We start from the raw sequence: 230,686 nt of genomic DNA, 5'->3' as shown, positions 1-230,686 counted from the left end.
TGCATCCGGCGACGCGCCAGGGCCTCGGCCAGATCGAATCCTGGATCGCGCATGGCGACACCCTGATGCACGACTGGCGGATGGCAGCGAAGCTGCGGCCGGGCTACCGCAGCTTGTTCTATGGCCCGCCCGGCACCGGCAAGACCATGACGGCCTGCCTGCTCGGCAAGTCGACCGGACGCGCCGTCTACCGCGTCGATCTCTCGATGGTGGTCTCAAAATTCATCGGCGAGACCGAGAAGAACCTCGCCGCGGTGTTCAACCAGGCCGAGGGCCGCAACTGGATCCTGCTGTTCGACGAGGCCGATGCGCTGTTTGGCAAGCGCAGCGAGACGCGCGACGCGCATGACCGCTACGCCAACCAGGAGATCGCCTTCCTGCTGCAGCGGATCGAAAGCTTCGACGGCATCGCGATCCTCGCCTCCAACCTGCGCGACAACATCGACGACGCCTTCGCCCGCCGCTTCGAATCCGTGATCTACTTCCCGCTGCCGCGCCCCGAGGAGCGCGAGCAGCTGTGGCGCCAGGGCTTCTCGCCCAAGGCCCAGCTGGCCGCCGACCTCGACTTCACGAAGATCGCGCACGACTACACGCTCTCCGGCGGCTCGATCATGAACGTGATCCGACTCGCCTCGCTGCAATCGCTGAAGGACAATGGCCGCCCGATCGGCCGCGACGATGTGGTCGCCGCGATCCGGAGCGAGATGATCAAGGAAGGGAGAGCGGCATGAAGCAGACGGCAACGCACGCCGCGCCCGCTTCAGCGCAGAGCCAGAGCGCGCGACCGCGCCGCGGCGTCGCGCTGTCGCCGCCCCCGGCCTTGCCCTCGATCGCAATGCTGCAGCCGCGGCTCGAGATCGGCCCGGTCGATGACCCCCTGGAGCGCGAGGCCGATGCGATGGCAAGCCGGGTGGCCGACGGTCCGCAGTCCGGCGCCATCTCCGCGGCAGCCCCTCGCGTCCAGCGCCGCACGGCGAGCAGCGGCACCGCGGCGGCGAATGCTGCGGCCGCGCCGCCGATCGTGCACGACGTGCTGCGGGCACCGGGCACGCCGCTGGACACGGCGGCCCGCGCCGATCTGGAGCCTCGCTTCGGCACGAGCTTCGCGGGCGTGCGCATCCACGCCGATGCGCAGGCCGCGGCATCGGCCCGCGCCGTCGGCGCCCAGGCCTATACGGTCGGCCGCGACGTCGTGTTCGGCAGCGGCCATTACGCGCCGCAGACCGCCGCCGGCCGCAGGCTGCTCGCGCATGAGCTGACCCATGTCGTGCAGCAGGGCCACCACGGCGCTGTCCTGCAGCGCCAGCCGGATCCGCCGCTGGAGTCGCGTCTGCAGGTCATCGAGGAAGGCGGCCCGGCGGCGCAGACGCGGCTCGATCAGATCCTGCGCAGCGGCGGCCCGGTGCCGACGAAGACCAAGGTGATCGGCGCGGCGATCATCGACATCGAGGGCTACACCGGCCCGAAGGAGATGCGCGCGATCAGCGGCGCCGATACCGACGCGCTCGGACAGGGCGCCGCGATCTATCACGCCAGCAGCCCGACCAGCCGGACGTTGTCGGGCACACGCAGCATCGCCGGCTCCGGTCCGCGGCGCGACTTCCCGTTTCAGCACGTCAACGATGCCGAGATGAAGCTGTTCGAGGACATCATCGCAAGGCTGCCGAAAGGCGCCAAGGGCACCATCCACTTCTCGACCGTCCGCGTCCGCCAGGTCAATGGCCAGACCGTGTTCGAGCCCTACCCTGCCTGCTCCGGCTGCATCCGCGCCAGCTTCGAGACCTCCGGCACGCTCTCGAAGGTCGATCTCGTCAGCCACGCGCCGGTGCATCCGACCGGCAGCGCCGACGTTGCCGAGACGCCGGCGCCGAGCGGCGGCGGCACGGGTGGTGGCGGCGGCGCGCGGGCTCGCTTCAAGAGCATCGGCATCGGCGTCGGCACGACAGCGCTCTCGATCGGCATCGGACTGCTGAGCTCCTATCTCAAGGCCCGCGTCGACCGCAAGATCGCCGCCGCCCAGATCGATCGCAACCAGGCCAAGGCGCAGAAGGTGATCGATGCGGAGGCCGACACCATCCTCAAGATGATGCTGACCAATCCGGAGCAGACGCTCTACGCGCGCGTCATGATGAGCAGCGCGGTGATCTCGACCCTCGACGTCAACCCAGCCGCCATGGAGCCGACCGTGAGCGATTCATCGCCGATCATCGACCTCACCGGCGTCGGCTTCACCTTCCAGAAGCTCGACCCGGAACTGAGCGACACGTTCCAGCAATTCGGCGGCGGCGGACGTCACTTCACGATGGTCCGTCTGCTCGTCAGCGAGATCCCGCTGGAGACACCGTCGATCGAGGATCTGATCGCCACCGCCAAAGCACGCAAGCTGCCGCTCGACGATCTGCTCAACTACGTGCGGACCAAGATGATCAAACTCGATGAGAGCGACCCGAACAAGTTCGTCGCCGACGTGAACCATTGGCAGCACATGCTCGACCTCATCAATCAGAAGGATGTCCCGGTCCAGAGCAAGCCGCCGCCCGCGCCCGCGCGTCCACCCGCGCAGGCCCATCCCAGTCCGCCCGGCTACAAGGCGCCGTCCACCAGCACCGGCACGCTGCCGTCGGTCCAGGAGCAGACCGGCACCGTCTGCCCGAACTGCCATACCCCGAACAAGAGCAAGGACAGCTGGAAGGATCTGAGCTTCGGCAGCACTCCCTCGCCATTCGGCAAGCTCCCGAATGACGAGGCCAGCCGCAAGTTGATGGAACAGTGGCTTTCGAAATGACCAGATCCGTTCGACCTGACCGACGTTCGAGAGCTGCACCGGGGAACAGCGAGGTCCGCCCATGAAAGCAGCCGCGTCCCATGCCGCCGCCGGCCCCCGCGCCGCCAAGGCCGAGCGGCCCGGCAGCGGCGTGGCGCTGCAGCCGCCATCGCCGCTGCTGCGGCCGTTGCAGGCGCGGCTCGAGATCGGCGCGGTCGACGATCCTGCCGAGCGCGAGGCCGAGGCGGTCGCGCACGCCGTCGTCGATGGCCCGGCGCGGCCGGCGGGCGTCGCGACGATGGGTGCCGGCACGGCGCGTCCGACCTTGTCGCTGCAGCGGCAATGCGAATGCGGCGGCACCTGCGCCTCGTGCCGGGAGGAGAAGCTGCGGCGCCAGGCCGCCCAAGGCGGCGGTGACGGCACGCAGGCGAGCCTCGCGCCACCGATCGTGCACGACGTGCTGCGCGCGCCCGGCCAGCCGCTCGACCGTTCCGCGCGTGCTGCGATGGAAAGCCGCTTCGGCCACAGCTTCGCAGGCGTGCGCATCCACACCGATGTCCGCGCGGCCGCCTCGGCGCGCGCCGTCGGCGCCCGGGCCTACACGGTCGGCCACAACGTCGTGTTCGGCGCGGGACATTATTCGCCAGCCTCCAGCGCCGGCCAGCGCCTGCTCGCGCATGAGCTGACGCATGTGGTGCAGCAGCGCGGGGCGGGCACCGTGCTGCGCCGTGCGCCCGACTACGGCAAGATGTCGATCGACCAGTTGCGCAAGCTGGTCAGCAGCGGCGACAAGATGGCCGTCGAGGTGCTGCAGGACCGCTATGCTGTGATGAGCGATGGCCAGCTCGCGCAATATGCCAAGGGCACTGATGAGCTCGCCATCCACGAATATGCCCGCCGCGTGATCAAGCCGGCCGACGCCGCCGGCCAAGGCCGCTTCTCACAGAACGGCATGCAGGATGTGCTGGCCAAGGATATCAAGGCCAATCGCGCCACCAGCGGCATCACCCGTGTCGAGCCCCATGCCGTCGCACCTGACATCGAGGTCCAGGGCGGCACCGTCGGCGCGGCCCGCACCGACATTCCCGGCCTGGAAAGCCGCAGCTTTGTCGGCCAGTCCAAGCTGGCGGGCGGCCCGGGCTACAACGCGCAATCCAACTTCCCGCCGCACACCAGCGCCGAGACGCTGCCGCACACCCATGGCCATGCCGAGCAGCACATCGCCGATCAGCTCGAGGAGGCGCTCGCGAAGATTCCACGCGAGCAGCTCAAGGGGCGCAGGGTCTGGATGCTGATCGAGCAGGAAGTGTGCGCAACCTGCGGCCAGGGCGCAACCAACGCGGAGACCGCCGCCGGCGTCCTCAAGAAGCTGAGCCTGAAATATCCGGAGCTGACCTTCGAGATCAAGAATCTGCAGAGCAGCAGCCTGACCATCCTGAAAGGGTCGGAGACCGCCGTCGCGGCCGCAGAAGGAGCCCAGGCCCTGCCCGGCTCACCGGCCGGCGAACAGGCCACCTCGGTGCAGGTCGAGACCAAGGTCGAGGTGATCAGCTCCACGCGCCAGGCGAATGGCACGACGGTCTCGGAGGTCCGCTACAGCTTCGGCAAGAATCTCGAGCAGGTCAACGGCACGGCACCGGCCGGCGCCAAGGTGCCCGAGCAGATCACGATCAGGATCACGCAGAATGCCGATGGCAGCATCGCCGCGGTCGAGTCGCTCTCCGGCCAGCCGCAGGCGCTGGCCGAGGCGTTGGCGCAGAAGACGCTGGCCGGCGCCGGCGGCGAAGCCGGCGGCCTCGAAGGCGCCGCCGAGGGCGCGGCAGCCGCCGCCAACACCGGGCGCCGCATGGCACTGCTGTTCAAGGGCCTCAAGATCGGCGGCCTCGCCGCCTTCACCATCATCACCGGCTATCAGCTCTACACCGCGACGCCGAAGCAGCGCCCGCGCGTGCTGGCCGGCGCGGCCGGCGGCCTGGCCGGCGGCGCGCTCGGCAGCTACGTGGTCTGCAACCTCCTGCTCGACATCGAGACCGCCGGATGGGGCATCCTCATCTGCGGCCTCATCGTCGGCGGCGCGACCGGCTATGCGAGCAGCAAGGGCAGCGAGGCCGCCTACGACGCCGCTACCGAAACCGATCTCGATCGCGCCTACAAGCAACTCTCGGGCAAGCGCCCGAACGAGATCGGCATCTACAACATGCTGATCGGCAGGATGGGCTCGGACGGCTGCGTCGACGCTGATTTCGTCAACGGCTTCATGCGGAGCTGTCCCGAAGGCCTCACCGACACCGAGACGATCCTGGTCGCAGCCCAGCTTGCCGACGCCTCGATCCAGGGCGTGCCGCCGGTCGCCCGCCTGCCGGCGCGACCTCCGTCCGCCAGCAAGGACGACGTCTGCCCGTCCTGTCACGGACGCCTGCCCAAGGACCTGCCCGGACCGAAGATGACGCCGGCCGAGGTCGAGGCGCTCAACAGGATTCCGACCTGCTCCAGCGTCACCGCACAGGCGCTCGCGGCGCTGCAGGCTGCCGTCAAGAACCTGCCGCCGCGGCCGCGCAGCCTGCCGGCGCAGGCCAAGCCGCAACCGGTTCCGCCGCGCGACCCGAACGCGCATCCGAATCCTCCCGGCTACAAGCCGCCCGATCCCAACCGCAACGCATTCCCGACGGTGCAGGAGCAACTCGGCACGGTCTGCCCGAACTGCCATGCGCCGAACCGCGGCCAGGAGATGTGGAAGGATTTCGGCTTCGGCAAAGATCCAAGAGGCGACGAAGCGACCCGCAAATTCCTGCAGGACTGGCTTGCCGGCAAGTAAGGCGGCCTGCCGCCCGATCCTCACCGACGAACTCGTCTGACAACGCATCGATACTCACAGAATGATTGCCGGAGGACAACATGACGCTCTCATCAGGTGAACTGGCCCAGATCGTCTGGGCGGAGACTAAGGCGCTGGGCACCGCGCCGGCCGACGGCAGCGGCAGCGTCAACGGCGTGAGGCGGCTGGTCGCGCAGCTCGCGGCCTCGGAGGATGGCAAGGGGTTCGAGCGGCGCGATGTGCTGCCGTCGGTGCAGGACCGCGACCTCGGCGGCACCGTGCGCGCGATCCTGTCGATCGCCGAGGATGCGCGCAACGCCGCCGCGCCGCAGAGCCGGATCATCATCTGGGAGGCCGATGGCGATAGCCTGCGACTCAACACCGCGACCAGCCCGCCGCCTCCGGCGCCTTGGGCCGATCTCGCGGCCGACAAGATCACCCACCAGCTGCACCAGGGGCTCGGCAACGGGCAGACGGTGGACGTCTTCGCGCGCGACGCCACGACCGACGCGAGTGCCGCTGGCGCCGCGGTCTTCGTCAACGCCATGACCGGCACCGGCGTGCCGGGCGGCAGCGCACCGATGGCCGAGCCGCGCGCGACGTCGAAGGCGATGCCGAGGACGGGCGTGTTGCTGTTCGTCGTCGCGCTCGCGCTGTTCGTGCTGTCGGCGCTCGGCTCCTACGGCATCGGGGTCGGCGCGCGGCTGTCGCTGGGGCAGTTCCTGCAGAGCGCCCGCATCGCCACCGACGGCTCCGGCGAGGGGCTCGACTGCACCGTGGCCACCGCCGAAAAGCCGAACGTGCTCGACAGCGTCAAATGGCGTCCCAAGGCCGACAAGGCCCAGGATTGCCGCACGCAGTTCATGGCCGCGCAATCCGCCGTGGCAGCGGCGCAATATCCTGCGCCCGATGCGAAGCCCGGCAGCAACGCCATCCGCAACACCACCTGGCCGGAATGGTTCGCGGGCAAGGCGCTGGAGTGGTCGAGCCTGGTCAACGGCACCATGTCGCTCGTGGTCCCGTTCTGCCTTGCGCTGCTGTCGCTGCTGCTGCTGTTCATCGCCTGCGGCTTCGGCATCACCGGACGCGCGCTGGGGCCGATCATCGACGAGCGCAACCGCATGAGCCTGACGCTGGCCCAGCTCGCGATCTGGTCCATCGTGCTGCTGTCGGGGCTTCTGGTCTGCGGTCTCTTCAACTACGGCTTCGGGGGACTGCTGATCACCGAACTGCAGCAGCAGGCGGCGGCCGCCACGCTGGCCAAGGAAACGCCCAACCCCGCCAAATCCGCGCTCGAGGCCTATAATCTGTTTCCGAGCATCCCGTTCTATCTCGCCCTCGTCGGCGGCTTCGCCGTCGCGACGCCATTTCTGTCGCGCCTGATCTCGAACTCGACCGTCGTCGGCACCCAGGACCAGACCGCGCCCGACGCAGCCTCACCGACACAGGCGCCGAAATATCTCGCCGACAAGGCCGGCCCCGAGAAGGCCGCGCTGTCCGACATGGTGCTGCAGGAGGTGAAGGGACGCAGCGACATGGTCGACATCAACCGGGTCCAGCATGTCGCGATCACCGGCATCCTCAGCATGAGCTATCTGCTGGTGCTGTTCGACGTCATCTCGAACATCGACGCCGTCCGCATCGTCTTCGCCGCCGCGCTCAATGCCTCGGTGCTGACCTCGATGCCGCAGATCGACGGCACCTTCACCTCGCTGCTGTTCGTCAGCCACGCCGCCCTGCTCGGCAGCAAGGTCTATGACAAGATGGTGCCGGCCAAACGGGAGGGCTGACGACGGCGCGGTTGCGCGCGGCGCGGCCCGGACAACTGATGAAACCTCGCACCGTGCGCACGCAAGCGGCGAGCAACGCTGCGCCCATTGATGCTCCCGGCGATTCGCTATCCGACAGCCCCCCTGCATCGCCTGCGCGATTTGATCATTTCTTGATGTTTTTTTGAACCGGATTTGACGACGAGCTACCATTTTACTGATCTAATTCCCGTCGATTTTAATCAAATGAGCCATTGAGCCGGACATATTCCGACCGGCGGTAACAGCATAGCGATCACGGACAACGCGGTAGCATTGCATCCGCAGATTGAGTTGACATCGGCGCGGGATCCCGGGCGGCCGGATTTCCCACGGTATTGCTACCCAGCGTTCGCGGATGACTCTCGCGGCTTTGCGCCTGCGCGTGGCGCGCAGATCACGGAGACCATGATTACCAGATCGTGATGACCCGAGGAGCTTTCCATGCAGGTATTTGAAGAACCATCAGCTTCGCAATATTCGCCGATCTTCGATATTCACCCGACCACCGGCATGCATTTCGAGGTCTTTTACTTCGGTCGGAGCGAGACCGCTGCGAAGGATTTTGGCGGCTGGTTCTGGTGGCCGAGGCGGCGGGGACAACCGCCCGAAGGCGCCGCCACCGGTGCGTTTCCGACCAGCTATGCCGCCTATCGCGACGCGATGATCGGCAGTGGCGTTCACCACCGCGTCGAGCGAAACGCGCAAGCTGCTGTCGGCGCCTAGGCAGGGTCGTACGGCTGCGACCATCGCACGAGGATCGCAGCGACCGCGCCATGACACGGCACCAAGACAGAGGCGGACGACGGCAGCGATTCTGCAGCCATGCTTGGGGCACGACGGGTCGTCATGCTGGATCACGCCAGCGTGACCGCGAGACTCACCACCGATGCGTACGGTGAACCTGCCAACTGGCGCCGCAGAATCAGACTGCGTGAGGCGGTGTCTGAGATCGCAGCGCGTGAGTGTCCGCTCGCCGACAATCGGCACACGGACCTCATCCCCGGCTCGTCGGATACAGCTACGAGATATTTATCCTGTGGATAGCCAGGCAAGAGATTTTTTTTGCGTGAACCGATCATGAGAAAGCAATGCCATGGGCCGGGCCGCCATCGACGAAAGCCAGGCCTTCTGCTCATCCGGCGATGCCGACCAAAGCATGGGACTTGCGCTGACGCGATTGCGTCGTTGCTGCTGAACCGACCCAAAGGCCCTGCAACCCATGCAGGTTTTTCCGGACTGCACCTATCGACCGTACTAATTGCCAGCCGGTCCGCCTTCCCTTACGCTTTTTCAGCATCTGTTCGGCCGACATGCCGGACAGCGAACTGAGCTGCATGCTGCGATGAGGCACGCTCTGCAGATGGTGTGGCAATTGCCAGCAGAGAACGAATTCAGCCTGTCGTTCGGGGCCTTCGTCCTCGATTTGAAAAGTGGTTGTGTTCGCGACCAGCAGGGCGAGATCCCGCTGCGGCGAAAGAGCTTCGGCGTGTTGTGCCATCTGGTGCGCAACGCCGGCCGGCTCGTCAGCAAGGACGACATCATCGCCGCTGTATGGCCCACCGCGAATGTGTCGGATGCATCGCTCGCACAATGCATCAGCGAGGTGCGGCTGGCCCTGCGCGACCAGAATCAGCAGCTCATCCGCACCGTCGTCGGTCGCGGCTACCGATTCGTTGCCATGGTTACATCGGCGTCTCCAGACGCAAGTGCCGCGGCCGTCCCCTGGCCTGGCGCGGACGCTGCATCGGATGCGACCGATCCTGTGGCGCATGAGGCGACCGAGCATCGGCACGCGTCCTCCCCGAGCACACATCCGCTCGGACCGACCACCCTGTTCGGGCGCGACGAGGAGCTCGAATGGATGCTCCGGCGCTGGCGCGAGGCGGAGAGTGGCTACGGGCAGGTCCTGCTGTTGAGCGGCGAGGCCGGCATCGGGAAGTCCCGTCTCGTCGCCGAGTTCCTGGCAAGAGCTGCGCCCGAGCCCCGGCAATGCCTTCGCTATGCTTGCTTCGCAGGGCGATCGGACAGCGCCTTCTACCCGCCCCTCGGCGAGATCGAGGCGGCCGCCCAGATCGCGGTGGATGACGCCATGCCAACCCGCTCGACGAAGCTCGAGGCCTTCCTGCGCGAGCTGCCGCTTGCCGCATCCGACCGGTCGATGCTGGCGTCCCTGCTGTCGCCTGCTGCCGACGCGCCGGAGGCGAACACGGATACCAGTCCGTCCGAGCGTCGCCAACGCATGCTCGACGCCCTGCTCCATCGCGTCGAGGCGCAGTCGCAGATCGCTCCGGCCATCGTGATCATCGAGGATATCCAGTGGATCGATCCCAGCAGCCTGGAGCTGCTGGAACGCCTTGTCGATCGCGCACCCGAGATTCGCCTTCTCGTTGTGTTGACGTTCCGGCCGGAATTCTCGCCGCGCTGGGTGGGCCAGCATCACGTCAGCATGCTCGCGCTCAAACGACTCAGTCCGCAGGATGGCCGCCAGCTGATTTCCAGACTGAGCGGCGCGAACCGCATCGCCGAGGATCTCACGGAGGTCATCCTCGATCGCAGCGAAGGCGTACCGCTGTTCATCGAGGAGCTGACACGCGCCGCCTACGACCGACGCATCACGCTCGCACGGGACCTGCCGTCGTCGCTGCAAGCGTCTCTGGCCGACATGCTCGACCGGCTCGGGCCAGCGCGGCGCATCGCCCAGCTGGCCGCCGCGATCGGCCGAGCCTTTCCCGTGACGCTGCTCGCCGCCGTCGCGGACCTCACCGTGGCGGACCTCATGCCGCGGCTCGAGCAACTCATGCTGAGCGGCCTGATCCAGCCCCAGCGACCAAGGACCAGCACCGCCTTCGTCTTTCGACATGCGCTGTTTCGTGATGCGGCCTATGCGACGATTCCCGAGCGCGAACGGCACGATCTTCACATCCGGCTTGCCGAGGCGATGCAGCAGCCGGATCTGCCGGCGCTGCGAACCGCGCCCGAGGTGATTGCGTCGCATTTCGCCGCGGGCGGTCAGCCGCTGCGGGCGTTCCACTGGTGGCGTCGCGCCGGGGAGGACGCGCTGCGCAACGCGGCCTTCGAGGAGACGTTCGCCCATTTCGGCAAGGCCATCGCGATCGCCGATGGTCCCGGTGCCGACAGCTCGAGCCCGCTCGTGACGGGGCCCAAACGGCTGGCGCTGCAGGTCGCCTACAGTCAGGCCGTGCTCTGGGCCCGCGGCATCGAGCAGGCCATCGAGGCGTTCGCCCGCGCCCGCGAGCTTGCCGCCCTCATCGGCGACACCTCGGTGCGGTTCGCGTCCTATTACGGTCTCTGGGCCGGCAACATGTTGAACGCGCGGCTACACGAGGCGTCCGCCGTTGCAGAGGCCTTTCTGCGCGACGCCAACGATGTCGGCGCGGTCGCCGAGACCGGCGTTGCGCATCGGGCGCTGGGCACGGCGTGCTGGTTCACCGGACGGTTCCAGCAGGCCCGCACCCATCTGATGCGCGCACTCGACATCTACGATCCGGAGCGCGATCGCGGCGTCGCGACGCGGCTCAGCATCGTGCCAGGACCACCTGCCAGGATCTGCCTCGCGCTGACCTGCTTCGTGCTTGGCCATTCCGACGAGGCCGCGCGCCTCGCTGCCGCGGCCATTGCGGAAGCCGATCAGATCGGCCACGTGCCCACCCAGACCTATGTGCTCACGGAAGCGCTGTTGCTCGATCTGATCGGAGGCGAGGCCGGCCCGGCCGACGCGTTGGCCTCGCGGCTGCTGCAGCTCAGCTCGGCGCATGCGCTTCCGCATATCGCCTACGCCCGCATTCTCGATCTTGCCACGCGCTTCCGGCTCGGTGGCCTGGCGGATGCACCGCATCGGATGCGCGTCGCCATCGAAGACCTCTGCAAGGCCGGCCGGCGCCTCGGCCTGCCCTGTTTTCTCGCCATTCTCGCCGAGATGGAAATCGCCGCCGGCGAGCCGACGATCGCGCTGACCACGGCGGACTGGGCCGCCGCGGAGGCTGAGCGCTCGGGCGAACGCTGGTACGCCTCGCCGATCCAGCATCTCCGCGGACGCCTCCTGCTGACACAGGGACGAATCGCTGAGGCCCGCACGGCTTTTGCAACCGCGATGACGATTGCCGACGATCAGCAGGCAGCGGGTTTCGCTCAGCGCATGGGGCCAACGACGGCGACGCTCGACTCCCCGCCCGACGGGCAACTCAGCTGAGCGATCCGGCGCGAACCAGCCGGCTCGCCGTCGACGTGCGCGCCGGCCCGGCTGCGCCGGACGCCGCATTTCACGTGGGCTATCAACGGGATCGATCATCCCGCCGGCCATGCCTGAAAATAACTCTTTCGCTTTTACCGAATTCATGGTTGAGTATCGCCGTCCCGCCTCGAGATGAGGGGCGTATCGCGATCGTCACGGCACGCGAGGCGGGGATGCGGTGGCCGCAATCATGCTGCAGCGTGCTGTGATGGCGCGCGGACGAACGGCTGGTTGCGGACGTGAAGACGCGTGGTCCTGGCGCCCCGAGGCTGGCGCCAAGCCGTCTGGTGACGATGATCCGGACGGCGACGGTGGCTAACAAGCCGGACACCGGGGAGAGCGCGAGATAAGCGTGAAAACCATCGCGCGGGGAATGCCGGGATGTCTCGGCTGAACCTGTGGTTCCTGCCGCCTGCATTTTTTTACGCAGGCGGGCCATGGGTGCGGCCAGCGCCCGGCATTCCCCGCGCCCTCATCTTCGAAAGGGCGGAATAGACCGGAGCAACTCGGACGCGACAGCGCCGCGAGAACGGTCCGTGACGTCCGGCTCCGCCTGCTCTCGTTCAGTGCGCTGTTTGATGCCGTGAACACCTGGCCTGCCCTGGCGCCTGTATGCCGCCGCGGCCGGTGTTCGCCGCGACGGGCCAGGACGGCGGCACGATCGTTTTATCGCGTCGACGGCACGAAGTGATCGTGCGTGCTCACCGACGTGCCGGTCGCCGGATCCGTGATCCTGATCTCGATGTCGACCGGCGCCGGAGGAAGGTCGGCGCCCTTGGCCTCGATCGACATGCGGATCTCGCGGGTCTGGTCCTGGCCGACATCGATCACCATGCGACCGTCGGCTTCGCGCGTCTCGCCGGCCACCGTGACCTTGGCGTTGGACAGGCCGACGACGTCGAGCACGAAGTCGCGGGCGCCGCGCTTGTTGAGCAGCCGCACCGTGTAGTCGTTGCGCACGCCGCCATCCGACAGCTGCACGAACAGCGGGTTGCGCTCATGCAGCACGTTGATGCCCATCGTGCCGCGGGTCGCCAGCGTGTACAGCATGATGCCGCCGACGATGGCGATGAAGCCCGCATAGATCAGCGTGCGCGGCCGGATGATGCGATAGATCTCCGGCTTGCCCTCCTTGCGCCTGACCACGTTGATGTCGGTGTCGTAGCCGATCAGGCCGGTGGGACGGCCGATCTGGGTCATCACGCTGTCGCAGGCGTCGATGCACAGGCTGCACTGGATGCAGCCGAGCTGGATGCCGTGACGGATGTCGACACCGGTTGGACAGACATTGACGCATTGATGGCAGTCGACGCAGTCGCCGGCCGGCGCGCCCTGCAGCCGCGCGGCCTCCGCCTTCTTCACCGACATCCGCGGCTCGCCGCGGTCGCCCTTGTAGGTGACGTTGAGCGCCCATTCGTCGGTCAGCGCCGCCTGGATGCGCGGCCACGGGCACATGTAGATGCACACCTGCTCGCGGGCGTGGCCGGCGAAGATGTAGGTCGTCGCGGTGAGAATGCCGATCCACAGATAGGCCGTGAACGGCGCCTGGAAGGTGGCGAGGTCTCTCACCAAGGTCGGGGCGTCGTCGAAATACAGCACCCAGGCGCCGCCGGTCCACCAGCCGATCATGATCCAGAGGACGTGCTTGAGCGCGGCCTGGCGGATGTGGGTGAAGGTCCAGCCGCGCTTGTCGCTCAGCATGCGCTCGCGGCGGTCGCCCTCGGCCCAGCGCTCGACGGCGTAGAACAGGTCGGTCCACACCGTTTGGGGACAGAGATAGCCGCACCACAGCCGGCCCGCGACCGCGTTCATCAGGAACAGCGTCACTGCGGCAATGATCAACAGGCCGGTGAAGTAGTACACCTCCTGCGGCCACAGCTCGATGAAGAAGAAGTAGAAGCGACGGTGCGGGAAATCGACCAGCACCGCCTGGTTCGGCATGCCCGGCCCACGGTCCCAGCGCACGAAGGGCAGCAAATAATAGATGCCGAGCGTGATGCAGAGGATCGTCCACTTGATGCGCCGGAAGCGGCCATGCACGGCTGCCGGATAGACCTTGTCGCGCGCCTTGTAGAGCGGCCCGACGATGTAGGTTTCGTCCTGGTCAGCCATGATGTCCTCGCTTCATCTTCATCTCGCCCCATCTTCCCCGACGGCTCAGGAGAACGCGTTGCCGCTTCTGAAACCCAGCTTCTTGAACACGATCGCCGCAGGGCAGAACCCCGTGAACGAGGCCTGGATCATGTTCACCCCGGCAAAGGCCGTGAGCAGGAACCAATACGGGCTGACGATCCAGCCAAGCCCGAGGCCGAGCAGGACGACGACGCCTGCGAAGGAAAGAACTGCTTTGTCGACGTTCATGGCATTTTCTTTCGTGGTTGCATTTGAGCGTAATCAAGCCGGCGCCACGGCATCCGTGCCGCAGGCCCGACGGCGTCCCGGCGAAGATTCGTGGCGAGGCTCGTCGCACCTGAGTTCCGCGCCACACCGGCCTTGACTATATATTCGTAAATACGTATGTACGCAACTATGAAATTTGACGTCGACATCATGGAAGCGGCGGCCGACCGGGCCAGTGACCTCTTGAAGGCGCTGTCGAACCGTCACCGGCTCCTGATCATCTGCCAGCTGGTCGACGATGAACGGTCGGTCGGCGAGCTGGCTGCGTTTCTTGGCCTGCGTGACTCGACCGTCTCGCAGCATCTCGCGCTGCTGCGCAAGGACGGCCTGGTCACCGCCCGGCGCGACGGGCAGACGATCTACTACTCGATCACCAGCGAGCCGGCCCGCGAGGTCCTGAGGACGCTCTATCAGGTCTTTTGCACAACGCGGCCGCCAAAACCGGGACCAAGCCTATGACGGCGCCGTACTCGCGACTTGAGCGGCATCAAGTGGGAACCGGCATGCTGGTGGGATGCCTGCATCATCAGCGGTCATCTCGCCTGACCACCCGATTTGAATCAAAACAGACAGGACTAGGCTGATGCGCAGAATATCGCTCCTGAGCTTGATCGCCGCGGTGGCGTTGCAGATCACCTCGCAGGTGGCGCCGGCCAGCGCGGAAACGCTGACGGTGGCGCCGCGCCAGGTGGCCGACGAGAAGGCGGTGTTCGCGACGGTCGAGAGCGTCAGCGTGGTTCCAGCGCGCGGCCGCATCGGCGGCACGATCGTGCAACTCTCGGTTCGCGAGGGCGATCCGGTCAAACGCGGCCAGCCGATCGCCCTGATCGGCGACGATAAGCTCGCACTGCAGGTCAAATCGCTGGACGCCCAGATCGAGGCGCTGCAGGCGCAGGCCAACCAGGCGCAGATCGACTTCATTCGCACCGAAGGCCTCGTCGAACGCGGCACCCTGCCCCGCATCAAGCTCGACGAGACGCGCACCGCGCTCAACGTCGCCGAGAACGGGCTGCGGGCCAAGACCGCCGAGCGCGCCGTCGTCAATCAGCAGATGAGCGAAGGACAGGTGCTGGCGCCCGATGACGGCCGTGTCCTGAAGAAGCTGGTCGCGGTCGGATCGGTCGTTCTGCCCGGCGATCCCGTCGTGACGGTGGCACAGCAGAACTTCAAGCTGCGGCTCCGCGTGCCCGAGCGCCATGCGCTGTTTCTGAAGGCCGGTGACAGGGTCCGTGTCGATGGCACCGAGTTCGGCGATACCTCGGACAAATGGGGCGTGATCGATCTGGTCTACCCACAGATCGAGGAGGGCCGTGTCGTCGCCGACGCAATCGTCTCCGGGCTCGGCCAGTATTTCGTCGGCGACCGGCTCCGGGTCTGGATCTCCGGCGGCCAGCGCGACGCCTATGTGATCCCAGCCCGCTACGTCACCACCCACTTCGGCGTCGACTACGTCCAGCTGCAGCAGGGATCGCAAAAGGTGAGCGTTCCGGTGCAGCGCGGCCGCGCCCCGCCGAGCGCTGATTTCCCCGATGGACTTGAAATCCTGTCCGGCCTGCGCGCCGGCGACCAATTGGTGCAGCCGTGAACCTCGGACTCTCAGGCAAGCTGACCCAGGCGACCATCGCCTCGCCGCTGACGCCGCTGTTCCTGCTCGCCTCGCTCGTGGTCGGCCTGATCGCCGTCGTCGTGATCCCGCGCGAGGAGGAGCCGCAGATCAGCGTTCCCATGGTCGACATCCGCGTCAACGCCGACGGCCTGCGCGCGCCCGATGGCGTCGAGCTCGTCACCAAGCCGCTGGAGACGATCGTCAAGGCGATCGACGGCGTCGAGCACGTCTACAGCCAGACCGAGGACGACCGCGTGATGGTCACCGCGCGATTCCTGGTCGGCACCAAGTTCGAGGACGCGATCCTGCGCGTCCACGACAAGATCCGCGCCAACCTCGATCGCATCCCTGTCGGCATCCCCGAGCCGATGATCGTCGGGCGCGGGATCAATGATGTCGCGGTTACCGTGCTGACCTTGTCGCCGAAGCCGAAGGCTGCCGAGCGCTGGTCGGATAAGGACCTCTACGAGCTCGCCGACAAGCTGCGCGCCGAGCTGACCAAGGTCGACAATGTCGGACTGACTTATATTTCCGGCGGCGGCGCCCAGCAGATCCGCGTCGAGCCGGACCCGGAGAAGCTGTCGCTGTTCGGCGTGACCTTGCAGCAGCTCGTGGCCAAGGTGAAGGATGCCAACCGCTCGTTCCTCGCCGGCGACGTCCGCGATGGCGGCATCGTCCGCAACGTCGCCGCCGGCCAGACGCTCACCGGCATCCCCGACATCGGCCTGCTACTGATCTCGACCCGCGACGGCCGTCCCGTCTATGTGCGTGACGTCGCGACCGTCGTCATCGGCCCCAACCTCGCCGAGCACCGCGTCTGGGACGACGCGCGCAACGACAAGGGCGACTGGCATCGCGTGCCGGCGGTGAGCCTTGCGCTCGCCAAGCGCGCCGGCGCCAATGCGGTCGTGGTGTCTCACGACATCGCGCAGCGGCTCGAAGGTCTCAAGGCCAGCCTGATTCCGAGCGACGTCGCGGTCACGGTAACGCGCGACTACGGCGAGACCGCCAACGAGAAGGCGAACGAACTGCTGTTCCATCTCGGTCTCGCCACGATCTCGATCGTCGTTCTGATCGCAATCGCGATCGGCTGGCGCGAGGCGCTCGTGACCTTCGTCGTCATCCCGACCACGATCCTGCTGACGATGTTCGCCGCCAACCTGATGGGCTACACGATCAACCGGGTCAGCCTGTTTGCTCTCATCTTCTCGATCGGCATCCTGGTCGACGACGCCATCGTCGTGGTCGAGAACATCGCCCGCCACTGGGGCATGCGCGACGGCCGGCCGCGCCTGCAGGCCACCGTCGAGGCGGTGGCCGAGGTCGGCAATCCGACTGTCGTGGCGACCCTGACTGTCGTGGCAGCCCTGCTCCCGATGCTGTTCGTGTCGGGACTGATGGGCCCGTATATGGCGCCGATCCCGGCCAACGCGTCGGCGGCGATGCTGTTCTCATTCTTCGTCGCAATGGTCGTGGCGCCCTGGCTGATGCTGCGCCTCGCGCCGAAACAGACCGCGGCTGCGGCCGGCGCGCATCAAGATGCCAGCCACGATGCCCATGGCGAAGGCCGTCTCGGCCGCATCTACCGCAGCGTTGCGCGCCCGATCGTTGCGAGCAAGCGCTCCGCCTGGATCTTCCTGCTCGGCGTCGGCATCGCCACGCTGCTGTCGATGACGCTGTTCGCGACCAAATCCGTGACCGTCAAGCTGCTGCCGTTCGACAACAAGTCGGAGATCGCCGTGATGGTCGATCTGCCAGAGGGCGCGAGCCTGGAGGACACCGAGCGCACGCTGTTTGCGGCGGCCGACATCGCGCATCAATTGCCGGAAATCACGAATGTGCAGAGCTACGCCGGCACGGCGGCACCGTTCAACTTCAACGGTCTGGTCAGGCACTATTACCTGCGCGAGCGGCCGGAGCTCGGCGAGCTGCAGGTCAACCTCGCCGCCCGCGGCGACCGCAAGCGCGCAAGCCACGACATCGCGCTCGACCTGCGGCAGCGGCTGAAGGCGGTCGCGGTGCCCACGGGCACCAGCATCAAGGTGGTCGAGGTGCCGCCCGGACCGCCGGTGCTGGCAACGCTGCTCGCCGAGGTCTATGGCCACGATGCGGCCACCCGGCGCGCCGTCACCGCCGAGCTGAAGAAGGTGTTCGCCGACGTGCCCTTCATCGTCGACATCGACGACTCGATCGGCCAGCGCCGGCCGCGGTTGCGGCTGTCGATCGACCAGGACAGTTTGGAGTTCTTCGGCGTCGAGCAGCGCGATGTCTACGACACCATCCAGACCTTGTTCGGCGGCGTGTCGGTCGGCTACTCGCATCGCGGCGAGGAGCGCAACCCGATCGAGATCGCGGTGCGGCTGCCGAAGCAAGACAAGAGCTGGAGCCAGGCGCTGGCCTCGACGCCAGTGCCGGCGAACACGGTGCCCGGCAGCAAGACGGTGGTCGAGCTTGGCCAGGTCGTGAAGGCCACGATGGAGGAAGGCTCGCCGGTGATCTTCCGCCGCGACGGGCGCTTCGCCGACATGGTGATGGCCGAGCTCGCCGGCCGCTTCGAGGCGCCGCTCTACGGCATGCTCGCGGTCGCTGACCGCATCGACGCGCACGATTGGGGCAAGCTGCCGAAGCCGGTGATCAGCTTCCATGGCCAGCCGCAGGACGAACAGCGTCCGACCTTGCTGTGGGATGGCGAGTGGGAGATCACCTATGTGACCTTCCGCGACATGGGGGCAGCGTTCGGTGCGGCGATCCTCGGCATCTACGTGCTGGTGGTGGCGCAGTTCAAGAGCTTCCGGCTGCCGCTCGTCATCCTGACGCCGATCCCGCTGACCCTGATCGGCATCCTGCTCGGTCATTGGTTGCTGGGGGCGCCGTTCACGGCGACGTCGATGATCGGATTCATTGCGCTTGCCGGCATCATCGTCCGCAACTCGATCCTGCTGGTCGATTTCATCCGGCACAGCGGCGGCGAGGGCAAGACCCTGCGCGAGGTCGTGCTGGAGGCCGGCGCTGTCCGCTTCAAGCCGATTCTGCTGACCGCGCTTGCCGCGATGATCGGCGCAGCGACCATCCTGCTCGATCCGATCTTCCAGGGGCTGGCGATCTCACTGTTGTTCGGTCTGGCGTCATCGACCCTGCTGACCGTGCTCGTGATCCCCGCGATCTACATCGCGCTGCGCGATCCCGGCAAACCCACCACCAAAATCTCCTAGGAGACAATCATGGACAAGAACTACCCCAAGATCTGCAAGGATATTTCCGACAATCTCCGCACGTTGCGCAAGGATATCCCTGAGGTCATGCAGGGTTTCTCCGCGCTGGCCCAGGCCGCGGGCCGTGACGGCGCGCTCGACAAGAAGACCAAGGAGCTGATCGCACTGGCGATCGGCGTCGCCGTCCGCTGCGACGGCTACATCGGCTTCCACGCGGACGCACTGGTGCGCCTCGGCGCGACGCGCCAAGAGGTCGAGGAAACGCTTGGCATGGCGATATACATGGGCGGTGGCCCGTCGCTGATGTATGCCGCCGACGCCATTGCTGCTTTCGAGCAGTTCCAACAGCAGGCGACCACCACCTGAGGTTGGGGTCAGCCGCAGATGTCGAGAATGGCCAGCATGTAGATGCGGATCATGTCGAGATAGTCAGGGATGTCGACGCGCTCATCGGGCATCGTGTTGTACCGGCCGCCGGGGCCACAGACGATGCCTTCCATGCCACCATGCGTGTAGAGATGGCCGGCATCGGTGCCATAGAAACAGCTCGGCGCGACCGGCCCGGTCGGCTGCGCCTCGCCGCGCACGGCGCGATAGGCCTCGTTGACGGCGCGAACGATCGGACTGTCGGGCGCGACCTCGAATGGCGGCATGGTCGGCACGCCGGCACGGTCCTCCGACATCAGATGGGCTTTGAGTCCGGGAAAGCGCGCCTCCAGCGCATCGAGCTCCCGCCGCATGTCGGCCAGCGCGCCCTGCTCGGTCTGTCCCGGCGCATAGCGGCCCGAGCCCTTGATACGGACGAAGTCCGCCACCTGCGGCGTCCGCCACTCATGCAACTCGCGGCCGAGCGCGCCGTGGACGACGCCGACATGGACGCGATTGATCGCCTCATGCGCCGGCGAACGCGCGCCGGAGAATATCATCGCGTTGAGGCGCGGGATGAGATCGCAGGCAGCAGTGATCGCATCGACCGCCTGCTCGCGCTTCGACAGATGCCGCGTGTTGCCGACGAGTTCGATGATGAACATGAACGCCGCCGCGTGCATGGTCATCGCCTGGAGATCGGTCGGCTCGGAGTTGATGAAATAGTCCGCGCGCAGCCCCTGCTCGATCAGCGAATAGGTGCCGACGCCGCCCTGCAGCTCGCCGACCACGTAAGTCAGGATGACATCACCCCGCAGCTTCACGCCGGCCTCGATCAGCGTCTTGACCGCGCAGAAATAGGCGGCATCGCCGGCCTTCATGTTGGAGACGCCGATGCCGTAGATGAACTTGTCGTCCACCTTGCCTTCCCAGGGATCGACGGTCCAGCCTTCGGTCACCGGGTTGGTGTCGACATGGCCGTTGAACAGCAGGCTCTTGCCGCCGCCGCTCCCCTTCCAGCGCCCAACGGCGTTGACGCGTCCCTCATCGCCGAACGGGGTCACGTCCGCATCCAGGCCAATCTCGCGCATCCGCTCGGCCATGAAGGATGCGAGCTGCTTCTCGCCATCGGTCTTCGAGTAGCTCTTGTGCTGCACCATCCGCGACAGCAGCGCGAGCGCCGCGGGGACATCGATGCGGGCGAGCAGGTCGTTGCGGTCCATGCGCTTCTATCCTTGTCAGCCGACGGGCGCGGGCGACGCCGCCATCAGCTCGCGTGTGTAGGGGTGAACGTCATCGGCCCCGAACGCGTCGACGGCACGGCTGTCGACCAATTGGCCATGGCGCATCACGACGATGCGGTGCGCGATCTGCCGGATCAGGTTGAGATCGTGGGTGATGAACAGATAGGCGGCGCCGGTCTCGGCGCGCAGCGCGAGCAGGAGTTCGATGATCTGCGCCTGCACGGAGACGTCGAGCGGCGCGGTGATCTCGTCGCAGATCACGAGCCGCGGGCGGGCCGCAAAGGCACGGGCGATCGCGACACGCTGCTTCTCGCCGCCGGACAACTGGTGCGGCCAGCGCGTCGCGTAGGACGCCGGCAGCCGCACCTGCTCGAGCAGCCGCGGCACGGAGGCGGTATCGCCGCCATATAGCTTCAGGGGACGCGACAGGATCTCGCCGATGCGATGGCGCGGATTGAGCGAAGAATCCGGATGCTGGAACACGATCTGGACGTCGCGGCGATAGGCCGGGTTCATGTCGCCGGCACCACGCAGCGTGCGGCCATCGAAGCGGATGTCGCCGGAGAAACGTGCCAGCCCGGTCAGAGCGCGCGCCATCGACGACTTGCCCGAGCCGGACTCGCCGACGAGGCCAACGATCTCGCCGGCACGGATGTCGACGTCGACAGCCTTCGTGGCCGGCGGCGGAGCCGCGCGGAACAGCCCTGCCCTGCCGTAGTGGACGTCGATTCCCTTGGCTTCGAGCAGCAGGGCCGACCCCGGCGTGTCGTGCACGAGCCGCCGCTCAGGACGCGGCACTGCGGCGATGAGGGACTTCGTGTAATCATGCTGCGGTTTGCGGAAGATTTCACTCGCCTTCGCCTGCTCGACCACCCGGCCATGCCGGATCACCGCGACGCGATCGGCGACGCTGGTCATCATCGCCAGGTCATGCGAGATGTAGAGCGCGGCGACGCCCGTCTCGGCGCGCAGCCGCGCGAACAATTCGATGATGCGTGCGCCGGTGATGACATCGAGCGCCGTCGTCGGCTCGTCGAACAGGATCACATCCGGCCGGCAACCGAAGGCGGTGGCGATGATCACGCGCTGCTTCTCGCCGCCGGAGATCTCATGCGGATAGCGCCGCAGAATCGCGGCGGGATCGCGCAGCTCGACATGGCCGAGCAGCTCGATCGCAAGCGCGTTCGCGTCCCGCGCATTGACCTCACGGTGGCGCATCAGCGCCTCCGTGATCTGGCGGCCGATGGTCAGCGTCGGATTGAGGGCTGTGGAGGGATCCTGGAACACCATGCCGATCCGGCGGCCGCGCACCTCGGTCAGCCGTTTCGGACCGAGTGTCTGCAGGTCGATATCGCCGAGCCGCAGCGAGCCGGAGATTTCGCGGGCATTGGCCGGCAGATGGCGCATCAGCGCCCAGGCCAGCGAGCTCTTGCCGGAGCCGGATTCGCCGACGAGGCCGAGCACCTCGCCCGGCGCGATCTCGAGCGACACCTCGCGCAGCACGGCGACCGCGCCGGCCGCGGTCACGTAGTCCAGGCCGTAATTGGTGATGGTGAGCGCCGGAATCATCGATCATCCCGCGGGTTCAGCGCATCGCGCAGGGCGTCACCGACGAGATTGAAGGCGATCGCGGACAGCGCGATCGCAGCCGACGGCGCGATCAGGATCCATGGCGCCCGATGCATGTATTGGCGGGCATCGGCGACCATCAGTCCCCACTCCGACGCCGGCGGCTGTGCACCGAGGCCGAGGAAGCTGAGGGTCGCGAACAGCATCACCGCAAACGACACGCGGATCGTGGCCTCGATCACGATCGGCCCCATCACGTTGGGCAGCATCTCGCGGAAGACGATCTGCGCGGCGCCCTCGCCGCGCGCGACCGCGGCCTTGACAAAATCCTGGTTGCGCACACCCAGCGCCACCGAGCGTGTCACCCGCGCCATGCCAGGGGCGAATGCGATGGCGATCGCGACGACCGCATTGCCTGCGCCGTTGCCGAGCGTGCTGACCAGCAGCAGCGCCATCAGGAGGCCCGGAATGGCCATGACAGCGTCGTTGGTGCGCATGATGAACTCGTCGGCCTTGCCGCCGAGATACGCCGATGCGACGCCAAGCACGGCGCCCATCGCGCTGCCGGCCAGGGTCGCCGCAAGCGCCATGGGAACGGTGGCGCGCGCCCCGGTCAACAGCCGGCTCAGCACGTCGCGGCCGAACTGGTCGGCGCCGAGCCAGTTCTGCCAGCCGGGCGCGCGGAAGCGGCCGAGAAAGTCCATCTTCTCCGGACCATATGGCGCGACCCACGGGCCGAGGATGCAGATCGCAGCAAGCACGGCCAGCAGCATGATGCCGATCGCGCCCTGCGGCTTGCGGATCATTCGTACGAGCAGCTCAGTCATAGCGGATCCGCCGGTCGAGCAGCGCATAGACGACATCCGCAAGCGTATTTGTGATGGCGTATGTCACGGCCATGATCATCGCGCCGGCCTGGATCGACGGCAGGTCGCGGGTGGTGATCGCGATCATCAGTGCGCGGCCGATGCCGGGAATGGCGAAGATCTCCTCGATCACGATGATGCCGCCGAGCAGATAGCCGACATCCAGCGCAACGATGGTGATGACCGGCAGCAGCGCGTTGCGCATGACGTGACGGACCAGCACAGTGCGCTCCGGCAAGCCTTTCAGCCGCGCCGCGCGGACATAGTCCGATTGCAGCACGTCCAGGGTCTCCGAGCGCATCATGCGCATGACGTGGGCGACGAGAATCACCGAGATCGTCAGGACGGGCAGCGTCAGATGACGCAGGGCAAGCCCGGCATTCTCCAGCGGCGACACGTAGCCGGTCGCAGGCAGCCACGGCAGCATGTCGGTGAGCAGCAGCGCCAGCACAGTCGCCGTCACGAACTCAGGCAGGGAGACGCCGAGATAGGCGATCACGCTGGTGACGGTATCGGCCACCCTGCCCTGGCGCAACGCCGCGAACATGCCGAGCGGAACCGCAATCGCAAGCGTCACCAGGAGCGAGCCTGCCGCGAGCAGCAGCGAGCGCGACAGCGCGGTCAGCATCTCCGGCGCAACCGGCAGGCCCGTGCGCATCGAGACGCCGAAATTGCCGGAGGCTGCGCGCGCAACCCAATGCACAAACTGCAACCAGACCGGGTCGTCGAGCCCGAGCCGCGCGCGCACCGCGGCGAGCGCCTCGGGCGAGGCATTCTCGCCGAGCAAGGTCTGCGCGGCATCGGCCGGCAGCGCCTGCGTGATGGCGAACACCAGCACGCTGACGATGACGACCGTGTAGACCATCAGGAGCAGCCGCCGCAGCAGCCAGGCGAATGACACCGATCCAATCCTGTCTCAGGCGCGCTTGGGCGCGCCGGCGCCGAGCGAGACCAGATCGAGCCGGAACACCGACCCGCGCGGATGCAGCGTGTAGCCTTCGACATAGGCGCGTTGCGCCGCCAGGATGTCGAAGAACACCGGGATGACGGACGGCACCTCGTCGATCATCATGGCCTGAGCCCTGGCGTAGAGCGCCGCGCGGTTGGCATCGTCGGTCTCGCTGCGCGCTGCATTGACGACCTCGTCGAAGCGCGGATTGTTCCAGCGCGTCTCGTTCCAGGCCGCATCCGACGTATAGAGCAGCTTGAAGATCGCGTCTGCCGTGGGCTGCATGTTGTAGAAGCCGACGTAGAAATTGCCTTTCTTCCAGACCTGGTCGAGATAGGTCGCGTGCGGCATCGTCTGCACGTTGATGCGGAAGCCGGCCGGCGCGGCCATCTCGCGGATGGCGACGCCGAGCTGGGTGCGGGTATCAGGCTTGTCGGAGGCGACCATGGTCAGATCGATGCCGGAGGGATAGCCGGCCTCGGCCAGCAGCTGCTTGGCCTTGGCGATATCCGGCTTCTTCAGCTTGCCGTCCTTGTAGAAGCGATAGGCCGGGCTGAGCGGCGTATCGTTGCCGGGCGTGCCGTAGCCGCCGGCGACGAAGCCGGCCATGGCCTCGCGGTCGATCGTCAGCGCCAGCGCCTGGCGGACGCGGACGTCGTTGAACGGCTTCTGGTCGCAGCCCATGTTGACGTTGAGGAACTGGCCGGAGGGAATCCGCAGCGCCTTGACGCCACCGGCTTTGCCGAGCCGCTCATATTCGCCTGGAGTCGTCGAGAGCATCAAGTCGATGTCCCCCGAGATCAGGGCGGAGGCTTCGGCGGTGCGATCGGGGTAGACGAGGATCTCGACGCGATCGAGCGCGGGACGTGCCGGGTCGTAGTAAGCAGGGTTGCGCTCAACGACGATCTTACGATCAGGCTCGTAGGACACCAGCTTGAACGGGCCGGAGCCGTTGGCCTTGGTGGCGAGGCTGCCGAGGTCGCTGGCGATCACCTTGGCCGGAACAATGCGCGCATTGGTATAGGCGAGCGCGACCGGGAAATCGGCGAAGGCGACCGACAGCGTGAACTTTACGGTCGACGCATCGACAGCCACGACCTCCTTGATCGGGCCGACATTGGTGCGCGCCGGCGAGGCGGTCTTCGGATCGAGGATCGCCTTGAAGGTTGCGACGACGTCCTCGGCCGTCAGCGGCGAGCCGTCATGGAAGCTGACATTCGGCCGCAGCTTGAAGATCCACTCGGTGAGTCCGGCACCCGCTTCCCACGACAGCGCAAGATCCGGCTCCACCGCCATGTCCGGCTTCAGCCGCGTCAGATTGGAGTAGAGCAGCTCGGTGACGAGGTATTCCGGATTGACGCGCGCGAGCAGCGGATGAATGACCGCAGCGCCCTGGTCGACGGAGATCCGCAGCACCCCGCCCCGCTTCGGCGCCTCGGCGGCAAGGGAGACGTGCGGCAAGGCGCCCAGCGCGAGCGCGGAGCTGGCGAGGAAATGGCGACGGGTGACGGACGGCATCAGGCGAGGTCCTCTTAGGGCGTCATGGTTTCGGGAGAGAGTTCGGGGCAGAACTCAACTGAAAGATACGCGAGCACCGATTTGGCCAGTGCGACGATGTCGGTCAGCGTGGTCGATTCACCGGGGGCGTGGATGCAGCTGTCGGGCTTGCCAAGGCCGGTGAGCAGCACCTCCTGCATGCCGGTCGCCTGCTGCACCCAGCCAAAGTCCGAGCAGCCGGAAGCGCCCCAGCGTGCAAACGCGTCGGGCGCATAGCCGAAGCCGGCCGATAGCGCCTGCTGCCAGCGCGGCCAATGCGGCCCGCCGGGATCGGCGGTCGGCGCAAGATGCCCGGTGAGGGTCATGTCGACGTCGAGGCTGCCTGCCGCGTTCTTGATCGCGGTTTCGATCTCTGTCCGCGCAACGGCAAAATCCTCCTCCGGGGCGTAGCGGCGGCACAGCAGAATCTCGGCCTGCGACGGGATCTGGCCGCCGCACTGGCCGCCATGAATGGCAGAGACGTCGAGGCTCGCTGTGAGCGGTCCGGTCGCATGGGGCGGCGGCGGCAGCGCCGAAATCCGTTGCGCGATCACTGGCTTCAATGCTGAGAGCGCATTGAGGATCGGCAGCGCGGCCTCGATCGCGTTGGCGCCAGCGCTGCGCTGTTCTCCGGCGTGCGCCGCCTTGCCGTGGACGCGGACCGTCAGCGTGAACAGGCCGAAGCAGCCGGCCCAGATCCGTGGCATCGCGCTGCCGTTGAAATTGAGAATGTGGCCTTCGAGACGGCCCTGCTCGGCCAGATAGCGCACGCCGGGATAGAGACCGGCCTCCTCATCGGTACACAGCAGCAGCATTGGATCATAGGCGAGCGGCAATGCGGCCTCCTGCGCAGCGCGCAGCGCCAGCAGCGCCGCCGCGATCGAGCCCTTCATGTCGGCAGCGCCCAGTCCGATCAGGCGATCGCCCTCGCGCAGGAGGCGCAGCGGATCGCTGCTCCAGCCGGGCGCGGCGGGCACGGTATCGACGTGAAAATAGAGTCCGAGCACCGGCCTGCCCGACCTGCGCCGCGCGATCAGATTGGTGCGCCGTCCCCGCGCGCCCGGCGCGCGCCACAGCTCCTCAGGAACGATCACGCGTTCACAGTCGAGCGCCAGGGGCGCCGCGAGTTGCGCCATCAGATCGGCAAAAGCATCGTAGCCGACTCCGGGTGGAAAGCTGGTGTCGACCGCCACCATTTTCCTGAGGTCATCGACGGCCGTCTCGGACAGCCGCTCGATCGCCGCAAGGGCCCGGGCCAAACCGTCCCCGCTTTGAAGCGTCGGGATGTGCTGAGAAATCATTTGCCGTCGGCTCAATCCTATATTCTATATAGAAATAGAGTTCACCTTGGAGCCTTTGTCAATTCCATGAAGAAGGCAGGCGTGGTCAGCAAAGCGGCAGATGGCGTGGGGGCCGGTCCGGGCGCCCTGCCTGTGCCGCTCTACGAGCATGTCAAACGGCAGATCGCCGAGGCCATCCTGATCGGCGACATGCCGCCGGGCACGGTGCTGCCCGGCGAGGTCGCGCTCGCCAATCAGTATGGCGTTGCCGTCGGCACGATCAGGCGCGCACTCGCCGATCTCACGGCCGGCGGCATGCTGATGCGGCGGCGCAAGACCGGCACGGTCGTGACCGGCCGTGCCTCACAGAACGGTCTGCAGTTCTTCTTCCAGTATTTCCGCCTGCTCGGCGAGGACGGTAGCCTGCTGCACTCGGAGGCCGAGGTGCTGTCGGTGGCGACACGCCCTGCCGCGCAGGCCGCGGCGGCGCTGTTTGCCGCGGCCGACGGCGAGCCACTGCTGCATCTGCATCGCATCCGCCGCGTCGCCGGCACACCGGTGCTGCATTCGCGGATCTCGATGGTCGCATCTCGCGTGCCGGAGTTTCCACGCGAGACGAAGAAGGTCCCTGCCCTGATCTACCGCCACCTGCTCGAGGCCTATGGCATCCGTATCGCCGCAGTGCGCGAGAAGGTCACGGCCGAGGTCGCGACCAAGGAGGATCGCAAGCTGCTCGGGCTTTCAGCACCGAGCGCCGTGCTGGTCATCGACGAGGAGGCCTATGACCAGACCGGCGCGCTCGCCCTTCTCAGCCAGCACCGCGCCACGACGGCGCATCACTACTACTCGAACGAGATCCGCTGACGTCAACATCCCCAGCGCAGCGCGGCCGTATGCACCGGCGCATCCCACAGCGACAGCGTCGCGTCATCGAGCGCGGTGACCGTCAGCGAGCAGCCGGCCATGTCGAGCGAGGTGACGTAGGAGCCGACCAGCCCGCGCGCGATCGCAAGCCCGCGCCCCTCCAGGATGCGCCGCGCGGAATTGGCCATCAGATAGAGCTCCATCGCCGGCGTGCCACCGAAACCGTTCACCAGCAGCAGGCATGGCGTGCCGGGCTTGGGCGCGAGATCGGCCAGGATCGCCCCCATCATCTCCTCGGCGATGGCATCGGCCGAGGCGAGCTTGACGCGACGCCGTCCCGGCTCGCCATGGATGCCGACCCCAATCTCCATCTCGTCCTCGCCGAGCGCAAAGGTCGGCTTGCCCGCCGCCGGCACGGTGCAGGAGGTCAGCGCTACGCCCATCGACCGCGTGCGCTTGTTGACGTCGTCACCAAGCGCCTTCAGCGCATCGAGATCACGGCCCTGCTCGGCCGCGGCGCCGAGCAGCTTTTCCACGACCAGCGTGCCGGCGACGCCGCGGCGGCCGGTCGAATAGGTCGAGGTCTCCACTGCGACATCGTCATCGGTGATGACGGTCGCGACCTTGGTCTCCATCATCTCCGCGGCCATCGCGAAGTTCATCACGTCGCCTTCGTAGTTCTTGACGATGAACAGCGATCCGGCGCTGGTGTCCACCGCCTGCGCCGCGGCCAGCATCTGGTCGGGTGTCGGCGAGGTGAAGACCTGGCCGGGACAGGCGGCGTCGAGCATCCCCTGGCCGACGAAGCCGGCATGCAGCGGCTCATGGCCGGAGCCGCCGCCGGAGATCAGCGCGACCTTGCCGGATTTGAGAGTCTTGCGGCGGACAAACTTGGCCTCCTCGCCGAGCGTGACGATGTCGCCATGCACGGCCGCGAATCCCTGCAGGCTCTCGGTCAGCACATCGTCGACGGCGTTGATCAGCTTCTTCATGGCTTCCCTCCCGGTTCGGCATCGTCATTGTTTTCATTGGCTGAGATCAGCGCGGTGATGCCACGCGCGACGCCGGTGATGATGCGATCGGCATGGGCGTTGAGCGCGGGATCGCCGAAGTCAGGCAGTTCCACGACGAGCCGGCGCATCGGCCGCTGCGTCTCCGCTTCCTCCAGTCTTCCCGGATGCGCGGCGCGATAGGCGGCGAGAAACGTCTGCTGCTCGTGCGGCGAGAAATGGCAGATGTGGAAGATGGTTTCGAGATGCTGCAGCGGGATCGGCGTCGGATAGGCCGGATTGATGATCTGCGAGATGAAGCTGCGGTTCTTGCCGATCGCCTCCGCCAGCCGCTGCCGCGTGCCGGAGGGACGGCTGTCGATGACCGCGCGCAGGATCGCCTTGTAGTCGGCGAGCGGACTGGACGACCCGGATTGATCCTGCTCGCTCATGCGCCCTCGGCAAGCCTGGTCAGATCAAGCTCGCGAATCGCGGCCTTCACCAGCGGCAACAGGCCCGGCGAGACCGACAGCGTGCGGACACCAACCTTGAGCAGCGCCGGAATGGCCCTGACATCACCGGCGGCATCGCCGCAGATGGAGACCTCGACATCCCTGGCGCGGCCAGCCCGCACCACATGCGCGATCATCGCCAGCACGCCGGGATGCAGCACATCGGCATAGTCGGCCACCTCTGTTCCGTCGCGCGAGGCCGCGGTCGCGTATTGGGTCAGATCGTTGGTGCCGATCGAGAAAAAGTCGGCAGCGAACTCCTGCGCGGCCAGCGCGGCCGCGGGCACCTCGACCATCATGCCGAACGCCGGCTCGGCAAAGCTAACGTTGCTGTCGGCGAGATCGGACAGCACTGCGCGCAGATGCCCGCGCGCTGCCTCCAGCTCGGCGGCATTGGTCACCATCGGCAGCATCACCTTGAGCGGTCCCAGCACGGCGGCGCGCGCGAGCGCACGCAGCTGGACCCGGAAGATCTCGGGATGACGCAGCGACAGCCGCAGCCCACGGAGGCCGAGAAACGGATTGCTCTCGCCGTCGACGGTGTAGCCCGGAATCGGCTTGTCGCCGCCGGCATCCAGCGTGCGGATCGTGACCGGACGGCCCTCGGCCCAGCGCATCAGCTCGGCATAGGCGCCATACTGCGCCTCTTCATCATGGAGCAGATTCGCCGTGAGGAATTCAGTCCGCGCCAGACCGACGCCGTCGCAGGCTGCGGCCGGCAGCACCGTCATATCAGACGGACCGGAGATGTTGACGAGCACGGACACGGACGTGCCGTCGCGCGTCAACGCCGGCTCGTGCTGGCGCGCCACCGCGTCGGCCTTGCGGCGCATGAGCCCCTCGCTTTCCGTCCGCGCCGCTGCGATCTGTTCTACGCCGGGATCGACGATGACGAGGCCGCGGCCTCCATCCACGAGCAACGGGCCGTCGAGCTTCTCCCACTGCTGACCGAGTCCGACCACCATCGGCACGCCGCGGCCGCGCGCCAGCATGGCGACGTGACTGGTCGGGCTGCCCTCGCCCAGCGCAATGCCGCCGCCCTTCGACCAGTCGACGCCGAGAAAGGCCGATGGCGCGAGGTCGCGCGCGACCACGATCGCCCCCTGGGGAAGCTCGGCATCGTCGGCCAGCCCGAACAGATGCCGCAGCACGCGATCCCGGATGTCGGCGAGGTCACTGGCGCGGGCGCGGAAATACTCGTCGTCCGCCGCTTCGTAGCCGGCGATCTCCTCCGCCATCGCGCTGCGCCAGGCGACATCGGCCGCAACGCCGCTCTCGATCTGCGCATAGGCGGATTCCGTCAGCGCATCGTCCTCGAGCAGCGCCAGCTGAAAGCCGATCAGCTCGGCCGCGTCACCTGCAACTCGTCCGATCAATTCGGCCACCGCTTCGCGCGCGCTTGCAACCGCGGCCGCCAGCGCCGCATGCTCCTCGGCAATCGATCCCTTCGCCCGGTCGGCGCCGTCCAGCGCACGCAGGATCATCGCCGGCCCGATCGCCAGCCCGTCCGACGCTGCACGCGCGGAGATGCGCCGCCCCATCGTCACGCCTCGTCGAACTTGCGATTGACCAGATCGACCAGCGCGCTGACGGCAGCCTCGGCATCCGCTCCATTCGCGCGCATGAACAGCGTCTCGCCCTTGGCCGCCTTGACGCGCATGATCTTCACCGGGCTCTTGGCATCGGTCCAGGGACCATCGGCCGCGATCGCGATCTCGACGGTCGAGGCAAACCGCTTGGCGAGCTGGGTGAGCTTGACCGAGGGGCGCGCATGCAGCCCGACCTCGTTCGTCAGCAGCGCATGCGCCGTCACTTCCTGCATGCCGATCTCTCCGCCGTCAGCCATTGCCGTCTCCGCTCATCCGCCCATCAGCTCTTCAGCGGTCGCGCGGACCGCATCGAGCGGCGAGCCGCCGGAGGCCTCCGTCGCTGCCATGACAGCGCCTTCGACCAGCGGCGCATTGCAGATCACGATGCGCTCACGCCGCTCCTCCGGCATCATTTCCACGGCCATCTCGCTGTTGGTCTCGGCGCCGCCGAGATCGACCAGGATCGCGACGCCCGATTCCGACCAGGCCTTGTCGATCGCGCCCATGATGGCGCCGACATCGGTGCCGAGCCCGCCATCGGCGTTACCGCCGACGGCCGCCAGCGGCACGCTGTCGCCGACCATCTGCCTGACCATGTCGGCCGCGCCTTCCGCCACCTTGGCGGAATGCGACACGATGACGATGCCGACATTCTTCTGTTCACTCATGATCAGGCCTCATTGAAAACGCTGCAGATCGCCTGCACCAGCAGGCTGGACGAGCGCGCGCCGGGGTCCATGTGCCCGATCGAGCGTTCGCCGAGAAACGAGGCGCGGCCCCGGATGGCCAGCATCGGCACGGTCGCGTCGGCTGCCTCCGCCGCAATCGCCGGCAGCCGGCTCGCCAGATCATCGCCGCCGGCAGCGAAAGCTGCCTGCACCGGAATCAAGACGTCGAGCATGGTCTTCTGGCCTGCCTCGGACTTGCCGCGCGCTTTGACATCCGCGATGGCACGATCAAGCGCCGCCGCGGCTTCAGCCGCAGATGGCTCTGCCGGCAGCGCCTTGCCGAGCCCCATTGCGAGCGTGCCATAGAGCGGACCCGAGGCGCCGCCGACCTTCATCACCAGCGCCATGCCGACCGCCTTCAACGCATCGGGCAACGGCTTGGCCGCGATGCTGTCGGCTTCTGCCAGCACGGCCTCGAAGCCGCGCTTCATGTTGAGGCCATGGTCGCCGTCGCCGATCGCCGAATCGAGCTCGGTCAGCTCCTCGGCGTGCGCGATGATGGCATCGGCCATCGCCACGATCAGTCTGCGCTTGAACGTCTGGTCCATTGTCTATCTCACCCGCTGGCCCGCCCGGTCGAACAGCAGCGGCCGGGTGAACTCGATAGCGACGGAGTCGCCGACTTTCAATTCCGTGTCCGGCTCGACGAGGCTGACGATCTTCTGGTCGTTGAACATGATGTGCAGATGGTTCTGATCGCCGAGATGTTCGATCCATTTCACACGTGCGTCGGCTCCACCGCCGGCGCGGCGCACCGTCATGTGCTCGGTCCGGGCGCCAATCGTCGCGACGTCGGCGGGCAATGCGAGGTCCGGAAACAGCCCGCGGGGCAACAGATTGATGCCGGGGCTGCCGAGCCGGGTCGCGACATAGGTGTTGGCCGGATCCTCATAGACCTCGCGCGGCGTCCCGACCTGCACCAGCCGGCCCTGGTCGATGACGCCGATGCGGTTGGCGAGCGTCATCGCCTCGATCTGGTCGTGGGTGACGTAGAGCATCGTTGCGCCGAGATCCTGCTGGATGCGCTTGAGCTCGATGCGCAGCTCCGAGCGCAGCTTGGCGTCAAGCGACGACAGCGGCTCGTCGAGCAGTGCGATCGCAGGCCTGCGCACCAGAGCGCGGCCGATGGCGACGCGCTGCATCTGGCCGCCGGACAGCTGCGTGGCGCGATTGCCGAGCTTGTCCTCGATCCGCAGCATCGCAGCGACGTCGCCGACGATGCGCTTGATCTCCGGCTCCGGAGTCTTGCGCACAGGCGAGCGCAGCGGAAAGGCGAGATTGTCGTACACCGACAGATGCGGATACAGCGAGTATTGCTGGAACACGAAGGTTACGTCGCGCGCTGCCGGCGTCGCGTTGATCTGGTCCACGCCGCCAATGGCGACGGAACCACTGTCAGGCGTCTCCAGGCCGGCGACGAGCCGCAAGGTCGTGGTCTTGCCGGCGCCAGTCGGTCCGAGCAACACGACGAGTTCGCCGTCGCGAATGGTCAGCGAGAGGTCGCGCACTGCGGCCTTGGCGCCGAACGATTTGCTGACATTGACGAGCCGCGTCTCAGCCATGACGGCCTCCCCTCGCCGGCTGCTCGTATAGCGCCGTGCGGATCGCGCGGCCCGAGGCGGCATCGAACAGCGACAGCCGGTCGGCGCGGAAGCTGAGCCCGACGGGCTCGGCCCGCGCGACACGGACAGCCGCCGGCGCGCGCGCCTTCACCATGCCATGCGCGGTCGTGATGGTGATGATCTGGGTGGTGCCGAGATATTCGGCTCCGAACACCTCGCCGCGCAGGCCGCCCTCGGCCGTCAGCGTCACCTGCTCCGGCCGTACGCCCAGCACCAGCTCGTTCGCCCCGGCATCCTCGCGCAGCTGGGGCACGCCGATCTCGGCGCCATCGATGCGGACGCTGCTGGCCCCGGCGGCGAGCCTGCCCTCGAAGCGGATGAAGTTCATCGCCGGCGAGCCGATGAAGTCGGCGACGAACATCGACGCTGGCCGATCGTAGATCTCCTGCGGCGTACCGAGCTGCTCGACGACGCCGCGATTCATCACCGCGATCTTGTCAGCCATCGACATCGCCTCGAGCTGGTCGTGGGTGACGAACACGGTGGTCGCCTTCAGCCGGTCGTGCAGTGCGCGCAGCTCGCCGCACATGATGTGGCGAAACTCGGCATCGAGCGCGCCGAGCGGCTCGTCCATCAGGAACGCCTTGGGCTCCCGGACGATGGCGCGGCCCAGCGCGACGCGCTGCCGGTCGCCGCTCGACAGCCCGCTCACCGGACGATCGATCAGATGATCGATGCGCAGGATGCGCGCAGCCTCCTCCACTCTGCGCTTGATCTCGGCCTTCGGCACGCCCATCGAGACCAATGGAAAAGCAATGTTCCGGCGCACGTTCATGTGCGGGTACAGCGCGAACAACTGGAACACCATGGCGATGTCGCGCTCGCGCGCGCGGCGGAAGGTGACGTCCTCGCCGCCGAGGCTGATTGTCCCCGAGGTCGGCAGCTCAAGGCCGGCGATCATGCGCAAGGTCGTAGTCTTGCCACAGCCGGAGGGCCCGAGCAGGCAGAAAAATTCGCCATCGGCGATGGTGAAGCTGGTGCCGCGCACGGCAGCGAAGCCGCCGAACTGCTTGACCAGGTTTTCGATCCGGATCTCGGCCATGGCGTCAGTCCGGGAATTTGGAGACGATGGTAAACATCACGACGCCCGCAAGCGTCGTCACGAAGGAATAAGTGTAGAGCACCAGCGCAAACGGCTGCAGCAGCATCAGCACGCCGGCCGCGATCAGGATGGTTGCAACCGTTTCCATCCGCCCACGCCGCAGGACCCGCGGCCAGCGCGTGGCGACAACATCGGCTGGATTGGTGTGGCTGGACCCGCTCATTTGCGCACCGCTCCGAAGGTGATGCCGCGCAACAGGTGCTTGCGCAGCAACACCGTGAACACCACGATCGGGATCAGGAACAGCGTGGTGCCGGCCGCAACCGCCGGCCAGTCCTGGCCGCCCTCGCCGATGATGATCGGGATGAAGGGCGGTGCGGTCTGCGCCGTCCCGGAGGTCAGCAGCACCGCGAAGGCATATTCGTTCCAGGCGAAGATCAGGCAGAAGATCGCTGTGGCGACGATGCCGGTGGTGGCCTGCGGCAGCACCACCTTGAAGAACGCCTGCAGCCGCGTGTAGCCGTCGACCATCGCGGCGTCCTCGTACTCGCGCGGAATCTCGTCCATGAAGCCCTTGAGCAGCCAGACCGCGAGCGAGATGTTGACGGAGGTGTAGAGCAGGATCATGCCGAGCTTGGTGTCGGACAGGCCGAGCTCGCGATACATCAGGTAGATCGGGATAGCGACCGCGATCGGCGGCATCATCCGGGTCGACAGAATGAAGAACATCAGATCGTCCTTCAGCGGCACCTTGAAGCGCGAGAACGCATAGGCCGCGAGCGTGCCGAGCACGACCGACAACGCGGTCGAACCGAACGCAATCACCAGCGAGTTAACATAGCGCGGGATGTAGTTCGAGGGACCCGCGATGACCATGTTACGGTCGCGCGAGATGCGGTCGCACAGGCCTGAGGCCGGCGGCAGCTTCGCCATGTACTCCGGCGCCTGCCGGCTGCGGGTGGTGAACAGGTTGCAATAGCCTTCCAAAGTCGGTTCGGCGACGAGCTTCGGAGGATAGGCAATGGCATCCGACGGCGACTTGAAGCCGGTCATGACGATCCAGAGCAGCGGCACCAGGGTGATCAGCGCATAGGCGATCACGACGATCGCGGCGATGCGCTTGGTCAGCGGCGACGGATCGACCACGGAATGGGCTGAGACGAGACCGGTCATCGGCTTTTCACCCGGTTGAGCGCCTTGACGTAGATATTGGCGAGACCGAACACGGTGACGAACAGGATGATGGCGAAGGCCGAGGAATAGCCGGTGCGCCATTTCTCGAACGCCTCGCGCTTCAGCGTGATCGAGGCCATCTCTGTGGTCGAGCCGGGCCCGCCGCCGGTCAAGAGGTTGACCATGTCGAACATCTTGAAGTTCTCGATGCCCCGGAACAGCACGGCGAGCATGATGAAGGGCAGCGCCATCGGCAGCGTGATTGACCAGAACTGCCGCCACGGCGAGGCGCGGTCGACCTCGGCGGCCTCGTAGATGTAGTCCGGGATCGAACGCAGGCCTGCGAGGCAGATCAGCATCACATAGGGCGTCCACATCCAGGTGTCGACGATGACGATCGCCCACGGCGCGAGCGGCACCTGCGCCAGCATCTGGAACGACGACGCCGGTGCGCCGGTCAGGGCCGCGACGACGTAGTTGAACAGGCCGATCTGCGGCTGATAGAGGAAAGTCCAGAAATTGCCGACCACGGCCGGCGACAGCATCATCGGCAGCAGGATTAAGGTCGTCCACAGGCCGTGACCGCGGAACTTCTTGTCGATCAGCCAGGCCAAGGTGAAGCCGATGACGGTTTGGATCAGGATGCTCCAGAACACGAAGCGCGCGGTCACCGTCATCGCCGCCCAGACGTCCGGATCGGTCAGGATCGACTGGTAGTTGGCAAGCCCGACATCGAGCACCGTCGCGTTGGGACGGTTGGCGCGGTAGTTGGTGAAGGACAGCCGGATGGTCCAGATCAGCGGGAAGATGTTGATCGCGAGCAGCAGCAGCATCGTCGGCGTGATGAACAGCCAGGCGATGGCGCGCTCGGAGAGGCCGCGCACGCGACGCGCCACGACGGGCGAAGTCACCAATGCGGCGCGGTCGACGAGGCCGCTCAATCCGGTTTGGTCGGTCATGCGAGGGACTGCTCTACGGTGGTTGTTTGAGGCTGTTGCTCTATCCTCTCGTCATTCCGGGGCAGCCCGCGTACCAAATGGCAACGCCATTTGGTACGGAGAGGGCTGAGCCCGGAATCCATAGCCACAGAACGTTCTTTGGGGCGAGATCCATCGACCTATGTGCCTCATAGCTGCTCCCTGTGGGTATGGGTTCCGGGCTCGCGCTTCGCGCGCCCCGGAACGACGCATGGAGAGAGCGGTCATCCGCTCTCGCGCCGATGACCGGCGCAATCGTCAGAGCTTGCCGTCCTCCTTGAACACCTTGGTCCAATCGGCAATCAGCCCATCGAGCGCGCCCTTGGCCGTGCCCTGGTCGGCAACGACGTAGTCATGAACGCGCTTCTGCATCGCGAGCAGCAGCTGCGCGTAGGACGGCTCGGCCCAGAAGTCGACCACCTGGTCCATCGCCACCAGGAAGTCGGCGGCGAAGGGTGCGGTGTTCTTGAAGTTGGGATCGTTCAGCACGCCCTTGTGACAGCTGTAGCCGCCAAGCGCCCACCACTTCTTCTGGGTGTCGAGCGAGGCGAACCATTTGATGTAGGCCAGCGCTTCGGCGCGGTTCGGCGAATAGGCCACCACCGAGATGCCCTGCCCGCCGAGCTGCGAGCCCTTCTCCTTCTGGCCGGGATTGACGAAGAAACCGATCCTGTCGCCGCCGACATTCGGATCCTTGTAGAGGCCCGGGAAGAACGCGAACCAGTTCATCTGTAGCGCGACCTGGCCGGACTTGAAGGCATCGAGACCTTCCTGCATGTAGCCATTCGAGTAGCCGGGCGGCGTGCAGCACTTGTACAGCGCCTTGTAGAACTCGAGGCCCTTCACGGCGTCGTCGGAGTTGACGAAGCCCTGCATGTCATACGGCTTCTTCGGGTTCTGGTACTTGAAGCCGAACGGATAGAGCGCGTTGGTGACGCCCATCGTGATGCCTTCCGAGCCGCGCTCGGTGAAGATCGCCGCGCCATAGACGGTCTTGCCGTCGATCACGCGCTTCTGGAAGAACTCGGCGATGTCCTTCAGCTCCGCTTGCGTCTTCGGCACATCGAGCTCGCGGCCGAACTTCTTCTTGAACTCCTCGCGGATCTCCGGCCGCGCGAACCAGTCCTTGCGGTAGGTCCAGCCATTGGCGTCGCCCATCGCTGGCAGCGCCCAATAGTTCGGCGAGCCCTTCGGCCATTCGGCGTAGCCCGCCACCGTGGCCGGCATGAAGTCGGAGATCTTGATGCCTTCCTTGTCGAAGAACTCGTTCAGCTTGACGTACTGGCCGTTCTCAGCGGCACCGCCGATCCATTGCGAGTCGCCGATCATCAGGTCGCACAGCTTGCCCTTGGAGTTGAGTTCGTTGAGCATGCGGTCGGCGAAGTTCGGCCACGGCACGAATTCGAACTTCATGTTGACGCCGGTCTTGGCGGTGAAGTCCTTCGACAGCTCGACCAGCGCGTTGGCGGGGTCCCATGCGGCCCAGCACAAGGTGATGGTCTTTCCTTCGGCGTGCGCCGGCGCGGATGCGCCGAACGCCGCAGCGGCGGCGACCGCAGCCGTCAGTGCAAATGTCTGCAGCAACTTCATCTGGCACTCCCTCCCTGTTGGCGCCGTCCCGCTTTCACGCGGATGACGGCGATGCATGGCCTGCAGCGACACGCGCCGTCACAACGACAGCGGGAGCCGCAAGCGTTTCCCCATCGCCCCGGATCAACTGTCCGAGTTTAGTATTTTGTTTAGTAGATTTCCGTCGACTAAACATGTCAAGTGGGTTTCTCCGCTATTTGCGGCGCATCATGTTTAGCGACTGCGGTAAGCGGCTCGCCAGTCGACGAAATCTCAAAAACGCGGCCCTGCAGAATTTTTCACGCGGCCAAAGCCGTGCATTGGCGCTTCCAACCTTGGGATGCAGGGCTGCCATCAGCCCCGCGTCAGCTCGACGCCGCAGCTGACCCGATGATCATCGATGCGAAAGCGTCCGGGCAGACAGGCAACGGGGGCCGTCCACCCCGCCTTGAGAACGCGTGCCGCGAAGGTGCCAGCCTCCCAATCGATCGCCAGCGCGACATCCTGGAAATCGAGAAAGCCGCGCGTGATCGGGTACTGACACTTATAATACGCTTCCTTGGCGCTGAAGATCAGGATCGGCAACATCCGCCGCCGCATCTCGGGCTGGACGCTGATCCATTGCCGTTCGCCCGGCGTGAGCACCAGGGCCTGCATTGCCGGATCGAGCTCGCGCAGGTCCTCCACGTCCAGGCCGAGTGAGCTGACGTCGCGGGTCCGCGCCACCACGACAGCACAATAATCGGCGCAATGAGAAATGCTTCCCGTATAGCCCGGAGGCCAAACCGGTGAACGATCCGGCGCCGGGACGAGCGAGACCTGCGGGCCTCCGAGGGCTGCAAGCGCCTTGCGCGCCAGAATTCGCGCCGTCGAGAACTCAGCCCGCCGCTTCGGCACGGCGGCTTGGACAAAGGCACGTTCTTCGGGATGCAGATCATCATCCGCCAGCGACAGTGCGGCGGCCTCAACCACCACCGGAGCCCGAAACAGATCTGCTATCGCGGTCATGAAGACACTTTCGACACAGGAAACCTCGGCCGCAAATGGTCTCGCTGTGTCCAGAATAATCCGGCGGCCGCTCCGGGCGAGTCCGCCACAAACGCACACCGTTGTACATAGTTATCGGTGTTCACGCACCATCAGACTCTCGGAGTGATGCTTGAGAGGCGCAAATAAGACCTCCCGATCATGCCGCGCGTTACGCCAGATACCAAGCCGATCAGTCACATCGATCGGAGGCGCGACGCTGAGGCACAACTCGACTCTTGTAGTTGCCGCGGCTGTGCACAACACCGCCCCGCGCTTGTTAGCGTTTGCACCAAATTATATGCTGCGACTTATGCGATAGTTCATAAGGACGTCTCTTCTATTAGGATAGGCTATTGTCATGATTCGGTGCGCGGCAACTCCGTCGGACAAATGAGCGCAGCTTTCAAGCTCGATACACGCTTCATTCCGACGCTGGCAGGTGCCGCCATCGTCATGTCGCAGCTATCTAATTTCGTTTTTGCTCCGGCACTGCCGGAGATCGGTCGATACTTTGAGATTTCAGCTGGCCGTTCGCAGATGCTGATGAGCGTTTTTTTGACGGGCTATGCATCGGTGCAGATCGTGGTGGGGCCGCTGGCGGATCGTTTCGGACGCCGCCCCGTGCTGATCGGAGGCGTCGGGCTGCTCGCGCTTGGCGCCGTCACCGCGGCGGTGGCGCAGATCGTGGCCGGCGTCTTCGTTGGCGTCTTCATTCTGTCGGTTGGCGCCGGCGTCCTCCCGACGGTTGGGCAGGCCATGATTCGCGACAGCCGTGATGCGCAGGCGACGTTGATGATCCTCGCCCGTCTCGGCACCGCGCTCGCGCTGGCCTCCGCGCTGACGCCGATCATCGGCACCTCGCTGGTCGGAACGCTGGGCTGGCGCGGGCTGTTCGCGGTGCTGGCGGCGGTCGTTCTCGCGCTCGGACCCTTCGCCTTCGCCAGCCCGGAAACGCTGGCATCCTGCGCACAGGAGGACAACAAGCGGCCGCATCTCGTCGTGTCGCTGGAGAGCTATCGCATCGCGCTCGGCCAGCGCCGATTGGTGCTGTACGCCACGATGATCGGCTGCCTCACCGGCGCACTGACCATCTTCTTCATCGGCGCGCCGTTCCTGTTCATGCACAAGCTGAAGGTGTCGGTGCACGCTTACGGCATCCTCGCCTTCGTGGCCTTTCTCCCCTTCATCATCGGATCGATCGTCGTGCGGGAATCGCTGCGGCGGCAATGGCTGTCGCTTCATGCCAACATCCTGCTCGGCTGCGGCCTCGCCGTGATCGGCGCCGCCATCGGTTGGCTGACCAGCGTGCTCGAACCATCGGTGATGCTGATCCTGCTGGCGGCCGGCACCTTCACCTTCGGGCTCGGCATGGCGGTCGTGGTCGGCCGGTCGGCGGCCCTCACCGAGGCGACCCGCGACATCGCGACCTCGTCGGCGCTGGTGACATTCTTGATGACGGTGCTCGCGGCCGCGATCTCAGCCACGGCCGGCTTCATCGAGACCACCGAGCATGCGCCGATCTTCAGCCTGATGTTCGCAAGCGCGCTGATCGGCTTCGCCGCCGCCTTCGCCGGCAACTCCATCGCCCGTGCGGCCACCGCGACATGACGACGCCGTCCGTGCCTCCAGGCAGTATTGCGATCGTCGGCATGGCCGGGCGTTTCCCCGGCGCCGCTGACATCGCTGCATTCTGGTCGCTGCTGCGCGAGGGACGCGACGGCGTGCGCCGTCTCTCGCGGGAGGAGTTGATCGCTGCCGAACTCCCCGCCTCGCTCGTCGACGATCCCGACTATGTGCCGATGAAGGGGCTGATCGAGGACGGCGACGGCTTCGATGCCGAGTTCTTCGGCATTCCGCCGCGCGAGGCCGCCTATCTCGATCCGCAGCATCGCTGGTTCCTGCAGAGCTGCTGGCACGCGCTCGAAGATGCCGGCTGCGATCCCGCCAAGTTCGATGGCTGGATCGGCGTGTTTGCCGGCGAAGCCGAGCAGAGCCACCAGGCTGCGCTGCTCGCGCGCACGCGCGATGTCGTCGAAGCCGCGAAATCGACGCCGATCTTCTTCGGCAACAGCCCTGACTTCCTGGCCACCCGCGTCTCCTACAAGCTCGATCTGCGCGGTCCGAGCCTGACGGTGCAGACCGCCTGCTCGACGTCGCTGGTGGCCGTCCATCTCGCTTGCCAGTCATTGCTGACCTTCGAATCTGATCTGGCGCTGGCCGGTGGCGTGTCGATCAGCACGCCCAACGCCGAGGGCTACAGGTTCGCGCATGGCTCCGTCGAGTCGCCGGACGGCTGCTGCCGTCCGTTCGATGCCGACGCGGCCGGCACGCTGCCGTCCAATGGCGTCGGCGTGGTCGCGTTGAAGCGGGCCGAGGATGCGCTCGAAGCTGGCGACCGCATCTACGCGCTGATCCGCGGCACCGCCATCAACAATGACGGCGGCCGCAAGGTCGGCTTCACCGCGCCCAGCGTCCAGGGCCAGGCGGACGTCGTCACGCTTGCGCGCAAGATCGCGGGCGTCGATCCCGACGAGATCGGTTTCATCGAGGCGCATGGCACCGGCACCGTGATGGGCGACCCGATCGAGATCGCCGCGCTCGCCGATGCCTTCGGACCGGTTGAGCCCGCTGCATCGCGCTGCTGGATCGGCTCGCTGAAGAGCAATGTCGGGCATCTCAAGGCCGCAGCAGGCGTCGCCGGACTGATCAAGACGGCGCTGGCGCTCCATCACCGCGAAATTCCGCCGACGCTGCACTACCGCGCAGCCAATCCCAAGCTCGAATTGGGCCGTACGCGCTTCGCCATCAATGATCGCCTGCTTCCCTGGACATCGGAGCGCGCAAGGGTCGCCGCCGTGAGCTCGTTCGGCATCGGCGGCACCAACGCCCATGCCGTGCTCCAGGAAGCGCCGGTGCCGGCGCTGCCGGAGACCACGACCGAACGTCCGTTGATCCTGCCGCTCTCGGCTCATGAGGACGAGGTCGCCGATGCCATGGTCCGCCGGCTCGGCGAGGCGCTCTCGGCATCGCAGCCGCCCGACGTGGCCGATGTCGCCTTCACGCTGCAGACGCGACGGCGCCATTTTGCCCGTCGCCGCGCGATCGTCGCAGTAACCGCAAGCGAGGCTGCCGAGGCATGCCGCGGCAATGGCGCCGTGATTGCGAGCCGCGTCGGCGCCGCCAGACGGCCGCTGTGCTTCATGTTTCCTGGCCAAGGCGCGGAATTCATCGGAATGGGCGCCGGCCTGCTCCGGACCGAGCCGCGGTTCAAGGACATCGTCGATCGCTGTGCCGCAACGATCCTGCGCCTGACCGGCACCGACATCCGCAAGGTCATCGCCGAGGGAAGCGCGGGTGACGCCGTTCTCGGCGAGACCCGCTGGACCCAGCCGGCGCTGTTCGTGATCGAATATGCGCTCGGCCGGCTTCTGATGCAGTGGGGGCTCGCGCCGGACTGCCTGATCGGTCACAGCATCGGTGAGCTCTCCGCCGCCTGCCTCGCTGGCGTGATGACGGAAGACGCCGCCCTCGGGCTGGTCGTGGCGCGCGGCGGAGCGATGCAGGCGAGCCCTGATGGCGCGATGCTCGCGGTGGCCCTGAGCGAGGCCGCGCTCGGCGATCTCGGGCCTGATCTGCGGCTCGCAGCCATCAACACCGCCAGCCAATGCGTCATCTCAGGCACGCCACGGGCCATCGCCGCGCAGGACGCGCGCTGGAAAGCCGCCGGCGTGCAGACCCGGATTCTGCCAGCCAGCCGCGCCTTCCATTCTCATCTGCTTCAGCCCGCGATCGATGCCTTTAAATCGGCGCTCGCGCAGACGCAGCTCGCCGCGCCGAACATTCCGATCGCCAGCAACGTTCATGGCGGCTGGCTGAGCGCGAAGGAGGCTTGCGATCCCGCCTATTGGATTTCCCAGGCGCTCTCGCCGGTGCGCTTCCACGACGGACTGAGCTCGGTGCTGGCAGAACGCGCTCACATCCTGGTCGAGATCGGACCGGGGCGCACCCTTGCCGGCTTCGCGCGCCGCCACGCCGCGCGCACGCCCGACACCGAAATCGTCGCCATGCTGCCGCAGCCGTCACCGGCCGGGAGCGACGGCGCGCGTGCCGCCTACACCGCCATCGCCGAACTCTACGCGCAGGGCTGCGAGGTCGATTGGCACGCATTCAATGACGGACGGAGGCGGCAGCCGGTGGCGCTGCCGCCCTACCCGTTCCGCGCCACCCGCTACACCGTGGACATGATCGCCGATCTTGCGCCGTCAACGCCGCAGCCTGCGCTGTCGGATGGGCCGGCGAAAGACCGGGACGTTCTATTCCTGCCAGCCTGGGAGCGCCGACCACGGCGAAGCTCGCGCCCGCTTGGCGGGATCACGTGGATCGTGGGCGGGCCAACGCGCGGGCTCAACGACGCGATCGCCGCCGCCGTCGGTCGCGCCGGTGGGCAGCTGGTGCAGCTGCCTGCCACTGCCAGCCACGACCAATTGATCACGGGCCTGCGCACCGCGGTGCCCGATCGCATCGTTCACCTCGCGCTTCTGCAACAGGCGGGTGGCGCGGCGCGCGCGCACGGCTATGAGACCCTGCTCCGGATCGGAACAGCGCTCGCAGCGGCCGGCGTCGCGGCGCCGATCGATCTGGTCATCGCCGCGCGCGGCCTGTTCGCCGTCGACAGCAGCGACAGCCCCGATCCCGAGGCCGCGCTGGTGCTTGGCCCGGCGACCGTGCTGGGCCAGGAGCAGCCGAACGTTACCGTGCGCATCATCGACGTCGGCGATGACGTATCTGACAACGCGCTTCTCGCCGCCTGCGCTGCGTCGGGCCTGTCCGTCCAGGCGTTGCGCCGCGACCGCGTGCTGGAGCGCGGCTTCCGCGCCGTCGGCAAGATCGATCACGGCCTGAAGCTCGACGGGCACTATCTCATCACCGGCGGTCTCGGCCGGCTTGGATTGACGGTGGCCCGCGAGCTCGCCAATCGCCATGGTGCCCGCCTGTCCCTGCTCGGCCGCTCGATGCCGGATGACATCGCGCGCCGGCTCGATCACCTGACCGCTAAAGGCGGCGCCGCCCAGGCCTTCCCATGCGACGTCACCGATGCCGACGCGCTCGCTGGCGTCGTCGCCGCGGCGGAGGCGACGTTCGGCCCGCTCGACGGCATCATTCACATGGCCGCCGAGACACGCGCCTTCGCGCCGATCCCGGCGACCGACGCCGCCTTGTCGTGTCGCATGCTGGCCGCGAAAGTCGGTGGCGTGCAGGCGCTCGAGACGGTGCTCGGCCAGCGCGACCTGAGCGTCCGCATCCTGATGTCGTCGCTGGCCTCGGTGCTCGGCGGCCTCGGCTTCTCGTCCTACGCCGCGGCGAATGCGTGGCTCGACGCCCATGCCGAGAGCACCGGCCGGTGGGCGTCGCTGTGCTGGGACGCATGGGCGGAGGGACTCGATGCGGACGACGTCGCATCCGCGCGCCATGCGCTGACCACAGCGGAGGCCATCGATGCCATCGAGCGGGTCGTGGCCAGCGGTCTCACCGGCCAGATCATTGTCTGCGGCGGCGCCCTCGAGCAACGCCTCGCGCATTGGACGGCGCTCGCCGGCGATGCCACGACATCCCATCAAGGTGCCGTCGTCGATCCGACGGACCGCGTCCGCGGCATCCGTGACATCTTCGCCGAGGTGCTCGGGCGCGCCGACCTGCCCCATGACGGCGATTTCTTCGACCTCGGCGGCGACTCGCTGCAGGCGATCCAGGTGGTGTCCCGGCTGCGGCTGCGCTTTGCGCTGCCAGTGACGCCCGATCTCCTGTTCGCGCAGACGACGCCAGTTCGGCTCGCAACCGCACTCGATCGCCTCGCGGCGGCTCGGCCGGACACGACGGCCTCCACCATGGACGATCTGTCGCGACCGGTGAGCGAGGAAGCCCGCCGCATGGTCGAGGTGATGTCGGGCGATGAGGTCAACCGCATGCTCGAGCGGCTGCTGGCGGAGGGGCAACCGACATGACCGCCGCGCGGCTCACCCCTGACCTGACAACCATGTCCGTGGCCGAGCAGCGCGCGCTGCTGGCCGAGCTGCTCAGCCGCCGCACCGACCAGCCGCACAGCTATCCGCTGTCGTTCGCGCAGCAGCGGCTGTGGTTTCTCGACCGGCTCAACCCCGGCAGCCCCGCCTACAACATCCCCGGCGCGTTCGATCTCGCAGGTCCGCTCGACGTCGTGGCCCTGACCGACGCGCTGAACGATCTTCTCGCGCGGCATGCGCCGCTGCGGACCGTCTTCGCCGAGATCGACGGCCGTCCAGTACAGACGGTGAGGCCGGCTGTGCGCATCGCGCTGCCGGTGACCGACGCCGATAGCGAGGAGGAAGCCCGCGCCCTGGTTGATGCCGAAGTGGCCACGCCGTTCGATCTGAACAGCGCAGTCATCCGCGCCAGGCTGCTACGGTTGGCACCGCAGCGCCATGTGCTGGTGGTCGTGCTGCACCACATCTGCGCCGATGGCTGGTCGCTGGCGGTGTTCAATCGCGATCTCGCTGCGGCCTATGCGGCGCGGCGGCGCGTTGAAGGTCCGGCGCTGGCGCCGCTCGCCACGGACTATGCGAGCTTCAGCATGGCGCAGCGACGCGCGCTCGGCGGAGCGCAGCTACAGCAGTTGCTGAGCTTCTGGACCGCGGCGCTCGCTGGCGTCCCGGCGCTCGACCTGCCGCTGGACCACCCGCGTCCCACGCTCGCGCGGCTGCGCGGCGACGCGATCGATGTCAGCCTCGCGCCGGAGCTGGTCGCGGCTGCGCGTGAGCTCGCCCGGCGGCAATCGACGACGCTGTATTGCGTGCTGCTGGCCGCGTTCCGTGCCGTCCTTGGCCGGCTCGCCCGACAGAGCGATTTCGCGATCGGAACGCCCGTCGCCGGACGCACCGACCCGGCGCTCGAAAACCTCATCGGCTTCTTCGTGAACACGCTGGCGATCAGGCTCGACCTCGATCAGGCGCAGGACTTCCGCGATCTCGTCCGCCGTACTGGCGAGGCCATGATCCAGGCCCAGGCGCATCAGGACCTGCCATTCGAGAAGCTGGTCGATGAGCTCCATCTGCCGCGTGACACCAGCCGCAATCCGCTTGTGCAGGTGCTGTTCGCGCTGCAAAACGCGCCGATGCAGCCGCTGCAGCTGGAGGGGCTGTCGACGGCCGCGTTCCCCTATCGCCTGCCGGCCTCGCGCTTCGATCTCGAGCTGCATCTGTGGGACGGGCGGCAAAGCTGGACCGGCGCGCGCGACGTCGATGCCGGGCTGACGGGCACGCTGTTCTACAACAGCGACTTGTTCGATCGCGCAACGATGACTGGCCTGATCGCCATGCTGAAGACATGGCTCACGGCGGCGCTGGCCGAACCGGACCGCCAGCTTGCCGAATACCCGTTGCTCGACCAGGTCTCGCAGGCCGAGGTCATGGCCGCCGGAGATGGCGGGCCGGCGCTGCCGGGCGATCTCGCCACGCTGCTGGCGACGGCGCGCGACCGCTTTGCCGAACGCTCCGCACTGCGCGACAATCGCGGTCCCGACCTCACCTACCGTCAGCTGTTCAATCGCGCCGACCTGCTGGGATCGGCGCTGCGCGCACGCGGCCTCACGGCCGGAGACGTGATCGCGCTGGTGCTGCCGCGCGGCCGTGACCTCGTCTGCGCCATGCTGGCCTGCACCCGCTTCGGCTTTACGTTTGCGCCGATCGATCCGGAGATGCCGCCGTTTCGAATGGCGCAACAGATCGCGCTCGCCGATGCGGCGCTGGTGCTGTGTCCGGATGAATCTGGTCCCGACGCAGCAATCACCACGCCGCGCACGACGGTCGCAGCCTTGATCGCCGACCTCAGCTCCGACGCGCCGACGCTGCCGGCGACGCGCGATGACATGCCGCTCTATCTCGTCTTCACCTCGGGCTCGACCGGCGTGCCGAAAGGCATTCGCATGCCAAGGCGCGCCTTCGCCAATCTGATGGCCGCCCAGCTCGACATCCGCCCGCAGCCGATGCGAACGCTTCAGGCCTCTGCGGTGGGCTTCGATGTCGCGATCCAGGAGACGCTGTTCACGCTGCTCACGGGCGGTGTGCTGATCCCCGCCACCGAGGCACAGCGCCGCGACCCGCAGCAACTCATCGCTTTGATCGCGCTCGAACAGGTCGAGCGCGTCTTCCTCCCGTTCGCCCTTCTCGCGCTGCTGGCGCGCGGCGTCGCGACGTCACGGCAGCGCCTCGCGTCGCTGCGCGAGATCATCACCGCGGGCGAGCAGCCTCAGCTCACCGACGAGGTCCGTGCCTTGTTCGCAGGGCACCCCGGTCTGCAGCTGGTCAATCAATACGGTCCTGCCGAAACTCATGTCGTGAGCGAAGAGGTGCTCGACGGCGATGCCGCGCGCTGGCCGACATGGCCGGCAGCGGGCCACGCCCTGCCCGGCAATCGCCTGTACGTGCTCGACGCCGAGCACCGGCTCCAGCCGTTCGGGATCGCCGGTGAGCTCTGCATCGGCGGCATCCAGATTGCGGACGGCTATCTCGGAGCAGAGGGATTGTCGGCCGATCGCTTCGTGTCCGATCCGTTCGCCACTGATGCCGGGGCCCGCATGTATCGCACCGGTGATCTGGTCAAGCTGGGCCGCGACGGGCGCCTGACCTTTCTCGGCCGCCGCGACGACCAGATCAAGATTCGCGGCTATCGCATTGAGCCCGGCGAGATCGAGGTGGTGCTCGCAGCCCATCCGGATGTCGCAGACTGCGCTGTGATCGCCGAGGCCGATGCGGCCGGCCACCGCCAGCTCGCGGCCTACATCGTCGCTGGCTCTCTAGCCCTGACGCCCAATGGGCTGCGTGACTGGCTGCGGCCGCGGCTGCCCGACTACATGATGCCCGCCCGCGTCCTGCGGATTGAGGCGCTTCCGTTGTCGGGCAACGGCAAGATCGATCGCGCCGCGCTGGCCGCGGCAGGCCGGCCGTTCGCATCGGCGCCGCTGAACCAGCTCGCGCCCCGCGGTGCGACCGAGCAGGCCATCGCTGCGATCTGGCGCGCGGTGCTCCGCCGTGACGATATCGATGCCGACAGCACCTTCTTCGAACTCGGCGGCAATTCGCTGCTACTGGTGGAGGCCCACGACAGACTGACGGCAACTTTTGCGGTGCCGCTCGCGATCGCCGACCTGTTTCAGTTTCCGACCGTGGCGGCGCTGGCGCGTCACATCGATGCGGCCGCGCGGCCGGCTCTTGTGAGCGCCGCGAACGGCATCCGCGGTCGCGCCCAGCGCATGCGTAGCGAGGGCCTGCGATGACCGGGAGCGGATCGACCGAGCGCGAGGCGGTCGCGGTCATCGGCATGGCCGGCCGTTTTCCCGGCGCGCCCGATGTCGAGACCTTCTGGCGCAATCTCAAGGCCGGCATCGAATCCGTGCGCGCGCTGAGCGATGACGACCTTGCCAAGGCCGGCGTTCCAACCTCGCTCTCGGCGCGGCCCGATTATGTGCGCGCCAAGGCCGTGCTCGACGACGCCGACTGCTTCGATCACGACTTCTTCGGCTACGCGCCGCGCGAAGCGATCCTGATGGATCCGCAGCATCGGCTGCTGCTCGAGGTCGGCCATGCCGCGCTCGAAAGCGCCGGCTATCGCAAAGGTGGCATCGCCGGCTGGACCGGAATCTTCGCGGGCGCGGCCCGTGCCGGCTACTGGCTGTCGAACCTCACCGACAATCCGCGCGCCGCCGAAGGCGACGACCAGATCTTCATCGGCAACGAGAAGGATTTTCTGGCGACCCGGCTGGCCTTCAAGCTCGACCTGCATGGGCCGGCCGTCGACGTCCAGACGGGATGCTCGACGTCGCTGGTGGCCGTGCACATGGCCTGCCGCGCTCTGCTCGCCTTCGAATGCGACGTCGCGCTGGCCGGCGGCGTCACGGTCAGCCTGCCGCTGACAGGAGGCTATCTGCACCAGGAGGGATCGGTGCTCGCCCGCGACGGGCATTGCCGGCCGTTCGATGCGGCGGGCGACGGCATCGTGCCGGGCAATGCCGCCGCGATGGTCGTGCTGAAGCGCCTGTCGGAGGCGCTGGCCGATGGCGACATCATCCACGCCGTGATCCGCGGCAGCGCCATCAACAATGATGGCGGTCGCAAGATGAGCTTCACCGCGCCGAGCGTCGAAGGCCAGGCCGAAGCGGTGCTGCTGGCGCAGCAGCTCGCAGGAATCACCGCCGACCAGATCGGCTTGATCGAGGCCCACGGCACCGGCACGCGGCTCGGCGATCCGATCGAGGTCAGCGCGCTGACGCAGGCGTTTCGCGAGACGACGGAGCGCAACGGCTTCTGCGCGCTCGGCAGCCTCAAGGGCAATGTCGGCCATCTCGATGCCGCCGCCGGTGTCGCCGGACTGATCAAGGCCGTGTGCGCCGTGCGCGACGGGATCATCCCGCCCACGATCAACGTCAACACGCCCAATCCTGCGATCAATTTCGCCGGCAGTCCGTTCTATCTCGCCACCGAGTCCAGGACATGGTCCGATAGGGTGCGCCGCGCCGGCGTCAGCGCCTTCGGCATCGGCGGCACCAACGCCCATGTCGTGGTTGAGAGCTTCTCGCCGCCAAGACACGCCGGACAGGACGGGAATTGGCGCGTGCTGCCGTTCTCAGCACGCGATGAGGACGGCCTTGAGCGGCTGCGCGGTTCGCTTGCCAGCCACCTGGCCGGCGGACAGGTCACGCTTGCCGACGCCGCCTACACATTTCAGGTCGGACGGACGGCCCATGAGCAGCGCTGCGCCATCATCGCGCGTGATGCTACCGAGGCTGCCCAGGCGCTATCAGGCGCAAGCGGGCGCCTGGTCGCGACCCGTGCGCTGGTGCGGCCGAAACGCGCCTTCCTGTTTCCCGGCGGCGGTGTCGCCTATCCCGGCATGGCGCGTGGGCTGCTCGAGCAGGAGCCGGCGTTCCGCGACGCATTGCTCGAAATGGCCGCGCATCTCGGTGCGGCCGGTGTCGATGTGCTGCGGCTGATCCGCGATGCCAGCGAGACACCGGCGGATCGCGCCGCCCGGATCACCCTGCCCGCGACTTTCGCGGTCTCATACGCGCTGGCACGGCTGTGGCAGGCGCGCGGCGTCACGGCCGACATCATGCTTGGTCACAGCCTCGGCGAATATGCTGCGGCCACACTCAGCGGCGTGTTCACGCTGGCTGACGCAGCGCGCATCGTGGCGCTGCGATCGGCGCTGCAGGACGCGAACGCCAGCGGAGTCATGCTGGCCGTGATGGCGTCGCGCGATGCGACGATGGCGCTGGCAGATCCAGGGGTCGATCTTGCGGCCATCAACGGCCCCGATCTGTGCACCGTCTCGGGCCCGGCGATCGCGATCGATCAGCTCGAACGCAGGCTGGACGCCCAGGGCATCCGCAGCCAGCGCCTCGCGCTCAATGTCGGCGGTCACTCCCGCGCGATCGACGCCGTGATGCCGGTCTTCCGTGCCGGCTTCGCAGGCGTGTCGCCACGTGCGCCGTCATGCCCGATCATTTCGAGCCTGACCGGCGACTGGCTCGGTCCCGGCGATTTCACGCCGGACTATTGGGTCACGCATCTGCGCCACACCGTCCGCTTCGATCGTGCGCTTGCGACCCTGCTGCGCGAGCCCGATCTCGTGCTGGTCGAATGCGGTCCGGGCGAGGCCTGCACCATGCTGGCGGCACAGCATCCGGCGTATGGTGCGACCCATCATCGGGTCACATCACTGCGCAAGGCCAGCGTCGCCGACGACGATAAGGCCGTGCTGCTGACTGCCGCCGCGCAGCTCTGGTGCGCGGGCGTCGATGTCGATCTCTCCGCGACGGCCGGTGTCGCCGACGGCGTGCGGGTGCCGCTGCCGACCTATCCGTTCACGCGCAACCGCCTGTGGATCGATGCGCCAGCGCCGGGCGAGCGCCGTATTGCCGCGATCGACAAGCCGATCGAGGACTGGTTCTACCTGCCGGCTTGGCGCAGGGCGCTGGCGCAGGTGGCGCGATCCGCCGCGGCCTCCGGCGCGGCGCTGGTGTTCGACGATGGCAGCGCAATCGCTGACGGCGTGATCGCCGGGCTGCACGAGGCCGGGCATCATCCGGTGCTGCGCGTTCGCGCGGGTGACGGCTTCGCCATCGATGAGCAGGATGTCTTCGAGATCCGTCCCGGCTCCGTTGAGGATTTCGGCCTGCTGCTGATAGCGGCCGGCGTCGCACCTGCCACAGTCGTTCATCTCTGGAATGCAGGTACCGATCATGGCACCGAGGCGGAGGTCTGTCGCGGCTTCATGTCGGTCGTCGCCCTGATGCAAGGCTGCGCGACAGCAGGATGCACGCCGCCTGCGCGTATCGTCATCGGCACGCGTCGTGCGTTAGCGGTCGATCCCACCGATGAGGTGATCGCGGCGCGCACGACGGTGCTCGGCGTGGCTCAGGTCCTGCCGCAGGAGTTCCCGGGCTGTGAAGCCGGCGTCGTCGATCTCGATCGCTCGGCGTCGCTCCAAGCCACCGTCGAGGGACTGATGCGCGAGATCGAAGCCTCTCGCCTGGAGCCCGTCGTGGGGCTGCGCGGCCGCCGCCGATGGCTCAAGGACTACACGCCGGTGCAACTCGGGGCCGACAAGGCGCCGATCCGTAGCGTTGCCTCCGGCGATCTCGTCGTGATCACTGGCGGCCTCGGCCGGATCGGCCGGTTGCTCGCCGGCCATCTGGTGCGGCAGCTCGGCGCGCGGGTTGCGCTGATCGTCCGGCCCGGCTTCCCGGACGAAAGCCGCTGGAATGCGGCCGATTCTCAACACGCCGAGCGCATCGCCGCCCTGCGCCAGTGGCGTAGTGAACGCCTGCCGATCGAGATCATCGCGGCTGATGTCACCGATCCCGCCGCCATGTCGCAGGCCATCGCGGCACTCGAGCGCCAGCATGGACCGGTGGCGGGCCTCATCCATGCCGCCGCCGTGACCAGCGGCACCGCGCTGATCAGCCCGATCCTCCAGCTCAGCCCGGAAGATGCGGCTGCGCAATTCGCCCCCAAGCTCGCCGGCCTGGATGGCCTCGACGCGGCTGTCGCCGCCTGCGCAAAGCCGCCGCGCTTCGTCGTGCTGCTGTCGTCGAACGCTGCGATTCTCGGCGGCCTCGGCTTCGCCGCCTACTCGGCCGCCAACCATGTGCTGGATGCCGCCGCCGCGCTGCGCAGCCGGCAAGGCGTGACCGATTGGATCAGCACCAACTGGGATCGCTGGCTGACCCGCGACGATGAGCTCGCGGCAGGCTCCGGCACCAGCATGGACGCATTCGCGATGCGCCCGGCAGAGAGCCTCGCTACGATCATGCGCATCATCCTGCAGGGCGATGCCGAGCAGTTCGTCGTCACCCGCGGCGACCTTGCGCAGCGCCGCCAGGTCTGGATTGCGCGCGAGGACGGCACCGAGACCATATCGGCGCTGCAACCGCGCGCCTCTCAGCGCCGGACCGCCTATCGTGCGCCGGATGGCGAGATCGAGACCGGGCTCGCTACCCTTTGGAGCCAGTTGCTCGGCATCGACCGGATCGGCGCCGACGACAATTTCTTCGATCTCGGCGGCCATTCGCTGCGTGCCGTTCAATTGCTGGCGCGCGTCACCGATCAGTTTGGCGTCCGCCTGTCGCTGAAGACGTTCTTTGCCGCACCGACGGTGGCCGGCCTGGCCCTCAGCATCGGCCAGGCCCTGACCGTGACCACGGATCAGGCCACGTTGACCGCGCTGCTCGACGGGCTCGATCAGCTCGCGGGCAAAAGCGTGCCGGAGGCGCTGGCGTCATGACGGCGGCAGCAGACATCGCCGAACGGCTGCGGCAGCTCTCGCCGGCGCAACGCGCGGCGCTGGACGCGCAGCTCGCCGCGGCGCGCGTTCCCCAGGCGAAGCTCTCACCCATCGCCAAGTTGCTGCCGGCGACGGGTGGAACAGCGCCGCTGACGGCCGCGCAGCGCCGGCTCTGGTTCCTGGATCGTCTGTCGCCCGGCGACTATGCCTACAACTCGCCGCTGCCGCTGCGGCTCGCCGGACCGCTCGATCCCGACCGTCTCGAAGCGGCTCTCAGCGTCTTGATCGCGCGCCATGCCGTGCTGCGGACGTCATTCGGCGAACACGACGGCGAGCCATGCCAGTTGATCGCGCCGCGTGTCGATTTCATGCTCGAGCACAGCGACCTGTCGCAACTCGTCGGCGACGAGCGCGGGCAGCGCCTGAACTCATTCGTGGTCCGCCACGCCCAGCACCGGTTCGACCTGACCCGCGCACCACTCTTCGCCGCCGATCTGGTCAAGCTCGGCGAGCACGACCACGCGCTGCTGCTCAACCTGCATCACATCATCACCGACGGCTGGAGCGTCGGCGTGCTGCTGCGCGACCTCGATGCGCTCTATCGTGGCGAAACGCTGCCGCCGCTGGCGATCGACTACGCCGACCTCGCTTATCACGAGGCCGAAAGTGACCCGCGCCTCGCAGACGAGCTGGATTGGTGGCGGCAAGCTCTGGCCGAGCTGCCCTCGACGGAGCTTCCGACCGATCGGCCGCGGCCGCCGCAGCAGAGCCACACCGGCGATGCTGTCGCGGTGGCGATCACGCCGCAGCATGGCCGGCTGATCGATGCGCTCGCGCGTCAGCACGGCACGTCTGCTTTCGCCGTGTTTCTCGCCGCCTTCACCGCCCTGCTGCACCGCTACACCGGCGAGCACGATCTTGCGGTCGGCTCGGTCACCGCCAACCGCCAGCGTCCCGAGCTGGAGTCTCTGATCGGCTTCTTCGTCAACACGCTGGTGATGCGGCAGCGGCTCGATCCGGAGCGCAGCTTCGCCGACCTGGTGAAGCAGACGCATCGCACCGTCATGGCGGCGCTCGATCATGCGTCGACGCCGTTCGACCGGCTGGTCGAGGCTCTCAACCCGCGGCGCGATCCGTCGCGAAATCCGTTGGTGCAGGTGGCGCTGTCGGTGCAGCCGGATTTCCCGGCCAGCAGCCGGCTCGGCGACGCGACGGTCACCATCCTGTCGGCCGACTACAAGGCGACGCGCTTCGATCTCGAGCTGCATCTGTTTCCCGACGGCGCCGGCGGCTGGCGCGGCGTGCTGACCTATGCGGAGAGCCTGTTCTCGCGGCAGAGCATGGATGCATTTGCCGCACGCTTCAGGACCCTGCTCACCGGCGCCGTGACGCGTCCGGCGACCGCCATCGCCGACCTCGCCTTGATCACGCCTGCCGAGCGCGAGGCCCTGGCCGCGCATGCGGCCGGCACACCGGCGCTGCCCTATATCAGCCTGCCCCAACGCTTCACGCAACACGCCGCCGCCCGTCCCGACCATCCGGCCTTGGTCTGCCGCGGCGAGCAGATCCGTTATGGCGCGCTCGCCTCGCAGGTCGAAACGCTCGCCGCCGCGCTCGCGGAGTGCTCGCCGGAGGGCACGGTCGTCGCGGTGGTTGGACCATCTTCGCCCGCACTCATCATTGCACTGCTGGCGATCTGGCGCAGCGGCCGCTGCTATCTGCCGCTCGCGCATGACCTGCCGCCCGCGCGTATCGCCGAGCTCGTTGCCGATGCGCGCCCCGCGCTGCTGCTGACCACCGCTCCAGCGCAGGAGCCGCTCGCAGCCGACGTGCCGCAGGCCTCGGTGACCGAGCTGTTGGCAGACGCGAGGCCTGCGCCGCTGTCATGGCCGCTGGCCGGCCAGCTCGCCTACCTCATCTACACCTCTGGTAGCACCGGACGCCCGAAGGGCGTCATGGTCGAGCATGCCGGCCTCTCCAACCTCGCCGACGCGCAAGTCGACGATATCCTGACTGATGGCGCCAGCGCGAGGGTGCTGCAATTCGCCGCGATCAGCTTCGACGCCTTCATCTTCGAGGTGGTGATGGCGCTGGCGCATGGCGCGACCTTGCTGCTGCCCGACCAGGGCGACACGATCGACCGCCTCTCCGTCTCGACCCGCATCCGCGCGGGCCGCGCGACGCACGTCACGCTGCCGCCCTCGATGCTGCTGCACCTGCACCCCGAAGACCATCCCTCGCTTCGCACCGTCGTGGTTGCCGGAGAAGCTTGTCCGGCCGGGCTCGGTGAATGGGCCGGTCGGGTCGATCTGTTCAACGCCTATGGCCCGACTGAGACGACCGTCTGGAGCACCATCGCGCGCGTCGAAAGCGATGCGGCTCCGACGATCGGCCGTCCGATCCGTGGTCATCGCGTGGCCGTCGTCGATGGCAAAGGATCGGCCTTACCGAGCGGGATCGCCGGCCAGATCGCGATCGGCGGCATCGGGCTTGCGCGCGGCTATCTCGGCGATGCGCAGGAGACAGCGGCACGCTTCCGGACCGATCTTCGGCTCGCGCCCGGCGAGCGCTTCTATCTCACCGGCGATCGCGGCCGGCTCCATCACGACGGACGAATAACGTATCTTGGCCGGACAGACCAGCAGTTGAAACTGCGCGGTCACCGCATCGAGCCGGCCGAGATCGAGGCTGCGTTGATACGACATCCGGATGTCACCGAGGCCGCCGTGACGATGCATGACGGGCGTCTCGTCGCCTTCACCACTCCGCGCGGCTCCGCCAAGCTCGATGGTGCTTCGCTCGCGGAGTTCCTGCGCCAGCGTCTTCCCGCCTATCTGGTACCGGACCGCATGGTCGTCGTGCCGGCGATGCCGCGCACGCGTCACGGCAAGCTCGATCTGTCGATGCTGCTGACCTCGCTGGATCACGCCGAGCGTCCGCGCCGGGCGTCTCCGGGCAATGAAATGGAGCTGCAGGTGGCGTCCATCGTGGCCGGCGTGCTCGGGCGCGACCTCGCACAGGCCGCCGAGCTCGATCGCGACGCCGACTTCTTCACGCTCGGTGGCCATTCGCTGCTGCTGCTGACCTTGCGAGACCGGCTGCAGCGTACGATCGGGTTCGAGCTGGCGCTGTCCACGCTGTTTGCGGGATCGAGCATCGCGCAGATCGCCCGCGCCCTCACGTCAGACGATCGCGACGCGGATCTGCCGGCCCAGTTGCTGCCGTTCCGCCGCGACGGAGGCGCGCCGCCCCTCTTCCTCGTGCATCCGGCGATCGGCACCTCGCTCGGCTATGGCGCACTCGCCGAGGCGCTGCCGGCAGACTGGCCGGTGTTCGGCCTTGAAGCCCCGGCGGCAGAGCAGGCCGCGGACCTTGTCGGGCTTGCAGCGAGCTATGTCGCGCTGGTCAGGAAGGTCGCGACGCACGGCCCCTATCGCGTCGGCGGCTGGTCGCTCGGCGGCGCCATCGCCTTCGAGATGGCGCGGCAATTGGAGGCCGCGGGCGAGGCGGTGCAGCTGGTTCTCATCGATGCCGGCCTGCCCTGGCGGGCCGGAAAACGCAGCCTGCTGCGCGTCGGGGCATTGGCGGTCGGGCTCGGCCGCGAATTACTCCGCAGCGTGCCGCGGTCACCGGCCGACATCACCGACCTGGCGCGTCTGGCCGGCGACCGCAACACCGGTACGGCGAAGATCGTGATTGGCCTGATGCGCGAGCTGATCCGCCGTTGGCCGTGCTTCACCGCGCTGAGCCGCGCCTGGCTCGACTATGCACCGGGCGCCTTTGGCGGACCAACGCTGATCGTGCGCGCCAGCGTGGACGGCGCGATCGCTGCGGATGATCCGCTGGTCGCAACCGTCCGCTCACATCTGACGATGCCCCCCGGGATCCGCGTGGTGCGTGCGGCGCATCTGACACTGCTCGGGCGCAGATCCGTCGCAGCTCTTGCCGAAGCGATCACGGACGGCCTCACTGGAAGCGACGGAGCGCAGCCATGACTCATCAGCGCATTCTCGCGATGGATGGCGGCATCAGCGGCTATGTCACGGCTGAGGTGCTGCGCCGCACCGCTGATCGGATCGGACGGCATGGCGGCCATTTTCTCGACCGCGCCGACATCATCGCCGGCACGTCCGCAGGCGGACTGAATGCGCTGTTCCTGGCGGCGCACGAGGATCCCGATCAGGGCATCGAGGGCGCGCTGGGGTTCTGGGAGCACATCCTCGACACCACCTTCACCTTCAAGCCGACCCGGCTGGTCGCCGGCTTCGTCGGCGCCAAGGCGTTCGACGACCGGCAACGGATGATCGACTTCCTGGTCAGCTATTTCGGCGCGGACACCCGGCTCCACGATCTCAAGCGCCGCGTCATCGTGCCCGCGTTCCAGCTGCATCACGAGCACGCCGGCGAACGCCAGCGGCAGTGGCGGCCGCGGCTGTTCCACAACATTCCCGGCATCGTCGACTATTCGCCCGACGAGCGGGTCGTCGACGTCGCCCTGCGCACCAGCAATATTCCCGTGATCAGCCCGATCTTCGCCAGCATCGCCGGCGGCGACATCGGCTATCTCGACGGCGGGCTGGTCGCCAACAATCCGTCGATGTGCGCGGTCTCGGCGGTGTTCGAGCAGCGCCGCGCCGCGGGTGAGCCGATCGATGTTGAAAGCGTCAGCGTGCTCTCGGTCGGCTGCGGCCGCAAGCCGCTGTCGGTGAAGCCCGAGATCGTCGACGGCATCGCCGATTGGGGCTACGGCCAATGGCTGCTGTCGCCGAAGGAGCCGATGCTGCTGGTGCGGCTCGCCATCCGCGGCGGCGGCGCCATCATCGAATATCAGTGTGCGCAGCTTCTCGGCACCAATTTCAAGCGCATCGATCCGTATTTCGATGCGGCTCCGCATCCGTTCGACGTCGGCCAGACGCGCAAGGTGATTGAGGCAGCGCTGGCCCATACCGACGTCGAGGCCGCCGTCGACGAGATCTGCCAGTGGCTGCACGTCCAGGGCTGGATCGGCGACGTCCCGCCCGGCCCGGAGGGCCGCGACGTGATCACGCCGGCCCTGCAGCCCGACACCAGCCTGGAGCCGGGACCGTGACGCGCATGTTCGCCCCGTCTGCATCCCGGAGCGCCGGAAGCCACGCCTGGATCGGCGGCGATCCAGAAACGCCGCGCCGGCTGCGCCTGTTCGCGCTGCCGTTTGCCGGCGGCAATGCCGCAAGTTTCGGCGAGTGGTCGTTGAAGCTGCCAGGCTGGATCGCTTTCTCGCCGGTCCATCTGCCCGGCCGCGAACGCCGCATCATGGAGCCCGCGATCGACGACGCCGACAAGCTGATCTCGCAACTGGTCCCGGCCATCACGCCCTGGCTCGACCGGCCCTACGCGCTGTTCGGGCACAGCATGGGCGCGATGCTCGCTTATGAGCTCGCGCAAGCGCTGCAGGAGCGCGGCCTGCCGAGGCCGGAGCTCCTGATCGTCTCCGGACACGGTGCACCCAACCTCCCGCGCCGGTTTCCCGTGATCTCGCATCTGCCCGACGCGGATTTCATCGCGGCCGTGATGGAACTGGGCGGCCTGCCGTCGGTGCTGTTGCAGGAGCCGGAGCTGCTGGCGCTGGTGCTGCCGGCGCTGCGCGCCGACTTCAGGCTGTGCGAGACTTATGATTGGCGTTCCCGGCCACCGCTCTCCTGCCCGATCCTGGCCATCGGCGGCCGCAGCGATCGGATTGCCGGCCTGCCCGAGCTGCAGAGCTGGCAGGCCATGACGTCGCAGCCTCTCCGTTGCGAGATGTTCGACGGCAATCACTTCTTCATCCATCACGCGATGCCGGCCGTCGTGGCGTTGATCGCCCGCGCCGTCGCGGAACGGCTGCGCGACGCGTTCACCGCGCGCGGTCCCACAGCTTCGGAGTTGCGCATTTCATGACGGGGACTGCACCTTCGCGCGCCAAGCCGCGCATCATCATGGTCTCGGGCAAGGGCGGCGTCGGCAAGACCACCGTGGCCGCGGCGACGGCCGTCGCATTGGCAGCCCGCGGCTGCAAGACCATCGTGATGTCGTTCGACCTCGCGCACAGCCTCGCCGACAGCTTCAACATGAGCGACGAGCTGTTCAGCACCGCGCGCGGGCAGGCGGTGAAGGTGCGCGACAATCTCGATTTCCAGGAGATCGACGTCCAGGAGGAGATGCAGCGCAACTGGGGCGACGTCTACAAATACATCGCCTATCTGCTGATGGGTGGCGGGCTCGACGGCATCGTCGCCGAGGAGGCGGCGATCATGCCGGGCATGGAGGACATCATCGCCCTGCTCCACATCAACCAATATGCCCGCGAAGGCACCTACGACGTGATCGTCGTCGACTGCCCGCCGACCAGCGAGTCGCTGCGCTTCGTCTCGATCATCGGCTCGATCGACTGGTATGTGCGCAAGCGGCTGAAGATCGACCGGCGCGTCGCCAGCGTGCTGCGGCCTATTGCCAAGAAGTTCGGCGGCGAGTCCATGATGCTGCCCGAGGATGGCTATTTCGCAGCCCTGCAGAGCCTGTTCGAGAAGCTCGAAGGCGTCGAGACGATGCTGCACGACCCGACCATCACCTCGCTGCGGCTGGTCACGGTGCCCGACCAGATGGTGGTCCGCGAGACCCAGCGGGCCTACATGTATTTCAATCTCTACGGGATCGCCATTGACACCGTCGTCGTGAACCGCATGCTGCCCAAGGGCGACGGCTACTTCTCGCACTGGGTGGAACGGCAGACCGCTATGATCGAGACAGTGCATAGCTACTTCGATCCGGTGCCGATCGCGATCATTCCGTTCCAGCGTAGCGAGGTGGTCGGCGTCGAGCGGCTCGAGGAGTTTGGCATTCAGCTCTATGGCGATGCCGACCCGGCGGAGGTCCGTGTCTCGACGGCACCGTTCGGCTTCGCCAAGATTTCGGACAACGAGCACAGGCTGTCGGTGCAGTTGCGGTTTGCGCCAAAGGACAAGGTGGAGATCTCCCGCGACAACGAGGATCTCTTCATCCGGATCGGTACGTTCAAGCGCGTCATCCTGCTACCCCGCGCCCTGGTAGCGATGCAGACGTCGGGCGCGAAGATGAACGGCGACGCACTCGAGATCACATTCAGAAAGGATGCGCATTCATGATCAACCGCGGAAGCTTCCCGTTCCTGAAACGGGCGATGGACGCGTCGGACTCCTTGAGGGACGAGTTGCGCCATGTCGCTGACACCCACAATTCGGCGATGCGAACCTTGCTGGAGCAGGCCCTGAAGGCTCAGGCCGAGCTCTACAAGGGACAGCTGGCAGTGGTCGAAAACCTGATCGGCAAGCTGCACAAGCCCTCCTCACCACCACCCGCGACCCACGCCCGCCCGGCCGCCGCGGCACCGCCCGCCCCCGTCAGCCCAGCGTCGCCCACCCCGACCGCGGCCGCCACCATCAGCCCGGTCCAGACCAGCCGCGCCCAGGCGATCGCCACGGCCACCGCGGCAGCGACGGAGTCCGCCGCGCTGGCCCAGCAGATCAGGCCGACCATCTCCGGGGCCACCGAGCTACGCACCGCGATGCCATCTCGCCCCACTCCCTTCCCCAGCAAGGATTCGTGAAAGGACCAGACCCATGACCGAAGCCCACGACAAGGACGACGCGACCGTCGACGCTGCGACGCTCGGACTGAAAGCGATCGATCTGCAGCCGCTGCTCAACTACGCGCAGGCCGCCATCAATCAGGTGCTGGGGCCCCTGCTGGCCGGCCGCGCCGAGAGCGCGCAGATCATGCGCAAGCACATCCTGCGCAGCGAAGCCGAGCTGCTGCGCGGCCTGCTGGCCGTGGTCGAAAAGGAAGAGCAGCGCGCCGACAGCGGTCCGAAGGAGCGCCGTCCGCAACGCGTTCCCGTCGAGTAGGCGATGGCCGGGATCGGCGGCCCGCGCATGATCGTCAACCCCGAACTGTCGCTGGCCCGGCACGACCATCCGGAGCCGGTGCGCGGCACCATCGGCGAGCTGGTTCGCGCCGCGGCTGCGCGGTCGCCGGACGCGCCGGCGCTGATCAGCGCTGCAGGCTGCATGACCTATGCAGAGCTGATCGCGCGCGCCGATCAGGTTCGTGCCGGCCTGATCGCGCGCGGCGCACGGCGCGGCGACCCGATCGCCGTGCTTGCCGGCCGCGATCTCGACCTGCCCGCGCTGCTGCTCGGGGTGCTGGACGCAGGCTGCTTCTATGTTCCGATCGCGCCGCATTATCCTCAAGCCTTCACCGAGCGTGTTCTCGCAGCGGCGCAGGCGGCGCTGATCGTCGCACGCGCCGGGATGTCGCAGGAGCTCGCAGCCGAATGGCGCGATCGCGTGATCACGACCGATGCGCTCGCTCAGGGGGCTGCGGTGCCGCCGCCCGCCGCTCGCGCGTCCGACACGGCCTATGTGATCTTCACCTCCGGCTCCACCGGTCGGCCGAAAGGCGTCGTGGTCCGCCACGAAAACGTCACGCGGCTGATGGTCTCGCCAACCTACGCGGCGATCGATGCAGACCGCGTTGCGCTCGCGTTGTCGCCGCCGAGCTTCGATGCGGCGGTGTTCGATCTCTGGCCGTTCCTCGCGGCCGGCGCGCGCGTCGTGCTCCATCCTGACGCGCCGCCGACACCGGACAGCATCGCCGCGCTGGTGCGTCGTCATGGGGTGACGACGAGCTTCATCACGACCGGCCTGTTCAACCGGATCGCCGAGGACCGTCCTGACGCACTTGCCGGCGTCGAGGTCCTCAACGGCGGCGAACGTGGCAGCGCCGCGGCTGCGCGCCGGGTGCTCGACGCCGGCGCGAGCGCCGTCGTGCACTGCTATGGGCCGACGGAAACGGCGGTCTTCACCACGGCAGCCCGCTTCACCGCAGCGGCGCCGCCGAGCGAGCCATTCTCGATCGGCGGTCCCGTCGCCGGCACCGCCTGCTATGTGCTCGATTGCGATCAGCATCCGGTGTCGCACGGCATGGAAGGCGAGCTCTGGATCGGCGGAGAGGCTGTTGCAAGCGGCTATCTTGGCGACGCGCAGCTCACCGCCGATCGGTTCCGGCCGGATCCCTTCCGCCCGGGTGCCCTCATGTATCGCAGCGGTGACAGCGTCCACATGCGGCCCGATGGTTCGCTGATCTTCCTCGACCGTCTCGACGAGCAGATCAAGGTCCGCGGGCACCGCGTCGAGCCCGGCGCCATCGCCCGCCATCTCGAAGCCCTCGACGGTGTCAGCGGCGCGGTCGTGATCGCCGTGGAGCTGTCGCCGGGAGATGTCAGGCTCCATGCGTTCGTCACCGCCTCGTCCGCATCCAATGGATGCGAATCGCAATGGCGCTTGCGGCTGCAGACCGAGCTTCCACCGGCGATGATCCCGTCGCGGATCGTGATCGTGCCGTCGTTTCCGTTGTCGGCCAACGGCAAGGTCGATCGTGACGCGCTGCTGGCTCATCTGACGACACAGACGGACAGCTCCGACGGGCTGCAGGTCGACGATCGCGATCAGGCGACCGTAGCCGCCCTGTTCACGTCCGTTCTCAAGCTTTCCCCTGCAAGCCCGGACGACGACTTCTTCGATCTCGGCGGCGACTCGCTGCTCGCCATGCGCCTGCTCGGACAATTGCGCGCTCAGCTTGGCTGGCAGGGCAGCCTGCAGGATCTCTATGCCGATGCGACCGTCCGCGGCGTCGCGCGCCGCCTCGCCGAAGGCGTGGCGGCTCCCTATGAGGCCGGCGTGTTGTGACCTCAGCCTCATTCATCGCCACCCTGCAGAGCCGCGGCATCGTGCTGTTCCTGGACGGCGAGCAGTTGCGATTTCGCGCTCCCGCGGGCGCGCTGACGACGGAGCTGCGCGAGGCGATTGCCGCGGATCGCGCCGCCATCATCGCTCAGCTGCGCGATGTCTCCCGTCCATCGGCCGCAGAACGGCGGCTGTGGTTCGCGAGCCGGCTCGCGCCTGACGAGGCGCCGTACAACGTGTCCGCCGCCTATCGCCTGGCCGGGCCGCTCGACGTCATGGCGCTCGAAGCCGCGCTCGGCGATCTCATCGCGGTTCATGACGCACTCCGTACCGGCTTTCGCGAGGCCGATGGGGAGCCGGCGCGCTTCATCGCGGCACCATCTCCGATCCGGATCACACGGCTCGATCATTCGGAGGTCGCGCCGGGCGCCCGCGAAGCCCTCGCGCGCGAACTCGCCTCGCGGCTGTCGCGACAACCGATCGCGCTGGACCAGCCGCCGCTGCTGCGCCCGACCCTGGTCCGCTTCGCTGACGACGATCATCTGCTCATCCATCTGATTCACCACATCGTGACCGACGGCTGGTCGCACGCGTTGTTCTGCCGCGACCTCTCGGCCGCCTATCGCGCGCGTCACGCGGGGCAGACGTGGCAGCCGGCGCCGCGCGCGGTCGAGGCGCCATGTTCCGCAACGGTCCGCCGGCCCGCACCGGCGCCCCTGCCCGCGACGAGCCCAGCGCCCCTCCCGCATGACGCAGTCCGCGCGCGCGGGCGGGCTCACGATGGCCACACGCTGGCGGCGCGCCTTCCGGCGAGCCTGCATGAACGTGTGCGTGAGCTCGCGCGGCAGCGCCGCACCAGCCCCGCCGCCGTGCTGCTGGCCGTGCAGATGCTGCTGGTCTCGCGCCTGTCCGCAAGTCCAATGCCTATCATCGCTGTGCCTGCGGCCGGCCGCCGCGATGCCTCCCTCGGCGAGCAGATCGGCTTTCATGTCGACACGCTCATCGTCGCCGCCGACTGCACCAGCGCGCTGCGCTTTTCCGATCTGCTGAGTCAGGTCCATGACAACCTCGCGGCGGCACTCGAGGCTGCGGACGACGAGTTGCCGAACGGCTCGGCGCTGCTTGCCGATCCCGCGCTGACGAGCTTCGCCTATCAGGCAACACCGGATACGCCGCTGCTCCTGGATGATATCGATGTCAGCGTGGTCGGGTTCGAGCGCGGCACCACGCGTTTCGATCTCGAGCTTCACGTCTGGCCACTCGCCGGCCACGCCACCTCGGCGCTGTTGGAGCCGGCCGCGGACAGCGAACTCGCGCTGATCGGGACGGATGCCGACGCGCCCGGCGGCCTGCGGCTGATGCTCACTGCGCGCAGCGACAGTTTCAGCCGCGCGGGGGCCGCACGCTGGCTGCGCCGCTACGTGCACCTCCTCGCGGCCTGCGTCGCCGCGCCCGAGAGCCAGCTCTCCGAGCTGCCACTGGACTCGTCGGCCGACCTGAACAGGCGACGGCAGTTTCTGGAACGGCCGCGGACGCTGCCCGGCGGCCATGCGGGTCTCGCCGCCCGCTTCGAGGCTCTCGTCGCCGCGCAAGGCGCGCGCCCAGCGATCGAGGGCGACGACGGCCGGACGCTGAGCTATGCCGCACTCGATATGGCCAGCCGCAGGCTCGGCGAGCGGCTGGTCGCGGCCGGCGTGGCGCGGGACGATATCGTCGGTGTCGCCGCCGAGCGCTCCGTCGCCGCGATCGTCATGCTGCTCGCCGTGATCCGCGCCGGCGGCGCCTATCTGCCGCTCGATCCAGCGCTGCCCGCGGCGCGGCTGTCGTTGATGCTGGCGCAGGCCGCCGTCCGGCACATCGTCACGACCGCTGCGGTCCGCGAGCGGTTCGCGTGCATGAATGATGCACCTCAGGTCATCCTGGCCGATGACGATTCCGCGGACGGCGCGGCCGCCGCATCGCTGCCAGCGCCGGGGTTGTTCGATGCCGGCCGTCCTGCCTATGTCAACTTCACCTCGGGCTCGACCGGCACGCCCAAGGCCATCCTGGTGCCGCAGGGGGCCGTCGCCAATCTCGTAGTCGATACCGACTACGCGCGGCTCGGGCCTGACGATCGCATTGCGCAGGCTGCGCCGCTGTCCTTCGATGCCGCCACCTTCGAGATCTGGGGCGCGCTGCTCAACGGCGGCAGCATCGTCCTGATCAACAAGCAGACCCTGCTCGACCCGGACGCGCTCGCGCGCGACCTGCGCGACCGCGCCATCTCCGTCATGTTCCTGACCACGGCGCTGTTCAACCAGGTCGCGCAATTGAAGCCCGTCGCTTTCGCACCGCTGCGGCTCGTGCTGTTCGGCGGCGAGGCGGTGAATGTCGACCATGTCCGCAGCGTGCTCGCGGCCGGTCCCCCGGTCCGCTTGCTGCATGTCTACGGTCCGACGGAAACGACGACGTTCGCCACCTTCCATCCGATCGAGCAGCTGCCGGAACAGGCCGCCACGGTGCCGATCGGGCGGCCGCTGCCTGGCGTGATCTGCCGCATCCTCGGCGACGATCTCGAACCGGTGCCGGCCGGCATGACTGGCGAGCTCTGCATCGGCGGCAATGGCCTCGCGTGCGGATATCTCGGCGACCCGGCCGGGACCGACGCCCGCTTCGTCACTGCGCCCGATGGCACCCGGCTGTATCGCACCGGCGACCTGGTCCGGCTCGATCCCGGCGACAGTATCGAGTTCGTCGGCCGGCGCGACAACCAGGTCAAGATCCGCGGCCACCGCATCGAGATCGAGGAGATCGAGCTCGCGCTCGCGCGCCATCCGGACGTGGCTGAGGCCGCCGTGATCGTACGCGCCGACCATGAGGAGAAGTCGCTCGACGCCTTCGTCACGCTTGGCAGCGCGGGCGCCGAGATTTCCGCGATCCTGCACTGGCTGCGGCAGGAGCTGCCGGACTACATGATCCCGTCGCGGATCGCGCCGCTGCCGCGCCTGCCGGTCAACGATCACGGCAAGATCGACCGCGCCGCGCTGCGCCTGGTCACACCGGCCATGACGACGACCGACACGTCGGACGACGGCGCCGGCGATCTCGAAAGCGAGATCATCGCGATCTGGTCGCAGCTGCTGGCGCGGCCGATTGGACGTGACAGCGACTTCTTCGCCAATGGCGGCCATTCCTTGCTCGCCACCCGCGTGATCTCGCAGCTGGCGCAGCGCCGCGGCACCACCGTGCCGCTGCGGCTCGTGTTCGAACAGCCGACGCCGCGCCTGCTCGCCGCGGCCATCACCGCGAGCACCCCGGATGCTCCTGATAACCGCGAGGCGATCGCCGGCAAGGCCGGCTCGGGAGCTGCGCCGCTGTCCTTCGCACAGCAGCGGCTGTGGTTTCTGGAGCGGCTCGATCCCGGCACGGCAGGCTACAACGTTCCGATTGCCTACCAGCTCCACGGATCGCTCGGCATCGACGTGCTGCAGGCCGCGCTCGATCAGATCGTTGCCCGCCATGAGCCGCTGCGCAGCCGGTTCGTCGAGCGCGATGGGCAATCCTGGCAGGAGCCGCTGCCCGCGATGGCCTGCCCGCTGCGCATCGTCGATCTGCGCGATCAGTGCGACGCGTCCGATCAAGCGCGCGCGCTTGTCGCCGCCGCAGCGCTCGAACCTTTCGACCTGATGCAAGCGCCCTTGCTGCGTGCCACGGTGATCCTGACCGGGCCCGAGGAGGCCGTGCTGGCTCTCGTGATGCACCATGTCGCCTGCGACGGCTGGTCGCTCACCGTGCTCGCGCGCGAGCTGTCGCTGCTGACAGGCGGCGCCACGTTGCGGCCTTTGCCGCTGCGCTATGCCGATTTCGCGGCGTGGCAGCGCGGCTGGTTCTCCGGCGCACGCGCGCAGGCGCAGCTCGAGGTCTGGACGGCACGGCTCGCCGACCTGCCCCCGCTGCGCCTGCCGCTCGACCATCGCCGTCCAGCGCGGCAGTCCTACCGCGGCCGGCTGGTGCCGATCACGATCGACGCGCAGACCACGGCACGCCTGAAAGCACTGTCCGAGCGCTGCAACGCGACGCCGTTCATGGTGCTGCTCGCGATCTACGCCGCCGTCATCGGCCGCGCCGCCGCGCAGGAGGATTTTGCGGTGGCGAGCCCGATCGCCAACCGCCATTATCACGAGACCGAGGACCTGATCGGCTTCTTCGTCAACACGCTCGCGCTGCGGATCGACCTCGCCGATGCGCCGTCGCTGGAGGCGCTGGTCGCACGCATTCGCGGCGTTGCGCTGGAGGCCTATCAGAACCAGGACCTGCCGTTCGAGCAGCTGGTCGAGCGCCTGCACCCCGACCGTGATCCCGCGCGCAATCCACTGGTCCAGGTCGCCTTCGCGCTGCAGAACGCCACCGACGACCGCCTCGTCCTGCCCGGCGTCGCGGCTGCGCCGTTTCCGGTCGACATCCGCACCACGCGGTTCGACATCGAGACCCACCTGTTCGAGCGCGACGGCGCCATCGCGGGACTGCTGGTCTACGCCAGCGACCTGTTCACCGCGGCGACGGCGACGCGCCTCGCCGATCAGTTCGTCACCCTGCTCGCCGCCGCCCTCGCGGCGCCTGACCTGCCCCTGTCGTCGCTCGCTACAACCTTGCCGTCGGATCTGCGGACGCAGCAGCAGGCGCTGGAGCGACCGCGTGGCAGGCCGGGCGGCGATCGAGGCCTTGCGGGCCGCTTCGAGGCCGTCGCAGCCGCATATCCTCGGCACGTCGCGATCGACGGCGATGACGGCCAGGCGCTCAGCTATGCCGCGCTCGAGGCCGCCAGCCGCGCGCTCGGCGAACGCCTCGTCGCCGCTGGCGTCACGCCAGGCGACGTGGTCGGCGTCGTCACCGAACGGTCCGCCGACGCGATCATCATGCTGCTCGCCGTGATCCGCGCCGGCGGCGCCTATTTGCCGCTCGATCCCACGCTTCCCGACGCGCGGCTTGCGCTGATGCTGAACCAGGCCGGCGTCCGCCACGTCGTCACGACGGCCGATCTGCGCAGCACCCTCAGCCGCATCGACGGCTCGCTCAGCATCATCGTCGCGAACGACAGCGCGGATGCCGCCGCATCGCTGCCGGCGCTGATCGGCTCCGACAGCCCGGCCTATGTCAACTTCACCTCGGGCTCCACCGGCACGCCCAAGGCCATCCTGGTGCCACAGGGCGCGGTGGCCAATCTCGTGCTCGACACCGACTATGCTGCGCTCACGCCGCAAGACCGCATCGCGCAGGCCGCGCCGCTCGCGTTCGATGCCGCCACCTTCGAGATCTGGGGCGCGCTGCTCAATGGCGGCTGCGTCGTGCTGGTCGACAAGCACACCCTGCTCGATCCCGAGGCGCTGTCGCGCGCTCTGCGCGACCGCGCCGTCTCGGTCATGTTCGTCACGACGGCGCTGTTCAACCAGATCGCTCAGTTGACGCCTCAGGCGTTCGCACCGCTGCGGCTCGTGCTGTTCGGCGGCGAGGCGGTCAACACCGATCACGTGCGCAGCGTGCTCGCCGCAGGACGGCCTGGCCGCCTGCTGCACGTCTACGGGCCGACGGAGACGACGACCTTCGCCACCTTCCATCCGATCGAGCGGCTGTCCGAGCGCGCCGCCACGGTGCCGATCGGACGGCCGCTGCCCGGCGTCATCTGCCGCATCCTCGATGCCGATCTCCGACCGGTCCCGGCCGGAATGCCCGGCGAGCTGTGCATCGGCGGCAACGGCCTCGCCATCGGTTATCTCGGCGACACGCAAGCGACCGACGCACGCTTCGTCACCGCCCCAGACGGCACCTGGCTCTATCGCAGCGGCGATCTGGTGCGGCTGGATCCGGACGACAATATCGAGTTCGTCGGGCGTCGCGACAATCAGGTCAAGATCCGCGGCCATCGCATCGAGATCGAGGAGATCGAGCTCGCGCTGACGCGCCATCCGGCGGTCGCCGAAGCCGCTGTCGTGGTGCGGATGAATGATGACGACAAATTCCTCGAGGCCTTCGTCACCTTGATGCCGGACGCTGCGGCCGCGCAGCACCAGCGGCATGGACAGGCGTTCGTATCCGACTGGCAGGAATTGTACGCGATCACCTACGCCCCTGCGGCCGACGCCGCGGATGCCGATCTCGCCGGCTGGCACGACAGCTACACTGGCCGGCCGATCGCGGTGGCTGACATGCGCGAGTGGCAGGCGCGGACGACCGCGGCGCTGCTTGCGCTTGCGCCGCGCCGCGTGCTCGAGATCGGCTGCGGCACCGGGCTGCTGCTGCGCGGCCTTGCCGATGTCGTCGAGGCCTATCACGGCACCGACTTCTCCCCGCCGGCCGTGGCCGGTACGCGCGCGCTCGCGCACAGCAGCGGCTGGAGCCACGTCACCATCGAGCAGCGCGAGGCCAACGATTTCACCGGCCTTGCGCAGCACAGCTTCGATCTCATCATTCTCAACTCCATCGTGCAGTACTTCCCGAGCCGGGACTATCTGCGCCACGTCCTCGACGGCGCCTTCGCATGCCTTGCGCCCGGCGGGCGGATCTATCTCGGCGACATCCGGTCGCTGCCGCTGCAGCGGCTGTTCGCGGTCTCGGTCGAGGCCCGCCAGCATGCGCTTCGAGGCCCCGCCATTCTTGCGCGCGCCGCCAACCGCATCCGCTTCGACAAGGAGCTGGTGCTCGACCCCGCCTTCTTCACCCGCATCGCCGCCGAGCACGGCGCCACCGTCCGCCTCGCGGCCAAGCGCGGCATGGCGATCAACGAGCTGACCAAGTACCGCTACGAGGCCGTGATCGAGACCAGCGCCGCCTCCGGCCCGACACAAGCAGCCGTCATGGCCTGGACCGCCCTCGATCCCGCCGATCCGATTGCGGCGATGGTCGCCGCAGCGCTGGCGCAGGGATCGCTCTGCATCGCCGGCGTGCCGGACGGCCGCCTGACCGAGGATCTCGCGCTGCTCGCCTCTATGGATCCGGACATCGCGAAGCCGGCCAAGGCCCCGCATCCTGAGCAGCTCGCGGAGGCAGCTGCGGCCGCCGGCCTCGCGGTGGATTTCGCGCTGTCCGAGCGCGCCGGCGACGGCGTGTTCGACCTGCTGCTGTATCCGCAAGGCGGCCTGCGCCCCGCCTCGCCGCTGGAGGCCTCGCAGGTGGCGAAGCCATGGGCCGCGCTCTCCAACGATCCGCTGCAGACCGCGCTGGGCCGCAGCATCGGACCCGAACTGAAGCTGCATCTCGGCCGGCTGCTGCCGGACTACATGATCCCCGGCCAGCTCGCCGTGATCGAGCGCATGCCGCTCGCCCGCACCGGCAAGATCGACCGCCGCGCCCTGCCGCCGATCGCAGCGGCGCCGGAGCAGGTCGCAGTGGTGCCCCCCGCCGGCGAGGCCGAGCGCGCGGTCCATGCGATGTGGCAGGAACTGCTGCAGCGGGAGCGCATCGACCGCGCCACCAACTTCTTCGATGCCGGCGGCCATTCGCTGCTGCTGGTCCGGCTGCTTCATCGCATCAACAGCCATTTCGGCCGCGACCTCGCGCTGATCGACCTGTTCCGCGCCACCACCATCGCCGACCAGGCCGCGCTCGCGACCCAGGATGGCGGCACGACCAGCGGGAGCGCCGAGGTCGATGATCGCGCCGAACGCCGCCGCCACGCCCTCGTTGACCGCCGGCGGGGCCACCGATGAGCAGGCTCCACGATCAGCCCGGCTCCGCGCGTCTCGATGACCGGCTCGGCGTCGCCCCCGCGCAGCTGAAGTCGCGCGTCATCGATTTCTACAACGGCCTCAACAGCTATCTCGCCGACAGCAGCCTCGACGGCTATGTGCAGTTCTTCAACTGGGGTTATCTTTCGGTCGACAGCCGGCCCGACGACTGGCGCGGCGACCTGCCGGCAGCGATGCTCGACCGCCATGCGGTGCGGCTCGTGCTCGAGCTGCTCGGCCCGCTCGGTATCGACGGCCGCGACGTGCTCGACGTCGGCTGCGGCCGCGGCGGCACTTTGGCGACGCTCGCCGGCCGCTTTGCGCCGCGCAGCCTTGCCGGCGTCGACCTCAATCCCGCCAGCATCGCCCATTGCAAGCAGGCGCACACCGATCCGCGTCTGCGCTTCTTCCAGGGCGACGCCGAGGATCTCGCCTTCGGCGACGGCAGCTTCGATCTCGTCACGAACATCGAGTCCTCGAACGCCTATCCGGACATCGACCGCTTCTATCGCGAGGTCAACCGGGTGCTCCGGCCCGGCGGCCATTTCGCCTATACCGACCTGCTGCAGCCCGGCCAGTTCGCGCATGCCCGCGAGTACCTCACGGCCAACGGCTTCGTGATCGAGGCCGATCGCGACATCACCGCCAACGTGCTGGCCGCCCGCCGCGAGGCGGCGCAGGTGCAGCTGCGCGCCTTCAACGCCGGTGGCTCTGGCGCCGGCGACCCGACGCGCGCCGCCTTGATGAGCTACTTCCTCGCGCCGGAAGGCTCGGAGTTCTTCGATCATATCGCGGACGGCCGCTTCGAATACCGCATCCTGCGGCTGCGCAAGCTGGCCGACTGCGTCGAGCTGTGACGAGGCTGCGCGATGACCGATCACGACGTCTACGACCTGCCTGACAAGGCGACCGCGCCGGAGGCCTTCAAGTCGCGCATCCAGCGCTTCTACGGCTACTGGAACCGGCGCGTCGACGGGCTGCCGTTCGGCGAGGTCAGCCTGTTCATGAACTGGGGCTATCTGCCGTCCGGCCCGGACGAGGCACGCCTGCTGCCGCGGCCGGATGCGGTCAATGCCAGCTCGGTGCGGCTGATCCTCGAGCTGGTCGGCGACACCGAGCTCACCGGCCGTGACGTGCTCGATGTCGGCTGCGGCCGCGGCGGCACGGTGCACACGCTGCTCGGCTACTTCCAGCCGCGCGAGGTCACCGGCATCGACCTCACGCCGGAGAACATCGCGTTCTGCCGCCGTGCCGTCGCTGCGCCGCGCAGCCGCTTCCTCGAGGGCGACGCCGAGCAGCTGCCGTTTCCCGACCAGAGCTTCGACGTCGTCACCAATGTCGAGAGCTCGCATTGCTACCCCACCATCGCGCGGTTCTACGCCGAGGTGACGCGCGTGCTGCGGCCGGGCGGCGTGTTTCTCTACACCGACGTGTTCGACCGCGACGAGGTGACGGCGCGCCGCGCCGAGATGAGCGCTTGCGGGCTCGACGTGCTCAGCGACCGCGACATCACGCCGAACGTGATGCTGGCGCGCGCCGCCGAGGGCGCCTCGCAGCTCGCAGGCTTCGGCACAGCGCCCGCTGCCGAGACGGACGACCCGACCGCGCAGTCCGATGCACGCGTGCTCGACCTCGTGATGGCCCGTCCCGGCTCGGACATGCAGGTCGCGATGACGGAAGGCCGCCTCTCTTATCGCATCCTGCGCGCGCGCAAGCGCGCGAGGCTGGCGAGCCGGCTGCGCGGCCCTCAGCGCGACTGATCCCCCATCAGCTCCGCGCCGATGAGCGCGGCGGACGACAGGGCCGGCGGACGCTCATATTGCGTCACCCGGACGGGGCCGTCGGCAGCTGCAACGACCAGCTCATCGTCACTGGCCGCCATGACCTGCCCGGCCGCCGCGCCGCCGGCAGCACCATCACTCGGCTCCGCGCGCCAGATCAGCAGCGGCTCATCGTGACCGGCAACAAAGCTGCGCCCCGGCTTGAACGGACTCAGCGCCCGCAATCGCCTGATCACGGCGTCGCGCGGCTCATGCCAGCGCAGCACGTCGTCGTCGGGCTTGAGCTTGCCGAAATAGCGCCGCGGGCCCGTTCCCGCGACACCGCGCTCGCCGGACAGCACGGCCTGAACCGCCTCGCGATAGAAGCCGACGGCGCCATCGCGCAGCCGCTCCTCGACCACGTCGCGATACGGCGCGTCGTCGATGGCGATGCGGCGGGTGCGGATGATCGGGCCGTCGTCGAAGGCTGTGCTCATCAGATGCGCGGTCTGGATGATCGCCGGCCAGCCCTCGATGATCGCCGCGAACACCGGCTCGAGCCCGCGCGCGCCGGGGATCTCGCCCGGATGCAGATTGAGGACGCCGAGCCGCGGCAGCGCCAGCACCTCCTCCGCGAAGCGCTCGGGATGACCCCAGTTGACGAACAGGTCGGCGGCAAGCCCCCGCAGCTTCGCGATTGTCCCGGGATCGTTGATCGACGGACCGACATCGCACAGCGGCAGTCCACGCGCGGAGGCACGGCGCGCCACGCCGCTGCCGAGCGTCCCGCGCGGCGGCACGATCGCGCAGACCGCGCAGCCATCGGCGATCAGCGCGTCGGCCAGCTCGAAGCTCGGCACCGAGCTGCCGAGAATGGCGATCCGTACTGCAGACATCGCGATCCGCTCTCCGCCTGGCAAGCGCCATCACCTCGGACGATCCGACTCTTGGATCCGATTCTTGGATCCGGCACGCTGACTGGATTTAGCGCAGCGCACGAGTCAGTGCATCATTGTCGATCGTGCGACTTCACAGGTGTCAAACAGCGTTGGTCGCATGACGTCCGTCGAATTCCTGAGAGGTTCGGCTTTGACGGCATGGCATCGCGATCCCGCGGCGAATGGCGCCCGGGCTTTGCGTCCGTCGTCCCCTTCTTCGCAAAGAAGAGGCGCAGGGAAGGCCGGGAGCCTGCCGCCCCCATGGCCCCCGTGCAGAGAAAAATGCACGGGGTAGGAACCACAGGTTCGGCTGGGACATCCCGGCCCTCCCTGCGCGATGGTTTGAGCGGGTTATAGGCGCTCTCCCCGGGGACCGGCTGTCTTGCCCCCGTCGCCAGCGGATCATCATCCCCGCCGGCTTGGCGCCAGCATCGGGGCGCCAGGACCACACCATTTCGCCGTCGCATCGCTCCGTTCGTCGGCCCGGCTGTGACACCAGGCTGCAGACCGATGCGCCCATCGCATCACAGGCCCGACGTTCGTGACGATCGCGAAACGTCCCTCTTGGCGGGCCCGGATGCGCGGAAATGTGCAGGTGATTTGCCCGACGCTGCAACTGATAAGTCTGCGACAAACTGGCACGACGGGCAGTTGGCGCATGACGGGAATGCGCGGATTGCCCGTCGGGCACGTCGCACGCTCGATAAGCGGGTGTGTTTCAGGCGGTCGTTGATGGTTCTCCGATGGTATAGACAGCCAGAATGCGGAACGGTCCGGGCTCGGTGTTGTCAAAAAGCCCGCGCTCCACGGCAGCTTTGGCCTCATCGAACGTAGCGAACAAGCAATGCGCGTTGACTGCTACGTCCTTGGCAACCGAACAACAGGACAACGGCGAACATTCGGGACTGGTCCGCGACCAGAACGATACGACGTCGAAGCCTTCCAGGTGCCCGCTGACCGGCTCGCGCACGTCGGTTGTGAGCGACGGTTCGGGCGCGAACGCAGACCATTGTCGCGTGGTTTCGTCGTATTCGACCTCGTAGGCCTCATAGTAGAACACAGTTGTCGCCGAGAGATCGACGCCCTTCGTCCTTGCCAGCTCTTCGATGATGTCGGGTGAATCGAACACCCAGTAGCCGTTGTGCTTCCAATCATCGATATAGTCGGCAAAGTTCACGGATATGCAGGCACTGACCGAATATATGTCGGCGACCTGGTCGACGTTCAGCCAGTGAGGACTCGTTGCGATCTTTTTCGCCATGTAGCCAAGAGGGCGCATCGATCTATCCAATTTTCCGTCCAGAAACCCCGGTGGCGCAGCCGAAGACATATTTCGAGAACTCGACCTCCAGACCCTGCGCGCGCAGCATGTTGGCCAGCCCGGAGGCGTCGCCGAAATTGCTGGTGTAGGTGCCGATCATCGCAAAATCCTGCGCGCCGCGCAGGAAGATGCGCTCGATCAGCGGCAGCACGACCTTGAGATGCAGCAGATACAGCGGCCGCAGCCACCAGCCTTTGGGATCCGACGCCTCGATCACGGAGAACACGCCGCCGGGCTTGAGCACGCGGGCGATCAGCGCGGCGAGGCGCGCATGCTGGCCGGGATTGAACGTCTTCAGGCCGAAGGTCGAGATGACGAAGTCGGCACTTTCCGGCGGCAGGTCGCTCGCCAGCAGATCGTCCTCGATGAAGTCGATCCGGTGCGCGCGGTGGGCGTGCAGCCGTTCCATGGCGCGGCGGTGCATGCCGGAGGAAATGTCCACGGCGGTGATCGCCCCGATGCCGTCGAAGCGTTTCAGGAGATGCGGCCAGACCTCGCCGGTCCCGGCCATCAGATCATAGCCGCGCGCGCTCTCGACCCGCGGCGCCGGCATCGCCGCCACGCATTGCCGGCGCCAGCGCTCGGTGAAGCCGAACGAGAAGATCAGGCTGAACGTGATGTAGCGGTCGGAGCAGCGATCGAACACGCCCTTGACGAAGTCTGGATCGTAGATGTCGGCCATGGTCTGCCTGCGCCCCCCTCTGGTCGTCCCGGGCCAGCGTCAACGCGCGCAGCGCGAAGGAGCGCCGCCCCGGGACCCAGAACCACCGGCCGGCATCGTAGCGCAAGCCTTGGCGACGTGTCTGCCACACACCGCGACTTGTGGTTATGGGTCCCGGCGTTCGCCGGGACGACATTGGAGTTTGCCGAACGATCGACTTCTATCGGCCAAGGTCTCAGTGCGCCGCTGACGGCACCTCCACCTTCGACGCCTCGGAGACCGCCGCCTTGTCGCGCGTGAAGAACCGAATCACGACGACGAAGAACACCGGCACCCAGAATACGGCCAGAAGCGTCGCCGTGATCATGCCGCCGAGCACGCCGGTGCCGAGCGCCTGCTGGCTTGCGCCACTCGCGCCCGTCGCGATCACCAGCGGCACGACGCCGAGGATGAAGGCCAGCGAGGTCATGATGATCGGCCGGAAGCGGAGCTCGCAGGCCATGATGGTTGCCTCGATCAACGGCGTGCCGCGGGCCCGCAGGTCCTTGGCGAACTCGATGATCAGGATGGCGTTCTTGGCCGACAGGCCGATGATGGTGATGACGCCGACCGTGAAGTAGACGTCGTTGGGCAGGCCGCGCAGCCAGGCCGCAGCGACCGAACCGATGAGACCGAGCGGCACGGCCAGCATCACGGCGAACGGGATCGCCCAGCTCTCGTAGAGCGCCGCAAGGCACAGGAACACGAACAGGATCGACAGGCCGAGCAGGAATGCGGCCTGCGAGCCTGCGAGCTTCTCCTGCAGCGACTGCCCGGTCCACGCATAGCCGAACCCCTTCGGCAGCGTGCCCATCAGCCGCTCCATCTCCGCGATCGCATCGCCCGAGGTGTAGCCCGGCTTCGGATTGCCGGTGATGCGCACCGACGGATAGCCGTCGAAGCCCACGACCTGGGTCGGCCCGACCGACCAGGCGAGCCGCGCGAACGACGAGAACGGCACCATCTCGCCGGCGTTGTTGCGCACGCTGTAGGTCAGCAGATGCTCCGGCTTCGTCCGCTTGTCGTCGTTGGCCTGGACGATGACGCGCTGCATGCGCCCGAGATTCGGGAAGTCGTTGATGTAGTTCGACCCAAGGCTGGTCGACAGCGCGCCATTGATCGCGGCGAAGGTGACGCCGAGCGCGGCCGCCTTGTCGCGATCGATCTCGAGGCGGACCAGCGGCGCCGGCGGCAGCCCTTCGACGCTGAGCTTGCCGAGCACAGGCGAGGCTGCGGCGGCCGCAAACAGCTGGTCCTTGGCGGCCATCAGCGCCTCGTAGCCGCGCTGTGACCGGTCCTGCAGGCGGAAGCTGAAGCCCGACGTGTTGCCGAGATTGTCGATCGGCGGCGGCGCCAGCACCGACACCTCGGCGTCGCGGATCTTGGCCAGCTCCGGGTTGAGCCGCGCGATCAATGCGTCCGCGCTCTCGTTCCGGCCACGCTCAGACCAGTCCTTCAGCGTGACGAAGGCCTGCGCCGTGTTCGAGCCCTGGCCGTAGAAGCTGAAGCCGGCGATGAACGACACCATGTCGATGCCGGGCGTCGCGGCGAGCTTCTTCTCGACCGTCTTGATCACGTCGAGCGTGCGGTTGGTGCTGGCGTCGGCCGGCGTCAGCACGTCGACCATGACGAAGCCCTGGTCGTCGACCGGAAGGAAGCCGCCGGGCAACCGCCACAGCGAATAGCCAAGCCCGACCAGCAGCGCGACATAGATCAGCATGAAGCGGCCGCCGCGCGCCACCACCCAGCGCGTCGCGCCGCTGTAGCGGCTGGTCACCCGCCCGAACCAGCCGTTGAACCAGCCGAAGAAGCCACGCTTGGCATGGCCATGGCCCTTCTCGATCGGCTTGAGCAAGGTCGCGCACAAAGCCGGCGTCAGCGACAGCGCGAGGAACGCCGAGAAGCCGATCGAGATCACCATGGCCGCCGAGAACTGCTGATACATGATGCCGACCGAGCCGGGAAAGAAGGCCATCGGCACGAATACCGCCATCAGCACCAGGGTGATGCCGATGACCGCGCCGGTGATCTGCTCCATCGCCTTGACGGTCGCAGCCCGCGGCGACAGCCCCTCCTCCGCCATGATGCGCTCGACGTTCTCGACGACGACGATGGCGTCGTCGACCAGGATGCCGATGGCGAGCACCATGCCGAACATCGTCAGCACGTTGATGGAGAAGCCGAGGCTGAGCAGCACGGCACAGGTGCCGAGCAGCGCGATCGGCACCACGATGGTGGGAATGAGCGTGTAGCGGATGTTCTGGAGAAACAGGAACATCACCAGGAACACGAGCACCACCGCTTCGCCCAGCGTCAGCAGCACCTTCTTGACGGACTCGGCGATGACCGGGGTGATGTCGTAGGAGACTTCGTATTTGACCCCGGGCGGGAAGAAGGCGGCGAGCTCGGCCATCCGCGCCTTGACCGCCGTGGCGGTGGCGAGCGCGTTGCCACTCGGCGCGAGCTGCACGGCGACTGCGGCGGCAGGCTTGCCGTCGAGCCAGGACGAGAACGCGTAGGTCAGGCCGCCGACCTCGATCTTCGCCACGTCCGAGAGCTTGACCGTGGAGCCGTTCAGATTGGCGCGCAGCACGATGTTGCCGAACTCCTCCGGCGATTCGAGCTGCCCCTTCACCAGCACGGTGTTCTGCGTGCGCTGCTGCTGCGGCGACGGCGGCACGCCAAGAATGCCCGAGGCCACCTGCGCATTCTGCGCCGCGATCGCGGCATCGACGTCCTGCGCCGTCAGGCCGAGCCCGAACAGCTTGTCGGGATCGAGCCAGATGCGCATCGCGCGCTCGCTCGCGAACAGCCGCGCCCGGCCGACGCCAGGCAGGCGCCGGAGCTCCGGCAGCACGTAGCGGGTCGCGACGTCGCCCAGGCCGATCTCGTCGAGGCTGCCGTCGGTCGAGGTCAGCGTGACGAATTGCAGGATGGCGCTCGAGGCCTCGAGAATGACGACGCCCTGCTTGCGCACGGCCTCCGGCAGGCGCGGCTCGATGCGCTTGATGCGGTTCTGCACGTCGACGGCGGCGAGCTCGATATCCGTGCCGGGCTTGAAAGAGGCAATGATCTCGACCTCGCCCGTGGTGTCGCTCGTCGATTCGTAGTTCAGGATGCCGGCGGCGCCGTTCAGCTCCTCTTCGATCAGGCGCGTGACGCTGTAGTAAAGGTTCTCGGTCGACGCGCCTGGATAGGCCGTCGAAATCGAGATCGAGGGCGGCGCAATGATCGGATATTGCGCGACCGGAAGGAATGGAAGCGACAGGATGCCGCCGAGACAAATGAAGATCGCCACGACCCAGGCAAAGATCGGACGTGCGATGAAGAAACGTGACATGAGAATGGTCTCCGGCCGTGGCCAGCGTTCAGTTCTGAGCGGGCGGCTTGTCGGATCCGGAAGCCTTCCACGGCACCGGCGTGACCGCGCTGCCCGGCGAGAACTTCTGGAAGCCGTCGACGACGACCCGCCAGCCCGGCTTGAGACCATCCTCGATCAGCATGCCGCCATTGAGCGGACGCCCGAGCCGCACCGGCTGCAAATTCGCACGTCCCTCATCGTTGACGACGTAGACGGCGCTGCCGCCGGCCGTGGTCCGCTGCACGGCCTGGGCGGGCACGACGATGCCGTTGGCATCGATCGCCTCCTCGATCTGAACGCGGACATACATGCCGGGGAGCAGCTCGCCCTCCGGATTCGGAAACTCACCACGCAAAGTCACTTTCGCGGTCGACGGATCGACGCTGACATCCGAGAACAGCAGCCGGCCGGCGTGCCTGTAGGTCGAGCCGTCATCGAACACCAAGCGGACTCGCGCCGCCTCGGGGGAGACGCTCTTGAGGCGGCCTTCGGCGAGATCGCGGCGCAGCTGGTTCAGCTCGTCGACCGACTGGGTGAAGTCGGCATAGACCGGATCGAGCTGCTGAATCGTCGCGAGATGCGTCGTCTCATTCGGATTGACGAGCGCGCCCTCCGTCACCAGCGCGCGTCCGATGCGACCGGAGATCGGCGCCCTCACCGTCGCCCAGTCGAGATTGAGCTGCGCCTGAGCGACCGCGGCCTTCTGCGCCGCGACGTCCGCCTGAGCCTGGCGTTCGGCTGCAACGGCAAGCTCGTACTGCGCCTGCGTGGTGGCCTCGCCCTTCAGCAGGTTCTTCAGGCGGTCTTCCTGGCGGTCGGCCTGATAGAGCACGGCCTCCGCCTTGGCGAGCGCTGCGCGCGCCTTGTCCAGCTCCACCTGGAGCGGCGCGGGATCGATCCGGTAAAGTACGGCACCGGCGTCGACCATGGCACCCTGCTGAAAGCTGCGCTCGATCACGATGCCGCCGACGCGCGGACGGACCTCGGCAATGCGCATCGACGTGATCCGACCCGGCAGGTCCTTGGTCAAGGTCACGGAGGCCGATTCAAGCTTGAACACGCCAACCTCGGGAGGCGTGGAGGCATGCGGCGCAGCTGCGCCGCCTTGGTCGCCGCAGGCGGCAAGCGCAATGACGGAGACCGCGCAGATCGCTGCGCCTGCGGAGCGCATCAGCTTCTCTTTCAACTTCAAACCCATCAAATGACATTGCCGGCGCGCATAAATTCCTGATGACTGTCAGGCTCGGACATCGAAGAAACTCCGCCGGCCTAACTCACAGGTCGTCGCTCACAAACCTGGCGCGGCGTATACCAAGATCGCGAGCCGACGAATTTTCGTGCGGCGGTTACATAGGTGAGTTCGTTGCTCACGGCCAGATTGTTTCGCCAACAAAAATGCGACTGCGACAACGCACGCAACGACGCTTTGTCGCAGCTCCGCGCCGTTGCGCCCTGTCATACCGTTCAGTTCGACCGTCTCGGCCAGACTTACCGTCAAGACGGCCGGACTACTCCATGAACGTCAGAACGATGATGAAGAAGTTGCGGATCAGCGAGACGATCGGATCACGCAACCTATTTGTTCAGTCGCTGCCGGTCATGGTGTCCGCTCGCAAGGAGCCGCACGCCTGCGACGTCCAGACGCAACTGCTCCTGATTTCAGCTGAGCAAGCAAACGTTCATGATACCGCGCGCCGCGGACCCGCATCAGTTACCGAAGACCGGCCCGGCGGCGGACAGAACTCATTCCGCGTCTGAACGGGGGTGCCCGGCGCGCCCGGAGTCACGCGACGATGGCACCGAGCAAAAGCTGATCGCATTCGACGGCGCCGGGGACGACAGGCAGTCGCTGCAGGAGACGGCACGCGGTGTCGACGTCCAGCAGAACGAGGGCGACGCCGATGCCGGCGCGCTCAACCCGGAGCACGCAGATCAGCGACGCAGCCGGCGGCGCGGCCCGTCCATCGCCATCGCCACGTGGCCGTCACCCGCTCGTCACGTGCGGCGCACGCGCATGGCTGCGCGCTGCAACACGCCGGCGCCATGCGGAGTGTTGTCCACCGCTGACCGTCAGCATCCCCGACGCAAGCGTTTGACAGCCTTGCGCCCGGCCGTTCTACTCGGCCGCCAAGCCGCGCAACAAGCGGCGAGATCGGAGGACGGTCATGGAGATGCTCGTCGGTGGCGCGCCAGCGATGTTGGCTGCGCGTGGAGGACACGGTCCGATGCGGGCGACGCGTCGTGCCGGCCGGTGCGCGATCGCGGCGGCACTAGCGGTGCTCTGTGTCGCGCTCACGGGCCGCGCAGAGGCGCAGGGCATCCCCAAGGACGTGCCCGCGCGGGTCGAGATGTATCCGATCCCCTCGCTCACGCTGTCGGACAGACAGTTCCTCTCCGGAGATGACGGCGGCAAGCCGGTCACCGTCGCCGGCGAGATGCGGGTCGCGCAGGGCAGCGGCAGGCTGCCGGTCGTGGTGCTGATGCATGGCTCGGGCGGCGTCGGCGCCAACATTGCGGCCTGGAGCCGCACCTTCAACGCAATGGGCATCTCGACCTTTGTCATCGACGGCTTCACCGGGCGCGGCATCACCGCGACCAGCACCAACCAGGCGCAGCTCGGCCGGCTGAACCTGATCCTCGACATCTATCATGCGCTCGACGTGCTGGCGAAGCATCCGCGTGTCGATCCCGAGCGCATCGTGCTGATGGGATTCTCGCGCGGCGGACAGGCTGCGCTGTATGCGAGCCTCGACCGCTTCCACAAGCGCTGGAACAATTCGGGGCTGCAGTTCGCGGCCTACATCCCGTTCTATCCGGACTGCGCCACGACCTATCGCGCCGACACCGACGTGGCGGCGCGGCCGATCCGGATCTTTCACGGCGGGCCGGACGACTACAATCCGGTGCGAACCTGCAAGGCCTATGTCGAGCGGCTGAAGGCGGCGGGACGCGACGTTGCGCTGACCGAATATCCGGACTCGCCGCACGGCTTCGACCTCGGCCTGCTCGGCGCCAACATGGTCGCGGTCGCGAGCAAGGCGCAGACCGTGCGCAACTGCCGCATCACCGAAGGCGACGGCGGCATGCTGATGAATGCGGAGACGCAGCAGCCCTTCACCTATCAGGACGCGTGCGTCGAGCTCGATCCGCATGTCGGCGGCAATCCCGACACGGCCGAGGCGGCACGCCAGGCGGTGACCGATTTCCTGCGCACGTTGTTCAAACTGTCGTGAGAATAAATAGAACGATTTGGATCAATTATTGAGGTGACACATCGAACGTATCGGGTGTTCCTGCGTTGTCGCTCACTTTTCGACGATGAAACGGAGCCCGATGATGCGCGCCTCTCGCCTTGCGATCCCCACTCTGCTCACCGCCCTCGCCTTGGGCGGTGCCGCCCATGCTGCGCCCGCCTCGCCGTTCCGGGGGCTGGAGGGCTCCTGGACCGGCGGCGGCGTGCTCAGCACGTCGGACGGCAACCAGGAGCGGCTGCGCTGCCGCGCCGCCTATGACGTCGGCGGCGCCGGCGAGCAGCTGCGGCTCAACATCCGCTGCGCCAGCGACAGCTACAACATCGACCTCTCCAGCGACGTCGAATATCGCGGCGGCGAGATTTCCGGGCAATGGAGCGAGGCGAGCCGAAACGTCTCCGGCACCATCGAGGGCCGCGCCACCGGCAACCGCATCGAGGCGCAGGCCCGCGGGCAGACGTTTTCGGCGGGGCTGTCGCTGACCACGCAGGGACGTCGGCAGACGGTGTCGATCCGGCCGGCCGGTGCGCAGATCACCGCCGTCGATCTGGAGCTGTCGCGGCGGTGACGCGAATGTAGGGTGGGCAAAGGCGCGCAGGAGCGACGCTTGCGTCGCTCCGAGCACCGTGCCCACCGCGTCGGGCAAGATGGTGGGCACGGCGCGTGACACTGCCGTCAACAACTAACTGCGTGCCACGCGCCTTTGCCCACCCTACCGCGTGACACTCACACTGCGCCGATGTCCTTCAGACAGGCCTGGGTCAGCGTCATTCGCGCTTCGACGTGGCGCGGCTCGGGGCAGTCCATGTTGAGCGCGAACACGGTGGGCTGGTCCCCCTTATCGACCCAGCCGACCATCCAGCCGAGCGCGCCCTGCTCCTTGCCGAGCAGTCCCGACTTGAAGTGAATGACGGCGTCGCCGACCTTGGTGGTCGGGATGATGTCGCGCGTCAGATCCTGGCTGCGCTTGGCGACCGGCAGCGCGCCGCGCCTGAGGCGGTCGATGAAATCGACCTGCTCCACCGGATCGATGCGCAAGGCCCCGGTGAGCCAGAACTGATCGATGCCGCCGCCGATGTCGTGATTGCCGTAGTCGAGCTCCTCGAGATATTTCTGCATCCGCTCAGGGCCGATGCGGCGCGCGATCTCCTGATAGACCGGCACGGCGGATACGGCGATCGCGCTGCGCAAGGTGTGATCCTTGTTCCAGGCCTCGATCGATCTCGTGACGCCGTCCCATTTGAACACGTCCTTGTCCGGGTCCTCGACAACGCCGGTCTCCAGCGCGATCAGCGAGATGGCGATCTTGAAGGTCGAGGCCGGCAGCTTCGCCTCGCCGGAGCGCTCGGTGTCGCTGGCGATGATCAGATACTCCTCGACCTTGTAGGCGAGGAACGTGCCTTTGGTTCCCGCATCGACGAAGCGCTGGGCGAGCGAGCTGCGGATCTCGTTGCGTGGCGGCGCGACATGGGCCAGCGCGCGCGCCGGCAACAGGCTGGCGCCGGCGATCAGGCCAATCGCGTGGCGGCGGCTCATCATCGGCATCGCGTCATCTCTCCGTCGAATTGTGCCTCTCCCTATCACAGGGCGATGACGATCGAAGCATGACGGAGATCACAATGCGGCGCGATCAGCGCACAGGCCGCGACAGGTTGAGCACGAACACCAGCACCTCGGCGACGGCCTTGTAGAGCTCTTCCGGGATTTCGTCACCGAGCTCGACATTGGAGAGCGCGCCGGCCAGCACCTCGTTCTCCTCGATCGGGATGTCGTGCGCCTTCGCGACCTCGATGATCTTGGCGCCGATCGTGCCCTTGCCCTTGGCGACGACGCGCGGGGCGCCCTGGCCCTTGTCGTAATGCAGGGCGACGGCGAGCTGGGTTTTGTTGGCGGCCTTCACGTCGATGCTCATAGCGCGCGATCCAGGAAGTGGCCGGCCTTGGGCGGCAGCACGGCCGGCGGCGCGCCATCCTGCACGACGAGATCGCCGGGCGAGAGCTCGGCGCGGCTGAGCGCCTGGCTGAGCTCGGAGAGGCCGGCCCGCAGCCGCGCGGCGGTCGCGGGGCGCTCGGCCCACATCCGCACCGAGGTGCGCTCGGCGCTGAAGCTGATCAGCGCATGTACGGGGCCGGCCGGCTCGACGTCGAGCGAGAAGCGCGCGCGCCATGTCCGCTTCGCGGCATCGGGCGCCTGCCCGCCGCCGTCGCGCGAGATCTCGAACTGCGCCATCGCCGTGCCCTGCGGGGTGGCGAACGGAATCTCGAAATTCCAGCGCGGCTGCGTCGGATCATTGCGCGCGCCCGACGCGTCGGGACGGTCCGGCAGCGAGGCGACCTGCAGCAGGGTCTGGCGCGACAGCGCCTGGTCGGTCTCGTCGAGCAGGCGATGGGCGATCGCAGGCAGCGGCGTGTCCGGGCTGAGCGTCGGCGTCGCCACGTGCTGCGGCACCGGCGCCCCGCCGCGAAACGGCGGCGGCGGCGTGTTGGTGCGGATGACGACGTCGCCGCGGCCATTGGCATTGCGGCCGGGAACGAGGCCGGCGGCGCGCGGAATCTGCTGCTGCGCCTCCTGCAGCAGCGCCAGCACCGCGCCCGACGTCAGCGACTGCCCCTTGGCGCCCATGAGGTTTTCGAGCAGCGCCGCACCGGTGAAAGCCGGGGCCACATCGGGCCGTGCCATGCCGGTGGCCCAGGAGGTTGTCCAAGGCTGCGGCGGCAGCTCGATCTCGAGGTCCGGCACCAGCGAGGGCGCGGCGTTCTGCTGCGCGGCGACGGCGCGGCCGGCCTCGGACAGCACCGAGGCATAGGAGCCGCCGGGGGCCGGCGCCGTCGACGCGGTCGTGCCGGGATCGACGGTCTGCAGCACCGACGCCAGCGTCTGGCGCAGCACGATCAGCGCCGCCTTCAGGTCGGGCACGCCGACGCTGGCGCTGCCATTGGCGAGCGAGGATTCCAGGAACAGGCCCGAGGTCTGGACCGCCGTCTGCACATCCTCGGCGGTAAGCGCCGGCGACAGCTGGGTCTGCTGCGCCAGCACCTGCGCGACGGCAGCGCGCAAGGCCGGCGGAAGGTTTGGCGAGTCGGCGACCGCCTGCAGATCGGCGAACAATTGACCCTGGCTGCCCTGGCGGGTCGCGGCCTCCTCGCTGGCGATCGACAGCGCGAGCCGCTCCAGGCCGGTCAGCGGATCCGCGGGCGGAGCCAAGGTCGGCGCGAGGCGGCCGGTGACGTCGACGACGGTGGCAGCGGGTGTCGGCGTGCCGCTCGTGCCGGTCGCGGCGCCGCTGCCTTGGCCGACGATCGCGAGTTGCAGCCCCTGCGCGGTCTGCGAGACCGCGACCTGCACGGACTGGCCGGCCTGCAGCGGCAGCTCGGTGGCGAGCTCCATCGACAGATTGCCGATCGCGACCTGGACCAGATTCTCGGCGAGCACCTGCTGCACCCTGGCACTGAGCAGCGCGCCGGCCTGCAGCGTGGGGCCCGATGTCGCGTTGGCCGCAGCGCCCGACGCCGCGGTTCCCACGCTGCGGACGGCGCTGACAGATGGCGACGGGGTGACACTCTGGACCATGCGCGTACTCGGTTTACGCGCACACCCTAGACCTTCGCCCTAAACCCGGCGTTAACCGGCCTCAGCCGGCGGCGCCGACGTCCCGGAGGATGCGGATCGCGGCCTGATAGTCGACCTGCCGGGCGGCGCGGCGGGCCATCGCCTCCTCGTCGGCGCCCCATTGCGCGACGTTCCAGTCCTCGTCGACATGCGCCGCCGCCCAGACCTGGTCGGCATCGCGCACGGCATGCACCAGCGCCAGCGCCAGCAGCGCCGAGCCGGTCACGGTGGTCGCCACATGCGCAGCCGCCAGCGTCCAGGCGCCGGTCGGAAGCGCGTCCCGCGCCGCCTGCACGGCGGCCTCCGGCTGGGTCACGTGCATGATGCCCTCGGACAGGATGAAATGCGCGCCGAGGCTGTCCCGTGCCCAGTCCAGCACCGGGTCCCAATGCTCGGCCTCGCGCGCGACCAGCCCCTCGGGATGGCCGGCGCGATAGAACAGGAGGTCGGAGTGGAGGTATTTGGCGATGTCCTCGCGCACCTCGCTGGTGCGGTCGACCACCGACTGCACCACGCTGTTGGCGAACCGCGTCAGCGGCATAAGGGTGGGATTGATAGTCTCGCCCTGGGCCCGCCACTCCGCGGCCACCGCCTCCGCCAGCCCGGCGACGGGAATGACGACGACGCGCCCGGAAGGGGTGCGGATCGGCCGGCCGTCGAGCGTGACGTGGAAGCCGCCCTCGGCCGCAGCGGTGCCGGCCTCCTTGTAGAAGCGCTTGCGCAGCGGCGCGCGCATCGCCTGGCGCGCCGATTCCTGCGGATCGAGCGGCGACTGGCCGACCACCTCGTCAAACAGTTCACGCATCTGAATTCCGGCCCTCTCGAAGGGATGATCACACAGGATCCGTTGTTTGCGCGCTAGATAAGCCCGATCTGCCGGAAATGCGAGCCGCCGATGCGCCCCCTGCTCTCTGCCCTCATCCTCCTCAGCACCACTGCCGCGGCCAGCGCCGGGTTCAGCACGCCGGAATCGCTGGTCCGCAACGTCTATGCCCATTACGGCCACGGCGCGCCGGAGTTCTCCGGCGGGCTGCCGCGGACCGCGGAGGCCGCGCGGCAGTTCTTCGATCCGAGCCTCGCCAAGGCCTGGACCGCGCCGCGGCGCGAGCCCTACGACTTCCTGGTGCAGAGCCCGCGCTGGAAGCTCGGCCCGGTCGCGATCTCGATCCTGCGCCGGCAGTTCGACAAGACCTATGTCGCCGCGAGCTTCGACAACCAGGGCCGCCGCATCACCCTGAACTTCATCGTCGTGAAGGGGCCGGACGGCTGGGTCATCCTCGACGTCGAGACCCCGCATGACTCGCTGCGGCTGTTCCTGGAGCAGTTCCGGAACTGAGCGTCTGCGGAACCGTCCGTGTGCAAGGACATGCGGGCGCGTTGCTCATGGCGCACGGTGTTCTCACCACGTCATTGCGAGCGCAGCGAAGCAATCCAGAATCCCACCGCGGAGACAGTCTGGATTGCTTCGCTGCGCTCGCAATGACGGATGGAGAGAGCTCGTCGTCCCGGAAGGCATTTCGGTGAACCCGCATGTCGCTGCGCTCATGCGGGCTACGAAGCCGGTTCACTCCTCCGGCGCGTTCTCGATCGGGTCGAAGCGGTCGTGCTCGAGGCCGAGCAGGTTCCAGGACTGCAGCATGTGCGGCGGCAGCGGCGCGGTCGCGTCGATCACGCCACCGCGTGGATGCGGGATGACGATGCGGCGTGCCAGGAGATGCAGCCGGTTCTGCAGGCCGCCGGGCAGCGCCCAGTTCTCGATGTTGAAATATTTGGGATCGCCGACGATCGGATGGCCGATATGGGCCATGTGCGCGCGCAGCTGATGGGTGCGTCCCGTCACCGGCTTCAGCGACACCCAGGCGAGCTTGCTCGCGGAGGCCTCGACCACGGCATAGTAGGTCACGGCGTGGCTGGCGCCCTCGTCGCCATGGGCGGCGACGCGCATGATGGTGTCGTCCTCGCTCTCCTCCTTGGCGAGATAGGTGGAGATGCGGCCCTGCTTGGGCTTGGGCACGCCGGCCACCAGCGCCCAATAGACCTTGCGGGCAGAGCGATGGCGGAACGCGCCGGTGAGGTGCGTCGCGGCAAAGCGGGTCTTGGCGACCAGCAGACAGCCGGAGGTCTCGCGGTCGATGCGGTGCACGAGCCGCGGCTTCTGGCCCTTGGCGTCGCGCATCACCTCCAGCATCTGGTCGATGTGGCGCGTCATGCCGGAGCCGCCCTGCACCGCGAGGCCGGCGGGCTTGTTGAGGACGAGCACGTCGTCGTCCTCGTACAGCGTCATCGCCTTCAGCGTGTCGAGCGTCTTCTGCTCGGCGTCCGACAGGCCACCGCTGCGCTCCTTCGGCGCATCGAGCTTGAGCGGCGGAATCCGCACGCTCTGGCCTTCCTCCAGACGATCCTTGCTATCGGCACGCTTGCCGTTCACCCGCAGCTCGCCTTTGCGGACGATGCGCTGAATGTGGGAAAACGACAGGCCTGGAAAGCGCGCCTCGAGAAAGCGGTCGACGCGCATGCCGTTCTCGTCGGCCGTCACCACAACGGTCTGCACCTTGGTCGGCAGCAGCGCCGGCTCGGGCTCGGGCTTCTTCGGCGGCGGTGCGTCGGCCGGCTTGCGCTCGGCCCGCTCGGCGCCGAAGCGCACCGGCTTGCCGGCGCGCTTGGCGGGCGGCCGCTCCCGCGGCTCGAACGTATCGCGACGATCCTCGCGCTCGGCGCGTGGCGCACGAACGCGATCGCCCTTGCCGTGACCGAACTCGCTGCGTGGCGCCGCCTCGCGCTCCCCGGCAAAGCGCTCGCGCCGCGGACGGTCGCCATCCGGACGCTTGCTCGGCTCGCGCTTTGGCGACTCGCGCTTGGCCGGCGCGCCTGCGCTGCGGGCAGCCTCGGCCTTCGGCCGCTCGCTGTTGCGGCGGTCGGCGGGACGGTCGGATCGGCTCTGGGTTCGCTTGATGCGGCGGCTCATACGCAGGTGCCTATCGTAAAAGGCTCTGCCAGTCACGGCGAAATCGCGATAAATCGGCCCGGCGAGGCCTCGCCCCCGCGAATCGGACGTGATCGGAGCGAATTGAATGACGCTGACGAAAGTGGCCCTGACCATCGTGGCGACCGCGCTGACGCTGACCGCGGCGCACGCTCAACAAAGCCCGATGCCCGACGATATCGCCTGGAAGCTGATCGAGATCGGCCGGGCGATCGATCCGCCGAAGACCGCTGCGATCTACGCTCCGCTGCAAGCCAGGGAACCCTACGCCGAGGTCAAGGTGCAGCGCGACGTCAGGTACGGCACGGCCGAACGCAACCTGCTCGATGTGTTCACGCCGGACAGCGCGGCCGCGCCGCGCCCGATCCTGATCTTCGTGCATGGCGGCGCCTTCATCGGCGGCAACAAGCGCACCACGCCCGACAGCCCGTTCTACGACAACATCATGCTGTGGGCTGCCAGAAGCGGCTTCGTCGGCGTCAACATCACCTACCGCCTGGCGCCGAAATTCCCCTGGCCCGCGGGTGTCGAGGACGTCGCCAGCGCCGTGCAATGGGTCGCCGCCCACGCCGCCGAGAACGGCGGCGATCCATCGCGCGTCTACCTGATGGGCCATTCCGCCGGCGCGGTGCATGTCGCGACCTATGTTGCGCATCCCGAATTCCACAAGGTCGGTGGCGGCGGGCTCGCCGGTGCGATCATGGTCTCCGGCGTCTACGACCTCACCGCGACGCCGCTCGGCGACCAGGAGATGGCCTATTTCGGCACCGATCCCTCGCGCTTCAAGGAGCGCTCCGCACTATCAGGCCTGCAGGCCCAGCCCCTGCCACTGCTCATCGCCTCCGCCGAACTCGACCCGCCCCGCTTCGTCGAGCAGTTCGAGCTGCTGAAGCAGGCCGCCTGCAAGCGTCCATCCGGCTGCGCCCGCGCGGTGATGCTGCCGCAGCACAGCCACATGTCGGAGGTGTATGCGATCAACACCGGTGATGACCGGCTGACGCGGGAGATCTTGGAATTCATGCAGACGGGCAAATAGCGACGAACGGCATGCTGCTTTTTGCCGGCTCTCTGAAGGTTTGACCTGCAGCCAAGTTCTCTCGTTTGTGGATGTGCGCCGACGCGGCAAGGATTGCTCTTGCTGCCAATGTTAATACTTTCTGCTCTCACAGGCAAAAGTTCGAAGAGTTCGAGATGGAAGAATCGCGAAGACGAACCGCAAATGATCCCCGTGGGACCCCTGAGATCATTTCAGCGCTCCGCGACTTGTATCTTCAAGACAAGGACGATGAGGAGTGCGCGATTGCTGTTCTGCATGGGCGTGGTTCCTCAGTTGAATTTGACGCCGCGGCAGCTCTTTGTCGGGGAGCCTCACAGGCCGAGCGTGTCCTCGGAGCAGACATCCTGGCCCAACTCGGTTGGAGTGATCGTACATTTCTCGAGGAGTCAGTAGATATCCTCCTTTCGATGCTGAATGACCCCGATCCAATGGTTATTGGCGCCGTGGGCGTTGCGCTGGGACATAGGAACAGTGCCCGGGCGATCGCTCCGGTGTTGAAGCAGATCAGACATCCCAGTCGTCACGTGCGTTGGGGTGCGGTTCATGCATTGTCTCGCCACGACGATCTGGACGCGGTGCAAGGTCTGATCGAACTGACAAAGGATAACGAAACGGACATTCGAGACTGGGCGACATTCGGATTGGCGCAGCAGACAACTCTGGACACACCACCCCTGCGAGACGCCCTCTTCGAGCGGACCGAGGATCCGGATGCCGAAATCCGAGGGGAGGCTTTGATCGGACTTGCGGCGCGTCATGACCAGCGCGTCCTTGATCCACTCGCACGAGAGCTATCAGGAGATTTTTACGGATCGTGGTCATTGGAGGCAGCAAAGCTGATCAAGTCACCGAGCCTGTGTCCGTTGCTGGCATCACTCAAAGAACGATTGACGCCGGAGGATTTGTTGGCCTTTGGAGATCAGGTGGATCAGGCAATCGCCGAATGTCGTTCGCCGCCAAGTCGTCGGTAGAGCCCATCGCGAAAATGCTCCCGCAAGACCAAACCCGGCCGCTATCGGCGAGCATCCCGCAAGGCGCTCGGCTCGATGTTGCTGACGCTAACCGCCCCGCTCCTTGCGCAGCTTCGCCCAGTAATCCAGCCGCTTCCTGATCTCACGCTCGAAGCCGCGTTCGGGGGGATCGTAGAACTGCTGGCGTCCCAAGGCCTCGGGGAAATAGTCCTGCCCCGAAAACGCGTCTGGCGTGTCGTGATCGTACTGATAGCCGGCGCCGTAGCCCTCGCCCTGCATCAGCTTGGTCGGCGCATTGAGGATGTGCTTGGGCGGCAGCAGCGAGCCGCCTTCTTTCGCCAGGCGCTTGGCGGCGCCGAAGGCCTTGTAGGCGGCGTTGGATTTCGGGGCGGTCGCGACGTAGATCACGGCCTGCGCGATCGCGAGCTCGCCTTCGGGGGAGCCGAGGAAATCATAGGCGTCCTTGGCGGCGTTGGCGATCACCAGCGCCTGCGGATCAGCGAGGCCAATGTCCTCGACCGCCATGCGCACGATGCGGCGGGCGAGAAACAGCGGGTCCTCCCCCGCGTCGAGCATGCGGGCGAAGTAGTACAGCGCCGCATCGGGATCTGAGCCGCGCACCGATTTGTGCATGGCCGAGATCAGGTTGTAGTGGCCGTCGGCGGACTTGTCGTAGATCGGCGCGCGGCGCTGCAGGATCTCCTGCAATTGGACCGCATTGAAGATCTCGTCCTTGCGTGCCGAGCGCCAGACCTCTTCCGCCAAGGTCAGCGCGGCGCGGCCGTCGCCGTCGGCCATGCGGATCAGCACGGCGCGGGCCTCGTCGTCGAGCGGCAGCTTGCGGCCTTCGACCGCTTCGGCATTGCTGTAGAGCTTCTCGATCGCGGCGGCATCCAGCGACTGGAACACCAGCACGCGCGAGCGCGACAGGAGCGCGGCGTTGAGCTCGAACGAGGGGTTTTCCGTGGTTGCGCCGACCAGCACGACGGTGCCGTCCTCCATAACCGGCAGGAAGGAGTCCTGCTGGGCGCGATTGAAGCGATGCACCTCGTCGACGAACAGCAACGTGCCCTGCCCGGTCTCGCGTCTGATACGCGCGGCGTCGAACACCTTCTTCAGATCGGCGACGCCGGAGAACACCGCCGAGATCTGCTCGAAATGCAGCTCGGTGGCGTCCGCGAGAAGCCGCGCCACGGTGGTCTTGCCGGTGCCGGGCGGCCCCCAGAAGATCAGCGAGCCCAGCGTGCGTGTCTCCAGCATGCGCGTCAGCGCGCCGTCGGGGCCGAGGATGTGATCCTGCCCGACGACGTCGGACAGTTTGTGCGGGCGCAGCCGCTCCGGCAGCGGCCGCGGCGCGTCGTGCTCCATCCCCGCCGCGGCGAAGAGGCTTGGGCCTCCATGCTGGGGACGTTTCGGACTCATCCGCCGAGCGTGACGTTGATCTGCTGGCCGCCGCGCAGCACGGTGATGCGCCAGAGGCGAGCCTGCTCACGCGCGGCCTTGTCGAGATCGGCCGTCTTGGCGATCTTCTGGTTGTTGACCGCCATGATCACGTCGCCCTTCTGGAAGCCGACATTGGCCGCCGTGGTGCCGTCGCCAGGCTCGAGGATGACGACGCCCTCGGTGTCGGCATCAAGATGCAATTCGTCTGCGACCGCCGGCGAGATGTTGGCGACCTTGGCGCCCTGGAACGGCGAGCGGCCGTTGATAACCATCTCGTTGCGGCCCGTATCGGGGGCCGTCTCCAGCGCGACCGCGACCTTGACCGGCTTGCCGCCGCGCTGCACCTCGATCTGGGCGGTGCCGCCGAGCGGACGCGTCGCGAAGCGATAGTCGAAGGCGTTGGGATCATCGACGCTCTGGCCGTCGATCGACACGATCAGGTCCGACGACTTGATGCCCGCCTTGGCCGCCGGGCTGTTCGCCGTCACGCTGGCCACCAGCGCGCCGGTCGGCGAGCGCAGGCCGAGGCTCTCGGCGATCTCGGGCGTCACCGCCTGCAGCCGCGCGCCGAGCCACGGACGCTTCACCGCCTTGCCGCCGCCCTTCGCCGAGGCCACCACCACGCGCACCATGTTTGCGGGAATGGCGAAGCCGATGCCCTGCGAGCCGCCGGACTTCGAGTAGATCGCAGTGTTGATGCCGGCGAGACGGCCGTTGATGTCGACCAGCGCGCCGCCGGAATTTCCGGGGTTGATCGCGGCGTCGGTCTGGATGAAGAACTGATAGTCGGTGATGCCGACCTGGGTGCGCGCCAGCGCCGAGACGATGCCGTGGGTCACCGTCTGGCCGACGCCGAACGGGTTGCCGATCGCCAGCACGATGTCGCCGACCAGCAGATCATCGGAATTGGCGAGATCGAGCGTCGGGAACTGCTCCTTGGCGCCCTTCAGCCGGAGCACGGCGAGGTCGGTCCGGCTGTCCTTCAGCACGATCTCGGCCTCGAACTCGCGCTTGTCGGACAGCGAGACCTTCACCTCGTCGGCGCCGTCGATGACATGCACGTTGGTCACGACGAGGCCGGACGGATCGATCATCACGCCCGAGCCGAGCGAGCGCTGCATCTGCTCCTGCGGCCCGCCCTGCAAACCGAAGAAGCGGCGGAACACCGGGTCGTCGAGGAAGGGATTGCGGTTCTGTACCATCTTGGCGGCGTAGACGTTGACGACCGCCGGCTGCACCCGCTGCACGATCGGCGCATAGGACAGCCGCAGCTCGGCCTGGGACTGCGGCACGCGCCGCTCCTGCGCCGCGAGCGGAGTGGCGGCCAGCAACGACAACAGCAGGGCCACGGAGGTGCGAATCAACGTCATGCGTAAGAATCCTGGAAAATGACGGCCTCGATATAGGCGGTACGGCCAGTGCGGCCAAGCTCAGGCGGTCTGATGCGGCGTTTTGATGGTCTCGTTGATGGTGTCGGCGACGGGAGCGCAGGACAGCCGGTCCTGGTGGCGCTCGCCCCAGTTCCTGAGCACCTCGATCACCGGCCGCAGGCTCTCGCCGACCTCGGACAGGGTGTAATCGACCCGCGGCGGCACCTCGGCATAGACCTTGCGAATGACCAGCCCATCCTCCTCCAGCGCGCGCAGCTGCTTGGTCAGCATCCGCTGGGTGATGCCGGGCATCAGCCGGCGCAGCTCGCCGAAGCGCTGGCTGCCGCCCTGCAGGTGGTAGAGGATGACCCCTTTCCACTTGCCGTCGATCAGGTCGAGCGTCGCTTCGACTGCGCAGCCGGGGCGGCGGGTGAAATTCTTCCGCTTCATCGCGTTTTGGCCCAATAGTATCCAAACGGGGACTAGTTCCCCATTTTTACAGTACTTGCGAATATGACGCCAGCAGGACAAGTAGCCCCTATCGAAGACCAGCCAGGAGGTTGTCATGAAGGCCGTCGGTTACCAGCAGTCGCTCGTTATCACCGAGGAGCGCGCGCTGTTCGATTTCGAGACCGCCAAACCCGAGCCCCGGGGGCGCGACATCCGCGTCGCGGTGAAGGCCGTCTCGGTCAATCCGGTCGACACCAAGGTGCGCAAGCGCGCCGCCCCGCCGGCCGGCGAGACCAAGATCCTCGGCTACGACGCCGCCGGGGTGGTCGAGGCGGTGGGCCCCGACGTCAGCCTGTTCAAGCCGGGCGACGAGGTGTTCTACGCCGGCTCGATCCTGCGCCAGGGCACCAATGCCGAGTTCCATTTGGTCGACGAGCGCATCGTCGGCCACAAGCCGAAGAGCCTGTCGTTCGCCGAGGCCGCCGCCCTGCCGCTGACCTCGATCACCGCCTGGGAGCTGCTGTTCGACCGGCTCGGCGTCGTCCCCGGCAAGAGCCTCGATGACCGCACGCTGCTCGTCACCGGCGCCGCCGGCGGCGTCGGCTCGATCCTGATCCAGCTGGCGCGGCGCCTCACCGGACTGACCGTGCTCGCGACCGCCACGCGGCCAGAGTCGCGCGACTGGTGCCTGTCGCTCGGCGCCCATGCGGTGATCGACCACGGCAAGCCGATGAAGGAGCAGATCGACGCCCTGAAGCTGCCGCCGGTGGCCTTGGTGGCGAGCCTCACCCACACCGACCAGCACTACAAGGCGATCGCCGAGTTCCTGGCGCCGCAGGGCAAGTTCGGCCTGATCGACGATCCCGCCGAGTTCTCGCTCGCAGCCTTCAAGGGCAAGGCGATCTCGATCCACTGGGAATCGATGTTCACGCGCTCGATGTTCACGACGCCCGACATGATCGCGCAGCACAACCTGCTCAACGACGTCTCCGACCTGATCGACAAGGGCGTCATCCGCACCACGCTCGGCGACAATTACGGCCCCATCAATGCCAAGAACCTCAAGCGCGCCCACGCCTTGATCGAGAGCAACACCTCGCGCGGCAAGATCGTGCTGGAGGGATGGAGCTGATAGTCTCATAACCTTGTAGGGTGGGCAAAGCAGCCGCCGTCAGGCGGCAGCGTGCCCACCATACATCAGCGCGCGCCGTTGCAAGACGGTGGGCACGGCGCCACTGCGATCTCGCATGTCGAAAGACCGCTCGTCGCCTTTGCCCGCCCTACGGCACCGCCGTCTGCGGCACACCTGTTTCAATTCTGACAACTAACAATCTCGCAGGGTGGGCAAAGGCGCGGCCGCGGTGTCTCCCCATGCGACATCGCAGCGGCGCCGCGCCACCATCGCACTGATGCGAGCGCCGAGCGACGGTAGGCACGCGCCGTCTGCGGCGTCGCTTTGCCCACGCCATCGTTTTCAACTCACACGGCGCGCGCCTCGCATCTCCCCGTCATTGCGAGCGAAGCGAAGCAATCCAGGACGGCGCGTGAAGTCCTGGATTGCTTCGTCGCTGCGCTCCTCGCAATGACGGCTGTGAGAGCGAGTATCACAAGCGCGCTGATCGCGCGAGGAGAGAGGCCGACAACTAACAATGTCGTAGGGTGGGCAAAGGCGCGGCTGCGGTATCTCCCCATGCGAGATCATGGTGGCGCCGTGCCCACCATCGTACTGATGCGTGCGCTGAACGACGGTGGGCACGCGCCGCCTGCGGCGTCGCTTTGCCCCCCACGGCACCGCATCTGCCGCGCAATCTCTTCCGATCCACTTTTCAAACAGCCTTTTTCAAACAGCCTTGTAGACATGCCTCTTCCAGACATGCCGCTTCCTCGATGCCGATTGCACCCGGCACACGCCGCCTCGAGAACCATCGCTCGCAACTAACAGGCGGGAGGCCACCCATGATCGAAGATGCCAGGGCATCCTGGATGCTCCGTCGGCGCGGAGCATGACGAGGGAGCAGAACACGGCTATTGTGACTGGGTGTATTCCAGGGGAGCCCACACCATGATCCATCACGGCGGATGCTTCTGCGGCGCGGTGCGGTTTTCCTGCGCGGGCGCGCCGATCAATGTGCGGATCTGTCATTGCCGCAACTGCCAGAAGGCGATGGGCTCGCCCTACTTCGCCCGCGCGCTGTTCTCCCATGATGCGCTGACGATCCACGGCGAGACTGCGCGCTACGCCTCCTCCGAGGCGCTCGATCGCATGTTCTGCCCGCGCTGCGGCACGCGGCTGTTCTCCTGGCGCAACACCCGCCCGGTGGTCGGCGTGGCGCTGGCCTGCTTCGACGACCCCAATGCCTTCGCACCGACCGAGCACATCTGGGTGTCGGCGAAGATCGGCTGGGTGACGCTCGACGACGGCCTGCCGCAATTTCCGGAGAATCCTGCGTAGCATCGGGGAACCGTCGTGCCTATGTAAGGCCGACACCCGCCCGGAACCTCACTCCTTGAACCTCTCGCTCTACGGCGTCTCCGTCTGGATCCTGCCGATCATCATCGCCATCACCTTCCATGAGGCCGCCCACGCCTTCGTCGCCTGGCGCTTCGGTGACGATACGGCGTTGCGACTCGGTCGCGTCAGCTTCAATCCGATCAAGCATATCGACCCGTTCGGGACGATCCTGCTGCCCGGCATGTTCCTGCTGTCGGGCTCACCGTTCCTGTTCGGCTATGCCAAGCCGGTCCCGGTCAATTTCCGCAACCTGCAGCCGCTGCGGGCCGGCATGATCATGGTGGCGCTGGCGGGCCCGGCGACCAACATCGCGCTCGCGCTGGCGGCGGGACTGGCCTTCCACCTTCTGCCGCTGGTGCCGCCTGCCGCTGCGCAATGGGTTGCCCACAATCTGTACAATGCCCTTTCCTTCAACATCCTGCTCGCGGTGTTCAACATGCTCCCGATACCGCCGCTCGACGGCGGCCGGGTCGCGGTCGGCCTGCTGCCATCAGTCCTGGCACGGCCGTTTTCCCGGCTGGAGCCCTATGGCATGCTGATTCTGATCGGACTTTTGATCATCCTGCCGCTGGCGGGCTCCCAGTTCGGTCTTAATCTTGATCTTGTGTCGGGGCTGCTCCGCGCTACGACCGATTCTCTGAAGCAGCTGCTTCTGTTATTGACGGGCAATGTCTAAATTTGCCCGCAAGGGATGGTAAACGAACGAGCTCCGAGGCAACTCTTGGTCAAAGCCGCTGACATGATGATCGCCCGCCGCGCCGATACGCGCGCCCGCGCAGATTTCGCGACATGGAAGATGATCGCCAAGCTGAACGGCGCCTCCGGGCTGCCTCCGGCCGCGCAGGAGTTCCTGGCGAGCTACAAGACCCGGCTCACCGACATGACGGAGCACGAGGCGACCGAGGCCACCATCCGCGAGATGTACAAGGCCTATTACGCCGAGATGGGCGGCGGCGGCGCGCCGCCCGAGGTCAAGCCGGCCAAGGCCGAGCCCGTGACCGACAACGTCACCGCCTTCCGCAAGCTGCCGCCGAAGCCGAAGGCGGCGCAGAGCGGCCCCGCCACGCACCGCCAGCTGCCGGCGGCGCTGATCTTCGTCGGCCTCTGCGCGGTCTATGTCGCGCTCCGGCTGTATTGGCCTTAGCGAGCTGCGCCCGGGCCGCGGATTGCGCAGCGACTTCAGGCCTTCCCGGGCGGGAAGTTGACGACGACCGACAAGGGAATCTCGTCGTCGGCCGCCTTTGCCGGCGGCTTGGGGAACGGATCCGACCGGCGCACCATCGCCACGGCCTCGCGATCATAGTCCGGATCACCGGATGATTGCGTCACGTCCACCGAGATCACGTTGCCGCGACGGTTGAGCTTGAACGACACCCGGACGCTGCCGCCCTGGGTCTTGCCGGGCGGGTATTTCTGATTCTTCTTGACGATCAGGCTGAGCCGGCGCTGCCAGTTCGTCGTCTGCGGATCGCGGTCCTTGCCCGTGCCGGTGGGATCGGGCGCCTTGACCCGGTCGGCTTCGGGAACCTTGGCATCGAGCGTTCTGCGCGAACTGTCGATGGCCGCATCGTGGGCCTCGGACGCATTGGTCTCGACGGTGGCGACCTTCTCCTCTTCGGTCGGCTTCTTCACGGCCGTCGGCGACACCCTCTGGTCGGCTTCCTCGGTGGTGGTCGGCAGGCCCTTCTGCAGATCGGTTTGCTCGGTCTCGGCCTTCTGCTCGGGGGTCGCGACCGAGGCCGTATCCGCGACGGAATCCGCGCCCGTCGGCAGATCCGAATCCTCCACCTTCGGCGCGGCGATCTCGACGTCGATGACGTCAGCGGCGGTGCCGAGCCCGCCGCCATCGTCGTCCCCGCTCGCCTTGGTCAAGGCGAAAGCCACGCCGCCGGCGTGAAGCACGACGGCCACCAGCCCGGCGACCATCCAGGCCATGCGCGAATTGGTATGGAGAGAGTCGAGCTCGTTCATGGCAGACGCTCGGATCAGGGTTGTGCCGCCGGAGCGGCCTCGCCGGGGGCGCCGGGAACGCGCTCCAGCGCCACCAGCTTGAACTTGTAGCCCGCACTGCGCAGCAGCTCCAGCACCTCCATCACCTCGCCATAGGGCGCCGCGCGATCGCCGCGCAGGAAGACTGTTCGATCATCGGCAGTGTGGTCGGCCATCACCTTGTTGAGCTCGGCCAGCAGGTCGATCCGCTTCACCGGAGTCTCCCCGATCGCCAGCGACAGATCCGGCTTGATCGAGACATAGGTCGGCTTGTCCGGCTTCTTCTGCGGCGTGGCGCTCGACGACGGCAGGTCGATGGGCAGGTCGACGGTCGACAGCGGCGCCGCCACCATGAAGATGATCAAGAGCACCAGGATGACGTCGATGAACGGCGTCACGTTGATGTCGTGGGTCTCGTCGAAATCGTCGTCGAGATCGCCTTCGGAGAGCGAGACGGCCATCGCGTGCTACTCCGCCGCGCGCGCGTGAACGCCGATCTGGCCGCTCTGGCTGCGATCGAGATCGCGCGACAGAAGCCGGCCGGTGGTCCCCGCGGCGCGGTTGACCAGCTCGAGATAGCCCTTCGTGACGCGCGAGAAGTGATTGTAGATGATGACGGCGGGGATCGCCGCCGCAAGCCCGATCGCGGTCGCCAGCAGCGCCTCGGCGATGCCCGGCGCGACCACCGCGAGGTTGGTGGTCTGCGATTTGGAAATGCCGATGAAGCTGTTCATGATGCCCCAGACGGTGCCGAACAGGCCGACGAAGGGCGAGATCGCACCGACGGTCGCGAGCAGGCCCATGCCGGTGCGGACCCGGCGCGCCTCGGCCCGCACGATCTCGGTGAAGCTCGAGGCCGCCCGCTCCTTGATGCCCTCGTCGCTGTTCAGCCCGGCCGACAGCCGCGCCTCGGCGATCGCCGCCTGCAGCAGCACTGCTGCAACGTTCCTGCCCTGGCCGAGCGCGAGCTGCGCCTCGGCGAGTGACTTCGCCGCCGTCAGCTTGCGCAGCGCGCCGACCAGCCGGCTGCGCAGCATGGAGAACTCGATGCTCTTGGCGATCAGGATCGTCCAGCTCGCGACCGACGCCAGGGCCAGCGCGATCATGACGGCTTTGACGACGATGTCGGCCTTGAGGAACATGCCGAGCGGCGACAGCTCGTCGAGCCCGGTGGCAACCGCCTTGCCAGTGCGAACGCCGGTCTCCGTGCTGGCCGGCGCGATCGCCGGCGCCTGCTGTGTCGCAGGGGGCTGTGCCGCGACCGGCTCGACCGTCGCCGGCGGCGGCGCCGACACGTCCGTCGAGATCGCCGGCGCGGTCTGGGTGACCTGCTGCGCGCCCGCCGGCGCCACGAGAGCAACAGTCAGACACGACAGGACGAATGCAAACCTGGCAAGGAACGATGTCATCATATCTCGGCCCATTAGACCTCGGCCCATTGCCGGATCAGATTGTGATAGATGCCGGTGAGCTTGACTGCATCGGGATCGTCCCTCCCGAGGCGTTCCGTCAAACTCTGGATCGCCGTGTCCAGATCGAAGATCATGCTCCGGATATGCGGCTCCCGTATCATGCTCTGCATCCAGAAAAAAGAGGCGACCCGGGCGCCGCGGGTGACCGGCGTGACCATGTGAAGGCTGGATGACGGATACAGCACCGCGTGCCCCGCGGGCAACTTGACTTCGTGCGAGCCGTAGGTGTCCTCGATCACAAGCTCGCCACCGTCATACGTGTCGGGCTCGGCGAGGAACAAGGTCATCGACAGATCGGTGCGGATGCGAAGCCCTGTCAACGGATCGCCGCGCACGGCATTGTCGACATGGATGCCGAAATGGTCGCCGCGCGCGGATGTGTAGCGGTTGAACAGGGGCGGAAAGATCTGCAGCGGGATCGCCGCCGAGAGGAAGCGCGGGTTCTTGGTCAACGCGGTGATGATGCGCTGGCCCAATTTCCGCGCGGCCTCGCCGTCCGGCGGCAACTGCTCGTTGCGCTTGACCATGGCCGACTGCGCCCCGGCCGTCGCGCGGCCGTCCTCCCACTCCGCCGCATCCATGATGCGGCGGAACTCGGCGACCTCGTCCTTCGACAGAACGTCCGGGATGCAGATCAGCATGATCAGAACTTCGCCGTGGTGATGATGTAGAAGGCGCGACCCGGGGCGACGGCGACGAACGGCACCGCGCTCCGATACAGCGTGTCATAATAGAGCTTGTTGGTCAGGTTCTGCGCGTAGAGCTTCATCGTCCAGTTCTTGTCGATCTGCTTCTCGACGAAGGCGTCGAACCGCCAATAGCTCGGGAGCTCGTTGCCGGTGTTGGCCGCGAAGGTGCCGCCATAGACCTTGGAGCGGTACACCGCCGTGCCGCCGACCTCCCAGCCATTGTCGAACTTGTACTTCGACAGCATGCTGAAGGACTGGTGCGCGATGTTGGCGAGCTGCAGCCCGATGTTGGATGCAACGCCGCTCTGCGTGACCTTGGACTGCATCAGCACCAGGCCGCCGAAGATGCTCCAGCGATCGGTGAGCCTGCCCTCCGCCTCGATGTCGATGCCCTGGATGCGGTAGGCCGCGCCTGAGGTGAGGATGCTGTTGACCGTCTCGCGCGCATTGTCCTTGGTGGTCTGGAACAGCGCGCCTGAGACCAGCAAATGGCGATCCACCAGCTCCCATTTGGTGCCGAGCTCGGCCGCCTTGTTGCGCTCGGGCCCGAGCAGGACGGCGGTGTTGGCAGGGACGCCGCCGTAATCGGTGGCGGTGGCGTCGAGCTCGGAGCCGAACGGGTTGGCCGAGGTCGCATAGGCGGCGTAGATGCTGCCGATCGGCATCGGCTTGTAGACCACGCCGACATTGTAGTTGACCAGATCGGCGTTCATCTTGAGATATTTGGGCGAGTTGGTCGACGAGCTCATGTTGTAGCCGTCATAGCGCACGCCGCCGTTCACGATGATGGTGTCCCGCCAGTTCGCGGTGTCCATCACATAGACGCTATTGGTGTTGACGCCGTAGCGCGTCGGGTTGCCGGACAGCGACGGCGTCGTGTTGGACTGGAAATAGGTGTATTGCGGCGAGTACAGGTTGACGCCGGGGACGGCGCCGTTGCTGGTCGAACCGCCACCGGACAATTCCGACGCGAGGCCGGTATAGCGATCGATCGAGATGTTCTCGTTCGAGAACTCCGTGCCGAACACCGCGGTATGCTTGATGCCCCCGGTGTCAAGCTTGAACGTGGCGTCGTTCTGGTTGGCCCAGACGTCGACAGTCTGGTAGCGGCTCTGGGTGCTCGCCGTCGTGGTCCAGAGCAGCGGGTTGGAGCTGGTCGTCACCGGGTTCTGCGGCAGGGTGCCGATATAATTGAGCAGCGAGTGCTCGCCGCGGAACTTGCTGCTCAGCGTGATCGCCTCGTTGACCTTGTATTCCAACGCCCCGGTGCCGAAATCCTGCCGCGCCGTCTGGAAGTCGCGGTTGAGGAAGCCGTACCAGGTCTCGCGCGGAATGCCGGCCGAGGTCACCGGGACGTTGCCCTGCTTGTAGTAGGGCACGCCGAAATCGGGCAGGCCCGACAGGTCGGTGTGGACGTAGTTCGTCGTGATCCTGAGATCCTCGGTCGGCGTCCATTTGGTCGAGAGGAACGTGCCCCAGCGGTCATCGGTGACGTAGTTGCGCCCCGCAACGTTGGAATCCTGGAACAGGCCGCCGGTGCGCACCGAGAAGGTCGGCGAGACCACCTGGTTGACGTCGAGCGTGACCCGCTTCTGCTGATCGGTGCCGAACTCGGTGTCCATCCGCTTGAAGTTGGTGTCACCGGCCTGCTTGGTGACGATGTTGATGGCGCCGCCGGCGGTGCCGCGTCCGGCATAGGACGAAGCCGGGCCGCGCAGGATCTCGATCTGCTCGGTGAAGAAGTTCTCGCGGATCGACACCGCGGGATCGCGGATGCCGTCGATGAAGACGTCGTTGCGGGCATCGAAGCCGCGGATGAAGAAGCGGTCGCCGAACGCGTTGCCGCCCTCGCCCGAGCCGAGCGTGACGCCGGCGGTCGAGCGGCCGATCTCCTTGAGCGCGGTGACGTGCTTGTCCTCCAGCACCTCCTTGCTCATCACCGTGATGGTCTTCGGCGTGTTCAGCAGCGGCTCGGGAAACTTGCCCGAGGCCTGAACGCGGTTGACCTTGTAGGGCTCGGCCGCATCAGCGTAAGGATTGGCATCGGGCGCGGTCAGCCCGCCCGCGTTCGGGAAGGCCACGGCAGCCTGCTGCGCGCCTTGCTGACGGGCCGCGCGGCGCAGGGCATTGCGGGCGCGGACCTGCTCGGCGGTCGGCTTGGAGGATGTCGGCCTGGCGCGCGCGATCGGCGCATCGACGTTGACGGGCGGCAGATCGGAGGCCGGCTGCGCGTCCGCTGACGACATCGAGGCCACCGCCATCAGGCCGGCGACGGCCGACACTCTGGTGACGAAGGGCCCCTCGCCTCGTCCATCGGTCAACTTCATCGCTGCGCCTGTCCGCAGCGAACGCGGTGCTCTCACCTGTCCCATTTATCTTCACGCGCCCCAGATTTTTCATTCCACGTCGCTGACGCGGATCATTCGCGTTGCAACGATGTGACGTTGGTATCGGGGGCGTTTCAGGGGGTCAATTTGAGGAGCCCTAATTTGGCCTTGAATAGTTCCAGATCAAAACAATTCTAAATGCGCCAACTAATAACGAAGAGGAACTTGAAATCGTTCTAAACAGCGCGATTTCACTCGCGCTGTTGTCGAAGCGCCTCACCTCAAGTCGAGGGACCGGCCGGCTCGTCGCTGCTCGGCGGCTTCATCAGCGAGAACAGTTCATCCACGGTCTGCACCGCGATCCGGCGCACGCGGTCGGAATCGTCGGTGCCGGCGATGCGCACGCCGTTGACGACGGCCCTGATCTCGTCGCGGAAATCGGTCAGGAAGCGCAAGGGGTCGCGCTGCTCATTGGCCACGCGCGCGATCAGACCCGTGACCAGGATCTGGCACGCGAGCATCTTTCCGTTCAACTCTTCCATCGTCCGCTCCACATCGCGTTGTCGTTGCATGCGTCTCGTCGCCATCGCGACGACGCAGCCTGCCGGGTTGAAATCTGACCGATGGTCCGTAGCCGGCATCGCGGCCGTCGGACTGATCCGGTTCTAATCAGCTCTCATCGGGCCCGACAAGACGGCGACATTAGGTCGGATCGCGGCGTTCGCGCGGACGACGAGGCGGCGCATTGCTGCCACGGCCGGCACCGGCGGGCGCAAGGACACGGCTTGCCGCGTCGATGATGGGATATGATGGGAAACGGCTAGTGAAGCGCGTGATTTCGCACGGAGGATGTCGGCGTTCCACCGCACAACTCAGGATCGGAGTTCCGTTTTCGTGGACCGAGGGATCGGCTATTTGCCGACGGCGCCAGCCCGCGGCTCGGACAGCGACTTGATGCGCTGCTTCAGCCCCTGCAGCGTCGCCAGGCTGGTCGCCACCGCGGCATCCGGGACGTCGTGCAGCACGTCGCCGGCGATCGCGTCACGCAGCTCATCGAGATCATCGACGAGCTTGCGGCCCGCGCTCGTGAGGTGCAGCCGATTCGCCCGCCGGTCCCTCGGATCGTGCCGGCGCTCCAGCAATCCCTGCTCCACCAGCCGGTCGAGCAGGCGCACCAGCGAAATCGGCTGCAGCTCCAGCACATCTGCGAGATCGACCTGTGACATTCCTTCCTGCGCGCGGAGCCGAAACAGCACAACCCATTGCGCGCGCGTGGTGCCGCGCTGCTTGGCACGGTGATCAATATAGTTGCGCAGAATGCGTGAGCTTTCGACAAGCTGCGCGATCAGCTGACGTCTGTCGTCCAGCGACATGGCCGTGACCTCCCGTGAAGTCTGTTGATCGCACCGCGAAGCTTGCCAATTGTTTAGGTTCGGCCAAGCCCTCGTGTGTTTACACATTAAGTGCGTGCATACTATATCTGGGCCGCTGGGAATGGATTTAAAGACCGGTTATTCTGTCTGCCTCAGCATATGGGCCAGCATGAAGACATCACGAACCATCACATGGATCCTGCTGGTCGCGGCTCTCGGCGGCGCCGGCTATTACGGCTGGCAGCGGTCTCAGGACGCTGATGCAGCGAAGAAGGCCGCCGCGCAGAAATCGGCCCGGCCGCCCGCGGTTCGGGTATCGACCGTGCCGGTCGAGAAGACGGACTTCCCGGTCTTCCTCAGCGGCCTCGGCACCGTGCAGGGCTTCAATACCGTCCAGGTCCGCACCCGCGTCGACGGCCAGATCGACAAGATCGCCTTTACCGAAGGCCAGCTGGTGAATGAAGGCGATCTCCTCGTCGAGATCGATCCGCGGCCGTTCCAGGCCTCCCTCGACCAGGCCAAGGCCAAGCGCGCGCAGGACGAAGCCAATCTCAACAACGCCAATCTCGATCTGCAGCGCACTACCAAGCTCGGCGAGTTTGCGACGCGGCAGCAGCAGGACACCCAACGCGCCACCGTCGCACAGCTGACGGCACAGATCGCAGCTGACGACGCCGCGATCGCCAATGCCCAGACCCAGCTCAGCTACACCCAGGTCAAGGCGCCGATCTCGGGCGTGGCCGGCCTGCGCCTGGTGGACGTCGGCAACATCGTCAATGCGTCGACCCAGACCGGCATCGTCTCGATCGCCCAGATCGAGCCGATCGCGGTGATCTTCACTGCCCCCGAGGAGCAGCTGCCCTACATCAACGAGGCGCAGAAGGTCGCGCCCCTGAAGGTGATCGCGTTCACCACCGATGGCAAGAAACAGCTGGCCGAAGGCAAGCTGATGGTCGTGAACAACCAGGTTGACACGACCAGCGGAACAATCCGGCTGAAGGCGGTGTTCGACAACAAGGAGCACGCGCTGTGGCCGGGACAATCCGTCTCGACGCGGCTCCTGGTGCGGACGCTCAAGGAGGCCACGGTGGTCCCCGACGATGCCGTCCAGCACTCCACCAACGGGCTCTACTCCTACACCGTGGGTCCGGACAACAAAGCCGAGCTGCGCAAGGTGAAGGTGGGCGCCTCGATCGATGGCCGCACGGTCATTGAAGAGGGCCTCACCCCGGGCCAGCAGGTGATCACGGGCGGTCAATTCAAGGTACAGCCAGGCTCAGTCGTGACCACCGCGGTGGCCAGCACGGAGCCGGCGGCAGCGAAGGTCCGGCAGGAATGAACGGCGGCGGCATCTCGGCACCCTTCATCAAATACCCCATCGGCACCTCGCTGCTGATGGCGGGCATCCTGTTCATCGGCCTCGTCGCCTATCCCCTGCTGCCCGTTGCACCGCTGCCGCAGGTCGACTTCCCGACCATCCAGGTGACCGCCAACCTGCCGGGCGGCAGTCCCGAGACGATGGCGACCTCGGTGGCCCAGCCGCTGGAGCGGCAGTTCGCCCAGATCCCCGGCATCGCCCAGATGACCTCGACCAGCTACCTGGGCACCGCCGCGATCACGATCCAGTTCGACCTCAACCGCAACATTGACGGCGCCGCCAACGACGTCCAGGGCGCGATCAACGCCGCCTCCGGCCAGCTGCCGAAGAACCTGCCGTCGCCGCCGACCTACCGCAAGGTCAATCCGGCCGACTCGCCGATCCTGCTCTTGTCGGCGACCTCGGAGACGCTGCCGCTGACCACCGTCAGCGACGCGGTCGACGCCGGCCTCGCGCAGCAGATCAGCCAGATCTCGGGCGTCGCCCAGGTCGTGATCGGCGGCCAGCAGAAGCCGTCCATCCGCATCCAGATCGACCCGGCCAAGCTCGTCGCCAAGGGCCTGTCGCTGGAGGACGTGCGCAGCCAGATCGCGATCACCACCGTCGACGCGCCCAAGGGCAACATCGACGGCGAACGGCGCGCCTACACCATCTATGCCAACGACCAGCTGACCGAGGCGAAGGACTGGAACGACGTCATCATCGCCTACCGCAATGGCGGCCCGTTGCGCATCCGCGACATCGGCAAGGCGGTGTCGGCGGCCGAGGACGCCAAGCAGGCGGCCTGGGCCAACGGCCAGCGCGGCGTGTTCCTGGTGATCTTCAAGCAGCCCGGCGCCAACGTCATCGAGACCGTCGACCGCATCAAGGGGCTGCTGCCACGGCTGGTCGCGGCGATCCCGCCCGCGATCAAGATCGACGTCATCTCCGACCGCACCACGACCATCCGCGCCGCGGTGGAGGATGTGCAGTTCACGCTGATCCTGACCATCTTCCTGGTCGTGATGGTCATCTTCATCTTCCTGCGCAGCTTCTGGGCCACCGTGATCCCGACCATCACGGTGCCGCTGGCGCTGCTCGGCGCCTGCGCCATGATGTGGGGCGTCGGCTATACGCTCGACAATCTGTCGCTGATGGCGCTGACCATTGCGGTGGGCTTCGTGGTCGACGACGCCATCGTCATGCTCGAGAACATCTCGCGCTACGTCGAGGAAGGCGAGACGCCGATGGCCGCCGCCTACAAGGGCGCCAAGGAGATCGGCTTCACCATCGTCTCGATCTCGATCTCGCTGGTCGCGGTGCTGATCCCGCTGCTGTTGATGGGTGGCATCATCGGCCGGCTGTTCCGCGAGTTCGCCGTCGTGCTGACGATGACCATCTTCGTCTCGATGATCGTGTCGCTGACCCTGACGCCGATGATGGCCTCGCGCTTCCTGCGCAACGAGCACGCCGCCCAGCACGGCCGGTTCTACCAGTGGAGCGAGGCCGCGTTCGACGCGATGCTGCGCGCCTACGAGAGAGGCCTCGATCTGGCGCTGCGCTGGCGCTTTACGACCCTGATGGTGTTCTTTGCCACGCTCGGGCTCTCGGTCTACCTGTTCATCCTGATCCCCAAGGGCTTCTTCCCGCAGCAGGACGTCGGCCTGATCACCGCGACTTCCGAGGCGTCGCAGGACATCTCGTTCAAGGCGATGCAGTCGCGCCAGGAGGCGCTGGCCAAGATCGTGATGGCCGATCACGACATCGCCAGCCTCGCGATGAACATCGGCGGCTCCGGCCGCGCCGGCAACAACGGCAACATGTTCATCACCCTGAAGCCGCGCGAGGAGCGTGACGCGACGGCGCAGCAGATCATCGCCCGCCTGCGGCCGCAGCTCGAGAAGGTCGAGGGCGCGCGGCTCTACATGCAGGCGGCGCAGGACATCCGGCTCGGCGGCCGTCCGTCGCGCACCCAGTTCGAGTACACGCTGCAGGACCCCAATCTCGCCGAGCTCAATGAATGGGCGCCGAAGATCCTGCAGAAGATGCGCTCGCTGCCCGAACTGCGCGACGTCGCCACCGACCAACAGGCCGACGGCACCACGGTTCAGCTGACCATCAACCGCGACACCGCCTCGCGCTATGGCATCTCGCCGCAGCTGATCGACGACACGCTGTATGATGCGTTCGGCCAGCGCCAGGTCGCGCAATATTTCACCCAGCTCAACTCCTACCGCGTGATCCTGGAGATCCTGCCCGAGCTGCAGGGCAATCTCGACACGCTCACCAAGATCTACGTGAAGTCGCCGACGACGGGCGATCAGGTGCCGCTGTCGACCTTCGCCAGCTGGACCACCGTGCCGGTCAAGCCGCTATCGATCAGCCACCAGGGCCAGTTCCCGTCGATCACGATCAGCTTCAACCTCGCCCAGGGCGTCGCGCTCGGCCAGGCCACCGACGCGGTGCAGCGCGCGATGGTCGAGCTCGGCACGCCTTCGACCCTGAATTCGAGCTTCCAGGGCACCGCGCAGGCGTTCCAGCAGTCGCTGTCGACCGTGCCGCTGCTGATCCTGGCGGCGCTCGTCGTCGTCTACCTGATCCTCGGCATTCTCTACGAGAGCTACATCCACCCGATCACGATTCTGTCGACCCTGCCCTCGGCCGGCGTCGGCGCGCTCGCGATCCTGATGGCGTTCGGCTACGAGTTCAGCCTGATCGCGTTGATCGGTGTCATTCTGCTGATCGGCATCGTGAAGAAGAACGGCATCATGATGGTCGACTTCGCCATCGCCGCCGAGCGCGACCAGCACCTGGCGCCGGAGCAGTCGATCCGGCAGGCCGCCCTGCTCCGCTTCCGTCCGATCATGATGACGACGATGGCCGCCCTGCTCGGCGGCGTGCCGCTGATGCTCGGCAATGGCACCGGCTCGGAGATCCGCCAGCCGCTCGGCTACGCCATGGTCGGCGGCCTCATCGTCAGCCAGATGCTGACACTGTTCACGACGCCGGTGATCTATCTCTATCTCGACAAGGTCAACAACGCCTTCTCGCGCTGGGGCCGCACGCATATCGAGCATGAGACCGAGACCGCGTCGGCCGGACCAGTGAAGGAAGCGGCGGAGTAAGAGCTGAGCAGCGCCCGGTTACAATCGTTCCGGGTGCTCTCCTTCGATGCTCGGCTCCCATGTCTTGACTGATCCATGAAATCTGAACCTATCCTGCCCGATCTTTGATCGTGCACATGCGCGTCGATATCGGCGCGGCGTACGCCGACGCGCTTCCGTTGAGAGCATCGGAGCGAACGCTGCCGGCCGAATTTCGACACCCAACCTCATGCGGGTGGCACGGTCTGCACGCAGGACGGCGCGTCACGGCCTCAGGGGGAAATATCGATGGGAGAGCTCGAGCGCCTGCGGGCGGACCTGTATGCGGCGGTCAGGAACGCCTGCCTGGAGGAAGCCCGTGAACTCGCCGATGGCGAACCGGACTTGCCGCTGCCAACGGAGGCGGCGATCGATGAGTTCTCACGCTGGATCTCGACCTCCGCTGCTCCGGTGGCCAATATGCGTCTTGCGCCCCAGACGCAGCCCTTTGCGCTCGGCGCCTCGCGCCTGATTGCAGCGCCCGACATGCCTGATCGGCTTGCATGGCCATCTCACAATGGTCAGCCGCTGGCATTCCTCGCTCAGATCGATCTCTCCACCCTGCCCGGCGGCATCGACTGGCCGGTGCCGCGCCGCGGATGGATCTACTTCTTCCTGGGCACCACGACGGGAAGCATCGAGGAGGGCGACCCCGATGCTTCACCGAACCGGACGCTGTTCTTCAATGGCGACAGACCCGAGCTGAGGCCACGACAGCTGCCGCAAGGCATCACCGTGCCGAACGAGTTCAAACGTGCTGTGCCCTACAGCGTCTCGTTCGAATTGGGTCTCAGCGTTCCCATGGGCAATGCCGGCGAGATCGACACGCCTTGGTATCAAGTGCCGGGAATGGACGGGCTCGACCTGGGCGACCTGCTGCTCGATCGCACGCCGCAGATCATCCCCGAGGACAAGAGCCGGATGTTCGGACTGCCTCGGAACGACCAGATCAACGACGCACAGGTCGAGGCTGCCAGCACAATGGCGGAATATGCTGCCGCGACGGCGCGCAAGTCGCTGCTGGAGCGCATGATGGCGCCGTTCAGGACGCCGAAGCCGCAACCGGGCCCCGAACAGGAGGCAAAGCACTGGTGCTCGCTATTGAGCATCGGGTACATCCCTGACCAGTTCCGCTGGGGAGATGCGCAGACCTACCGCGTTCTCGTCGACGAACGAAAGGCGCGGGCCGGCGATTTCTCCCAGACGTTCATTTATGTCAGCGATTGAGTCGAGCGAAACGGCGAATCAGTTCGCGCTCGTTTGGCGAATCTATTGCCGCGCCATCTCCGCGTTGCCCACGCTCTCGCCGTCCAGGCTCTGCTCGTCCTGCATCGTCACCGTCACGTGCGAGAGCCGCCCGGTGAACGCGAACGGCGCCGTGTAGTCCGACACCGGGCTGCCGCGGTCGTGGCCGATGTCGAGGCCGGACCAGGAGATCAACGTGTGGAAGGCGAGCTGCGTCGTCAGCGTGCCGGCCTCCTCGCCGTCGATCAGCAGCGTGTAACGGCTGAAGCCGGTGCGCGCGCCCTTGGCCGGCTCGCTCTCGCGCCTGAGACGCGCGACGCGCAGGCCGAGGCGATGCACTCCCGCCGACACCGGGCGGGTCGAGCTGACGATCTCGTGGCGGCCGCCGATATTGAGATCGTGCACGAGATGACCGTTCTTGACGTAGAGGCTGTAGCCCGAGGTCGCATCGCCATGGGCGATCAGCACGCCGGATGCGCCCTCTACATCGATCTCGACATGCGCCTCGATCAGATAGTCGCGGCTGCGCACGTCGGGGGCGACGTCGGTGGGGACATGGCCCATGCCCGCATGAAACGTGAAGCGGGTGCGCGCGCCGTGGAAGCGCGCGGCATTCTCGGCAAAGCGCGGGCCGAAGCGGTCGTCGAGCGGCAGCACCTGATGCGCCTCCGCCTGCTCCCACCACAGCTTCACCAGCGTCGCGAGCCGCTCCGGCTCGGCGGCGGCAAGATCATGCGCCTCGGAGAAGTCCTGCGCGAGGTGGAACAGCTCCCATTTGTCGTTCTCGAACGGCGTGCCGGTCGGATGAAAGGCCACCGCCTTCCAGCCATCGTGCCAGAGGCCGCGATGACCGAACATCTCGAAATATTGCGCGACCTGCTTCGACGGCGCTGCCGGATCGTTGATCGACGCGGCGAAGCTCACGCCCTCGAGCGGCATCTGCGGTACGCCTGCGATCGTGGCCGGCGGGTCGATGCCGATCAGGTCGAGCAGGGTCGGCACCAGATCGCAGGCATGAACGAACTGGTGGCGGAGGTCACCGCGTGCGGCGATCGCTCGCGGCCATGACAGGATGAAGGGATCGCGGATGCCGCCGCCATGGGTGTTCTGCTTGTAGCGCCTGAGCGGCGTGTTTGACGCCATCGCCCAGCCATGCGGGAAATTCGAATGCGTGTCCGGCCCGCCGATGTCGTCGATGCGCGCGAGCTTCTCGGCGATCGGCTCCGGCTTGAAGTTGAACGGCCCCATCGCGTTGACGAAGCCGAGCGGCCCGCCCTCCTGGCTGGCGCCATTGTCGGACATCACGATGACGAGCGTGTCGTCGCGCTGGCCTGATTTGTCGAGGAAGGCGAGCAGCCGCGCCAGATGCTGATCGGCGTGATCGAGCATGCCGGCGAAGGCCGATTGCAGCCGGGTGAAGACGCGCCGCTCGTCCAGGGAATGCGCCTCCCAGGCCTTCACGCCGTCATTGCGCGGCGGCAGGTCCGTGGTGTCCGGCACCAGCCCCATCGCCTTCTGGCGCGACAGCCGCTGCGCGCGCTCGACATCCCAGCCATGGGCGAAGACGGAATCGTAGCTCTCGATGATGTCGCGCGGCGCCTGGTGCGGCGCGTGGCAGGCACCGAGCGCGAGCCAGGTCAGCCACGGCAGTTCGGGCCGGTCGGCGGTGTGATCGGCGATGAAGCGGATGGCTTGATCGACGAGATCGGCGGTCAAATGATAGCCGTCGGCGAAGCTACCGGGCGGGCTGATCGGGGTGTTGTCGAGCACGAGCTCCGGTGCATATTGATCGGTCTCGGCGTCCAGGAAGCCGTAGAAACGATCGAAACCGCGTCCGAGCGGCCAGCCGTCGAACGGCCCGGTCGCACCGCTCTCGGTCAGCGGCGTGACGTGCCATTTGCCGACCATGTAGTTGCGATAGGCATGGACGCGCAGCATCTCGGCCAAGGTCCCCGCCTCGCGCGCGATCTTGCCGCGATAGCCGGGATAGCCCGAGTCGAAATTGGCGAGGCAGCCGACGCCGACCGAATGATGGTTGCGGCCGGTGAGCAGCGCCGCCCGCGTGGTCGAGCACATCGCCGTGGTGTGGAAACCGGAATAGCGCAGGCCTTGCGCGGCCAGCGCGTCGATCGCGGGGGTGCGGATCGGCGAGCCGTAGCAGCCGAAATCGGAGAAGCCGACATCGTCGAACAGCACCACCAGAATGTTCGGCGCCCCCTTGGGCGGCTGCGGCGGCTTCGGCCACCACGGTTTGGAGCCTGCGATCGTCCTGCCGATCGTCCCGCCAAATGCGCGCTCGCTCATGCCTCGTCCTCCCCGTGCTTGCGTCCCCATGCACGCGGCCGGCGGGGAGCGCCGTTGTTCTGGTTGCATCCGGTCCGCAGCGCCCGCAGGAGCGCCGCGTCCGCGCTTGCCTGAGATCATAATCATAATTATGATTATTGTTCTAGACGGAGAAAGCGGCATGCCCCCGCGGATTGCAGAGGTCAACCTGCCCGGCGTCACGCCATCGCGGCAGCAGCGCAGCCGTGAAACCACCCTGGCGTTGCTGACGGCCGGCGCCGAGCTGCTGTGCACGCGCAGCCTCGCGGAGCTGTCGATCAGCGAGCTCTGTGCGCATTTCGGCGCCACGGTGGGCGCCTTCTACAGCCGGTTCGACAGCAAGGAGGCCTATTTCAACGCCCTGCTCGCGCTCACTTTGGAGGACGGGCGCGAGCAGCTCATGAAGCTGCCGCCGACCGCCCCGGTCGACGCCGGCGATCTGGACGCAGCGTGCCATCAGTTGGTGCGCGGCATCGTTCTGTGGATGCGCCGGCACAAGGGCGTGCTCCGCGCCGCGCTGGTCCGCAGCGAGCATGGGCCGAACAACTGGACCGGCTTCAAGGAGCTGGCGCAGGCGTTGTCACAGCGCGCCGCGCCGCTGCTGCGGCCGTCGACCCACGAAGACAGCGCGAACCGGCGCAAGCCGGCCGCGACGGCGAAGGAACGCAAGACGGCCGCGTTCGGCATCCAGGTCGTGCTCGGGACCCTGGTGAACGCCATCCTCAACGATCCCGGTCCGCTGTCGATCGACGACGACGAGATCGCCGAGCGGCTCGGCGCTTGCCTGGTGCTGCTGCTGCGCGCCGGACCGGACACCACTGCGCCGCGCTAGCCGCCGAGCAGATCGCGAGGCAGCTCCGGACGGCATTAGGAGCTTGTCCAGACGGCCAGGATCCTCGCCCATGGCCGGCAGTGGCTCCGGCCCTCGTTGGGATGGACGGTTGACGCCGTGGGAGGAGCTTGCCCTGCCGGCGCCGCAGGGCTCTCACGACGGACGATGCGATCGGCGCAATGTCCTGGTTTTCCGGCGTTTCCCCAGGCGATGCGCACGCGCGCTGCCGTCTGACGGGCCCATCCGCCAAGGCGGCTCATCCGCCCATGGCCGGACCGACGCGCGGCCAAACCACGTTGGAAATCCGTCATCCAGCGGCTTGCCAAAGCCTCGGACATGCGGGTAGAAGGACGCGTCGCCGCCGCCCTGCTTCGCGGGCCGGCTCGCGCAACGGTGCCAGACAGTCCGCCAATTGGTTGAAACTGCTCGGCATTCCGTTGGGGAATGGTGTAACGGTAGCACAACAGACTCTGACTCTGTTTGTCTTGGTTCGAATCCAGGTTCCCCAGCCAGCTTGATATCTGCCGCGACGGCCTGAAGAGCGACGGCCTCATCCTCGATCCCTGAAATGGTTTGGGTCCGCCTGCGGCGGACGCGAAAACGTGTCCCGCACACCGGGTCGCTGGGGCGTCCGCCCCTTCGGCGCGCAGGCCCGCTCGTTAACTTCTGCTCATTGCGAATCGGCGAGAACGGACCACCATTGCGAGCAATGGACCGCTTCTGTGGAGGAAGGCACGTGCAAAGCAGCGTCGGGTCGCGGGCGTTTCAAAACGCACGGCTCCAAAAGCGGGCCAAGAAGCAGGCGGACGCGCTGTTGCCGGCCGCGATCAAGGCCTATCGCGAGGGCCGGCACCGAGAGGCGCAGGGGCTGTGCCAGCAGATCCTGCAGGACCTGCCGCATCATTTCGGCGCCCTGCATCTGCTCGGCGTATCCGAACGGGACTGCGGCCGTTTCGAGCAGGCGGCGCTCGTCTTGACGCAAACCGTCGAGATCGATCCGCGCTCGGCCGAAGCCCAGTCCGATCTCGGCATCTCGCTGTCCCGGCTCGGCCGCCATGAGGAGGCCCGCGCCCATTTCGAACGCGCCATCGCCCTCAAGCCGAATTTTCCGACCGCGCTCACCCATCTCGGCAACGCGCTGATGAGCCTGTTCCGTTTCGAGGAGGCGATCGCAGCGCATGACCGCGCCATTGCGCTGAAGCCCGACTATGCCGAAGCCCATGCCAATCGCGGGATGGCGCTGATGTTCACGAGCCGGCACGAAGAGGCCGGCCAGAACTTCGATCGCGCGCTCTCGCTGCAGCCGCGGTTGCTGACGGCCCTGTTCGGCAAGGGCGTGGCCAGCATGAACCTGCGGGATTTCGACGCTGCCCTGGCGGCGCTGAATGCGGCGCTGGCGATCAATCCGAATGCGGCCGCCGTGATCGCCCAGCGCGGGCAGGTGTATCAGGAGTTGGGCAAGTTCGATGCGGCGGAAGCCGAATTCGACGCCGCACTCGCCCTCGAACCGCTTCTGGAAGCCGCACTGAACGGCAAGGCCACGGTGACTCTCGCCAATGGCAATATCGCGCTCGCAATCTCCGTCATCAACAAGGTGCTGGCACAGAATCCGAACTCTGAGATTGCCTGGACCCTGCTCGGCGTCTGCTCTGCGATGCAGGGCGACATCGCCACGGCGATCGACCATTACGACCGCGCGATCGCGATCAGACCGAACCATGAGGATGCGATCACCAAGAAGATCTTCGCGCTGGATTTCCTGCCGGAGATCGGGGTGGAACGTCTCCAGGAAGCGCGCAGATACTGGTGGGAGGCGATCGGCTCGCGACTGCAACGCCGCTCGCTCGGCGTACGAAATGTCGACCCGGACCGGCGGCTTGTCGTCGGCTATGTCTCGTCCGATTTCCGCGACCATTCGGCGGCCTTTGCCTTCCTGCCGATCCTGCGCCATCACGATCACGCGCAGTTCGAAATCCTTGCCTATTCCTGTTCGCCGATGAAGGACGCCAAGACCGACCTGTGCCGTTCGCTGGTCGATCGCTTTGTCGACGCCTCACCGTGGAGCGACGACAAGCTCGCCGATCAGATCCAGGCCGACAAGGTCGACATCCTCGTCGACCTCTCCGGGCATTCCGCCGGCCACCGGCTCACGGTGTTTGCGCGCAAGCCCGCCCCGATCCAGGTCTCGGCGGTTGGCAGCGTCACCGGAACAGGCCTACCCGTCATGGACTATTTGCTGGCCGATCCGGTGGCGATCCCGGCTGCGGTCCGGCATCTGTTTGCGGAGAAGATCTACGACCTGCCGTCGCTCATCACGATCGAACCGCCGCCCCCCATTCCGCCGTCGCCGCTGCCCATGCTTCGTAACGGCCACGTCACCTTCGGCGCGTTCAATCGCATCGACAAGCTGTCCGAGCCTACGCTCAGGCTGTGGTCGAAGCTGATGGCTGCAACGCCGGGCTCGATCATCGTCGTCAAGAACCACTCGATGGGCGATGCCCTGCTGCGCGACGGATTGATTGCTCGCTTCGTCGCTCACGGCATTGCCGCGGACCGCGTCATTTGTGCCGGCAAGACGACGCGCCAGGAGCATCTTGCGATGTTCGCCGATATCGATATCTCGCTCGATCCGTTCCCGCAAAATGGCGGCATCTCGACCTGGGAGTCGCTGCAGATGGGCGTGCCCGTCGTCACCAAACTCGGCAGCGGCCCCGCCGCCCGCGCCGGCGGAGCGATCGTCAAGGCGGTCGGCCTCGACGAATGGGTCGCCGAGGACGACGAAGGCTATCTCGCGACAGCGCTGAATTTCTGTTCCCGGCCCGCGGAGCTCGCCGCGCTCCGCGCCCGGCTGCCGGCCATGGTCTCGCAGTCAGCCGCCGGCAACGGCGCGCTCTACACGCAGCATGTAGAAAACGGCTACCGGAAGTTCTGGCGCGACTACTCCCGGCAAGCGGCCATTCGCTAGCGCTCTCCGTCCCGATTGAACGGAACGCGCCGACCGCGATCGCCGCGGCAGGCCGGCCGCGACCGATGCGCCGGAGGGCGGCCAAGGGATGGTGGTCAAGGGGTGGTCAAGTTGGCGGCGAAGGCGGTCGTTCGCAGATCGGGCAATTCGACCGGCTCTTGCGAGCAGCGTGCCCACGGCCGTCTCCCGCCGGCAACACCTATTACATGATGTGTAGGGTTGCTGTTCGTCTCTCGGAGCCCAAAAACACGTAGTCCGAACAAACCGCAACTAACAGTAACCAAAAACGCTGCAAATCCGCCACATCGCCCCCGTTTCTTTGCCGGACTACCGCAGGTTGCTGGTCGCTCTCGCGCGGCCATGCGACGCGGAAGATCCTGCATGGGAGCAGACGTTGCTGGTACTACGTCGATTGGCTTGGGTCGGAATGTGCGGCCTTCTCGGTCTTGGCTTGGTCGGGCTCGTCCGGCTGGCGACGAACCAGGCCGACGAGCAGCCGCCATGCGGCCAGGGATCGATCGCCTCCACGATGACGAGCTGCAAGCCGTCCGCGCGCGCCTTGTCCCCTGAGGACGTCATGACGTTTCAGAAGCCCGGGTCGCCGCCGCTACGCGCACTCGCGTCCGACTAGGCGCTGGCACGCAGCGCTGTTCGCACCGTCGTTCGTTCGGCGAGATGTGCCAGGCCGTCCCGGTCCGATCTGGAATTGAAGCGCGCACGAGGACGCGAGCGGGCCGCGCCCCTCATCGGCCGCATCGAAGCGCTGACATCAGGACCGGCACAAGTTCGCGCCCGTGCGTCGTTCGACCCAGGCCAGATAGGCCTCCGAACGGGCCATGACCTCCGCATGCGACAATCCGAACTGCTCGAGCGTGTAGACGTGCTTGAAGCGGCGACCGTCTGATGCCGTCTGCAAGTGCCGCCGCATGCGGGTCTCGAACTCTGGCGAAAAGTCGTAGCCGAACGTCGTGTAGATCCTGCGGATGGTGGCGGCCGGATCGCGGGTCAGGTCGTCGAACAGGACGTCGACGACCTGGTCGGAGCTCGCCACGTCGTCGGCCTGCATCATCCGCTCCATGGATTGTTCGAACAGCTCCAGCATCCGCCGGCCGAGGTCGTGGAAATCGATCCGCGGCGTGTAGGAGATCTGCAGCTGCGCGATCAGGCTGGCGAGCGCCGGAATGATCTGGCAGGGATCGCGGTGCAGCCGGACGATCCGCGCATCGGGAAAGCTGTTGAACAGCACCGGCAGAAAATGGGCGTGGGCCAGCGACTTGCTCAGCCAGTGCCCGCCGCGATGAAACAGCTGCAAGTGCTGGACCTGGCGCTTGTAGGCCGCTTCGAGCAGCTCGAGCTGAGACCGATCCAGATGGCGGAACCATTGCCAATAGTCCGGCGACCTGAGACCCAGGATCATGTGCTGTGGGCCGTGCCACATCATGAGCTGGCACTCCTCGGGGGCGTGCAGGGCAAATTCATGGATCTTGTGCAGATCCGGCATCACCGCCGCGCGAAACTCGGACTGCGCGCGAAGCCGGCCAATGCGCGGATCCGTCTGGTAGGTCTCCGGCCGCGGCGGCGGCGACGGCTCCTGCAGCTCCCAGAGCCGCGGGGCCCGCGCCCGCGGGTCGAGCGCCAGCAGATGATGCAGGAAGGTGCTTCCGGTCCGCCCGAAACCGATCAGAAACAGCGGCCTTGCGACGGACACCTCGACGATGTCGGGCACCTCGGCCAGATCCTGCTCGAACTGCACGTAGCGCTCGATCCAGCCATAGATGTAGTGGCTCGCCATATAGCGGCCGAGATCATCATAGGCGCCGTCGCGCCCGACCGCCTCCGCCAGGCATCTGATGCCTTCGAGATGAAGCGCGCTGTCCGCGCCGAACGGCGCAGCACCGAGGCGCTCCTGCGCCAGGTCGAGCAGCTGATCGACGTCCAGCACCCGGCGTGCGCAGAACTCGCGGTCCAGCGACAACATCCTGGTGAGGAGCTGCGCGGCCTCGGGCGAGCGCTGCCGGGGAGCAACGACAATGGTCTCGTCGGGATCATCTGGCCCGCGACGCATGGAGATGCTGTCCTGACTTCGGCTGATGCCGAGCATGCTAGCGAACGGGACGTTCGATCTCAACACGGCGCGCGCACCGGCGCTCAACCGTGCCGCGGCGGCGACCGGTGTCATCAGCGTGGACGCCATCGCGGCATTAACCCGCCATTCACCACGATCGTCGCTCGGCCGGAACGATGCAATTTGCATCAACTTGTCCGAATGAGGAGACGGGACATGAGCAGGCTGACAGATCTCGAAGACCAGATCGCCCGCGCCGAGCGGCTCGAGCGGACCGTCGGCGACACGCTGACGATCGAACGGCTGCGCCAGTTCGCCGCCGAGTGCCGCCGCGAGCGTGAGGGGCTCACCGGCCCCGATCGCCGCGCCGCGTAAGGCGCGGCGCAAGGCGACGCACCGCCTCTCACGCCGCGAGACCGGCCACGACCGATGTCGCCGGGGCGTGGCGGCGGATGCGCTGGCTGCCGCATGGCCCGCCCCGCGGCGACGTCCTGGCTGCAGGCGGGCCATGGCTGCGGCCTTCACCAGGGTCCTTCCACCTCTCGATCCCCTGTGATCTATCGGCAGAGCTCCGGCGTTCGATGTCGCGAGAGCGCAAAGACGGTGGCATCGACGGTCCCGTTCCACCCGAGCACAAGGCCTTGCCGAGATGCGCGCACGTCCCTCCTCCCGCCTGCTGGTGGTCGATCCTGACGACCGCCTCCTGCTGTTCAAGTTCGTGCACCTCGCCGGCGCGCTGCGCGGCGAGCAGTTCTGGGCAACGCCGGGCGGCGGGCTCGATCCGGGCGAGAGCTACGAGGCCGCAGCCTGCCGGGAGATGTTCGAGGAGACGGGAATCCGCATCGCTCATCCCGGGCCGCAGATCGCGCAGCGATCGGTGAGCTTCACGATGGTCGATGGCGAACAGGTCTGCTCGGACGAGCGCTACTTCCTCGTCAGGGTCGAGCGCGGCGAGGTCTCGTCGACGCATTGGACCGAGCTGGAGCGCGCGGCCATCGCCGCGCAGCGCTGGTGGCGGCCAGCCGAGCTCGCCGCCACGACCGATCAGGTGTTTCCCGAGGACATCGCGGACATGCTGCGGCGCGCCGGAGTCTGGTAAGGCAGTCGCCCCGTCAGAGCCGGCCGCCCGCCAGCGCGGCGGTGCGCGGCCGGCCGATGTCCTCGATCGCGCTCGGCATCGGCGCCACCGGGAACACCGCGTTGATCTGCCCGGTGCCGGAGGACGGGAAGAACGGAGTCACGACCTCGACGCCGCGGTCGTAATGGTTCCAGCCGAGCGCGCCGAGCAGCATTGCGGTGTCGTGCATGAAGCCCTCGCCATGGCCCTTGCTGGCGTATTCCGGCAGCATGTCGCAGAAGTCGGGCCACTCGCCCTGCTGCCACATCTGGATCACCTCGTGGTCGAGCCGCTCGAGAAAGGGGCTGAACATCTTATCGCGATAGTCGTCGGCGGTGCCGTTCTGGGCGAAGCGGTGGCTCAGGGAGCCCGAGGCGAAGAACGCCACCGTGCCGTCATAGTGGTCCTCGACGGCGCGGCGGAACGCCCAGCCGAGCCTGGCGCTGTCGGCGAGATAATGCGAGGTGCACAGCGCCGAGACCGACACCACCTTGAAATGGCGGTCGGCGTTCATGTAGCGCATCGGCACCAAGGTGCCGTATTCCAGCGCCAGCGAGGTCGCGTCATGGGCCATGGTCGCGACACCATGGGCGTTGGCGCCCCTGGCCAGGATGTGGCCGAGCTCCGGGTTGCCGTCGTATTCGTAGGTCATGTTGGCGATGAAATGCGGCAGCTCGTTCGAGGTGTAGAGCCCCTCGAAGTGCGGCGCGCAGTTGATGTGGTAGCCGGCATTGACCAGCCAATGGGTGTCGAACACCACGATGGTGTCGACGCCGGCCTCGCGGCAGCGCCGCCCGATCTCGATGTGGCCGTCGATCGCCGACTGCCGCTGGCCCTTGGCCGGACCATCGAGCTCGCTGAGATACATCGACGGCACATGTGTGATCTTCGCCGCCATCGCGAGCTTGCCCATCGCCTCGTCTCCCTTCCGATCGTTCCACGGTCCGGCGTCGCGGACCCCTTGCTTGAGTGCCAGACTAGCCGCGCGGCCGCTCGAAAAAAAGGGCCGCGAACGCGGCCCTTCCCGGCGATCCGAGCCTGGCTATCGGCCGATCGTGGCACAGCGCGACACGCAAACTGCCACGACGCAGCGGTCACGCGGCCTTGATGTCGATGGTCTTGGCAGCCTTCTGCACCTCGGGCTTCTTCGGCAGGGTCACCTTGAGCACCCCCTGCTTGAACACCGCCTCGATCTTGTCGGTATCGACGCCGTCGGGGATCTGGAAAGAGCGCTCGAACGAGCCGAAGCTGCGCTCGCGGACGTAATAGTCCTTCTGCTTCTCCTCCTTGTCCTCCTGCTTCTCGCCCTTGATCGACAGCACGCCGCCCGCGACCTTCACCTCGACATTCTTCTCGTCGAGCCCCGGCAGCTCCGCCGAGACCTCATAGGCATTGTCGTGCTCGGCGACATCGACCGCCGGCGCCACGGCAAAGGATCGGGCTCGCGCCAGACCGGGCAGTTGGTCGAACAGCGACGGCGTTCGCCAGAATCCGCCGTGGAAGTCCTCGAACACGCGATCGATCTCGCGGCGCAGGTTCTCCAACGGGCGCCATCCCTGCAACGATGGCGCAGTCGTCTTCTCGGTGTTGATGGGCAGCTTGGTGGGTTCAGCCATGACTTCATCCTCCTGCTTCACGCGAGGATCGGCTCTCAGGCGGCGTGGGCGCGGCCGTTGCGCTTGACGAGATCGGCCGGCATCCGCCCCCTCGCGCTTGACGGGAAAATTATAGCGGGCTCGCCGGATTTCCAGATTGATCGCGATCAAATCGGTGCGCCTTGAAGCGCCGGCGGCCGAAGCGCGCGGCGTCGCTCCGCACGCCATCGGCGCTGGCCTCGTTCCATCGATCGCTGTCCGAACAAGACTGAAGCAGCCCTTCAAAGTGGTGAATCGAACGTTAATCGAGACGGCTTGCGCGGTGCTTTAACGCAGGAAGCAGAAAGCCTTATGCTCCAATGTGTTATGCCGCTTTGAGAAGGCGCGCCGGCAACGCGTTGCATCGTGCTCGAACCGCACCGACGGGCGACGGCGCGGCCGCAAATGTGGGCCGCTTAACACATTCTCCAGTCCCTCCAGCGAAGGTGTCAGCTCAACAATTCACCACAGGTTTCATGACCGTGACATCCTTCGGACGTGTGATCTCGGTGCGCGGCTCCCAGGCCCGCGTCGGCATTCTTCTGCAGCCGAAGCAGATGAGCGTTTCCGAGATCCGCGCGACAGTCGGCCGCTTCATCAGCATTCGTTGCCCCAGCGCCACGATCATCGCCATCATCACCGAGGTGACCAGCGAAGACATGTCGCATGGGGACGAATACGTCGCGACGGCGTCGGTCGACCTGCTCGGCGAGATTCTCGGCCCTGCCGAGCGGCCCAAGTTCCAGCGCGGCGTCACCCATTATCCGACCATCGGCGACGCCGTCGACATGATCACCAGCCAGGAGCTGCGCACGATCTACACGCCGACCGCGGGCGACCACATCGACATCGGCGCGCTGCAGCAGGACAATACGGTGCGTGCCTGCGTCAATGTCGAGGAGATGCTGTCGAAGCACTTCGCGGTGCTCGGCTCGACCGGCGTCGGCAAATCGACCGGCGTGTCGCTGCTGCTCAACGAGATCCTGAAGGCGCGGCCGAACCTGCGCATCTTCCTGCTCGACGTCCACAACGAATATGGCCGCTGCTTCGGCGAGAAGGCGCTGGTGCTGAACCCGCGCAATCTGAAGCTGCCGTTCTGGCTGTTCAATTTCGAGGAGATCGTCGACGTCCTGTTCGGCGGCCGGCCTGGTGTGCCGGAGGAGCTCGACATTCTCGCCGAGGTGATCCCGCTGGCGAAGGGCATCTATACCCAATACCAGAACTCCGACCGCATCGGCCTCAAGCGCATCGACCCCAAGACCGTCGGCTACACCGTCGACACGCCGGTGCCCTATCGCCTCGTCGACCTGATCAACCTGATCGACGAGCGCATGGGCAAGCTCGAGAACCGCTCCTCGCGCATCATCTACCACAAGCTGATCTCGCGCATCGAGACGGTGCGGAACGACCCGCGCTACGCCTTCATGTTCGACAACGCCAATGTCGGCGGCGACACCATGGCCGAGGTCATCAGCCACCTGTTCCGCCTGCCGGCCAACGGCCGGCCGATGACGGTGATGCAGCTCGCCGGCTTCCCGGCCGAGGTGGTCGATTCCGTCGTGTCGGTTGTTTGCCGTATGGCGTTCGATTTCGGCCTGTGGAGCGACGGCGTGTCGCCGCTGCTGTTCGTCTGCGAGGAAGCGCACCGCTACGCCTCCGCCGACCGCTCGATCGGCTTCGGCCCGACTCGCAAGGCGATCTCGCGCATCGCCAAGGAAGGCCGCAAATACGGCGTCTATCTCGGCCTCGTCACGCAGCGGCCCGCCGAGCTCGACGCCACCATCATCTCGCAGTGCAACACGCTGTTCACGATGCGCCTCGCCAACGAGCGCGACCAGTCGCTGCTGCGCTCGGCGGTGTCGGACGCCGCCGCCAACCTGCTCTCCTTCGTCCCCTCGCTCGGCACCCGCGAGGTGCTGGCGTTCGGCGAAGGCGTGGCGCTGCCGACCCGGCTGCGCTTCAAGGAGGTGCCGCTACATCAATTGCCGCGCAGCGAGGCGACGATCGCGACCGTGCGCTCGGTCAATGCCGGCCATGACATGCATTTCGTCAGCGCCGTGCTGGAACGCTGGCGCGGGGCGACGTCCAGCCGGGAGGCCTCGAACGGCGACGGCGGCACGAGTACGCTCGGAGATCGCGGCAGCCTGTCGGCCACGCTGGATGCGCCGATGCTGCAGCCGTCGATGGGTCTCGACCCCGACCGCTTCTCGCTGCTGAAGAAGCCGCTGCGCTGAGCCGCAGGTCCCCGACCGTCAACGGCGTGATCAACGACATGGACCCCCCGGCCCGCCGCGCCGGCAAGGTCCTGATGGCGCTGGTCGCGGCGCAGCGAGCTCGTTGGCCGCGCGCTACGCCACCGTGGAGGTGCTGAATCGAGGCTCAGCGCGTTGCGCCTACCGGCCGATCGACTAAGGTTCGCTCCCTGCCCCGCCATCCCGGATCCGTTGCCATGACGCCAGCTCCCATCAGCCGCTTTCCCGTCCCTGCGATCTCCGCCCTGCCGGACGACATCCGCACACGTCTGCTGGCTGTGCAGGAGAAGAGCGGCTTCGTGCCGAATGTGTTCCTGACCCTGGCGCACCGGCCCGATGAGTTCCGCGCCTTCTTCGCCTATCACGACGCGCTGATGGAGAAGGACGGCGGGCTGACCAAGGCCGAGCGCGAGATGATCGTGGTGGCGACCTCGAGCGCCAACCAGTGCCAATATTGCGTCATCGCGCATGGCGCGATCCTGCGCATCCGCGCGAAAAATCCGCTGATCGCCGACCAGATCGCGATCAACTACCGCAAGGCCGACATCACGCCGCGGCAGACGGCGATGCTCGATTTCGCGATGAAGGTGGCGCTGACGGCGCAGACCGTCGGCGACGCCGACTTCCAGGCGCTCGCCGGCCACGGCTTCAGCGACGACGACATCTGGGACATCGCCGCGATCGCGGCGTTCTTCGCGCTGTCGAACCGGATGGCCAACGTCACGGGCATGCGCCCGAACGACGAGTTCTATCTGATGGGGCGGCTTCCGAAGACCAAGTGAGACCGGTCAGTCGTCCGACGCCGGCCCGCACCAGCCGGGCAGATAGACGGCGTCATGGCTCTTGGCGACCGCCAGCGCGTGCTCCATGGCAGCCCCGAAATGGGTCTCGACCGTCTTGCGCTTGACCTTGCGGCGCAGGAAATCGGCCCACAGGAACTCGCTGAACGGCGTGGTGTCCTTGGCAAAGCCGCCGGCACGGCGCAGCTCGCCGGCGAGGCTGCGGAACGGATCGTCCTTCAGATCCGCCACCGTCTTCGGCAGATCCTTGAAATGCCGCCGCTCGCCCTTCGCATCATAGGGATAGACCCAGCGCTTGTTGTCCATCACGCCCCAGAATGCGTCGGGATCGACCATCGAGAGGTCGCCGATGATCGTGACCAGGACATCCTTGACGCCTTCGTCATGGAGCGCACGCGCCAGATGATGATGATCGACCACATAGTGCCGCTTGTCCGGTCCGAGCACGACCGGGATCATGTGCTTGCCGAGCAGCTCGGCCTGCTTCTTCTTCGACTTGTGCTCGCGCCAGCGCTCACGCTTCTCCTTCACCTCGCGCATGCCGACCGTCATCTGCGTCGGGCGCAGCGACAGGATCGGCACGGGATGCAGCAGCGGCTCTCTGGTGTTGGCCATGCGTGAACTCCGATGAGTCGACGGGGCCGGCATTATGCCACGTCCGGCCGGCAGCGCATATGTGAAGCGTTCCGCCCGGTTCCGGCGGCCGGCGCGAAGGCCGCGGCGCGCGCATCCGCAGAGCGAGCGGATTGGCTGATGCAGCTCAATCAGGACGATTTTTTTTGTGAGAGCTTGGCCCCGCGTGCTAAGAACGAGCATCGGAGTCGAGGCATGAAGACCCAGCGCCCCATGGCAGCGGAGGAAGAGCATCGCGTGGTGCCGTTCCGGCCCCGCAATGGTCCGGTGCGGCGCGTGACCGAGGGCGGCAGCCCGCCTGTCCCGCTGCATCGGCGCGAGCCGGCGCCGCTCGACCTGTCCCGCTACGAGCAGCCGCGCGAGGAGCCCGACGATTTCCGGCACCGCATCCTCGCCAACATCGCCGCCATCGCCTTCACCGTCGCGCTGACGGCGATCGGAATCTGGCTGGCGATGAGCATCGCCGATCTCCGCAAGACCCAGGATTGCATCCTGACCGGACGGCGCGACTGCGCCCGCATCATCACCGAGACCTACACGCCCTGACCCCCTCGCGAACGCGACGCCCGCCTGCCGACAAGCATCACAATCCCGCCACAACCGCCGCGTCCGGCTCCATTGAACTCACCGCGGCGCTCCGATATACGGGCACACGACTCCTGGGCGACGGGGGTATAGGGCTCGCATCAGACGCCCTTGGGGGCGCGGTGTCCTCTCGTTGCCCTTATCCGGATTAGTTCCAAAATATCAAAGGCTTAGTGATGTCCTCAACATTCGATCAGGTCGCCACGATCATCGCTGAAACCTGCGACATCCCGCGCGACACGATCACGCCGGATAGCCACGCCATCGACGATCTGGGCATCGACAGCCTCGATTTCCTCGACATCGCGTTTGCGATCGACAAGGCCTTCGGCATCAAGCTGCCGCTCGAGAAGTGGACGCAGGAAGTCAACGACGGCAAAGCCAGCACCGAGCAGTATTTCGTGCTGAAGAATCTGTGCGCCCGCATCGACGAGCTGGTCGCCGCCAAGGGCGCCTGAGCGCCCGCCATGCAGATCGAATATTTCAAGCTGATCGACCGCATTCTCGACCTCAAGGTGGACGAGAAGACGATCACGGTCGAAGCCAAGGTTCCCACCGAGAGCACGATCTTCGAGGGGCATTTCCCCGGGCATCCGATCATGCCCGGCGTGCTGCTGATCGAGTCGATGGCGCAGACGTCGGGCTGGCTGCTGCTGGCGCTGATGAAGTTCGAGCGCATGCCGTTCCTGGCCGCCGTCAAGGAAGCCAAGATGCGCGGCTTCGTGACGCCCGGCGAGGTGCTGACGGTGGAAGCCAGCGTGATCCACGAGGGATCCGGCTACGCCATGACGGAGGCGCGGGTGAAGGTCGACGGCAAGCTGCGCTCGAACGCTAGCCTCACCTTCAGCCACGTCCCCTTCCCCAATCCGGAATTGCGCGGACACATGGACGCCGAGGCCCAGCGCATCGGCTTTCCGCAACAGGCGCTGCAGAGATGAGTGAGACCACAGCCGTGACCGCCGAGCCCGTCGAAGTCTGGATCACCGGCATTGGTCTTGCGACCTCGCTCGGCGAGGGCCTTGATGCGAACTGGGAGGCCCTCAACTCCGGCCAGATGAATGTCGACGAGAAGGGTTTTGCGCCCTACATCGTGCATCCCTGGGCCAAGGTGAATCTGGAAGCGCAGATCCCCAAGAAGGAACAGCGCCAGATGGAAGCGTGGCAGCGCATCGGCACCTATGCGGCCGGGCTGGCGCTGGATTCCGCGGGCCTCAAGGGCAACAAGGACATCCTGTCCCGGATGGACATGATCGTCGCCGCGGGCGGTGGCGAGCGCGACATCTCCGTCGACACCGCCATTCTCAACGCTGAGGCCGAGGGCAATTGCACGCCGGGCTTCCTCAACGACCGGCTGATGAGCGATCTGCGCCCGACCCTGTTCCTGGCGCAGCTGTCGAACCTGCTCGCCGGCAACATCGCGATCTCGCATGGCGTGTGCGGCACGTCGCGCACCTTCATGGGCGAAGAGGTCGCCGGCGTCGATGCCTTCAAGATCGCGCTGGCCCGCATCGCCGGTGGCCAGAGCGACATCGCGCTGGTCGGCGGCTCGCATAATGGCGAGCGCAAGGACCTGCTCGTCCTGTACGAATTCGGCGACTACAATCTGAAGAACGAGTTCAAGCCGGTCTGGGCCCGCAACGAGCATCCGGGTTTTGCACTCGGATCGGCCGGCGCCTTCCTGGTGCTGGAATCCAGGCCGCATGCCGAGGCGCGCGGCGCCAAGCCGCTGGCCCGGCTGAGCAAGGTCGTCGCCGACCGTGCCCGCCGCAAGGAGGCAGGCGCGGTGACCGGAACGCTGGACCGCCTCTGGTCCGCGCTCGGCGTACACGAGACGCCGGGGGCGATCATCACGGGCGCAACCGGTGCCGAGCCGGTGACGTCGGAGGAGCGCGCGTTCCTCGACCATCACAAGGCCTTCGCGGTGCGCTCGAGCGGGACCCGTTTCGGTCACAGCATGGAAGCGCAATTCGCGCTCGGCCTTGCGCTCGCGGCGCTCTCGATCTCGCGCGGCGCGCTGTTCGCGCCGGGCGACACGTCGGGCGTCGAAACCGACATGACGGCGGCTCCGACCCAGATCGTGGTGGTCGGCGCCGGCCATTACCGCGGCGAAGGCATGGCCTTGGTCGAAGCAGTCAAGTGAACGCGGCGCGCGCCTGAGGCGACGCGACGGGGGGACATCATGAGTGTACGCGACAAGTTTGGACGCCCCGTCGTGGTCGTGACGGGCATGGGCATTGTCACCTCGCTCGGGGCCGGCAAGTCCGACAACTGGACCAAGCTGGTGGCCGGCGAGTCCGGCATCCGCACCATCACGCGCTTCCCGATCGACGGCTTGAAGACGACGATGGCCGGCACGGTCGATTTCGTCCCCGTTGCACCATTCACGTCGACGGGGCTGTCAGAGCGCCTCGGCCACATGGCCGTCGAGGAAGCGATCGCGCAAGCCGGGATCGGCTCCAAGGGCGACTTCCCGGGCCCGCTGTTTCTGGCCGTCGCACCGGTCGAGATCGAGTGGCCGCAGCGGCTGGAACTCGCGCATGAGGTCGGCGGCACGCAGTTCACCTATGACGACCTGCTGAAGGCCTGCGGCGGTGGCAAGTTCGTCAACTATCACCATCGCTTCCTGTTCGGCTCGGTGGCGGATTCACTGTCCGACACCTTCGGCACCAAGGGCTCGCCGATCTCGCTGTCGACCGCCTGCGCCTCCGGCGCGACCGCGATCCAGCTCGGCGTCGAGGCCATCCGGCGCGGCGAGACCGATGTCGCGCTGTGCGCGGCCACCGAAGGCTCGGTCAATCCGGAAGGCCTGGTGCGCTTCTCGCTGCTCTCGGCGCTGTCGACGCAGAATGATCCACCGCAGGCTGCATCCAAGCCGTTCTCCAAGAATCGCGACGGCTTCGTGATGGCCGAAGGCGCCGGCGCATTGGTGCTGGAAAGCTATGATGCTGCCGTTGCCCGCGGCGCCAAGATCCTCGGCGTCGTCGCCGGCTGCGGCGAGCTGACCGATTCCTTCCACCGCACCCGCTCCTCGCCGGACGGCAAGCCGATCATCGGCTGCATCCGCAAGGCGCTGGCCGACGCCGGCATGGCGCCGGAGCAGATCGACCACATCAACGCCCACGGCACCGCGACGCCGGAAAACGACAAGATGGAATATGTCGGTGTCTCCGCCGTGTTCGGCGAGCGCGCCAGCAGGATCCCGGTGTCGTCGAACAAGTCGATGGTCGGCCACACCATCTCGGCGGCCGGCGCGGTCGAGGCGATCATCTCGCTGCTGACGCTCGAGCATCAGCTGATCCCGCCGACCATCAACTACGACATCCCGGATCCCGCGATCCCGTTCGACGTCGTCGGCAACACCGCCCGCGCGGCGCGCGTCACGACCGTCATGTCGAACTCGTTCGGCTTCGGCGGCCAGAATGCCTCGCTGATCCTGACCCGCGAACCGGCATGATCCGCCTGTCGCATCGATGAGTCTCCTGCCCCTCCGGACCAAGCTCGCGATCCGTGAGGCCTCGAAATCGTTCGGGGCCTCCGCCGTCGGCGCGCTGACGGTCGGCATGCTCAGGACCACGCGCTATTTCGATCCGCAGAAGACGGCCGATCTGTTCGCGCGCATCGCGCAGACGATCGGGCCGCGGCTGCGCGAGCAGCGGATCGCGCGCGACAATCTCACCGCGGCCTTTCCGGAAAAGTCGCCGCAGGAGATCGAGACCATCATCGCCGGCGTCTGGGACAATCTCGGCCGCGTCGGCGCCGAGTTCGCCCATCTCGACAAGATCTGGGATTTCGACGAGGAGCATCCGGAGCGCAGCCGGATCGAGCTGTCGCCACGCACCCACGAGCTGTTCCACCAGCTCCGCCTCGACGGCAAGCCTGCGCTGATCTTCGCAAGCCACCTCGCCAACTGGGAGATGCCGGCGCTTGCGGCGGTCGCCCACAAGCTCGATACCGCGATCCTCTATCGCAGGCCGAACATCGCCGCCGCCGACCGCATCATCCAGGAGATGCGGCAGGTCAAGATGGGCACGCTCATCGCCGCAGGCCGCGGCGCCCCGCTCCGGCTCGCCGAGGCGCTCAGGGCCGGCCAGCACGTCGCGATGCTGGTCGATCAGTATCTGACCGGTGGCGTCGAGGTGACATTCTTCGGCCGCAAGACCCGCGCGAATCCGATGCTGGCGCGCCTGTTGCGCCAGGTCGAATGCCCCGTGCACGGCGTCCGCATCATCCGCCTCCCCGGCCGGCGCTTCCGTGCCGAATTGTCGGAGGAAGTGAAGCCGGTGCGCACGGCCGACGGCCAGATCGACATCCAGGGCACGACGCAGGCGGTCACCGACGTCGTCGAAGGCTGGGTCCGCGAATATCCGGAGCAGTGGCTTTGGCTGCACCGGCGCTGGCGCTAGCCGGCGCCAAGTCGAATTCCACCGCAAGGAAGCAAGCCTGTAGTATCATTTGCTTCTAATAGGCGGCCCAAAGAAAATCCTTACCTCTTCCGCCGCCGCTCGCTAATTTGGCCTCCTATCCGACAGCCGTTCGGAAGCGCTAGGGAGGACAAGCACGCATGTTTTCGCACATCATGGTCGGGACCAACGACCTCGACAAGGCCAAGGCCTTCTACGACAAGCTGCTGGGCACGCTCGGCGTGAGGCCGGCCAGGGTCGACGGCCACCGCATCTTCTACATCACCCCGACCGGCATCTTCTCGGTGTCCAAGCCGATCAACGGCGAGCCGGCGACGCCGGCCAATGGTGGCACCATCGGCTTTGCCTGCACCTCCCCCGAACAGGCGGACGCCTGGCATGCGGCGGGCCTCGAAGCCGGCGGCAAGACGTGCGAAAATCCGCCGGGAATTCGCGAAGGCTCGGCGGGCAAGCTGTACCTCGCCTATCTGCGCGACCTCGACGGCAACAAGCTGTGTGCCATGCACCGGATGAGCTGAAGCGACAGGGCTGGGCCATGACCGTCTCACTTCTTGCGTGCTTTTGACCGCCTACACAACTCATTAAAATTTACGGCAGGCGCTTCTCGCACGGATTGACCGTTGCGCGGTCGACGATAACAATATCGTCGACCGTTTCCTTATGCCGTTGTTCAACCCCATCACTTTTCACTCAAATGCCGGCGCAACGTCCCAGTTCGCCCGCTGACATGCGACCGGCACCACGTCGTTGCACCGGGTGCCCTCGGCGCTTCCTTCTCGTTCTATCGACGTCATGCCTCATGGGAGTTTGCTCATGCGCGCGTTAGCCCATTTCACACTGGTGATCGTTCTGCTCGGCGTGGTGCCGTCGGCGCAGGCCATGGACTTCCGGTGGCGAGACCAGTCGACCGTGCAGGCATCCGGACCGATCGGGCAAGGTGATGCAGCAAAGCTCGCGGCGCTGGCAAAGTTCGACACGTTGGAGCTGGACAGCCCCGGTGGCCTGGTGAGCGAAGCGCTCGCGATGGCTGCGAACATCGACGCCCGCGGCAACATCCAGACTGTCGTGGCCTCTGGCGCGTCCTGTGCCTCAGCCTGTGCAATGGCGATCTTCGTCTCTGGTCAGACACGGATCGTTCGCATGGGCGGCCGCCTTGGCATCCATTCCTGCGCGAGTTCGGACGGCACTCAATCCGCTGAATGCAACACGGCGATGGCCGCCAACGCGAGGGCGCATGGTGTGCCGTGGGGCGTCATCGAGGGCTTCGGCAAATACACCAAGCCGTCCAGCATGCTGTGGCTGACGGCCGAGGATGCGGAATGTTGGGGGCTGATGAAATGGAGCCTTCAAGATACATCCAACAATGGCATCGCGTGCTTTCGTCGGGGCCTGTCGATGAAGCCTGCTGAGGTCACAGCCAAGAACGCGGATGACGTATTGTGCAGGATGAATGCGGGCACCTCGGGCGTCTATGTCTCGACTGGCCGCAAAGGACAGGGTTTTTCGGATGCGTATCGGGAAGCTTGCAGACGGATCGCGGCGGATCCTAGGACACCAAAATACGCAGCGATCGACATCATCCTCTGGCTGACACTCACGGATCCTAACGTGTCGGCTCTCAAGCCGGGCACGCTGATGGTGACCATCCTGGAGAAGAACGAATCTCAGATCAGGAGGTGCTGGAAGTGCCTCACCATCGTCGGGATATCGATGCTCATGCGTGGGCAAGCCAAGGACGCCTTGTCGGCTCTTCAGGAAGCCGTCGAGGTCGTGAAACAGGAGACAGGCGCCGTTCCCGCCTGGCTGCCCTCCAGAGTCGAGCTGGCCGAGGCAGAGGCGAAAAAATCACCCTAGGCTCACCTGCATCCGAGATCGTCTGATGGTGACGGCGCGTCACGCCCAGCTTCACCGTCCCGTCTTCACCTTGGTCCACAGCCGGTTGATCACGCGCTGCGTTGCCGGCTCGCGGGCGGTGATGACGAACAGCTTCTTCAAGGTCGCGTCGTCCGGATAGATGTTCCTGTCGCCGAGGATTTTCGGATCGACCAGCTTCTGGCTGGCGAGATTGCCGTTGGCGTAGGACAGGAAGTCGGAGTTCTTGGCGGCGACCTCCGGGCGATAGAGATAGTTGATCAGCGCATACGCCTCCGCCACGTGCGGCGCGTCGGCGGGGATCGCAAGATTGTCGAAGAACATCTGCGCGCCCTCCTTCGGGATGGCGTAGCCGATCTCGATGCCGTTCTTCGCCTCTTCGGCGCGGCTCCTGGCCTGCATGATGTCGCCGGACCAGCCGACGACGAGGCAGATCTCGCCGGTGGCGAGCGCGCTCAAGTATTCCGACGAATGAAACTTGCGCACTGACGGCGCGACCTTGGCGACCGCCTCGGCCGCCTTATCCAGGTCGGCCTGCTTGGTCGAGTTCGGGTCGAGGCCGAGATAGTTCAGCGCCGCCGGGAAGATGTCGTCGGCGGAATCCAGCATGTGGACGCCGCAATCCTTGAACCTTGCGAGGTTCTCCGGCTTGAACACCATGTCCCAGCTGTCGAGCCGCGCGCCCGCGCCCAAGATCTTCTCGATCGCCTTGACGTTATAGCCGATCCCTGTCGTGCCCCACATGTAGTTGGCAGCGAACTGGTTGCCGGGATCGTAGATGGCCAGACGCTGCGTCACGACCGGCCATGCATTGGCAAGGTTGGGCAGCTTCGCCTTGTCGAGCGGCTGGAAGATCTTGGCCTTGATCTGGCGCTGCAGGAAATAGGCTGTCGGCACCACGACGTCATAGCCGGACTTGCCGGCGAGCAGCCGCGTCTCCAGGGTCTCATTGGCGTCGAAGGTGTCGTAGACGACCTTGATGCCGGTCTCCTTGGTGAAGTCCTCAAGGACACCGGGCGCCATGTAGTTCGACCAGTTGTAGAAGTTCACGACACGCTCTTCGGCACGGCCGGCCGAGATCGAGAGCGTCAGCACTGCGGCGGCCAGCGCCAGAGCCGAACGAATGCAGCCGCGCGTCATGAAGCTCGTCTCCTAGCGTCGGTGGATGGCGTCGGACAGACGCTCCAGCGCCGTGTCGAGCGTAGCGTCCTTCTTGGCGAAGCAGAACCGCACGACCGAGGTCACGGCATCCTTCTCGTAGAACGCCGACACCGGGATCGCCGCCACCTTGTAGTCGTGCACGATGCGGCGGCAGAACTGCTCGTCGGTCTCGTTGAGGCCGAGCGGCGACAGGTCGACGGTGAGGAAGTAGGTCCCCTGTGCCTTCAGCACGGGAAAGCCGAGGCTTTCGAGCCCGGCGGTGAGCCGGTCGCGGCTGCGGGAGAGCTCAGCGCGCATGGTGAGGAAGTAGTCGTCGGACTTGCCGAGCCCGTAGGCCACGGCGGTCTGCAGGTTCGGCGCTGTCGTGAAGGTCAGGAACTGATGCACCTTGGCGGCGACGCGCAGCAGCTGCGGCGCGGCGCAGACGAAGCCGATCTTCCAGCCGGTGAGCGAGAAGATCTTGCCGGCCGAGCCGACCTTGATGGTGCGGTCGCGCATGCCGGGAATGGTGATCAGCGGGATGTGCTCGCGGCCGTCGAACACCACGTGCTCCCAGACCTCGTCGCAGATCGCGACCGCATCGAACTCCTGGCAGAACCGCGCGAGCAGCTCGAGGTCCTCGCGCGGATAGACCACGGCGGCGGGGTTGAGCGGGTTGTTGAACAGCACGGCCTTGGTCTTCGGCGAGAACGCCTGCCGCAGCATCTCCTCCGTGAGACGCCAATGCGGCGGTTCGAGCCGCACCAGGCGCGGAATGCCGCCGGCCTGGCGGATGATCGGCAGATAGGAATCGTAGACCGGCTGGAAGCAGATCACCTCGTCGCCCGGCTCGACCACCGACAGGATGGCCGAGGTCAGCGCTTCGGTGCCGCCGGAGGTGACCATCACCTCGCTCATCGGATCGAGGTCGAGCTTGTGCCAATGCTTGTAGTGGGCGGCGATGGCCTGGCGCAGCTCCGGCAGGCCCATCATCGACGGATACTGGTTATAGCCGTTGAGGACGGCGTCGGCCGCAGCGCGGCGGATGTCCTCCGGGCCGGGATCGTCGGGAAAACCCTGCCCTAGATTGATGGCGTTGTTGTCGCGCGCGAGCTGCGACATCTGCTCGAAAATCGTAACGGGCAGATCGGCGAAGACCTTGTTCTGCGAGATCATGATGGCGCGTCAGCCGCCGGTCTTGCTCGGCAGGCCGGCCGCTTTCCAGCCGAGCATCCCGCCCTGAAGATGCTTGTCATAGGGCAGGCCCGCAGCCTGCGCGGCCAGCGAGGCCGTCACCGAGCGCTTGCCGGAGCGGCACGCGAACACGACATCCTTGCCGGCGGGGTCCGGGATCAGCTTCGGATCGAAGGCCGACAGGGGAACAACGATACCGTCGGGATAGGCTTCCGCAGCAACTTCGTTCGGCTCACGCACGTCGACCAGAAGAATTCGCCCTTCGGCGATCCCCTTGGCCACGTCCTGTGGGGTCAAATCGTGCACAACAGCCACGCCATCCTCCAAGCCTTCAGCGGGGCCGCATCCGGCCTCCGAACCGGCGCCAAACTCACCCCAGACGCGGGGAAAATCAAGCGGCTCCGCGCAAGGCGCGGGGCCCCTGCGCGCAGGATCAGATCGTGACCTGGGTGCCGACCTCGACCACGCGCCCGCTCGGGATCTGGAAATAGTCAGTGGCGTCGTTGGCCGAGCGGCTCATGGTGATGAACAGGTGATCCTGCCAGCGCGGCATGCCCGAATGGGCCGCAGGCTTGAGTGCGCGCCGCGACAGGAAGAACGAGGTCGACATGATGTCGAACTGCCAACCGAGCTTGCGCGCGATCGCCAGCGCCCGCGGCACGTTCGGCGATTCCATGAAGCCGAAGCGCAAGGTGACCTTGGAGAAGGTCGGGCTGATCTGCTCGAGGCGCACGCGCTCGGCCGGATCGATCCGCGGTGTCGGCGCGGTCTCGATGGTCAGGATCACGTTCTTCTCGTGCAGGACCTTGTAGTGCTTGAGGCTGTGCATCAGCGCCGTCGGAGCGCTCAGGGGATCGCTGGTGAGGAACACGGCCGTGCCCGCCACACGCGCCGGCGGACGCTTCTCCAGCATCGCGACGAGGTCGGCGAGCGGAAATTCCAGCTTGCGCGACTTCTCGAACAAGAGCCGGCTGCCGCGCCGCCACGTGTACATCAGCGTCATGACGAAGCCGCCGAGCGCGAGCGGCACCCAGCCGCCCTCCAGCACCTTCAAGAGGTTCGCGGCCAGGAAGGTCAGATCCAGGAACAGGAACGGCGCAATCAGCGCGGCCGCGGCAAACGGCGACCATTTCCAGACCTTCCAGATCACGACGAAGCCCATCATCGCGGTGACGACCATCGTGCCGGTCACCGAGATGCCGTAGGCCGAGGCCAGCGCGCTCGACGATTTGAACATCAGCACCAGCAGCATCACTGAGACCAGCAGCAGCTTGTTGATGCGTGGGATGTAGATCTGGCCCGAATGCGATTCGGAGGTGTGGCGGATCTCAAAGCGGGGCAGCAGGCCGAGCTGGATCGCCTGGCGGGTCAGCGAGTAGGCGCCGGTGATGACAGCCTGGCTGGCGATGACGGTGGCCATCGTGGCGAGCGCGACCATCGGGATCAGCGCCCACTCCGGGAACATCAGGAAGAACGGGTTCTCGATCGCCTTGGCATCGGCAATGACCAGCGCGCCCTGCCCCAGATAATTCAGCGCCAGCGAGGGCAGCACGACGAACAGCCAGGCGGTCTGGATCGGCCGCTTGCCGAAATGGCCCAGGTCGGCATAGAGCGCCTCGGCCCCCGTCACCGCCAGGAACACGGCGCCGAGCGTGATGAAGCCGATGATCCCATGGTGCAGCATGAAGGTGACGGCATGCAGCGGGTTGATCGCCCACAGCACCTCCGGATGGTGCAGGATCGGCGGAAAGGCCGCGATCCCGATCACCAGGAACCAGATCAGCATGATCGGGCCGAAGAAGGCGGCGACCTTGGCGGTGCCGCGCACCTGGACGGCAAACAGCAGCACCAGGATGACCACCGTGAGCGGCACGACGTAGGGATCGAACGCGGCCGTGACCAGCTTGATGCCCTCGATCGCCGACAGCACCGACAAGGCCGGGGTGATGACCGCGTCGCCATAGAACAGCGCGCCTGAGATGATGCCGAGCAGGACGATGATGCTGGCGCCGCGGGTGACCCCGCGCTGGGCCAGCGCCATCAGCGCCAGCGTGCCGCCTTCACCGTGATTGTCGGCCCGCAGCAGGATGACGACGTATTTGAGGGTGACCACGACGACGAGCGCCCAGAGGATCAGCGACACCACGCCCATGACGGCGTGGGGGGCAGCCTCCCCGCTGCTGCTAGCGGCCAACACGGCTTCGCGCAGCGCGTAGAGCGGGCTGGTGCCGATGTCGCCATAGACGACACCGATGCTCCCCAATGTCAGCGCCGCGAAGCCGGCCGTGGAATGGGCATCGCCATGCCCGTTGGTCGCCGGCGTTTCCGCGGGCGTGGCTGCGACGTCAGCTGTCATTGGGGTAGCCCCCTCGAGGACTCGTTAATGCTTCACTGCACAAGATGGCAGAGCGCGCGGCTTATAGCTGCAGCCATTCTTGGCAGGCCTGCTGATATATCATATACGCCATGCAGCTTTGCATGATGAATCCACTTTTGTTGCGTAGCCCCGCTCAGATCGTTACCTGAGTACCAACTTCGACAACCCGCCCGGTCGGTATCTGAAAGTAGTCGGTGGCATCGTTGGCCGACCGGCTGAGTCCGATGAACAGGTGATCCTGCCAAGCCGGCATGCCGGATTGCGACGACGGCTTCAGCGAGCGGCGCGAGACGAAGAACGACGTCGACATGATATCGAACTGCCAGCCGAGCTTGCGCGCCACCGCCAGCGCCCTCGGCACGTTCGGCGATTCCATGAATCCGAAACGCAGCCGCACCTTGGAGAACTTCTCGCTGATCTTCTCCATGCGTACCCGCTCCGAGACGTCGACCCGCGGCGTCTGCGCGGTCTCGATGGTGAGGATCACATTGTGCTCGTGCAGCACCTTGTTGTGCTTGAGATTGTGCAGCAGCGCCGTCGGCACCGAGGTGGGATCGCTGGTGAGAAACACCGCCGTGCCCTTGACGATGTGCGGCGGCCGCTTCTCCAGGCTCGCCACGAGGTCATCGAGCGGGACCTCGATCTTGCGCGTCTTGAGGATCAGGATCGCCGAGCCACGCCGCCAGGTCCAGATCGTCACCACCATCGCGGCGCCGAACAGCAGCGGCACCCAGGCGCCTTCCAGCAGCTTCAGCAGATTGGCGGCAAAGAAAGTCAGGTCGACGATCACGAACGGGGCGATCACGGCTGCGGCCACCGCAGCCCGCAGGTTCCAGAGCTTCCAGATCACCACGAAACCCATGATGCCGTCGGCGACCATGGTCGTGGACACCGCGATGCCGTAGGCCGAGGCAAGATTGCTCGATGTCCGGAACAACAGCACCAGCAGCATGACGCCGATCAGCAGCAGCCGGTTGACGCGCGGAAGATAGATCTGCCCGGCATGGCTCTCCGAGGTATAGCGGACCTCGAAACGCGGCAGCAGGCCGAGCTGCACCGCCTGGCTGACCAGCGAATAGGCGCCGGTGATGACCGCCTGGCTTGCGATCACGGTCGCGGCCGTCGCGAGCACGACCAGCGGCAGCAGCAGCAGCTCGGGCACCATGCGGTAGAACGAATTCTCGATGGCCGCGGGATCGGACAGCACCAGGGCGCCCTGCCCGAAATAATTGATCAGCAGCGCGGGCAAGACGAAGAACAGCCACGCCGACTGGATCGGCTTGCGGCCGAAATGACCGAGATCCGCATAGAGCGCCTCACCGCCGGTGACCGCGAGAAACACCGCACCCAGCGTGACCAGGCCGATCGTGCCATGCGTCAGCAGGAACTGCACCGCGTAATACGGATTGATCGCCGCCAGCACCGACGGATCATCGCTGATATGGACGATCCCCATCACGGCAAGGCTTGCGAACCACAGCACCATCACCGGGCCGAAGGCGGTCGCCACCCGGGCCGTGCCCTTGCTCTGCACCGCGAACAGCACGACCAGAATGAAGACCGTGAGCGGCACCACATAGTGCTCGAGCGCCGGCGCTGCGAGCTTGAGACCCTCGACCGCGGAGAGCACGGAAATCGCCGGCGTGATCATCGAATCGCCGATGAACATCGAGGCGCCGATGACACCGAGCGCCATCAGGAACAGGCTGCGCCGGCCCAGGGCCCGCTGGCCCAGCGCCATCAGCGACAGCGTTCCGCCCTCCCCGTTGTTGTCCGCCCGCAACAGCAGCAGGACGTATTTGGCGGTGACGACGATGAACAACGACCAGAGAATCAGCGAGAGCACGCCGAGCACGATGATCCGCGACACCGGCTGGCCATGCGCGGCTCCGGTCGCGGCCTCGCGGAAGGCATAAAGCGGCGAGGTGCCGATATCTCCGAACACGACGCCGATGCTGCCGAGCGTCAATCCCCAGAACCCCGACGTGGTCGCGGTTTCCTGGCCTTCGGTCGATGTGGCGCTGGCCGTCATGTCGCTCGGAACGCATCTTCCTGATTGGCCCGGCGCGTTTGGACGCAGAGCGGGTGCAGGTCAAGTCTCTACCGTAACAGAGCTTGGCCTGTCGCCTGCACCAAAGACGCATGGCCTGCGCAGATGTCTCATCCCGCAGTGCGGCAATATGTCCGGTGCCGGTGGGAGACTACGGCTTCAGGTCCGGCGGCATTGGCGGGTCTTCCCGCATCAGCGTGATGGTCACGCGGCGGTTGGCGGCCAGCGAGGGGTCATCCGGGAACAGGGGCTGGGTATCCGCCTTGCCGGAGACCGCGAAGACGTGGCTCGGCGGAAGCCCTTCCCGTTCCAGGATCTGGCGCACGGCGTTGGCACGATCCGCCGACAGGTCGAAGGCGCCGTAGTCGCTGCGGGCCGGAACGAAGCCCGCCGCCGTATGGCCGGTGATCTGCACGCGCAGCGGCGTCGCCTTGAGCGGCGCGGCGAGCTTTTCGATCAGGCGCCGGGTCCGGTCATAAGGCGTCTTGGAGCCGTCGGCGAACATCGAGCGTCCGTCCTGGTCGACGATCTCCAGATTGAGCCCCTGCTTGGTCTCCTCGAACATGATGTGCTTGGAGATTTCGGTCATCTCCGGCATGTCCTGCAGGGCCTGACGCAGCGAGGCGGAGGCGAGCGCGAATTGCCGGTCGGTCTTGAGCTTGGCGCCGTTGGTATGCTGGCGCTCCTCCTGCTCGGGGCTCGGGTCGCGCGCCGTTTCCTCCGGCGAGATGTGGGCGGCGTTCTTCAGCTTCGGACGGGTCGGCAGGCCGTCGGATTCGACGATGCCGGAATAGCGCGACTCGGACTGCACGCCGAACGCCTCGCGCATCGAGCCGGCGACCACCTTCAGCTTGTTGTTGTCCATGGTGGAGAACGCGACGAGCATCACGAAGAAGCTCATCATGAGACCCATCAGGTCGGCGAAGGTCACGAACCAGCCGTGCCCGCCGCCATGCGCGTCGCCCCGTTTTTTCTTGGCCATCCCCTAGCTCCGGTGCACGCCCCCCGACACCGGCTTACGCCGGCACCGGTTCCCCTTCGGCGTGGCGATGTTTCTCCGGCAGGTAGGCCAGCAGCATCTCCCGGACCAGCGCCGGGCTCTTGGAGTCGCGGATCATCAGGATGCCGTCGATGATCAGGGTCCGATTGGTCTCCTCGTCGAGCAGCTTGCCGTGCAGCTTGTCGGCGATCGGAAGACAGAACAGGTTGGCGACCAGCGCGCCGTACAGCGTCGCGAGCAGCGCGGTCGCCATGAACGGGCCGAGCTTGGACGGGTCGGTCATGTTGGCGAACATCTGCACCATGCCGATCAGGGTGCCGATCATGCCGAAGGCCGGCGCGCAGTCGCCGATGGCCCGGTAGATCTTGCTGCCCTCATCGAGATGCATCAGGAAATTGTCGCGGTCGCGCTCGAGATTGTCGCGAATGAACTCCAGGTCGTAGCCGTCGGCGACGTAGCGGATGCCCTTGGCGAGAAACGGTTCGTCCGTCTCGACCTTTTCCAGACCGACCGGCCCCTGCTTGCGGGCGATCTCGGCGATGCGGGCGAGCTCGTCGACCAGGTCACGCGCCGACAGCCGGCTCATCGTGAAGGCGAATTTGGCGCCGAGCGGCAGGCCGTGCAGCATCGCGCCGAGCGGAAAGCGGATCATGGTGGCCGCGATCGAGCCGCCGAAGATGATGATCATGGCGTGCTCGCTGATGAACATCTCGACGTCGCCGCCGAGCAACATCATCGTCGCGATAACGATGAAGCCGGCGACCAGCCCCACAGTCGTCATGATATCCATGAACTTACTCCACCCGCATACGCGAACTACCGGCCATCCTGGACGGGCGCGACGGCCCTGCCCCACGCGCAATCGAGATTAGATGCGCGCCATTAAGGACGAGTTACCGAATTTGGTAGGGATAATGAGAGGTAAACGAACTGTCGTCAGAGCATCCGGCGGTGCGCGGAACGATCACGCTCAGGCCGCCGCCGCGCCGCGCTTCAGCAGGTTCGCCTCCGCGAACAGCAGCGCCTGCTCGAACGATGTCTCCATCTTGTGGACCATCTCCAGCATCTGCGCCGGCTCCATCGTCGCCGAGCCGAGCTCGAGCTCGCGAGACAGCCGTGACAGCGCCGCGAAACCGAACGTCGCCGACGAGCTCTTCATGGAATGCGCCTCGCGCTTCATCTCCAACCGGTTCTCGAACTTGGCCGGGAGCTGCTTGAACTTGCTGGACGTATCGTCCAGGAACGTCCGCAGCACCTCCAGCGCATCCTCCTCGCCGAGTTCGGAGATCAGGATCTGGTAGACGGATTCATCGAATTGCACCAGGTCGGTCATGCGACGAGCCTTTCCTTCTGTGTGGCAGCCGCGGCACGAAGCAGGGCGGCGTTCAGTCGATCACGTGTGACCGGCTTGGTCACGAAGTCGTTCATGCCGGCATCCGTGCACGCCAGATGATCCTGGCTGGTGGCGTTGGCCGTCAGAGCGATGATGTAGATGTCCTGGGCGGGCGGCGGCAGCGAGCGGATCATGCGCGTCGCCGTGAGCCCGTCCATCTCGGGCATCATCATGTCCATCAGGATGAGGTCGTAGGCCTGCTTCTGCACGGCCGCGACCGCCTGGGTGCCGTTCTCGACGAGTTCATAGCCGTGGCCGAGCTTGTCCAGGAGCTTCTTGATCACAAACTGATTGGTGAGATTGTCCTCCGCGACGAGGATCTTGAGCGGCTCGACGCTGGCCGGACGCTCCTCGGGGGTGGGCTCGCCGACCGGAACGAGGGACGCTCCGGGCGCACTGACCTGATCGACGTCGGGCTGCGGTTGCGGCTGGACCTCGATCGAGAAAGTGAAGGTGCTGCCCTCGCCGACCTTGCTCTGCACATTGATGTCGCCGCCCATGCAGGTGACCAGGCGCTTGCAGATCGCAAGGCCGAGCCCGGTGCCGCCGAAGCGGCGCGAGATCGAATTGTCGACCTGCGAGAACTGCTTGAACAGGCGTCCGACGGCCTCCGCCGGAATGCCGACGCCGGTGTCGGCGACCGAGAACAGCAGCGTGATGTTCGGTCCGGCGAGATTCTCTGCGCGGACATCGATGTGGACGCCGCCCGCCTCGGTGAACTTGAGCGCGTTGCCGACCAGATTGAACAGCACCTGGCGCAGCCGCGCGGGGTCGCCGACCACGTAGTTCGGGACTTCCGGCGCGATCGACGTCGTCAGCTGCAGCCCCTTCTCCTTGGCACGGGACACCAGCAGCTCGGCCGTCGCCGTCACCGAGCGATGCAGGTCGAACTCGATATGCTCGATCTCCAGGCGATCGGCATCGAGCTTGGAGAAGTCGAGCACGTCGTTGAGCAGTTGCAGCAGATAGTCCGCCGACTCCCGCAACGTGGTGGCGATCTTGCGCTGCTCCGGTGCGAGATCGGCCGAGAGCAGCAGGTCGGCCAGGCCGATGACGCCATTCATCGGGGTGCGGATCTCATGGCTCATCATCGCCAGGAATTCCGAGCGCGCCCGCGTGCCCGCCTCGGCCGCATCACGCGACGCGGCAAGGCCGGCCTGATAGCGCGCAATCAGGATGGTGATGATGCCGATCACCACCGTGAGCATCGCGCCGACCAGGAGATCGCGATCGCGGTTGAGCTTGAAAGCGGCGAAGATCTCGTCGGAGGCCTGACCGACGATGACCACCAGCGGCTGATCCTTGACCCGCTGGAACGAATAGATGCGCGGAATGCCGTCGATCAGGCTCTTGATGGTGTAGGAGCCGCTGCTCTTCTGCTGAATGGCGGTCATCACCGGACTGCCGGCCAGCGACGAGCCGACGCCGGCGAGACTGGCCGAGGCCCGCGCCCGCACGATGCCATCGAGACCGACGAGGGTGACGTTGCCGTTCTTGCCGAGATCGACCGAGTTGTAGAAGCTCGAGAGATATTCGGGGTCGAGCGACACCACGACGACGCCGCCGAACGTGCCGTCCGGCATGATGATCCGGCGCGTCAGCTGGATCGACCATTTGTTGGAGACACGGCCGAAGATCGGCTTGCTGATGAAAAGGAAATCCTCCTTGCCGTCGGCGTGCACCCGGAAATGCTCGCGATCGCGCAGGTCGAGGCCGCGCATCTTCGGATCGATGTTGCTGGACAGCATGATGCCGTCCTTGCCGATCACGACCACCTGAAACGAGAAGTCCGACAGGAACTGGCTGTTCTTCGACCACAGCGACATGTCGAAGTTGTTCGGATCCTTGGCATAGGAGTCGCGGACATAGCGCAGCGTCTGATCCGCCGCGCGGATCGAGCGGATGATCTGCTCCTCGAAGGCGCGGGCGAGATTGGCACCGTTCTTCAGGGCCGACTGCTCGGTGCGAACATACTCCTCGGAGATCGTGTAGAAGATGCCGGCCCACACCAGCGCGATCGCCGACAAGCCGATCACGGCGCTGCCGAAATGCCCGATCAGCCGCACCATCTTGTCGACGGCCCGGTCGAGCCGTCCGAACAACGGCATCGATTTGGATATCAGCCTGCGCATGTCTCTCGCCCTCAAGCGACATGCCTATCTGGACAGGCTAGCGATCAGGTAAAGCTTGATGGATAAAATCTTCTGAACGAGCCAGGACCGCTTAACCCTTGGCCAGTTGGGCGCCGATGCGGGTAATTAGTCACCCTATTTGCAGCATCCCCGTATTGATCCGGATACGGTCTGCGCCCGACGCCTGCTGCATTCGGCTCGCAACTAGCCGAGCTGATGAGCCGCACCGCTGTCGCGGCGCGGCTTCGTGACGGAGCGAGACTCAATGAATCTCGGCAGAGCGCTTCAGCGCAGCCTTCAGCTTTTCGAGCGAGAAATCCGCCGAACGCGCGATCTCCAGGATCGGTGTTTCGCGACGAGCGCAGAGTTCAGCCGCCTCGGGCAGCTTCGCGGCGATGTCGGCGGGGATCACGATGGCGCCGTGGCGATCGGAGTGGATCAGATCGTCGGAGCGCACCGTCATGCCGGCGACACGGACCTCACCTCCGAAGCTCTCGGCATGCACCCAGGCATGCGATGGCCCGATCGAGCCTGCCAGGGCCTGGAAGCCGTCAGCCCATTGCGGGATGTCGCGGATGGAACCGTCGGTGATCACGCCGAGGCAGCCGAGCGCCTTGTGCACGTTGCTCTGCACCTCGCCCCAGAATGCACCATAGCCGATATCGGGACCGTCGATGTCCTGGATCACCACGATGCGGGGGCCGTGGCCGGTGCCGACATAGTCATAGTAGTCGGTGCGCCGCCGGGACTGCTCCTCGGCGGGCAGCCCGGACTTGACCACCGACCGGATCGTCGCCGTGCGTGCATAGCCGACCATCGGCGGCAGATCGGGGAACGGGCAGACCAGCGGCTTGGTCGTGTAGCCGATCAGGCGGCGCTCCGGCGCCACGATCTCCATCGCGTTGCAGATGGTCGGCGTGTCATAGCGCGCGAGCGCCTCGAGGACGGAAGGAGCGAGCGGCGCGGCGGCGGATGTGGTCAAGGGCGTTTCTCCGGATGCTGCGAACGGCGTTCACGGCCGTCCTTGGTCATCCGGTATAACTGAGGCCGCCTGAGCCGGCAAAGCGCCGGCGCGTCGGAGGGCCCTGCGCTCAGTGCAGCCGTTCCGGCGGCCGCTGCTCCTGCTCGGCCGCAGGCGCACCCGCGGGAACGAACGCGGTCGCGGAGGGGGATGACGGCGATTGCGGCGCGGCAGCCGCAGCCTCGAGCGCCGCCGCGTGCCGCGCAGCCTGCTGGCGATACAGGCGCCAGCCGAACGGCAGGCTGAGGATGTACAGGATCGATGCGGCCGACAGGATCTGCCAGGGATAGACCACCAGCAGCGCCACGAAGAACACCACCGAGGCGAACACCGGCAGCACCAGCTCGGGCGAGACGCGCATGCGCGTCGTCTTGCCGGAGAACACCGGCAGCCGGGACACCATCAGGAAGGCGATCAGCAGCGTGTAGAACGCGGTCACCAGCGCCGGCAGCTTCGGCAGGCCGAGGAACGACAGATAGACCGGCAGCAGCACCGTGATGGCGCCGAGCGGGGCCGGCACGCCTGTGAAGAAATTGGCCGCGAAGGGCGGCTTGTTGGGATCGTCGATGCTGGCATTGAAGCGCGCCAGCCGCAGGCCGCCGGAGATGGCGTACATCATGGCGGCGATCCAGCCGCCGTCGCGCAGCTCCTGGAGCTGCCAGAAATACAGGATCAGGCCCGGTGCAACGCCAAAATTGACGAAATCGGCCAGACTGTCGAGCTCGGCGCCGAATTTCGACTGCCCCTTGATCATGCGGGCGATGCGGCCGTCGATGCCGTCGAGGAAGGCGGCGAAGACGATGGCGCCGACCGCGAGCTCCATCCGCCCCTCGGTCGACAGCCGGATCGCGGTCAGGCCGGCGCAGATCGCCAGCAAAGTGATCATGTTCGGCACCAGCAGCCGCACCGGGATCGGGCGAAAACGGCGACGGCGCAGTTCGGGAGAGTTCGGATCGAAGCTCATGATCACACCACGTGTGGTTTTGCCGGACCCTTGTGCCGAAGACGGCCCAAGGATCAATTCAAGGACCGATTAATGAGTCGTCATCGGCCGGCTGCGGTTCACTGGCTTCGGAAGGTCAGGCCGGGCACGGCGACGTCGAAATCGGCCAGGATGGTTTCGCCGGCGATGGCCGTCTGCCCCTCCGAGACCAGAACCTCCGTGCCGTCAGGCAGATAGACGTCGAGCCGCGAGCCGAACCGGATCAGGCCGAAGCGCTCCCCGGCGCCGATGGTCTGGCCCTCGCGCACGAACGACACGATCCGGCGGGCGACGAGGCCGGCGATCTGGACCACGCCAATCTTGCCATGCGGCGTCGAGATCGCGAGTGAGTTGCGCTCATTGTCCTCGCTCGCCTTGTCGAGCTCGGCATTGATGAAGGCGCCCGGACGGTAGGAGATCTTCTCGATCCTGCCGGCCACCGGGCTGCGGTTCACATGCACGTTGAACACGCTCATGAAGATCGAGACGCGCAGCAGCGGGCGGTCACCGAGGCCGAGCTCGGCCGGCGGCAGCGCCCGCGTGATCATTGAAACGCGTCCGTCGGCCGGCGCCACCACCAGCCCCTCGCGCTGCGGCGTCACCCGGATCGGATCGCGGAAGAACAGCGCGCACCAGACGGTGAGCAAGGTTCCGATCCAGCCAAGCGGCGTGAACAACCAGAACAGGAGCAGGCTGGCCAGGGCGAAGCCCCCGATGAACGGATAGCCTTCCGGGTGGATCGGCGGGATCTGGGCGCGGATGGAATTGCTGATCGACATGGCCTGCTTCGTTGAGATGTCGTCCCTCTGACCTCAGAGCGGACCGCCGCCTTGACTAGGTCGCTGCGCGGCGAAGGTCAAAATGATTCCTTAAACCCGGATCGCGGCGGTTCGATGGGCTCATTCCGCCGCGGTGGCCACCGGATCGGTCGCGACGGGCGGATTGCGGTTCGGCGCAGCCGCGTCGTCGCCGATCTGGGCGAGCTTTTCGCGTGCGGCCTCGGCCTCGCGCTGCCGGTTCCACATGCCGGCATAGAGCCCGCCTTCGGCCAGCAGGTCGGCATGGGTGCCCCGCTCCGCGATCCGGCCTCGGTCGAGCACGATGATCTCGTCCGCCGCCACGATGGTCGAGAGCCGGTGCGCGATCACCAGCGAGGTGCGGTTGCGCGAGACGCCCTCGAGCGCGTCCTGGATCTCGTGCTCGGTATGGCTGTCCAGCGCCGAGGTGGCCTCGTCGAGCACCAGGATCGGCGGTCCCTTGAGGATGGTGCGGGCGATGGCGACGCGCTGCTTCTCGCCGCCCGACAGCTTGAGGCCGCGCTCGCCGACCTGGGTCTCATAGCCCTTCGGCGCCATCCGGATCAGGCCGTCGATCTGGGCGAGACGCGCGGCCTCCTCGACCTCGGCGTCGTCGGCCTCCCAGCGGCCATAGCGGATGTTGTAGCGGATGGTGTCGTTGAACAGCACCGTGTCCTGCGGCACCATGCCGATCTGGGCGCGCAGCGACACCTGGGTGACGTCGCGGATGTCCTGACCGTCGATCAGGATGCGGCCACCGGAGACGTCGTAGAGCCGGAACAGCAGCCGCGAGATGGTCGACTTGCCGGCGCCCGAAGGACCGACGATCGCGACCGTCTTGCCGGCCGGCACCTCGAAGCTCAGCCCCTGCAGGATCGGCCGTTCCGGCTCATAGGCGAAGCGGACGTCCTCGAAGCGGACATTGCCCGACGTCACCACCAGCGGCGTCGCTCCCGGCGCATCCTTCACTTCCGCATCGCGCTTGAGGACGCCGAACATCGTCTCGATGTCGATGATCGCCTGCTTGATCTCGCGATAGACCATGCCCATGAAGTTCAGCGGCTGATAGAGCTGGATCATCATGCTGTTGATCATGACGAAGTCGCCAACCGTGTTGCGGCCCTCGCGCACGCCTTGGGCGCACATCAACATCGCAGCCGTCAGCCCGATCGTGAAGATCACCGCCTGGCCGGCGTTCAGCACCGCGAGCGAGGTGTAGGTCTTCACGCTGGCGCGCTCATAGCGCTCCATCGAGCGGTCGTAGCGTTCGGCCTCGCGCGCCTCGGCGCCGAAATACTTCACCGTCTCGTAATTGAGCAGCGAGTCGATCGCCTTGGTGTTGGCGTCGGTGTCGGAATCGTTCATGCGGCGCCGGATCTCGATGCGCCACTCGGTCGCGATGTAGGTGTAATAGAGATAGGCTGCGACCATGGTCAGCGTGACCAGCACGTAGCGCCAGTCGAACTGCCACAGCAGCACCGCCGTCAGCAGCGACACCTCGACGATGGTCGGGATCAGCTGCAGGATCACCATGCGCACGATGGTCTCGATCGCGTTGCGGCCGCGCTCGAGCACGCGGGTCAGGCCGCCGGTCTTGCGCTCGAGATGGAAGCGCAGCGACAATTCGTGCATGTGGACGAAGGTGATGGTCGCGAGCTTGCGCACCGCATGCATGGCGACGCGCGCGAAAATACCGTCGCGCCATTGCGTCAGGACTGCCATGAGGACGCGCATGGCGCCATAGCTCGCGGTCATCACGATCGGCGAGGCCACCAGCCAGAACGCCCAATCGTCGGGTTTGATCGGCGCGGTATTGGCACCGGTCAGCGCGTCGGTCGTCCATTTGAAGGTGAACGGCAGGATGAGGGTCGCGACCTTGGCCGCGAGCAGCAGCACCACCGACCACAGCACGCGCATCTTGAGATCGGCGCGGTCGCTCGGCCAGATGAAGGGCCACAGATGCCGCAGCGTGCCGGCCAGCGTTCCCTGCTCCAGGGACGAAGGCGGCGGGGCGGCACCGTGATGAGGGGATGAATCGGGAGGCATCAAGCGATCGGGAACCGTTGGGGGCCTGGCATCATGTGAGGCGGGTACGACGCGCCTCATATAGAGTGTTCGACAGTCATATGCACCCGCGCGTCAACGGATTCCGTTGCGGCGGCGCAGTAATTGCATAACTTGATTCAGATCGTTTGAACGCCCCGTAATACCCCGCGAACCACCTCACCCGCCTTCGTCTTGACGCCTTTCAGTTGCAGTGTCACATCCATCCCATGACTGAAATCCGCACCGTCTGTGTCTATTGCGGCTCCGGCCCCGGCACCAATCCCAGCTTCATCGAATCGGCGAAAGCACTCGGCAAGGCGCTCGCCGAGAATGGCGTCAGGCTCGTCTATGGCGGCGGCTCCATCGGCATGATGGGCGCGGTCGCCAAGGCCGTGCTCGACCATGGCGGCGACGTCACCGGCATCATTCCGGATTTCCTGGTGAAGAAGGAAGTCATGATGCCGCTGAAGGATCTCATCGTCACGCCCGACATGCACGAGCGCAAGCGGCTGATGTTCGAGCATTCCGATGCGTTCGTCGCCCTGCCCGGCGGCATCGGCACCCTCGAGGAGCTGGTCGAGCAATTGACCTGGAAGCAGCTCGGGCGCCATGCCAAGCCGGTGCTGATGGCCAATATCGACGGCTTCTGGGAGCCGCTGTTCGCGCTGCTCGCCCACATGCGCGAGACCGAGTTCATCCGCCCCGGCTTCCAGATCGAGCTGCTGAAGGCCGACCGCACCGAGGACATCCTTCCCCGCCTGCGCGAGGCCGCCGCAGGCATTGCCCGAGAACAGACCGAGATGGCGCCTGACGTCGCCAAGCGGCTCTGATCCCTACTCGGCGGGAAATGTGACTGCTTCGATCCGGTTGCCATCCGGATCGAGCACGAAGGCCGCATAATAGCGCACGCGATCATGCGGCCGCAGCCCAGGCGCACCATCCGACACCCCGCCCGCCTCCAGCGCGGACGCGTGGAATGCATCGACCTCCGCCGTGCTCTTCGCGCGAAAGCAGAGATGCGAGCCGGTGTCCGTGGGCACACGCGCCATGGCAGGCCGCAGGTTGATCCAGAACTCCGGATAGGCCTTGCCGAAGCCGACATTGGCGGGCCGTTCGATCAGCTTGGTGAGGCCGAGCGGCGCCAGGGCCAGCTCATAGAAGCGCGCACTGCGGGCGAGATCGCTCACGCCGACGGAGATGTGGTCGATCATGCGTTGCCCCCTGCTCTCTCCTCCGTCATTGCGAGGAGCGAAGCGACGAAGCAATCCAGAGTCGCGCATTCAGCCCTGGATTGCGTCGCTTCGCTCGCAATGACGAACTTTCCTTCACCCCGGCGCGCCTGATTTCACCAGCTTGTAGAACACCGAATCCATCAGCGCCTGGAACGAGGCGTCGATGATGTTGGGTGAGACACCGACCGTGGTCCAGCGCTCGCCGGTCTCGTCCGCACTCTCGATCAGGACGCGCGTGACCGCCTCGGTGCCGCCGTTGAGGATACGCACCCGGTAGTCGATCAGCTTGAGGCCATCGATGAAGCCCTGGTACTTGCCGAGATCCTTGCGCAGCGCGACGTCGAGTGCGTTGACCGGACCATTGCCTTCGGCCGCCGAGATCAGCCGCTCGCCGGCAACGTCGACCTTGACCACGGCCAGCGCCACCGTGACGCGCTCGCCCAGCGCGTTGTAGCGCTGCTCGACATTGACGTCGAACTGCTCGACCCGGAAATAATCCGGCACCGAGCCCAGCGTCCGCCGCGCCAGCAGCTCGAACGAGGCATTGGCCGATTCATAGGCATAGCCCGCGGCCTCGCGCTCCTTCAGCTCCTCGACCAGGCGCGTCAGCTTCGGATCGCTCTTGCTGAACGGAATCCCGCCGCGCTCCAGCGCCGCGATGACGTTGGAGCGGCCGGCCTGGTCCGAGACCAGCACCTTGCGATGGTTGCCGACGGTCTCCGGCAGCACATGCTCATAGGTCTGCGGATCCTTCAGCACGGCCGAGGCATGGATGCCGGTCTTGGTGACGAAGGCGCTCTCGCCGACGTAAGGAGCATGCCGGTTCGGCGCGCGGTTGAGCATGTCGTCGAGGGTGCGCGACACCTTCATCAGGCCGGCGAGCTGCTGGTCGGAGACGCCGATCTCGAACTGGTCCGAGAACTCCGTCTTCAGCTTCAGGGTCGGGATCAGCGAGCACAGATTGGCGTTGCCGCAGCGTTCGCCGAGCCCGTTCAACGTGCCCTGGATCTGGCGCACGCCGGCGCGCACCGCGGCCAGCGAGTTCGCCACCGCCTGCTCGGTGTCGTTATGGGCGTGAATGCCGAGATGATCGCCCGGCACATGCTTGACGACCTCGCCGACGATGGCTTCGATCTCGTGCGGCATGGTGCCGCCATTGGTGTCGCACAAGACCACCCAGCGCGCGCCGGCCTCATAGGCCGACCGGGCGCAGGCCAGCGCGAATTCCGCATTCTCCTTGTAGCCGTCAAAGAAATGCTCGCAGTCGAGCATGACCTCGCGTCCGGCCGCCTTGGCGGCGGCGACGCTGTCACGGATCGAGGCCAGGTTCTCCGCGTTGGTGGTCTCGAGCGCGACGCGCACCTGATAGGCGGAGGATTTGGCGACGAAGCAGATCGCGTCCGCCTTGGCGTCCAGCAGCGCTGCGACGCCGGGATCGTTGGAGACCGAGCGCCCGGCGCGGCGCGTCATGCCGAAGGCGGTGAAGCGGGCGTGGCCAAGCTTCGGCTTCTCGGCGAAAAACTCCGTATCCAGCGGATTCGCGCCGGGATAGCCGCCCTCGACATAATCGATGCCGAGATCGTCGAGCATATGCGCGATCGCCTGCTTGTCGGCCAGCGTGAAGTCGACGCCGTTGGTCTGCGCGCCGTCGCGCAGGGTGGTGTCGAACAGATAGAGCCGTTCTCTGCTGGTGCCTGCCGTGGTCATGCCTGCGCTCCGGCGCCGAGCGCCTTCTTCATCGTGGTGTTGGCGAGCCATTCGCCGTTGACGGAGACGCTGTTGCGCTGCTGCGCGACGTAGCCGCGCTTGCGGAAGAAATCCACCGCAGTGTCGCTCGCATCGACCGACAGCCCCGTCGTGCCGCGCGCGCCCGCGAGCTTCTCCAGCGCATCGCACAGCATGGCGCCGACGCCCTGCCCCGCAGCGCTCGGATGCACATAGAGCATGTCGATGTGATCGTTGCCCTTCAACGACGCGAAGCCGACCGGCGAGCCCTGCAGGGTCGCAATCAAGGTCAGCCCGGAGGCCAGCTTCTTGCCGAAGCTCGCCTCGTCATCGGCAGCCGCGGCCCAGGCCTCCTGCTGCTCCTCGCTGTAGTCGTCCGATGTCAGCTGCTGGACGCTGGCGACGAAAATCGCAGCCAGCACCGGCGTATCGGTCGGGAGAAACGGCCGCAGCGCGGCCTTTGGAAAAGCCTGTCCCATGTTCCTCACCAGAGTCCATACAGTTTCGTCACCAGCGCCACCGCGGCCACGATCACGCCGAGCTTGAGCAGGATGTAGTACAGCCAGTGCCGCGGAAACGGCGTATCGGGCTTCTTCATCGCGCGATCTCCCAGGTCGTCACCGGCTTGCCGTCGGCACCCTTGCCGTCCTTCAGCACCACGCCCATCGCCACCAGCTCGTCGCGCAGACGATCGGATTCCTTGAAGTCTTTGCGCGCCCGCGCGGCGGTGCGCTCGGCGATCAGGCGCTCGACCTTGGCTGCATCGACGCCACGTGCCGCCTGCTTGCGAGCCTCCCATTGCGCGGCGGTGTCGGACAGGAAGCCGACATAGCGAAGCGAGCCGGCAAACGCGGCACGCTCGGCGTCGCCGCCGGACGCCGCCCGGCCGCGCAGCGCGTGCAGCTCGGCGATCATCAACGGCGTGTTGATATCGTCGAGCAGCGCAGCGATCACCGCAGGCTCCGGCGTCTCGCCCGGCGCATCGGCAGCGACACGGTACCAGTCGTCGAGCGTCTTCGCGCTCTCCTCCAGGCCCTTGACCGTCCAGTCGGCCGGCGAGCGGTAGTGCATCTTGAGCATGTTGAGACGCAGCACCTCGCCCGGCCAGTCCACCAGCAGGTCGCGGATGGTGACGAAGTTGCCGAGGCTCTTCGACATCTTCGCGCCCTCGACCTGCACGAACTCGTTGTGCAGCCAGTAGTTCGCCATGACAGAGGTGCCGTGGGCGCAGCGCGACTGCGCGATCTCGTTCTCATGATGCGGGAAGATCAGGTCGAGCCCGCCGCCATGAATGTCGAAGACCTCGCCGAGATAGGCCGCGCTCATCGCCGAGCATTCGATGTGCCAGCCCGGTCGGCCACGGCCCCACGGGCTGTCCCAGCCCGGCTCGTCCTCGGACGATTGCTTCCACAGCACGAAGTCGGCCGGATTCTTCTTGTGCGCGTCGACGGCGACGCGCGCGCCGGCGAGCTGATCCTCGAGCTTGCGGCCCGACAGCGCGCCATAGTCCGGCATCGACTGGGTATCGAACAGCACCTCGCCGCCGGCCTCATAGGCATGGCCGCGCGCGATCAGCTGCCTGATCAGCGTCACCATATCCGCCTTGCCGTCGGAGCGCGGCAGCACGAAGTCGGTCGCGCGTGGCTCGAACGTCGGCGAAAGGCTGCCGAGCGCCGCCGTGTCACTGTGGAACTGGTTGGCCGTGACCTCGGTGACCTTCCGAATCGCCTCGTTCAGCGGCAGCCCCGGAAAATCGCGCGCCGCGCGCGCGTTGATCTTGTCGTCGACGTCCGTGATGTTGCGGACGTAGGTGACGTGATCCTTGCCATAGACATGGCGCAGCAGCCGGAACAGCACGTCGAACACGATCACGGGCCGCGCGTTGCCGATATGGGCGAAGTCGTAGACCGTCGGTCCGCAGACATACATGCGGACGTTCTTGGGATCGAGCGGCACGAAGGGGCGCTTCTCCCGCGACGCGGTGTCGTACAAACGCAAGTCCATGATCCGTCCCCAGATGCCTGTGCCCATCGTCCCACCGGACCGCGCTGAGCGCAGCCCAAGGCAAGACGCAACGATGACCTACGCCAGCTGACGGCCCTGATGCGGGCGGCAATGGCAAGAATCACGCTTCCGACCTGCCGGCCGGGCGTCCTGATCATCTCTGTTGAGAAAAGACGGCCTCAGCCAGCGAATCGCTAGCGCGTAATCTCGCGGCAAATGCAGCAGATGGCGAGGAGACCGTTCATGGAAATCACCATGATCCAGCCCTGTGTTGCCGTCAAGAGCCGCAAATCGGCCGTTTTCGCCGCCCAAATGCTCGCACACTGCCTCATGGTTAATCATTTTTAACCTTTTTGGCCTAACCATGGGTTGTCTCCTACATCTTCCGGTGCACCATGCGATTCTCCTCCGCGCTGCTCGCCTGCTGTCTTCTCGTCGCCGCCGCGACCACCGCCTCGGCGGAGAGCCGCATCTTCATCATCGCCAACGAAGCCGACGGCTACGGCGTCGACCAGTGCCTGGCCAAGGGCGACAAATGCGGCGCCTCGGCGGCCCGGTCCTACTGCCAATCACGCGATTTTGCGCAAGCCTCCTCCTATCGCCGCGTCGACCCGGACGACATCACCGGATCCGTGCCGAAAGCCGCGGCAAACTGCTCGCACGGCGGCTGCAGCGAGTATGTCGCGATCACCTGCCAGCGCTGACCCCCGCACAGGCGGCGGTTCCCGCCACCGCTGCGCCCCTAAATCGACGTGACGATGCCGAACAAAGCGGCTATGGGATGCCCGCCGCTGCCGCGACTTTTCCGAATTCTGTGCTCGCTCCGCGGCAGCACCCATGGACCGGAATACCGAATCTTGATCGCATCCCTGTCTCCGCGCCTGCTCGCCCGTACTGCGCTGCTCGGACTGGCCCTGTCCGGCTCGCACGCCCTGGCGCAATCCAGCTCCGATTCCTATGCGCAGATGGCGCCCGGCCAACCCGGGCCGCAGGCCGGCGTCAATCCGATCTGCCCGCGGCTCGAGGCGCAGCTCGCCTCGATCGACCGCGGCGGCGGTGATCCTGCCCGCGACGACCAGATCCGGCGCTACCAGGACGCGGCCGCCAAGCAGCAGGCCGAGCTCGATCGCGTCAGCATGCAGGCCAAGCGCATGGGCTGCGACAGCCCCGGCTTCTTCTCGATCTTCAACGGCCGCACGGCCGAGTGCCAGCCTGTCAACACCCAGATCCAGCAGATGCGCTCCAACCTGGACCAGATCACTGGCAGCCTGGAGCGGCTGCGCGGCGGCGGGTTCGGTGGCGAGCGCGACAACCAGCGCCGCTCGGTGCTGGCGGCGCTGGGCCAGAACAATTGCGGTCCGCAATACCAGCAATTTGCCAACGCCAATCGCAGCGGTGGTGGTGGCGGCAACTTCCTGACCAGCCTGTTCGGCGGCGGAGCCGACAGCAATCCCGCCGCGTCTCTGCCGCCGCCGAGCGCGGATCTCGCCGCTCCGCAGGGCACCTACCGCACCGTTTGCGTGCGCACCTGCGACGGGGCCTATTTCCCGATCTCGTTCGCCACCGTCCCGGGCCGCTTCGCCGACGACGAGCGCGCCTGCAAGGCGCAGTGTCCTGCGGCCGAGGCCTCGCTGTTCACCTATCGCAATCCCGGCGAGGACATGAACCAGGCGGTCTCGACCAACGGCCAGCCCTACAGCGCGCTGGCCAACGCGTTCAAATATCGCACCGAGTTCAACCCGAGCTGCTCGTGCAAGGCGCCGGGCCAGACCTGGGCGGAGGCGCTGAAGTCGATCGACGAGAGGGCCTCGGCCGCCGAGCAGGGCGACATCATCGTCACCGAGGAGAGCGCCAAGCGGATGCAGCAGCGCCAGACCGGCAAGCCGCCGGCGACCGCTGCGAAGAAGGGCGCGGCGCCTGCGGACGCGGCGCCGCCGACCACCACCGCCGACACCACGACCAGCGCCGGTGCCGACAAGCAGATTCGCACGGTCGGACCGACCTTCATCCCGCCGCGCTGAGCCCGATCGCGGGGGCTGCGGTGTCAGCCCTGGACCGCGCCGCTCGCGGCGCGGTCGATGAGATCCGGCGGGATCACCTCGCCTGCAGCGCCCAATGCATCGACGGGTCGCCAGCGGTTTCGCAACGCCGCAAGTCGAATCAGCTGCGCCGGTTCGATGTCGTCCCCGCGCCGACTCGATTCCTGCTGCGGAAGAAGGGCGAGCGCGCCGGAGAGGCTTGCCAGCGCCTTCAGCAAGGTCGCGCGCACGCCGGCCAGCAGGTCGCGATGGGCGCTGTGCGACAGCTTTGCAGCAAGGATGCTTTCGAAGCCGGCGACGGCCGCCGCGATCGGCACCACCTCGGCCACGACGCCGAGCCGCGCCGCAGCCGCGATCACCTCATCCTGAGCCTGAGTATCCGGTCCGGACAGCACCACGCCGCGCACCCCGGCGGGCCCGAGCGCATCGACAGCCATCGCCAATGACAGCGCGGACTCGATGTCCGCCGTCAGGCCAAGCACGATGCCGTCGAAGCGGCTCTTGGCGACGCGGTCGCGCAGGCCGAGCACGCGCGCCATGTAGTCCGCCTCGTCGCCCTCCGGCAAGGATGCGACCGGCCCCGAGTGCCAGCCGTCATCGTCCCGCTCGATGGCCAGCGTGGTGATCTGCTCCGCGAAGGCCGGCAGTTGCGCGGCGAGCGACACGTCGGCATTGAGCGCGAACGACGCGCCGTCGAACACGCGTTCGTTCTGGCCGCCGATCAGGTTCAGGTAGACGAGTGGAAGGCCGCTCTCGATGACCCGGGCGACCGCGAGCGACAGCCTGCGGTCGCCGTGTCCGCGCGCATGGCGGGAGCCGCTGGGCACCACGATGAACTCGGCACCGGTTTCCGCGAGCGTCTCGACCACGTTCTCGTAGCCGGCGACCTCCTCGGCGCCGAGATCCTCACCGATCGCTACGCCGATTCGCCGCCCGCGCACGCTCAGCGGGCCCGCGGCGGGACCGCGCGCGAACAGGTGCTTGTGCTCGAACGCGTCGTCATCCGGGAGGTTGGTCTTGAAGCGCGTCGCCGAGATGCGGCCGGCGTCGAGCAGAGCGACGGCGTCGTAGAGCTTGCCATCCTCGGCCCAGGGCGTGCCAATCAGCACCGCCGGCCCGCCATCGGCCGTCTCGCGCGCCAGCGCCTCGACCGCGGCGCGGCAGGCGGCCTGAAAGTCCGGCTCGCGCAAGAGCTCCCCCGGCGGATAGCCCGCGATGAACAGCTCCGGCAGCACGACGACGTCGGCGCCGTCGGCCGCGGCCTTCGCCCGCGCCTCGCGCGCCTTCGCGGCGTTGCCGGCGATGTCACCCACCGTCGGATTGAGCTGGGCCAGCGTGATCCGGAAGACGTCAGCGGCCATCGCTCGACCCGTTCACAGAAAGCCGAGCCGCTCGGCGATCGCGAACAGCCAGAAGCCGCCCGACATCAGCAGCGCGACGCCGACGGCGGCGGAGCCGAGATCCTTGACCAGGCCGATCTGCCGGTCGTGCTCGGTGGTGAGCCGGTCGGCGAGCTTCTCGATCGCGGTGTTCAATAGCTCGACGACCAGCACCAGCATCACGGCGCAGACCAGCTCGACGCTGCGCATCGGCGTCGCGCCGATCACGTAAGCGAGCGGCAGCGCCAGGATCAGCGCGAACACCTCTTCGCGCACCGCCTGCTCGGAGCGGAGCGCGAAGGCCAGGCCGTTGCGCGAGTTGACCGTCGCGCGCCACAGACGCAGCATCAGAAGCCCGCGACCGCCGGCATCGGGGCAGACTTGCCGCCGCGCTGCTGCTTGAGCAGCTCGGCGATCAGGAACGCCATGTCGATCGACTGCTCGGCATTCAGCCTGGGATCGCACACCGTGTGATAGCGGTCGTTGAGATCCTCGTCGGTGATCGCGCGCGCGCCGCCGATGCATTCGGTGACGTCCTGGCCGGTCATCTCCAGATGGATGCCGCCGGCGTGGGTGCCCTCGGCCGCATGCACCGCGAAGAACGCCCTGACCTCGGCGATGATGCGATCGAACGGCCGCGTCTTGTAGCCGGAGGTCGAGGTAATGGTGTTGCCGTGCATCGGATCGCACGACCACACCACCTTGCGCCCTTCCCGCTGCACCGCGCGAATGAGATTCGGCAGGTGGTCGCCGACCTTGTCGGCGCCGAACCGGCTGATCAGGGTCAGCCGTCCCGGCTCGTTGTCGGGGTTGAGGATGTCGATCAGCTTCAACAGCTCGTCCGGCTTCAGCGACGGGCCGCATTTCAGGCCGATCGGGTTCTTGATGCCGCGGAAATATTCGACATGGCCGTGATCGAGCTGCCGGGTGCGGTCGCCGATCCAGATGAAATGGCCTGATGTGGCGTACCAGTCGCCGGTGGTGGAATCGACCCGGGTGAAGGCCTGCTCGTAGCCGAGCAGCAGCGCCTCGTGGCTGGTGTAGAAGTCGGTGGCACGCAGCTCCGGATGGCTCTCGAGGTCGAGGCCGCAGGCGCGCATGAAATTGAGCGCCTCGGAGATGCGGTCGGCGAGCTCCTTGTAGCGGCGCGATTGCGGGCTATCCTTGACGAAGCCGAGCATCCATTGGTGCACGCTGCCGAGATTGGCGAAGCCGCCGGTGGCGAAGGCGCGCAGCAGGTTCAGGGTCGCCGCCGACTGCCGGTAGGCGTCGAGCTGGCGGTGCGGATTGGGGATGCGCGCCTCGGGCGTGAACGCCGTGTCGTTGACGATGTCGCCGCGATAGCTCGGCAGCTCGACGCCGTCGATCTTCTCGGTCGGCGACGAGCGCGGCTTGGCGAACTGGCCGGCGATGCGCCCGACCTTCACCACCGGCACGGCGCCGGCATAGGTCATGACGACCGCCATCTGCAACAGCACGCGGAAGAAGTCGCGGATGTTGTTGGCGCCGTGCTCGGCAAAGCTCTCGGCGCAGTCGCCGCCCTGCAGCAGGAACGCCTCGCCCGCGGCCACCCGCGCCAGCGATTTCTTGAGGTTGCGCGCCTCGCCGGCGAACACCAGCGGCGGGAAGGTCGCAAGCTGCGCCTCGACCTCGGCCAGCGCCTTCTGGTCGGGATAGTCAGGCACCTGCTGCACCGGCTTGGACCGCCAGCTCTCCGGGCTCCAGCGCTCCGTCATGGCTCTCTACTCCCTCTGCACAACCGCACGCTTGTTCCCCCGCAGCGGCGCGCCGCCTTATACACAGCCTGCCACCGGACTGCCATCTGGAATTTAAGTCGTTCGGCCAAGCCCTTGCGGTAGCAAATGGATTTTGGCCCGAGGTGAGACTCCGGATCGAATGCCCTGCTCCGCGTCCTGCTGCGCTCGGCACCTCCACAATCATCACGCTCATCCAGGCGAACGCCGGGGATCCATAACCACCGGCCGACGGGATGGCGCAAGGTGGATCGACTTGCGCGCGGCAACAACCGCCGCGGAGGTTGGGTCCCGGGTCGGCGCCCCGCCGCCGCTTCGCGCCGTCGGGACTGGCCCGGGACGACGGCAGAGTTTGACGCGACGGCCGGAAAAACAGGCGACGGCCTCCCGCGACGCAGCCGCGTCCGAGGTTTGCCGATCTCGCTCGCCCTCGCAAAAGTCGGAGGGCGCAGGGAATGCCGGGTGAAGGCCCCACCCATGGCCCGCCTGCTCAAAAAAATGCAGGCGGCAGGTACCACAGGCAAAGCCGATCATCCGGCATTCCCTGCGCGACGGGCTTACGGCTGCTTCGCGATCTCCCCGGTGCGCCGGGCTTTCTGGCCACCGTATCGCGACAACGCGCTTCGCACGTTGCGCGGACCTCAGCGTCGGGAGGTCAGGACCACGCGACTTGACCGTCCGCAAGCGCATCGTTCGTCCGCACATCCGATAAGGACATGCTGCGAGCTCTCGCGGCCATCGCTCCCCGCCTCGCGTGTCGTGACGATCGCGCGCAACGCCCCTTCCGAGTGAGGCGGGATGCGCACAGTAGAGCATGATTTCTGATATTCGTAAAGTGAAATCTTCAATCCGGCTGCCGCGAGAGACGGAGCGCTCGCTCGCGCCGGCCTCTTGTGCTACCAACTCCGCCAAGCGCCGATTTGACCATCAGCTTGCGGGCGCGTTTCGAAATGCAGCTAAAGCGAACGGTTCACCGCATGGCCATGCCTTGCCCGCCGTTCCCTGAACGGAGGCTCACATGCGGTTTGCCGCCATCGCGGACATTCACGGAAATTCTGATGCGCTCGCGGCCGTGCTGGCCGATATCGCGGCGCTCGACATCGACGACGTCGTCAATCTCGGCGACCATCTCAGCGGCCCGCTCGAGCCGGTGCGAACCGCCGACATGCTGATGGCGCGGAGCTTCCCCTCGGTCAGGGGCGACCAGGACCGGCACATGATCGATCTGCATCGTGCCGGGGACCTGTCACGCCGCGACGTGCGTGCGCTCCGGCAGGAGCACGTTGCGTGGCTGGCTGCGCAACCGGCGACGCTGCTGTATCGCGACGAGGTGTTCATGTGTCACGCCGCCCCGGACGATGATGCGGCGTTCTGGCTCGAGGACATCTTGGCGGACGGCACGCCGCGTCCCAATGCTCTCGCCAGCATCGAAACGCGGGCGGCCGGCATCGATGCCTCGCTGATCCTGTGTGGCCACAGCCACATTCCACGCCTCATCCGGCTTGGCGACGGTCGGCTCATCGTCAATCCCGGCAGCGTCGGGCTGCCCGGCTATCGGCTCGCAACGCCGAAGCGCTATCACGTGGAGGCCGGCACACCCGACGCCTGTTATGCGATTGCCGAGCGCCGGCTCGAACAATGGTCGGTCACGTTCAGATACGTGCCCTATGATCCCGCTGCGATGGCAGCCCTCGCACGCCAAGGCGGCCGGCCTGACTGGGCCAACGCGATTGCAACGGGATGGGTCGCGTGATCGCCGGACAGCGCACCGTTCCGACACATGTCAGACGACGAGCAGCAGGCCCGACACCAGCAGGATGCCCAGGACGACTCTCCTGAACAGCGCATCATTGACCTTGCGGAAGGCGAGGATGCCGAGCGCCGTGCCAGCGAGCAGGGCCGGAATGCTCAAGGCGAGGTCGATGATCACCTTGGATGACAGGTCCTGCCTTGCCAGCATCACGGCGAGCGAGGCGATCTGAATGGCGGCAATGAACGGCTGGACGAGGCCGCGCTGCTCTGCTTTGGGCAGGCCATGCATCTCGCACCAGATCGTGGGCAATGCGCCGGGCATCGCGGTGAGGCCGCCGATGAGACCGCCGCCGAAGCCGACGATGGCGGTGCGGCTTCTGTTCATGGGCTGAAGGCTGCCGAGCGCGGGCTTGAACAGCATGTACCCGGCGTAGATCGCGATCGTGATGCCGAACACCTGCTGAAACATGCGCGCGTCGGCATTGTGCAGCAGCCACAGCGACAGGGGCACGCCGAGCAGCCCGCCAAGAATGAGGACGAGGCTCTCCTTCCAGCGGATGCTGCTGCGTAGCGCCCAGAGATTCGTCGCCTGCACGCCGACGCTGCATGCCATCATCAGCGGCACGGCCTCCAGCGGCTGCAGACTATGCAGCAGGATGGCGCCGGCCACGGCGGAAAAGGCAAATCCGGCCAGGCCGGAGACGAAGGCGCCGGAGAAAACGGCGGCGCTGAGCAGCAAAAATGATCCGAACCCGGGCATGAAAATCTCCGGCTGATGAAACTGAAAATGGATGGTCGTCAATCGGTGGATGGACGCGTCGAAGCCTGCTTCGCCTGCGCGCCGTTGTCGGTAGCAGCACCTTTCAGGATCGTGCCGGCGAGGACGTGCAGGAGCAGGAACATCACGATCACGCCTGCGGCGAGCGCCGCTTGCGGCGTGATCGACGATTTGCGCCGCGGCGGAACCTGATTGGCCTGCATGTCCGTCATCTCCAGCAACTGATGGGTCAGCTTGCTAGCAGCTCCGCGTCCCCTCAGCGTCCCCCGAGCGGAGTATGAGGACCGTTTGGTTCTCGTCTCGCGCGCGCGTTGAGCCGGGTTCGCCCTCTCACCTCATCATTGCCAGGCACCAGCGCGTACCGATCGCCACTCCAACGAGAGTTCCTGCTTGACCATCCATCACCGTACAGTTATGGATTTATTCATAACCAAAGAGTTATGGATTAAATGGCGCGCTCCCCCGATTTGCTGTTCCGTACGCTGGCCGATCCGACGCGGCGCGCGATCTTCGAGGGCCTGTGCCGCCATGGCGAGCAGACCGTCGGCGCGCTCACGGCCAAGGCCGGCGTGTCGCAGCCGGCGGTGTCGAAACATCTCGGCCTGCTCAAACAAGCCGGCCTCGTACGCGAGCGCCATGAGGGCCGCCTCACTCATTATCGCGCGCAGCCGAAAGCGCTCGCGCCCTTGCTCGACTGGACCGGCCGCATGGCCGCGTTCTGGGAGAGCCGGTTCGACGATCTCGAGACGCTGCTCAACAGGATGGATCAATGACCTCTGCTGCGCCTGAAACCCGCACCGTCGTCGTCGAGCGCGAGTTCGCGCATCCGCCGGACAAGCTCTGGCGCGCGCTGACGCAGCCGCATCTAATTGCGGAATGGCTGATGGCGAATGATTTCATGCCGAAGCTCGAGCATCGCTTCAAGCTGAAGGCCGACTGGGGCGTCGTCGACTGCCAGGTCCTGACCATCGAGCCGAACAGGACGCTGGCCTACAGCTGGGCCGCGCTCGGCCTCGACAGCGTGGTGACCTGGACGCTGACGCCGACGCCCCATGGCACGCATCTGCGCATGGAGCAGACCGGCTTCGCCGCCGACCAGACCCGTGCCTATCAGGGCGCGCGCTACGGCTGGCCGAAATTCTTCGACGGCCTGGAGCAAGCCCTGGCGCGGCTCGGCTGAGCCGCGCGGATCGAAAGCAGAATCATCATGGGGAGGAGCCGATGAACTGGAGCAACGCCATCCGACAGATCCACCGCTGGCTGTCGCTCGCCTTCACGCTGGCCGTCATCGTCAACATCGTGGCGATGACGCAGACACAGCCGGCCTTCTGGATCGGCCTGTTGGCGCTGGTCCCGCTCATCATGCTGCTGGCAACGGGGCTCTATCTGTTCGTGCGGCCCTATCTCACGGCGAGGATCCAGCCCTGAGCGGATGATAGCCGCAGCGCGCGCGTCAGACGCGAGCGCGATATTGCGCGTCGCTCACATGCTCGAACCAGTCGGCGGTCTTGCCGTTCAGGGACTCGGTGATCGCGATGTGCGACATCGCGGTGGCGGCGGTCGCGCCGTGCCAGTGCCGCTCGCCGGGCTCGAACCTCACGACGTCGCCGGGGCGGATCTCCTCGATCGGGCCGCCCTCGCGCTGCACCCAGCCGAGGCCGGACGTCACGATCAGGACCTGCCCCAGCGGATGGCTGTGCCAGGCTGTGCGCGCCCCCGGCTCAAAGGTGACGAGCCCGCCCCGCGTTCGCGCCGGCTCCACCACCTCGAACAAGGGATCGCTGCGCACCGCGCCGGTGAAATGATCGGGCGACCCGACGCCGGAAGGCCGCGAACCACTCCGCTTGATGTCCATGTCGTCTCTCGCTGCGTTCGATCTGATCGCACCGCGTTCTCTGCTGCCAGAGACGCCGTCGCCGATCATTGACGACAGTCTAGGATACCGGCCATCACGCGATAAGGTACGACGAGGAGGATCATTTTTCGAATTTCGCGCGCGGACGCGCAGGATCATCTCACCAAGGACGCCGCTCCGCCGCCCGCCTCACCTGACGCTCGCTCACCGTGCGCATCGTCAAGAGCTCACCGGCGCGGATATTTCGGTGACAGTGCACTTAACTGCCATGCGAGTTTTATGCACTGTCACCGAATTACTAGCGTGTCGCACGCCGGGTGATGGCGAAGCGTCGGCAGACGACAAGCCGTCGTTGCGAGCGCAGCGAAGCAATCCAGGGCCGAGCAAGGACTCTGGATTGCTTCGCTGCACTCGCAATGACGCTTTTCAGCAGCCAGCGCGTGCCCGCGTCCGCTTGAACCACCTTGCAAACTGAGGCCGCCCCTACTCCGCCGCCTGCCGCACGTGGCGCTCGGTCACGGTGCGCATCGTCACCAGTTCCTCGGCCGCTGAAGGATGCAGCGCGACCGTGGCGTCGAAATCGGCCTTGGTCGCCTTCATCTTGATGGCGATGGCCACCGCCTGCGTGATCTCGGCGGCCATGTCGCCGACGATGTGGCAGCCGAGCACGCGGTCGGTCGTGCCGTCGACGACGAGCTTCATCAGCACGCGGGTGTCGCGGCCGGACATCGTCGCCTTGATCGGGCGGAAACTGGTCTTGTAGATGTCGACGTGGTTGTACAGCTCGCGCGCCTGGGTTTCCGTGAGCCCCACCGTGCCCACTTCAGGCTGGCAGAACACGGCGGTCGGAATGTCGGCGTGGTCGACACGGACGGTCTTGCCGCCGAACACCGTGTCGGCGAAGGCGTGGCCCTCGCGGATCGCGACCGGGGTCAGGTTGAAGCGGTGGGTGACGTCGCCGATCGCATAGATGCTCGGCACCGAGCTCTGCGAGAACGCGTCGACCGCGATGCCGCCGTTGCGCGGATTGATGGCGACGCCGGCTTTTTCCAGGCCGAGATTGGCGACCGCCGGATGGCGGCCGATCGCGAACATCACCTTGTCGGAGGCGATGCTGGAGCCGTTCGACAGATGCGTCGTAAAATCCTTGCCGTGCTTGTCGATGCTCGTCACCGTGCAGCCGGTCAGGATGGTGATGCCTTCCTTCTCCATTTCGGCGCGGACATGCTTGCGGACGTCCTCGTCGAAGCCGCGCAGGATGTTGTCGCCGCGATAGAGGACGGTGACGTCGGAGCCGAAATTGGCGAAGATGCAGGCGAATTCGAGCGCGATATAGCCGCCGCCCTGGATCACGATGCGGCGCGGCAGCTCCTCGAGGTGAAACGCCTCGTTGGAGGAGATGACGTGCTCGATGCCGGGAATCGGCGTGCCGTGGTTGGGCGCGCCGCCGGTCGCGATCAGGATGTGTTTCGCGGTGACACGTTCGCCGGTGCCGAGGCGCACGGCGTGGGCGTCCTCGATGACCGCGCGGGTCTTGACGATTCGCGCGCCCGACTTCTCGACATTGGCGGTGTAGGCCGCCTCGAGCCGAGCGATCTCCTTGTCCTTGTTCCGGATCAGCGTCGGCCAGTCGAAGGTGGCCTCCGGAATCGTCCAGCCGAAGCCGGCGGCATCAGCGATCTCCTGGCGGACATGCGAGCCGATCACGAACAGCTTCTTGGGGACACAGCCGCGGATCACGCAGGTGCCGCCCATGCGGTATTCCTCGGCAACCATGACGCGGGCGCCATAGCCGGCCGCGATGCGGGCGGCGCGCACGCCACCCGAGCCGCCACCGATCACGAACAGGTCGACGTCGAATTCAGCCATCTTTCCCCCGACCTGTTCTTCCCGCCGCAAGCCTCAGATCGGCTTGTTGCGCTTGCGCATCTCGGCGCGGAACTGGGCTGCGACGGTGTCGGAGAACTGCGCCGCCCACTGGTTCATCGCGCCCATGCTCATCTGGATCGCCTTCGGCTCCGCCGCAAGCAGCTTCTGGCCGATCGGCGACTTGTAGAAGGTGACGAGGTTGGCGATCTCGGCATCGGTGAACTCGTTGCAGTAGATCTGCGCCATCGTCTCGCCGATCTCCTTCTCCTTGCCGGCATAGGTCTGCGCGACCGTCACGGCGACCTCGTCGAGGTCCTTCTGGTAGTTGAGATTGGACTGCAGCAGCGCCTGCTTGGTCTGCTGCACGATGCCCGGAACGGCATTGGCGTACATCGCGGCCGCGTTCTTCAATGCCAGAATCTCGCGCGCGCCGGCCATGCAGGCGGCCGAGGCCGGCTTCAGGGCCGGCGGCTGGCCCTGCGCCTGCGCGGCAGCGGGGCTCGCCGAGGCCAGAGCCAGCAACACGCCGGCGGCCGGCAAGATTCTGAACACGCTCTTCATTCCAAGTCTCCTGTGAGATTGCGGCCCGAAGCGCAGATCGTGCTGCGCTCAAGGCCGCTGGATAACGCGAATTCCCTGTGCGCTTGCCAGGATCGCCGTGCTGCCGAGACCGATGAACAGTCCGTGCTCCACCACGCCCGGAATTGCGCTCAAAAGGCCCGCCAGACGCGGGGGATCGGCGATCTCCCCCAGGCGGACGTCGACAATCCAGTGGCCGCCATCGGTGACGAAAACGTGGCCATCTGCGGACTTGCGCAAGCTCATCTCCCCGGACACCCCCGCCTTGGCGAAGGCCTCGCGGATCTCGCGCTGCGTCGCAGCGAGCCCGAACGGGATCACCTCGATCGGCAGCGGGAAGCGGCCGAGCCGTGCCACCCATTTGCTGTCGTCGGCGATCACGATCATGCGAGCCGAGGCGCTGGCGACGATCTTCTCGCGCAGCAGTGCGCCGCCGCCGCCCTTGATCAGGTCGAGCGCCGGATTGATCTCGTCGGCGCCGTCGATGGTGATGTCGAGGCGGTCGATCTCGTCGAGCGTGGTCAGCGGCACGCCGCAGGCCTCAGCCTGCGCCCGCGTCGCCTCGGAGGTCGGCACACCCACAACTTTGAGGCCGGCGCGCACCTTCTCGCCGAGCAGATCGACGAAATGCTTGGCCGTGGAGCCGGTGCCAAGGCCGAGGCGCATGCCGCTCTCGACCTCCCCCAGCGCACGCGCTGCCGCCTGCCGCTTCAATGCATCCATATCGACCAAGAAACCCGCCTCTTACGATGGCCCCCGGAAAACGGGGGGCCCAAAACCGGCCGCATGTCTAGCGATGTTTTGCCACGGGGCCTAGCTCCTCGCCGCCACGAAATCGGACAAAAAGGTTGAGCGAGCCTCTTGCAAGGCTGTGGCGCCATCGGTAGCGGATACCGATGCGCATCACGAGCACCATCGTCTTCGATCTCGACGGCACCCTGGTCGACACGGCGCCGGACCTCATCAACGCGCTCAACCACATCCTGCAGCGCGAAGGCCTGCGGCCGCTGCCGCTCGCCGCGGCGCGCAAGATGATCGGCCACGGCGCGCGCAAGCTGCTTGAGCGCGGGCTCGAGGCGGAGGGCCGCTTCGCAAGCCCCGCCGAGATGGAACAGCTGACGGTCGATTTCATCGATTTCTACGCCGAGAACATCGCCGTCGAATCGCGCCCCTTCGAGGGGCTGGAGGCGGCGCTCGACGAGCTCGCCGCCCGCGGCTGCCAGTTCGCGGTGTGCACCAACAAGCTGGAATGGCTGTCGAAGCGGCTGCTCGACCAGCTCGGCCTGTCCTCCCGCTTCGCCGCGATCTGCGGCGCCGACACCTTCGGCGTCGCCAAGCCGGATCCGGCGATCCTGCGCCAGACCATCGCGCAGGCCGGCGGCGCGATCGGAACATCGATCATGGTCGGCGATGCTGGTACCGATGTCGGCGCCGCGCGCCGCGCCGGCGTGCCGGTGATCGGCTGCACCTTCGGCTACACCGACGTGCCGATTGCGGACCTCAATCCGGACCACCTGATCGATCACATGCGCGAGCTTCCAGGCGCGGTCGCGGCCCTCGGCCCGTCGCTCAAAGCCCCCATAAATCCCTGAGACATAAACTGAAATCTTTGTTCCGGCCGGCATTAAGCTTCTGTTGAGAATAGGGTTGACTGCAGTTGCGCCACCGTTCTGACGCTCCTATGGTCGCGCTGGGATTGCGGCGGATGGCCGCAGGGGTTGTGGGGCGGACATCATGATTCGGCGCGTCATCGCCATTGCGATTGCGGGAGCTGGCCTTGCCGGCTGCTCGTCGTTCTCCATGGATGCCTTCAAGGCGGCACCGACGGAGGTTCCCGTGCAGCTCGATTCGGTGCCGCAGGGCGCCGACGCCAAGACCTCGCTTGGACCGGGCTGCAAGACCCCCTGCACCGTGCAGGTGCCGGCGCCCGATGCCGGCTTCAGCGTGACCTTCACCTTGGACAGGTATCTGCCGGCGACGATTCCGGTGCAGGTGATCCGCAACTCCGGGGATTTCAACAATTCGCCGCCGGTCGTGATGGATCCGAGCCCGGTCGTGGCCGAGCTGCAGCCGGCGCCGGGGGCGCCGCCGAAGGCCGTGAAGCATATGCGGCCGAAGAAGCCGAAGCCGCAGAAGTCCGCCGCCGCCCCGGCGCCAGCCGCACCGGCGACGACCGGATCGACATTCCCTGCCCCGACTCCCGGCGCCGCACGCCAATAGGGACGAAGCACGTCTTCGTGCAGCGCAGCATCGACGGTTGAGCCGAGGCGATTGTGAGCGGCTGCAATCGTGATTAGATTGATTGGCGAGAGTACCCCCGGCCGCACGTCTCGCGCGGTCGCCGCGTGGCACCGCTGCCACCTGCAAGGCCATCCATGACTGCTGACATGTTGAGTGACAACGCCCTGACGCGCCCGATGACCGACCCGTTCGGCCGCAGGATCAGCTATCTGCGCGTCTCGGTCACGGACCGCTGCGACCTGCGCTGCTTCTACTGCATGTCGGAGGACATGACCTTCCTGCCGAAGGCCGACCTGCTGACATTGGAGGAGCTCGACCGTCTCTGCTCGGCCTTCATCCACAAGGGGGTGAAGAAGCTCAGGCTGACCGGCGGCGAGCCGCTGGTCCGGCGCAACGTCATGGGGCTGGTGCGCTCGCTGTCGCGGCACCTCGAAAGCGGTGCGCTGGGCGAGCTGACGATGACGACGAATGCGACGCAGCTCGCCAAATACGCCTCCGAGCTCGCCGATTGCGGCGTCCGCCGCATCAACGTGTCGCTCGACACGCTCGACCCCGACAAGTTCCGCGCCATCACCCGCTGGGGCGATCTCGACCGCGTGCTCGCGGGCATCGAGGCGGCGCGTGACGCGGGCCTCGCGGTGAAGATCAACGCGGTCGCGCTGAAGAACATGAACGAGGACGAGATCCCCGGCCTGATCGACTGGGCGCATGGCAAGGGCATGGCGCTGACGCTCATCGAGGTGATGCCGATGGGCGAGATCGGCGAAGGCCGCATCGACCAGTATCTGCCGCTGTCGCTGCTGCGCGCGCGGCTGTCGCAGAGCTACACGATGACGGATCTGGACGAGACCACCGGCGGCCCGGCCCGCTATGTCCGCGTCGCCGAGACCGGCGGCACCATCGGCTTCATCACGCCGATGACGCATAATTTCTGCGAGAGCTGCAACCGCGTGCGCGTTACCTGCACCGGCACCCTGCACACCTGCCTCGGCCACGAGGATGCCTCCGACCTGCGCAAGCCGTTGCGGGCGTCGGCCAGCGACGAGCAGCTCAGCGAGGCGATCGACCGCGCCATCGGCCTGAAGCCGAAGGGCCACGACTTCATCATCGACCGCCGCCACAACCGCCCCAGCGTCAGCCGGCACATGAGCGTGACGGGCGGCTGACCCTGTGCTCCCCTGGAAGCTGATCGACACCGCAGACGTGCCCGGCGGCGGCGAGCCGCTGCGGCTGATGCAGCGGGGCCGCGAGTTCACCATCAAGCTCGGCCCGAACGAGCTGATGAGCAGCCGCCTCTACGGCTCCGAGGAGGCGCTGGCGACCCTGAGCTGCGCCCGCATCAAGGACCGCTCTCATCCGCATCTTCTGATCGGCGGCCTCGGCATGGGCTTCACCCTGCGCGCGGCGCTGAAGGTGCTGGGCCCGCAGGCGCGCATCACCGTCGCCGAGCTGGTGCCGGCGGTGATCGCCTGGGCGCGCGGACCGATGGCCGAACTCTCCGGCGACAGCCTCACGGATCCGCGCGTCGACATTCGCGAGGGCGACGTCGTCAGGCTGATCACCGCCGCGCGCGGCAGCTATGATGCGATCCTGCTCGACGTCGACAACGGCCCGCAAGGCCTGACCCGAACATCCAACGACGCGCTCTATGACTCCTCGGGCCTGCGCGCCGCCTTCACCGCGCTGCGCCCCGGCGGCGTGCTGGCAGTGTGGTCGTCGCACCCGGCCGACCACTTCACCCCGCAATTGCGCAAGGCCGGCTTCGCCGCCGAGGAGATCAAGATCCGCGCCACCGGCCGCGGCGGTCGCGGCGCGCGCCACGTGATCTGGATCGCGACGCGGCCGGCGTGAGCGCATCCCGCGCGCACTGAGCCGCAGCGCCGTGATGCGCTTCCACCCGTCGCAGTTGTGTTCTCACCGACGCCTGTTAAGCTCGCATCGTTCATTTCAGCCCTTTTCGACTCGCCTTCTCCACGAGGCTCATTGACATGACCGTCGATCTTTTGAAGGACACCAAGACCTATCCGCGGATGACGCGCTGGTTCAATCCGCTGCTGCTGATCAAGCTGCTCAACAACGTCGTCATGTCGGCGATGTTCGGCCAGTATGCCGACCGGCGCCTGATCGTCGCCGCGCTCGACACGGTGACACCAGACGAGCACATGAAGCGCGCGACGGCGTTCGCGAGGAGCCAGAGCCCGACGACGAGAGGCCCGGTCTGGATCGACTTCGTCGCCGACCTCGGCGACGGCTTCGACAGCACCTATGCGGTGGCCTGCCTGCTCGCCCGCGAGAGTCTTGATTTCGGCGGCGGAATTCTGCCGCGCGGCGAGATGCTGATCATGGGCGGCGACGAGGTGTATCCGCTCGCCAATGTCCAGACCTACAGGAATCAGCTGCGAAAGCCCTATCAATGGGCCTCGCCCGACCACGACAAGACCGACGATGACGGCGTGCCGCTGTTCGCGATCCCCGGCAATCATGACTGGTATGACGGTCTGGTACAGTTCCTGGCCTATTTCACGCGGCCGACGCCGACCCATTTCGGCTCATGGCGGACGCAGCAGAAGCGCAGCTATTTCGCGATCCAGCTCACCGAGAGCTGGTGGCTGTGGGCGATGGACATCCAGCTCGCCGACAACATGGACCAGCCGCAGGCGGACTACTTCAAGATTGTCGCCCAGTCGGACCAGCTCAAGCCGAATTCCAGGATTATCCTCTGCACCGCGGAGCCGGGCTGGCTCTACACGGACACCAACATGCGATCGTGGGAGATCGTCGACTACGTCCTCGGCATTGCCAAGAAGGCGGACAAGGCGCTGACGATCCCGCTGCTGCTGTCCGGCGACACCCATCATTACAGCCGCTACCACGCCGATGACGGCACGCAGTTCGTGACCTCGGGCGGCGGCGGCGCCTTCCTGCACCCGACGCATCAGTTGGAGAAGAACGTCAGCGTGCGCTGGACCGGCACGAAGGTGCCGCTGAAGCTCGCCGGCAAGAATGACGGCAAGGAGCCGGCAGCCTACCCGTCCATGGAGACGAGCCGCGGCCTGGTCTGGCGCAATCTCTGGTTCGCGGTCACGAACTGGGATTTCTCGATCTTCATGGGCCTGGTGTATTTCGTCGTCGGCGTCCTGGTCGGGCTCCGTGACGAGCCCGACATCCGCATCCTCGTGGCGCTGGCATTTGCAGCCGGCATCATCGGCTACACCACACGGCAGGAGCACGTCTCGCTCACCGACATCTTCAAGAAGTGGCAGCGCCGTCACATCCGGACGGAGTTCGACGAGATCGATCGGGAAAACGTGCCGATCCAGTTCAAGAAGGCGCTGGTCGTGATCGGCACGAGCGTGATTCACACCGCCGCCCATGTCGTGACGGCGCTCGCGGCCGCCACGCTGTTCAAGCAGATCAACGGCGATCCCTTCCCGGCAGGCCATCCCTGGTACAGCATCTGGAGCTGGCTCGGCTGGCTGGCGCTGGAGATGGGTCTCGTCGGATGCTTGCTCGGCAGCAGCTATTTCGGCCTCAACATGCTGATCACCTGCCGCTGGCTACGGATGAACCGCAACGACGCCTTCAGCGCGTTGCGCATCGGCAACTACAACAACTTCCTGCGGCTGCGCGTCGAAGGCGACGACGTCCAGGTCCACGCCATCGGCCTCGATCGCGTGCCGGAACGTCACGAATGGCAGGAGAATTCGAAGTACCGCGAAGGCCAGCCGCAGCAGCCAAGGTTCGCGCCCGCGGAACCGCTGACACCGCACCTGATCGAGACGTTCGTCGTCTCCGGCCACGCTGGGCCGGCGGAGCGCCCGACCTAGCTGCGCGTCGTACCGGACAGCGACGTTTGTTGCCGCCGTCGTCCCGGCTTGCGGTCCTCGGCACAGCCGAAGCCGCAATCCTCAGGCCGGGAGAATCCCGGCGCGTCCTTGATCTCGTCGTAGAAGATCCAGCCTGTCGCACCGTTGGCGCACCTAAGCTGGAGCCACTCATGGACGTCATCCTCCGGGCTGGCGCCCGCGGCCGGAGTTGCGCCGATCTCGGCCGACGCATCGAACATGTCTTGATACGCCTGATAGACATCGGTACCGACGCGCATCAGGAAAAATCCCTCCGCGCCCGGACCGATCGCAGACCACCGGTCGCCCTTCTTGAAGTTGACCGTGACCCGCTCGCCGTTCGGCATTTTCGACAGATCGGATGAGTGATCTTGCGTCAGCTCATACGTCCTGATCCGGGTGAACGTCGCGAAGGTCAACCGCTCCGGTCTCACCCGCTTGCTGTTCCAGGGATGATAGGTCGCGCCTCTCCGAAGCGCGCAGGGCACTGATTTCGGCGCTCCGATCTCCGGCTTGGCCCGAATGGCGAGCGTGATGCCCTGTCCACGGAGAACCCGTCGGGCCATTCGTTGCCCCAGAAGTCCACCTTGAACCACGCAGACGGGTCGTATGTCGCCGGGCGAGCGGAGCCATTGGCCTGCCGCTCCGACGCGGCCGCAGCGCCGGCCTGCCGCTCGATCCCCTGCGCGCTGGCCAGGCATCCGCCAAGGATCGTGGCCGGAATGAACGCGGGGACCATCGTCAGGAGGCGTCTTGCCCTGCTCATGACCTGCTCCCTCGGCGCTTCGTACGCATCCGCCACGCAGTGGCTCCATTGGCACTCGCCCGGGTTGGAAGCGCGCTGTGGCGCGGCGACAATGACATGCGCCGCAGAAACACGCCATGCTTGCCCGCTGCTGAGCGGCGAACGCTCGATCGTGCGCAGATGTCCTGCCCCGCAACAGCACGATGATCCGATCCGGCCTCGCCACGCCCTGACGCGCGCTCGCGTCCAATGCCGGGGACACTGCAACGCACCGTCCCCCGGGGGCGCGCCCACGGTCGGAACCGCCGCCGCGCCGGCGAGTTGCTCAGCCGCGGAGAGGACACGCGATGCCGAGCGGCTCCTGCCGATCGCGTCAGTCCTTTCTTCGACGGCAACTGGACTCATCAACTCGACGGAGAGACGACGATGAAAACACCTCTTCTTCTTGCTGGCGCACTGATCATCGGATCCGCGGCCCCGACGCTCGCCGATGAATACTATGTGGTGCAGGGACCGAGTCACCGCTGCACCATCACCACGACGCGTCCCGCGGACCGCGAGATCGTGACGCAGATCGGACCGATGGCGTTCACCAGCCGCGTGGAAGCCGAGGACCGGATCAGGCAGACCAAGGTCTGCGAGGACGGAGGCACCGTCGGCAGCACCGGCACCACCACCACGATCATCAAGGAGAAGTAGTCGGCGGCGGCGAGAACTCTCGAATCCGGCGACGCAGAAGGTCGCGCCCCTGCCGATGGGTGCGGCCTTCTCTGCGTCGTACCTGCCAGTTGGTCGCGATACTGCCAGCCGTCGCCATCGGCAGCGACACCGCGACCGAAAGCCTGGCCTCTCCGATCCCGTCGCGGCAACGGACATTGCGTTCCAGCGCTGCCTTGGGTACGCCGTCATGCGGCCAGGACCAGGACATCATGCCTTCGCAATCGCTCAAGCTCGCTGCCGGGAGCCTCGTCGTCGGAACCGGCGTTCTCGGCCTGAAGTATTTCGCCTATTGGATCACCGGCTCGGTCGCGCTGTACTCGGATGCGCTGGAAAGCATCGTCAACGTGGTCACGGCCGGCGTGGCGCTGCTCGCGGTGCGCATTGCGGCCAAGCCGGCCGATGCCAATCATCCGTTCGGCCACCATAAGGTCGAGTATTTCAGCGCGGTCATCGAGGGCGTGATGATCATCGTCGCCGCGCTCCTGATCGTCCATGAGGCCTACGGCAATTTCTTCAATCCGCAGCTGATGTCAGCCCCGGTCGAGGGCCTCGCCGTCAATGGACTGGCGAGCGCGATCAATGCGGTCTGGTGCTGGCTCCTGATCACGCGCGGCAAGCGTCTGCGGTCGCCGGCGCTGGTGGCGGACGGACGGCATCTGCTGACGGATGTCGTCTCCTCCGGCGGCGTCGTCATCGGCCTCGGCCTGGCTGTCCTGCTGCAGCTGCCAATCCTCGATCCGGTCCTGGCCGTGCTGGTCGCCGTCAACATCCTGTGGTCGGGATGGCAGGTGTTGAAGGAGTCCACCGGCGGGCTGATGGATGAGGCGGTGTCCGACGCCACACTACAGCGCATCCGCCAAATCATCAGCCAGCATGCCGACGGCGCACTCGAGGCGCACGATGTGCGGACACGGCATGCAGGGAAGATGACCTTCATCGAGTTTCATCTGGTCGTGCCCGGCGAGATGTCGGTTCGCGAAGCGCACGACATCTGTGACCGCATCGAAGCCGCCTTGCGCGATGACGACGAGCACAGCTCGATCACCATCCACATCGAGCCTGAGAGCAAGGCCAAGCACTCCGGCGTGGTCGTGCTCTAAGCGCCGGCGCGGGCCTGCCGATCTCACTCTGCACGGCGGGCGCAACGCGCCTCAGAGGAGCGAGCGATCGATCCGGCCGCGGCAAAGTTCACCGAATTTTCGGTGGCGTGAGCGGGCGTCCGGGTGCTCGCCTATCTTGATCACTGCTTCAAGACCTGCACGCGCACGCGGTCGATTTCGGCCTGGATTGCCGGGCGCTCGGCAACGCCGGGCAGAACGACATCGGGCTCGACCACGACGGAGAGGACCGGACAGTATTCCGGCCTTCCGTTCCATTGCGTCCGGGCCAGTTCAGGACAGGCCCCGTTGATGATCTCCCACGCGTTGCCGGCGGACTTCACGATTGTCGAGCATTTCGGGCAGCAGGTCTGCATGGTCTGACATTTACCTTCCGAATGACGTGCTCCAGCGCGCAGGACGGGTGGTCCGCGCCGAAACGCATGTCATCGCATTGAGGATCAGTGGATATTGCTGAGCTCGCTCCGTCCCGTGCGCACGCACGCCTGACCCGCCCTCTCTCCGCTCAATAAGCCCGACTCGAGATTTCCGGAAGCAGGGAACGAACACAAGTCGGCGTGTATCGCAATTGGTACACTGGCCCAGCGAGCATCGGCCGCCCTCGCCGGCCTTTGCATTGGCTCTCCCCGGTCGCACCGGACCAGCCGACAGCGCCGCGTGCGGCGCAAGCGCCCGCTTTTTCGGCATCGCTCCCTCGCTCGCGCCCCGGCCGGTTTACGAAGCCAGGGCAAGGCGTTGACCGGGCGCCAATCTGTCCATTTTCCGATTGACGGCAGGACGGCGCGCTGAAATGGTGCCCCCGCTTTCAGGCCCCGCGCGGCCCTCGGGCGGTCTCGCCCGGCATCCAAGCGCCGAACAAGAGCCGGAAGCGATCGAGGGGGAGGACGTTTCGTTGCATTCGCTCCAAGCGCGCCGTCATCACGACATGCCCGTTCTGCGTGATCGCGAAGCCATGCCTCCCGAGAGCTCAGGCGCGCTGTCCTGACCAGCGCCCGCAGCGGAGACAATGATGCGCCCCTTGTTGGCAATTAGTACGGCCATCGATCAGCTCAACGAAAAGATCGGTTACGTCTGCAATCTCCTGGTGCTGCTGGCCTGCCTGGTCAGCGCGATCAACGCCATGATCCGCTATGCCTTCAGCTATTCGTCGAATGGCTGGCTGGAGCTGCAATGGTACATGTTCGCGCTGCTGGTCATGTTCGGCGCCTCCTACACCTTCCGGCGCAATGAGCACGTCCGGGTCGAGCTGCTCTACCTCTATCTCTCCGAGCGCGGCCAGCTCTGGCTCGACCTGATCGGCACACTGTTCTTCCTGATCCCGACCTGCCTGCTGCTGGCCTATCTGTCCTGGCCGTTCTTCATGCAGTCCTATTCGGTCAACGAGATGTCGGCCAATGCCGGCGGCCTGCTGCGCTGGCCGGTCAAGCTGGCGATCCCCGCGGGCTTCGTGCTGCTGGCGCTCCAGGGATTGTCCGAGGTGATCAAGCGCGCGGCGGCGCTGCAGGGTTACGTGACGATCGACGCGAAATACGAGAGGCCGACGCAATGATTACGCTGGAGATGATGCCGCCGCTGATGTTCGGCGGCCTGGTCCTGGCGATGCTGATCGGCTTCCCGGTGGCGTTCACGCTCGCCGCCGTCGGCCTGTCGTTCGGCTTCCTCGCCATCCATCTGGGCTTCTTCGACCTCAACTTCCTGCAGGCGATCCCGGGCCGCATCTTCGGCAGCGTGCTCGCCAACGACCTGCTGCTGGCGATCCCGTTCTTCACCTTCATGGGCGCGATCCTGGAGAGATGCGGGCTCGCCGAGGACATGCTGGATTCGATGGGCCAGCTGTTCGGCCCGATCCGCGGCGGCCTCGGCTATTCGGTCATCATCGTCGGCTTCATCCTCGGCGCCATCACCGGCACCGTGGCGGCGCAGGTCATCGCCATGGCGATGATCTCGATGCCGGTCATGATGCGCTACGGCTACAACATGCGCTACATCACCGGCGTGCTGGCGGCCTCCGGGACCATCACGCAGCTGGTGCCGCCGTCGCTGGTGCTGATCGTGCTGGCCGACCAGCTCGGCAAGTCGGTCGGCGACATGTATCTCGGCGCCTGGGGCCCCTCGATCTTCCAGGTCATCCTGTTCGCCGGCTATACATTCGTGCTCGGCCTGGTCAAGCCGGGCCATTTGCCGCCGGTGCCGAAGGAGGCCCGCACTCTGACCGGCTGGGCACTGTGGAAGAAGTGCCTGATGGGCATCATTCCCTCGGCGGTGCTGATCTTCGTCGTGCTCGGCACCATGATGATGGGCCTGGCCACCCCGACCGAAGCCGGTGCCATGGGCGCGGTCGGCGCCATCGTGCTGGCGGTGATCCACCACAAGGAGTTCACCAAGAGCGACCGCAGCATCCTGATCGTCGGCGTGGTGGCCGCCGGCATCGGCACCATCGTCGCGATGCTGTTCACCGAGAACCTGGTGTTCAAGCTGTCGTTCGCGATCACCTATCTCGCGGTCGCCTGGCTGTGCATCCGCGCCACCGCCATCCCCGACCTGCGCGACCTGATCAAGCAGGGCTACGAGACCACCATGCGCATCACCTGCATGGTCACCTTCATCCTGATCGGCTCGACCTGCTTCTCCGTCGTGTTTCAGGGCGTCTCCGGCGGCGAGTGGCTGGAGCACCTGCTGACGTCCCTGCCCGGCGGCGTCTGGGGCTTCCTGATCTTCATCAACATCTTCATCTTCTTCCTGGCCTTCTTCCTCGACTTCTTCGAGATCGCCTTCATCATCCTGCCGATGATCGCGCCGATCGCGCAGAAGATCCTGGCGCCGGTGGTGGGACCGGAAGCCGCGCTGATCTGGTTCGGCGTCATGCTGTGCGTGAACATGCAGACCTCGTTCCTGCATCCGCCGTTCGGCTTCGCGCTGTTCTACCTGCGCGGCGTGGCACCGAAGGAAGTGAAGAGCTCCGACATCTATTGGGGCGCGATGCCGTGGATCGGCCTGCAGGCGATCATGGTGCTCTTGGTGATCGCGTTCCCGGTCACCGTCACCGGCCTGCTGGACAAGCCGGTCCAGGTCGACCTCGACAAGGTCAAGATCGAGGTGCCGCAGATCGACCTGCCGCCATTGGATTTCGGCCAGCCGAAGCAGTAGCGGCGCTCAACCGAAAAAAGCCCCGGAGGGTGACCTCCGGGGCTTTTGTTTTGGAGACGTATCTATCAACGTCATTGCGAGGCGCTCTTGCGCCGACGCGTCCGCCGAAGCCCATCGGGCGAAGGCGGAAGCAATCCAGGATCAAGCGCGCGGCCCTGGATTGCTTCGGTTCGCTCGCAATGACGGCGGAGAGACCTTTGGGACCGCCTCAGCTCTGCGAACGCCGGGCCATGAAGTTGTCGTAGCCGACCTCGGCGACCTGGAACCAGGAATAGCCCGCGCCCGAATAGGCCGTCAGCGAGTCCAGCGCCTTCTTGAAGTTGGGGTTGCCGGCCGCGACCTCGGCATGCAGCTCCTTGGCGGCCTTGAACGAGGCCTCCATGACCGGCGCCGGGAACGGGTGCAGCTTGGCGCCGCCGGCGATCAGCTTGCGCAGCGCCAGCGGATTGGCCGAATCGTACTTCGCCATCATCCAGTTGTTGGCGAAGTGACCGGCCTGCTCCAGGAGCTTCTGATAGTGCTTGGGCAGCGCGTTCCACTTCTCCAGATTGATCATGGCGAGCAGCATCGGCCCGCCTTCCCACCAGCCGGGGAAGTAGTAGTGCGGCGCGACCTTGTAGAGGCCGAGCTTCTCGTCGTCATAGGGGCCGACCCACTCGGCGGCGTCGATGGTGCCCTTCTCCAGCGCCGGATAGATGTCGCCGCCGGCGAGCTGCTGCGGCACGCAACCGAGCTTCTGCATGACCCGGCCGGCAAAGCCGCCGATGCGGAATTTCAGGCCGTTGAGATCGTCGACCGAGTTGATCTCCTTGCGGAACCAGCCGCCCATCTGGCAGCCAGTATTGCCGGCCAGCAGCGAGGTGACGTTGTAGCTCTTGTAGAACTCGTTGAGGATCTCCTTGCCCCCGCCCATCAGGTACCAGGCCTGGTTGATGCGCATGTTCGGGCCGAACGGCACCGACGAGCCGAAGGTGAAGGTCGGATCCTTGCCGAAGTAGTAGTAGGACGCGGTGTGGCCCATCTCGACGGTGCCGTTCTGCACGGCGTCGAGCACCTGCAGGCCGGGCACGATCTCGCCGGCGGCGAAGGTCTGGATCTGGAATTTGTTGTCGGTGGCCTCGCCGACCATCTTGGCCATCATCTCGGCGCCGCCATGCAGCGTGTCGAGCGATTTCGGCCAGCTCGTGGTCATGCGCCATTTGATCTCGGGCATCGATTGCGCGACCGCGGGCGCAGCGATCGCTGCGGCGCCGGCCGCGCCGAGCCCGGTGACCTTGATGAAGTCTCTCCGCTTCATAGTCCTTCCCTCCCTCGGGGTGATGTGTCCGTTTCCTGGGCAGCCTTCTTGCGAGGCCTCGGTTCCAGTCTGGAGCAAACTGCGCGGAAGTGCCATTGCGAAACGTTGTCGCAACGCAACGCAAAAGCCCGGCCTCTTGCGAGGCCGGGCTCAAGCGGGTCCGCCGATCGAACGTTCGAGATCAGCCGCGGGTGCGCGAGCGGATCATGAAGCTGTCATAGGTGTATTCGGCAACCTGCCACCACAGATATTCATCCGAGCGGTAGGCCTGCATGGCGTCGATCGACTTCTTGAAGTCGGGGTTCTTGGCCGAGATTTCGCCCCACAGCTCGTTGGTCGCCTTGAGGCAGGCTTCCAGCACCTCGTTGGTGAACGGACGCAGCTGGGTGCCGCCGGCCACCAGCCGCTTCAACGCCGACGGGTTCTGCATGTCGTAGCGCGCCGCCATCCAGGTGTTCGCGGCCATGGTCGCGTTGGTCAGGATCGCCTGGTAGTTCTTAGGCAGCGAATTCCACTTCTCCAGGTTGGAGAAGGCGTGCACGGTCGGACCACCCTCCCACCAGCCCGGATAGTAGTAGTACTTGGCCACCTTCTGGAAGCCGAGCTTCTCGTCGTCATAGGGGCCGACCCACTCGGCCGCGTCGATGGTGCCCTTCTCCAGCGCCGGATAGATGTCGCCGCCCGCGAGCTGCTGCGGCACGACGCCGAGCTTCTGCAGCACCTGGCCGGCGATGCCGCCGATGCGGAATTTGAGGCCCGAAAGGTCGGCGACGGTCTTGATCTCCTTGCGGAACCAGCCGCCCATCTGGGTGCCGGTGTTGCCGCAGGGGAAGCCGATCACGCCGAACTTCTTGTAGAACTCGTTGGCGAGCTCATTGCCGCCGCCCTGGTACAGCCAGGAGTTCTGCTGCCGGGCGTTGAGGCCGAACGGGACCGAGGCGAAGATCGCAAACGTCGGGTCCTTGCCGACATAGTAGTACGACACGGTGTGGCACATCTCGACGGTGCCATTGGCGGTCGCGTCCAGCGCCTGCAGGCCGGGGACGATTTCGCCGGCCGCGAACACCTGGATCTGAAACTTGTTGTCGGTCATCTCGGCGACGTACTTGGCGAGCTCGGTGGCGCCGCCATAGATCGTGTCGAGCGACTTCGGGAAGCTCGAGGTCAACCGCCACTTGATCTCCGGCATCGACTGCGCGATGGCCGGCGAGGCGACGGCGCCCGTCGCCGCGGCGCCCGCAGCCGAAACCTTCAGAAAATCACGACGCTTCATATTAAGGCATCTCCTTGTTGGGGGCGTTTCCCGTTAAAAACTTTTCCGCCGACGCGATTGGCCGCATCCGGTCGAAGACGATCCGCGCCGGGCTTAGCACGGAACCGGTTCAGCGAAAACGCGACGTTGGAATGACAAACAGTCCAATAGTCGCACGCACTTCGCTGCACTGCATCAAGACGGCATCAGGCTGCGGCGATGGAGTCCTTGAGCTGGTCGCGCACGGCGCCGGCGATGGTCCGGTAGATTGCCGCGTGCGGACCGTTCGGCTCGCTCTCGACCACGGGATTTCCCGCATCGGAGGTTGAGCGGATGTCCATGTGCAGCGGGATCTCGCCGAGGAACGGCACGCTGAGCCGCTCGGCCTCGTGGCGGGCGCCGCCATGGCCGAAGATATCCGAGCGGGTGCCGCACTCCGGGCACTGGAAGTAGCTCATGTTCTCGATGATGCCGAGCACGGGCACGTTGACCTTGCGGAACATCGCCAGGCCCCGGCGGGCGTCGATCAGCGACAGGTCCTGCGGAGTCGAGACGATGACGGCGCCCTTCAGCGGCACGTTCTGCGCCAGGGTCAGCTGGGCGTCGCCGGTGCCCGGCGGCATGTCGACGACGAGCACATCGAGCGTGCCCCAGGCGACGTCGCGCAGCATCTGGTTGATCGCCGACATCACCATCGGCCCGCGCCACACCAGCGCGCTGTCCTCCTCGACCAGGAAGCCGATCGACATGATCGACAGTCCGAATCGCGACAGCGGGATCATCTTCTTGTCGGAGGTCAGCTTGGGCTTTTCCTGCAGGCCGGTCAGCCGCGGCACCGACGGGCCGTAGATGTCGGCGTCGAGCAGCCCGACCTTGAGGCCGAGGTCGCGCAGGCCCAAAGCGAGATTGATGGCGGTGGTCGACTTGCCGACGCCGCCCTTGCCCGAGGCGACCGCGATGACCGCGGCGATCCCTGGGATCGCAGCCTGCTTCGACATCGGCGAATCGGACGGATGCTGGTGCTGATGCGGACGATGCGCCGCGACCGGCTGCACGCCGGAGGTGCGAGGCGCCGGGGCCGCAGCGCCGGCCTTGCGCTCGGCGGTCAGCGCGATCATCGCCATGGTCACGCCGGGGATGGCGCGCACGGCGGCCTCGGCCTGCGCCCGGGTATCCTCCCAGGCGCGCGCCTCGCTGGCCTCGACATTGATCGAGAAGAACACCTTGCCGTCATTGGCCGTAATCGGCGACAGCACGCCGGCATCGGGCAGCGCCACCCCGCGTGGCGAACGAACCCGCTTGAGTGCTTCGATGACCTGCTGCTGCGTCACGCTCACGGCGCGTCTCCTGAAAAGGTTCAGAACGCGCCACATCATCGCGTCCTATCATATTGGCCGGACATGATCTTCCGTCGTCGCCGACGGCTCCATTCCGGCCCGCTGTTGCGCTGCTTCATAATGCGGAGCGGCTCAAAACGCCACCTTGGTTCCGATGTCGGCGGCGGTCTCCACCGGCGCGTCCCCGGCCTGCTCCTTGGCTGCCTCGTAATTGAGCTCGATCATGACACCGTTGGGGTCGCGCACGAAGATCTGCCACAGCTCGCCGCCCGGCACCTGGCGCGCGTCGAACGGCATACCCTTGGCGGCGAGCCGCGCCTTCATGCCGGCAAAGCCGCGGCTGACGAAGGCGACGTGGTGGACGACGCCGGAGTCCGGCTTCTGGGCTTCCTCGGTCGGAGAGATGTCGACCAGATGCACCACCGGCCGGCCCTCGCTGTACATCCAGGCACCGGGGAACGCGAAATTCGGCCGGTCGCCATTCTCCAGCCCGAGCACGTCCTCATAGAAGCGGACCGTCTCGGCGAGGTTGCGGGTCCGGATGTTGAAATGATCGAGCACGCCGACGCTGACGCCCATGCGAGACACTCCCTGATTGATTGGTTGAACGTCTGGATTTCGTCGCGGGATGACGGCTTTGCAAGCCGTCATGATGATGCCTCTTTAGCACGACGGCGCGCGTTCGCATCCGTCACGAAGGCGTTGCCCCTGCCTCGCAAGCCGTTATGGTGCGGCGTCCAGCGTGCCGCCGGAACCCGGCCGGCTGCTGATGTTTTTCCTCAAGAACCGCCCGGCCCTCTCAAGGCCGTCGGCAGAACCTCAAGGGCAAGGTAGCTCAAATGGCTAAAGTCGCTTTCATCGGTCTCGGCGTCATGGGTTTCCCCATGGCAGGACATCTCGTGAAGAAGGGTGGTCACGAGGTCACGGTCTACAACCGCACCGCGGCCAAGGCGCAGGAATGGGCCGACAAGTTCGGCGGCAAGACCGCAGCCACGCCGAAGCAGGCCGCCGAGGGCCAGGAGTTCGTGATGTGCTGCGTCGGCAACGACAACGACCTGCGCGCGGTCACGATCGGCGCCGACGGCGCCTTCGCCGGCATGACCAAGGGCGCGACCTTCGTCGACCACACCACGGCCTCGGCTGAAGTGGCACGTGAGCTCGATGCCGCAGCCACCAAGGCCGGCTTCAAATTCATCGACGCGCCAGTGTCGGGCGGCCAGGCCGGCGCCGAGAACGGCGTGCTGACCGTGATGTGTGGCGGCACCCAGGATGCCTTTGCCGGCGCCGAGCCGGTGATCGCCGCCTATGCCCGGATGTGCAAGCTGCTCGGGCCGGCCGGCTCCGGCCAGCTGACCAAGATGGTCAACCAGATCTGCATCGCGGGTCTGGTGCAGGGCCTCGCCGAAGGCATTCATTTTGCGAAGAAGTCCGGCCTCGACGTCCCCGCCGTGATCGACACCATCTCCAAGGGCGCCGCCCAGTCCTGGCAGATGGAGAACCGCTACAAGGCCATGAACGAAGGCAAGTATGACTTTGGCTTTGCAGTGGAATGGATGCGCAAGGACCTGTCGATCTGCATCAGCGAGGCGCGACGCAATGGCGCCCATCTGCCGGTGACGGCGCTGGTCGACCAGTTCTACTCCGAGGTCGAGAAGCTCGGCGGCAAGCGCTGGGATACGTGCAGCCTGCTGGCGCGGCTGGAGAAGTAATCCGTCAGGCTTCACAACGACCGATCTGCCGCCGCCGCTTCAGGGGGCGGCAGATCACCGACCCTACTATTCCCGCCCCCCTTCGCGCGCGCATGTCAGGCCGGTCCGCAGCACGCCGTCGGGCCGTGCTTCACCCGTCCGTCGCCCCCCACGTCATTGCACCTGCGGCGACTCGCTGATACCCGTTGCAATCGCTAATCGTTCGCACGTGTTGCTGGATCGAGACACCTAGCACCAGAATGCCGCACATGTAATGTTATAACATTACATCATGCGCTAATTCGGCTAACTCTCGTCCCGTCATCATGAGTGTAAGGGGGCGCGGAGACTGGCCCCGGTCGGCATCCGCGATGGGAAGCGAAATGAGGGTGCGGGAATTCTGGAGTTCAGTGTCTTTGGCGGGGCTGATGGTCGCGGGCTGCTCGGCCATGACCTCGGCCGATGCGCAGCAAGTCTCCAATCCGGACCGGAGAGCAGCGGCCGACACCCTGCTGCCCGACGTCACGGTCGACGCCCCGCGCCAGCGGCAAGCCGCGGGCCGCACGCCGTCGTCGACACGGCCTGTCAGCCCGGCGGCACGGACGGCGCCCCGGCGCGCGACGTCGCAGGCAACCGGGCCCGGACCGTCGTTGCCCGCCTCGACCATGACGGCTGCCACCCCGCTCAACGGCAATGCAACCCCGGCCAGCGGCAGCCGCCTCGGTCTTACGTCGCGCGAGGTGCCGGCCTCGATCGAAGTCGTCGGCGCCGAGACGCTGCGTGAGCAGGGCTACCACACGACCGTCGACACGGTGAAAGGCGCCACCGGCGTCAGCGCCGGCGACGCCCCGAACGACGTCGGCTTTGCGATGCGCGGCTTCCAGGGCAACCAGATCAACGTGCTCTACAACGGCATCAATATCGGGCCGACCGGCTTCACCGCGCTGACGATGGAGACCTACAACCTCGACCGCGTCGAGTTTCTCAAGGGCCCCTCCTCGCTGATCTCCGGCCAGGGCGCGGTCGGCGGCACCATCAACTTCGTCACCAAGGCGCCGCACACCGGCCCGGTCGAGAGCGACGCCTTCCTCGGCTTCGACCAGCGCGGCAGCTTCCGCAGCGGCTTCGGCTCGGGCGGCAGCACGACCGTCCAAGGGCTCGATTATCGCTTCGACATCAGCAGGACCAAGGAGATCGGCTTCATCGACGATACCGAGTTCAAGAACCTCCACGTCTCGGGCCAGCTGAACTACCGCCTGTCCGACAGCTTCAAGACGTTCGTGGCCGCCGAATTCAAGGACTACAAGGCCAAGCCCTATGAAGGCACGCCGCTGGTGCCGGTCGCCGTCAGCGGCGCGAATGCGACCAGCGGCATCGTGTCGGGCACCAAGGTGTCCGACTACAACCTCACCAATCTCGGCGCAGTCACGATCGACGGCCGCACGCTGTCGACCAACTACAACGTGGTCGACGGCCACAAGACGATCAAGGAATCATGGCTGCGCAGCGGGTTCGAATGGGACCTGAACAACGCCGTCACGCTGCGCAGCCAGATCTACAACTACAATGCCAGCCGCGACTGGTACAACAACGAGGTCTCGGCGTTCAACGCCAAGACCAACGTGGTCGATCGCGAGCGCTTCTTCGTCCACCACAATCACAACATCGTCGGCAACGTCACAGACCTCACCTGGAACGGCAGCGTCTTCGGTCTCGCCAACCGCCTCGTCGCCTCGGTCGAGAGCTCACATACTGACTTCACGCGGCCCGGCGCGGCGAACTTCTTTCACGACACCGTGCCGCTGGTCGGGTTCGACAGAGGTGTCTTCGGCACTCTGACAACCCAGCTGCAGACGGCGACCATCGACAGCGTGGCGCTGAATCTCGAGGACCGGCTGAAGCTGACCGACACGTTCGCCCTGGTCGGCGGCCTGCGCTACAACCCGTTCACGCTCGACCGCAACGCGATCGACAAGGACGGCGTGGTGAAGAGCGGCTTCCCCTATTCGAAGAGCTGGCAGCCGGTCACGGGCCGCATCGGCTATACCTGGGAAGCTCTGCCGGGCACCACCTTCTACAGCCAATATGCGACGGCAAGCGACATCTCGGCCGACAGTATCTTCCTGCTCAGCCCGACGCAGAATCTGACGCTGTCGGACTCCCGCAGCTATGAGACCGGGGTCAAGCAGCTCGCGTGGAACGGACGGGCGGAATGGACCTTCTCCGCTTTCGACATCGAGCGCAACAATGTCTACAGCGCCCAGGCCGGCCAGCAGCTCAACCTCGCTGGCAAGGTGAAGTCGCAAGGCATCGAGATATCAGCCGCGGTGCGCCCGACGCCGGAGAGCAAGCTCTGGGGCAATGTCACCTATGTCCGGGCGCGCTACGCCGATTACGATCTCGCCGGCGGCGGCTCGTTCTCCGGCAACACGCCGCCGAACATTCCGGCTGTCATCGTCAATGGCGGCGGCTCCTACCGCTTCCTCAATCCGGGCTGGTGGCCGGTCGAGCTCGGCTTCTCCGTTCGCCACGTCGGCGACCGCTGGAGCACCGATGCCAACACGGTGAAGCTGCTCGCCTACACCACCGCCGATCTGTTCGCTTTCATCGATCTACCGAAGGTGCCGATGTTTGCCACCGCGACCAGCACACGCCTCGCTTTCCGCGTCCGCAACGTCACCGACAGGCGTTACGCGGCCTGGAGCGATCCGTTCTATCCCGACCAGATCTTCCTGGGCGCGCCCCGCACCTACGAGGTCGAAGCCTCGTTCAAGTTCTGACCTCGGCATGATCCGGGCGCTGATCCTCACGCACCGATGGTTGAGCATCCCGCTCGGTCCGCTGTTCGTGCTGTGGTTTGCGACCGGGATCGTGATGCACTTCGTGCCGTTCCCGGCCCAGACGGAGACCGAGCGCTTCGCCGGGCTGGCGCTGATCGATCACGCCGCGCCGCTGCGCAGTGCTACGGATGCACTCTCCGCGAGCGGAATCGATCGCCCCGACCGTATCCGCCTATGGCAGCGGGTGGATGGGCCGGTCTATGTCGTCACCGCCGCCGCCCGCAGCGTGGCCCTTCATGCCGACGCGCTGGCGGCGGCCGACGTCGCCGCTCCCGATCTCGCTCTGTCCATTGCGCGGATCACGGCGCAGCGGCGCGGACTCGATGCCAGCGGCGCCGCCGTCATCGCGCTGGACGCCTACGATCAATGGACGGTGCCGAACCGGTTCGACGTGCATCGCCCGCTGTACCGGATCGCGCTCCATGATCCCGACGGCACCGAGCTCTACGTCTCCTCCCGGACCGGTGAGGTGGTGCTGGATACGAGCCACTTCGCGCGCGCCTGGAACTATGTCGGCAGCGTCGTCCACTGGATCTATCCGACCGTGCTGCGCAGGGACTGGGCGGCCTGGAACGTGACGGTGTGGTGGCTGTCGCTCGCAGCCGTCATTGCCGCCGTCGCTGGCGCCCTGCTCGGTCCCGTCAGATTGAGGCGGCGCGGGGCGCGGCTGTCCTCGCGCTACTACGGCTGGCACCTCTGGCATCACTGGGCCGGCCTCGTCTGCACGCAATTCGTGCTGACCTGGATCGTCAGCGGCTGGCTGTCGATGGACCACGGCCGGCTGTTTGCGACCGGCCATCTCACAGCAACGGAGGAAGCCGTTCTCATCGGCGCACCCGACTGGACCGCCCTGACCGCCGCCCCGCTCCCGGTTGCGTCCGGCGATGCCCGCGAGATCGAATGGTTTGCGTTCGGCGGCCACCTCTATCAGCGCGTCCGGCGGGCGCTGAGCCAGCAGCAGATCTCAGTGCTGGACGGCTCCTCCGGGCGGATCGTCGGACGATTCCTGCAGCCGGCCGAGGTCAATGCCGCGACCGCCGGCATGCGCGCGGATTGCACGCGCTCGATCGAGGTCGAGCCGGGCGACGACCATCCGTTCACCTCCGACGTGCCGGGAGCGCCGGTCCATCGCGTGATCTGCGGCGACACGTGGTATCACGTCGATGCCGCCTCGGGCGCGGTGCTCGAGAAGCTCGATCCGTCCCGGCGCGCCTATCGCTGGCTGTATCAGGCGCTGCACACGCTCGACTTCCCGACCCTGCTCGCCCATCCGATGCTGCGCACCATGCTCATCGTCGGCCTGTGCTCGCTCGGCGTTGCCTTCAGCATCACGGGGCTCGTGATCGGCTGGCGCCGCCTGCGGCTGCAGCTCCGCTGAGACCGGCCATACTCGTTAATTTAACGCAGCGTTAACGCAAATTTTTCGTTGTCTATAATCCGTCTTAAGGATTTCGAGCCAGTTATAGACGATGCAGAAAGCAGCCCGTGCGGCGACGGGCAGGATTTGTGTTGTTGATGAGTAAACCTGCGGAAAAGCCCGAAGTTGTCGAGCTTCCGGCCGATGCGCCGGCGCTTGCACCGGCTAGCCAGCGCCGGGCCGCGCAGCAGCGGGTGCGCGAGGCGCGCGACCGGTTAACCTCGACATCGGGAACGCGGCCCGCCTTCGACCGCGAGCTGCTGCGCCAATACGCGCAGACCCGCATCTCCGCATCCTACATCGTGATGCTGCTGGTGGTCGCGACCGGCTTGATGCTCAGCGTCTGGCTGCATGCGGTGGCGGCCGGCGCCTGGACGCTCGGCGTGCTCTGCATCCATGCCGCGATCGTCCGCAACTGCTCGAACTTCCTCGCCGAGCAGCCGTCGATGGCGGCGACACGGCGCTGGCGCACGCGCTTCGTGCTGCTCGACCTGCTCTACGGCGTGTGCTGGATGGCGATCCTGATCCACCCCGCGCTGGCCGAGGTCTCAGGCACGCTGATGATGTTCCTGATGCTGCTGGTGATCGCCGTCTCCAGCATGCTCGCGGCCAATTTGCCGGTCGCGGCCGTGGCGGTGACCGCGCCGGTGACGGTCGCGATCACGCTCAGCCTCGCGCTGTCAGGCACATTCGACAACTACCTGCTGGCCGGATTTGCCGTCGCCGCCGAGGGCTATTTCGTGCTGCTCGCCCACCAGCTGCATTCGACGACGCTGGCGACGCTCGAGGCGCGCGCCGAGAAGGACGCGCTGATCGGCGAGCTCGAGCAGGCCAAGGCGATCTCCGACGAGGCGCGCTACCGCGCCGAGGCCGCCAATGTCGCCAAGTCGCGCTTCCTCGCCCAGATGAGCCACGAGCTGCGCACGCCGCTGAACGCGATCCTCGGCTTCTCCGAAGTGATGAAGAGCGAGATTTTCGGCGCGCATGCCGTGCCGGTCTACAAGGAATATTCCGCCGACATCCACAATTCCGGCGTCCACCTGCTCAATCTGATCAACGAGATCCTCGACCTCTCCCGCATCGAGGCCGGCCGCTACGAGCTCAACGAGGAGGCCGTGGCGCTGGTGCACGTCATCGCCGACTGCCATCATCTCCTGAAGCTGCGCGCCACCAGCCGCGGCATCACCATCCACGAGGTGTTCGAGCAGAACATGCCGCGGCTCTGGGCGGACGAGCGCGCGATCCGTCAGGTCGTGCTCAATCTGCTCTCCAACGCGATCAAGTTCACCCCGCAGGGTGGCGAGATCTGGCTCAAGGCGGGCTGGACGGCGTCGGGCGGACAATATCTCAGCGTCAAGGACACCGGCTCCGGCATTCCCGAGAACGAGATCCCGATCGTGCTCGCCTCGTTCGGCCAGGGCTCGAACTCGATCAAGTCGGCCGAACAGGGCGCGGGCCTCGGCCTGCCGATCGCCAAGAACCTGATCGAGATGCATGGCGGCACGTTCACCTTGAAATCCAAGGTCCGCATCGGCACCGAGGTGATCGTGACCTTCCCGCCGGAGCGGGTGATGTCGGCGCTCGCGCCGCTGTCCGACGAGGCGCCGCCGCTGCAGCCGGAACCGACCAGCGACCCCGCTCAGGAGAAGCGGCGTCTGCTGCGCAAGCCGATCATGAATGCCGGGACGGGACTGTGAGATGATTGATCTTGCAAAACAGCGCCAGAACCTTTCACACTCGAACGATGAGCCAGGACACCCCGTGCATCGCCGTCTGCATGATCGACCCCAGGACGAAGCTGTGCTTCGGCTGCGGCCGCACACTGCCGGAGATCGCACGCTGGGGCCGCATGTCGCGCGACGAGCGGCTGACGCTCATGGAGGGGTTGCCTGCGCGCATGGACGACGCCGGCCTGCCCGCACTGGCGCGGCGGCACGGCTGAACGCCTCCCGCCGGACGGGAGGCGCCGCATGAACAAGGTCGTGCTGGTGCTCGTCACCATGGTGCTCACCGCAAGCGCGGTGATCGTCTACAAGGATCCGGAACAGGCCGCGCTTGCCAGCGACACTGTCTCCGAGGTGCTGCGCAGCCGCGCGCTCAGGGCGAAGACGAGCCCGAAGACCAACGCCGTCGAGATCGAGCGCACCAGAGGCGGCGAGTTCGCGCTGCGTGCCAAGATCAACGGCATCACCGCGCCGATGGTGGTCGACACCGGCGCCACATCGGTGGTGCTGACCTACGAGACCGCGAAGGCCGCAGGCCTGCCGCTCGAGCTGCTCGACTACGACGTCGACGTCGAGACCGCCGGCGGCCACACCAAGGCGGCACGGCTGACGCTCGACCGGCTGGCGATCGGCAATCTGGTGGAGCGCTCAGTGCCGGCGCTGGTGGTGCCGCACGGCCAGATGAAGACCAACCTGCTCGGCATGAGCTTCCTCGACCGGCTCGAACGCTTCGAGGTGCGCTCGGACCGGCTGATGCTGCACGGCTATCCCGACCGCAGCTGACGGCTTCCCGCCGTGGCCTGTCTTGCGGGGCCTGCAAGTCTCGGCCTAGGCTCCGCGCCATGGCAGAGCTTGAGAGTCAGCATCCGATTCAATTGGCGCTCAACGAGAACCCGTTCGGGCCCTCGCCGGCGGCCGTTGCCGCCATCAGGGCTGATCTGTCCGGCCTCGCCCGCTACACCGGACGCGAGGTCGAGGATCTCACGGCAGCAATCGCCGCGCACGACAACGTGCCGCCGGATCAGATCGTGCTCGGCGAGAATCTGAACGTGCTCGGGCTCTATCTCTCCGCTCACGGCGGCCCGGGCGGCGCCTTCATCACGTCCGAGCCGGGTTATACCGCGCTGGTCGATGCGGTGGCGCCGGCCGGCGGCACCGTGATCGGCGTGCCGCTGAACCACCAGCTCGAAAACGACCTGCCCGCGATCTCGGCCGCCGTCGATGACCGCACCCGCGCGGTCTATCTCGTCAACCCGCATAATCCGTCCGGCACGGTGAGCGAAACCACGCACTTCATCGAGGCGGTGCGCGAATTGTCGACACGCGCGCTGGTCATCGTCGACGAGGCGTATCTCGAATTCCTGCCTGATTTCGCCGCGCGCACGGTCGCACCGCCGGTGCGCGACGGCGCCAATGTCGCGGTGTTCCGGACCTTCTCCAAGATCCATGGGCTGGCGAGCCTCGCGATCGGCTACACCCTGGCGCCGAAACCGCTCGCGGCATCGCTCAAGCAGATCGGCATCGGCGCCTTCTTCGGGCTGAGCCGGCTGAGCCTCGTCGCTGCCCTGGCCAGCCTGCACGATCCCAGCCATCTGGACGCCGTCCGCGCCAAGGTCGCGGCCGAGCGCGAGGCGTGGCATGCGCTGCTGCGGACACGCAAGCGTCGCTTCAGCGCTTCAAAGGCGAATTTCGTGTTCTTCGACTGCGGGCGTCCGCATGCCGAGGTGGCGGCGGCGCTGGCCGCGCGCGGCATCCTCATCGGCCGCGCCCAACCGCATTTCGACACCTGGCTGCGGATCTCGATCGGGCTGCCGGACGACAACGCGATCGCGCGCCAGGCGGTGGCGGAGCTGCTGCCGGCAACCAGCTGAATCAGGCGAGCATTGCAGCCGGCGCGCGCTCCTCGACCAGCGCGACCGCCTCGCGCAGCACCTCGATGCCAGCCTCCGGCCTGACGCCGCGCTCGGCGAGATGGCGGCGGAAGGCTCGCGCGCCGGGTACGCCGTGATAGGCGCCGACGAGGTGGCGCGTGATGGAATGGAGCCGCGCGCCCTGCCCGATCTGCCGCGCAATATAAGGCTCGAGCGCAGCCAGCGCGTCCTTCATGGTCTGATGCGGCGCGGCCTCGCCGAACAGCACGGCATCGACCTCGAGCAACCGCCACGGCTCCTGATAGGCCGCGCGCCCGAGCATCACGCCATCGACGTGAGCGAGATGCGCCTGCGCCGCCGCGATGCTGCTGATGCCGCCATTGATGATGACCGGCACCTGCGGCAGCCTCGCCTTCAGCCGGTAGACCCGGTCGTAGTCGAGCGGCGGAATGTCGCGATTCTCCTTCGGCGACAGGCCGTTCAGCCACGCCTTGCGCGCATGCACGATCAGCGCGTCGGTGCCGCTGTCCACGACCGCATCCGCCAGCGCATCGAGCGCCACCTCCGGATCCTGGTCGTCGATGCCGATGCGGCACTTGACCGTGACGGGAATGCGGACCGCGCGCTTCATCGCCGCGACGCAGGCCGCAACGAGCGCAGGCTCCGCCATCAGGCAGGCGCCGAAACGGCCGTCCTTCACCCGGTCCGACGGGCAGCCGACATTGAGATTGATTTCGTCGTAGCCGAACTGCTCTCCGATCTGCGCCGAAGTCGCGAGATCGGCAGGATCGGAGCCGCCGAGCTGCAGCGCGATGGGATGCTCGCTGGCGTCAAAGCCGAGCAGCCGCTGGCGATCGCCATGGATGACGGCGCCCGTCGTGACCATCTCGGTATAGAGCAGCGCCCGGCGCGACAGCAGCCGATGGAACACCCGGCAGTGCCGGTCGGTCCAATCCATCATGGGTGCCACGGCAAATCTATGTGATTGAGATTGCTTCATTTTTCGAGAATATTCAGTTCGTTGGGTCGCCCCGTGTGCACTCTAATCTACGCCACAGCGCGATGTTTTTTCCGGCTCTTCGCCGCCTGAGCGCACACGGAGCGCACACGCATGGCAACTTTCACCAGACTGAAATCCGGCTCTTGGAGAGCCCAAGTCCGACGAAAGGGAAAATATGTCAACGGGACGTTTCTCCGCCGAAAGGACGCAGACGAATGGGCCATCGATATCGAGCGGCGGCGACAACAATACCACGACGATGAAATAGCGGGCTGAGCGCCGTCGGCGATCTGGTCCTCGTCGCGGTTAGGCGAGGCATGGGTCGTCATAACGATGTAACCTTTCGTATCAGACAGCCGCGCGTCTCTAACGAGCCCATGGCGATGGTGTAGCCGGACTCATGGCCTGCACCGAGCGCCCCCTAGCTCACCAGCGCAATACTCCGCCCCGCAAATGACAGCTCGATCTCCGCACCCACGGCGGGAGACGCATCCGTCTGCCGGCTAAGGACCAGCAGCTCGCCGACTGGGGTTGCGACGGTCAACTCGATGTGGTCGCCGAGGTAGGAGGATTTTCGGACGGTCCCTGCGAGGCCGGGGCCGAGCGTGATGCCGTGGGGGCGGATGGCCGCCCTGGCCGGACCGGGGGTGAGGCCGCGCGCGGGCAGCGTCAGGCGGAGGGGGCCGAGCACGATTTGGGCCTGTCCGTCGTGTACCGCCTCGATCGTGACATCGACGAGGTTGGCATCGCCGATGAAGTCGGCGACGAAGCCGTTGGCCGGGCTCTCGTAGAGCTCGCGCGGCGAGCCCTGCTGCGCGATCTTCGCGTTCGACATCACGATGATGCGGTCGGAGACCGCGAGCGCCTCCTCCTGGTCATGCGTGACATAGGCGACGGTGAGCTTGAGCTGCTGCTGCAGTTCGCGGATCTCCTGGCGCACCCGGCGCCTGAGCTTGGCATCGAGATTGGACAGCGGCTCGTCGAACAGCAGCACCTGCGGCTCCAGCACCAGCGCGCGGGCCACGGCGACACGCTGCTGCTGGCCGCCGGACAGTTCGGCCGGATAGCGCGCCTCGTAGCCGGCGAGCCCGACCAGCGCGAGCTTCTCGCGCGCCATCGCCTCGGCCTTGGCCCTGCCAAGCCCCTTCACTGTCGGCCCATAGGCGGCGTTCTCGAGCACGGTCATGTGCGGGAACAGCGCGTAGGACTGGAACACCATGCTGACGTCGCGGTCCGCCGCCGACAGCCGGGTGACGTCCTTGCCGCCGATCAGGATCTGCCCCCGGCTCGCGATCTCGAGCCCGGCGATCATGCGGAGCGTCGTGGTCTTGCCGCAGCCGGACGGGCCGAGCAGGGTCACGAGCTCGCCCGCGTGAATCGTGAAGCTGACATCGTCCACCGCCGTCACCGGGCCGTAGCGCATGCTGACATGGTTGAATTCGACCGAGGCGGGTCTGGATTTGGTCATCGCTGGTCCTAGCTGGCGAGCTCGGCGGCCGGCGCTGCGAGCGCCACGGGCTTGCGCCCGAGCTTGCGCCCGAGCTTGCGCTCGCCGACGCCGAGCTGGATGAGGGCGATGCCCGCCGCCATGACGACGATCAGCACCGAGGAGTAGGCGATGGCGAGGCCGAACTCGCCGGCCTCGACCCGCCCGACGATGTAGGCGGTCGAGAGATTGTACTCGGCCGAGACGAGAAAGATCACGGCGCTGACCGAAGTGATGCTGCGCACGAAGCTGTAGATCAGCGCGGCGATCAGCGCGGGCTTGAGCAGCGGCAGCACGACGCGGCGCAAGGTCGTGAAGCTGCGCGCCCGCAACGTCGTCGAGGCCTCGTCGAGGCTCTTGTCGATCTGCGCGAGGCCCGCGATCCCGGCGCGGATGCCGACGGGCATGTTGCGGAACACGAAGGCGAGCACCAGGATCAGGCCGGTCCCGGTGATCTCGATTGGCGGCACGTTGAAGGCGAGGATGTAGGCGACGCCGAGCACCGTGCCAGGAATGGCGAAGCTCAGCATGGTCGTGAACTCGAGCAGCCGGCGGCCGACGAAGCGCTGCCGGGTCAAGAGATAGGCGGTGAGCAGGCCGATCAGCGCCGTCAGCGGCGCCGAGATCGCGGCGACTTTCAAGGTCGTGAACAGCGACGGCCAGGCGGCGCCGCTGAAGAACAGCCCGTGACTGAGGTCGACGGAAAAGCCGGTGCTGTAGTGCTCCAGCGTCGGCGTATGATCGCGGCCCATCGTCTTCACGAAGCCGCCGATCAGGATGACGGTGTAGATCACCGCGGTCAGCGCGACCCAGGGTCCGGTCACCGCGGCTGACAGCACGGTAACCGCGACCGGCAGCTTCGCCGGAAGGCCGGAATCGCCCTTGCCGGAGATGGTGGTGTAGCTCTTGCCGCCGAGCCAGCCCTGCTGCAGGCCGAACGCGGCGAGCGTGAAGACGAGCAGCACGATCGAAAGCACCGCGGCAAGGCCCTGGTTGTGCGCGGCGCCGACCACGGCGAAGAAGATCTTGGTCGAGAGCACCTCGAAATTGCCGCCGAGCACCAGCGGGTTGCCGAAATCGGCCAAGCTCTCGACGAAGCCGAGCAGGAAGGCGTTGGCGAGCCCCGGCCGCAGCAGCGGCCAGGTCACCGTGCGGAAGGTCGGCCAGGCCTTCGCGCCCAGCGTCTGCGCCGCCTCCTCGAGGCTCGGCGCGATCGCCTGGACCACGCCCATCAGCACGAGGAAGGCGATCGGCGCGAACGACAGCACCTGCGCCAGCAGCACGCCCGGCAGGCCGTAGATCCAGCGCGAGCGCGGGATGCCGAACCATTCGACCATCAGCCCGGTGACGACGCCGGATCGGCCGAACAGCAGGATCAGCGCCAGGCCGATGACGAAGGGCGGCGTGATGATCGGCAGCACCGTCATCGCGCGCATCAGCCGCTTGCCCGGCATCGCCGTACGCAGCACCAGCAGCGCGCAGGCCAGCCCCAGCAGCGTGGTGATGAGGCCGGTCAGCACGCCCAGGATCAGCGTGTTCCAGGCGACGCCGCAGGCGATGCCGCCGCCGAGGCAGCCTGTGCCCCAGATCGTCGACGAGAACAGGCGGTCGACGAATTCGCCCAGCGCCCACTGCCCATGCGCATCGACCAGCGCGCTGCGCAGGATGGTCGCGACCGGCAGGAAGATGAAGAGGCCGATCAGCAGGACGACGACACCGATGGTGGACGTCGTGAACAGGTCGCCGCGGCAGACGCCGCGATAGGCGAGGCCATGGCAGAGCAGCAGCAGCAGCGAGACCAGGGTCAGCAGCGCGCCGTAACCCATGCCCGGCTGCGCGGCGCCGGCGCCGCCGAGCAGCACCGCGAGCGATGGCATGCCTTGGCCGGGCAGCGTGATCGCGAAGCCTTGCGCCGCCAACGCGGCGAGGCCGAGCAGCCCGACAGCGATCAATCCGCGGCCGCTGAAACTGGTGTTGCCGCGGATCACGAGCAAGGTCGCTGCGACGAGCGCGAGGCCGATCGGCCACAGCCACGGCGCCGCCCCCGAGATCGCCAGCGCCAGCGCGGTGCCGACCCTTCCGAACGGATAGCCGGAGAGGTCCCAGCCGTCCGGCAGGTACCACGGCACGATGACATAGCCGAGCCAGCCGATGATCAGCGTAAGCCGCGTCGCGGGACGCATCGCTCTCTCCGCAGCCGGGGGACTACTTCGGCAGCGCCTTGACCTCTTTGTCCCATCGCGTCAGCAACCGCGCGCGCTCGGCCGACGAGCCGTATTTGACGAAATCGTAGTTGATCAGCTTCATCTCGCTCATCTTCGGCGCCTGCGGCGGCACCGGAGCGGTCTTGTTGGACGGCACCTGATACGACTTCGCGGGAGCGGCGAGCGCCTGCGCGGCTGGGCTCAGCGCCCAGTCGTAGAATTTCTTGGCGTTCTCCAGGTTGCGCGCGCCCTTGACGATCGACATCGAGCCGATCTCGTAGCCCGTACCCTCGCACGGCGCCACGGCCTTGATCGGATCGCCCTGCACCGCATAGACCACCGCGTCATGGATGAAGACGATGCCGACCGCGGTCTCGCCGAGGCTCGCCGCCTTGGCCGGCGCGGCGCCGGACTTGGTGTACTGGCTGACGTTCTTGTGCAGGGCCTTGAGATAGTCAAAACCCTTGTCTTCGCCCATCAGCTGCACGACTGTCGCCAGCAGCGTATAGGCGGTGCCGGACGAATTGGGATCGGCGACCTGCACGTCGTCCTTGAGCTTCGGATCGAGCAGATCGGCCCAGCATTTCGGCTCCGCGATGCCCTTGGCCTTGATCTGCTCGGTGTTGTAGCCGAAGCCGAGCGCGCCGGCATAGATGCCGATAGCGCGCTGCTTGGCCGCCTTCCACTGGTTCAGCGCCCAGTCATGCAGATCCTTGTTCGCGGGCGATTCGTATTCGAGCGTCAGGCCCTCGTCGGCGGCCTGGAGATGCGGATCGCCGGTGCCGCCCCACCAGATGTCGGCGCGCGGGTTGGACGCTTCCGCCCGGAGCTGCGCCAGCACCTCGCCGGCGGATTTCCGCGTCATCGCCACCTTGACGCCGGTCTCCTTCTCGAACGTCGTGGACATGGCTCGGCACCATTCCTCTTGCACGCCGCAATACATCACGAGGGAGCCATCGGCCGACGCAGGCACGGATGCGCCCGCCAGCATGGCGAGACCGAGCAGCAGGCTCGGCGTCAGGGATCTCGAAACCATGGTCCACCTCCCGAGAAACGAGAACTTGATGTTCTCTGTATTTGGCCGCGAGGGTGGCTGCTCTGCCGCCGCGAAGCAACGGTATTCTGCCGGCTAGCCGATCCCGGTGATGTCGCGCAGCTGCGGCGCCAGCGCCGGCGTGCAGCACAGGATCGGGTTGCCCTTGCTGATGCCGTCAGCGGCGAAGAAGTCGTTCACCCAGCCGCCGGCCTCGGCGACGATCACGAGGCCCGCCGCGACGTCCCAGGAATTGATGTGCGGCTCGGCATAGGCGTCGGTGCGTCCGTTCGCGACATGGCACAGGCCCAGCGCCCCCGAGCCCGAGCGCTTCACCGAGCAGCCGGCGGCATAGGCGCGGCCGATCACCTCCACATAACGCTGCGCCGGGATGCGGGCCGACCAGCCGAGTTCGACATAAGCGCGCCGGATGTCACCGGTCGCCGAGACGGCGATGCTCTGCCCGTTCAGCGTCGCGCCATGGCCGCGCCGCGCGACATAGAGCTCGTCGAGCGCGGGCGCGGCGATAATCCCGATCGCCGGCACGCGGTTCAGCAGGAAGCCGACCGAGATGCACCAGTTGCGATCGCCGCGGGCGAAGTTCGCAGTGCCGTCGATCGGATCGACGATCCAGACCGCATCGCTGGCGTCGCCGCCGCCTTCCTCGCCGATCACGGTATCCTCGGGGAACAGCTCGGCGAGCCGTTCACGTAGAAAGCTCTCGACCACGCCGTCGGCGACGGTGAGCCAATCCTGCGCCCCCTTCATCGTCACTCCGAGACTGTCCTTGCGGCCGAAATAATCGAGCGCGATGCGCCCGGCCTCGGCCACGAGGCCCTGGACTGCGTAGCAGCGCAGCAGCAGCTCGGTCTCCGTCATCGTCAGCTGGCCTCGACGGCAACGGGCCGCCCGCTGTGCGCCGACAAGGTCGCGGCGTCGGCGAGCATCTGGGCGCGCAGCCCATCGCGGCCGCTCGGCGACGGCGCCGCCTTGCCGGCGCAGACATCGATGAAGGCGGCGAGTTCGGCGCGATAGGCGGCGCTGTAGCGTTCGAGGAAGAAATTCTGCACCGGGTCGGCGCGGAAACCCTGGCCGGTCGCGATCTCGACGGTGGTCTCGTGCACATTGCCCGCGCGCAGCATACCCTTCGCGCCATGCACCTCGACGCGCTGGTCGTAGCCGTAGCTGGCGCGGCGCGAGTTCGAAATCTGCGCGATGCGCCCGCTTGCCGTCTTCATCAGCACCGCCGCCGTATCGACGTCGCCGGCCTCGCCGATCGCCTTGTCGACCAGCGCCGAGCCGAGCGCAAAGACCTCGACCGGCTCCTCCGCCAGCAGGAAGCGCGCCATGTCGAAATCATGGATCATCATGTCGCGAAAGAGACCGCCCGAGCGCTTCACATAATCCACCGGGGGCGGTGCCGGATCGCGCGAGATGATGCTGACGATCTCGATCTCGCCGGCCTCGCCGCTGCGCAACCGCTTCTCCAGCGCCGCGAAGTTCGGATCGAAGCGGCGGTTGAAGCCGATCATCAGCGGCTTTCCAGCTTTTTCCACCGTGGCCAAGCAGCGGCGAATGCGGTCCGAGTCGAGGTCGACCGGCTTCTCGCAGAACACCGCCTTGCCGGCCGACACAGCCGCTTCGATCAGATCGGCATGCGTATCGGTCGGCGTGCAGATCAGGATCGCGTCGATCTTGGCATCGGCGATGATCGCATCCGCATCGGCCACGTCGGCGCCGGTGGCCTGTGCGAGCGAGAGCGCAGCCTCCTTCGAGGCGTCGGCCACCGCGACGAGCCGTGCATCGCCGCGCGACGCGACATTGAGACCATGAATGCGCCCGATCCTGCCGGCGCCAAGAAGTCCAAACCGCATTATCATCATCGTTGCTTGACTCTTCGAAGAAGCATTTCATTCTCTGCGCCGTCCAGTCAAGGACGGAGCCGCTGTTCTCAATGTCATCCGCTGCATCGCACCATCAAACCGAGTCGAACGATCACGCGCTTCAACAGCGCGCGAGCGCGTCCGCTTTGGCCAAAGCATGCGCAGAGCCCAGTGCTGCATCATGTCGGCGGGCCTGATCATGTCGCGTGCTGGGTTGAGCAGGAGCGAGTAATGGCGACGATCAGGCTCACGATGGCGCAGGCGCTCGTCGCCGCGATGGCGGCGCAGCGGACGGTGATCGACGGCGAGACGCTACCGCTGTTCGCCGGCGTCTGGGCGATTTTCGGCCATGGCAATGTGGCCGGTCTCGGAGAGGCGCTGTTTGCCGCGCGCGACCGCCTGCCAACCTTGCGCGCGCATAATGAGCAGGCGATGGCCCATGCCGCGATCGCCTTCGCCAAGGCCGCGCGCCGCCGCCGCATGATGGCGGTGACGAGCTCGATCGGCCCCGGGGCGACCAACATGGTGACGGCCGCAGCCGTCGCGCATGTCAACCGGCTGCCGCTCTTGCTGCTGCCGGGCGATGTCTTCGCCGGACGCCGTCCCGATCCGGTGCTGCAGCAGATCGAGGATTTTGGCGACGGCACCGTCTCGGCCAATGACTGCTTCCGCCCGGTCTCGCGCTATTTCGACCGCATCACCCGGCCCGAGCAGATCATCCCGGCCTTCGAGCGCGCGATGCAGGTTCTGACCGACCCGGCCGAATGCGGCCCGGTGACCCTCGCGCTTTGCCAAGACGTGCAGACGGAGGCCTACGACTTTCCGCCCCAGTTCTTCGCCGAGCGCATCTGGCAGCCGTGCCGGCCGCGTCCCGACGCGACGCGACTGGCCGAGGCTGCAGCCCTGATCAAGACATCCAAGCGCCCGCTCGTCATCACCGGCGGCGGCGTGCTCTACAGCGAGGCGGAACGCGAGCTCGCCGCGTTCTGTGCGGCGCACGGCATTCCGGCAGCGGAAACGCAAGCCGGCAAGAGCGCGCTGCCGCACGACCATCCGCTCAATCTTGGCGCGATCGGCGTCACCGGCACCGGCGCCGCCAACGCGGCGGCGCGAGAGGCCGATGTTGTGCTCGCGATCGGCACGCGGCTGCAGGATTTCACCACCGGCTCGCGCGCGTTGTTCGCCGATCCTGCCTGCCGTATCATCGGCCTCAATACGCAGCTGTTCGATGCCGCCAAGCACCGCGCGCAGCCGCTCGTCGCCGATGCCCGAGCCGGGCTGGCGGAGCTCGGCACAGCACTTCATGGCTGGACCGCACCGGCCGCCTGGACCGAGCAGGCCAAAGCCGGCCGCACGGCCTGGCTGGACACCGCGGCGCGCTATCTTGCCCCCGGCAACGCGATCCTGCCCAGCGATGCCGAGGTCATCGGCGCCGTGCAACGCCGCAGCCGGCCCGATGACGTGGTGCTGTGCGCTGCCGGCGGGTTGCCGGGCGAGCTGCACAAGCTGTGGCAGCCGGGCGCGCCCGGCGGCTATCACATGGAATACGGCTATTCGTGCATGGGCTATGAGATCGCCGGCGGGCTCGGCGTGAAGCTCGCCAATCCCGCGCGCGACGTGGTCGTGATGGTCGGCGACGGGTCCTATTTGATGATGAACTCCGAGATCGCCACGTCGGTGATGCTCGGTGCGAAGCTCATCATCATCGTGCTCGACAATCGCGGCTTCGGCTGCATCAACCGGCTGCAGAATGCGACCGGCGGCGCGCCCTTCAACAATCTTCTGCACGACACCCGCCACGAGACCCTGCCCGAGATCGACTTTGCGCGCCACGCAGCCAGCCTGGGCGCGATCGCGCACAAGGTCGCCGGGATCACCGAGCTCGAAGCGTCGCTCGATGCGGCGCGCAGCCACGATCGCACCAGCGTCATCGTGATCGACACCGACCCGCTGCGGTCCACCGATGCCGGCGGCCATTGGTGGGAGGTGGCGGTGCCGGAGGTCTCGGAGCGCGCGGAGATCGAGGCCGCGCGACGCAACTATGTCGAGGCGCTGCGGCGCCGCGGCCATTGATCCAGCGAGGACGACATGCCCATCCGTATCGGCGCGAACCCCATCGGCTGGTCGAACGACGACCTGCAGGAGATCGGCGGCGAGACCCCGCTCGAGACCTGCCTCGCCGAGGCGCGCGAGGCCGGCTTCGAGGGCATGGAGCTCGGCCACAAATTTCCGCGCGAGCCGCAGGCGCTGAAGGCTGCGCTCGCGCCGTTCGGCATGGCCTGCATCTCCGGCTGGTACTCGGCCGAACTGCTGACGCGCGATGCCGAGGCCGAGATGCGCCAGTTGCGCCCGCATCTCGATCTGCTCAAGGCGATGGGATCGACCGTGCTAGTCTTCGCCGAGACCTCGAATGCGATCCATGGCGATCGCGGCAGGCCGCTGTCGCGGCGGCCGGTGATGCAGCCGGGCGACTGGGCGGAGTTCGGCCGCCGCATCACGGACGTGGCCGAGCGCACGCTCGCTGAGGGCGTCAGGCTGGTCTACCATCACCACATCGGCACCATCGTGCAGAGCGCCGACGAGATCGACGCCTTCATGGCGGCGACCGGCGACGCCGTGCATCTGCTGCTCGACACCGGCCACGCCACCTGGGGCGGCGCCGATCCGGCGGCGCTGGCGCGGACCTATCGCGCCCGCATCAGCCATGTCCACGCCAAGGACGTACGTGCCGCCGTCATGGATCAGGCGCGCCGCGAGGATTGGAGCTTCCTCGATGCGGTGCTGGGGCAGGACGACGCGCTCGGCATCTACACCGTGCCTGGCGACGGCATGGTCGACTATGCCGCCGTGTTCCGCGAGCTGCCGGGCTATTCCGGCTGGATCGTCATCGAGGCGGAGCAGGACCCGCGCAAGGCCCCTCCGCTGACCTATGCGAAGAAGGGGGTTGCGCATATCAGGCGGACCTTGCAGGAATCGAGGCTCGCCTGAGGGGCCTCATGGTTCTCAAGGCGATGCGAGACCATCGCCTGAACGCGCCGCAGACGGCGCTGCTCCTGAATGCAATCGAAGGCGACGAGATTGCGCAGCGACGGTGCTCGACGATCGATAGTACCGACCTCGTGGAACTCGCCAGCCAGCCGGTGAGAAAAGTCAAGCCTCCGACCGCCAGCAGCCGTCTGGTCGAGCGGGCATCCCCAAGCCGGGCGCGCGATCGCGAAGATGGCGGCAAGGTGTGAGAGATGGTTGGTGCGATGAAGCAGCATTTCCGCTGCAGCGCAGGTGTCCGCGCCGACGTGGTCTGCAAGGACGTTCGCTTGACACGAAGGGCGCGGCCTCTACTCTCCACTACGCGGCTTTCATGGCCAGGCTGATGGTCTCATCAGGCTTCTTGTGGAAACGCGACGAAAAGCTCCATTCCGGCCGACGCCGAGAACATGCGAGCCATGCGACAAAAGATATTCCTGGGAGGGAATAATGAATAGACGCGAAACGCTCAGGCTGATGGGTGGTGCGACGGCTATGTCCGTTGCCGGTCTACCGCGACTGTCCTGGGCTGATACTCCGAAGGAAATGGTCACCGTCGTCAAGATCGCGGGCATTCCGTGGTTCAACGCGCTGGAAAAGGGCATCCAGAAGGGCGCGAAGGATTTCAGCATCAACGCCAGCATGGTGGGCCCCGCCAACGTCGACCCGGCGCAGCAGGTCAAGTTGCTGGAAGACCTGATCGCCAAGAAGGTCGCCGTCATCGGCCTCGTTCCGCTCGACGTGAAGGTGTGCGAGCCGGTGCTGAAGCGCGCGCAGGCGGCGGGAATCAAGATCATCACCCATGAGGGTCCGGAGCAGGAAGGGCGCGACTGGAACGTCGAACTGATCGACTCCGTCCGCTTCGGCGAAGTGCAGATGGAGCGGCTCGCCAAGGACATGGGCGGCAAGGGCGAATACGTCGTCTATGTCGGTACGCTGACGACGCCGCTGCATAACAAATGGGCCGACGCCGCGATCGCCTACCAAAAGAAGAACTTCCCCGACATGAAGCTCGTCGCCGACCGGTTTCCGGGCGCCGATGAGATCGACACCAGCCAGCGCACGACACAGGACGTGATCAAGGCCTACCCCAACCTCGCCGGCATTCTCGGCTTCGGCTCGAACGGACCGATCGGCGCCGGCAACGCGGTTCGCCAGCAGCGCCTGCAGAAGAAGATCGCCATCGTCGGCACCGTGCTGCCGAGCCAGGCCAAGGCACTGATCAACGACGACATCATCCGCGAGGGCTTTCTCTGGAATCCCACCGATGCCGGCTATGCGATGGTCGCCGTGGCCTCGCTCGTGCTCAATGGGAAACCGATCACCGACGGCGTCGAGGTGCCCGGCCTGGGCAAGGCGTCGGTCGACGTGGCCGGAAAGCAGATCAAGGTCGACAAGATCATGCGGATCAACAAGGAAACCGTCGATGGCCTGATCGCCGGCGGACTCTGACGGCTGCATCGCGCTCCGGGCGATACGCCCGGGGCGCGTGGCCTTTGCCGATCACACGTGGACGGGCCGTTGCCCGCAGCACGCATCGGCTGGCCGCTCCTTTCGCCATCATCTTTTCGAGTTCGAGACCAGAACCTTGACGCCATTCCTGGACATGTCCCGCATCTCGAAGCGCTTCGGCGGCGTCCATGCGCTTCGCAATGTGGACCTGACGTTGCAGACCGGCGAAGTCCATTGCCTCGTCGGCGAGAACGGCTCCGGCAAGTCGACGCTGATCAAGATCATTTCCGGCGTGCAGGCCCCGGAGCCCGGCGGGCGGATCTCGATCGCAGGCCAGGACTACCCGCACCTCAATCCGGTGCGCTCGACGCATTGCGGAATCCAAGTGATCTACCAGGACCTCTCGCTGTTTCCCAATCTCACCGTTGCGGAGAACATCGCCATCGGCCAGCATCTCGGCGGCGTGCGAAGGGTCGATTGGGCAGCGATGAGCGTCATTGCGCTGAACGCGATGGCCAAGGTCGGCGCGGAGTTCGATCCGGACACAAAGGTTGCTGAGCTGCCGATCGCCGGACGCCAACTGGTCGCGATCTGCCGCGCGCTGGCGGCGGATGCCAAGCTCATCATCATGGACGAGCCGACGGCGTCGCTGACCCGGCACGAGGTCGATGCGCTGATCGCCCTGGTCAGCGAGCTGAAGCGAGCCGGCATGTGCATCGTCTTCGTCAGCCATCGACTCGACGAAGTCCTCGAGATTGCCGAGCGCGTCACGGTGCTGCGCGACGGCGTCAAGGTCGGCACCTTCGATGCCGACACCATCGACAGCCGCAAGCTCAGCCATCTGATGACCGGCCACGCCTTCGACTACGACATCCATCCCTATCGTCTCGCAGCGGCCCCGGTGGTGCTGGAGCTGCAGGGGCTCGGGCGCGATGGCGATTACGAGGATGTCGATTTGACCCTGAGGGCCGGAGAAATCCTCGGCCTCACCGGCCTGCTCGGCTCCGGCCGGACCGAGCTTGCGCTGTCGCTGTTCGGCATGAACCCGCCCGATCGCGGCGTCATCCTGCTCGATGGGCAGCCCGTCTCGCTCGCCTCCAATGCGGAGGCGATCCGCAAGGGCATCGCCTATGTGCCGGAAGACCGGCTCACGCTGGGCCTCATCCTCGACCAGTCGATCACGTCGAACATCACGCTCACGGTTCTCGGACGCCTCGCGGGCCGGCTTGGGCTGATCACCGCCGGGACCCGGAACGGCCACGTGACGCAATGGGTCTCACGGCTCGGCATCAAGGTGTCCGATCCGGAGAACCCGGTGAAGACGCTGTCGGGCGGCAACCAGCAGCGGGTGGTGCTGGCGAAATGGATGGCGACCAATCCGCGGGTGCTGATCCTCGACAGCCCGACCGTCGGCGTCGACATCTCCGCCAAGGACGGCATCTACGACATCATCCGCCAGCTCGCCGATGCCGGCGTCGCGGTGCTGCTGATCTCCGATGAGATCCCCGAGGTGCTCTATCACAGCCATCGCGTGCTGGTGATGCGGCACGGCCGGCTGACGCTGGACGTTCCGTCCTCGCAAACCTCCGAACCGGCATTGCGACAGGCGGTCAATGCCTGACAGCCTCAAAGCCCCCTCGGTCAAAGCCGCCTTGGCACGATTCCGGCGCAGCCACGAATTCTGGCTGCTTGCGGTCATCCTGGTGCTCTGCGCCGGACTTGGCGCCGCCAACCCGCAGTTTCTGACGATGCAGAACCTGTTCGATCTCCTGACCTCCTACGCCTTCGTCGGGATTCTGGCGCTTGGGCTTCTGGTGGTGCTGATCGCCGGCGGCATCGATATCTCATTCACCGCCACCGCATCGGTGGCGCAATATGTCGCGCTGGTGATCGCCAACGCCTATGGCGCCAACTGGTTCAGCCTGTTCGCGATGGCGATCGGCACCGGCGTCGCGCTCGGCGCCGTCAATGCGCTGTTCGTCCAGAAGCTGCGCATCCCCTCCATCATCGTCTCCGTCGCCACGCTGAATATCTTCTACGGCCTGCTGATCTTCGTCACCGGCGGCAAATACATCTACTCGCTGCCCGACTGGTTCGCGACGGGCATCTTCTGGTTCGAATTCGACTGGGGCCCGACCAGCTCCTACGGCGTGAACCTGCAGATCCTGATCCTCGGGATCGGTTTCCTCGTCACCTGGCTGCTGCTCAACCGCACCAACATCGGCCGTCAAGTCTATGCGATGGGCGGCAACCCGGACGCGGCGCAGCGGCTCGGCTTTCACACCTTCAGGCTCAATATGCTGGTCTATTGCTATATGGGCGCGATGGCGGGCGCCGCGTCGCTGGTGCAGGCACAGCTCGCTCAATCGGTGGCGCCCACCGTGCTGGTCGGCAAGGAGCTCGACGTGGTGGCCGCCGTGGTGCTCGGGGGCGCCAGCCTCGCCGGGGGTGTGGGAACGGTGCTCGGCACATTCCTCGGCCTGGCCTTGCTTGCCGTGTTGCAGAACGGGCTGATCCTGCTCGGCGTATCGTCCTACTGGTCGCCTTTGTTCGTCGGGCTCGTGATCCTGATCTCGGTATCGGTGACGGCCTGGTCGCAGCGCGAACGGCGTGCCAGACGAGTGCGCGCATGAAGGAAAAATCCCCGCTCTCGCTCGTCACGCGCATCGGCCGCTCTCTTGGCGGCGGCACCATGGGGACGCTGACCCTGCTGCTGGTGTCGCTGTGGGTCGTGTTCGCGCTCGTGATCGGCGAGCGCTTCTTCTCGGTGAACACGCTGCAATCGATGGCCTTCCAGATGCCGGAGCTCGGCATCCTGTCGCTCGCAATGATGCTCGCGCTGCTGTCCGGCGGGCTCAATCTGTCGATCATCGCCACGGCAAATCTCACCGGACTGACCATCGCATTCGTACTGACGCGTACGGTCCCCGGAAGCGAGGGCATGGCTTGGGTCGGATGGCAGCTGCTGGCGATCGCCGCCGGCTTCGGCGTCGCCGGGCTGATCGGGCTCGTCAACGGCTATGTCATCGCCTATCTCGGCGTGTCGCCGATCCTCGCCACGCTCGGCACCATGACGCTCTGCAAGGGCATTGCCATCGGACTGACCCGCGGCAACGTGATCTCCGGCTTTCCCGATCCCATCATCTTCATCGGCAACGGCACCATTTTCGGTGTGCCGTTCGCGCTCGTGGTGTTCGCACTCTGCGCGGTCCCAGTGGCGATCCTGCTCAACGCCACGCCGTTCGGGGCCAAGGTGTATATGATCGGGTCGAACGAGAAGGCGACGCGCTATTCCGGCGTCGATACCCGCGCCGTACTGTTGCGGCTGTACGTGTATTCGAGCCTGCTCGCCGGCGTCGCGGCGTTGGTGATGATGGCGCGGTTCAACTCCGCCAACGCGGCCTATGGCGAGAGCTATCTCCTGGTCACGATCCTGGCCGCGGTGCTGGGCGGCGTCGACCCGTTCGGAGGATTCGGCAAGGTTGGCGGCCTGATCCTGGCGCTGGTGATCCTGCAGATGATCTCCTCGGCCTTCAATCTGCTCAACCTCAGCCAATTCCTCACTCTGGCGATCTGGGGCGGCATTCTGATCGCGGTGGCCGCGGTGCCGCATCTGCGCGCCCTGCTCCGACGGTGAGGTGCGATGCCCAGCGCCGCCGCACCATCCACGATCGCCGTTCTCGACATCGGCAAGAGCAACCTCAAGCTCCTGGTCGCGAGTGACGACGGTTGGCCGATCGAGACGCTGTCAATTCCCAATGCCGCAACCACCTCCGACCGCTATCTCGCCTATGATCTGGCCGCGCTGGAAGCCTGGTTCCTGGATGCTTTGGCCGAGGTCGCGCGGCGCCACGCCATCGGGGCCGTGATCGCGACCGCGCATGGCTGCTCCGCGGTGCTCACCGACGGGCAGTCGGCCGTGCTGCCGATGATGGACTACGAGGCGGTTTCGCCGCCCGAGATCGATCGCGCCTATGAACGGATGGCGCCGCCTTACACCGAGGTTTTCTGCTCCAACGGTTCAGGAGCGATGCGGCTGGCCAAGCAGCTGCTCTGGCAGCAAACCGCCTTTCCAATCGAATTTGCTCGAGCCACCTGCTATCTGACGACGGCGCAATATGTCGCCATGCGGCTCGGCGGCCGGGCCGCGAGTGAAATCTCGCAGCTCGCGGCGCAGGGGCACATCTGGGATGCGATCGCGCGGCGGCCTTCCTCGATCATGCGGGCGCGCTGCTGGGACCGGCTGTTGCCACCGTGCGAGGCAGCGGGGACCGTTCTCGGTACCGTGTCCGAAGCGGTGAGCTGCCGCACCGGACTGTCGCCGGCGACCGAGATTCTGTGCGGGGTACACGACTCCAACGCCAATCTGTTCCGGTACAAAGCCGCGGGCTTAGGCGAGGCCTCGGTGCTGTCGACCGGGACCTGGATGATCGGCTTCAACCGCGGACTCGATCCGGTTCAACTGGACCCCGATCGGGCGATGGTGCTCAACGTCGATGTCGACGGTGAGAACGTGCCGTCCACGCTGACCATGACGGGACGGGAATATGACCTGATCCGGCGCGACCACCGTGCGGACGACGCGGCGGTGCTCGCTGCGATCCCAAAGCTTTGCGCGCAGCGGACGTTGGCACTGCCCTCCTTCGTCGGCGACGACGGCCTGTTTCCCGGGGCCGGCCGGCGCGGCCGGATCACGGGCCCGGCCCCGCGGGACCCTGCAGAATGGCAGGCGCTGGCGACTCTCTACGCGGCGTTTACCGCCAGCAGATGCCTCGATGCGCTGGCGAGCACCGGGCACGTCGTCATCGATGGCGGTTTCGCCGCCAACGTGCCGTTCGCGCGGGCACTGGCCACACTGCGGGCGGGTCAGCGCGTTTCCAGGAGCCAGTCACGGGACGGTACCGCGCTCGGCGCTGCGCTGCTCTGGAAGCGCTCGTCCCGCACCGCGCCGGTCTCGAGCGTCGTGCTCGATGGCGTCGCCGCCCTCGACGATGTCGTGGACCGTACGCAAGTTCTCGAGGCCTACCACTCCTGGATCGACCAATCGGAGCAAACACCATGATCACCGATCGCCACATGGACCTTCGCCAGGGCATCGTCGATACCTGCCGCGACATGAACCGCAACGGTCTCAACCAGGGCACCTCGGGCAATCTCTCGCACCGAATTCCCGGTGGGATGCTGATCACGCCCACCTCGCTGCCTTATGAGCGCATGACCGCGGACGACATCGTTGCGATGGATTTTTCCGCCGAGTATGAGGGCAATCATCGGCCCTCGTCGGAGTGGCGCTTTCATCGCGACATCCTTAAGGCGCGGGACGACGTCAACGTGGTGCTGCATACGCACTCGACCTTTTCCACCATCCTGGCCGTGCACGAGCGCGCCATTCCCTGCTTCCACTACATGGTCGCGGTCGCAGGCGGCAACGACATCCGCTGTGCGCCCTACGCCTGTTTCGGCACCCAGGCGCTGTCGGATCACGCGCTCGCCGCGCTGGAGGGACGCAACGCCTGCCTGCTTGGTCATCACGGACTGATCGTCACGGGGCCGAGCTTCGAAAAGGCGCTCTGGCTCGCCGTCGAGGTGGAGACGCTGGCCAGGATGTACGTCCATGCGCTGGCAATCGGCGAACCGCCGCGCCTGACCGAAGCCGAGATGGCACAGGTCCACGAGCAGATCCGTCGCATGGGCTACGGCCAGGCCCCGGATCTGGATGGCGTGGGCGACGTACCTCGGCTGAAAGCGACCTGATCCACGGCCCATCCAGGATGTCGCTGTGGCGGGTGATCCAGCCGACGACGGCGATGCCCCCCGGATAGACCGCTGCGATGGCGAACGCGTCGTAGCCATAGGGGCGCCCGTCGAGGGCCGAGGTGACGCCGATCCAGGATCCGGGCGAAGAGATCAGCAGGAAGGAGGGATTGCCGGACCGGGAAAAGCTCGTCAGGCGCACCTGCCCCGACACCAAGGCAATCAATCCGTCCCGTGAGTCACTTGCGGAATAGATCAGAGAATTGTCCGCGCTCCGGATGCGACCCAGGCGAAGGATGCTGTCGGCCGATGACGGAGGAAGGCCGGCAAACCACTTGTTCCTGCGCAGAACTGCCTTGAGAATCGTTTTGTTCATTGGCCGCCACACATGAAGACGGGATCGCCGCCGCCGCGACGCTTGTGATCCCATATCAGTATAGCGGAGATCAATCGAGGTGCTGGACTCACGGCGGTGCCGGCCCACTCCGACGCGAATTGCCGAGGTGGTACGCCGACCGACGCTAGAACGATTTCTCCTCGGCCTCATAGATCGTCATCACGGGCGGTCTCGCGCAGAGCTTGGCAACCTCCTGCACGAAGGCCCGTGACTCGGGTCGGGCGAAATGCGCCTTGGGCGCGACGGCGTCGCGCCAGCGCTCGAAGAAGCGCAGACGGAGGGAATTTTCGCATCAGTCTTCGCTCGGGCAAAACCAAGGCCGCACGCGATGATGAGGCCTCCCGAGGTCGAGAACGTCAAGCAGAGATTTCAAACATTCGCGCCGGCGACAGTTCTGCCCACAAGCCAGCCGAAGACCAGCGCCGGACCCAATGTGATGCCGGGCCCGGGATAGGCCCCTTCCATGATCGAGGCCATGTCGTTGCCGCAGGCGAACAGGCCAGGAATTGGCGAGCCATCCGCGCGCAGCACCCTCCCGCGCACATCGGTGACGACGCCTGCGGACATGCCGAGATCGGCCGGGTAAACCGCGACGGCATGGAAAGGTGGCTGCGTGATCGGCGCGACGCAGGGATTGGGATGCTGATCGACGTCGCCGAGCGCGCGCTGATAGATGTTGCCGCCGCGGCCGAAGGCGGGATCCTCGCCGCGGACCGCACCAGCGTTGAACTCGTTGACGGTTGCAGTCAGCGCCTGCGCCGGGACGCCGATCGTCTCCGCGAGCGCGTCCAGAGTGTCGGCCCGCTTGAGATAGCCGGCGGCGACGTCATCAGCGACATTGCGCGTGAACGGCTTGATCTTGCCGAGGCCGTATCTCCACAGGAAGCGGCGATCGCAGATCAGCCAGGCAGGAACAGCTGCGGCGTGCTTGAGCTGCGCGCGCACGAACTCGTGGTAGGACACCGCCTCATTGACGAAGCGGCGGCCGGTGCCATCGACCGCGATCAGGCCGGGCTTGGCGCGATCGGTGACCGTGTGCGGGAAGATGCCGCGACTGCCGTCGGCCCGTGTGAAGGTCGAAGCAGGCACCCAGAACGCGCCGTCTTTCGTCGGTGGCGACAGGCACGCGCCCAGTGCTGCGGCCAACCGCGCGCCGCGCGGTGCGGCACCGGGATCGACGGTGGCTGACAGCGTGCCGGCGGCCTGCGGCACGTAGCGGCGGCGCAGTTCGGCATCATGCGACAGCCCGCCGGTCGCGAGCACCACGCCGCGTCTTGCATTGATCCAGCAGCGGCCGGAGCGATCGATGATTTCGAGCCTCGAGACCCTGCCCTGCGCGTCGGCCTCAAGCTGCTGGACGGAGGTGCCGGTGCGGATCACGACGCCACGATCGAGTACCGAGCGCAGCAGCCGCGCTGCCAGCGCGTTGCCGAGATAAAGCGTGGTGCCGCGCCGCGCCGTGAGCCGCTGCAGGCCATAGCGCGCGATCAACCTGGCCACATGCAGGGCCGAGCGCAACGATCGGCCGGCACGGCGCAGATGCGGGATATCCTGGCGGCTGATCATCATGCCGCCGAACAGCATGAACTCCGGCAAGGGGTCGCGCAGCAGCACAAAGGCGTCGCCGAGGCCGCGCGCATCGAATGGCAGCGGCTCCAGCACCCTGCCACCCGCAGTGGCGCCGGGCAGGTCGGGATAATAGTCCGGATAGGTCGGCACCGGCTGCAGCCGCAGCGCCGTGCGGGCCTCAAGATCGCGCAAGGCTTCGTCGCCAAATGCAAGGAACGTCTCGAGCCGCGTACGGTCCTGCCCCGGCACGGTCTGTGCCAAATACGTCCGCGCCGCCTCCAGCGTATCCGCCCGCCCCTCCGCAGCCGCTTTGTGATTGGCAGGAATCCAGACCATGCCGCCGGAGATCGCGGTGGTGCCGCCGATGAATTCGGCCTGCTCCAGCAGCAGCACCGAGCAGCCGTCAGCGGCGGCGATGGTTGCCGCCGTCATGCCGCCCGCACCCGCTCCGACGACGACGACATCGAACGTCTCGCCGGCTTCGGCCGGCGCCATCTCGGTCATACCATGCCGCCGTTGGGCTGCACGATCTGGCCCTGAACCCAGGACGCCTCGTCGGAGGCCAGGAAGCGAACGACCTCCGCAATCTCGCCGGGCTTGCCGATGCGATTGAACGGGCTGAACGCCGCCATGCGCTGCTTGGCTTCCTCAGTCTTGCCGGCATTGAAAAGATCGGTGTCGACCGGACCGGGCGCCACGGCATTGACTCGAACACCGCGCGCCGAGAGCTCCTTCGCCATCGACCGCACCAGGCTTTCGACCGCGGCCTTGGTGGCCGCATAGGGCCCGGTGCCCGGCACCGCGTGGCGGACCAACGACGTCGTGATCGCGACGATGGCGCCGCCGTCGCGGACGCGCCGAGTCGCTTCCGCCAGCACGTTGAAGGCGCCCATCACGTTCACCTCCATCAGCAGCCGGAAGTCCTCCGGCTTGAAGCTCGCGAGCGGACCTGCAGGCACGTTGATGCCGGCGTTGGCGATGACGGCCTGCGGCTCAGCACCGAAATCGGCGGCAACTTGCGCGAAGACCTGCGCGACCGACGCGGCATCGCGAATGTCGACCTTGTATTGCCTGCCGGGCCCTCCGTCCGACGGGTTGGTGGCGTAGGTCGAGGCCACCTGCCAGCCGGCGACGGCAAACGCCTGTGCGCAGGCGGCGCCGATGCCGCGGGAGCCGCCGAAGATGAGAACGATCGGAGCAGAGGTGGTCATTTTTGATTCCCTGATGCAGATGATGTCGTCGCCATCGCGGCCCGCGTCGCTTCGATCGTCGCCTCGATGCCCTTTTGCAGATCGTAGCGCGGCTGATAGCCGAGTTCCGCTTTGGCGCGGCCGATGTCGAGCGCGCCCTTGGCGGCGCTCAGCACGCGGCCGCCATGATGATAGGGACCGGTGTCGCCGACCGTGATTCTCGCACCGGGAATGGCGCGATTGACGGCGTCGGCCGTGTCGCGCAGCGTCGGCGCCACACCGGTCGCAACATTGTAGGCGTCGAAGCTGTGATGCGGCTTGTCGAGCGCGAGCAGCACGCCGGCCACGGTGTCGTCGATATACACTTGATCGACCGCGAAATTGCCGCCGTCCTCCTGATGGAAGGGCTCGCCGCGCAACGCGGCCTCGATGAAGGTGCGCGGCATGCGCAGGCGCGGCAGATGCGGTCCGTACACCCAGCAGGTCCGCACGTTGATGCATTCGAGCCCGTGATCGCGCGAATAGACGCGACCATAGTGCTCGGCTGCGAGCTTGGTCACGCCGTAGATGCTGGTCGGCTGCTGCGGGTGCTCCTCGTCGATGATGGCCGCCTGGAAGTCGCCATAGGTCTCCTCGGTCGAGATCTGCACGACGCGCCTGACGCCGGAGAGCCGCATCGCCTCGAACAGGTTGATCGCACCCTCGACATTGACCCGCAGCGCCTTCAGCGGGATATCCGCGGCCTGAACCACGCCGACCACGGCGGCGGCGTGGATGACGGCGTCGGGACGGAATGTCTGGAACGCCCGCAGCACTTCATGCCATTCGCCGAGATCGATCGCGGCGGTGACGAGCAGCTGTTGTTGCGAGGCGAGTACGGCCATGGCCGGCGAGACCACCAGGTCGATGGCGACGACGCGATCGCCGCGCGCGAGCAGCGCCTGCACGATCGCCGTGCCGAGCCAACCGCAGGCGCCGGTGACCAAAATGGTCTTGCTCATGGACATGCCCGGCCCCTCACCGCGGCGCCGGCTCCTCGTCGGTCGGCGGGCTGGTGATCACGAGGAACAGCAGCGGGTCGTTGCCTGTGCAGTGGAATTCGTGCACCACGCCCGGCGGAATGTAGGTGACGTCGTTGGCACGGACCAGCCGGCGCTCGCCATCGAGGATCAGGATGCCCTCGCCCGACAGCACGTGATAGATCTGCTCCTGCACCTCATGGGAATGGCTCTCGACATGCGCGCCTGGCTCGTAGGAGGAGATGCGATAGTCGAAGAAGCGGCAGCCGGTGGTGTCCGGCGTCACGATCGCCTTCGACAGCGCCTGATTGTAGTGGCCCGGATACTGGGTCCAGAAGATTTCGGCGAGATTGCGCGTGACCGCCTTTTTCTCTGTTGCAGCGTTCGCAAAGGCAGTCGGTCCGGGTACGACGATGGTCATGTCTCATCTCCTCAGGAAAGCTCAGATCAGGCTGGCGAGCAGAATATGCTGGGCGGGATACTCATGACCCGTTTGCCGCGAGTTGCACCGCGTCAGCGGTCTGGGTGATGCCAAGCAAACGCCCTTGCAGTTCGTGATCGGCCGCGAGCGCGGCGGCGTCGCCGACATGGGCTACGCGCCCGTTCACCAGCACATAGGCGCGGTCCGCCATCGCCAGCACGCTCTCGGCATGATGCTCCACGATGACGAGGCTCGCGCGCGACCTCAATTTGGACACGGCGTCGCGGACCTCCTGCACCACGGCGGGCGCCAAGCCCTCGAACGGCTCGTCGAGCAGGATCAGGCGGCTCGGCACCATCAACGCGCGCGCGATCGCCACCATCTGCCGCTCGCCGCCGGAGAGATTTTCGGCACGCGCCTTGTGCAGGCTGCGCAGCTTCGGGAACAGATCGAACACGTCATCGAGCGAAGCGCCGCCGGCGCGGCTTGCGAGCTTGAGATTCTCCTGCACGGTCAGGTTCGGAAACAGCCGCCGTCCTTCCGGCACCAGCGAGATGCCGAGCCGGTTGATCTCGTCCGGACGCAGCCGGCTGAGCTCGCTGCCGTCGAAAATGATGCGGCCGCCGCTCACCGGCACTGTGCCGGTGATGGCCCGCAGCGCGGTGGTCTTGCCAACGCCGTTGCGCCCCAGCAGCGCCACCACTTCGCCCGGCCGCACGGCCAGGTCGAGCCCGTCGAGAACGGTGCCACCGCCGTAGCCGGCGCGCACGCCCTCGAGCCTGAGCAGCGGCTCGGCGGCAACGCTGCCGGGCAGCGGCGTCAGATTGGTCGCCCGCGCCGGAGCCGCCGCGACCTGGCCATGAGCCGTGCCGAGATAGGCCGTGACGACTTCCGGATGGGCCGCAACGTCGGCCGGCTTGCCGTCGGCGATCAGCCGCCCCTGATGCAGCACCGTGATGCGGTCGGACATCGCCAGCACGCGGTCGATGTCATGCTCGATCAACAGCACGGCATGGGACTTCGCCAGCCGCATGATCAATTCGCCGGCGATCTTGCGGTCCGACTCCGCCAGACCCGCCAGCGGCTCGTCGAGCAGCAGGAGCTTGGCATCGATAGCGAGCGACACCGCGATCTCCAGAAGCCGCTTCTCACCATGCGCCAGCGCGGAACAAAGCTCGGCGGCGCGATTGGCGAGGCCGACTGCATCGAGCAGCGACCACACCTTCGCGTTTGCAGCCGCATCGTCATAGGCATCGCGCCAAAGACCCGTCCATTGCCGGTTGGCAGCCTGCACCGCGATACGCACGTTTTCGAACGCGGTGAGGTTGGGAAACACGCTCAGGATCTGGAACGAGCGGGCGATGCCGAGCCGCGCGCGCTTGTACGGCGACAACTGATCGATGGGCATGCCCTCGAACAGGATGGTGCCGGCGTTGGCCCGGAGCACACCGGTCAGCAGATTGAACAACGTGGTTTTGCCGGCGCCGTTGGGGCCGATCAGGCTGTGCAGTCCGGTGCGGCTCATCTCGAAGGACACGTCCTTTTGTGTCACGATCGAGCCGAAATGCTTGGACAGGTTGCGGATCGCGAGAATCGGCACCTGTGAGGCCGTCGCTGCCGCCTGACGTGCACGATCCGGCGCATAGGGAACGATGTCGCGCGGCCGCGGTGGAATGACATTGCGCGTCAGGGTCCAGCGGCTGCGGCCGGCGATACGCCGGAAGATGCCGTGAATACCCTCATCTGACAGCAGCGCAAAGGCGATGATGATGGGGGCGAAGATCAGCCACCAATTCTCGGTGACGGCGCTGAGCCGGTCCTCCAAGACGATGAAGACGATGGCACCCCACAGCGGCCCCAGGAAATGATGCACGCCGCCGAGCGCCGCCATCAGCACCGGATCGCCGGCATGCTCCCAGTTCAGATTATTGGCGTAGACGCCCTGCAGCAGCAGCGCCATCAATCCGCCGGCGACGCCGATGCCGCCGCCGGCAATGACCAGCGCAATCAGCTTGGTGCGGTAGGTGTCGAAACCCAGGCTTGCGACCCGCTGCTCGTTGTCGCGCAGCGCCTGCATCAGCCGGCCGAACGGCGCATGCGCCAGCCGCCACATCATCCACAACGAGCCGATCACCACGACGAGCGTGAACCCGTGGAAGGCAAGCGCGGAGCGAAACAGCGGACGCGCGACGTTCTGCAGGCCGTTCTCGCCTCCGGTCACCGAGGTCCATTTGAACGCAATCTCGAAGGCGATCTGGGAGCACGCCAGCGTCAGCAGCGAGAAGTAGAGTCCACGCCGGCGAAGGATGATGGCACCGACGATCAGCGCCAGCAGCAGCGAAAATGCCACCGCGATCGCCAGGCCGGTGATTTCGTTGGCGCCCGGCATGACGCCCAGACCGATTGCCAGCGCATAGCTCGCGCAGCCGAAGAAGAAGGAGGCGCCGAACGGCACGAGGCCGAGATAGCCGATCAGGAAGTTCACCTCCGCCCCGTAGAGCGTGTAGATCGCGATCTGGGTGACGCGATGGATCGGCATGCCCACCGCGAGCGCGATGCCGGAGGCGAGCACCAGGATCGCGGCCGCCACGAGCACCGGGTGACCTGCAAGCCGCTGCAGCAAGGGCTTGGCCGTCGTCATTCGAAACGCTCCCAGCGCTCGCCAAACAGCCCGCGCGGCCGCAACAGCATGATCGCGAACATCAGGGCATACATCGATGCGGCGGCCGCCTCGGGCCAGAACTGGATGGTCAGCGAGGTGACGATACCAACCGCGAGTCCGGCGACCACGGCGCCCCGAAAGGAGCCGAGGCCGCCGATGGCAACGATCACGAACGCGGGCATCACCGCATTGGCAGCCATGGACGGCGACACCGTCCACAGCGGCGCGGCCAGCACGCCAGCGATCGCCGCCAGCATGCAGCCGAGCCCGAACACCGCGGTGAGCACCCGCGGCAGATTGATGCCGAGCAATTCCACCATTTCCGGGTCCCGGCTGCCGGCACGCAGGATCCGGCCATAGGGTGTGAACGCCAGGAAGCCCCATAGGCCGAGCAAGGTCGCGGTGGTCGCGCCCAGCACGGCGACGCGATATTTGGTGATCAGGAGAGGGCCAACTTCAACGATCCCTGCAAAGGCCGGCGGCGGATTGAACGGCTTGCCGTCGGCGCCCCAGGCGTAGCGGATCACCGCTTCGATCAGGAGCGCCAGCGCAAAGGTCACGATCAGACTGAGCAGAGGCTCCTTGCCGTAGAGGCGACGGATGATCGTCACCTCCACGGCCATGCCGACCAGCCCGACCACCGGCGGCGCCAGGATCACGGCGCTCCAGCCGAACAGCTGGAACAGCTGCCACGCCACGTAGGCCCCCAGTGCGAAGAAGGCGCCATGCGCGAAGTTGATGACGCCGAGCAGGCCGAAGGTGATCGACAGGCCTACGGCGATCAGCACGTAGATGAAGCCGAGCACGAGTCCATTGGCCGCCTGGGAGACGAGAGTGTCGAGCATCGTTCGAGCCTGTCAGTACGCTGCAGGAACAAGGGTCGCCGCCGCCTCAGAGCGAGGGCATGCTGCAGCCGATATCCTCCTTGGTACCGAACGCCTTCGCCGTCTCCTCGGCGGTCGCCGAGGTGTTCTTCAGCACGTCGAAATAGTCGAACTTGTCGGTGATCTGCTTCTTGATCTGGACGATGACGGCCGGGCGCACCAGCTGGTGATCCCAGTCGCGGAAGAAGAACGGAAACTCGCCTTCGGTGTTCTTCCACTGCTCGAGATGCGCCACGAGCTGAGCGGCCTCGGTCGACTTCGCCGCCTCGATCGATTCCAGCAGCGCCCGCATGCCGATCCAGCCCGACCAGGTCTTGTCCGACGGCGGCTGATTGTACTTCCTCTTGAAATCCTCGATCAGCTTCTGCTCGGCGGCGGTATTCTTCGGATTGTTGTAGTACCAGGGCTTGATGTAGATGCCGGTCGAGGCTTGCGGCCCGACGTCCCAGAAGTCGGTGTCGGTCACGGCGACCGCCGCATAGGGGATCTTGTCCTTCATCCCCATCTCGTTCCACTGCTTCAGGAAGTTGGAGAAGTCACCGCCCACCAGGCCGCCGACGATCACGTCCGGCTTGGCCTGGCGGATCTTGAGGATGTAGGAGCTGTAGTCTGCGGTGTTGATCGGCACCTCGTCGACCCCGACCTCGGTGGCATCGACCTGCTTCAGCATCGCGCGCGAGGCGCGCAGGATGTCCTGGCCGAAGGCATAGGACGCCGTGATGAAATACACCTTCTTGCCGATGCTGGAGACGTAGGGCATCAGGCCGGCCATCTGAACCGGCACGGTCGCCTGGGTCCGGAACGTGTACTTGCTGCAGCTCTTGCCGGTGATCTCGCTGGCCGCGGCGCCGGTCAGGATCAGCGGCACCTTCTCGCGATTGGCAACGCTCATCATGGCGAGCGCCGACGACGAGTAGTTGCCGCCCACCACCGCGACGACCTTGCTCTCGTCGACCAGCCGCTGCATGTTCTGCTGCGACACCTGGGGATTAGGCTCGTCCAACCAGACCAGTTCGATCGGGCGACCCAACACCTTGCCGCCGGCCTGCTCGACCGCGAGCGCGCTGCCACGCTGCAGGTACTCACCGATCGAGGCACCCGGCCCCTGCTTGGCATAGATCATGCCGATGCGGACGGGCTCGTCGGACTGGGCCCGCGCGGGACCGCCGACGCCGAGCACGGATGCCGCGGCCGCGCCGGCCGACGCGCGCATGAAAGATCGCCGGTTCAGATCACGCTTCAACATGGTGCTCCTCCCTCTCGATGTTGTTATCTTTGTTTTGTATCGTCAGTCGCGTTTATGAGGCTTGCCGAACACCGGCTCCTTGAAGGGGATCGGCGGCAGCTCCCAGGTGCCCGTCGATGGCGGACGCACCTCGGCATCGACATGCAGATCGATCACGCAGGGCCGGCGGTTCTTGATCGCGGTCTCCACTGCACCGCGCAGGTCGGCGCTGCGGGTCACCGTCACGCCGTCGGCGCCGCAGGCGCGCGCCCAGGCCGCGAAGTCGGGGTTGTAGCGATCTCCGCCGGGCCCCTGATTGCCACGATAGAACGCGGTGCCGAGCTCGCGGCCTTCGAACAGGCCGTACTGCAAATCGCGGATCGCGCTCCAGGCAAAATTGTTCCAGACGATCCAGATACATGGGAGATCATATTCGACGGCCGTCGCGACAACGTAGGGCGCCATCATGAAGCCGCCATCGCCGACGACGGCGACGCAGGGACGGTCGGGCGCGGCAAGTTGGGCTCCGAGCACGCCGCAGACGCCGAACCCCATCGACGAAAAACCCCAGCTGTTCAGCATGCTCTGCGGCCGCTTCGGCTGCCAGAACTGCATGAACCAGTTGTGATGCACGCCGGAATCGAGCGACAGGATCACGTCATCCGGCAGCACATCCTGCAGGGCAGCGACGACATATTCCGGCCGGATCGGCGTGGTGTCGGCGCTGAAGTGCGGCCGCACGAAGGCCTCCCACTCCGCCTTCCAGGTCCCGATCTCATCGCGCCACGCCGCGAAATTGTCGCGGCGAATTGCGGGGCGATGCTCCAGCGCCGCGAGCAGTTGCGCGGCGAAGGTCTTGGCGTCGGCGATGATGCCGAGCGTCGGCGGATAGTTGCGGCCAAGCTCCGCCGGATCGATGTCGACCTGCAGCAGCTTCGTCGACGGAAAATTCCAGGAGTAGCCCTGGTGCCAGCTCGACGACGAACGGTCGTCGAAACGTGTGCCGATGCAGAGCACGAGGTCGGCGTGACGGCCGGCCTGATTGGCCGGATAGGCGCCGTTGCGACCGATGAAGCCGAGCGTCAGCGGATCATCCGCCGGCACGCAGCCCATGCCATTGGGCGAGGTGATGACCGGAATGCCGTAGCGGCTCTGCAGCGCGCTGATCTCGGGACCGGCCTCGGACAGGGTCGTGCCCTGCCCGATGAAGAACACCGGCCGCCTGGCGGCCTCGATCAGATCGAGCGCCTTGGTGACGTCGGCCTCGCTCGCACTCGGCCGGTGACTGCCGTGAACATGCGACAGCGGCGGCAGCTCGATGTCGGCCTCCTCCTGGAAGACGTTGTACGGAATATCGAGATTGACCGGGCCGGGACGTCCCGTGACCATGGTGTCGAAGGCTTGGCGCAGCGCCAACGGCAACATGTCGACGCGGCTCGGCTGGAACGAACGCTTCACCACCGGGCGCAGCACCTGGGCGAAATCAGCCTGGTTGTGCGCGTACAATTCCTGGAACGGCGCGCGATTGGCCTGCGACGTCGGAACATTGGCGGTGATCGCAAGGAAGCTCGAGGAGTCCGACAGCGCGGTCGCCAGCGACATCACCATGTTGGCCGAGCCGGGCCCGGTCGACGTCAGGGTCGCGACCGGACTGTGCTTGACGCGGAAATAGGCGTCGGCCATGTGGCCGGCGCACTGCTCGTGGCGGGGCGACACCAGCTTGACGCGGTCACGCACCTGGTAGAGCGCATCAAGAATGCCGACATTGCCGTGTCCGCAGATGCCGATCACGAAGGGCACCTTCTGCTTGACGAGATATTCGGCGATGACTTCGCCGCCCTTCATCTTGGTCATGGTCGGATCCTTGTCAGGTGACGGTCCACGTCATGCGAGGATCGTCACGATACGCTCTTCGCTCATTTCGCGGATAGCGTAATGCGGCCCTTCGCGGCCGAACCCGGAATCCTTGGAGCCGCCATACGGCATGAGGTCCACGCGGGAGCTCGGAGTCTCGTTGATGTGAACGCCACCGACTTGCAATTGCCGCGCGGCCTGCAGAGCTTCGTCCAGGCGCTTGGTGAAGATGCCTGTGGCAAGCCCGTAGGGTGTGTCGTTGACGCGCGCGATGGCCTCGTCCAGCACATCGAAGGGCGCGACGCACATCACAGGCCCGAACACTTCCTGGCAGCCGAGCGGCGTCGCCTTGTCGACATTCGTCAGCAGCGTGGGAGGTACCACGGCGCCCACCCGCGCGCCGCCGACCAGACGCCGCGCGCCGTTCTGTTCGGCCAGCGCGATCCAGGACTCGATGCGCTGCGCGGCGGCCTCGCTGACGACGGGCCCAACGACGGTGTCGTCCTCGGCGGGGTCTCCATAGGGCAGCCCGGCAACGAGTTCTGAGAGTCTCTGCTCCACCTGCCCGATCAGCGCACGATGCACCAGCAGCACCTGGATCGATGTGCAGACCTGGCCGGCCTTGCGGAAACCGGCATTGATGACCTTCGGCAGCGCAGCATCGAGATCGGCATCCTCACAGATCACGCAGTGCGAGATCGAGCCGAGCTCCATCTGCGTACGGCGCAGTCCGGCCTTGCTTTGGATGATGCGGCCGATGTCCGTGCTGCCGGTGAAAGCGAAGAACTTCACCGCAGCCTCGGCCATCAGCCAGTCGGCGACCTCGCCATCACCATGCAGCACCGACATCAGGCCCGATGGCAGACCTGCTGCAATCAGGCACTCCGCCATGATGCAGGACGTCATCGGCGTGTGCAGCGACGGTTTCAGCACGACGGCGTTGCCGGCCGCCAGTGCAGGCGCAACCTTGTGCGCCACCGTATTGAGCGGAGCATTGAACGGCGTAATCGCGGCCACCACGCCGAGCGGCACACGGAGGGTGAAACCGATCCGGCCTTTCTGGCCGGCTGCTCCCTCCATCGGCACCATCTCGCCGGCCAGCCGCCGCGCCTCTTCGGCGGAGAGCCTGAACGTCGTCGCACAACGCTGGAGTTCGCCCATTGCATCGCGGCGTGGAAAGCCCGCCTCCTGGCGCAGCACCTCGACCAGCTCCGACGCGCGCTTCTCGAGCTCGACCGCAGCGCGATCGAGGATGAGGCCGCGATCATAGGGTGTCAGCACATTGGCTTGGAACGCCCGCTCCGCGGCGACAATGCAGCTGCGGACCTGCTCGCGCGACGGCAGATGCGCGGACATGGCGGGCTGCAGGCGATATTTGTCGAGCACGGCGACGGTGTGCGTACCGTTCACCCATTCCCCGGCGATCAAGAGGCGGCACGATGGCAGACCGGCCGACGCCTGTCTCTGACCCGCAGCGTCCGCCATCGTCTGGTTCCTCCCAAAGGGGTCTTCACACCTGTGACCCTCGTCCTTAGAGAGAAATTGACATTAGCAAAAATACTGTTTTGGATTAGTTGCCATAAGCTGAGCATATAGCCCGGCGGAAAGGTCTCGTTCTTCCCCGGCAGTGTGGTGCCCACTCATGGATTTGCGTCAGTTGCGCTATTTCGCCCAGATCGTCGAGAGCGGCAGTTTGTCGAAGGCGTCGCGTTGCCTGTTCGTCGCGCAGCCCGCCTTGAGCCAGCAGATCGCAAAGCTCGAGGAGGAAGTGGGCAGGCCCTTGCTGCAGCGCTCCTCGCGCGGCGTGATCCCGACCGAGAACGGCCTTGCGCTCTACCATCACGCTCGTTTCATGCTGCGGCAGCTCGACCATGCGCTGTCGATTGCCCGCCAGGATTCGGCGGGGGTCAGCGGCATGGTATCGGTCGGCTTGCCCGCAACGACCGTGCTCGCGATCGGGTTGCCGCTCACCAAGTGCATCCGCGCCAAATATCCCGGTATTCTGCTCAATGTCGTCGAGGGAATGAGCGGCCACATCGCTCACATGATGCGGCTTGGCCAGCTCGACCTCGCCATCCTGTTCAACAACGACGTGTCGTCCAAGCTCGACGCGATTCCGCTGCTGGACGAGGAACTATTCGTGCTTCTGCCTGCCGACAGTTCGCTCGTGCCGCAACACCGCTGCAGCATCACGGTTGCAGAAGTTGCAAAGCTGCCCCTGATCCTGCCGACCGGAACTCATGGCCTGCGCCGGCGCGTGGCTGCGGAGTTCGAGCGGCGTAACATTACCCCGAATGTGGTCGCCGAGATCGATTCACTCTCGCTGGTGATGAGCTGCGTCGGCGAGGGCATCGGGGTCACCATCAAGCCGATGTCGGCGCTGCAGGCAGGAGGACGGAGCAGCGAGGACTGGCGCGCCCTGCCGATCTCGGACGCACGGATCACGCGACGCAACTATGTCTACTCGATCAAGCCGGACCTGTTGGCGCCTGCGGCCCTCGCCGTCGCCAAGGAGCTCCAGGATACGGCGCGAACGCTCGTCACATCCGGACAATGGCGCGGCGTCAGCCTGGTCAACGACTCCCTGTCTTCCGCCATCCCACCGGCGGCCTAGCGCACGCGCTGACTATCTAACCGTCTTTCCGTAATAACCTAAGCCCGAGCCTGTGACGCGATCGGTCAGCACTGACACGTGGCGGGTCGCGACGGCATCGCGACCGCCACCGGCCCGATCTCGTCTACTTCAGCGCCGCCTGCCCGGCGAGAGATACGACGTTGTCCTGGGCGCCCGACCCACCGCTCACGCCGACGGCACCGATGATCTTGCCATCCACGATCAACAGATTGCCGCCCCGCGAGGCGATCACGTCATCGAGCGTGGCGAGATAGGCGAAATACGCGCCTTTGCCGAGCAACGTCTCGAACACCAGCGTAGGGCGTCGATAACGTGCCGCCGTGCGCGCCTTGTGCTGAGACAGGCCGATCGACGCATATTGGCAATTGTCCTGCTTTTCGAAATAGACCAGATCGCCGCTCGGATTGACCACGGAGATGCAGAATGCGTTCCAGTTCCGCTTCGTCGTCTCGGCAACGGCCGCAGCAGCCACCTTCTTGGCCATCTCCAGGCTGATCGGCTCGCCGTAAGGCGGCGGAGCCAGTGCATCCGCGACCGCGTCGTTGGGATTGTCGGTGTTCGATGTCTGGGCGAAGCTGCTCGACAACTGCAAAGCAGCGACGCATGCGATAACGCTCAAAATGCCCCGATAGTGCATGTCTTCCTCCCGACCGTGTTGCCTTCTCCGTGCTCGTCGGCCAGCCTGGCCGCCTTGTTTCGCTCGACGAGGCGTGTGGCTCTCCGCCTCCGTTCGCATTGCGTCCGCTCCGTGCCTGTGGCACCTCGCGCGTCTCCACACCTCATTTCGACCGCGGCGCTTCCAAGCTGCCGATATCCTCGGGCTGCCCTGTTTGCGTCTCCACCGGAGTCATACGCTGCAGGTCGGCGCCGCTTGTCTCGGGCAAAGCCATCGCGGCGATGAAAGCGAGTCCATAGGCGGCGAGCGCGCAAAGGCCCATCGACAAGCCGAGAGGATGCGACGCAGCAAGCACGCCCACGGTCGCAGGCACGACCGAGCCGAAGCCGCGCCCGCCACCGAGACAGAAACCCTGCCCGCTCGCACGAATCTCGGTCGGAAACAATTCGGCAAAGGTCGGCAACATTCCTGATGCCAACCCACCCTGGAACGCGCCCAGAAAGAAGCTGAGCAGGATCGTCGTGTTGGCGCCGATCGGAGCAAGCAGGTAGATGCTCGCGTTCACGGCCTGGCACAGCAGAAAGATCATGAACGCGGGACGCCGACCCGTGCGATCCGAAAGCCAGCCATAGAGCAAGGGTCCGACCAACGACCCCAGAATGTTCATGGCAAGATAACCTGCGCTGCTCCCGACGGTCAGGTTGAGGACGGTGCGCAGATAGGTCGGCAGCCAGGTGATCATCACGTAGGCACCGCCGAAAATGCCGGTGGCCATCGTCACCGCGGCCACGGTACGCCGCGCATGGGCCCTGGTGAAGATCGTCCAGGCCGGCAGTCCGGCTGTCTTGTCCGCGCGGCTTTGACGATAAAGCCCGGACTCCGGCACAAGGCGGCGAATGAAGAACACGAGAAACGCCGGCGCGATCCCGACGGCAAAGAACACGCGCCAGCCGAGCTCTTCAGGAAACAGCGATGAAATGACGGGGAGCAGCGCGACGGAAATCGCATAACCCACCGCGTAGCTGCTCTGCACCGACGCGGCCACCCGGCCGCGCAGCGCGGGCCTGACGACCTCGCTGATCAGGACGCCACCCACGGCCGCCTCGCCGCCGTAGCCGAGGCCCTGGAGAAAACGCACGACCAGCAGGAAGTTGAAGCCGGTCGCGAAAGCCGATGCGAGCGTGAACAGGGCAACCCAGAGGATCGTCAGTTGCAGGACTTTGATGCGGCCGATGCGATCGGCGAGGATCCCTCCGCCCCAGCCTCCGACGGCTGCACCGACGAGGGCTGCGGTCGCGAGATAGCCGGCTTCCGGGCGTGTAAGACCGATGGTAGCAATCAGCGCCGGGATGACCAGCGCGTAGATCGTCGAGTCGAGGGAGTCGAGACCAAAGCCCGCGAAGCAGGCCCAATAGGTCCGGCGTTCGACCTCGTTGAGTTCGGAATACCAGCCCAGTTTCATGATTGTTCACTTTCAGGCCAGGACTCGAACCAGATGCGCTTCTTCGTTGGCCAGGAGAACAAGCGCGAGTGCAGTACAATCGGGTGGCCGTATGGTCCATGCAGGCGCACGTCCTGCGCGTGCCTGCCTGTCGTGTTCATCATGATTGCCGACAGCTTCATCGCCCGCAAATTGGAGATAGACGGAATTCCAAGACAGCAAAAATAAGATTTGGCGTTGGCGCTCATAAGCCAAAGATATGGCTTGGCCGGAGCTCATCGCGGCATCACGGTGCGACCTTGGCAGTGACAAATCCACTTTGATCGAGCGCTCGGCGAACTGTGCCATTCGCCTTGGCCTCTTCGAGAAATCGGCCTGCCCACTCGCGGGCCGCGATGCTTCCCTTCGGGACGACCACGACGACCCCCGTTGATTGGATCACCTCGTTCAAGACCCGGCTGCCGGGCAATCGCCTCGATAGTTCCTCCAATGCTTCCATGCCCATGGCGAGGGCGTCGAGCCGATCCTGGCCGATCAGTTCAGCGGCCGCTTCGGGCTTGATGAATTTCGTGACGCTGGCATTTTTCATGCTCGCTTCGACCGTGCGCGATGTCGAGGTGCCTTCGATGCAGCCAACCCGGATTCCCGGACGGTCGATCTCGGTGACGGCCTTGATGTCCGAGCCCGCGCGAATGAGATACCCGCTCATGTAGGCGACATAAGCGGGGCCCTGATCGACGAACTGCTCTCGCTTCCGGTCTGCAGGCATGAAGGACAGATCCCACGTCCCCTTGCTGCCGGCGGCCGCGATTTCGTCCGAGCTTTGATATTCCACGAGTTCGAGCGGCACCTCGAGCAGGGCTGCGGCCGCCTTCGCAAGTTCGACCGTCACGCCGACCGGCTTGCCCGTCGCCGGGTCGCGTGTCGTCCAGAATGCGGAGGCGGCCGGCCCGACTGCGACCGCCACGCGCAGCACGCCGGTCGGAGCGATCTCGCGCACCTCGTACGCGGCCGCTCCCGTCATCATGGCCGCGACTCCCAAGCAGAGGCTTGCGATGGTGCAGCGAAGACCTGAGAGCAGGTCTGTTGGCTTCACGCGAGGTCTCTTTCGGTCGAACATCGATTCCGCCGTGCTACAGTTAACCAGTCTCTCAAAGCGTCGGATTCCACGATGACGGGATCAACCGATAGCCGGCGCCGTCTTTCTCGACGTGCCCGACCGACGGGAACCTAAAGTGGAATCCGATCACGGTCGCCTTCTCGGCCGCCGCCATGTCGTAGAACTTGTGGCGGGTCTGCTGCGCAAGATCGGGGTCGGTGTCGAACACGACGTGCCAATCCGGATGTCGCAGGAAGAATTCCGGAATGTTGGTGACATCGGATTGGATCAGCACCTTCGAATTGCCCGACGCGACGGCGAACGAGGTGTGACCTGGCGTGTGGCCGGGCGTGGCGATCGACGTGATTCCCGGAGCGACCTCCTTGTCCCAGTCATATTTCGTCACCTTGGACTCGATGCCTGCGAAGGTCTTCCTCACATTGGCGAAGTAGTTCTTCATCATCTCGCTGGACTGCGCCTTGGCCGCGTTGTCCTCGCTGGTCCAGAACTCCCAATCCTTCGCAGGCACCATGATCTCGGCATTCGGGAACGCCATCGATCCGTCGGCTGCGCGGATGCCGTTGGTATGATCGGGGTGCAGATGCGACAGCAGCACGACATCGATGGCCTTCGGATCGACGCCCGCGGCAGCGAGATTCTGCAGGGTTCGGCCGACCGCGCCCTTGCTGGGCTCCAGATTGGCCACACCGTTCCCGGTGTCGATCAGCACGAGCCGGCTGCCGGTGTTGATGAGTTGGGGGTTGAAGGGGATGGTCACCATTCCTTTCGGCATGTAGGCCGCGTCGGCGGCGGCGACCGCCTCCTCCTTGGACGCGTTGGTGACGAACGTGTCCGGGACCGGGAACGTGCGCGCACCGTCATTGATGGACGTGCACTCGAACGATCCCACCTTGTAGCGGTAGAAGCCAGGTGCCTGCGCGCCGGCCGGAGTCACTGCCGCTTCGGCCGGCGCCGTGCCGAGGCGAGCAACGGCCGCAGTCCCCGCCAAGGCTGCGCCGGTCAACACCTGACGGCGGTTGAGATTGATCATGGGCCCCTCCCTTTGGTCGATCCAACGACGATGAAATTGAACGCGGCGCGGTACCTCAGACGATCCTGATCGACATCTCAATGCGCGTCGTGATGTCGTCTTCATGTCTCTCAGTCCCAGAAGGGGTTGACCCGTGAGGGCTCCCCGTGGCGTTTGGCTTCAGTGGGCCAGCGGATCAGGCCTCATCTGCACCTTGTAGACCTTCGGCGACGCCTCCTTGCCGCCCTCGCCGTGGAAGCTCGCGCGCGTACCGGTCGTGGTCCACAGACCCCGCCCCTTCCAGCCGGTGTCGGGATCGTCGATGCGGCCATCGACATTCTTGGTGAAGAAGCCGAGCGGATAGGGATTGCGCATATTGACGAACTGGCCGTCGACGAGCGCGAGCAAGGACTCGCTGCCATTGGCGCTGGCGATCGGCACGTTCGCACCCAGGCCGAACGTATTGTAGCGATCCACCCAGACGTAGTAGGCGTGGTTGGCGCTTCCCTTCGCGTCCAGGCCGCTGAACTGAGGACCGGGCATCCGCCAGATCTTCCATCCTTCCGGGCACTGCTTGCCTTCCGCAGCCATCGGCCCGTTCAGGGGCCCCTTGCAAAGTCTGCGGTCAAAGCTTGCGAGATGTCCGCTGGACAGCACCGTCCACACCAGGCCGTCGAGCCCGATGTCGATGCCTCGGGGACCGAACGTCCCCTCCGGCGGCTGATAGACTTCGGCAAGCGCCGTGTTGGCGGGGTCGGGCCCGGGCACGACGCGGATCAGATAGCCGGGCTGGTCGATGCGCGAGAAGCCGCGGTCCATCGCCTGTCCCCAGATCGAGTCATCGACCGGGCTTGGCATGATGCCGTAGAACGACGCGGCAATGCGCTTGTCCTTGGTCGGATCCACCGGATCCTTGTGCTCGACATAGGCGTCACGCTTGCCGTTGCCGTTGGTATCGATGATCAACGGCGTCCATCCCTGCGCCTTCACGGCGTCGCCGCTCGCGCGGAACTGCTTCGTATCGAGCCAACCGACGATGCCGCCCCCGAGGCCGGGTCCTCCGGAACTGGTCCACAGCGTCTGATTGGCATCGTCGTCGAAATACAGGTGGTGCGTCGTGAAGCAGGTGTTGATGAGGTCCCACTTTGCAGTGGCCGGGTCGAAGCGCGACAGCTGACGCAGCGACGTCGCCTGCGGGGCGACCTTGGCCGACGGCAGGTCTGAGCCCTGCTTGCAATAGTCCGGATTCGCCGGCGGGCGCATTCGCGCGGTGAACCAGACCTTGCCCTGCTCGTCCATCATCACATTGTGGATGCTGGTGTGGCCGTCCCAGATCGGATCATCGCCCCAATAGGCGGACGTTCCCCGCGGCGCATCCGTGGATGATGGCGTCGCCGGGTCGAGATACGGATGCTTGATCGTTGCGGCGATATTCTTGACGGGATCGAGCGTCGGGACGAGATCCGAGCTCTCCTCCGAGGAGCCGTAGATCAGGCCATTGGCATTGACGCGCGGGTTGCGCTTGTCGGTCGAGATCGCATCGTGCTGATAGCGCGTCGGCGCCGCCCAGTCCCACATCGTGTAAACGACGTTGCGCTCGATGCCCTTGGGACGGTCCGGCTTGTCGAACGGCAATTCTCCTGCGGCAATCCGGTCGGTCCATCTCGAGAACAGGTCATAGACCTTGTCAGGCCCCATGCTGGCGAGAACCGTCGCCATGTATTCCTGAGCCTGGCCGGCCTGGGTGCGCATCGCCCAGGCGGTCTGTGAATCGTGCCCCTCCATGAAGACCTTCGGGATCTCGCGGATGCCACGCGAGCCGAGCGCATGGCAGGACTGACACATGTTCTTGACCGTATCGACCCATTGCGCTTGCGACTTCATCGTCTCCGGCATCTTGTTGCCCTTGGCGCCGGTGCCGGGAAACTCGTCCGGCCTGGGGATGTCGAGCAGCGAATACCAGTACATGCCGGGGTAGTTCTGCGCGTCCTGCTGTGGCGATGCCGCAGCGGTCTTGAAATCCAGCAGCTTGCCCGGACGGGTCTCCTGGCGCTCGGTGTCCCGGACTCCATAGCCCCGCACCCAGACCGTGTAGGTGGCGGCGGGAAGCTCGGGAATGACGAACCGGCCCTGATCGTCGGTCACCACCACCTTGGCATATTTCGTCGGCAGGTCTGTGGTCTCGGCAATCACCCAGACGCCTGCTTCAGGTCCGCTGGCGCCAATCACCTGGCCGCCGATGTCGTTGGCGGAAATCTCCACATCCGCCATCGCCACGCCTGCGTGCAGCAGCGCCGCCGCGCAAAGGTAGCCGGCAAGCATCTGAGTCAGCTTCATGTCGCGTTCCTCCCGCTCATTCCGGCCTCGTCGTTAGACGTCCAGCTCGCACAGCAACCATCGGCCACGCTTCACGACCAGCCTTGCCGCAAGATGTAGAGCAGCCGAACCGGCGCACATGCAGTCGCGTTCCGACGAGCGTCCTTTACTCGATGGCGACAGCCGATCACGCCGCAAGCAGCGGACGCAGTCGAGCGATATCGTCGATCGTTTCGAGATGTCCGATCGTGTCGATCAGCTTCTCCGTCTTCTCAATCCCGAGGACAGGCATCATCAGATCCCTGGTCTTGGCGCTGACGGCCTCCGTGCTCAGCGGATTCTCCTTGGTGCCCGGTGGATGCCTGGTGAAATGATCGACCTTGCGGCCGTCGACCAGGGTCACCTCGACGATCGCGCCGCGCGGCGCGGCCGGGTCCATCAGGCCCTTGTCGCCTGCGAGCGTCACCTTCGCCCGCTGCTCCAGGAGCGTCGGGTCGCGCATCAGCGCGACATCATGGCTGTCGGCAAATGAGACGGCCCCCTTGACCAGCGCGAGCGCGACGAGATGCTGACAATTCACGTCGGGCATGGCGCTGTCGCCGACGATTCCCATCGCGTCGGTCGGAAGCTTGACCAGGATGCTGCGGACATTGTCCGGAGTGAGCCCGTGCTGTCGGCGCAGCGTCAGCAGCGCATCCAACGGCGACTGGATCGGATAGCCGACCGAAAACGTCTTGATGGCGGTCTCCGTGACGTAGAAGCGGCTGCCGAGATCCTTGACCATCTCCTCCGGCTTCGGATCGCTCGACAGCGCGATGAACAGGTTGTGGGTGCCATCGAGCACGTCATCGACGCCGGTGAGCCCTGCCATCACCATGTCGACCGCCATGACGCCGTTACGCGCGCCCATGCCGGCGAAATCGAAGGCCTTCTCAATGTGATCCTTGTCCTTCACCCAGCTCCAGAGCCCTGAAACCTGTTGCGCCGAATAGGAGATGGCGTGACGCATGGCCCGCTCGTCCAGCCGCGCCAGCGAGGCCGCAGCGCCAAGCGCGCCGAATGTCGACGACGTACCCTCGGCGCTGCGATGCGAGCCGCGCACCAGGTCCGGCCCGAGCGCCATCAGAAGCCGGCAGGTCAGGTCGTAGCCGAGCGCTACGGCGCGGATCACGTCGCGCCCGCTGCGATGCTCCCGTTCAGCCAAGGCGAGCGCGGCAGGAATCACTGCGCATCCCGGATGAGCCTTGGTCACTGGTTCGAAATCGTCGGTCTCGTCGGCGTGGGCGCACATGGCGTTGGCCATCGCCGCATTGACGGCTGTCGTCCGGACGTCGGAGCCGACGACGGACGCCTGCGGCTCGCCGCCGAGGCTGCGCACGTATTTCAGGGCCATTTCGCCCGGATGCATCCGAGCACCGGACACCATGGCGCCGAGCGTGTCGAGAATGCGGTGCTTGCATGCGAGCACCACCTGCTCTGGTAGCTCCTGGTCGCGCGCCGCAACCATGTAGCGGGCCAGGCGTTCGGTCACGCCCGGGCTTGCGGCCCGGACGTGATGGATTGGCATGGCCGCGACGGCGGCCAACGCACCCGCCGATTGCAGAAGACGGCGGCGCGACAGGGCCCTCCTCGCCATCTGTCAGGCCGACGCCGACATCTTCGCGATGTCGGCAGCATTCGACAGGCTCTCGACGTTCCAGCAGGCATCCATGATCCGCCGGATCGAGGCCGCCGGAACGATGCCGTCGGCGAGATCGGAGAACTTCGCCTCGAGCTGCCTGTCGGTCATCGGCACTTCCACGCTGCCGACGGCGTGCTCGATGCGGCGGCTCAGCGTCCGCCCATCCTTCAGCACGATCGTCATCTCGACCTGCTCCGGCTTGATCTCGGGCGTGATGACCGGGATGACCTTGCCACGCAGCGACAGCACCGTCGGATCCGTCACCGCGCGATCGCTGAACTGCTTCTCGCCGCCCGCGCCTTCGACGATCGCCACCGCCACTGCATGATAGATGCTGAACTTGCCTTCCAGACCCTGTCGAGGGGTCTTCTTGCCGGTGAGTTCGAGCACCAGAGGATTGACCTTCAGATCGATATGATCGATCTGATCAGCCACGAGCTTGTGCTCATTGCGCAACTGGATGGCGGCGTCGATCGCCGGATGGAGCACGATGCCGCAGGCAAAGGGCTTATAAGTGTTCAGCGCAGCCTCGTACCTCTTGCCGAGGTCGCCGACGATCTCGCTGTAGTCCTGCTTGGTGCTGATGGTGTTGGCCCAGCCGCGCTTGGCCTCAATCATGCCGTCGGACGAGGTGAAATTCTTCGAGGCCAGGATCGCGGCGAAGATGCCGTTCGAGGCCGCGCGGCCAGGGTTGAAGCTCTTGTTCATCGAACCGAAAGACTCGCGCAGGCCGACCGGCTGAGACGCGGCGAGGCCCAGCGCCCATGTCATCTGCTGCTCGTTCAGCTTGAGCAGCTTTCCCACGGCCGCGACCGAGCCGAACACGCCTGCGGTGCCGGTGATGTGCCAACCGACATCGTAGTGGTTCGGATAGACGGCGTTGCCGATCCTGCATTCGGCTTCAACTCCGAGCACCAGGGCATTGAGAAACTCCTTGCCGGAAACCGGCTGCATTTCCAATACAGCAAGGATAGCCGATGCCACCGGACCGGCCGGATGGATGATCGTCTTCAGATGCGTGTCGTCGAAATCGAAAATATGGCTCGACACGCCGTTGATGAAGGCTGCATTCATGATGTCGAAGCGCTCGCGCCGCCCGAACAGCGACGCCTGCTGCGGACCCGAGAACGGCCCCAGGGCAGCCACTGCGATGTCGACGGTTTCGTGCCGCGATCCGCCGATGGCGACACCGACCCAGTTCAGCAGCGTGCGCGCGCCCTCCTTGCGCACATTGGCTGGCAGGTCGTCATAGGATGCGCTGACGAGATAGCGCGCCAGCGTCCGCGTCACATCCTTGGGCGGTGCAGCTTTCACCGCCACGGCATCGGTGCCCTCGGCCGCCTGCGCGACGGCCATGTTGGCGGCGACGGATGTCAACGGAATCGTCGCTACCGCCTGCAGCAAGGTCCTGCGATCAGTGACGCGCATAGGATATCTCCCGGGTCTTCAACTTTGCCAATTGAGCTGCGAGCCGGACGGCGCTTTCGAGCGCGCCCGTCTTGGCGATGCCCTTGCCGACGATGTCAAACGCTGTCCCGTGCGATGGCGTCGTAAACACCGTTTCGAGGCCTGCGGTGATCGTCACGCCGCGGTTGAAGCCGCGCAACTTGGTCGCGATCTGTCCCTGGTCGTGATA

General features: G+C 66.4%; 188 protein-coding genes, 1 tRNA gene and 2 pseudogenes (2 of these 191 only partly in view). 88 read left to right on the top strand and 103 right to left on the bottom strand.

The genetic code is table 11. From position 1 onward, the window contains the following. The 5 genes from QQL87_RS06010 to QQL87_RS05990 form a co-directional block, all read left to right on the top strand. Positions 1 to 731, top strand: the 3' portion of a protein-coding gene (locus QQL87_RS06010) for an ATP-binding protein (RefSeq protein WP_284416599.1). Its footprint begins 658 nt before the window's first position; 731 of the gene's 1,389 nt are visible here — the last part of the coding sequence; its start codon lies beyond the left edge, outside the window; it ends in the stop codon at positions 729 to 731. Then, a complete protein-coding gene (locus QQL87_RS06005; RefSeq protein WP_284416600.1) occupies positions 728 to 2,785 on the top strand; it encodes an eCIS core domain-containing protein in 2,058 nt (685 codons plus the stop codon). The genes QQL87_RS06010 and QQL87_RS06005 overlap by 4 nt, the downstream gene beginning before the upstream one ends. A 61-nt stretch (positions 2,786 to 2,846) precedes the next feature. Beyond that, on the top strand, positions 2,847 to 5,579 hold the full coding sequence (locus tag QQL87_RS06000) for an eCIS core domain-containing protein (RefSeq protein ID WP_284416601.1): 2,733 nt from the start codon (positions 2,847 to 2,849) through the stop codon (positions 5,577 to 5,579). 80 nt (positions 5,580 to 5,659) lie between these two features. Then, a complete protein-coding gene (locus QQL87_RS05995; protein WP_284416602.1) occupies positions 5,660 to 7,369 on the top strand; it encodes a hypothetical protein in 1,710 nt (569 codons plus the stop codon). Positions 7,370 to 7,831: 462 nt separating this feature from the next. Then, a complete protein-coding gene (locus tag QQL87_RS05990) occupies positions 7,832 to 8,113 on the top strand; it encodes a hypothetical protein (RefSeq protein WP_284416603.1) in 282 nt (93 codons plus the stop codon). Positions 8,114 to 8,522: 409 nt separating this feature from the next. Here QQL87_RS05990 and QQL87_RS05985 read toward each other — a convergent pair whose 3' ends face one another. After that, positions 8,523 to 8,888: a hypothetical protein gene (locus QQL87_RS05985; protein ID WP_284416604.1), complete on the bottom strand. Its 366-nt coding sequence runs from the start codon at positions 8,886 to 8,888 to the stop codon at positions 8,523 to 8,525. On the opposite strand from QQL87_RS05985, the gene QQL87_RS05980 reads away from it, so the two are divergent. Further along, on the top strand, positions 8,877 to 11,600 hold the full coding sequence (locus tag QQL87_RS05980) for an AAA family ATPase (RefSeq protein ID WP_284416605.1): 2,724 nt from the start codon (positions 8,877 to 8,879) through the stop codon (positions 11,598 to 11,600). The two genes, QQL87_RS05985 and QQL87_RS05980, sit on opposite strands and share 12 nt — an antisense overlap. A gap of 708 nt (positions 11,601 to 12,308) precedes the next feature. On the opposite strand, the gene ccoG is transcribed toward QQL87_RS05980, so the two are convergent. Together ccoG and QQL87_RS05970 are read right to left on the bottom strand one after the other, a co-directional pair. Continuing rightward, positions 12,309 to 13,754, bottom strand: coding sequence for a cytochrome c oxidase accessory protein CcoG (gene ccoG, locus QQL87_RS05975; RefSeq protein ID WP_284416606.1), 1,446 nt, complete (start codon positions 13,752 to 13,754; stop codon positions 12,309 to 12,311). A gap of 45 nt (positions 13,755 to 13,799) precedes the next feature. Next, the gene (locus tag QQL87_RS05970) at positions 13,800 to 14,003 is read right to left on the bottom strand and encodes a YgaP family membrane protein (protein WP_284416607.1); all 204 of its coding nucleotides are present in this window, start codon (positions 14,001 to 14,003) and stop codon (positions 13,800 to 13,802) included. Between the two features lie 168 nt (positions 14,004 to 14,171). Here QQL87_RS05970 and QQL87_RS05965 point away from each other — a divergent pair, with 168 nt between their 5' ends. From QQL87_RS05965 to QQL87_RS05950, 4 genes are all read left to right on the top strand, one after another. Further along, positions 14,172 to 14,501 (top strand): ArsR/SmtB family transcription factor, encoded by a 330-nt coding sequence (locus QQL87_RS05965; protein ID WP_284416608.1) that lies wholly within the window; start codon positions 14,172 to 14,174, stop codon positions 14,499 to 14,501. Between the two features lie 124 nt (positions 14,502 to 14,625). Then, positions 14,626 to 15,627 (top strand): efflux RND transporter periplasmic adaptor subunit, encoded by a 1,002-nt coding sequence (locus QQL87_RS05960; protein WP_284416609.1) that lies wholly within the window; start codon positions 14,626 to 14,628, stop codon positions 15,625 to 15,627. Further along, the gene (locus tag QQL87_RS05955; protein WP_284416610.1) at positions 15,624 to 18,860 is read left to right on the top strand and encodes an efflux RND transporter permease subunit; all 3,237 of its coding nucleotides are present in this window, start codon (positions 15,624 to 15,626) and stop codon (positions 18,858 to 18,860) included. The genes QQL87_RS05960 and QQL87_RS05955 overlap by 4 nt, the downstream gene beginning before the upstream one ends. Positions 18,861 to 18,869: 9 nt before the next feature. Beyond that, positions 18,870 to 19,226, top strand: coding sequence for a carboxymuconolactone decarboxylase family protein (locus QQL87_RS05950; RefSeq protein ID WP_284416611.1), 357 nt, complete (start codon positions 18,870 to 18,872; stop codon positions 19,224 to 19,226). Between the two features lie 8 nt (positions 19,227 to 19,234). Here QQL87_RS05950 and QQL87_RS05945 read toward each other — a convergent pair whose 3' ends face one another. Genes QQL87_RS05945 through QQL87_RS05920 form a run of 6 tightly spaced genes read right to left on the bottom strand, consistent with a single transcriptional unit; the run spans position 19,235 to position 26,691 of the window. Then, entirely contained in the window at positions 19,235 to 20,449 is a 1,215-nt protein-coding gene (locus QQL87_RS05945; protein WP_284416612.1) for a M20 family metallopeptidase, read from the bottom strand. 15 nt (positions 20,450 to 20,464) lie between these two features. Continuing rightward, positions 20,465 to 22,039: a nickel ABC transporter ATP-binding protein NikE gene (gene nikE / locus QQL87_RS05940; RefSeq protein ID WP_284416613.1), complete on the bottom strand. Its 1,575-nt coding sequence runs from the start codon at positions 22,037 to 22,039 to the stop codon at positions 20,465 to 20,467. Further along, complete coding sequence (locus QQL87_RS05935; protein ID WP_284416614.1) at positions 22,036 to 22,866, bottom strand: ABC transporter permease; 831 nt, start codon at positions 22,864 to 22,866, stop codon at positions 22,036 to 22,038. The genes nikE and QQL87_RS05935 overlap by 4 nt, the downstream gene beginning before the upstream one ends. Further along, positions 22,859 to 23,806 carry an ABC transporter permease gene (locus QQL87_RS05930; protein WP_284416615.1) on the bottom strand — a complete coding sequence of 316 codons (948 nt, stop codon included), beginning with the start codon at positions 23,804 to 23,806 and terminating at the stop codon, positions 22,859 to 22,861. The genes QQL87_RS05935 and QQL87_RS05930 overlap by 8 nt, the downstream gene beginning before the upstream one ends. A gap of 15 nt (positions 23,807 to 23,821) precedes the next feature. Continuing rightward, on the bottom strand, positions 23,822 to 25,372 hold the full coding sequence (locus QQL87_RS05925) for an ABC transporter substrate-binding protein (protein WP_284416616.1): 1,551 nt from the start codon (positions 25,370 to 25,372) through the stop codon (positions 23,822 to 23,824). Positions 25,373 to 25,386: 14 nt separating this feature from the next. Beyond that, positions 25,387 to 26,691 (bottom strand): M20 family metallopeptidase, encoded by a 1,305-nt coding sequence (locus QQL87_RS05920; RefSeq protein ID WP_284416617.1) that lies wholly within the window; start codon positions 26,689 to 26,691, stop codon positions 25,387 to 25,389. A 66-nt stretch (positions 26,692 to 26,757) separates the two neighbouring features. On the opposite strand from QQL87_RS05920, the gene QQL87_RS05915 reads away from it, so the two are divergent. After that, the gene (locus tag QQL87_RS05915) at positions 26,758 to 27,534 is read left to right on the top strand and encodes a GntR family transcriptional regulator (RefSeq protein WP_284416618.1); all 777 of its coding nucleotides are present in this window, start codon (positions 26,758 to 26,760) and stop codon (positions 27,532 to 27,534) included. A 2-nt stretch (positions 27,535 to 27,536) separates the two neighbouring features. Here the strand turns inward: QQL87_RS05915 and dhaK are convergent, their stop codons facing one another. The 13 genes from dhaK to QQL87_RS05850 form a co-directional block, all read right to left on the bottom strand. Further along, positions 27,537 to 28,526: a dihydroxyacetone kinase subunit DhaK gene (gene dhaK / locus QQL87_RS05910; protein ID WP_284416619.1), complete on the bottom strand. Its 990-nt coding sequence runs from the start codon at positions 28,524 to 28,526 to the stop codon at positions 27,537 to 27,539. After that, positions 28,523 to 28,975: a hypothetical protein gene (locus QQL87_RS05905; RefSeq protein WP_284416620.1), complete on the bottom strand. Its 453-nt coding sequence runs from the start codon at positions 28,973 to 28,975 to the stop codon at positions 28,523 to 28,525. Before QQL87_RS05905 ends, dhaK begins: the two co-directional genes overlap by 4 nt. Then, positions 28,972 to 30,576 (bottom strand): phosphoenolpyruvate--protein phosphotransferase, encoded by a 1,605-nt coding sequence (gene ptsP, locus QQL87_RS05900; protein ID WP_284416621.1) that lies wholly within the window; start codon positions 30,574 to 30,576, stop codon positions 28,972 to 28,974. The genes QQL87_RS05905 and ptsP overlap by 4 nt, the downstream gene beginning before the upstream one ends. Positions 30,577 to 30,578: 2 nt before the next feature. After that, complete coding sequence (locus QQL87_RS05895) at positions 30,579 to 30,881, bottom strand: HPr family phosphocarrier protein (protein WP_284416622.1); 303 nt, start codon at positions 30,879 to 30,881, stop codon at positions 30,579 to 30,581. 12 nt (positions 30,882 to 30,893) lie between these two features. Beyond that, on the bottom strand, positions 30,894 to 31,292 hold the full coding sequence (gene dhaM / locus QQL87_RS05890; protein WP_284416623.1) for a dihydroxyacetone kinase phosphoryl donor subunit DhaM: 399 nt from the start codon (positions 31,290 to 31,292) through the stop codon (positions 30,894 to 30,896). 2 nt (positions 31,293 to 31,294) lie between these two features. Further along, a complete protein-coding gene (dhaL, locus tag QQL87_RS05885; RefSeq protein ID WP_284416624.1) occupies positions 31,295 to 31,900 on the bottom strand; it encodes a dihydroxyacetone kinase subunit DhaL in 606 nt (201 codons plus the stop codon). A gap of 3 nt (positions 31,901 to 31,903) precedes the next feature. Next, positions 31,904 to 32,914: an ABC transporter ATP-binding protein gene (locus QQL87_RS05880; protein ID WP_284416625.1), complete on the bottom strand. Its 1,011-nt coding sequence runs from the start codon at positions 32,912 to 32,914 to the stop codon at positions 31,904 to 31,906. Beyond that, complete coding sequence (locus QQL87_RS05875) at positions 32,907 to 34,016, bottom strand: ABC transporter ATP-binding protein (protein ID WP_284416626.1); 1,110 nt, start codon at positions 34,014 to 34,016, stop codon at positions 32,907 to 32,909. Before QQL87_RS05875 ends, QQL87_RS05880 begins: the two co-directional genes overlap by 8 nt. Positions 34,017 to 34,020: 4 nt before the next feature. Further along, the gene (locus QQL87_RS05870; RefSeq protein WP_284416627.1) at positions 34,021 to 34,239 is read right to left on the bottom strand and encodes a hypothetical protein; all 219 of its coding nucleotides are present in this window, start codon (positions 34,237 to 34,239) and stop codon (positions 34,021 to 34,023) included. Continuing rightward, on the bottom strand, positions 34,236 to 35,189 hold the full coding sequence (locus tag QQL87_RS05865; protein ID WP_284416628.1) for a carbohydrate ABC transporter permease: 954 nt from the start codon (positions 35,187 to 35,189) through the stop codon (positions 34,236 to 34,238). The genes QQL87_RS05870 and QQL87_RS05865 overlap by 4 nt, the downstream gene beginning before the upstream one ends. Next, the gene (locus QQL87_RS05860; RefSeq protein ID WP_284416629.1) at positions 35,186 to 36,148 is read right to left on the bottom strand and encodes a carbohydrate ABC transporter permease; all 963 of its coding nucleotides are present in this window, start codon (positions 36,146 to 36,148) and stop codon (positions 35,186 to 35,188) included. Before QQL87_RS05860 ends, QQL87_RS05865 begins: the two co-directional genes overlap by 4 nt. Positions 36,149 to 36,424: 276 nt before the next feature. After that, positions 36,425 to 37,756 (bottom strand): ABC transporter substrate-binding protein, encoded by a 1,332-nt coding sequence (locus tag QQL87_RS05855; RefSeq protein ID WP_284416630.1) that lies wholly within the window; start codon positions 37,754 to 37,756, stop codon positions 36,425 to 36,427. Between the two features lie 333 nt (positions 37,757 to 38,089). Then, a complete protein-coding gene (locus QQL87_RS05850; protein ID WP_284416631.1) occupies positions 38,090 to 38,707 on the bottom strand; it encodes a 4'-phosphopantetheinyl transferase family protein in 618 nt (205 codons plus the stop codon). A 216-nt stretch (positions 38,708 to 38,923) separates the two neighbouring features. Here QQL87_RS05850 and QQL87_RS05845 point away from each other — a divergent pair, with 216 nt between their 5' ends. From QQL87_RS05845 to QQL87_RS05780, 14 genes are read left to right on the top strand one after another with little or no spacing between them, the layout of a single operon-like run. Next, complete coding sequence (locus QQL87_RS05845; RefSeq protein ID WP_284416633.1) at positions 38,924 to 40,372, top strand: MFS transporter; 1,449 nt, start codon at positions 38,924 to 38,926, stop codon at positions 40,370 to 40,372. Further along, positions 40,369 to 44,766 carry a type I polyketide synthase gene (locus tag QQL87_RS05840; RefSeq protein ID WP_284416634.1) on the top strand — a complete coding sequence of 1,466 codons (4,398 nt, stop codon included), beginning with the start codon at positions 40,369 to 40,371 and terminating at the stop codon, positions 44,764 to 44,766. The genes QQL87_RS05845 and QQL87_RS05840 overlap by 4 nt, the downstream gene beginning before the upstream one ends. Continuing rightward, positions 44,763 to 48,071 (top strand): non-ribosomal peptide synthetase, encoded by a 3,309-nt coding sequence (locus QQL87_RS05835; protein ID WP_284416635.1) that lies wholly within the window; start codon positions 44,763 to 44,765, stop codon positions 48,069 to 48,071. Before QQL87_RS05840 ends, QQL87_RS05835 begins: the two co-directional genes overlap by 4 nt. Then, a complete protein-coding gene (locus QQL87_RS05830; RefSeq protein WP_284416636.1) occupies positions 48,068 to 52,579 on the top strand; it encodes a type I polyketide synthase in 4,512 nt (1,503 codons plus the stop codon). The genes QQL87_RS05835 and QQL87_RS05830 overlap by 4 nt, the downstream gene beginning before the upstream one ends. Then, entirely contained in the window at positions 52,576 to 56,574 is a 3,999-nt protein-coding gene (locus QQL87_RS05825) for a non-ribosomal peptide synthetase (protein WP_284416637.1), read from the top strand. Before QQL87_RS05830 ends, QQL87_RS05825 begins: the two co-directional genes overlap by 4 nt. Beyond that, positions 56,571 to 57,668, top strand: coding sequence for a patatin-like phospholipase family protein (locus QQL87_RS05820; RefSeq protein ID WP_284416638.1), 1,098 nt, complete (start codon positions 56,571 to 56,573; stop codon positions 57,666 to 57,668). Before QQL87_RS05825 ends, QQL87_RS05820 begins: the two co-directional genes overlap by 4 nt. A 5-nt stretch (positions 57,669 to 57,673) precedes the next feature. Continuing rightward, a complete protein-coding gene (locus QQL87_RS05815) occupies positions 57,674 to 58,495 on the top strand; it encodes a thioesterase II family protein (RefSeq protein WP_284416860.1) in 822 nt (273 codons plus the stop codon). Then, positions 58,492 to 59,718 (top strand): ArsA family ATPase, encoded by a 1,227-nt coding sequence (locus QQL87_RS05810; RefSeq protein WP_284416639.1) that lies wholly within the window; start codon positions 58,492 to 58,494, stop codon positions 59,716 to 59,718. The genes QQL87_RS05815 and QQL87_RS05810 overlap by 4 nt, the downstream gene beginning before the upstream one ends. Next, positions 59,715 to 60,179 carry a hypothetical protein gene (locus QQL87_RS05805; protein WP_284416640.1) on the top strand — a complete coding sequence of 155 codons (465 nt, stop codon included), beginning with the start codon at positions 59,715 to 59,717 and terminating at the stop codon, positions 60,177 to 60,179. The genes QQL87_RS05810 and QQL87_RS05805 overlap by 4 nt, the downstream gene beginning before the upstream one ends. A gap of 13 nt (positions 60,180 to 60,192) precedes the next feature. Then, positions 60,193 to 60,477, top strand: a complete 285-nt coding sequence (locus QQL87_RS05800) for a hypothetical protein (protein ID WP_284416641.1) — start codon at positions 60,193 to 60,195, stop codon at positions 60,475 to 60,477. A gap of 3 nt (positions 60,478 to 60,480) precedes the next feature. After that, entirely contained in the window at positions 60,481 to 62,319 is a 1,839-nt protein-coding gene (locus QQL87_RS05795; RefSeq protein ID WP_284416642.1) for an amino acid adenylation domain-containing protein, read from the top strand. Next, positions 62,316 to 69,998 (top strand): non-ribosomal peptide synthetase, encoded by a 7,683-nt coding sequence (locus QQL87_RS05790; RefSeq protein ID WP_284416644.1) that lies wholly within the window; start codon positions 62,316 to 62,318, stop codon positions 69,996 to 69,998. The genes QQL87_RS05795 and QQL87_RS05790 overlap by 4 nt, the downstream gene beginning before the upstream one ends. Then, positions 69,995 to 70,873, top strand: a complete 879-nt coding sequence (locus QQL87_RS05785) for a class I SAM-dependent methyltransferase (RefSeq protein WP_284416645.1) — start codon at positions 69,995 to 69,997, stop codon at positions 70,871 to 70,873. Before QQL87_RS05790 ends, QQL87_RS05785 begins: the two co-directional genes overlap by 4 nt. Before the next feature lie 12 nt (positions 70,874 to 70,885). Beyond that, positions 70,886 to 71,776, top strand: a complete 891-nt coding sequence (locus tag QQL87_RS05780) for a class I SAM-dependent methyltransferase (protein ID WP_284416647.1) — start codon at positions 70,886 to 70,888, stop codon at positions 71,774 to 71,776. On the opposite strand, the gene QQL87_RS05775 is transcribed toward QQL87_RS05780, so the two are convergent. The 5 genes from QQL87_RS05775 to QQL87_RS05755 all read right to left on the bottom strand — a co-directional run bounded on the left by QQL87_RS05775 (position 71,764) and on the right by QQL87_RS05755 (position 79,267). Next, positions 71,764 to 72,672: a formyltransferase family protein gene (locus QQL87_RS05775; protein ID WP_284416648.1), complete on the bottom strand. Its 909-nt coding sequence runs from the start codon at positions 72,670 to 72,672 to the stop codon at positions 71,764 to 71,766. The genes QQL87_RS05780 and QQL87_RS05775 overlap by 13 nt on opposite strands. 760 nt (positions 72,673 to 73,432) lie before the next feature. After that, positions 73,433 to 73,993, bottom strand: coding sequence for a hypothetical protein (locus tag QQL87_RS05770; RefSeq protein WP_284416649.1), 561 nt, complete (start codon positions 73,991 to 73,993; stop codon positions 73,433 to 73,435). A 4-nt stretch (positions 73,994 to 73,997) separates the two neighbouring features. Then, a complete protein-coding gene (locus QQL87_RS05765) occupies positions 73,998 to 74,717 on the bottom strand; it encodes a class I SAM-dependent methyltransferase (RefSeq protein ID WP_284416650.1) in 720 nt (239 codons plus the stop codon). Positions 74,718 to 74,931: 214 nt separating this feature from the next. After that, positions 74,932 to 78,075 (bottom strand): multidrug efflux RND transporter permease subunit, encoded by a 3,144-nt coding sequence (locus QQL87_RS05760; protein ID WP_284416651.1) that lies wholly within the window; start codon positions 78,073 to 78,075, stop codon positions 74,932 to 74,934. Between the two features lie 28 nt (positions 78,076 to 78,103). After that, complete coding sequence (locus QQL87_RS05755; protein ID WP_284416652.1) at positions 78,104 to 79,267, bottom strand: efflux RND transporter periplasmic adaptor subunit; 1,164 nt, start codon at positions 79,265 to 79,267, stop codon at positions 78,104 to 78,106. Positions 79,268 to 79,611: 344 nt separating this feature from the next. On the opposite strand from QQL87_RS05755, the gene QQL87_RS05750 reads away from it, so the two are divergent. The 3 genes from QQL87_RS05750 (at position 79,612) to QQL87_RS05740 (ending at position 81,915) form a co-directional block, all read left to right on the top strand. After that, complete coding sequence (locus QQL87_RS05750; protein ID WP_284416653.1) at positions 79,612 to 79,854, top strand: hypothetical protein; 243 nt, start codon at positions 79,612 to 79,614, stop codon at positions 79,852 to 79,854. A gap of 467 nt (positions 79,855 to 80,321) precedes the next feature. Then, positions 80,322 to 81,329 carry a dienelactone hydrolase family protein gene (locus tag QQL87_RS05745; protein WP_284416654.1) on the top strand — a complete coding sequence of 336 codons (1,008 nt, stop codon included), beginning with the start codon at positions 80,322 to 80,324 and terminating at the stop codon, positions 81,327 to 81,329. 100 nt (positions 81,330 to 81,429) lie between these two features. Then, the gene (locus QQL87_RS05740; RefSeq protein ID WP_349817257.1) at positions 81,430 to 81,915 is read left to right on the top strand and encodes a hypothetical protein; all 486 of its coding nucleotides are present in this window, start codon (positions 81,430 to 81,432) and stop codon (positions 81,913 to 81,915) included. Between the two features lie 158 nt (positions 81,916 to 82,073). Here the strand turns inward: QQL87_RS05740 and blaOXA are convergent, their stop codons facing one another. From blaOXA to QQL87_RS05720, 4 genes are all read right to left on the bottom strand, one after another. After that, entirely contained in the window at positions 82,074 to 82,892 is an 819-nt protein-coding gene (gene blaOXA / locus QQL87_RS05735) for an OXA-1091 family oxacillin-hydrolyzing class D beta-lactamase (RefSeq protein ID WP_284416656.1), read from the bottom strand. Between the two features lie 85 nt (positions 82,893 to 82,977). Further along, the gene (locus tag QQL87_RS05730) at positions 82,978 to 83,259 is read right to left on the bottom strand and encodes an EscU/YscU/HrcU family type III secretion system export apparatus switch protein (RefSeq protein WP_284416657.1); all 282 of its coding nucleotides are present in this window, start codon (positions 83,257 to 83,259) and stop codon (positions 82,978 to 82,980) included. Further along, positions 83,256 to 84,917: a flagellar hook-length control protein FliK gene (gene fliK, locus QQL87_RS05725; protein WP_284416658.1), complete on the bottom strand. Its 1,662-nt coding sequence runs from the start codon at positions 84,915 to 84,917 to the stop codon at positions 83,256 to 83,258. The genes QQL87_RS05730 and fliK overlap by 4 nt, the downstream gene beginning before the upstream one ends. A 61-nt stretch (positions 84,918 to 84,978) precedes the next feature. After that, the gene (locus QQL87_RS05720; protein WP_284416659.1) at positions 84,979 to 85,761 is read right to left on the bottom strand and encodes an ATP12 family chaperone protein; all 783 of its coding nucleotides are present in this window, start codon (positions 85,759 to 85,761) and stop codon (positions 84,979 to 84,981) included. Positions 85,762 to 85,851: 90 nt separating this feature from the next. On the opposite strand from QQL87_RS05720, the gene QQL87_RS05715 reads away from it, so the two are divergent. Continuing rightward, positions 85,852 to 86,292 (top strand): hypothetical protein, encoded by a 441-nt coding sequence (locus QQL87_RS05715; protein ID WP_284416660.1) that lies wholly within the window; start codon positions 85,852 to 85,854, stop codon positions 86,290 to 86,292. A gap of 228 nt (positions 86,293 to 86,520) precedes the next feature. Here the strand turns inward: QQL87_RS05715 and QQL87_RS05710 are convergent, their stop codons facing one another. Beyond that, positions 86,521 to 87,921, bottom strand: coding sequence for an RluA family pseudouridine synthase (locus QQL87_RS05710; protein WP_284416661.1), 1,401 nt, complete (start codon positions 87,919 to 87,921; stop codon positions 86,521 to 86,523). A gap of 106 nt (positions 87,922 to 88,027) precedes the next feature. On the opposite strand from QQL87_RS05710, the gene QQL87_RS05705 reads away from it, so the two are divergent. Continuing rightward, entirely contained in the window at positions 88,028 to 88,975 is a 948-nt protein-coding gene (locus QQL87_RS05705; protein WP_284416662.1) for an alpha/beta hydrolase, read from the top strand. A gap of 155 nt (positions 88,976 to 89,130) precedes the next feature. Further along, positions 89,131 to 89,967: a HEAT repeat domain-containing protein gene (locus QQL87_RS05700; RefSeq protein ID WP_284416663.1), complete on the top strand. Its 837-nt coding sequence runs from the start codon at positions 89,131 to 89,133 to the stop codon at positions 89,965 to 89,967. 87 nt (positions 89,968 to 90,054) lie between these two features. On the opposite strand, the gene QQL87_RS05695 is transcribed toward QQL87_RS05700, so the two are convergent. Genes QQL87_RS05695 through QQL87_RS05685 form a run of 3 tightly spaced genes read right to left on the bottom strand, consistent with a single transcriptional unit; the run spans position 90,055 to position 93,230 of the window. Continuing rightward, positions 90,055 to 91,389, bottom strand: a complete 1,335-nt coding sequence (locus QQL87_RS05695) for a replication-associated recombination protein A (RefSeq protein ID WP_284416664.1) — start codon at positions 91,387 to 91,389, stop codon at positions 90,055 to 90,057. Then, a complete protein-coding gene (locus QQL87_RS05690; protein WP_284416665.1) occupies positions 91,386 to 92,780 on the bottom strand; it encodes a DegQ family serine endoprotease in 1,395 nt (464 codons plus the stop codon). The genes QQL87_RS05695 and QQL87_RS05690 overlap by 4 nt, the downstream gene beginning before the upstream one ends. A gap of 60 nt (positions 92,781 to 92,840) precedes the next feature. After that, entirely contained in the window at positions 92,841 to 93,230 is a 390-nt protein-coding gene (locus tag QQL87_RS05685; RefSeq protein ID WP_284416666.1) for a winged helix-turn-helix transcriptional regulator, read from the bottom strand. Positions 93,231 to 93,345: 115 nt separating this feature from the next. Between QQL87_RS05685 and QQL87_RS05680 the strand changes: the two genes are divergently transcribed. From QQL87_RS05680 to QQL87_RS05665, 4 genes are all read left to right on the top strand, one after another. Beyond that, positions 93,346 to 94,362, top strand: coding sequence for a zinc-binding alcohol dehydrogenase family protein (locus tag QQL87_RS05680; protein WP_284416669.1), 1,017 nt, complete (start codon positions 93,346 to 93,348; stop codon positions 94,360 to 94,362). A 930-nt stretch (positions 94,363 to 95,292) separates the two neighbouring features. Then, complete coding sequence (locus tag QQL87_RS05675; protein WP_284416670.1) at positions 95,293 to 95,682, top strand: GFA family protein; 390 nt, start codon at positions 95,293 to 95,295, stop codon at positions 95,680 to 95,682. Positions 95,683 to 95,737: 55 nt separating this feature from the next. Further along, positions 95,738 to 96,418, top strand: a complete 681-nt coding sequence (locus QQL87_RS05670) for a site-2 protease family protein (RefSeq protein ID WP_284416671.1) — start codon at positions 95,738 to 95,740, stop codon at positions 96,416 to 96,418. A gap of 63 nt (positions 96,419 to 96,481) precedes the next feature. Beyond that, positions 96,482 to 96,886 (top strand): hypothetical protein, encoded by a 405-nt coding sequence (locus tag QQL87_RS05665; RefSeq protein ID WP_284416861.1) that lies wholly within the window; start codon positions 96,482 to 96,484, stop codon positions 96,884 to 96,886. A 35-nt stretch (positions 96,887 to 96,921) separates the two neighbouring features. On the opposite strand, the gene QQL87_RS05660 is transcribed toward QQL87_RS05665, so the two are convergent. The 7 genes from QQL87_RS05660 to QQL87_RS05630 all read right to left on the bottom strand — a co-directional run bounded on the left by QQL87_RS05660 (position 96,922) and on the right by QQL87_RS05630 (position 103,592). After that, positions 96,922 to 97,713 (bottom strand): energy transducer TonB family protein, encoded by a 792-nt coding sequence (locus QQL87_RS05660; protein WP_284416672.1) that lies wholly within the window; start codon positions 97,711 to 97,713, stop codon positions 96,922 to 96,924. A 14-nt stretch (positions 97,714 to 97,727) separates the two neighbouring features. After that, positions 97,728 to 98,192, bottom strand: coding sequence for a biopolymer transporter ExbD (locus QQL87_RS05655; protein ID WP_284416673.1), 465 nt, complete (start codon positions 98,190 to 98,192; stop codon positions 97,728 to 97,730). A 6-nt stretch (positions 98,193 to 98,198) separates the two neighbouring features. Then, the gene (gene exbB, locus QQL87_RS05650) at positions 98,199 to 99,143 is read right to left on the bottom strand and encodes a tonB-system energizer ExbB (protein ID WP_284416674.1); all 945 of its coding nucleotides are present in this window, start codon (positions 99,141 to 99,143) and stop codon (positions 98,199 to 98,201) included. 11 nt (positions 99,144 to 99,154) lie between these two features. Next, on the bottom strand, positions 99,155 to 99,844 hold the full coding sequence (locus tag QQL87_RS05645; RefSeq protein WP_284416675.1) for a Fe2+-dependent dioxygenase: 690 nt from the start codon (positions 99,842 to 99,844) through the stop codon (positions 99,155 to 99,157). Positions 99,845 to 99,846: 2 nt separating this feature from the next. After that, positions 99,847 to 102,264 (bottom strand): TonB-dependent receptor, encoded by a 2,418-nt coding sequence (locus QQL87_RS05640; protein WP_284416676.1) that lies wholly within the window; start codon positions 102,262 to 102,264, stop codon positions 99,847 to 99,849. 236 nt (positions 102,265 to 102,500) lie between these two features. Then, positions 102,501 to 102,761, bottom strand: coding sequence for a hypothetical protein (locus QQL87_RS05635; protein ID WP_284416677.1), 261 nt, complete (start codon positions 102,759 to 102,761; stop codon positions 102,501 to 102,503). Between the two features lie 369 nt (positions 102,762 to 103,130). Further along, entirely contained in the window at positions 103,131 to 103,592 is a 462-nt protein-coding gene (locus tag QQL87_RS05630) for a MarR family winged helix-turn-helix transcriptional regulator (RefSeq protein WP_284416678.1), read from the bottom strand. A 169-nt stretch (positions 103,593 to 103,761) separates the two neighbouring features. Between QQL87_RS05630 and QQL87_RS05625 the strand changes: the two genes are divergently transcribed. From QQL87_RS05625 to QQL87_RS05615, 3 genes are all read left to right on the top strand, one after another. After that, complete coding sequence (locus tag QQL87_RS05625; RefSeq protein WP_284416679.1) at positions 103,762 to 104,931, top strand: efflux RND transporter periplasmic adaptor subunit; 1,170 nt, start codon at positions 103,762 to 103,764, stop codon at positions 104,929 to 104,931. Next, positions 104,928 to 108,074 carry an efflux RND transporter permease subunit gene (locus QQL87_RS05620; protein WP_284416680.1) on the top strand — a complete coding sequence of 1,049 codons (3,147 nt, stop codon included), beginning with the start codon at positions 104,928 to 104,930 and terminating at the stop codon, positions 108,072 to 108,074. The genes QQL87_RS05625 and QQL87_RS05620 overlap by 4 nt, the downstream gene beginning before the upstream one ends. Before the next feature lie 267 nt (positions 108,075 to 108,341). Further along, the gene (locus QQL87_RS05615; protein WP_284416681.1) at positions 108,342 to 109,319 is read left to right on the top strand and encodes a DUF1963 domain-containing protein; all 978 of its coding nucleotides are present in this window, start codon (positions 108,342 to 108,344) and stop codon (positions 109,317 to 109,319) included. 42 nt (positions 109,320 to 109,361) lie between these two features. Here QQL87_RS05615 and QQL87_RS05610 read toward each other — a convergent pair whose 3' ends face one another. Then, positions 109,362 to 111,641, bottom strand: a complete 2,280-nt coding sequence (locus tag QQL87_RS05610; RefSeq protein ID WP_284416683.1) for an arylsulfatase — start codon at positions 111,639 to 111,641, stop codon at positions 109,362 to 109,364. A 160-nt stretch (positions 111,642 to 111,801) separates the two neighbouring features. On the opposite strand from QQL87_RS05610, the gene QQL87_RS05605 reads away from it, so the two are divergent. The 3 genes from QQL87_RS05605 to QQL87_RS05595 all read left to right on the top strand — a co-directional run bounded on the left by QQL87_RS05605 (position 111,802) and on the right by QQL87_RS05595 (position 115,456). Then, the gene (locus QQL87_RS05605) at positions 111,802 to 112,491 is read left to right on the top strand and encodes a TetR/AcrR family transcriptional regulator (RefSeq protein ID WP_284416862.1); all 690 of its coding nucleotides are present in this window, start codon (positions 111,802 to 111,804) and stop codon (positions 112,489 to 112,491) included. A 438-nt stretch (positions 112,492 to 112,929) separates the two neighbouring features. Then, positions 112,930 to 113,003, top strand: a tRNA-Gln gene (locus QQL87_RS05600). A 224-nt stretch (positions 113,004 to 113,227) separates the two neighbouring features. After that, positions 113,228 to 115,456 (top strand): O-linked N-acetylglucosamine transferase, SPINDLY family protein, encoded by a 2,229-nt coding sequence (locus QQL87_RS05595; protein WP_284416684.1) that lies wholly within the window; start codon positions 113,228 to 113,230, stop codon positions 115,454 to 115,456. Between the two features lie 769 nt (positions 115,457 to 116,225). On the opposite strand, the gene QQL87_RS05590 is transcribed toward QQL87_RS05595, so the two are convergent. Next, positions 116,226 to 117,521, bottom strand: a complete 1,296-nt coding sequence (locus tag QQL87_RS05590; protein ID WP_284416685.1) for a sulfotransferase family protein — start codon at positions 117,519 to 117,521, stop codon at positions 116,226 to 116,228. A 34-nt stretch (positions 117,522 to 117,555) separates the two neighbouring features. On the opposite strand from QQL87_RS05590, the gene QQL87_RS05585 reads away from it, so the two are divergent. The 3 genes from QQL87_RS05585 to QQL87_RS05575 all read left to right on the top strand — a co-directional run bounded on the left by QQL87_RS05585 (position 117,556) and on the right by QQL87_RS05575 (position 118,620). After that, positions 117,556 to 117,726 carry a hypothetical protein gene (locus tag QQL87_RS05585; RefSeq protein ID WP_284416687.1) on the top strand — a complete coding sequence of 57 codons (171 nt, stop codon included), beginning with the start codon at positions 117,556 to 117,558 and terminating at the stop codon, positions 117,724 to 117,726. 11 nt (positions 117,727 to 117,737) lie between these two features. Beyond that, positions 117,738 to 117,896: a hypothetical protein gene (locus QQL87_RS05580; RefSeq protein ID WP_284416688.1), complete on the top strand. Its 159-nt coding sequence runs from the start codon at positions 117,738 to 117,740 to the stop codon at positions 117,894 to 117,896. Between the two features lie 274 nt (positions 117,897 to 118,170). Beyond that, positions 118,171 to 118,620 carry an NUDIX hydrolase gene (locus QQL87_RS05575; protein WP_284416689.1) on the top strand — a complete coding sequence of 150 codons (450 nt, stop codon included), beginning with the start codon at positions 118,171 to 118,173 and terminating at the stop codon, positions 118,618 to 118,620. Between the two features lie 13 nt (positions 118,621 to 118,633). On the opposite strand, the gene hpaD is transcribed toward QQL87_RS05575, so the two are convergent. Then, the gene (gene hpaD / locus QQL87_RS05570; protein WP_284416690.1) at positions 118,634 to 119,551 is read right to left on the bottom strand and encodes a 3,4-dihydroxyphenylacetate 2,3-dioxygenase; all 918 of its coding nucleotides are present in this window, start codon (positions 119,549 to 119,551) and stop codon (positions 118,634 to 118,636) included. Between the two features lie 181 nt (positions 119,552 to 119,732). Continuing rightward, the gene (locus QQL87_RS05565; RefSeq protein ID WP_284416691.1) at positions 119,733 to 120,254 is read right to left on the bottom strand and encodes an Hsp20/alpha crystallin family protein; all 522 of its coding nucleotides are present in this window, start codon (positions 120,252 to 120,254) and stop codon (positions 119,733 to 119,735) included. Between the two features lie 136 nt (positions 120,255 to 120,390). On the opposite strand from QQL87_RS05565, the gene QQL87_RS05560 reads away from it, so the two are divergent. The 3 genes from QQL87_RS05560 (at position 120,391) to QQL87_RS05550 (ending at position 123,306) form a co-directional block, all read left to right on the top strand. Next, complete coding sequence (locus QQL87_RS05560; RefSeq protein ID WP_284416692.1) at positions 120,391 to 120,564, top strand: hypothetical protein; 174 nt, start codon at positions 120,391 to 120,393, stop codon at positions 120,562 to 120,564. Positions 120,565 to 120,748: 184 nt separating this feature from the next. Then, a complete protein-coding gene (locus QQL87_RS05555) occupies positions 120,749 to 122,506 on the top strand; it encodes an ATP-binding protein (protein ID WP_284416693.1) in 1,758 nt (585 codons plus the stop codon). Positions 122,507 to 122,721: 215 nt separating this feature from the next. After that, positions 122,722 to 123,306 (top strand): peroxidase-related enzyme, encoded by a 585-nt coding sequence (locus QQL87_RS05550; RefSeq protein ID WP_284416694.1) that lies wholly within the window; start codon positions 122,722 to 122,724, stop codon positions 123,304 to 123,306. A gap of 6 nt (positions 123,307 to 123,312) precedes the next feature. Here QQL87_RS05550 and QQL87_RS05545 read toward each other — a convergent pair whose 3' ends face one another. Continuing rightward, complete coding sequence (locus QQL87_RS05545) at positions 123,313 to 123,939, bottom strand: ParB-like protein (RefSeq protein WP_284416695.1); 627 nt, start codon at positions 123,937 to 123,939, stop codon at positions 123,313 to 123,315. 213 nt (positions 123,940 to 124,152) lie between these two features. Here QQL87_RS05545 and QQL87_RS05540 point away from each other — a divergent pair, with 213 nt between their 5' ends. The 8 genes from QQL87_RS05540 to QQL87_RS05505 all read left to right on the top strand — a co-directional run bounded on the left by QQL87_RS05540 (position 124,153) and on the right by QQL87_RS05505 (position 130,817). Next, a complete protein-coding gene (locus tag QQL87_RS05540; RefSeq protein ID WP_284416696.1) occupies positions 124,153 to 124,503 on the top strand; it encodes a hypothetical protein in 351 nt (116 codons plus the stop codon). A gap of 215 nt (positions 124,504 to 124,718) precedes the next feature. Continuing rightward, a complete protein-coding gene (locus tag QQL87_RS05535; protein WP_006609130.1) occupies positions 124,719 to 125,000 on the top strand; it encodes an acyl carrier protein in 282 nt (93 codons plus the stop codon). 9 nt (positions 125,001 to 125,009) lie between these two features. Continuing rightward, on the top strand, positions 125,010 to 125,480 hold the full coding sequence (locus tag QQL87_RS05530) for a 3-hydroxyacyl-ACP dehydratase FabZ family protein (RefSeq protein WP_284416697.1): 471 nt from the start codon (positions 125,010 to 125,012) through the stop codon (positions 125,478 to 125,480). After that, positions 125,477 to 126,682 (top strand): beta-ketoacyl-ACP synthase, encoded by a 1,206-nt coding sequence (locus QQL87_RS05525; RefSeq protein WP_284416699.1) that lies wholly within the window; start codon positions 125,477 to 125,479, stop codon positions 126,680 to 126,682. The genes QQL87_RS05530 and QQL87_RS05525 overlap by 4 nt, the downstream gene beginning before the upstream one ends. A gap of 39 nt (positions 126,683 to 126,721) precedes the next feature. Beyond that, positions 126,722 to 127,996, top strand: a complete 1,275-nt coding sequence (locus tag QQL87_RS05520) for a beta-ketoacyl-ACP synthase (RefSeq protein WP_502871135.1) — start codon at positions 126,722 to 126,724, stop codon at positions 127,994 to 127,996. A gap of 16 nt (positions 127,997 to 128,012) precedes the next feature. Next, positions 128,013 to 128,945, top strand: a complete 933-nt coding sequence (locus tag QQL87_RS05515) for a lipid A biosynthesis lauroyl acyltransferase (protein ID WP_284416700.1) — start codon at positions 128,013 to 128,015, stop codon at positions 128,943 to 128,945. Between the two features lie 158 nt (positions 128,946 to 129,103). Next, entirely contained in the window at positions 129,104 to 129,481 is a 378-nt protein-coding gene (locus QQL87_RS05510) for a VOC family protein (RefSeq protein ID WP_284416701.1), read from the top strand. 295 nt (positions 129,482 to 129,776) lie between these two features. Then, the gene (locus QQL87_RS05505) at positions 129,777 to 130,817 is read left to right on the top strand and encodes a hypothetical protein (protein WP_284416702.1); all 1,041 of its coding nucleotides are present in this window, start codon (positions 129,777 to 129,779) and stop codon (positions 130,815 to 130,817) included. 51 nt (positions 130,818 to 130,868) lie between these two features. On the opposite strand, the gene QQL87_RS05500 is transcribed toward QQL87_RS05505, so the two are convergent. From QQL87_RS05500 to QQL87_RS05440, 13 genes are all read right to left on the bottom strand, one after another. Next, positions 130,869 to 131,975, bottom strand: coding sequence for a polyamine ABC transporter substrate-binding protein (locus QQL87_RS05500; protein ID WP_284416703.1), 1,107 nt, complete (start codon positions 131,973 to 131,975; stop codon positions 130,869 to 130,871). A 12-nt stretch (positions 131,976 to 131,987) separates the two neighbouring features. Next, a complete protein-coding gene (locus QQL87_RS05495; RefSeq protein ID WP_284416705.1) occupies positions 131,988 to 133,151 on the bottom strand; it encodes an aminotransferase in 1,164 nt (387 codons plus the stop codon). 9 nt (positions 133,152 to 133,160) lie between these two features. Further along, positions 133,161 to 133,484, bottom strand: coding sequence for a rhodanese-like domain-containing protein (locus tag QQL87_RS05490; protein WP_284416706.1), 324 nt, complete (start codon positions 133,482 to 133,484; stop codon positions 133,161 to 133,163). Between the two features lie 118 nt (positions 133,485 to 133,602). After that, positions 133,603 to 135,525: a potassium transporter Kup gene (locus tag QQL87_RS05485; protein ID WP_284416707.1), complete on the bottom strand. Its 1,923-nt coding sequence runs from the start codon at positions 135,523 to 135,525 to the stop codon at positions 133,603 to 133,605. A gap of 154 nt (positions 135,526 to 135,679) precedes the next feature. Further along, on the bottom strand, positions 135,680 to 137,578 hold the full coding sequence (locus QQL87_RS05480; protein WP_284416708.1) for a potassium transporter Kup: 1,899 nt from the start codon (positions 137,576 to 137,578) through the stop codon (positions 135,680 to 135,682). 169 nt (positions 137,579 to 137,747) lie between these two features. Continuing rightward, entirely contained in the window at positions 137,748 to 138,578 is an 831-nt protein-coding gene (locus tag QQL87_RS05475; protein WP_284416709.1) for an OmpA/MotB family protein, read from the bottom strand. Between the two features lie 34 nt (positions 138,579 to 138,612). After that, positions 138,613 to 139,386, bottom strand: coding sequence for a motility protein A (locus QQL87_RS05470; RefSeq protein WP_284416710.1), 774 nt, complete (start codon positions 139,384 to 139,386; stop codon positions 138,613 to 138,615). Between the two features lie 180 nt (positions 139,387 to 139,566). Further along, complete coding sequence (locus QQL87_RS05465; protein WP_284416711.1) at positions 139,567 to 139,929, bottom strand: Hpt domain-containing protein; 363 nt, start codon at positions 139,927 to 139,929, stop codon at positions 139,567 to 139,569. Further along, positions 139,926 to 142,121, bottom strand: a complete 2,196-nt coding sequence (locus tag QQL87_RS05460) for a hybrid sensor histidine kinase/response regulator (protein WP_284416712.1) — start codon at positions 142,119 to 142,121, stop codon at positions 139,926 to 139,928. The genes QQL87_RS05465 and QQL87_RS05460 overlap by 4 nt, the downstream gene beginning before the upstream one ends. A gap of 262 nt (positions 142,122 to 142,383) precedes the next feature. Beyond that, positions 142,384 to 143,103 carry an RraA family protein gene (locus tag QQL87_RS05455; protein WP_284416713.1) on the bottom strand — a complete coding sequence of 240 codons (720 nt, stop codon included), beginning with the start codon at positions 143,101 to 143,103 and terminating at the stop codon, positions 142,384 to 142,386. A gap of 109 nt (positions 143,104 to 143,212) precedes the next feature. Next, on the bottom strand, positions 143,213 to 144,106 hold the full coding sequence (locus tag QQL87_RS05450; protein ID WP_284416714.1) for a CDP-alcohol phosphatidyltransferase family protein: 894 nt from the start codon (positions 144,104 to 144,106) through the stop codon (positions 143,213 to 143,215). 98 nt (positions 144,107 to 144,204) lie between these two features. Continuing rightward, a complete protein-coding gene (locus QQL87_RS05445; protein ID WP_284416864.1) occupies positions 144,205 to 144,921 on the bottom strand; it encodes a phosphatidylserine decarboxylase in 717 nt (238 codons plus the stop codon). A gap of 102 nt (positions 144,922 to 145,023) precedes the next feature. Beyond that, on the bottom strand, positions 145,024 to 146,967 hold the full coding sequence (locus tag QQL87_RS05440; RefSeq protein ID WP_284416715.1) for an ABCB family ABC transporter ATP-binding protein/permease: 1,944 nt from the start codon (positions 146,965 to 146,967) through the stop codon (positions 145,024 to 145,026). 227 nt (positions 146,968 to 147,194) lie between these two features. Here QQL87_RS05440 and QQL87_RS05435 point away from each other — a divergent pair, with 227 nt between their 5' ends. After that, the gene (locus tag QQL87_RS05435) at positions 147,195 to 147,797 is read left to right on the top strand and encodes an LOG family protein (protein ID WP_284416716.1); all 603 of its coding nucleotides are present in this window, start codon (positions 147,195 to 147,197) and stop codon (positions 147,795 to 147,797) included. A gap of 3 nt (positions 147,798 to 147,800) precedes the next feature. On the opposite strand, the gene QQL87_RS05430 is transcribed toward QQL87_RS05435, so the two are convergent. The 4 genes from QQL87_RS05430 to cysS all read right to left on the bottom strand — a co-directional run bounded on the left by QQL87_RS05430 (position 147,801) and on the right by cysS (position 151,928). Next, entirely contained in the window at positions 147,801 to 148,178 is a 378-nt protein-coding gene (locus QQL87_RS05430; protein WP_284416717.1) for a VOC family protein, read from the bottom strand. Between the two features lie 114 nt (positions 148,179 to 148,292). Next, entirely contained in the window at positions 148,293 to 149,906 is a 1,614-nt protein-coding gene (gene cimA, locus QQL87_RS05425; protein ID WP_284416718.1) for a citramalate synthase, read from the bottom strand. Beyond that, positions 149,903 to 150,403 carry a GNAT family N-acetyltransferase gene (locus QQL87_RS05420; protein WP_284416719.1) on the bottom strand — a complete coding sequence of 167 codons (501 nt, stop codon included), beginning with the start codon at positions 150,401 to 150,403 and terminating at the stop codon, positions 149,903 to 149,905. Before QQL87_RS05420 ends, cimA begins: the two co-directional genes overlap by 4 nt. Before the next feature lie 115 nt (positions 150,404 to 150,518). Then, positions 150,519 to 151,928, bottom strand: coding sequence for a cysteine--tRNA ligase (gene cysS, locus QQL87_RS05415; protein WP_284416720.1), 1,410 nt, complete (start codon positions 151,926 to 151,928; stop codon positions 150,519 to 150,521). 395 nt (positions 151,929 to 152,323) lie between these two features. Between cysS and QQL87_RS05410 the strand changes: the two genes are divergently transcribed. Together QQL87_RS05410 and QQL87_RS05405 are read left to right on the top strand one after the other, a co-directional pair. After that, positions 152,324 to 152,632 (top strand): hypothetical protein, encoded by a 309-nt coding sequence (locus QQL87_RS05410; protein WP_284416721.1) that lies wholly within the window; start codon positions 152,324 to 152,326, stop codon positions 152,630 to 152,632. Positions 152,633 to 152,785: 153 nt separating this feature from the next. Beyond that, positions 152,786 to 153,949, top strand: coding sequence for a DUF2865 domain-containing protein (locus QQL87_RS05405; RefSeq protein WP_284416722.1), 1,164 nt, complete (start codon positions 152,786 to 152,788; stop codon positions 153,947 to 153,949). A 23-nt stretch (positions 153,950 to 153,972) separates the two neighbouring features. Here QQL87_RS05405 and QQL87_RS05400 read toward each other — a convergent pair whose 3' ends face one another. The 3 genes from QQL87_RS05400 to QQL87_RS05390 are packed head-to-tail and all read right to left on the bottom strand — an operon-like array spanning position 153,973 to position 157,082. Continuing rightward, positions 153,973 to 155,328 (bottom strand): nitrilase-related carbon-nitrogen hydrolase, encoded by a 1,356-nt coding sequence (locus QQL87_RS05400; RefSeq protein ID WP_284416723.1) that lies wholly within the window; start codon positions 155,326 to 155,328, stop codon positions 153,973 to 153,975. Between the two features lie 12 nt (positions 155,329 to 155,340). Further along, positions 155,341 to 155,694: a diacylglycerol kinase gene (locus tag QQL87_RS05395; RefSeq protein ID WP_284416724.1), complete on the bottom strand. Its 354-nt coding sequence runs from the start codon at positions 155,692 to 155,694 to the stop codon at positions 155,341 to 155,343. Then, complete coding sequence (locus QQL87_RS05390; protein ID WP_284416725.1) at positions 155,694 to 157,082, bottom strand: class II 3-deoxy-7-phosphoheptulonate synthase; 1,389 nt, start codon at positions 157,080 to 157,082, stop codon at positions 155,694 to 155,696. The genes QQL87_RS05395 and QQL87_RS05390 overlap by 1 nt, the downstream gene beginning before the upstream one ends. 1,036 nt (positions 157,083 to 158,118) lie before the next feature. Here QQL87_RS05390 and QQL87_RS05385 point away from each other — a divergent pair. Beyond that, positions 158,119 to 158,853: a metallophosphoesterase family protein gene (locus QQL87_RS05385; RefSeq protein ID WP_284416726.1), complete on the top strand. Its 735-nt coding sequence runs from the start codon at positions 158,119 to 158,121 to the stop codon at positions 158,851 to 158,853. Positions 158,854 to 158,883: 30 nt separating this feature from the next. Here the strand turns inward: QQL87_RS05385 and QQL87_RS05380 are convergent, their stop codons facing one another. Both QQL87_RS05380 and QQL87_RS05375 read right to left on the bottom strand, forming a co-directional pair. Continuing rightward, positions 158,884 to 159,612, bottom strand: a complete 729-nt coding sequence (locus QQL87_RS05380) for a sulfite exporter TauE/SafE family protein (protein WP_284416727.1) — start codon at positions 159,610 to 159,612, stop codon at positions 158,884 to 158,886. 38 nt (positions 159,613 to 159,650) lie between these two features. After that, on the bottom strand, positions 159,651 to 159,833 hold the full coding sequence (locus QQL87_RS05375; protein ID WP_284416729.1) for a hypothetical protein: 183 nt from the start codon (positions 159,831 to 159,833) through the stop codon (positions 159,651 to 159,653). 246 nt (positions 159,834 to 160,079) lie between these two features. On the opposite strand from QQL87_RS05375, the gene QQL87_RS05370 reads away from it, so the two are divergent. The 3 genes from QQL87_RS05370 to QQL87_RS05360 are packed head-to-tail and all read left to right on the top strand — an operon-like array spanning position 160,080 to position 161,058. Further along, positions 160,080 to 160,403 carry an ArsR/SmtB family transcription factor gene (locus QQL87_RS05370; protein ID WP_284416731.1) on the top strand — a complete coding sequence of 108 codons (324 nt, stop codon included), beginning with the start codon at positions 160,080 to 160,082 and terminating at the stop codon, positions 160,401 to 160,403. Further along, on the top strand, positions 160,400 to 160,810 hold the full coding sequence (locus QQL87_RS05365) for an SRPBCC family protein (protein ID WP_284416732.1): 411 nt from the start codon (positions 160,400 to 160,402) through the stop codon (positions 160,808 to 160,810). Before QQL87_RS05370 ends, QQL87_RS05365 begins: the two co-directional genes overlap by 4 nt. A gap of 41 nt (positions 160,811 to 160,851) precedes the next feature. Further along, positions 160,852 to 161,058 (top strand): hypothetical protein, encoded by a 207-nt coding sequence (locus QQL87_RS05360; protein WP_284416733.1) that lies wholly within the window; start codon positions 160,852 to 160,854, stop codon positions 161,056 to 161,058. Positions 161,059 to 161,083: 25 nt separating this feature from the next. Here the strand turns inward: QQL87_RS05360 and QQL87_RS05355 are convergent, their stop codons facing one another. The 4 genes from QQL87_RS05355 to rpiA all read right to left on the bottom strand — a co-directional run bounded on the left by QQL87_RS05355 (position 161,084) and on the right by rpiA (position 164,656). Then, positions 161,084 to 161,485 (bottom strand): (R)-mandelonitrile lyase, encoded by a 402-nt coding sequence (locus tag QQL87_RS05355; protein WP_284416734.1) that lies wholly within the window; start codon positions 161,483 to 161,485, stop codon positions 161,084 to 161,086. 483 nt (positions 161,486 to 161,968) lie between these two features. Beyond that, positions 161,969 to 163,354 (bottom strand): glutathione-disulfide reductase, encoded by a 1,386-nt coding sequence (gor, locus tag QQL87_RS05350; protein ID WP_284416736.1) that lies wholly within the window; start codon positions 163,352 to 163,354, stop codon positions 161,969 to 161,971. Positions 163,355 to 163,387: 33 nt separating this feature from the next. Beyond that, positions 163,388 to 163,915 carry a DUF2059 domain-containing protein gene (locus QQL87_RS05345; RefSeq protein ID WP_284416737.1) on the bottom strand — a complete coding sequence of 176 codons (528 nt, stop codon included), beginning with the start codon at positions 163,913 to 163,915 and terminating at the stop codon, positions 163,388 to 163,390. A 48-nt stretch (positions 163,916 to 163,963) separates the two neighbouring features. After that, complete coding sequence (rpiA, locus tag QQL87_RS05340; RefSeq protein WP_284416865.1) at positions 163,964 to 164,656, bottom strand: ribose-5-phosphate isomerase RpiA; 693 nt, start codon at positions 164,654 to 164,656, stop codon at positions 163,964 to 163,966. A gap of 173 nt (positions 164,657 to 164,829) precedes the next feature. On the opposite strand from rpiA, the gene QQL87_RS05335 reads away from it, so the two are divergent. The 5 genes from QQL87_RS05335 (at position 164,830) to QQL87_RS05315 (ending at position 170,001) form a co-directional block, all read left to right on the top strand. Continuing rightward, positions 164,830 to 165,525 (top strand): HAD family hydrolase, encoded by a 696-nt coding sequence (locus QQL87_RS05335; protein WP_284416738.1) that lies wholly within the window; start codon positions 164,830 to 164,832, stop codon positions 165,523 to 165,525. A 145-nt stretch (positions 165,526 to 165,670) separates the two neighbouring features. Next, positions 165,671 to 166,153, top strand: coding sequence for a hypothetical protein (locus tag QQL87_RS05330; RefSeq protein WP_284416866.1), 483 nt, complete (start codon positions 165,671 to 165,673; stop codon positions 166,151 to 166,153). Between the two features lie 155 nt (positions 166,154 to 166,308). Beyond that, on the top strand, positions 166,309 to 167,340 hold the full coding sequence (gene moaA, locus QQL87_RS05325) for a GTP 3',8-cyclase MoaA (protein WP_284416739.1): 1,032 nt from the start codon (positions 166,309 to 166,311) through the stop codon (positions 167,338 to 167,340). Between the two features lie 4 nt (positions 167,341 to 167,344). Further along, the gene (locus QQL87_RS05320) at positions 167,345 to 168,025 is read left to right on the top strand and encodes a spermidine synthase (RefSeq protein WP_284416740.1); all 681 of its coding nucleotides are present in this window, start codon (positions 167,345 to 167,347) and stop codon (positions 168,023 to 168,025) included. A gap of 137 nt (positions 168,026 to 168,162) precedes the next feature. Continuing rightward, positions 168,163 to 170,001 (top strand): metallophosphoesterase, encoded by a 1,839-nt coding sequence (locus QQL87_RS05315; RefSeq protein WP_284416741.1) that lies wholly within the window; start codon positions 168,163 to 168,165, stop codon positions 169,999 to 170,001. Here the strand turns inward: QQL87_RS05315 and QQL87_RS05310 are convergent. Further along, positions 169,998 to 170,585: a hypothetical protein gene (locus QQL87_RS05310; protein WP_284416743.1), complete on the bottom strand. Its 588-nt coding sequence runs from the start codon at positions 170,583 to 170,585 to the stop codon at positions 169,998 to 170,000. The genes QQL87_RS05315 and QQL87_RS05310 overlap by 4 nt on opposite strands. A 605-nt stretch (positions 170,586 to 171,190) precedes the next feature. On the opposite strand from QQL87_RS05310, the gene QQL87_RS05305 reads away from it, so the two are divergent. Beyond that, positions 171,191 to 171,463: a hypothetical protein gene (locus QQL87_RS05305; protein ID WP_284416744.1), complete on the top strand. Its 273-nt coding sequence runs from the start codon at positions 171,191 to 171,193 to the stop codon at positions 171,461 to 171,463. Between the two features lie 230 nt (positions 171,464 to 171,693). Continuing rightward, the gene (locus QQL87_RS05300) at positions 171,694 to 172,584 is read left to right on the top strand and encodes a cation diffusion facilitator family transporter (protein WP_284416746.1); all 891 of its coding nucleotides are present in this window, start codon (positions 171,694 to 171,696) and stop codon (positions 172,582 to 172,584) included. A 140-nt stretch (positions 172,585 to 172,724) separates the two neighbouring features. Here the strand turns inward: QQL87_RS05300 and QQL87_RS05295 are convergent, their stop codons facing one another. Then, complete coding sequence (locus tag QQL87_RS05295) at positions 172,725 to 172,925, bottom strand: hypothetical protein (RefSeq protein ID WP_284416747.1); 201 nt, start codon at positions 172,923 to 172,925, stop codon at positions 172,725 to 172,727. Positions 172,926 to 173,611: 686 nt separating this feature from the next. On the opposite strand from QQL87_RS05295, the gene QQL87_RS05290 reads away from it, so the two are divergent. Together QQL87_RS05290 and QQL87_RS05285 are read left to right on the top strand one after the other, a co-directional pair. Continuing rightward, positions 173,612 to 174,151, top strand: coding sequence for a TRAP transporter small permease subunit (locus QQL87_RS05290; RefSeq protein ID WP_284416748.1), 540 nt, complete (start codon positions 173,612 to 173,614; stop codon positions 174,149 to 174,151). Next, entirely contained in the window at positions 174,148 to 175,749 is a 1,602-nt protein-coding gene (locus QQL87_RS05285; protein WP_284416749.1) for a TRAP transporter large permease, read from the top strand. Before QQL87_RS05290 ends, QQL87_RS05285 begins: the two co-directional genes overlap by 4 nt. Before the next feature lie 208 nt (positions 175,750 to 175,957). Here the strand turns inward: QQL87_RS05285 and QQL87_RS05280 are convergent, their stop codons facing one another. From QQL87_RS05280 to QQL87_RS05265, 4 genes and pseudogenes are all read right to left on the bottom strand, one after another. Further along, positions 175,958 to 177,046, bottom strand: coding sequence for a TRAP transporter substrate-binding protein (locus QQL87_RS05280; protein ID WP_284416750.1), 1,089 nt, complete (start codon positions 177,044 to 177,046; stop codon positions 175,958 to 175,960). Between the two features lie 181 nt (positions 177,047 to 177,227). Further along, positions 177,228 to 178,322: pseudogene (locus tag QQL87_RS05275) on the bottom strand (TRAP transporter substrate-binding protein); the annotation flags it as partial. A 182-nt stretch (positions 178,323 to 178,504) separates the two neighbouring features. After that, positions 178,505 to 179,635, bottom strand: coding sequence for an Mrp/NBP35 family ATP-binding protein (locus QQL87_RS05270; protein ID WP_284416752.1), 1,131 nt, complete (start codon positions 179,633 to 179,635; stop codon positions 178,505 to 178,507). A gap of 132 nt (positions 179,636 to 179,767) precedes the next feature. Next, a complete protein-coding gene (locus tag QQL87_RS05265) occupies positions 179,768 to 180,214 on the bottom strand; it encodes a VOC family protein (RefSeq protein ID WP_284416753.1) in 447 nt (148 codons plus the stop codon). Positions 180,215 to 180,474: 260 nt separating this feature from the next. Between QQL87_RS05265 and QQL87_RS05260 the strand changes: the two genes are divergently transcribed. From QQL87_RS05260 to QQL87_RS05230, 7 genes are all read left to right on the top strand, one after another. Further along, positions 180,475 to 181,344 carry an NAD(P)-dependent oxidoreductase gene (locus QQL87_RS05260; protein WP_284416755.1) on the top strand — a complete coding sequence of 290 codons (870 nt, stop codon included), beginning with the start codon at positions 180,475 to 180,477 and terminating at the stop codon, positions 181,342 to 181,344. Positions 181,345 to 181,706: 362 nt separating this feature from the next. Further along, positions 181,707 to 184,103 (top strand): TonB-dependent receptor domain-containing protein, encoded by a 2,397-nt coding sequence (locus tag QQL87_RS05255; protein ID WP_284416756.1) that lies wholly within the window; start codon positions 181,707 to 181,709, stop codon positions 184,101 to 184,103. Positions 184,104 to 184,110: 7 nt separating this feature from the next. Beyond that, complete coding sequence (locus tag QQL87_RS05250) at positions 184,111 to 185,541, top strand: PepSY domain-containing protein (RefSeq protein WP_284416757.1); 1,431 nt, start codon at positions 184,111 to 184,113, stop codon at positions 185,539 to 185,541. Positions 185,542 to 185,678: 137 nt separating this feature from the next. Further along, positions 185,679 to 187,277, top strand: coding sequence for a sensor histidine kinase (locus QQL87_RS05245; protein WP_284416758.1), 1,599 nt, complete (start codon positions 185,679 to 185,681; stop codon positions 187,275 to 187,277). A gap of 47 nt (positions 187,278 to 187,324) precedes the next feature. Further along, a complete protein-coding gene (locus QQL87_RS05240; protein ID WP_284416759.1) occupies positions 187,325 to 187,522 on the top strand; it encodes a DUF1289 domain-containing protein in 198 nt (65 codons plus the stop codon). Positions 187,523 to 187,550: 28 nt separating this feature from the next. After that, the gene (locus QQL87_RS05235) at positions 187,551 to 188,087 is read left to right on the top strand and encodes a TIGR02281 family clan AA aspartic protease (RefSeq protein ID WP_284416760.1); all 537 of its coding nucleotides are present in this window, start codon (positions 187,551 to 187,553) and stop codon (positions 188,085 to 188,087) included. Between the two features lie 59 nt (positions 188,088 to 188,146). Beyond that, positions 188,147 to 189,175 carry a pyridoxal phosphate-dependent aminotransferase gene (locus QQL87_RS05230; RefSeq protein ID WP_284416761.1) on the top strand — a complete coding sequence of 343 codons (1,029 nt, stop codon included), beginning with the start codon at positions 188,147 to 188,149 and terminating at the stop codon, positions 189,173 to 189,175. A 1-nt stretch (position 189,176) separates the two neighbouring features. On the opposite strand, the gene dusA is transcribed toward QQL87_RS05230, so the two are convergent. From dusA to iolG, 6 genes are all read right to left on the bottom strand, one after another. Beyond that, positions 189,177 to 190,175 carry a tRNA dihydrouridine(20/20a) synthase DusA gene (gene dusA, locus QQL87_RS05225; protein WP_284416763.1) on the bottom strand — a complete coding sequence of 333 codons (999 nt, stop codon included), beginning with the start codon at positions 190,173 to 190,175 and terminating at the stop codon, positions 189,177 to 189,179. Between the two features lie 421 nt (positions 190,176 to 190,596). Further along, on the bottom strand, positions 190,597 to 191,643 hold the full coding sequence (locus tag QQL87_RS05220; protein ID WP_284416764.1) for an ABC transporter ATP-binding protein: 1,047 nt from the start codon (positions 191,641 to 191,643) through the stop codon (positions 190,597 to 190,599). Positions 191,644 to 191,651: 8 nt separating this feature from the next. Beyond that, on the bottom strand, positions 191,652 to 193,844 hold the full coding sequence (locus QQL87_RS05215; protein ID WP_284416767.1) for an ABC transporter permease: 2,193 nt from the start codon (positions 193,842 to 193,844) through the stop codon (positions 191,652 to 191,654). Between the two features lie 22 nt (positions 193,845 to 193,866). Further along, on the bottom strand, positions 193,867 to 194,856 hold the full coding sequence (locus QQL87_RS05210) for an ABC transporter substrate-binding protein (protein WP_502871138.1): 990 nt from the start codon (positions 194,854 to 194,856) through the stop codon (positions 193,867 to 193,869). 138 nt (positions 194,857 to 194,994) lie between these two features. Next, the gene (locus QQL87_RS05205) at positions 194,995 to 195,777 is read right to left on the bottom strand and encodes an inositol monophosphatase family protein (protein WP_284416770.1); all 783 of its coding nucleotides are present in this window, start codon (positions 195,775 to 195,777) and stop codon (positions 194,995 to 194,997) included. 2 nt (positions 195,778 to 195,779) lie between these two features. Then, positions 195,780 to 196,775 carry an inositol 2-dehydrogenase gene (gene iolG / locus QQL87_RS05200; RefSeq protein ID WP_284416868.1) on the bottom strand — a complete coding sequence of 332 codons (996 nt, stop codon included), beginning with the start codon at positions 196,773 to 196,775 and terminating at the stop codon, positions 195,780 to 195,782. A 237-nt stretch (positions 196,776 to 197,012) separates the two neighbouring features. Between iolG and iolD the strand changes: the two genes are divergently transcribed. The 9 genes from iolD (at position 197,013) to QQL87_RS05155 (ending at position 207,011) form a co-directional block, all read left to right on the top strand. After that, positions 197,013 to 198,854 (top strand): 3D-(3,5/4)-trihydroxycyclohexane-1,2-dione acylhydrolase (decyclizing), encoded by a 1,842-nt coding sequence (iolD, locus tag QQL87_RS05195; protein ID WP_284416771.1) that lies wholly within the window; start codon positions 197,013 to 197,015, stop codon positions 198,852 to 198,854. A 15-nt stretch (positions 198,855 to 198,869) separates the two neighbouring features. Further along, the gene (gene iolE, locus QQL87_RS05190; protein WP_284416772.1) at positions 198,870 to 199,769 is read left to right on the top strand and encodes a myo-inosose-2 dehydratase; all 900 of its coding nucleotides are present in this window, start codon (positions 198,870 to 198,872) and stop codon (positions 199,767 to 199,769) included. 8 nt (positions 199,770 to 199,777) lie between these two features. Then, positions 199,778 to 200,017, top strand: coding sequence for a hypothetical protein (locus QQL87_RS05185; protein ID WP_284416773.1), 240 nt, complete (start codon positions 199,778 to 199,780; stop codon positions 200,015 to 200,017). Positions 200,018 to 200,255: 238 nt separating this feature from the next. Further along, complete coding sequence (locus tag QQL87_RS05180) at positions 200,256 to 201,257, top strand: autoinducer 2 ABC transporter substrate-binding protein (RefSeq protein WP_284416774.1); 1,002 nt, start codon at positions 200,256 to 200,258, stop codon at positions 201,255 to 201,257. 136 nt (positions 201,258 to 201,393) lie between these two features. Further along, positions 201,394 to 202,878: a sugar ABC transporter ATP-binding protein gene (locus QQL87_RS05175; protein ID WP_284416775.1), complete on the top strand. Its 1,485-nt coding sequence runs from the start codon at positions 201,394 to 201,396 to the stop codon at positions 202,876 to 202,878. Beyond that, on the top strand, positions 202,871 to 203,890 hold the full coding sequence (locus tag QQL87_RS05170; protein ID WP_284416777.1) for an ABC transporter permease: 1,020 nt from the start codon (positions 202,871 to 202,873) through the stop codon (positions 203,888 to 203,890). The genes QQL87_RS05175 and QQL87_RS05170 overlap by 8 nt, the downstream gene beginning before the upstream one ends. Beyond that, entirely contained in the window at positions 203,887 to 204,894 is a 1,008-nt protein-coding gene (locus QQL87_RS05165) for an ABC transporter permease (protein WP_284416778.1), read from the top strand. Before QQL87_RS05170 ends, QQL87_RS05165 begins: the two co-directional genes overlap by 4 nt. Before the next feature lie 6 nt (positions 204,895 to 204,900). Next, positions 204,901 to 206,319, top strand: a complete 1,419-nt coding sequence (locus tag QQL87_RS05160; RefSeq protein WP_284416780.1) for an FGGY-family carbohydrate kinase — start codon at positions 204,901 to 204,903, stop codon at positions 206,317 to 206,319. Then, positions 206,316 to 207,011 (top strand): class II aldolase/adducin family protein, encoded by a 696-nt coding sequence (locus QQL87_RS05155; protein WP_284416781.1) that lies wholly within the window; start codon positions 206,316 to 206,318, stop codon positions 207,009 to 207,011. The genes QQL87_RS05160 and QQL87_RS05155 overlap by 4 nt, the downstream gene beginning before the upstream one ends. Before the next feature lie 85 nt (positions 207,012 to 207,096). Here the strand turns inward: QQL87_RS05155 and QQL87_RS37240 are convergent. From QQL87_RS37240 to QQL87_RS05110, 10 genes and pseudogenes are all read right to left on the bottom strand, one after another. After that, positions 207,097 to 207,387, bottom strand: a pseudogene (locus QQL87_RS37240) (cyclic nucleotide-binding domain-containing protein); the annotation flags it as partial. A gap of 390 nt (positions 207,388 to 207,777) precedes the next feature. After that, entirely contained in the window at positions 207,778 to 209,472 is a 1,695-nt protein-coding gene (locus QQL87_RS05150) for an FAD-dependent oxidoreductase (protein ID WP_284416869.1), read from the bottom strand. 5 nt (positions 209,473 to 209,477) lie between these two features. After that, positions 209,478 to 210,188: an SDR family oxidoreductase gene (locus tag QQL87_RS05145; protein WP_284416783.1), complete on the bottom strand. Its 711-nt coding sequence runs from the start codon at positions 210,186 to 210,188 to the stop codon at positions 209,478 to 209,480. Then, positions 210,185 to 211,174: an NAD-dependent epimerase/dehydratase family protein gene (locus tag QQL87_RS05140; protein ID WP_284416784.1), complete on the bottom strand. Its 990-nt coding sequence runs from the start codon at positions 211,172 to 211,174 to the stop codon at positions 210,185 to 210,187. The genes QQL87_RS05145 and QQL87_RS05140 overlap by 4 nt, the downstream gene beginning before the upstream one ends. Positions 211,175 to 211,184: 10 nt before the next feature. After that, positions 211,185 to 211,607, bottom strand: a complete 423-nt coding sequence (locus QQL87_RS05135; protein WP_284416785.1) for a cupin domain-containing protein — start codon at positions 211,605 to 211,607, stop codon at positions 211,185 to 211,187. Positions 211,608 to 211,668: 61 nt separating this feature from the next. Next, positions 211,669 to 214,248, bottom strand: coding sequence for a branched-chain amino acid ABC transporter ATP-binding protein/permease (locus QQL87_RS05130; protein WP_284416786.1), 2,580 nt, complete (start codon positions 214,246 to 214,248; stop codon positions 211,669 to 211,671). After that, positions 214,245 to 215,114 (bottom strand): branched-chain amino acid ABC transporter permease, encoded by an 870-nt coding sequence (locus QQL87_RS05125; protein WP_284416787.1) that lies wholly within the window; start codon positions 215,112 to 215,114, stop codon positions 214,245 to 214,247. Before QQL87_RS05125 ends, QQL87_RS05130 begins: the two co-directional genes overlap by 4 nt. 46 nt (positions 215,115 to 215,160) lie before the next feature. Next, entirely contained in the window at positions 215,161 to 216,399 is a 1,239-nt protein-coding gene (locus tag QQL87_RS05120) for an ABC transporter substrate-binding protein (RefSeq protein WP_284416788.1), read from the bottom strand. A 42-nt stretch (positions 216,400 to 216,441) separates the two neighbouring features. Further along, positions 216,442 to 218,232 carry a thiamine pyrophosphate-binding protein gene (locus tag QQL87_RS05115; protein ID WP_284416789.1) on the bottom strand — a complete coding sequence of 597 codons (1,791 nt, stop codon included), beginning with the start codon at positions 218,230 to 218,232 and terminating at the stop codon, positions 216,442 to 216,444. Between the two features lie 30 nt (positions 218,233 to 218,262). Continuing rightward, the gene (locus QQL87_RS05110; protein ID WP_284416790.1) at positions 218,263 to 219,717 is read right to left on the bottom strand and encodes an aldehyde dehydrogenase family protein; all 1,455 of its coding nucleotides are present in this window, start codon (positions 219,715 to 219,717) and stop codon (positions 218,263 to 218,265) included. 157 nt (positions 219,718 to 219,874) lie between these two features. Here QQL87_RS05110 and QQL87_RS05105 point away from each other — a divergent pair, with 157 nt between their 5' ends. Beyond that, positions 219,875 to 220,846 carry a LysR substrate-binding domain-containing protein gene (locus tag QQL87_RS05105; RefSeq protein WP_284416791.1) on the top strand — a complete coding sequence of 324 codons (972 nt, stop codon included), beginning with the start codon at positions 219,875 to 219,877 and terminating at the stop codon, positions 220,844 to 220,846. A 124-nt stretch (positions 220,847 to 220,970) separates the two neighbouring features. On the opposite strand, the gene QQL87_RS05100 is transcribed toward QQL87_RS05105, so the two are convergent. The 8 genes from QQL87_RS05100 to QQL87_RS05065 form a co-directional block, all read right to left on the bottom strand. Next, complete coding sequence (locus QQL87_RS05100; protein WP_284416792.1) at positions 220,971 to 221,603, bottom strand: GlcG/HbpS family heme-binding protein; 633 nt, start codon at positions 221,601 to 221,603, stop codon at positions 220,971 to 220,973. A 43-nt stretch (positions 221,604 to 221,646) separates the two neighbouring features. Next, on the bottom strand, positions 221,647 to 222,945 hold the full coding sequence (locus QQL87_RS05095) for an MFS transporter (protein ID WP_284416793.1): 1,299 nt from the start codon (positions 222,943 to 222,945) through the stop codon (positions 221,647 to 221,649). 265 nt (positions 222,946 to 223,210) lie between these two features. Further along, on the bottom strand, positions 223,211 to 223,951 hold the full coding sequence (locus QQL87_RS05090; RefSeq protein ID WP_284416795.1) for a transporter substrate-binding domain-containing protein: 741 nt from the start codon (positions 223,949 to 223,951) through the stop codon (positions 223,211 to 223,213). A gap of 124 nt (positions 223,952 to 224,075) precedes the next feature. Next, the gene (locus QQL87_RS05085) at positions 224,076 to 225,074 is read right to left on the bottom strand and encodes an MBL fold metallo-hydrolase (RefSeq protein WP_284416796.1); all 999 of its coding nucleotides are present in this window, start codon (positions 225,072 to 225,074) and stop codon (positions 224,076 to 224,078) included. Between the two features lie 159 nt (positions 225,075 to 225,233). Beyond that, positions 225,234 to 227,390, bottom strand: coding sequence for a carboxypeptidase-like regulatory domain-containing protein (locus QQL87_RS05080; protein ID WP_284416797.1), 2,157 nt, complete (start codon positions 227,388 to 227,390; stop codon positions 225,234 to 225,236). Positions 227,391 to 227,556: 166 nt separating this feature from the next. Further along, on the bottom strand, positions 227,557 to 229,005 hold the full coding sequence (locus QQL87_RS05075; RefSeq protein ID WP_284416798.1) for an MmgE/PrpD family protein: 1,449 nt from the start codon (positions 229,003 to 229,005) through the stop codon (positions 227,557 to 227,559). Positions 229,006 to 229,008: 3 nt separating this feature from the next. Continuing rightward, the gene (locus QQL87_RS05070) at positions 229,009 to 230,478 is read right to left on the bottom strand and encodes an MmgE/PrpD family protein (RefSeq protein WP_284416799.1); all 1,470 of its coding nucleotides are present in this window, start codon (positions 230,476 to 230,478) and stop codon (positions 229,009 to 229,011) included. Then, on the bottom strand, positions 230,465 to 230,686 hold the 3' portion of the coding sequence (locus tag QQL87_RS05065) for a PdxA family dehydrogenase (protein WP_284416800.1). 813 nt of this gene lie beyond the right edge of the window; 222 of the gene's 1,035 nt are visible here — the last part of the coding sequence; its start codon lies off the right edge, out of view; its stop codon occupies positions 230,465 to 230,467. Before QQL87_RS05065 ends, QQL87_RS05070 begins: the two co-directional genes overlap by 14 nt.

This window comes from Bradyrhizobium sp. SSBR45G (assembly GCF_030159255.1).
Classification (GTDB): domain Bacteria; phylum Pseudomonadota; class Alphaproteobacteria; order Rhizobiales; family Xanthobacteraceae; genus Bradyrhizobium.
Note: the sequence above shows the minus strand (reverse complement) of the source record. Positions and strands in the feature narration are given on the sequence as shown.

Bases quoted from the DNA above. Each gene is read 5' to 3' on its own strand.
- QQL87_RS06005 (WP_284416600.1), top strand. From the start codon at position 728: ATGAAGCAGACGGCAACGCACGCCGCGCCCGCTTCAGCGCAGAGCCAG.
- QQL87_RS06000 (WP_284416601.1), top strand. From the start codon at position 2,847: ATGAAAGCAGCCGCGTCCCATGCCGCCGCCGGCCCCCGCGCCGCCAAG.
- QQL87_RS05995 (WP_284416602.1), top strand. From the start codon at position 5,660: ATGACGCTCTCATCAGGTGAACTGGCCCAGATCGTCTGGGCGGAGACT.
- QQL87_RS05990 (WP_284416603.1), top strand. From the start codon at position 7,832: ATGCAGGTATTTGAAGAACCATCAGCTTCGCAATATTCGCCGATCTTC.
- QQL87_RS05985 (WP_284416604.1), bottom strand. From the start codon at position 8,888: ATGGCACAACACGCCGAAGCTCTTTCGCCGCAGCGGGATCTCGCCCTG.
- ccoG (WP_284416606.1), bottom strand. From the start codon at position 13,754: ATGGCTGACCAGGACGAAACCTACATCGTCGGGCCGCTCTACAAGGCG.
- QQL87_RS05970 (WP_284416607.1), bottom strand. From the start codon at position 14,003: ATGAACGTCGACAAAGCAGTTCTTTCCTTCGCAGGCGTCGTCGTCCTG.
- QQL87_RS05965 (WP_284416608.1), top strand. From the start codon at position 14,172: ATGAAATTTGACGTCGACATCATGGAAGCGGCGGCCGACCGGGCCAGT.
- QQL87_RS05960 (WP_284416609.1), top strand. From the start codon at position 14,626: ATGCGCAGAATATCGCTCCTGAGCTTGATCGCCGCGGTGGCGTTGCAG.
- QQL87_RS05950 (WP_284416611.1), top strand. From the start codon at position 18,870: ATGGACAAGAACTACCCCAAGATCTGCAAGGATATTTCCGACAATCTC.
- QQL87_RS05945 (WP_284416612.1), bottom strand. From the start codon at position 20,449: ATGGACCGCAACGACCTGCTCGCCCGCATCGATGTCCCCGCGGCGCTC.
- nikE (WP_284416613.1), bottom strand. From the start codon at position 22,039: ATGATTCCGGCGCTCACCATCACCAATTACGGCCTGGACTACGTGACC.
- QQL87_RS05935 (WP_284416614.1), bottom strand. From the start codon at position 22,866: ATGACTGAGCTGCTCGTACGAATGATCCGCAAGCCGCAGGGCGCGATC.
- QQL87_RS05925 (WP_284416616.1), bottom strand. From the start codon at position 25,372: ATGCCGTCCGTCACCCGTCGCCATTTCCTCGCCAGCTCCGCGCTCGCG.
- QQL87_RS05920 (WP_284416617.1), bottom strand. From the start codon at position 26,691: ATGATTTCTCAGCACATCCCGACGCTTCAAAGCGGGGACGGTTTGGCC.
- QQL87_RS05915 (WP_284416618.1), top strand. From the start codon at position 26,758: ATGAAGAAGGCAGGCGTGGTCAGCAAAGCGGCAGATGGCGTGGGGGCC.
- dhaK (WP_284416619.1), bottom strand. From the start codon at position 28,526: ATGAAGAAGCTGATCAACGCCGTCGACGATGTGCTGACCGAGAGCCTG.
- QQL87_RS05905 (WP_284416620.1), bottom strand. From the start codon at position 28,975: ATGAGCGAGCAGGATCAATCCGGGTCGTCCAGTCCGCTCGCCGACTAC.
- ptsP (WP_284416621.1), bottom strand. From the start codon at position 30,576: ATGGGGCGGCGCATCTCCGCGCGTGCAGCGTCGGACGGGCTGGCGATC.
- QQL87_RS05895 (WP_284416622.1), bottom strand. From the start codon at position 30,881: ATGGCTGACGGCGGAGAGATCGGCATGCAGGAAGTGACGGCGCATGCG.
- dhaM (WP_284416623.1), bottom strand. From the start codon at position 31,292: ATGAGTGAACAGAAGAATGTCGGCATCGTCATCGTGTCGCATTCCGCC.
- dhaL (WP_284416624.1), bottom strand. From the start codon at position 31,900: ATGGACCAGACGTTCAAGCGCAGACTGATCGTGGCGATGGCCGATGCC.
- QQL87_RS05880 (WP_284416625.1), bottom strand. From the start codon at position 32,914: ATGGCTGAGACGCGGCTCGTCAATGTCAGCAAATCGTTCGGCGCCAAG.
- QQL87_RS05875 (WP_284416626.1), bottom strand. From the start codon at position 34,016: ATGGCCGAGATCCGGATCGAAAACCTGGTCAAGCAGTTCGGCGGCTTC.
- QQL87_RS05870 (WP_284416627.1), bottom strand. From the start codon at position 34,239: ATGAGCGGGTCCAGCCACACCAATCCAGCCGATGTTGTCGCCACGCGC.
- QQL87_RS05865 (WP_284416628.1), bottom strand. From the start codon at position 35,189: ATGACCGGTCTCGTCTCAGCCCATTCCGTGGTCGATCCGTCGCCGCTG.
- QQL87_RS05860 (WP_284416629.1), bottom strand. From the start codon at position 36,148: ATGACCGACCAAACCGGATTGAGCGGCCTCGTCGACCGCGCCGCATTG.
- QQL87_RS05855 (WP_284416630.1), bottom strand. From the start codon at position 37,756: ATGAAGTTGCTGCAGACATTTGCACTGACGGCTGCGGTCGCCGCCGCT.
- QQL87_RS05845 (WP_284416633.1), top strand. From the start codon at position 38,924: ATGCCGCGCGTTACGCCAGATACCAAGCCGATCAGTCACATCGATCGG.
- QQL87_RS05840 (WP_284416634.1), top strand. From the start codon at position 40,369: ATGACGACGCCGTCCGTGCCTCCAGGCAGTATTGCGATCGTCGGCATG.
- QQL87_RS05835 (WP_284416635.1), top strand. From the start codon at position 44,763: ATGACCGCCGCGCGGCTCACCCCTGACCTGACAACCATGTCCGTGGCC.
- QQL87_RS05830 (WP_284416636.1), top strand. From the start codon at position 48,068: ATGACCGGGAGCGGATCGACCGAGCGCGAGGCGGTCGCGGTCATCGGC.
- QQL87_RS05825 (WP_284416637.1), top strand. From the start codon at position 52,576: ATGACGGCGGCAGCAGACATCGCCGAACGGCTGCGGCAGCTCTCGCCG.
- QQL87_RS05820 (WP_284416638.1), top strand. From the start codon at position 56,571: ATGACTCATCAGCGCATTCTCGCGATGGATGGCGGCATCAGCGGCTAT.
- QQL87_RS05815 (WP_284416860.1), top strand. From the start codon at position 57,674: ATGTTCGCCCCGTCTGCATCCCGGAGCGCCGGAAGCCACGCCTGGATC.
- QQL87_RS05810 (WP_284416639.1), top strand. From the start codon at position 58,492: ATGACGGGGACTGCACCTTCGCGCGCCAAGCCGCGCATCATCATGGTC.
- QQL87_RS05805 (WP_284416640.1), top strand. From the start codon at position 59,715: ATGATCAACCGCGGAAGCTTCCCGTTCCTGAAACGGGCGATGGACGCG.
- QQL87_RS05800 (WP_284416641.1), top strand. From the start codon at position 60,193: ATGACCGAAGCCCACGACAAGGACGACGCGACCGTCGACGCTGCGACG.
- QQL87_RS05795 (WP_284416642.1), top strand. From the start codon at position 60,481: ATGGCCGGGATCGGCGGCCCGCGCATGATCGTCAACCCCGAACTGTCG.
- QQL87_RS05785 (WP_284416645.1), top strand. From the start codon at position 69,995: ATGAGCAGGCTCCACGATCAGCCCGGCTCCGCGCGTCTCGATGACCGG.
- QQL87_RS05780 (WP_284416647.1), top strand. From the start codon at position 70,886: ATGACCGATCACGACGTCTACGACCTGCCTGACAAGGCGACCGCGCCG.
- QQL87_RS05775 (WP_284416648.1), bottom strand. From the start codon at position 72,672: ATGTCTGCAGTACGGATCGCCATTCTCGGCAGCTCGGTGCCGAGCTTC.
- QQL87_RS05770 (WP_284416649.1), bottom strand. From the start codon at position 73,993: ATGCGCCCTCTTGGCTACATGGCGAAAAAGATCGCAACGAGTCCTCAC.
- QQL87_RS05765 (WP_284416650.1), bottom strand. From the start codon at position 74,717: ATGGCCGACATCTACGATCCAGACTTCGTCAAGGGCGTGTTCGATCGC.
- QQL87_RS05760 (WP_284416651.1), bottom strand. From the start codon at position 78,075: ATGTCACGTTTCTTCATCGCACGTCCGATCTTTGCCTGGGTCGTGGCG.
- QQL87_RS05755 (WP_284416652.1), bottom strand. From the start codon at position 79,267: ATGCGCTCCGCAGGCGCAGCGATCTGCGCGGTCTCCGTCATTGCGCTT.
- QQL87_RS05750 (WP_284416653.1), top strand. From the start codon at position 79,612: ATGAACGTCAGAACGATGATGAAGAAGTTGCGGATCAGCGAGACGATC.
- QQL87_RS05745 (WP_284416654.1), top strand. From the start codon at position 80,322: ATGCGGGCGACGCGTCGTGCCGGCCGGTGCGCGATCGCGGCGGCACTA.
- QQL87_RS05740 (WP_349817257.1), top strand. From the start codon at position 81,430: ATGATGCGCGCCTCTCGCCTTGCGATCCCCACTCTGCTCACCGCCCTC.
- blaOXA (WP_284416656.1), bottom strand. From the start codon at position 82,892: ATGCCGATGATGAGCCGCCGCCACGCGATTGGCCTGATCGCCGGCGCC.
- QQL87_RS05730 (WP_284416657.1), bottom strand. From the start codon at position 83,259: ATGAGCATCGACGTGAAGGCCGCCAACAAAACCCAGCTCGCCGTCGCC.
- fliK (WP_284416658.1), bottom strand. From the start codon at position 84,917: ATGGTCCAGAGTGTCACCCCGTCGCCATCTGTCAGCGCCGTCCGCAGC.
- QQL87_RS05720 (WP_284416659.1), bottom strand. From the start codon at position 85,761: ATGCGTGAACTGTTTGACGAGGTGGTCGGCCAGTCGCCGCTCGATCCG.
- QQL87_RS05715 (WP_284416660.1), top strand. From the start codon at position 85,852: ATGCGCCCCCTGCTCTCTGCCCTCATCCTCCTCAGCACCACTGCCGCG.
- QQL87_RS05710 (WP_284416661.1), bottom strand. From the start codon at position 87,921: ATGAGCCGCCGCATCAAGCGAACCCAGAGCCGATCCGACCGTCCCGCC.
- QQL87_RS05705 (WP_284416662.1), top strand. From the start codon at position 88,028: ATGACGCTGACGAAAGTGGCCCTGACCATCGTGGCGACCGCGCTGACG.
- QQL87_RS05700 (WP_284416663.1), top strand. From the start codon at position 89,131: ATGGAAGAATCGCGAAGACGAACCGCAAATGATCCCCGTGGGACCCCT.
- QQL87_RS05695 (WP_284416664.1), bottom strand. From the start codon at position 91,389: ATGAGTCCGAAACGTCCCCAGCATGGAGGCCCAAGCCTCTTCGCCGCG.
- QQL87_RS05690 (WP_284416665.1), bottom strand. From the start codon at position 92,780: ATGACGTTGATTCGCACCTCCGTGGCCCTGCTGTTGTCGTTGCTGGCC.
- QQL87_RS05685 (WP_284416666.1), bottom strand. From the start codon at position 93,230: ATGAAGCGGAAGAATTTCACCCGCCGCCCCGGCTGCGCAGTCGAAGCG.
- QQL87_RS05680 (WP_284416669.1), top strand. From the start codon at position 93,346: ATGAAGGCCGTCGGTTACCAGCAGTCGCTCGTTATCACCGAGGAGCGC.
- QQL87_RS05675 (WP_284416670.1), top strand. From the start codon at position 95,293: ATGATCCATCACGGCGGATGCTTCTGCGGCGCGGTGCGGTTTTCCTGC.
- QQL87_RS05665 (WP_284416861.1), top strand. From the start codon at position 96,482: ATGATGATCGCCCGCCGCGCCGATACGCGCGCCCGCGCAGATTTCGCG.
- QQL87_RS05660 (WP_284416672.1), bottom strand. From the start codon at position 97,713: ATGAACGAGCTCGACTCTCTCCATACCAATTCGCGCATGGCCTGGATG.
- QQL87_RS05655 (WP_284416673.1), bottom strand. From the start codon at position 98,192: ATGGCCGTCTCGCTCTCCGAAGGCGATCTCGACGACGATTTCGACGAG.
- exbB (WP_284416674.1), bottom strand. From the start codon at position 99,143: ATGATGACATCGTTCCTTGCCAGGTTTGCATTCGTCCTGTCGTGTCTG.
- QQL87_RS05645 (WP_284416675.1), bottom strand. From the start codon at position 99,844: ATGCTGATCTGCATCCCGGACGTTCTGTCGAAGGACGAGGTCGCCGAG.
- QQL87_RS05640 (WP_284416676.1), bottom strand. From the start codon at position 102,264: ATGGGACAGGTGAGAGCACCGCGTTCGCTGCGGACAGGCGCAGCGATG.
- QQL87_RS05635 (WP_284416677.1), bottom strand. From the start codon at position 102,761: ATGGAAGAGTTGAACGGAAAGATGCTCGCGTGCCAGATCCTGGTCACG.
- QQL87_RS05630 (WP_284416678.1), bottom strand. From the start codon at position 103,592: ATGTCGCTGGACGACAGACGTCAGCTGATCGCGCAGCTTGTCGAAAGC.
- QQL87_RS05625 (WP_284416679.1), top strand. From the start codon at position 103,762: ATGAAGACATCACGAACCATCACATGGATCCTGCTGGTCGCGGCTCTC.
- QQL87_RS05620 (WP_284416680.1), top strand. From the start codon at position 104,928: ATGAACGGCGGCGGCATCTCGGCACCCTTCATCAAATACCCCATCGGC.
- QQL87_RS05615 (WP_284416681.1), top strand. From the start codon at position 108,342: ATGGGAGAGCTCGAGCGCCTGCGGGCGGACCTGTATGCGGCGGTCAGG.
- QQL87_RS05610 (WP_284416683.1), bottom strand. From the start codon at position 111,641: ATGAGCGAGCGCGCATTTGGCGGGACGATCGGCAGGACGATCGCAGGC.
- QQL87_RS05605 (WP_284416862.1), top strand. From the start codon at position 111,802: ATGCCCCCGCGGATTGCAGAGGTCAACCTGCCCGGCGTCACGCCATCG.
- QQL87_RS05590 (WP_284416685.1), bottom strand. From the start codon at position 117,521: ATGCGTCGCGGGCCAGATGATCCCGACGAGACCATTGTCGTTGCTCCC.
- QQL87_RS05585 (WP_284416687.1), top strand. From the start codon at position 117,556: ATGCTAGCGAACGGGACGTTCGATCTCAACACGGCGCGCGCACCGGCG.
- QQL87_RS05580 (WP_284416688.1), top strand. From the start codon at position 117,738: ATGAGCAGGCTGACAGATCTCGAAGACCAGATCGCCCGCGCCGAGCGG.
- QQL87_RS05575 (WP_284416689.1), top strand. From the start codon at position 118,171: ATGCGCGCACGTCCCTCCTCCCGCCTGCTGGTGGTCGATCCTGACGAC.
- hpaD (WP_284416690.1), bottom strand. From the start codon at position 119,551: ATGGGCAAGCTCGCGATGGCGGCGAAGATCACACATGTGCCGTCGATG.
- QQL87_RS05565 (WP_284416691.1), bottom strand. From the start codon at position 120,254: ATGGCTGAACCCACCAAGCTGCCCATCAACACCGAGAAGACGACTGCG.
- QQL87_RS05555 (WP_284416693.1), top strand. From the start codon at position 120,749: ATGACCGTGACATCCTTCGGACGTGTGATCTCGGTGCGCGGCTCCCAG.
- QQL87_RS05550 (WP_284416694.1), top strand. From the start codon at position 122,722: ATGACGCCAGCTCCCATCAGCCGCTTTCCCGTCCCTGCGATCTCCGCC.
- QQL87_RS05545 (WP_284416695.1), bottom strand. From the start codon at position 123,939: ATGGCCAACACCAGAGAGCCGCTGCTGCATCCCGTGCCGATCCTGTCG.
- QQL87_RS05540 (WP_284416696.1), top strand. From the start codon at position 124,153: ATGAAGACCCAGCGCCCCATGGCAGCGGAGGAAGAGCATCGCGTGGTG.
- QQL87_RS05535 (WP_006609130.1), top strand. From the start codon at position 124,719: ATGTCCTCAACATTCGATCAGGTCGCCACGATCATCGCTGAAACCTGC.
- QQL87_RS05530 (WP_284416697.1), top strand. From the start codon at position 125,010: ATGCAGATCGAATATTTCAAGCTGATCGACCGCATTCTCGACCTCAAG.
- QQL87_RS05525 (WP_284416699.1), top strand. From the start codon at position 125,477: ATGAGTGAGACCACAGCCGTGACCGCCGAGCCCGTCGAAGTCTGGATC.
- QQL87_RS05520 (WP_502871135.1), top strand. From the start codon at position 126,722: ATGAGTGTACGCGACAAGTTTGGACGCCCCGTCGTGGTCGTGACGGGC.
- QQL87_RS05515 (WP_284416700.1), top strand. From the start codon at position 128,013: ATGAGTCTCCTGCCCCTCCGGACCAAGCTCGCGATCCGTGAGGCCTCG.
- QQL87_RS05510 (WP_284416701.1), top strand. From the start codon at position 129,104: ATGTTTTCGCACATCATGGTCGGGACCAACGACCTCGACAAGGCCAAG.
- QQL87_RS05505 (WP_284416702.1), top strand. From the start codon at position 129,777: ATGCGCGCGTTAGCCCATTTCACACTGGTGATCGTTCTGCTCGGCGTG.
- QQL87_RS05500 (WP_284416703.1), bottom strand. From the start codon at position 131,975: ATGACGCGCGGCTGCATTCGTTCGGCTCTGGCGCTGGCCGCCGCAGTG.
- QQL87_RS05495 (WP_284416705.1), bottom strand. From the start codon at position 133,151: ATGATCTCGCAGAACAAGGTCTTCGCCGATCTGCCCGTTACGATTTTC.
- QQL87_RS05485 (WP_284416707.1), bottom strand. From the start codon at position 135,525: ATGACAGCTGACGTCGCAGCCACGCCCGCGGAAACGCCGGCGACCAAC.
- QQL87_RS05480 (WP_284416708.1), bottom strand. From the start codon at position 137,578: ATGACGGCCAGCGCCACATCGACCGAAGGCCAGGAAACCGCGACCACG.
- QQL87_RS05475 (WP_284416709.1), bottom strand. From the start codon at position 138,578: ATGGCCAAGAAAAAACGGGGCGACGCGCATGGCGGCGGGCACGGCTGG.
- QQL87_RS05470 (WP_284416710.1), bottom strand. From the start codon at position 139,386: ATGGATATCATGACGACTGTGGGGCTGGTCGCCGGCTTCATCGTTATC.
- QQL87_RS05465 (WP_284416711.1), bottom strand. From the start codon at position 139,929: ATGACCGACCTGGTGCAATTCGATGAATCCGTCTACCAGATCCTGATC.
- QQL87_RS05460 (WP_284416712.1), bottom strand. From the start codon at position 142,121: ATGCGCAGGCTGATATCCAAATCGATGCCGTTGTTCGGACGGCTCGAC.
- QQL87_RS05450 (WP_284416714.1), bottom strand. From the start codon at position 144,106: ATGAGCTTCGATCCGAACTCTCCCGAACTGCGCCGTCGCCGTTTTCGC.
- QQL87_RS05440 (WP_284416715.1), bottom strand. From the start codon at position 146,967: ATGCCTCCCGATTCATCCCCTCATCACGGTGCCGCCCCGCCGCCTTCG.
- QQL87_RS05435 (WP_284416716.1), top strand. From the start codon at position 147,195: ATGACTGAAATCCGCACCGTCTGTGTCTATTGCGGCTCCGGCCCCGGC.
- QQL87_RS05430 (WP_284416717.1), bottom strand. From the start codon at position 148,178: ATGATCGACCACATCTCCGTCGGCGTGAGCGATCTCGCCCGCAGTGCG.
- cimA (WP_284416718.1), bottom strand. From the start codon at position 149,906: ATGACCACGGCAGGCACCAGCAGAGAACGGCTCTATCTGTTCGACACC.
- QQL87_RS05420 (WP_284416719.1), bottom strand. From the start codon at position 150,403: ATGGGACAGGCTTTTCCAAAGGCCGCGCTGCGGCCGTTTCTCCCGACC.
- cysS (WP_284416720.1), bottom strand. From the start codon at position 151,928: ATGGACTTGCGTTTGTACGACACCGCGTCGCGGGAGAAGCGCCCCTTC.
- QQL87_RS05410 (WP_284416721.1), top strand. From the start codon at position 152,324: ATGCGATTCTCCTCCGCGCTGCTCGCCTGCTGTCTTCTCGTCGCCGCC.
- QQL87_RS05400 (WP_284416723.1), bottom strand. From the start codon at position 155,328: ATGGCCGCTGACGTCTTCCGGATCACGCTGGCCCAGCTCAATCCGACG.
- QQL87_RS05395 (WP_284416724.1), bottom strand. From the start codon at position 155,694: ATGCTGCGTCTGTGGCGCGCGACGGTCAACTCGCGCAACGGCCTGGCC.
- QQL87_RS05390 (WP_284416725.1), bottom strand. From the start codon at position 157,082: ATGACGGAGCGCTGGAGCCCGGAGAGCTGGCGGTCCAAGCCGGTGCAG.
- QQL87_RS05385 (WP_284416726.1), top strand. From the start codon at position 158,119: ATGCGGTTTGCCGCCATCGCGGACATTCACGGAAATTCTGATGCGCTC.
- QQL87_RS05380 (WP_284416727.1), bottom strand. From the start codon at position 159,612: ATGCCCGGGTTCGGATCATTTTTGCTGCTCAGCGCCGCCGTTTTCTCC.
- QQL87_RS05375 (WP_284416729.1), bottom strand. From the start codon at position 159,833: ATGCAGGCCAATCAGGTTCCGCCGCGGCGCAAATCGTCGATCACGCCG.
- QQL87_RS05370 (WP_284416731.1), top strand. From the start codon at position 160,080: ATGGCGCGCTCCCCCGATTTGCTGTTCCGTACGCTGGCCGATCCGACG.
- QQL87_RS05365 (WP_284416732.1), top strand. From the start codon at position 160,400: ATGACCTCTGCTGCGCCTGAAACCCGCACCGTCGTCGTCGAGCGCGAG.
- QQL87_RS05360 (WP_284416733.1), top strand. From the start codon at position 160,852: ATGAACTGGAGCAACGCCATCCGACAGATCCACCGCTGGCTGTCGCTC.
- QQL87_RS05355 (WP_284416734.1), bottom strand. From the start codon at position 161,485: ATGGACATCAAGCGGAGTGGTTCGCGGCCTTCCGGCGTCGGGTCGCCC.
- gor (WP_284416736.1), bottom strand. From the start codon at position 163,354: ATGGCTGAATTCGACGTCGACCTGTTCGTGATCGGTGGCGGCTCGGGT.
- QQL87_RS05345 (WP_284416737.1), bottom strand. From the start codon at position 163,915: ATGAAGAGCGTGTTCAGAATCTTGCCGGCCGCCGGCGTGTTGCTGGCT.
- rpiA (WP_284416865.1), bottom strand. From the start codon at position 164,656: ATGGATGCATTGAAGCGGCAGGCGGCAGCGCGTGCGCTGGGGGAGGTC.
- QQL87_RS05335 (WP_284416738.1), top strand. From the start codon at position 164,830: ATGCGCATCACGAGCACCATCGTCTTCGATCTCGACGGCACCCTGGTC.
- moaA (WP_284416739.1), top strand. From the start codon at position 166,309: ATGACTGCTGACATGTTGAGTGACAACGCCCTGACGCGCCCGATGACC.
- QQL87_RS05315 (WP_284416741.1), top strand. From the start codon at position 168,163: ATGACCGTCGATCTTTTGAAGGACACCAAGACCTATCCGCGGATGACG.
- QQL87_RS05310 (WP_284416743.1), bottom strand. From the start codon at position 170,585: ATGGCCCGACGGGTTCTCCGTGGACAGGGCATCACGCTCGCCATTCGG.
- QQL87_RS05305 (WP_284416744.1), top strand. From the start codon at position 171,191: ATGAAAACACCTCTTCTTCTTGCTGGCGCACTGATCATCGGATCCGCG.
- QQL87_RS05300 (WP_284416746.1), top strand. From the start codon at position 171,694: ATGCCTTCGCAATCGCTCAAGCTCGCTGCCGGGAGCCTCGTCGTCGGA.
- QQL87_RS05290 (WP_284416748.1), top strand. From the start codon at position 173,612: ATGCGCCCCTTGTTGGCAATTAGTACGGCCATCGATCAGCTCAACGAA.
- QQL87_RS05285 (WP_284416749.1), top strand. From the start codon at position 174,148: ATGATTACGCTGGAGATGATGCCGCCGCTGATGTTCGGCGGCCTGGTC.
- QQL87_RS05280 (WP_284416750.1), bottom strand. From the start codon at position 177,046: ATGAAGCGGAGAGACTTCATCAAGGTCACCGGGCTCGGCGCGGCCGGC.
- QQL87_RS05265 (WP_284416753.1), bottom strand. From the start codon at position 180,214: ATGGGCGTCAGCGTCGGCGTGCTCGATCATTTCAACATCCGGACCCGC.
- QQL87_RS05260 (WP_284416755.1), top strand. From the start codon at position 180,475: ATGGCTAAAGTCGCTTTCATCGGTCTCGGCGTCATGGGTTTCCCCATG.
- QQL87_RS05255 (WP_284416756.1), top strand. From the start codon at position 181,707: ATGAGGGTGCGGGAATTCTGGAGTTCAGTGTCTTTGGCGGGGCTGATG.
- QQL87_RS05250 (WP_284416757.1), top strand. From the start codon at position 184,111: ATGATCCGGGCGCTGATCCTCACGCACCGATGGTTGAGCATCCCGCTC.
- QQL87_RS05245 (WP_284416758.1), top strand. From the start codon at position 185,679: ATGAGTAAACCTGCGGAAAAGCCCGAAGTTGTCGAGCTTCCGGCCGAT.
- QQL87_RS05240 (WP_284416759.1), top strand. From the start codon at position 187,325: ATGAGCCAGGACACCCCGTGCATCGCCGTCTGCATGATCGACCCCAGG.
- QQL87_RS05235 (WP_284416760.1), top strand. From the start codon at position 187,551: ATGAACAAGGTCGTGCTGGTGCTCGTCACCATGGTGCTCACCGCAAGC.
- QQL87_RS05230 (WP_284416761.1), top strand. From the start codon at position 188,147: ATGGCAGAGCTTGAGAGTCAGCATCCGATTCAATTGGCGCTCAACGAG.
- dusA (WP_284416763.1), bottom strand. From the start codon at position 190,175: ATGAAGCAATCTCAATCACATAGATTTGCCGTGGCACCCATGATGGAT.
- QQL87_RS05220 (WP_284416764.1), bottom strand. From the start codon at position 191,643: ATGACCAAATCCAGACCCGCCTCGGTCGAATTCAACCATGTCAGCATG.
- QQL87_RS05215 (WP_284416767.1), bottom strand. From the start codon at position 193,844: ATGCGTCCCGCGACGCGGCTTACGCTGATCATCGGCTGGCTCGGCTAT.
- QQL87_RS05210 (WP_502871138.1), bottom strand. From the start codon at position 194,856: ATGCTGGCGGGCGCATCCGTGCCTGCGTCGGCCGATGGCTCCCTCGTG.
- QQL87_RS05205 (WP_284416770.1), bottom strand. From the start codon at position 195,777: ATGACGGAGACCGAGCTGCTGCTGCGCTGCTACGCAGTCCAGGGCCTC.
- iolD (WP_284416771.1), top strand. From the start codon at position 197,013: ATGGCGACGATCAGGCTCACGATGGCGCAGGCGCTCGTCGCCGCGATG.
- iolE (WP_284416772.1), top strand. From the start codon at position 198,870: ATGCCCATCCGTATCGGCGCGAACCCCATCGGCTGGTCGAACGACGAC.
- QQL87_RS05185 (WP_284416773.1), top strand. From the start codon at position 199,778: ATGGTTCTCAAGGCGATGCGAGACCATCGCCTGAACGCGCCGCAGACG.
- QQL87_RS05180 (WP_284416774.1), top strand. From the start codon at position 200,256: ATGAATAGACGCGAAACGCTCAGGCTGATGGGTGGTGCGACGGCTATG.
- QQL87_RS05170 (WP_284416777.1), top strand. From the start codon at position 202,871: ATGCCTGACAGCCTCAAAGCCCCCTCGGTCAAAGCCGCCTTGGCACGA.
- QQL87_RS05165 (WP_284416778.1), top strand. From the start codon at position 203,887: ATGAAGGAAAAATCCCCGCTCTCGCTCGTCACGCGCATCGGCCGCTCT.
- QQL87_RS05160 (WP_284416780.1), top strand. From the start codon at position 204,901: ATGCCCAGCGCCGCCGCACCATCCACGATCGCCGTTCTCGACATCGGC.
- QQL87_RS05155 (WP_284416781.1), top strand. From the start codon at position 206,316: ATGATCACCGATCGCCACATGGACCTTCGCCAGGGCATCGTCGATACC.
- QQL87_RS05150 (WP_284416869.1), bottom strand. From the start codon at position 209,472: ATGGCGCCGGCCGAAGCCGGCGAGACGTTCGATGTCGTCGTCGTCGGA.
- QQL87_RS05145 (WP_284416783.1), bottom strand. From the start codon at position 210,188: ATGACCACCTCTGCTCCGATCGTTCTCATCTTCGGCGGCTCCCGCGGC.
- QQL87_RS05140 (WP_284416784.1), bottom strand. From the start codon at position 211,174: ATGTCCATGAGCAAGACCATTTTGGTCACCGGCGCCTGCGGTTGGCTC.
- QQL87_RS05135 (WP_284416785.1), bottom strand. From the start codon at position 211,607: ATGACCATCGTCGTACCCGGACCGACTGCCTTTGCGAACGCTGCAACA.
- QQL87_RS05130 (WP_284416786.1), bottom strand. From the start codon at position 214,248: ATGACGACGGCCAAGCCCTTGCTGCAGCGGCTTGCAGGTCACCCGGTG.
- QQL87_RS05125 (WP_284416787.1), bottom strand. From the start codon at position 215,114: ATGCTCGACACTCTCGTCTCCCAGGCGGCCAATGGACTCGTGCTCGGC.
- QQL87_RS05120 (WP_284416788.1), bottom strand. From the start codon at position 216,399: ATGTTGAAGCGTGATCTGAACCGGCGATCTTTCATGCGCGCGTCGGCC.
- QQL87_RS05115 (WP_284416789.1), bottom strand. From the start codon at position 218,232: ATGACCAAGATGAAGGGCGGCGAAGTCATCGCCGAATATCTCGTCAAG.
- QQL87_RS05110 (WP_284416790.1), bottom strand. From the start codon at position 219,717: ATGGCGGACGCTGCGGGTCAGAGACAGGCGTCGGCCGGTCTGCCATCG.
- QQL87_RS05105 (WP_284416791.1), top strand. From the start codon at position 219,875: ATGGATTTGCGTCAGTTGCGCTATTTCGCCCAGATCGTCGAGAGCGGC.
- QQL87_RS05100 (WP_284416792.1), bottom strand. From the start codon at position 221,603: ATGCGAACGGAGGCGGAGAGCCACACGCCTCGTCGAGCGAAACAAGGC.
- QQL87_RS05095 (WP_284416793.1), bottom strand. From the start codon at position 222,945: ATGAAACTGGGCTGGTATTCCGAACTCAACGAGGTCGAACGCCGGACC.
- QQL87_RS05090 (WP_284416795.1), bottom strand. From the start codon at position 223,951: ATGATGACGGGAGCGGCCGCGTACGAGGTGCGCGAGATCGCTCCGACC.
- QQL87_RS05085 (WP_284416796.1), bottom strand. From the start codon at position 225,074: ATGATCAATCTCAACCGCCGTCAGGTGTTGACCGGCGCAGCCTTGGCG.
- QQL87_RS05080 (WP_284416797.1), bottom strand. From the start codon at position 227,390: ATGAAGCTGACTCAGATGCTTGCCGGCTACCTTTGCGCGGCGGCGCTG.
- QQL87_RS05075 (WP_284416798.1), bottom strand. From the start codon at position 229,005: ATGGCGAGGAGGGCCCTGTCGCGCCGCCGTCTTCTGCAATCGGCGGGT.
- QQL87_RS05070 (WP_284416799.1), bottom strand. From the start codon at position 230,478: ATGCGCGTCACTGATCGCAGGACCTTGCTGCAGGCGGTAGCGACGATT.